At 70.9% G+C, this 226,416-nt stretch carries 213 protein-coding genes, 1 tRNA gene, 3 rRNA genes, 3 pseudogenes and 1 riboswitch (1 of these 221 running past the window's edge); of the genes and pseudogenes, 173 read left to right on the top strand and 47 right to left on the bottom strand.

Going from position 1 to position 226,416, the window contains the following annotated elements; translation table 11 throughout:
- The 5 genes from ACFQWG_RS08970 to ACFQWG_RS08950 all read left to right on the top strand — a co-directional run.
- Positions 1-707 carry the 3' portion of an aggregation-promoting factor C-terminal-like domain-containing protein gene (locus ACFQWG_RS08970; RefSeq protein ID WP_380974562.1) on the top strand. It extends 640 nt beyond the left edge of the window, so 707 of the gene's 1,347 nt are visible here — the last part of the coding sequence; the start codon falls outside the window, past its left edge; the stop codon is at positions 705-707.
- Between the two features lie 148 nt (positions 708-855).
- Positions 856-1,890: a 16S rRNA (adenine(1518)-N(6)/adenine(1519)-N(6))-dimethyltransferase RsmA gene (gene rsmA / locus ACFQWG_RS08965; protein WP_380974560.1), complete on the top strand. Its 1,035-nt coding sequence runs from the start codon at positions 856-858 to the stop codon at positions 1,888-1,890.
- Complete coding sequence (locus tag ACFQWG_RS08960; protein ID WP_380974559.1) at positions 1,883-2,935, top strand: 4-(cytidine 5'-diphospho)-2-C-methyl-D-erythritol kinase; 1,053 nt, start codon at positions 1,883-1,885, stop codon at positions 2,933-2,935. The genes rsmA and ACFQWG_RS08960 overlap by 8 nt, the downstream gene beginning before the upstream one ends.
- Positions 2,935-4,857, top strand: a complete 1,923-nt coding sequence (locus tag ACFQWG_RS08955) for an ABC-F family ATP-binding cassette domain-containing protein (protein WP_380974557.1) — start codon at positions 2,935-2,937, stop codon at positions 4,855-4,857. Before ACFQWG_RS08960 ends, ACFQWG_RS08955 begins: the two co-directional genes overlap by 1 nt.
- A gap of 216 nt (positions 4,858-5,073) precedes the next feature.
- On the top strand, positions 5,074-6,564 hold the full coding sequence (locus ACFQWG_RS08950; protein ID WP_380974556.1) for a hypothetical protein: 1,491 nt from the start codon (positions 5,074-5,076) through the stop codon (positions 6,562-6,564).
- A gap of 82 nt (positions 6,565-6,646) precedes the next feature.
- Here the strand turns inward: ACFQWG_RS08950 and ACFQWG_RS08945 are convergent, their stop codons facing one another.
- The 3 genes from ACFQWG_RS08945 to nrdD all read right to left on the bottom strand — a co-directional run bounded on the left by ACFQWG_RS08945 (position 6,647) and on the right by nrdD (position 10,168).
- Positions 6,647-6,901, bottom strand: a complete 255-nt coding sequence (locus tag ACFQWG_RS08945; protein ID WP_380974554.1) for a helix-turn-helix transcriptional regulator — start codon at positions 6,899-6,901, stop codon at positions 6,647-6,649.
- 124 nt (positions 6,902-7,025) lie between these two features.
- Positions 7,026-7,715 carry an anaerobic ribonucleoside-triphosphate reductase activating protein gene (gene nrdG, locus ACFQWG_RS08940; protein ID WP_380974552.1) on the bottom strand — a complete coding sequence of 230 codons (690 nt, stop codon included), beginning with the start codon at positions 7,713-7,715 and terminating at the stop codon, positions 7,026-7,028.
- Entirely contained in the window at positions 7,691-10,168 is a 2,478-nt protein-coding gene (gene nrdD, locus ACFQWG_RS08935) for an anaerobic ribonucleoside-triphosphate reductase (RefSeq protein WP_380974550.1), read from the bottom strand. The genes nrdG and nrdD overlap by 25 nt, the downstream gene beginning before the upstream one ends.
- Positions 10,169-10,592: 424 nt before the next feature.
- Here nrdD and ACFQWG_RS08930 point away from each other — a divergent pair, with 424 nt between their 5' ends.
- Entirely contained in the window at positions 10,593-10,883 is a 291-nt protein-coding gene (locus ACFQWG_RS08930) for a DUF1540 domain-containing protein (protein ID WP_291498340.1), read from the top strand.
- Between the two features lie 102 nt (positions 10,884-10,985).
- Here the strand turns inward: ACFQWG_RS08930 and ACFQWG_RS08925 are convergent, their stop codons facing one another.
- The 4 genes from ACFQWG_RS08925 to ACFQWG_RS08910 form a co-directional block, all read right to left on the bottom strand.
- Positions 10,986-11,429 (bottom strand): hypothetical protein, encoded by a 444-nt coding sequence (locus ACFQWG_RS08925; RefSeq protein WP_380974548.1) that lies wholly within the window; start codon positions 11,427-11,429, stop codon positions 10,986-10,988.
- The gene (locus tag ACFQWG_RS08920) at positions 11,384-12,733 is read right to left on the bottom strand and encodes a hypothetical protein (RefSeq protein WP_380974546.1); all 1,350 of its coding nucleotides are present in this window, start codon (positions 12,731-12,733) and stop codon (positions 11,384-11,386) included. Before ACFQWG_RS08920 ends, ACFQWG_RS08925 begins: the two co-directional genes overlap by 46 nt.
- Entirely contained in the window at positions 12,718-13,503 is a 786-nt protein-coding gene (locus ACFQWG_RS08915) for an ABC transporter ATP-binding protein (RefSeq protein WP_380974544.1), read from the bottom strand. Before ACFQWG_RS08915 ends, ACFQWG_RS08920 begins: the two co-directional genes overlap by 16 nt.
- Positions 13,504-13,574: 71 nt before the next feature.
- On the bottom strand, positions 13,575-14,114 hold the full coding sequence (locus tag ACFQWG_RS08910; protein WP_380974542.1) for a MarR family winged helix-turn-helix transcriptional regulator: 540 nt from the start codon (positions 14,112-14,114) through the stop codon (positions 13,575-13,577).
- A gap of 234 nt (positions 14,115-14,348) precedes the next feature.
- Between ACFQWG_RS08910 and ACFQWG_RS08905 the strand changes: the two genes are divergently transcribed.
- A complete protein-coding gene (locus tag ACFQWG_RS08905; RefSeq protein WP_380974540.1) occupies positions 14,349-15,644 on the top strand; it encodes an ABC transporter substrate-binding protein in 1,296 nt (431 codons plus the stop codon).
- Positions 15,645-15,765: 121 nt separating this feature from the next.
- Here the strand turns inward: ACFQWG_RS08905 and ACFQWG_RS08900 are convergent, their stop codons facing one another.
- The 5 genes from ACFQWG_RS08900 to ACFQWG_RS08880 all read right to left on the bottom strand — a co-directional run bounded on the left by ACFQWG_RS08900 (position 15,766) and on the right by ACFQWG_RS08880 (position 20,775).
- Positions 15,766-16,509, bottom strand: a complete 744-nt coding sequence (locus ACFQWG_RS08900; RefSeq protein ID WP_380974538.1) for an ABC transporter ATP-binding protein — start codon at positions 16,507-16,509, stop codon at positions 15,766-15,768.
- Positions 16,496-17,473 carry an ABC transporter ATP-binding protein gene (locus tag ACFQWG_RS08895; RefSeq protein ID WP_380974535.1) on the bottom strand — a complete coding sequence of 326 codons (978 nt, stop codon included), beginning with the start codon at positions 17,471-17,473 and terminating at the stop codon, positions 16,496-16,498. The genes ACFQWG_RS08900 and ACFQWG_RS08895 overlap by 14 nt, the downstream gene beginning before the upstream one ends.
- Entirely contained in the window at positions 17,466-18,446 is a 981-nt protein-coding gene (locus tag ACFQWG_RS08890) for a branched-chain amino acid ABC transporter permease (protein ID WP_380974533.1), read from the bottom strand. The genes ACFQWG_RS08895 and ACFQWG_RS08890 overlap by 8 nt, the downstream gene beginning before the upstream one ends.
- A 65-nt stretch (positions 18,447-18,511) precedes the next feature.
- Entirely contained in the window at positions 18,512-19,942 is a 1,431-nt protein-coding gene (locus ACFQWG_RS08885) for an ABC transporter permease subunit (RefSeq protein ID WP_380974531.1), read from the bottom strand.
- A gap of 179 nt (positions 19,943-20,121) precedes the next feature.
- Complete coding sequence (locus ACFQWG_RS08880) at positions 20,122-20,775, bottom strand: TetR/AcrR family transcriptional regulator (protein ID WP_380974529.1); 654 nt, start codon at positions 20,773-20,775, stop codon at positions 20,122-20,124.
- 87 nt (positions 20,776-20,862) lie between these two features.
- Here ACFQWG_RS08880 and ACFQWG_RS08875 point away from each other — a divergent pair.
- From ACFQWG_RS08875 to deoC, 16 genes are all read left to right on the top strand, one after another.
- A tRNA-Gln gene (locus ACFQWG_RS08875) sits at positions 20,863-20,933 on the top strand.
- 48 nt (positions 20,934-20,981) lie between these two features.
- The gene (locus tag ACFQWG_RS08870; protein WP_380974527.1) at positions 20,982-22,043 is read left to right on the top strand and encodes a bifunctional UDP-N-acetylglucosamine diphosphorylase/glucosamine-1-phosphate N-acetyltransferase GlmU; all 1,062 of its coding nucleotides are present in this window, start codon (positions 20,982-20,984) and stop codon (positions 22,041-22,043) included.
- Between the two features lie 53 nt (positions 22,044-22,096).
- Positions 22,097-23,077 (top strand): ribose-phosphate diphosphokinase, encoded by a 981-nt coding sequence (locus tag ACFQWG_RS08865; protein WP_291498361.1) that lies wholly within the window; start codon positions 22,097-22,099, stop codon positions 23,075-23,077.
- Positions 23,078-23,254: 177 nt separating this feature from the next.
- Entirely contained in the window at positions 23,255-23,869 is a 615-nt protein-coding gene (locus ACFQWG_RS08860; protein ID WP_380974525.1) for a 50S ribosomal protein L25/general stress protein Ctc, read from the top strand.
- A gap of 168 nt (positions 23,870-24,037) precedes the next feature.
- Positions 24,038-24,595, top strand: coding sequence for a transcription repressor NadR (locus ACFQWG_RS08855; protein ID WP_380974523.1), 558 nt, complete (start codon positions 24,038-24,040; stop codon positions 24,593-24,595).
- A gap of 63 nt (positions 24,596-24,658) precedes the next feature.
- A complete protein-coding gene (locus ACFQWG_RS08850; RefSeq protein WP_380974521.1) occupies positions 24,659-25,999 on the top strand; it encodes an MFS transporter in 1,341 nt (446 codons plus the stop codon).
- 140 nt (positions 26,000-26,139) lie between these two features.
- Positions 26,140-27,588: a glycosyltransferase 87 family protein gene (locus ACFQWG_RS08845; RefSeq protein WP_380974519.1), complete on the top strand. Its 1,449-nt coding sequence runs from the start codon at positions 26,140-26,142 to the stop codon at positions 27,586-27,588.
- Positions 27,585-28,718, top strand: coding sequence for a mannose-1-phosphate guanylyltransferase (locus ACFQWG_RS08840; protein ID WP_380974517.1), 1,134 nt, complete (start codon positions 27,585-27,587; stop codon positions 28,716-28,718). Before ACFQWG_RS08845 ends, ACFQWG_RS08840 begins: the two co-directional genes overlap by 4 nt.
- A 138-nt stretch (positions 28,719-28,856) precedes the next feature.
- Positions 28,857-29,963, top strand: a complete 1,107-nt coding sequence (locus tag ACFQWG_RS08835; RefSeq protein ID WP_380974515.1) for a BMP family lipoprotein — start codon at positions 28,857-28,859, stop codon at positions 29,961-29,963.
- Positions 29,964-30,193: 230 nt separating this feature from the next.
- Positions 30,194-31,750, top strand: coding sequence for an ABC transporter ATP-binding protein (locus ACFQWG_RS08830; protein WP_380974513.1), 1,557 nt, complete (start codon positions 30,194-30,196; stop codon positions 31,748-31,750).
- A complete protein-coding gene (locus ACFQWG_RS08825; RefSeq protein WP_380974511.1) occupies positions 31,747-33,033 on the top strand; it encodes an ABC transporter permease in 1,287 nt (428 codons plus the stop codon). The genes ACFQWG_RS08830 and ACFQWG_RS08825 overlap by 4 nt, the downstream gene beginning before the upstream one ends.
- Complete coding sequence (locus ACFQWG_RS08820) at positions 33,030-34,316, top strand: ABC transporter permease (RefSeq protein WP_380974509.1); 1,287 nt, start codon at positions 33,030-33,032, stop codon at positions 34,314-34,316. The genes ACFQWG_RS08825 and ACFQWG_RS08820 overlap by 4 nt, the downstream gene beginning before the upstream one ends.
- Before the next feature lie 95 nt (positions 34,317-34,411).
- The gene (locus tag ACFQWG_RS08815) at positions 34,412-34,828 is read left to right on the top strand and encodes a cytidine deaminase (protein WP_380974506.1); all 417 of its coding nucleotides are present in this window, start codon (positions 34,412-34,414) and stop codon (positions 34,826-34,828) included.
- 1 nt (position 34,829) lies between these two features.
- Positions 34,830-36,128 (top strand): thymidine phosphorylase, encoded by a 1,299-nt coding sequence (locus ACFQWG_RS08810; RefSeq protein ID WP_380974503.1) that lies wholly within the window; start codon positions 34,830-34,832, stop codon positions 36,126-36,128.
- The gene (locus ACFQWG_RS08805; RefSeq protein ID WP_380974500.1) at positions 36,125-36,772 is read left to right on the top strand and encodes a hypothetical protein; all 648 of its coding nucleotides are present in this window, start codon (positions 36,125-36,127) and stop codon (positions 36,770-36,772) included. Before ACFQWG_RS08810 ends, ACFQWG_RS08805 begins: the two co-directional genes overlap by 4 nt.
- Positions 36,773-36,829: 57 nt before the next feature.
- A complete protein-coding gene (gene deoC, locus ACFQWG_RS08800) occupies positions 36,830-37,483 on the top strand; it encodes a deoxyribose-phosphate aldolase (RefSeq protein ID WP_380974497.1) in 654 nt (217 codons plus the stop codon).
- Positions 37,484-37,540: 57 nt separating this feature from the next.
- Here the strand turns inward: deoC and ACFQWG_RS08795 are convergent, their stop codons facing one another.
- Positions 37,541-39,016, bottom strand: a complete 1,476-nt coding sequence (locus ACFQWG_RS08795; protein ID WP_380974494.1) for a cation:dicarboxylate symporter family transporter — start codon at positions 39,014-39,016, stop codon at positions 37,541-37,543.
- A 311-nt stretch (positions 39,017-39,327) separates the two neighbouring features.
- Complete coding sequence (locus tag ACFQWG_RS08790; protein ID WP_380974492.1) at positions 39,328-41,043, bottom strand: phospho-sugar mutase; 1,716 nt, start codon at positions 41,041-41,043, stop codon at positions 39,328-39,330.
- Positions 41,044-41,395: 352 nt separating this feature from the next.
- On the opposite strand from ACFQWG_RS08790, the gene ACFQWG_RS08785 reads away from it, so the two are divergent.
- Complete coding sequence (locus tag ACFQWG_RS08785) at positions 41,396-41,923, top strand: Dps family protein (protein ID WP_380974489.1); 528 nt, start codon at positions 41,396-41,398, stop codon at positions 41,921-41,923.
- A gap of 158 nt (positions 41,924-42,081) precedes the next feature.
- On the opposite strand, the gene ACFQWG_RS08780 is transcribed toward ACFQWG_RS08785, so the two are convergent.
- A complete protein-coding gene (locus ACFQWG_RS08780; RefSeq protein ID WP_380974486.1) occupies positions 42,082-42,903 on the bottom strand; it encodes a purine-nucleoside phosphorylase in 822 nt (273 codons plus the stop codon).
- A gap of 113 nt (positions 42,904-43,016) precedes the next feature.
- Here ACFQWG_RS08780 and dapE point away from each other — a divergent pair, with 113 nt between their 5' ends.
- The 3 genes from dapE (at position 43,017) to ACFQWG_RS08765 (ending at position 45,334) form a co-directional block, all read left to right on the top strand.
- Positions 43,017-44,162 (top strand): succinyl-diaminopimelate desuccinylase, encoded by a 1,146-nt coding sequence (dapE, locus tag ACFQWG_RS08775; RefSeq protein ID WP_380974483.1) that lies wholly within the window; start codon positions 43,017-43,019, stop codon positions 44,160-44,162.
- Positions 44,163-44,290: 128 nt separating this feature from the next.
- Positions 44,291-44,998, top strand: coding sequence for an LOG family protein (locus ACFQWG_RS08770; RefSeq protein WP_380976299.1), 708 nt, complete (start codon positions 44,291-44,293; stop codon positions 44,996-44,998).
- Positions 44,999-45,169: 171 nt separating this feature from the next.
- A complete protein-coding gene (locus ACFQWG_RS08765; RefSeq protein WP_291496741.1) occupies positions 45,170-45,334 on the top strand; it encodes a DUF3117 domain-containing protein in 165 nt (54 codons plus the stop codon).
- A 91-nt stretch (positions 45,335-45,425) separates the two neighbouring features.
- Here the strand turns inward: ACFQWG_RS08765 and ACFQWG_RS08760 are convergent, their stop codons facing one another.
- The 4 genes from ACFQWG_RS08760 to ACFQWG_RS08745 all read right to left on the bottom strand — a co-directional run bounded on the left by ACFQWG_RS08760 (position 45,426) and on the right by ACFQWG_RS08745 (position 49,298).
- Positions 45,426-46,058 carry an O-methyltransferase gene (locus ACFQWG_RS08760; protein WP_291496742.1) on the bottom strand — a complete coding sequence of 211 codons (633 nt, stop codon included), beginning with the start codon at positions 46,056-46,058 and terminating at the stop codon, positions 45,426-45,428.
- 118 nt (positions 46,059-46,176) lie between these two features.
- A complete protein-coding gene (locus ACFQWG_RS08755) occupies positions 46,177-47,313 on the bottom strand; it encodes an Mrp/NBP35 family ATP-binding protein (protein WP_380974480.1) in 1,137 nt (378 codons plus the stop codon).
- Positions 47,314-47,461: 148 nt separating this feature from the next.
- A complete protein-coding gene (locus ACFQWG_RS08750; protein WP_380974478.1) occupies positions 47,462-48,001 on the bottom strand; it encodes a DUF1003 domain-containing protein in 540 nt (179 codons plus the stop codon).
- Entirely contained in the window at positions 47,994-49,298 is a 1,305-nt protein-coding gene (locus ACFQWG_RS08745) for a magnesium transporter MgtE N-terminal domain-containing protein (RefSeq protein ID WP_380974475.1), read from the bottom strand. Before ACFQWG_RS08745 ends, ACFQWG_RS08750 begins: the two co-directional genes overlap by 8 nt.
- A 100-nt stretch (positions 49,299-49,398) precedes the next feature.
- Between ACFQWG_RS08745 and ACFQWG_RS08740 the strand changes: the two genes are divergently transcribed.
- On the top strand, positions 49,399-50,091 hold the full coding sequence (locus ACFQWG_RS08740; protein ID WP_380974472.1) for a general stress protein: 693 nt from the start codon (positions 49,399-49,401) through the stop codon (positions 50,089-50,091).
- A 26-nt stretch (positions 50,092-50,117) separates the two neighbouring features.
- Here the strand turns inward: ACFQWG_RS08740 and ACFQWG_RS08735 are convergent, their stop codons facing one another.
- On the bottom strand, positions 50,118-51,602 hold the full coding sequence (locus tag ACFQWG_RS08735) for an aminopeptidase P family protein (protein ID WP_380976297.1): 1,485 nt from the start codon (positions 51,600-51,602) through the stop codon (positions 50,118-50,120).
- A gap of 230 nt (positions 51,603-51,832) precedes the next feature.
- Between ACFQWG_RS08735 and ACFQWG_RS08730 the strand changes: the two genes are divergently transcribed.
- Both ACFQWG_RS08730 and ACFQWG_RS08725 read left to right on the top strand, forming a co-directional pair.
- Positions 51,833-52,684 (top strand): PHP domain-containing protein, encoded by an 852-nt coding sequence (locus ACFQWG_RS08730; RefSeq protein WP_380974469.1) that lies wholly within the window; start codon positions 51,833-51,835, stop codon positions 52,682-52,684.
- A complete protein-coding gene (locus ACFQWG_RS08725; protein ID WP_380974467.1) occupies positions 52,681-53,328 on the top strand; it encodes a MarC family protein in 648 nt (215 codons plus the stop codon). The genes ACFQWG_RS08730 and ACFQWG_RS08725 overlap by 4 nt, the downstream gene beginning before the upstream one ends.
- Positions 53,329-53,428: 100 nt before the next feature.
- Here ACFQWG_RS08725 and ACFQWG_RS08720 read toward each other — a convergent pair whose 3' ends face one another.
- On the bottom strand, positions 53,429-53,989 hold the full coding sequence (locus ACFQWG_RS08720; RefSeq protein WP_380974464.1) for a GNAT family N-acetyltransferase: 561 nt from the start codon (positions 53,987-53,989) through the stop codon (positions 53,429-53,431).
- A 126-nt stretch (positions 53,990-54,115) separates the two neighbouring features.
- Here ACFQWG_RS08720 and ACFQWG_RS08715 point away from each other — a divergent pair, with 126 nt between their 5' ends.
- Genes ACFQWG_RS08715 through ACFQWG_RS08705 form a run of 3 tightly spaced genes read left to right on the top strand, consistent with a single transcriptional unit; the run spans position 54,116 to position 56,015 of the window.
- Positions 54,116-54,496, top strand: coding sequence for a GntR family transcriptional regulator (locus ACFQWG_RS08715; protein ID WP_380974461.1), 381 nt, complete (start codon positions 54,116-54,118; stop codon positions 54,494-54,496).
- Positions 54,493-55,197: an ABC transporter ATP-binding protein gene (locus ACFQWG_RS08710; RefSeq protein WP_380974458.1), complete on the top strand. Its 705-nt coding sequence runs from the start codon at positions 54,493-54,495 to the stop codon at positions 55,195-55,197. Before ACFQWG_RS08715 ends, ACFQWG_RS08710 begins: the two co-directional genes overlap by 4 nt.
- A complete protein-coding gene (locus ACFQWG_RS08705; protein WP_380974455.1) occupies positions 55,191-56,015 on the top strand; it encodes a hypothetical protein in 825 nt (274 codons plus the stop codon). Before ACFQWG_RS08710 ends, ACFQWG_RS08705 begins: the two co-directional genes overlap by 7 nt.
- 112 nt (positions 56,016-56,127) lie before the next feature.
- Here the strand turns inward: ACFQWG_RS08705 and ACFQWG_RS08700 are convergent, their stop codons facing one another.
- The gene (locus ACFQWG_RS08700) at positions 56,128-57,975 is read right to left on the bottom strand and encodes a DEAD/DEAH box helicase (protein WP_380974452.1); all 1,848 of its coding nucleotides are present in this window, start codon (positions 57,973-57,975) and stop codon (positions 56,128-56,130) included.
- 189 nt (positions 57,976-58,164) lie between these two features.
- Between ACFQWG_RS08700 and ACFQWG_RS08695 the strand changes: the two genes are divergently transcribed.
- Positions 58,165-58,797, top strand: coding sequence for a ferritin-like fold-containing protein (locus tag ACFQWG_RS08695; protein WP_380974449.1), 633 nt, complete (start codon positions 58,165-58,167; stop codon positions 58,795-58,797).
- A gap of 63 nt (positions 58,798-58,860) precedes the next feature.
- On the opposite strand, the gene ACFQWG_RS08690 is transcribed toward ACFQWG_RS08695, so the two are convergent.
- Positions 58,861-59,085, bottom strand: coding sequence for a DUF3107 domain-containing protein (locus tag ACFQWG_RS08690; RefSeq protein WP_380974446.1), 225 nt, complete (start codon positions 59,083-59,085; stop codon positions 58,861-58,863).
- A gap of 106 nt (positions 59,086-59,191) precedes the next feature.
- On the opposite strand from ACFQWG_RS08690, the gene ACFQWG_RS08685 reads away from it, so the two are divergent.
- Positions 59,192-62,419, top strand: coding sequence for a PD-(D/E)XK nuclease family protein (locus ACFQWG_RS08685; protein WP_380974443.1), 3,228 nt, complete (start codon positions 59,192-59,194; stop codon positions 62,417-62,419).
- Positions 62,416-65,787 (top strand): ATP-dependent helicase, encoded by a 3,372-nt coding sequence (locus ACFQWG_RS08680; protein WP_380974440.1) that lies wholly within the window; start codon positions 62,416-62,418, stop codon positions 65,785-65,787. Before ACFQWG_RS08685 ends, ACFQWG_RS08680 begins: the two co-directional genes overlap by 4 nt.
- A 32-nt stretch (positions 65,788-65,819) precedes the next feature.
- Here the strand turns inward: ACFQWG_RS08680 and ACFQWG_RS08675 are convergent, their stop codons facing one another.
- The gene (locus ACFQWG_RS08675) at positions 65,820-66,995 is read right to left on the bottom strand and encodes a phosphotransferase (protein WP_380974437.1); all 1,176 of its coding nucleotides are present in this window, start codon (positions 66,993-66,995) and stop codon (positions 65,820-65,822) included.
- A gap of 240 nt (positions 66,996-67,235) precedes the next feature.
- Here ACFQWG_RS08675 and ACFQWG_RS08670 point away from each other — a divergent pair, with 240 nt between their 5' ends.
- The 7 genes from ACFQWG_RS08670 to ACFQWG_RS08640 all read left to right on the top strand — a co-directional run bounded on the left by ACFQWG_RS08670 (position 67,236) and on the right by ACFQWG_RS08640 (position 71,834).
- Positions 67,236-68,450 carry a CpaF family protein gene (locus ACFQWG_RS08670; RefSeq protein ID WP_380974434.1) on the top strand — a complete coding sequence of 405 codons (1,215 nt, stop codon included), beginning with the start codon at positions 67,236-67,238 and terminating at the stop codon, positions 68,448-68,450.
- Positions 68,447-69,307, top strand: a complete 861-nt coding sequence (locus tag ACFQWG_RS08665; RefSeq protein WP_380974431.1) for a type II secretion system F family protein — start codon at positions 68,447-68,449, stop codon at positions 69,305-69,307. Before ACFQWG_RS08670 ends, ACFQWG_RS08665 begins: the two co-directional genes overlap by 4 nt.
- Positions 69,304-70,194, top strand: a complete 891-nt coding sequence (locus tag ACFQWG_RS08660) for a type II secretion system F family protein (protein ID WP_380974428.1) — start codon at positions 69,304-69,306, stop codon at positions 70,192-70,194. The genes ACFQWG_RS08665 and ACFQWG_RS08660 overlap by 4 nt, the downstream gene beginning before the upstream one ends.
- A 67-nt stretch (positions 70,195-70,261) precedes the next feature.
- A complete protein-coding gene (locus ACFQWG_RS08655) occupies positions 70,262-70,492 on the top strand; it encodes a hypothetical protein (protein WP_380974425.1) in 231 nt (76 codons plus the stop codon).
- A gap of 2 nt (positions 70,493-70,494) precedes the next feature.
- A complete protein-coding gene (locus ACFQWG_RS08650; RefSeq protein ID WP_380974422.1) occupies positions 70,495-70,944 on the top strand; it encodes a TadE/TadG family type IV pilus assembly protein in 450 nt (149 codons plus the stop codon).
- Positions 70,934-71,386 (top strand): hypothetical protein, encoded by a 453-nt coding sequence (locus tag ACFQWG_RS08645; protein WP_380974419.1) that lies wholly within the window; start codon positions 70,934-70,936, stop codon positions 71,384-71,386. Before ACFQWG_RS08650 ends, ACFQWG_RS08645 begins: the two co-directional genes overlap by 11 nt.
- Positions 71,379-71,834, top strand: a complete 456-nt coding sequence (locus ACFQWG_RS08640) for a hypothetical protein (RefSeq protein WP_380974416.1) — start codon at positions 71,379-71,381, stop codon at positions 71,832-71,834. The genes ACFQWG_RS08645 and ACFQWG_RS08640 overlap by 8 nt, the downstream gene beginning before the upstream one ends.
- Positions 71,835-71,866: 32 nt before the next feature.
- On the opposite strand, the gene ACFQWG_RS08635 is transcribed toward ACFQWG_RS08640, so the two are convergent.
- Entirely contained in the window at positions 71,867-72,439 is a 573-nt protein-coding gene (locus ACFQWG_RS08635) for a TetR/AcrR family transcriptional regulator (RefSeq protein WP_380974413.1), read from the bottom strand.
- A 1-nt stretch (position 72,440) separates the two neighbouring features.
- Complete coding sequence (locus tag ACFQWG_RS08630) at positions 72,441-73,022, bottom strand: sugar O-acetyltransferase (RefSeq protein WP_380974410.1); 582 nt, start codon at positions 73,020-73,022, stop codon at positions 72,441-72,443.
- Positions 73,023-73,061: 39 nt separating this feature from the next.
- Between ACFQWG_RS08630 and ACFQWG_RS08625 the strand changes: the two genes are divergently transcribed.
- The 3 genes from ACFQWG_RS08625 to ACFQWG_RS08615 are packed head-to-tail and all read left to right on the top strand — an operon-like array spanning position 73,062 to position 75,422.
- A complete protein-coding gene (locus ACFQWG_RS08625; RefSeq protein ID WP_380974407.1) occupies positions 73,062-74,297 on the top strand; it encodes an MFS transporter in 1,236 nt (411 codons plus the stop codon).
- The gene (locus ACFQWG_RS08620) at positions 74,294-74,872 is read left to right on the top strand and encodes a DUF1349 domain-containing protein (protein ID WP_380974404.1); all 579 of its coding nucleotides are present in this window, start codon (positions 74,294-74,296) and stop codon (positions 74,870-74,872) included. Before ACFQWG_RS08625 ends, ACFQWG_RS08620 begins: the two co-directional genes overlap by 4 nt.
- Positions 74,873-74,891: 19 nt before the next feature.
- Positions 74,892-75,422, top strand: coding sequence for an NAD(P)H-dependent oxidoreductase (locus ACFQWG_RS08615; protein WP_380974402.1), 531 nt, complete (start codon positions 74,892-74,894; stop codon positions 75,420-75,422).
- A gap of 49 nt (positions 75,423-75,471) precedes the next feature.
- Here ACFQWG_RS08615 and ACFQWG_RS08610 read toward each other — a convergent pair whose 3' ends face one another.
- Together ACFQWG_RS08610 and ACFQWG_RS08605 are read right to left on the bottom strand one after the other, a co-directional pair.
- Positions 75,472-75,942 (bottom strand): OsmC family protein, encoded by a 471-nt coding sequence (locus ACFQWG_RS08610; protein WP_380974399.1) that lies wholly within the window; start codon positions 75,940-75,942, stop codon positions 75,472-75,474.
- 121 nt (positions 75,943-76,063) lie between these two features.
- On the bottom strand, positions 76,064-76,567 hold the full coding sequence (locus ACFQWG_RS08605; RefSeq protein ID WP_380974396.1) for a DUF2505 domain-containing protein: 504 nt from the start codon (positions 76,565-76,567) through the stop codon (positions 76,064-76,066).
- A gap of 78 nt (positions 76,568-76,645) precedes the next feature.
- On the opposite strand from ACFQWG_RS08605, the gene ACFQWG_RS08600 reads away from it, so the two are divergent.
- Positions 76,646-78,100 carry a sensor histidine kinase gene (locus tag ACFQWG_RS08600; protein WP_380974393.1) on the top strand — a complete coding sequence of 485 codons (1,455 nt, stop codon included), beginning with the start codon at positions 76,646-76,648 and terminating at the stop codon, positions 78,098-78,100.
- A gap of 99 nt (positions 78,101-78,199) precedes the next feature.
- Here ACFQWG_RS08600 and ACFQWG_RS08595 read toward each other — a convergent pair whose 3' ends face one another.
- On the bottom strand, positions 78,200-78,448 hold the full coding sequence (locus tag ACFQWG_RS08595; protein WP_291496800.1) for a WhiB family transcriptional regulator: 249 nt from the start codon (positions 78,446-78,448) through the stop codon (positions 78,200-78,202).
- Positions 78,449-78,621: 173 nt separating this feature from the next.
- The gene (locus tag ACFQWG_RS08590) at positions 78,622-81,894 is read right to left on the bottom strand and encodes an FHA domain-containing protein (RefSeq protein ID WP_380974389.1); all 3,273 of its coding nucleotides are present in this window, start codon (positions 81,892-81,894) and stop codon (positions 78,622-78,624) included.
- A 249-nt stretch (positions 81,895-82,143) separates the two neighbouring features.
- Between ACFQWG_RS08590 and ligA the strand changes: the two genes are divergently transcribed.
- The 11 genes from ligA (at position 82,144) to ACFQWG_RS08535 (ending at position 97,368) form a co-directional block, all read left to right on the top strand.
- On the top strand, positions 82,144-84,525 hold the full coding sequence (gene ligA, locus ACFQWG_RS08585) for an NAD-dependent DNA ligase LigA (RefSeq protein WP_380974386.1): 2,382 nt from the start codon (positions 82,144-82,146) through the stop codon (positions 84,523-84,525).
- Between the two features lie 102 nt (positions 84,526-84,627).
- The gene (locus ACFQWG_RS08580; RefSeq protein WP_380974383.1) at positions 84,628-85,896 is read left to right on the top strand and encodes a phospholipase D-like domain-containing protein; all 1,269 of its coding nucleotides are present in this window, start codon (positions 84,628-84,630) and stop codon (positions 85,894-85,896) included.
- 56 nt (positions 85,897-85,952) lie between these two features.
- On the top strand, positions 85,953-86,249 hold the full coding sequence (gatC, locus tag ACFQWG_RS08575) for an Asp-tRNA(Asn)/Glu-tRNA(Gln) amidotransferase subunit GatC (protein ID WP_380974381.1): 297 nt from the start codon (positions 85,953-85,955) through the stop codon (positions 86,247-86,249).
- The gene (gene gatA / locus ACFQWG_RS08570; protein ID WP_380974378.1) at positions 86,249-87,757 is read left to right on the top strand and encodes an Asp-tRNA(Asn)/Glu-tRNA(Gln) amidotransferase subunit GatA; all 1,509 of its coding nucleotides are present in this window, start codon (positions 86,249-86,251) and stop codon (positions 87,755-87,757) included. The genes gatC and gatA overlap by 1 nt, the downstream gene beginning before the upstream one ends.
- The gene (gene gatB / locus ACFQWG_RS08565) at positions 87,757-89,253 is read left to right on the top strand and encodes an Asp-tRNA(Asn)/Glu-tRNA(Gln) amidotransferase subunit GatB (RefSeq protein ID WP_380976295.1); all 1,497 of its coding nucleotides are present in this window, start codon (positions 87,757-87,759) and stop codon (positions 89,251-89,253) included. The genes gatA and gatB overlap by 1 nt, the downstream gene beginning before the upstream one ends.
- A gap of 254 nt (positions 89,254-89,507) precedes the next feature.
- Positions 89,508-90,839 (top strand): ABC transporter substrate-binding protein, encoded by a 1,332-nt coding sequence (locus ACFQWG_RS08560; RefSeq protein WP_380974376.1) that lies wholly within the window; start codon positions 89,508-89,510, stop codon positions 90,837-90,839.
- A 70-nt stretch (positions 90,840-90,909) separates the two neighbouring features.
- Complete coding sequence (locus ACFQWG_RS08555) at positions 90,910-91,938, top strand: carbohydrate ABC transporter permease (RefSeq protein ID WP_380974372.1); 1,029 nt, start codon at positions 90,910-90,912, stop codon at positions 91,936-91,938.
- Positions 91,939-91,955: 17 nt separating this feature from the next.
- On the top strand, positions 91,956-92,804 hold the full coding sequence (locus tag ACFQWG_RS08550; RefSeq protein ID WP_380976293.1) for a carbohydrate ABC transporter permease: 849 nt from the start codon (positions 91,956-91,958) through the stop codon (positions 92,802-92,804).
- Positions 92,805-93,150: 346 nt separating this feature from the next.
- A complete protein-coding gene (locus ACFQWG_RS08545; protein WP_380974369.1) occupies positions 93,151-94,713 on the top strand; it encodes an ATP-binding cassette domain-containing protein in 1,563 nt (520 codons plus the stop codon).
- 26 nt (positions 94,714-94,739) lie between these two features.
- Positions 94,740-96,086 carry an ABC transporter permease subunit gene (locus ACFQWG_RS08540; RefSeq protein WP_380974366.1) on the top strand — a complete coding sequence of 449 codons (1,347 nt, stop codon included), beginning with the start codon at positions 94,740-94,742 and terminating at the stop codon, positions 96,084-96,086.
- A gap of 139 nt (positions 96,087-96,225) precedes the next feature.
- The gene (locus tag ACFQWG_RS08535; protein WP_380974363.1) at positions 96,226-97,368 is read left to right on the top strand and encodes a substrate-binding domain-containing protein; all 1,143 of its coding nucleotides are present in this window, start codon (positions 96,226-96,228) and stop codon (positions 97,366-97,368) included.
- 145 nt (positions 97,369-97,513) lie between these two features.
- Here ACFQWG_RS08535 and ACFQWG_RS08530 read toward each other — a convergent pair whose 3' ends face one another.
- Positions 97,514-98,266, bottom strand: a complete 753-nt coding sequence (locus tag ACFQWG_RS08530; RefSeq protein ID WP_380974360.1) for an ATP-binding cassette domain-containing protein — start codon at positions 98,264-98,266, stop codon at positions 97,514-97,516.
- Positions 98,266-99,486, bottom strand: coding sequence for an ROK family transcriptional regulator (locus tag ACFQWG_RS08525; RefSeq protein WP_380974357.1), 1,221 nt, complete (start codon positions 99,484-99,486; stop codon positions 98,266-98,268). The genes ACFQWG_RS08530 and ACFQWG_RS08525 overlap by 1 nt, the downstream gene beginning before the upstream one ends.
- 273 nt (positions 99,487-99,759) lie before the next feature.
- Here ACFQWG_RS08525 and ACFQWG_RS08520 point away from each other — a divergent pair, with 273 nt between their 5' ends.
- Positions 99,760-101,001, top strand: coding sequence for a sugar ABC transporter permease (locus ACFQWG_RS08520; RefSeq protein ID WP_380974355.1), 1,242 nt, complete (start codon positions 99,760-99,762; stop codon positions 100,999-101,001).
- Positions 101,002-101,072: 71 nt separating this feature from the next.
- Here ACFQWG_RS08520 and ACFQWG_RS08515 read toward each other — a convergent pair whose 3' ends face one another.
- The gene (locus tag ACFQWG_RS08515; RefSeq protein WP_380974352.1) at positions 101,073-101,867 is read right to left on the bottom strand and encodes a DeoR/GlpR family DNA-binding transcription regulator; all 795 of its coding nucleotides are present in this window, start codon (positions 101,865-101,867) and stop codon (positions 101,073-101,075) included.
- A gap of 211 nt (positions 101,868-102,078) precedes the next feature.
- Between ACFQWG_RS08515 and ACFQWG_RS08510 the strand changes: the two genes are divergently transcribed.
- The 12 genes from ACFQWG_RS08510 (at position 102,079) to ACFQWG_RS08455 (ending at position 117,149) form a co-directional block, all read left to right on the top strand.
- Positions 102,079-103,035 carry a carbohydrate kinase family protein gene (locus ACFQWG_RS08510; RefSeq protein WP_380974348.1) on the top strand — a complete coding sequence of 319 codons (957 nt, stop codon included), beginning with the start codon at positions 102,079-102,081 and terminating at the stop codon, positions 103,033-103,035.
- The gene (locus ACFQWG_RS08505) at positions 103,032-103,913 is read left to right on the top strand and encodes a hypothetical protein (RefSeq protein WP_380974345.1); all 882 of its coding nucleotides are present in this window, start codon (positions 103,032-103,034) and stop codon (positions 103,911-103,913) included. Before ACFQWG_RS08510 ends, ACFQWG_RS08505 begins: the two co-directional genes overlap by 4 nt.
- Positions 103,914-104,017: 104 nt before the next feature.
- A complete protein-coding gene (locus ACFQWG_RS08500) occupies positions 104,018-104,980 on the top strand; it encodes a zinc-dependent alcohol dehydrogenase (RefSeq protein WP_380974342.1) in 963 nt (320 codons plus the stop codon).
- A 31-nt stretch (positions 104,981-105,011) separates the two neighbouring features.
- Complete coding sequence (locus ACFQWG_RS08495; RefSeq protein WP_380974339.1) at positions 105,012-106,460, top strand: MFS transporter; 1,449 nt, start codon at positions 105,012-105,014, stop codon at positions 106,458-106,460.
- A 7-nt stretch (positions 106,461-106,467) separates the two neighbouring features.
- Positions 106,468-107,349, top strand: coding sequence for an NAD(P)-dependent oxidoreductase (locus ACFQWG_RS08490; protein WP_380974336.1), 882 nt, complete (start codon positions 106,468-106,470; stop codon positions 107,347-107,349).
- A gap of 24 nt (positions 107,350-107,373) precedes the next feature.
- Positions 107,374-108,801 carry an MFS transporter gene (locus tag ACFQWG_RS08485; RefSeq protein ID WP_380974333.1) on the top strand — a complete coding sequence of 476 codons (1,428 nt, stop codon included), beginning with the start codon at positions 107,374-107,376 and terminating at the stop codon, positions 108,799-108,801.
- Between the two features lie 4 nt (positions 108,802-108,805).
- Positions 108,806-109,657: an aldose epimerase family protein gene (locus ACFQWG_RS08480; protein WP_380974330.1), complete on the top strand. Its 852-nt coding sequence runs from the start codon at positions 108,806-108,808 to the stop codon at positions 109,655-109,657.
- 147 nt (positions 109,658-109,804) lie between these two features.
- The gene (locus ACFQWG_RS08475; RefSeq protein WP_380974327.1) at positions 109,805-111,232 is read left to right on the top strand and encodes an NAD-dependent malic enzyme; all 1,428 of its coding nucleotides are present in this window, start codon (positions 109,805-109,807) and stop codon (positions 111,230-111,232) included.
- Positions 111,233-111,629: 397 nt separating this feature from the next.
- Positions 111,630-113,182: ribosomal RNA gene (locus ACFQWG_RS08470) — 16S ribosomal RNA — on the top strand.
- Between the two features lie 224 nt (positions 113,183-113,406).
- Positions 113,407-116,518: ribosomal RNA gene (locus ACFQWG_RS08465) — 23S ribosomal RNA — on the top strand.
- Positions 116,519-116,650: 132 nt separating this feature from the next.
- A 5S ribosomal RNA gene (gene rrf, locus ACFQWG_RS08460) occupies positions 116,651-116,768 on the top strand.
- The 16S, 23S and 5S rRNA genes sit together here, the layout of an rRNA operon.
- 174 nt (positions 116,769-116,942) lie before the next feature.
- A complete protein-coding gene (locus tag ACFQWG_RS08455; protein ID WP_291496457.1) occupies positions 116,943-117,149 on the top strand; it encodes an Rv0909 family putative TA system antitoxin in 207 nt (68 codons plus the stop codon).
- A gap of 109 nt (positions 117,150-117,258) precedes the next feature.
- Here the strand turns inward: ACFQWG_RS08455 and ACFQWG_RS08450 are convergent, their stop codons facing one another.
- Positions 117,259-118,986 carry a dolichyl-phosphate-mannose--protein mannosyltransferase gene (locus tag ACFQWG_RS08450; RefSeq protein ID WP_380974323.1) on the bottom strand — a complete coding sequence of 576 codons (1,728 nt, stop codon included), beginning with the start codon at positions 118,984-118,986 and terminating at the stop codon, positions 117,259-117,261.
- Between the two features lie 27 nt (positions 118,987-119,013).
- On the opposite strand from ACFQWG_RS08450, the gene rsmI reads away from it, so the two are divergent.
- Positions 119,014-119,913 (top strand): 16S rRNA (cytidine(1402)-2'-O)-methyltransferase, encoded by a 900-nt coding sequence (gene rsmI / locus ACFQWG_RS08445; RefSeq protein ID WP_380974320.1) that lies wholly within the window; start codon positions 119,014-119,016, stop codon positions 119,911-119,913.
- A gap of 50 nt (positions 119,914-119,963) precedes the next feature.
- On the opposite strand, the gene ACFQWG_RS08440 is transcribed toward rsmI, so the two are convergent.
- The gene (locus ACFQWG_RS08440; protein ID WP_380974317.1) at positions 119,964-120,551 is read right to left on the bottom strand and encodes an isochorismatase family protein; all 588 of its coding nucleotides are present in this window, start codon (positions 120,549-120,551) and stop codon (positions 119,964-119,966) included.
- A gap of 132 nt (positions 120,552-120,683) precedes the next feature.
- On the opposite strand from ACFQWG_RS08440, the gene metG reads away from it, so the two are divergent.
- From metG to ACFQWG_RS08420, 4 genes and pseudogenes are all read left to right on the top strand, one after another.
- Positions 120,684-122,492 (top strand): methionine--tRNA ligase, encoded by a 1,809-nt coding sequence (gene metG / locus ACFQWG_RS08435; protein ID WP_380974314.1) that lies wholly within the window; start codon positions 120,684-120,686, stop codon positions 122,490-122,492.
- 108 nt (positions 122,493-122,600) lie between these two features.
- Positions 122,601-122,894 (top strand): YbaK/EbsC family protein, encoded by a 294-nt coding sequence (locus ACFQWG_RS08430; protein WP_380974311.1) that lies wholly within the window; start codon positions 122,601-122,603, stop codon positions 122,892-122,894.
- Between the two features lie 60 nt (positions 122,895-122,954).
- Positions 122,955-123,957 (top strand): annotated as a pseudogene (locus ACFQWG_RS08425) (IS481 family transposase).
- A 237-nt stretch (positions 123,958-124,194) separates the two neighbouring features.
- A pseudogene (locus ACFQWG_RS08420) lies at positions 124,195-124,802 on the top strand (recombinase family protein); the annotation flags it as partial.
- A gap of 275 nt (positions 124,803-125,077) precedes the next feature.
- On the opposite strand, the gene ACFQWG_RS08415 reads toward ACFQWG_RS08420, so the two are convergent.
- Positions 125,078-125,632 carry a hypothetical protein gene (locus tag ACFQWG_RS08415; protein ID WP_380976368.1) on the bottom strand — a complete coding sequence of 185 codons (555 nt, stop codon included), beginning with the start codon at positions 125,630-125,632 and terminating at the stop codon, positions 125,078-125,080.
- A 12-nt stretch (positions 125,633-125,644) separates the two neighbouring features.
- Positions 125,645-127,366, bottom strand: coding sequence for a PspC domain-containing protein (locus ACFQWG_RS08410; RefSeq protein ID WP_380974308.1), 1,722 nt, complete (start codon positions 127,364-127,366; stop codon positions 125,645-125,647).
- A 115-nt stretch (positions 127,367-127,481) separates the two neighbouring features.
- Between ACFQWG_RS08410 and ACFQWG_RS08405 the strand changes: the two genes are divergently transcribed.
- From ACFQWG_RS08405 to ACFQWG_RS08345, 13 genes are all read left to right on the top strand, one after another.
- Positions 127,482-128,894 carry an ATP-binding protein gene (locus ACFQWG_RS08405; RefSeq protein ID WP_380974305.1) on the top strand — a complete coding sequence of 471 codons (1,413 nt, stop codon included), beginning with the start codon at positions 127,482-127,484 and terminating at the stop codon, positions 128,892-128,894.
- Between the two features lie 5 nt (positions 128,895-128,899).
- A complete protein-coding gene (locus tag ACFQWG_RS08400) occupies positions 128,900-129,550 on the top strand; it encodes a LuxR C-terminal-related transcriptional regulator (protein ID WP_291496482.1) in 651 nt (216 codons plus the stop codon).
- Between the two features lie 94 nt (positions 129,551-129,644).
- Positions 129,645-130,151, top strand: coding sequence for a TlpA family protein disulfide reductase (locus tag ACFQWG_RS08395; RefSeq protein ID WP_380974302.1), 507 nt, complete (start codon positions 129,645-129,647; stop codon positions 130,149-130,151).
- 6 nt (positions 130,152-130,157) lie between these two features.
- Positions 130,158-130,688 carry a DUF4395 domain-containing protein gene (locus tag ACFQWG_RS08390; RefSeq protein ID WP_380974299.1) on the top strand — a complete coding sequence of 177 codons (531 nt, stop codon included), beginning with the start codon at positions 130,158-130,160 and terminating at the stop codon, positions 130,686-130,688.
- A 113-nt stretch (positions 130,689-130,801) separates the two neighbouring features.
- Positions 130,802-133,621, top strand: a complete 2,820-nt coding sequence (locus ACFQWG_RS08385) for a UvrD-helicase domain-containing protein (RefSeq protein ID WP_380974297.1) — start codon at positions 130,802-130,804, stop codon at positions 133,619-133,621.
- A 157-nt stretch (positions 133,622-133,778) separates the two neighbouring features.
- A complete protein-coding gene (gene sucC / locus ACFQWG_RS08380; RefSeq protein WP_380974294.1) occupies positions 133,779-135,002 on the top strand; it encodes an ADP-forming succinate--CoA ligase subunit beta in 1,224 nt (407 codons plus the stop codon).
- Positions 135,003-135,034: 32 nt separating this feature from the next.
- A complete protein-coding gene (gene sucD / locus ACFQWG_RS08375) occupies positions 135,035-135,973 on the top strand; it encodes a succinate--CoA ligase subunit alpha (RefSeq protein WP_380974292.1) in 939 nt (312 codons plus the stop codon).
- Between the two features lie 86 nt (positions 135,974-136,059).
- Positions 136,060-137,637: a cell division protein PerM gene (locus tag ACFQWG_RS08370; RefSeq protein WP_380974289.1), complete on the top strand. Its 1,578-nt coding sequence runs from the start codon at positions 136,060-136,062 to the stop codon at positions 137,635-137,637.
- Positions 137,634-138,308, top strand: coding sequence for a phosphoribosylglycinamide formyltransferase (gene purN / locus ACFQWG_RS08365; protein ID WP_380974286.1), 675 nt, complete (start codon positions 137,634-137,636; stop codon positions 138,306-138,308). The genes ACFQWG_RS08370 and purN overlap by 4 nt, the downstream gene beginning before the upstream one ends.
- Positions 138,307-138,392: riboswitch (ZMP/ZTP riboswitch) on the top strand. It overlaps the preceding gene by 2 nt.
- A gap of 31 nt (positions 138,393-138,423) precedes the next feature.
- Entirely contained in the window at positions 138,424-140,160 is a 1,737-nt protein-coding gene (gene purH / locus ACFQWG_RS08360) for a bifunctional phosphoribosylaminoimidazolecarboxamide formyltransferase/IMP cyclohydrolase (RefSeq protein ID WP_380976291.1), read from the top strand.
- Positions 140,161-140,225: 65 nt separating this feature from the next.
- Positions 140,226-141,149, top strand: a complete 924-nt coding sequence (locus tag ACFQWG_RS08355; RefSeq protein WP_380974283.1) for a serine hydrolase domain-containing protein — start codon at positions 140,226-140,228, stop codon at positions 141,147-141,149.
- A 247-nt stretch (positions 141,150-141,396) separates the two neighbouring features.
- Positions 141,397-143,379 carry an ABC transporter transmembrane domain-containing protein gene (locus ACFQWG_RS08350; RefSeq protein WP_380974280.1) on the top strand — a complete coding sequence of 661 codons (1,983 nt, stop codon included), beginning with the start codon at positions 141,397-141,399 and terminating at the stop codon, positions 143,377-143,379.
- The gene (locus ACFQWG_RS08345) at positions 143,376-145,109 is read left to right on the top strand and encodes an ABC transporter ATP-binding protein (protein WP_380974277.1); all 1,734 of its coding nucleotides are present in this window, start codon (positions 143,376-143,378) and stop codon (positions 145,107-145,109) included. The genes ACFQWG_RS08350 and ACFQWG_RS08345 overlap by 4 nt, the downstream gene beginning before the upstream one ends.
- 35 nt (positions 145,110-145,144) lie before the next feature.
- Here the strand turns inward: ACFQWG_RS08345 and fliW are convergent, their stop codons facing one another.
- The 4 genes from fliW to flgN are packed head-to-tail and all read right to left on the bottom strand — an operon-like array spanning position 145,145 to position 148,426.
- Entirely contained in the window at positions 145,145-145,588 is a 444-nt protein-coding gene (fliW, locus tag ACFQWG_RS08340) for a flagellar assembly protein FliW (RefSeq protein ID WP_380974275.1), read from the bottom strand.
- Positions 145,585-146,484 (bottom strand): flagellar hook-associated protein FlgL, encoded by a 900-nt coding sequence (flgL, locus tag ACFQWG_RS08335; protein ID WP_380974272.1) that lies wholly within the window; start codon positions 146,482-146,484, stop codon positions 145,585-145,587. Before flgL ends, fliW begins: the two co-directional genes overlap by 4 nt.
- Before the next feature lie 14 nt (positions 146,485-146,498).
- Complete coding sequence (gene flgK / locus ACFQWG_RS08330) at positions 146,499-147,935, bottom strand: flagellar hook-associated protein FlgK (RefSeq protein WP_380974269.1); 1,437 nt, start codon at positions 147,933-147,935, stop codon at positions 146,499-146,501.
- 8 nt (positions 147,936-147,943) lie between these two features.
- Positions 147,944-148,426, bottom strand: a complete 483-nt coding sequence (gene flgN, locus ACFQWG_RS08325; RefSeq protein ID WP_291496511.1) for a flagellar export chaperone FlgN — start codon at positions 148,424-148,426, stop codon at positions 147,944-147,946.
- A gap of 587 nt (positions 148,427-149,013) precedes the next feature.
- On the opposite strand from flgN, the gene ACFQWG_RS08320 reads away from it, so the two are divergent.
- The 41 genes from ACFQWG_RS08320 to ACFQWG_RS08120 all read left to right on the top strand — a co-directional run bounded on the left by ACFQWG_RS08320 (position 149,014) and on the right by ACFQWG_RS08120 (position 189,112).
- Positions 149,014-149,850, top strand: a complete 837-nt coding sequence (locus ACFQWG_RS08320; RefSeq protein ID WP_380974266.1) for a sigma-70 family RNA polymerase sigma factor — start codon at positions 149,014-149,016, stop codon at positions 149,848-149,850.
- A gap of 151 nt (positions 149,851-150,001) precedes the next feature.
- Entirely contained in the window at positions 150,002-151,102 is a 1,101-nt protein-coding gene (locus tag ACFQWG_RS08315) for a flagellin N-terminal helical domain-containing protein (RefSeq protein ID WP_380974263.1), read from the top strand.
- A gap of 110 nt (positions 151,103-151,212) precedes the next feature.
- Positions 151,213-152,565, top strand: coding sequence for a flagellar filament capping protein FliD (fliD, locus tag ACFQWG_RS08310; protein WP_380974261.1), 1,353 nt, complete (start codon positions 151,213-151,215; stop codon positions 152,563-152,565).
- 12 nt (positions 152,566-152,577) lie between these two features.
- Complete coding sequence (gene fliS / locus ACFQWG_RS08305; protein ID WP_380974258.1) at positions 152,578-153,015, top strand: flagellar export chaperone FliS; 438 nt, start codon at positions 152,578-152,580, stop codon at positions 153,013-153,015.
- Positions 153,016-153,020: 5 nt separating this feature from the next.
- Entirely contained in the window at positions 153,021-153,335 is a 315-nt protein-coding gene (locus ACFQWG_RS08300) for a hypothetical protein (protein WP_380974255.1), read from the top strand.
- Positions 153,336-153,486: 151 nt separating this feature from the next.
- Entirely contained in the window at positions 153,487-153,798 is a 312-nt protein-coding gene (locus ACFQWG_RS08295; protein ID WP_380974253.1) for a flagellar basal body rod protein FlgB, read from the top strand.
- A 2-nt stretch (positions 153,799-153,800) separates the two neighbouring features.
- Positions 153,801-154,199: a flagellar basal body rod protein FlgC gene (locus ACFQWG_RS08290; RefSeq protein WP_380974250.1), complete on the top strand. Its 399-nt coding sequence runs from the start codon at positions 153,801-153,803 to the stop codon at positions 154,197-154,199.
- Positions 154,199-154,558, top strand: coding sequence for a flagellar hook-basal body complex protein FliE (locus tag ACFQWG_RS08285; RefSeq protein ID WP_380974247.1), 360 nt, complete (start codon positions 154,199-154,201; stop codon positions 154,556-154,558). The genes ACFQWG_RS08290 and ACFQWG_RS08285 overlap by 1 nt, the downstream gene beginning before the upstream one ends.
- A gap of 1 nt (position 154,559) precedes the next feature.
- Complete coding sequence (gene fliF / locus ACFQWG_RS08280) at positions 154,560-156,134, top strand: flagellar basal-body MS-ring/collar protein FliF (RefSeq protein ID WP_380974244.1); 1,575 nt, start codon at positions 154,560-154,562, stop codon at positions 156,132-156,134.
- Positions 156,131-157,141 carry a flagellar motor switch protein FliG gene (fliG, locus tag ACFQWG_RS08275; protein ID WP_380974241.1) on the top strand — a complete coding sequence of 337 codons (1,011 nt, stop codon included), beginning with the start codon at positions 156,131-156,133 and terminating at the stop codon, positions 157,139-157,141. Before fliF ends, fliG begins: the two co-directional genes overlap by 4 nt.
- Positions 157,131-157,751, top strand: coding sequence for a FliH/SctL family protein (locus tag ACFQWG_RS08270; protein ID WP_380974239.1), 621 nt, complete (start codon positions 157,131-157,133; stop codon positions 157,749-157,751). The genes fliG and ACFQWG_RS08270 overlap by 11 nt, the downstream gene beginning before the upstream one ends.
- Positions 157,748-159,073 (top strand): FliI/YscN family ATPase, encoded by a 1,326-nt coding sequence (locus ACFQWG_RS08265; protein ID WP_380974236.1) that lies wholly within the window; start codon positions 157,748-157,750, stop codon positions 159,071-159,073. Before ACFQWG_RS08270 ends, ACFQWG_RS08265 begins: the two co-directional genes overlap by 4 nt.
- On the top strand, positions 159,070-159,504 hold the full coding sequence (locus ACFQWG_RS08260; RefSeq protein WP_380974233.1) for a flagellar FliJ family protein: 435 nt from the start codon (positions 159,070-159,072) through the stop codon (positions 159,502-159,504). Before ACFQWG_RS08265 ends, ACFQWG_RS08260 begins: the two co-directional genes overlap by 4 nt.
- A complete protein-coding gene (locus ACFQWG_RS08255; protein WP_380974230.1) occupies positions 159,501-160,211 on the top strand; it encodes a C40 family peptidase in 711 nt (236 codons plus the stop codon). The genes ACFQWG_RS08260 and ACFQWG_RS08255 overlap by 4 nt, the downstream gene beginning before the upstream one ends.
- Positions 160,208-161,593: a flagellar hook-length control protein FliK gene (locus tag ACFQWG_RS08250; protein WP_380974227.1), complete on the top strand. Its 1,386-nt coding sequence runs from the start codon at positions 160,208-160,210 to the stop codon at positions 161,591-161,593. The genes ACFQWG_RS08255 and ACFQWG_RS08250 overlap by 4 nt, the downstream gene beginning before the upstream one ends.
- A gap of 19 nt (positions 161,594-161,612) precedes the next feature.
- A complete protein-coding gene (locus tag ACFQWG_RS08245; RefSeq protein WP_380974224.1) occupies positions 161,613-162,080 on the top strand; it encodes a flagellar hook capping FlgD N-terminal domain-containing protein in 468 nt (155 codons plus the stop codon).
- A gap of 68 nt (positions 162,081-162,148) precedes the next feature.
- Complete coding sequence (locus ACFQWG_RS08240; RefSeq protein ID WP_380974221.1) at positions 162,149-163,327, top strand: flagellar hook protein FlgE; 1,179 nt, start codon at positions 162,149-162,151, stop codon at positions 163,325-163,327.
- Between the two features lie 164 nt (positions 163,328-163,491).
- Positions 163,492-163,773: a flagellar FlbD family protein gene (locus ACFQWG_RS08235; protein ID WP_380974218.1), complete on the top strand. Its 282-nt coding sequence runs from the start codon at positions 163,492-163,494 to the stop codon at positions 163,771-163,773.
- A gap of 2 nt (positions 163,774-163,775) precedes the next feature.
- Positions 163,776-164,555, top strand: coding sequence for a motility protein A (locus ACFQWG_RS08230; protein ID WP_380974215.1), 780 nt, complete (start codon positions 163,776-163,778; stop codon positions 164,553-164,555).
- Positions 164,552-165,433, top strand: a complete 882-nt coding sequence (locus tag ACFQWG_RS08225; protein ID WP_380974212.1) for a flagellar motor protein MotB — start codon at positions 164,552-164,554, stop codon at positions 165,431-165,433. Before ACFQWG_RS08230 ends, ACFQWG_RS08225 begins: the two co-directional genes overlap by 4 nt.
- Positions 165,434-165,436: 3 nt before the next feature.
- Positions 165,437-165,946 carry a flagellar basal body-associated FliL family protein gene (locus tag ACFQWG_RS08220; RefSeq protein ID WP_380974209.1) on the top strand — a complete coding sequence of 170 codons (510 nt, stop codon included), beginning with the start codon at positions 165,437-165,439 and terminating at the stop codon, positions 165,944-165,946.
- A 32-nt stretch (positions 165,947-165,978) separates the two neighbouring features.
- Positions 165,979-166,971, top strand: coding sequence for a flagellar motor switch protein FliM (locus ACFQWG_RS08215; protein ID WP_380974206.1), 993 nt, complete (start codon positions 165,979-165,981; stop codon positions 166,969-166,971).
- 286 nt (positions 166,972-167,257) lie between these two features.
- Positions 167,258-167,641: a flagellar motor switch protein FliN gene (fliN, locus tag ACFQWG_RS08210; RefSeq protein WP_380974204.1), complete on the top strand. Its 384-nt coding sequence runs from the start codon at positions 167,258-167,260 to the stop codon at positions 167,639-167,641.
- Positions 167,638-168,111, top strand: coding sequence for a flagellar biosynthetic protein FliO (gene fliO / locus ACFQWG_RS08205; RefSeq protein ID WP_380974201.1), 474 nt, complete (start codon positions 167,638-167,640; stop codon positions 168,109-168,111). Before fliN ends, fliO begins: the two co-directional genes overlap by 4 nt.
- The gene (fliP, locus tag ACFQWG_RS08200; protein ID WP_380974198.1) at positions 168,108-168,941 is read left to right on the top strand and encodes a flagellar type III secretion system pore protein FliP; all 834 of its coding nucleotides are present in this window, start codon (positions 168,108-168,110) and stop codon (positions 168,939-168,941) included. The genes fliO and fliP overlap by 4 nt, the downstream gene beginning before the upstream one ends.
- A complete protein-coding gene (locus tag ACFQWG_RS08195) occupies positions 168,941-169,213 on the top strand; it encodes a flagellar biosynthetic protein FliQ (protein WP_380974195.1) in 273 nt (90 codons plus the stop codon). The genes fliP and ACFQWG_RS08195 overlap by 1 nt, the downstream gene beginning before the upstream one ends.
- A gap of 2 nt (positions 169,214-169,215) precedes the next feature.
- On the top strand, positions 169,216-169,956 hold the full coding sequence (locus ACFQWG_RS08190; RefSeq protein WP_380974192.1) for a flagellar biosynthetic protein FliR: 741 nt from the start codon (positions 169,216-169,218) through the stop codon (positions 169,954-169,956).
- Entirely contained in the window at positions 169,953-171,059 is a 1,107-nt protein-coding gene (locus ACFQWG_RS08185; RefSeq protein ID WP_380974189.1) for an EscU/YscU/HrcU family type III secretion system export apparatus switch protein, read from the top strand. Before ACFQWG_RS08190 ends, ACFQWG_RS08185 begins: the two co-directional genes overlap by 4 nt.
- On the top strand, positions 171,056-173,140 hold the full coding sequence (gene flhA / locus ACFQWG_RS08180; RefSeq protein WP_380974186.1) for a flagellar biosynthesis protein FlhA: 2,085 nt from the start codon (positions 171,056-171,058) through the stop codon (positions 173,138-173,140). The genes ACFQWG_RS08185 and flhA overlap by 4 nt, the downstream gene beginning before the upstream one ends.
- 9 nt (positions 173,141-173,149) lie before the next feature.
- Complete coding sequence (locus ACFQWG_RS08175; RefSeq protein ID WP_291496571.1) at positions 173,150-173,389, top strand: carbon storage regulator; 240 nt, start codon at positions 173,150-173,152, stop codon at positions 173,387-173,389.
- Positions 173,390-173,534: 145 nt separating this feature from the next.
- Positions 173,535-175,721, top strand: a complete 2,187-nt coding sequence (locus tag ACFQWG_RS08170; protein WP_380974183.1) for a chemotaxis protein CheW — start codon at positions 173,535-173,537, stop codon at positions 175,719-175,721.
- Between the two features lies 1 nt (position 175,722).
- The gene (locus tag ACFQWG_RS08165) at positions 175,723-176,142 is read left to right on the top strand and encodes a chemotaxis protein CheW (protein WP_380974180.1); all 420 of its coding nucleotides are present in this window, start codon (positions 175,723-175,725) and stop codon (positions 176,140-176,142) included.
- A gap of 35 nt (positions 176,143-176,177) precedes the next feature.
- Positions 176,178-177,857: a methyl-accepting chemotaxis protein gene (locus tag ACFQWG_RS08160; protein ID WP_380974177.1), complete on the top strand. Its 1,680-nt coding sequence runs from the start codon at positions 176,178-176,180 to the stop codon at positions 177,855-177,857.
- Between the two features lies 1 nt (position 177,858).
- A complete protein-coding gene (gene cheB / locus ACFQWG_RS08155) occupies positions 177,859-178,950 on the top strand; it encodes a chemotaxis-specific protein-glutamate methyltransferase CheB (protein ID WP_380974174.1) in 1,092 nt (363 codons plus the stop codon).
- Positions 178,947-179,765: a CheR family methyltransferase gene (locus ACFQWG_RS08150; RefSeq protein WP_380974171.1), complete on the top strand. Its 819-nt coding sequence runs from the start codon at positions 178,947-178,949 to the stop codon at positions 179,763-179,765. Before cheB ends, ACFQWG_RS08150 begins: the two co-directional genes overlap by 4 nt.
- Entirely contained in the window at positions 179,762-180,154 is a 393-nt protein-coding gene (locus ACFQWG_RS08145; protein WP_380974168.1) for a response regulator, read from the top strand. Before ACFQWG_RS08150 ends, ACFQWG_RS08145 begins: the two co-directional genes overlap by 4 nt.
- Complete coding sequence (locus tag ACFQWG_RS08140) at positions 180,151-180,651, top strand: chemotaxis protein CheX (protein WP_380974165.1); 501 nt, start codon at positions 180,151-180,153, stop codon at positions 180,649-180,651. Before ACFQWG_RS08145 ends, ACFQWG_RS08140 begins: the two co-directional genes overlap by 4 nt.
- Positions 180,648-181,007, top strand: coding sequence for a response regulator (locus ACFQWG_RS08135; protein WP_380974162.1), 360 nt, complete (start codon positions 180,648-180,650; stop codon positions 181,005-181,007). Before ACFQWG_RS08140 ends, ACFQWG_RS08135 begins: the two co-directional genes overlap by 4 nt.
- The gene (locus ACFQWG_RS08130; protein WP_380974159.1) at positions 181,004-181,501 is read left to right on the top strand and encodes a hypothetical protein; all 498 of its coding nucleotides are present in this window, start codon (positions 181,004-181,006) and stop codon (positions 181,499-181,501) included. The genes ACFQWG_RS08135 and ACFQWG_RS08130 overlap by 4 nt, the downstream gene beginning before the upstream one ends.
- Positions 181,502-181,715: 214 nt before the next feature.
- The gene (rpoB, locus tag ACFQWG_RS08125) at positions 181,716-185,198 is read left to right on the top strand and encodes a DNA-directed RNA polymerase subunit beta (RefSeq protein ID WP_380974156.1); all 3,483 of its coding nucleotides are present in this window, start codon (positions 181,716-181,718) and stop codon (positions 185,196-185,198) included.
- Between the two features lie 14 nt (positions 185,199-185,212).
- Positions 185,213-189,112, top strand: a complete 3,900-nt coding sequence (locus tag ACFQWG_RS08120; protein ID WP_380974153.1) for a DNA-directed RNA polymerase subunit beta' — start codon at positions 185,213-185,215, stop codon at positions 189,110-189,112.
- A 112-nt stretch (positions 189,113-189,224) separates the two neighbouring features.
- Here ACFQWG_RS08120 and nhaA read toward each other — a convergent pair whose 3' ends face one another.
- The 3 genes from nhaA to ACFQWG_RS08105 form a co-directional block, all read right to left on the bottom strand.
- Entirely contained in the window at positions 189,225-190,514 is a 1,290-nt protein-coding gene (gene nhaA, locus ACFQWG_RS08115; RefSeq protein ID WP_380974150.1) for a Na+/H+ antiporter NhaA, read from the bottom strand.
- A gap of 218 nt (positions 190,515-190,732) precedes the next feature.
- The gene (locus ACFQWG_RS08110) at positions 190,733-191,215 is read right to left on the bottom strand and encodes an endonuclease domain-containing protein (protein ID WP_380974147.1); all 483 of its coding nucleotides are present in this window, start codon (positions 191,213-191,215) and stop codon (positions 190,733-190,735) included.
- A 13-nt stretch (positions 191,216-191,228) separates the two neighbouring features.
- The gene (locus tag ACFQWG_RS08105) at positions 191,229-191,672 is read right to left on the bottom strand and encodes a hypothetical protein (RefSeq protein WP_380974144.1); all 444 of its coding nucleotides are present in this window, start codon (positions 191,670-191,672) and stop codon (positions 191,229-191,231) included.
- A 594-nt stretch (positions 191,673-192,266) separates the two neighbouring features.
- On the opposite strand from ACFQWG_RS08105, the gene rpsL reads away from it, so the two are divergent.
- From rpsL to ACFQWG_RS08080, 5 genes and pseudogenes are all read left to right on the top strand, one after another.
- The gene (rpsL, locus tag ACFQWG_RS08100; protein ID WP_291496343.1) at positions 192,267-192,641 is read left to right on the top strand and encodes a 30S ribosomal protein S12; all 375 of its coding nucleotides are present in this window, start codon (positions 192,267-192,269) and stop codon (positions 192,639-192,641) included.
- Positions 192,641-193,111 carry a 30S ribosomal protein S7 gene (rpsG, locus tag ACFQWG_RS08095; RefSeq protein WP_380974141.1) on the top strand — a complete coding sequence of 157 codons (471 nt, stop codon included), beginning with the start codon at positions 192,641-192,643 and terminating at the stop codon, positions 193,109-193,111. Before rpsL ends, rpsG begins: the two co-directional genes overlap by 1 nt.
- Before the next feature lie 109 nt (positions 193,112-193,220).
- A complete protein-coding gene (gene fusA / locus ACFQWG_RS08090; protein ID WP_380974138.1) occupies positions 193,221-195,347 on the top strand; it encodes an elongation factor G in 2,127 nt (708 codons plus the stop codon).
- A gap of 158 nt (positions 195,348-195,505) precedes the next feature.
- Complete coding sequence (tuf, locus tag ACFQWG_RS08085; RefSeq protein WP_291496349.1) at positions 195,506-196,696, top strand: elongation factor Tu; 1,191 nt, start codon at positions 195,506-195,508, stop codon at positions 196,694-196,696.
- A gap of 327 nt (positions 196,697-197,023) precedes the next feature.
- Positions 197,024-198,607: pseudogene (locus ACFQWG_RS08080) on the top strand (vWA domain-containing protein); the annotation flags it as partial.
- 44 nt (positions 198,608-198,651) lie between these two features.
- Here the strand turns inward: ACFQWG_RS08080 and ACFQWG_RS08075 are convergent.
- Genes ACFQWG_RS08075 through ACFQWG_RS08065 form a run of 3 tightly spaced genes read right to left on the bottom strand, consistent with a single transcriptional unit; the run spans position 198,652 to position 199,530 of the window.
- Positions 198,652-199,134 (bottom strand): hypothetical protein, encoded by a 483-nt coding sequence (locus ACFQWG_RS08075; RefSeq protein ID WP_380974134.1) that lies wholly within the window; start codon positions 199,132-199,134, stop codon positions 198,652-198,654.
- 39 nt (positions 199,135-199,173) lie between these two features.
- A complete protein-coding gene (locus tag ACFQWG_RS08070; protein WP_380974131.1) occupies positions 199,174-199,386 on the bottom strand; it encodes a hypothetical protein in 213 nt (70 codons plus the stop codon).
- A gap of 15 nt (positions 199,387-199,401) precedes the next feature.
- On the bottom strand, positions 199,402-199,530 hold the full coding sequence (locus ACFQWG_RS08065) for a hypothetical protein (protein ID WP_380974128.1): 129 nt from the start codon (positions 199,528-199,530) through the stop codon (positions 199,402-199,404).
- A gap of 233 nt (positions 199,531-199,763) precedes the next feature.
- Between ACFQWG_RS08065 and ACFQWG_RS08060 the strand changes: the two genes are divergently transcribed.
- The 38 genes from ACFQWG_RS08060 to rplM all read left to right on the top strand — a co-directional run bounded on the left by ACFQWG_RS08060 (position 199,764) and on the right by rplM (position 226,405).
- Entirely contained in the window at positions 199,764-200,390 is a 627-nt protein-coding gene (locus ACFQWG_RS08060; protein WP_380974125.1) for an LPXTG cell wall anchor domain-containing protein, read from the top strand.
- A gap of 150 nt (positions 200,391-200,540) precedes the next feature.
- Positions 200,541-201,941, top strand: a complete 1,401-nt coding sequence (locus ACFQWG_RS08055; protein WP_380974122.1) for a SpaH/EbpB family LPXTG-anchored major pilin — start codon at positions 200,541-200,543, stop codon at positions 201,939-201,941.
- A 480-nt stretch (positions 201,942-202,421) separates the two neighbouring features.
- Positions 202,422-204,656, top strand: coding sequence for an MSCRAMM family protein (locus tag ACFQWG_RS08050; RefSeq protein WP_380974119.1), 2,235 nt, complete (start codon positions 202,422-202,424; stop codon positions 204,654-204,656).
- A 127-nt stretch (positions 204,657-204,783) separates the two neighbouring features.
- Complete coding sequence (locus ACFQWG_RS08045; RefSeq protein ID WP_380974116.1) at positions 204,784-206,220, top strand: SpaH/EbpB family LPXTG-anchored major pilin; 1,437 nt, start codon at positions 204,784-204,786, stop codon at positions 206,218-206,220.
- A gap of 138 nt (positions 206,221-206,358) precedes the next feature.
- Positions 206,359-207,342: a class C sortase gene (locus ACFQWG_RS08040; RefSeq protein ID WP_380974113.1), complete on the top strand. Its 984-nt coding sequence runs from the start codon at positions 206,359-206,361 to the stop codon at positions 207,340-207,342.
- 417 nt (positions 207,343-207,759) lie between these two features.
- Positions 207,760-208,068, top strand: coding sequence for a 30S ribosomal protein S10 (gene rpsJ, locus ACFQWG_RS08035; protein WP_291496450.1), 309 nt, complete (start codon positions 207,760-207,762; stop codon positions 208,066-208,068).
- An 11-nt stretch (positions 208,069-208,079) separates the two neighbouring features.
- Positions 208,080-208,748 (top strand): 50S ribosomal protein L3, encoded by a 669-nt coding sequence (gene rplC, locus ACFQWG_RS08030; RefSeq protein WP_380974110.1) that lies wholly within the window; start codon positions 208,080-208,082, stop codon positions 208,746-208,748.
- Between the two features lie 2 nt (positions 208,749-208,750).
- Positions 208,751-209,395: a 50S ribosomal protein L4 gene (rplD, locus tag ACFQWG_RS08025; protein WP_380974106.1), complete on the top strand. Its 645-nt coding sequence runs from the start codon at positions 208,751-208,753 to the stop codon at positions 209,393-209,395.
- Complete coding sequence (gene rplW, locus ACFQWG_RS08020; RefSeq protein ID WP_291496364.1) at positions 209,392-209,706, top strand: 50S ribosomal protein L23; 315 nt, start codon at positions 209,392-209,394, stop codon at positions 209,704-209,706. Before rplD ends, rplW begins: the two co-directional genes overlap by 4 nt.
- A 17-nt stretch (positions 209,707-209,723) precedes the next feature.
- Positions 209,724-210,560, top strand: coding sequence for a 50S ribosomal protein L2 (gene rplB / locus ACFQWG_RS08015; RefSeq protein ID WP_291496366.1), 837 nt, complete (start codon positions 209,724-209,726; stop codon positions 210,558-210,560).
- 15 nt (positions 210,561-210,575) lie between these two features.
- Positions 210,576-210,857 (top strand): 30S ribosomal protein S19, encoded by a 282-nt coding sequence (rpsS, locus tag ACFQWG_RS08010; RefSeq protein ID WP_291496367.1) that lies wholly within the window; start codon positions 210,576-210,578, stop codon positions 210,855-210,857.
- A gap of 32 nt (positions 210,858-210,889) precedes the next feature.
- Positions 210,890-211,261 (top strand): 50S ribosomal protein L22, encoded by a 372-nt coding sequence (gene rplV, locus ACFQWG_RS08005; protein ID WP_291496369.1) that lies wholly within the window; start codon positions 210,890-210,892, stop codon positions 211,259-211,261.
- Positions 211,261-212,082 carry a 30S ribosomal protein S3 gene (gene rpsC, locus ACFQWG_RS08000; RefSeq protein ID WP_380974100.1) on the top strand — a complete coding sequence of 274 codons (822 nt, stop codon included), beginning with the start codon at positions 211,261-211,263 and terminating at the stop codon, positions 212,080-212,082. Before rplV ends, rpsC begins: the two co-directional genes overlap by 1 nt.
- Positions 212,083-212,087: 5 nt before the next feature.
- Positions 212,088-212,507, top strand: coding sequence for a 50S ribosomal protein L16 (gene rplP, locus ACFQWG_RS07995; RefSeq protein WP_291496373.1), 420 nt, complete (start codon positions 212,088-212,090; stop codon positions 212,505-212,507).
- Positions 212,507-212,743: a 50S ribosomal protein L29 gene (rpmC, locus tag ACFQWG_RS07990; RefSeq protein ID WP_291496375.1), complete on the top strand. Its 237-nt coding sequence runs from the start codon at positions 212,507-212,509 to the stop codon at positions 212,741-212,743. The genes rplP and rpmC overlap by 1 nt, the downstream gene beginning before the upstream one ends.
- 5 nt (positions 212,744-212,748) lie before the next feature.
- Positions 212,749-213,021 carry a 30S ribosomal protein S17 gene (gene rpsQ / locus ACFQWG_RS07985; protein ID WP_291496377.1) on the top strand — a complete coding sequence of 91 codons (273 nt, stop codon included), beginning with the start codon at positions 212,749-212,751 and terminating at the stop codon, positions 213,019-213,021.
- A 97-nt stretch (positions 213,022-213,118) separates the two neighbouring features.
- Complete coding sequence (gene rplN / locus ACFQWG_RS07980; protein ID WP_291496380.1) at positions 213,119-213,487, top strand: 50S ribosomal protein L14; 369 nt, start codon at positions 213,119-213,121, stop codon at positions 213,485-213,487.
- Positions 213,487-213,921, top strand: coding sequence for a 50S ribosomal protein L24 (gene rplX / locus ACFQWG_RS07975; protein ID WP_380974095.1), 435 nt, complete (start codon positions 213,487-213,489; stop codon positions 213,919-213,921). The genes rplN and rplX overlap by 1 nt, the downstream gene beginning before the upstream one ends.
- A gap of 1 nt (position 213,922) precedes the next feature.
- On the top strand, positions 213,923-214,468 hold the full coding sequence (rplE, locus tag ACFQWG_RS07970; RefSeq protein WP_291496384.1) for a 50S ribosomal protein L5: 546 nt from the start codon (positions 213,923-213,925) through the stop codon (positions 214,466-214,468).
- Positions 214,469-214,471: 3 nt separating this feature from the next.
- Positions 214,472-214,657 (top strand): type Z 30S ribosomal protein S14, encoded by a 186-nt coding sequence (locus ACFQWG_RS07965; RefSeq protein WP_380974091.1) that lies wholly within the window; start codon positions 214,472-214,474, stop codon positions 214,655-214,657.
- Positions 214,658-214,719: 62 nt separating this feature from the next.
- Positions 214,720-215,118 (top strand): 30S ribosomal protein S8, encoded by a 399-nt coding sequence (gene rpsH / locus ACFQWG_RS07960; RefSeq protein WP_291496388.1) that lies wholly within the window; start codon positions 214,720-214,722, stop codon positions 215,116-215,118.
- Positions 215,119-215,132: 14 nt separating this feature from the next.
- On the top strand, positions 215,133-215,669 hold the full coding sequence (gene rplF / locus ACFQWG_RS07955) for a 50S ribosomal protein L6 (RefSeq protein ID WP_380974087.1): 537 nt from the start codon (positions 215,133-215,135) through the stop codon (positions 215,667-215,669).
- The gene (rplR, locus tag ACFQWG_RS07950; protein ID WP_380974084.1) at positions 215,669-216,040 is read left to right on the top strand and encodes a 50S ribosomal protein L18; all 372 of its coding nucleotides are present in this window, start codon (positions 215,669-215,671) and stop codon (positions 216,038-216,040) included. The genes rplF and rplR overlap by 1 nt, the downstream gene beginning before the upstream one ends.
- A gap of 28 nt (positions 216,041-216,068) precedes the next feature.
- The gene (rpsE, locus tag ACFQWG_RS07945; protein ID WP_380974081.1) at positions 216,069-216,773 is read left to right on the top strand and encodes a 30S ribosomal protein S5; all 705 of its coding nucleotides are present in this window, start codon (positions 216,069-216,071) and stop codon (positions 216,771-216,773) included.
- Entirely contained in the window at positions 216,773-216,955 is a 183-nt protein-coding gene (rpmD, locus tag ACFQWG_RS07940; RefSeq protein WP_380974078.1) for a 50S ribosomal protein L30, read from the top strand. Before rpsE ends, rpmD begins: the two co-directional genes overlap by 1 nt.
- Positions 216,956-216,957: 2 nt before the next feature.
- The gene (gene rplO, locus ACFQWG_RS07935) at positions 216,958-217,446 is read left to right on the top strand and encodes a 50S ribosomal protein L15 (protein ID WP_380974075.1); all 489 of its coding nucleotides are present in this window, start codon (positions 216,958-216,960) and stop codon (positions 217,444-217,446) included.
- Positions 217,447-217,637: 191 nt separating this feature from the next.
- Positions 217,638-218,930: a preprotein translocase subunit SecY gene (gene secY, locus ACFQWG_RS07930; RefSeq protein ID WP_380974072.1), complete on the top strand. Its 1,293-nt coding sequence runs from the start codon at positions 217,638-217,640 to the stop codon at positions 218,928-218,930.
- Entirely contained in the window at positions 218,927-219,529 is a 603-nt protein-coding gene (locus tag ACFQWG_RS07925; RefSeq protein WP_380974069.1) for an adenylate kinase, read from the top strand. The genes secY and ACFQWG_RS07925 overlap by 4 nt, the downstream gene beginning before the upstream one ends.
- A gap of 8 nt (positions 219,530-219,537) precedes the next feature.
- Positions 219,538-220,404, top strand: a complete 867-nt coding sequence (gene map, locus ACFQWG_RS07920; protein ID WP_380974066.1) for a type I methionyl aminopeptidase — start codon at positions 219,538-219,540, stop codon at positions 220,402-220,404.
- A gap of 212 nt (positions 220,405-220,616) precedes the next feature.
- On the top strand, positions 220,617-220,838 hold the full coding sequence (infA, locus tag ACFQWG_RS07915) for a translation initiation factor IF-1 (protein WP_291496407.1): 222 nt from the start codon (positions 220,617-220,619) through the stop codon (positions 220,836-220,838).
- A 41-nt stretch (positions 220,839-220,879) separates the two neighbouring features.
- Positions 220,880-220,993 (top strand): 50S ribosomal protein L36, encoded by a 114-nt coding sequence (gene rpmJ, locus ACFQWG_RS07910; RefSeq protein WP_291496409.1) that lies wholly within the window; start codon positions 220,880-220,882, stop codon positions 220,991-220,993.
- A 157-nt stretch (positions 220,994-221,150) separates the two neighbouring features.
- Entirely contained in the window at positions 221,151-221,528 is a 378-nt protein-coding gene (rpsM, locus tag ACFQWG_RS07905) for a 30S ribosomal protein S13 (protein ID WP_291496410.1), read from the top strand.
- Positions 221,529-221,588: 60 nt separating this feature from the next.
- Positions 221,589-221,996, top strand: a complete 408-nt coding sequence (rpsK, locus tag ACFQWG_RS07900) for a 30S ribosomal protein S11 (RefSeq protein ID WP_291496411.1) — start codon at positions 221,589-221,591, stop codon at positions 221,994-221,996.
- A 177-nt stretch (positions 221,997-222,173) separates the two neighbouring features.
- Positions 222,174-223,175, top strand: a complete 1,002-nt coding sequence (locus tag ACFQWG_RS07895) for a DNA-directed RNA polymerase subunit alpha (protein WP_291496412.1) — start codon at positions 222,174-222,176, stop codon at positions 223,173-223,175.
- Between the two features lie 83 nt (positions 223,176-223,258).
- Positions 223,259-223,855 (top strand): 50S ribosomal protein L17, encoded by a 597-nt coding sequence (gene rplQ / locus ACFQWG_RS07890; RefSeq protein ID WP_380974059.1) that lies wholly within the window; start codon positions 223,259-223,261, stop codon positions 223,853-223,855.
- A 155-nt stretch (positions 223,856-224,010) separates the two neighbouring features.
- Positions 224,011-224,760 carry an ROK family protein gene (locus tag ACFQWG_RS07885; RefSeq protein ID WP_380974056.1) on the top strand — a complete coding sequence of 250 codons (750 nt, stop codon included), beginning with the start codon at positions 224,011-224,013 and terminating at the stop codon, positions 224,758-224,760.
- Positions 224,748-225,698, top strand: coding sequence for a tRNA pseudouridine(38-40) synthase TruA (gene truA / locus ACFQWG_RS07880; RefSeq protein WP_380974053.1), 951 nt, complete (start codon positions 224,748-224,750; stop codon positions 225,696-225,698). Before ACFQWG_RS07885 ends, truA begins: the two co-directional genes overlap by 13 nt.
- Positions 225,699-225,961: 263 nt before the next feature.
- Positions 225,962-226,405 carry a 50S ribosomal protein L13 gene (gene rplM, locus ACFQWG_RS07875; protein WP_380974049.1) on the top strand — a complete coding sequence of 148 codons (444 nt, stop codon included), beginning with the start codon at positions 225,962-225,964 and terminating at the stop codon, positions 226,403-226,405.
- Positions 226,406-226,416 lie beyond the last annotated feature (11 nt).

Below are 226,416 nucleotides of genomic sequence, written 5' to 3'. Positions count from 1 at the left end.
AGGTCCCCTACGGATCCCGCGAGGAGCAGGACGGCGGCCTCTTCCAGGGGGAGAGGGTCGTCGCGACCCCGGGGCGGACCGGCACCGAGACCACCGTCCAGTGGACCGAGTCCCGGGGCGGGGAGGTCGTCCACCGGAGCCTCCTCAGCCGGTCCGTCACAGCCGAACCCGTCGACGAGGTCGTCCGCGTGGGCGCGCAGGAGGCCACCCCCCAGGCGCTGGTCGCCGCGGGGCTGGACCCGAAGGCGACCCTCGAGGAGGCCAGGGAGGCCGACGGCACGGTCTCCGTGCGGTACCGAGCGAAACTCGGCACCCTGTCCACGGCGGCCGAGATCGCCGCGGTGACGGGCGCGCAGACGGCGGCGTCCGCCGCCGAGGGATCGACCGCGGCGGCTCCCACCGCGTCAGCCGCCGAGGCGCAGGCCATCGCCCAGGGCATGGTCGCGGCGCGCGGATGGGACGACTCCGAGTTCCAGTGCCTCGTCACGCTGTGGAGCCACGAGTCCGGGTGGAGCGTGACCGCTTCGAACCCCTCCGGCGCCTACGGGATCCCGCAGGCCCTGCCCGGATCCAAGATGGCATCGGCAGGCGCGGACTGGCAGACGAGCGCCGCGACGCAGATCACCTGGGGCCTCGGCTACATCTCGGGGCGCTACGTCACGCCGTGCAGCGCGCTCGCCCATTGGCAGTCGACCGGCTGGTACTGAGGCCGGCCCCGCCCTCGCGGGTCGCCCGTCGAGCCGTGGGCTTTGTGCCGAAGTGAGGCCCTCGACCGATTCGGTTCGGTGGGAACTCCACGGTTGGACGGGCGAAGGCCGGTGGGAGTCCGGGCGAACGGGGCACTAGGATTCCCCCGTGACCCGATCGCCCCGACCTCCTGCACCCCGTGACCGGGGCCACCGGACAGGCGCCGCACCGGCGCCCGCCACGGTCCGGGGCACGGAGCCCACCGGGTCTGGACTGCTGGGCCCCGTCGAGGTCCGCGCGATCGCGGAGGCCCTGGGGATCCGGCCCACGAAGACCTTGGGGCAGAACTTCGTCCACGACCCCGGCACCGTGCGCCGCATCGTCCGCGCCGGCGGCGTGCTGCCCGGAGACGAGGTGCTGGAGATCGGCCCCGGGCTCGGCTCCCTGACGCTCGCCCTGCTGGAGGCCGGCGCCCGCGTCCGCGCCGTCGAGATCGACGAGGCGCTGGCCCGCGCCCTGCCCCGCACCGTCGACGGCCGCATGCCCGCGGCCTCCGGCCGGCTACGCGTCATCCACGCCGACGCGCTGCGCCTGGAGGGCGCCCGCGACCTCGGCGGGGAGTGGCCCGACCCGACCCGCCTCGTCGCCAACCTCCCGTACAACGTCGCAGTGCCCGTGCTCCTGTCGCTCCTCGAGCGTCTCCCCTCGCTGACCGATGTGCTGGTCATGGTGCAGGCCGAGGTGGCGGACCGCTTGGTGGCGGGTCCGGGCTCGCGCACCTACGGCGTGCCCTCCGCCAAGGCCGCCTGGTACGGCGAGGCCGAGCGCGCGGGGACGATCGGGCGCACCGTGTTCTGGCCGTCCCCCAACGTCGATTCCGCCCTGGTCCGGCTGCGCCGCCATGCCGAGCCCCTGGGCGATGACGCCCTCAGGCGGGCCGTCTTCGAGGTCGTCGACATCGCCTTCGGCCAGCGCCGCAAGACGCTGAGGGCCGCCCTGCGCCACTGGGCCGGGTCCTCGCATCAGGCCGAGGCGCTCCTGCGGGCGGCCGGCGTCGATCCCTCGGCGCGCGGGGAGACCCTGGGCATCGACCGTTTCACGGCGCTCGCCCGGCAGGTGCTCGCGGCGAGAGCCCGTGGCGAGATGCCGAGTCCCGGGAGCGCCGCCGGAGCCCCATCGAGGGAGGAGGGCGCCGATGCGTGAGGTCACCGCCTCCGCGCCGGGCAAGATCAACCTGCTCCTGCGCGTCGGCCGGCCGGGCGCGGACGGCTACCATCCCCTGGTCACGGTCTTCGAGAGCGTGGACCTGCGCGAGACCGTCACCGTGCGCACCGTCAGGAGCCCCGGGATCCAGGTGCGCACCCGCGCCCGCAGTGCGGACGGATCCGTCGACGAGGCCGCCTCGCGCCAGCTGGACGCGCTGCCCCCCGAACGCCACCTCGCCGCCCGGGCGGCGCGCGCGCTGCAAAGGCTCGCGTCGGCCGGCCCCTGGGCGAGCACCGCGGCAGGCGTCCGCCTGGACGTCGACAAGCGCGTGCCGGTGGCGGGCGGCATGGCAGGCGGGTCCGCCGATGCGGCGGCCACGCTCCTCGCCTGCAACGAGCTGTGGGGCCTCGGACTGGATCTCGGACAGCTAGAGCGGATCGGGCGCACCTTGGGGGCCGACGTGCCGGCCTGCCTGGTGGGCGGCATCGCCCTGGGGACCGGGCGCGGCGACCGGATGCGGCTCCTCAGGCCCGGACGCCCGGGGTCCGGCGATCCGGTATCCGGTCGCCCCTGTGCGACGTCGCGGGGCGCGGAGGGCGACCATGTCTGGGCCCTCGCACTGTCGGACATGGGTCTCGCCACCCCTGCGGTCTTCGACGAGCTGGACGCCGCCGGGGGGCCGGGCGGCGGCTGGGCCGCACTGGCAGAGCCCGATGAGCGGCTGACGGGGAGGCTGACGGGTCCCGCGAGCGCCCTCGCGGGCGCCCTCGCCAACGACCTCACGGAACCGGCGCTGCGTCTGCGCCCCGATCTGGGGGAGACGCTGGACGCGGCGCGGCGCGCGGGAGCCGTCGACGCGGTGCTCAGCGGGTCCGGGCCCACCGTGGCGGCGCTCGCCCGGGACGAGGAGCACGGGCGCGGGCTCGCCCGGGCCTGGCTGGACCTCCTGGGGCCGAGGGAGGCGGACGTGATCGTGGTCGGCGGACCCGCCGAGGGCGCGCGGATCGAGGCGGAGTCGAGCTCCGCGGGAGGACGGGACTGATGGCGCACCTGCTGGGGACCCAGTCCGCGGGGGCGATGGCCGGATCCAGGAGGCTGCTGGCCGATGTCACCGTCGGGCTGGAGGATGGGTCTCGCGTGGGCATTCTGGGGCCCAACGGGGCGGGGAAGTCGACCCTGCTGCGCCTGGTGGCGGGGGAGCAGGAGCCGGACGAGGGCTCGGTGGTGCGCCGCGACGGCGTCCGCGTCGTCGTCCTGGACCAGGTGGACCGTCTGGACCCGGACTCCACGGTGGTCGACGCCGTGCACCCGGGGCTGGAGGTCCACGAGTGGGCCTCCGATCCCGCCGTCCGCGACGTCCACGCGGGGCTGCTGGCCGACATCCCCCTCGACGCGCGCATCGGGACTCTCTCCGGCGGTCAGAGGCGGCGTGTGGCGCTGGCCCGCGTGCTGTCGACCCCGGCGGAGATCGTCGCCCTGGACGAGCCCACCAACCATCTCGACGTCGAGGGCGTCGCGTGGCTGGCCCAGCACCTGCGGGCGCGCTTCGCGGGAGTCTCGGGAGCTGACTCGACGGGGGCGGGCGGGTCGGGGGCGCTGCTGGCCGTCACCCATGACCGGTGGTTCCTCGACGCCGTGTGCGAGCACATCTGGGAGGTCGTCCCCGGCGTCGACCCCGGCGGCGACCGCCCCCAGACCCCGGGGCGCGTCGAGATCTATGACGGGTCCTACGCCGCGTACACGCTGGCACGGGCCGAGCGCATGCGGCAGGCGGATGTGGCCGCGCGCAAGCGCGCGAACCTTCTGACGAAGGAGCTCGCGTGGCTGCGGCGCGGCGCGCCGGCGCGGACCGCGAAGCCGAAGTTCCACATCGCCGCCGCTGAGGCCCTCATCGCCGACGTGCCGCCGCCACGCGACGCGGTGGAGCTGGTGCGTATGGCGACGGCCCGCCTGGGCAAGGACGTGCTGGACCTGGAGGACGTCTCAGTGGTGTTCCCCGCCCGGCCCGGCGCGGGAGGCGCTGCGGGTGCGGGCCTGCGCGTCCTCGACCACGTGACCTGGCGTCTGGCCCCGGGCGAGCGCGCCGGCGTGGTCGGCGTGAACGGGGTGGGCAAGACGACGCTGCTCAACCTGCTGCGCGGCGAACTGGAGCCGACGTCCGGGCGGGTCAGGCGCGGGAAGACCGTGAAGGTGGCGACCCTGTCCCAGGACACCCACGAACTCGACGACCTGGGCGACATGCGGGTCGTCGAGGCGGTGGCGGACGTCGCCCAGACCATGGTGATCGACGGCCGGGAGGTGAGCGCGTCCCAGCTCACCGAGCGGATGGGTTTCACCCGCCAGCGCGCCTGGACGCGCATCTCGGAGATCTCCGGCGGTGAGAGGCGGCGCCTCCAGCTCATGCGGCTCCTGATGTCCGAGCCGAACGTGCTGCTCCTCGATGAGCCGACGAACGACCTGGACATCGACACGCTCGCGGCGATGGAGGACCTTCTCGACTCCTTCCCCGGCACGCTCGTCGTCGTCAGCCACGACCGGTACCTGCTCGAACGCGTCACGGACCACCAGGTGGCGCTGCTCGGAGACGGCACGGTGCGGGCGCTGCCGGGCGGTGTCGAGCAGTACCTGAGGTTGCGCGAGGCGGGCGCGGGCGCGGCGCCCTCATCGTCAGGGAGGGACGAGGACGGCCAGGCGGCCCGGGACGGGTCGGCGGCCACCTCGAGTGCCGCCGGGCGGCGCGCGGCCAAGAAGGAGGCCGATCGGGTGCAGCGGAGGCTTGAGAAGCTGCGGACCCGCGCCTCGGCGGTCGAGGAGGAGCTGGCGCGGGTCTCCCAGGCGCTCGACGGCGCCCCGGAGCAGGTGCAGCGCCTCACCGAGCTGTCGGAGGAACTGCGGGCCCTTGAGGAGCAGGTCGACCAGGCCGAGACCGAATGGCTGGAGGCTGCCGAGCGCGCCGAGCTGTGATCGCCTTTCCGGACGCGTACGTGACGCCCGCCCTCGGCGTGCATCCGGGCGCATGCGCGCCCGCCCCGAGGTTCGGTGAGCGATCAGCGCCGTATCGGGCCGACTGAGGCGTTCAACCTCGGGCTGGGCGCATCTTCATTGGATGAAGCCTGTCTCATGATATTTTGAGCATCGACCGGACGTCATCTGCTCTCTTCCAGCGCGAGGCTGACGGACATGGACAACGCAGAAGGTGGAGGCCGTGGCGATCACGTCCGTGCTTTCGTGTCGGTCGCGCTATGGGGATCGTGCGTCTTCGTCTACTTCGTGGGCTCCGCCGTCGACTGGTTCTCCGACCCGTGGCGCGATGGCTTTCCGGATCCGGTGTGGGGCGATTTCCCGGAGAGACAGACGTGGCCGATCGTGACGGCGATCTTCATCGGCGGAGCGCTGATGTTGGCTGTATCCCGTATGAGGAGCATCCGCCATGTGAGCATGGCGGACGCCCTCAGGCGCCGCCTGATGCTGGTCGCCCGAGTTCTCACGCTGCTCATGTGCGGCGTCGGCGCGATCCGGGTGGCGTATGTGCTCTGGCATTCCCTTCGAGAACGCTGGGCGATTTACCCGGGATGGGCGGGAATGGCGACGCTGTGCCTCGCCGCTGCCCTCGCCGCTGCCCTTCTCCCCTCCGCGCCGGTGCCTCCCCCACGAGAGGGACGTAACCGTGCTTCCGTCCGTCATCCCGTCGTCCTCGTTGGCGCTCTGGCTGTGTCGGTGATGGCGCTGCCGGTGATGATCGTGATGGGTCCCAATGCCGCTCAGACCACGTGGCACGTCGCATCGGAGGACGCGGTGACGGCAGTGGCCTCGTCGGCCACCGACTCGCCCATCAAGATGGCCACTGTGCGCGGGGAGTCCGAGAAGGGAACATCGTGGGAGATGTCCTGGAAGGGGGCGGATCGGCCCTCCCTCATCAGGTCCCGAACCGGTGGGACGACGGCCGTCCTGCTCGTGCAGTCGGCGCCGACGCGCTCCCGGCTCGCCCTCCTGGACTCCCAACAGGGTGCGGTGATCGCTTCGCTCGACCAGAGCGAATTCGACAGACTCGGGATCGACGCTTCACCGGACAGCGAGGCTTCTCCGGAGCTCGAGACCTACGGGAATGTGCTCGTCGCGGCCGGCCAGGCGACGGAATGGCTCGACTTGGCGACGGGCGCCCGGCTCGACGGTCCCCCCGAGAATGCCCAGGAGGCGGCCACGGCGCGCAGCCAGACGCCCGATGGCGTGCATGGACGCAACCTTTCGACCGGAGAGACCTGGTTCGTCGGGGACGACGGCCTGTGCGAACGCCGCGTCGCCCATGACGACCGTGGACAGTGGATCGCCACCGACGAGGTTCTCGTCGTGGTCCAGGATTGCCATGCTCAGCCATCGGAAGACAAGGACCCGACGTGGGCGCGGCCCGCCGGCCCTGCGCCGAAGACGGACCCGGACTCCCTGACTCTGCTCGGAATCGATGTGCGGCATGCGACGCTGCTGTGGCAGTCGGACGTGCCCGGGTGGGCGCAGTGGTCCCGGCAGTACGACGGCAGCGTCCCGTCCTGGGCATCGGGCCGGGTTCCGCTGGCCTTCTCGTTCGACGACGCGGATCGGACGGCGACTCTTCAGTTCGACGGGCGCTCGCGAGCACTCGACATCGGGAGCGGGCGGCAGGAGCCGGGAGGGTGATTCCGACGCCTATCGTGTCTCCCCGTCTCAGGCCTTGTTGTCTCAGCGCGACCGTCCGGACATATAGATGTCCAGGACCTCCTCAGTGGACGCCAAGATTCATCAGCTCCTCGAGGTCGGCCAATGAGCTGTCACTGCTGATGTCGAGACGCAATCCGAGGGTGCTGACGGCCCTGAGGAGCGTAGTGAGGCGGGGATTGCCGTTGGGTGATTCCAAGGCGATGACGGAACCGCGGGAAACGCCCATACGTTGGGCGAGGTCGTGTTGAGTCAGCCCCTGGGCCCGACGCTCCCCCGCAATGATGGCCCCCACGTCGGTCGTGGTCGTGGCAAGCATGCGAACTCCTGTGAGGTCTGGTTTACCGGACTTCCCCACCGAAGTACAGAATACTTTACTTCTATCGGGGTGTCCAGTATTCTGCACATCGGTTGTGGGGCGAAACCGACGCTCATGCAGCCGCTCAGGCGGCCCCTTCGCCGGCGAGGCGTTCCTTGGTGTAGATCTCGGGGATGCGGCGGGTGAGGTCGTCAAGGCGCGGCCACGGGACGGGGCGCCCCGCTTGGCGGCTGGCTGTCACGTCGAGGACGCGCTGGTTGGAGGATCCGCGGAACTGGAGGCGTGAGTCGGCGAGATCCTTGATGTAGCGTCCGTCGACGAGGACGTCGACCAGGGACAGCAGCCGCGCCTTGTCGGGGGTCTCTCCGGGGCGTGCGAGTTCTTCCCACGTGTACCCGGTCCAGCACCAGATGTCGCGGGCCGCTCCGAACTCGGCACGCACGCGCCGCGCCAGCGGGATCAGCATGGGCGTGTTGAGCATCGGCTCCCCGCCCAGGAGAGTGAGTCCTTGGACGGCCGGATGGGCGAGGTCGGAAAGGATCCGGTCTTCGAGTTCGCGGGTGTAGGGCTGGCCTGCCAGGAACGTCCAGATCGAGGAGTTCCAGCAGCCGTCGCACCGGAAGGGGCATCCGCTGACGTAGAGGGAGCAGCGGATGCCCTCCCCGTCGGTCATGACGAAGGGCTTGTAGTCGGCGATCATGCCCTGGGACAGGCGCCGACCGTCCCACCCGCCTGCCCCGGGGTTGGCGGAGCCGGCGTAGGGAATACCCGGGCCAAGATCCGAGCTCATCATGACGGCTGGCCCGTCGTCCACTCGCGGGTCGTGCCGTCGGGCAGGGTGACGTGCCCGGTCAGGCCGGACACATGCTTCGCGCGGTGGGTGATCTCCTCGTGGCGGCCGTGGACCATGGGACGCTGGACCGGGTTGCCCAGGTATCCGCAGGTCCGCTTCGTCACGTCGCACCTGTCAGGGTCGCTGTTGGCGCACTCGGGGCAGCGGAACCCCTCGTCGGTGGGCTCGAAGTCGCCCTCGAACCCGCAGACGTAGCAGTGGTCGATCGGCGTGTTCGTGCCCAGGTAGCCGATCCCGATCCGGTAGGCGTAGTCCCACACCGCCTCCAGTGCTTTCCTGTTCTGCTGCAGGGAGGGGAACTCGCAGTAGTGGATGAAGCCGCCCGCGGCGTACCGGGGGAAGTCGACCTCGTAGTCGAGCTTCTCCATCGGGGTGGGCTTGAGCCACACCGGGTAGTGGAAGGAGTTCGTGTAGAAGTCATGGTCGGTGATGCCGTCGACGACGCCGAAGGCCTCGGTGTCCATGCGGTTGAAGCGGTCGGTGAGGGACTCCGCGGGCGTGGAGTACACCGAGTAGTGGTAGCCCTCGGCCGCCTCCCACTCCCGGCACAGGTCGCGCATGCGGGCCACGATCGACAGGGCGAACTCGCGCCCCTCCGGATCCCAGTCGTGATCGCGGATCCAGTCCTTGCCGTAGAAGGCGGCGACCGTCTCGGCCAGGCCGATGTAGCCGAGGCTGATCGTCGCACGCTTCCGGTTGAAGAGCTGGTCGACGTCGTCGTGGGGCCCGAGCCGCCCGAAGGCGCCGAACTGGTAGAGGCTGGGGGCGGCCACCGGCTCGGTCTGCTTGCAGCGGTCGATGCGGAACCGCAGCGCCTTGTGCGCCAGGGCCGCACGCTCCTCGAAGATCTCCCAGAAGCGGTCCTTGCCCGCGTGGGACTCGAGCGCGATTCGGGGCAGGTCGATGGTGACGACACCGAGGTTCATGCGCCCCTCCTCCACGTCCTCCCCGGTCTCGGGGTCCGTCCAGGCGTGGAGGAAGGACCGGCAGCCCATGGGGGCCTTGAAGGAGCCGGTGATCTTCTCGATGTTCTCGTAGAACAGGACGTCGGGGTACATGCGCTTCGTGGAGCACTCCAGCGCCAACTGCTTGAGGTCATAGCTTGGGTCCCCGGGGTCCGCGTTGACGCCGTGGCGGATGGCGTAGGTGAGCTTCGGGAAGATGGCCGTGCGCTGCTCGCGGCCCAGCCCGCGGATCCGGATCAGGAAGATGGCGCGCGTGATCTCGCGGGCGAACCAGGAGGTGCCCAAGCCGAAGCCGACCGTGACGAAGGGGGTCTGGCCGCTGCTGACCCTGTTGGAGTTGATCTGGTACTCCAGGGTCTGCATGGCGTCGTAGATGGACTTGCGGGTGAGCATCTTGGCGTAGACCTCGCGCAGCTGGACCAGGCGCGGGGCGTCCCGGGTGAAGGGCTCGTCGTCGGGCAACGGAGCGCGGTCCTCGATGTGCAGCCACCCCGGCTCGCGCGACTTGAGCGCGGCGACGATCCTCTCGGCGGCTGGGACGCCGGTGGCCTCGGGGATGACGATGAGCGCCATGTCGAGATGCTTGGCGTAGTCGAGACGGGCGTAGGGCTCGAGGAGTTCGTCGGCCCGGTTGACGGTCTGCCCGCCGTACTGGCTGCTCGCGACATCTTTGATGATCTGCGTGATCTGCGTGGCGGCAGTCCCAATCGAGCGGGGAGACTCCATCTTCGCGTTGCCCAGTTCGAACCCGTTGGCGAGCATATCCGCGAAGTCGGGCAGAGAGCAGTTCGTCATCGACGTGAACGGCGAGTAGTCCAGATCATGGAAGTGGATCTGCCCCTTGAGGTGCGCGTTCGCGACGTCGGGCGGCAGCTGGGACAGGGCGGTCGCCTTGGACACGGAGCCCGCCAACAAGTCCCTCTGAGTGGCGAACACGCGGCTGTCCTTGTTCGCATTCTCGTTGACCAGGGACTCATCTCGAGACGTCAGACGCAAGACGGCCTCGCGGACATCGCCGGCCTTCGTCCGCTCGATATCGCGGTGGAGCCGGTAGGACGTGTACGACTGGGCGACGTCGTACTCGTGGGCGTCAACCAGGGAGCGCTCGACGAGGGTCTGGATCTCGTCGATGCGCACGGGACCGCTCCGCCCCTGCGCGAGCCCAGCCACGATCTGGTCGACAATGCCCTCGATGACCTGCCTGCGCTTGGGGGTGACCCTCTGCTTGATACCGTGATAGGCAGCGGTGATGGCAGCGACGATCCTCTCGCGGTCGAAGGCCACCAGTCGGCCGTCCCGTTTCACCACGGTGAGAGACGGCGGTACCGTGTCGAGGGTCGGGCGTGTCGCGGCAGGATCGGTCATCCCGGCCCCGGAGAGGGCATCGAGCTCCTCGCCGAGGGTCCCGCGGCGATCCCGCACCCCTGCACTGACGAACCCGATGGCCATGGCTGCTCCCCTCGTCGTGCGGCACCCACTAGATCCAGTGCTCTCGTTGGCTGATGGACACAATATATCGTGGTCCGAGTCTGATCCGGGGGTGCCGGAGCCTCTTCGGCGCGGGTCTGCCGACGGCGTCAACGGGTGATCGGCGCCGTCGGGCCGATCGGCGGGGCCGAGGTGATCCGGAAGTGGACGCGCCCCGGCGTGTCGCCTCATTCGCGGACATCGCCGTTGCCGAATGCCCGCAGATCAGCGACACCCGCGTTGTGGATATGCCGCCGGTCACATCCGAGACCGAGAAGGTTCTGACCTGCGTAGACATGGGTCCAGTGGACGACGTTTCGACCAGTGGGGGAAGGTGGCCGCATCCGAGCCGACGGGTCCTCGGCGCGCGGGCCGGGCCCGCGACGGAATGGGAAGGACGACGCACATGTCAGTCGCAACGGAAATGCCTCGCATCCTCGACTGCTCGGTCGAGGTCTGCTCTTACAACAAGGACAATGCCTGCAGCGCAGCGGCGATCACGATGGGCTCGGGCCCCGCCGCCTCCTGCACGACCTTCATCCCCCTGGGGGTGCGGGGCGGTCTGGACCGGGTGACGGCCTTCGTCGGCGCCTGCTCGAAGGCGGACTGCGTCTTCAACGACAACCTCGAGTGCTCTGCCGAGGCCGTCCGCGTGGGCGCCGACTCCGCCCAGTGCCTGACCTACCAGGCCCGGTGACCCGCCGCCGGAGGCCTTCCGGCCGCGGACGTGAGGCCCGCCCCGGCGATCCCGACGAGGGGCGCCGAGGCGGATCCCACGATGCCGGGCGGGCGTCGCCCCTCAGTGGCCCGGCCAAGAGCGGATCGCGGTGAGGTCCTCGACGCATCGCGCGTCCCACAGGCGCCCGGCGGACACGACCCCCGCCCACAGCACGACGACGGCCCACACGGCCGCGCCGGGCACGGCCATGGCGGCCGGCACGGATCCCGACCACTGCGCGAAGCCGAGCAGCACGAGGGCGGGCGCGGCGGCGATCGCCCCGCCGATCCAGACCAGGAACTGGATGAGGAACGTCACCGTCATCTGGCCCGTCCCCTTCGTCGACATCGGCGATGTCCCAGGCGGCTGCACCGGGTACACCCAGCCCGCCCCGACGAACAGGGAGATCGCGCACGCCGCCGCCAGCAGAACCACCATCGCGGCGCTCAGCAGCAGGGTCCCGCGCCCCGGTAGGCCGATCAACACCCCCGCCAGCGCCGCCGAGCCGATGGTGACCGCCAGCATGAGGGGTAGGGAGCCGGCGAGCCGCCCGAGCCTCTCCTGGCTCCCCCGCATCCCGGAGGCGATGGGCAGCCATGCGGCCGTCGAGTCGTACTGCATGAGCGCCCCGACGACCCCCCGAGCACGACGGGCTCGAAGAACAGCAGGAACAGGCCCGAGGCCCCCGGGCTGGATCCGTCCGCCTGCCCCGCGCGGGACATGACGACCGCGAGAACGGGGAAGAGCAGGCCGGAAGCCAGCGACGTGGACAGGCGCGGGTCCTTCAGCCAGTAGACCGACGTGCGCTGTGCCAGGGAGGCGCTCGGCGCGGACAGGCCCAGCCTCTGCCAGCGCTCGACGCCGGGGAGCCAGCGTTCGCCGCGCCCCCCGCCGCCCCCGGCGCGCAGGCGGGAATCGACGAGGGCGTCCCTGCCGCCCCGCGGGCGTCCGGCCCCATCCAGGTCGGGGTCGATGAGAGCGCGGCCGGCGGCGACGGCCTCGTCGATCCGGGGCGGCAGACGGCGCGCGACGCCGCTCATCGCGGAGGGCAGGACCCGCAGCCATACGGCCAGGCCGATCCCGCACGCCGCGAGCGCGATGAGCGCCTGGGCCGCGACTTGGCCCCACTGCCGCTCATGCGCGGAGAGGGCCATGCCCCAGGGCGCGCCCATCGGCGTCCACGCGACCATCCGTCCGACGCGGGTCACGGCCGACGACGACAGCTCGGATCCCAGCGCTCGCATCCACAGTCCCATGGGCGTGACGACGCCCATGAACAGGGCGAAGGCGACGATGCTGAGGAGGTCGCGCCGCGACGACGTCGACGTCAGGCGCACGCCGAGCCAAGTGGTCCCCACGCGCGCCCAGGTGAAGGCGGCGAGCAGTCCGAGGGGCGCGCCGGTCAGGGCGGCCAGCGCCGCCCCCGCGTCCCCCGCCGCTGCCCATGCCGCGACGGGGATGAGGGCGCCCAACGTCGAGAGCGCGCCGCCGACGCCGACTCCGGTCGCCAGCACCAGGGCGAGAGCCAGGCGCGCGGTCGGCGCGACATGGGGCGCGAACCTGCGCGGATCCAGCGTGTTGTCGATGCTGGCGAACAGGACGGGAACGACCACCCACCCGACGACCAGGAGCGCGCCGGCCACCACCATCAGGGCTCCGGTCGTGCCGGCGCTGCCCGTCACCACCCCGGCGATCGCGCCCGCCGCCATCCCGGCGACGACGCCCAGGCCCCACAGCAGGCCCAGCACGATCCCGACGGTGGTGGAGACCTGCCGGGTCATGGTGTTCCACAGGACGCGAAGCTTGAGCCGGATCAGTTGCCCAGCCATGACAGCCCCTCGTCCTGGTGGCGCCCGCCGACGAGCTGGGTGAAGCGGTCCTCGAGGTCCTGACCGGCGGCGACCTGTTCCGTGGTGCCGGCCACGAGCACCCGTCCGTGGTTGATGACGGCGACGTGGGTGCACAGCTTCTGGACGGTGGCCATGACGTGGCTGGAGAGGATGACGGTGCCGCCCCGGCGCGCGAAGTCCTGGAGGATCTGGCGGATGTTCGCCGAGGAGACAGGGTCGACGGACTCGAAGGGCTCGTCCAGCACGACGACGCGGGGCCCGTGGATCAGGGCGGAGGCGAGCGCGACCTTCTTCACCATGCCGGCGGAGTAATCGGCGATGAGGGTGTGGGCGGCGTCCTGGAGGTCCAAGGCCCCGATCAGCTCGGTCGTGCGCTCGCGGGCCGTGTCGCGGTCGAGTCCGTGGAGCATGGCGACGTGGGTGAGGAAGTCCGGGCCGGACAGCTTGTCGAGCAGGCGCATCCCGTCGGGCATGACCCCCAGGAGCTGGCGGGCGCGGGCGCGGGCGGTGCGGGAGGAGGTCCACACGTCGACGCCGTGGACCAGCGTGGTGCCGCGGTCCGGGCGCAGCAGGCCGGTGGCCATGGTGAGCATGGTCGTCTTGCCGGCGCCGTTGGGGCCGACGATGCCGTAGAACGAACCGGTGGGGATGTCGAGGCTGAGGTCCGCGACGGCCACGAGGTTGCCGTAGACCTTGAGCAGGCCGCGCATGGACAGGGCGGCGTCCTCGTCGGACGGGGGGAGGGCCATCGGCGTCTTCCTGGTCGGGGGCGTGGGCGGTTCGAGTGCCTACCCTCCAGATATATCACGTCGGCGCCGAGTCACCCGCGGGGTGGACCCGCCGTCCTCGGCCGCTCGAAGGGGAGCAGCAGGGCGCGCAGCAGGCCGGCCAGGCGGTGGGACTCCTCGGGCGTGAGCGGGGACAGCAGGCGGGTCTCGCATTCCAGCAGCGCGATGAGGGCTGTGTCGACGCGCGTCCTCCCAGCGGCGGTGAGCGTGACCAAGACGGTGCGGCGATCCTCCGGCGAGGGGGAGCGGACCACGAGCCCCTCCCGCTCCAGGCGGTCGATGCGGTTCGTCGTGGTGCCGGAGGACACCATCAGCTCGTTCATCAGCGCGCCGGGAGTCAGCGCATAGGGCTCTCCCGCCCGTCGCAGGGAGGAGAGCACGTCGAATTGCCAGGGCTCGAGGTGCTGGTCGGCGAAGGCCGCACGGCGCTCCAGGTCCAGGCGCCTGGCCAGGCGGGTGACGCGGGAGAGGACGCTCATCGGCGCGGTGTCCAGGTCGGGGCGCTCGAGATGCCAGGCCGCCACGATGCGGTCGACCTCGTCCCCATGCTCGTCCTCGACCGAGATCCCCATGCAGTGAAGATACTCGATGTCGAGACAAACTGCTGTCGCGGGTGATCACGGGCGCCTGCCGCGGGCGGCGCGTCTCATCCGCAATGTGGACGATAGTCAATGAATCTTGTTGGATCGGAACAGACTACATATTGTGTGAGTCAAGAGCCAGTCAAACATCGGGCTGGTCGACACGGCCTCCGAGGCTCCCTGTCTCCGCACGGCTCCCCGTCACAACCATCCACAGGAGTCCCCATGAACACTCAACGACATGTCGGTCCCCCCGCGGCGCGCTCCCTCCTGCGAACCGCCTCCCTCGGCGCGGTCGCGGCTCTCGCGCTGGCGGCCTGCGCCAGCGGGGGGTCGTCCTCGTCGGACGACGCCGCCTCGGGCGACGGGGCCGCCGGCGACTCCGGCGGGCTCGATCTGTCGATCGGCACGATCCTGCCCCAGACCGGGTCTCTCGCGACCCTGGGACCGCCCGAGATCGCCGGCGTGGACCTGGCCGTGAAGGAGATCAACGACGCCGCCAAGGGCCTGACCATCGAGGTGACGCACACCGACTCCGGGGACACGACGACGAACATCGCCACGCAGTCGGCCACCTCCCTGCTCTCCCAGGGGGTCTCGACGATCATCGGCGCGGCGTCCTCGGGAGTGTCGATGACGATCATCGACCAGATCACGCAGGCCGGGGTCGTGGAGATCTCCCCGGCCAACACGTCCCCGGACTTCACCGACTACGACGACGACGGGTTCTACTGGCGCACCGCCCCCTCCGACGTCCTCCAGGGACAGATCCTGGGGAACAAGATCATCGAGGACGGCAAGACCAACGTGGCCATCCTCTACATGAACGATCCCTATGGGATCGGGCTGTCGGAGAACATCGCCAAGACCCTGGAGGCCGCGGGCGTCGCCGTCGCGGCGAACATCACCTACGATCCGGCGGCGTCGAACTTCACCTCCGAGGTCGGCCAGATCCTGGGCGCCGGGCCGGACGCGGTGGTCGTCGTCGGGTTCGAGGAGTCGAAGGTCATCTTCTCCAACCTGGCCACGGAGGGGTACGACTTCGCGAACGTCTACGGCACGGACGGCAACTACGGGCTCATGCAGCCGGGCGACGAGCCCGACATCGCGGGCGCCCAGTTCTCCAGCCCGGGGGTGAAGGCGTCGGACGACCTCCAGTCACGCCTCCAGGATCTGGTGAAGTCCCAGGGCGGGGAGGAACTGCAGGTCTTCACCTACGGGCCGGAGTCCTACGACGCGGTGATCCTCAGCGCCCTGGCGGCCCTGCAGGGCGGGGCCGCGGACGGGACGACGATCCGCGACAATCTGGAGTCCGTCTCCAAGGACGGCACGAAGTGCGCGACGTTCGCCGAGTGCGCGGACCTCATCGCCGCGGGCACCGACGTCGACTACGACGGCCAGTCCGGTCCCGTCACCTTCGACGCGGCCGGAGACGTCACGGAGGCCACGGTGTCGATCTACAAGTACACCTCGGGCAACGAGTCCGAGTGGGTGGACGGGGTCGAGGGGTCGCTGAGCTGAGCGATCGGCGGCCCCGCCCACCAGCGGGGCCGAGCCCGGGAGGGGGCGAGCGGCACGGACGCCCCCTCCCGGGCCGCATCGTCGGCTCCGCGACGCGCGCGGCGGTGGCGGCGGACTGCGCTCAGCCGGCCCTGTGGTCCTCGGCGAGGGTGCCCAGGTACAGGCGGATGACCGCGGGATCGGCGAGCAGGTCCCGGCCGGGCCCGACGTGGGCGTCGCGCCCCATGTCCAGGACGTAGGCGCGGTCGCAGATCTGCAGGCACCGCCTGGCGTTCTGCTCGACCATCATCACCGAGACCCCCGCCGCGTTGATGCGCGCGACGTTGAGGAAGGTCTCGTCCTGCCGCACGGGCGAGAGCCCCGCGGAGGGCTCGTCGAGCAGCAGCACATGCGGGTCCATCATGAGGGCGCGGGACATGGCGACCATCTGGCGCTCCCCGCCGGACAGGGAACCGGCACGCTGTCCCAGGCGCCTGCCCAGCTCCGGGAACAGGGACACCACGAACTCCAGCCGCTCGTCGAGCAGGGCGGGTCTCTGGTAACAGCCCATCTCCAGGTTCTCTGCGATGGTGAGCGACTCGAAGACGTTCTCCGTCTGCGGGACGAACCCCACTCCCTTCGCCACCAACCTGTTGGCGCGCAGCCCCGTGATGTCCTCGCCGTTGAGGGAGACGGCTCCCGACCGGACGGGCACCAGGCCGAAGATGGCCTTGAGGAGCGTCGACTTCCCCGCCCCGTTCGGGCCGATGATGCCCACCAGCTCGCCCCGGTCGACGTACGTGTTCGTCCCGTTGAGGATGTCGACCTCGGGAATGTAGCCGGCGACCAGGTCGGTCGTCTTCAGGACGTGGCTATTCGGCGTCATCGGGGCCTCCGGCGGGGTGGGTGGCGGCGTACTCGGAGCGGATCTGCTCGACGACCTCGTGAAGGTCGCGGTCCATGTTGGCGCCCAGGTAGGCGTCGATGACGATGGGATCGGCCATGACCTCGGCGGGGACGCCCTCAGCGACGACCTTCCCCTGGGCCATGACGACCACCCAGTCGGCGGTGGCCTGGACCATGTGCATGTCGTGCTCGACGAAGACGACGGTCATCCCCTGTTCCTTGAGGCGCACGATGTGCCCCAGGAGCGACTGGGTGAGGGCCGGGTTGACTCCGGCCATCGGCTCGTCCAGCATGACCAGCTGCGGGTCGGACATCAGGGCGCGCGCCATCTCCAGCAGCTTGCGCTGCCCGCCCGACATGGACAGGGCCAGGTCGTTCCGCTTCTCATAGAGAGTGAACTGCGTGAGCAGCTCAAGGGCGCGCTCCTCGATCCTCTGCTCCTGGGCGCGCCACAGCGGCGGGACGAGGGAGGCCCAGAAGCGCTCCCCGAGCTGCCCGCGGGCCCCGAGCTTCATCGAGTCGAGGACGCTCAGGCCGCCGAAGGCCTTGGTGAGCTGGAAGGTCCGCACCTGCCCCCGGCGCGCCACCTTCCACGCCGGCACGCCCGAGATCCGCGCGCCGTCGAACTCCCAGTAGCCGCGGTCGGCCTTGTCGAAGCCGGTCAGCAGGTTGAAGAACGTCGTCTTGCCGGCTCCGTTGGGGCCGATGAGCGCCGTGATCGCATGGCGCGGGATCTCGATGTGCTCGACGTCGACGGCGACGAGGCCGCCGAAGGACTTGCGCACCGCGTCCGCCGTGATGATCGGATCGACCTTCGCGCAGCCGGGTCTGGCGGGCCCGTCCTTCCACAGTGGGCCGGGCAGGGCGTGGGCGCCGGCGGCGCCCCCGCCGGCGGCCGCCGGCTCGGGGGCGGCCGGGGGCTCCGGGATGTACGGCTCAGGCATTGAACAGGACCTCCGACTTCCGTCCGAAGATGCCCTGGGGGCGGAAGACCACCAGGAGCATGAGGGCCAGGCCGACCAGTATGTAGCGGATCTGGCCGGACTGCAGAGAGGTGAAGGGGAGGACGCCGGTGGAGACCCCCAGGGCGACGAAGCCGTCGGTGAGGGCGAGCAGCATCCAGAAGATCATCGAGCCGACGACGGGGCCGATGACGGTCGCCGCGCCTCCGAGCAGCAGGATCGCCCATAGGAAGAACGTCGTCTGGGTGCCGTAGTTGTCGGGCTGCAGGGAGGTCGGCATGATCGCGAAGATCGCGCCGATCCCGGCCAGGACCCCGCCGATGACGAGGACCTGCATCTTGTAGGCGAAGACGTTCTTGCCCAGCGACCGCACGGCGTCCTCGTTCTCGCGGATGCCGGTGACGACGCGCCCCCACGGTGAGCGCATGAGCTGCCAGATGAACAGCGCCGCGAGGACGACGACGCCCCACGCGACCAGCCGGATCCACAGGGCGTCTGCGTTGTAGCGGATGGTGCCCATGGTCCACGAGAGATCCTCGGGCAGGGGGTTCATCGCGAAGAAGCCGGTGCCCGAACGGTTGATCCCCGTCGATCCGCCGGTCCACCGCTCCAGCTCCGGGGACCGCGCGATCAGGCGGACGATCTCCGCGGTCCCGATGGTCACGATGGACAGGTAGTCGGCCCGAAGGCGCAGCGTCGGGATCCCCAGCAGCAGCGCGAGCACGCAGGCCCCGAGGACCGCGGCCGCGACGCATGCCCAGAAGGGCAGGCCGAAGGCCACGGCGGCGACGGCGAAGGCGTAGCCCCCCACGGCCATGAACCCGGCCTGGCCGAAGTTGAGGAGCCCGGTGTAGCCGAAATGGACGGCCAGGCCCAGGGTCGCCAGCGCATAGGCGGCGGTCTGGGGCGTGAACAGCTCGCCGACGGCGACCAGGAGGAAATTCCAGTGTCCCATTGTCGTGTGGCCTTTCCGGGTTCGGCGGGTGTCGGAGGAGGGGAAAGGGGCCGCGGGTGCGCCCCTCAGCCGACCCTCTGGGCTCGGCCCAGGATCCCCTGGGGTCTGACCAGCAGGATGATGATCATGACGATGAGCGCCGCCACGTTCTTCATCGAGGTGGGCAGGACGAAGGTGGACAGCTCGATAAACCAGCTGAGCAGGAGCGATCCCACCAGCGCCCCGTAGGCGGAGCCCAGCCCGCCGAGGGTGACGGCCGCGAAGATCAGCAGGAGGATCTGCGCGCCCGCCTGGAAGCTGAGTGTCTGGTAGAAGCTGACGAGGACGCCCGACACGGCTGCCAGAGCCGCGCCGCCCACCCACACGATCCGGATGACGCGCTCGACGTGGATGCCGGTCGTGGCGGCCAGCAGCTTGTTGTCGGCGACCGCCCGGACGGACTTGCCCAGTCGCGTGCGCTCGAGGATCCAGACGACCAGCGCCAGCAGCGCCATCGAGACGAGGGATCCCCACAGGTCCCAGTAGCTCACCGACACCCCCAGGGGCCGGGCCGCTGCGGCGAAGGACTGGGGCATGACCAGCCTGTTGGGGCCGAAGAAGAACGCGTAGAGGTAGCGGAGGAAGAGGGCGAGGCCGATGGAGACGATCATGATCTGGATGAGGCCGACGCGCCTACGGCGCAACGGGTGCCACAGGACCGCGTTCTGCACCCACCCGAACGCGCCGCCGAGGATCAGCGCAAGCGCCAGTGCCGCCCACCCGTTCACGCCGGCCGACGTCATCGCGATGTAGGCGACGAACCCGCCGAAGGTGACGAGCTCCCCGTGGGCGAAGTTGTTGAGGCCTGTCGTGCCGTAGATCAGGGACACGCCGATCGAGGCGAGGGCGAGGATCAGGCCGAAGACGGTGCCGCGCACCAGCTTGGTGGCCAGCTGGTGCCCGAAGGAGCCGGTGGTGCCGGCCTCGTCCGTCTCGCTGCCGCTGTCCGTGCCGGCCGTGGAGGGGCCCGCGTCCGGGGACGAGGCCGTCTCCGTCGCCGTGCCGCCCGGTGAGGCCGAGGCGGGGCCGGAGGACTCCGAGCCGGAGGGGGAGGCGCCGGCGGCCTCGGCGCCCAGCTTGAGGGCCGCATAGGAGGTCCCCGAGGAGACCTTGGAGTAGGTCATCGGTTCGGCGGGCGGTTCGATCCCCTCCGGGAGGGTGGCCGGATCGACGGTGATCTCGAAGGATCCGGCCCCGGCGACCTCGACCTCGGCCTGCCCCCGGGCGTCCGTCGTGCCCCGGGACTCGCCCGACGCGCCGGTGACGAGGACGGTCGCCCCCTCCACCGGGGCGTCGTCGTCGGTGACCGTCACCCTGATGATCTCCCCATCGTCCGCATGGGCCGGGACCTGGCCGGCCAGGAGCAGCAGGCACACGGCGAGGAGGAGGGCGGCCAGTGCGTGCCGCGCTGTCATGGCGCGTCGACCGGTCGTGGGCAGGGTCTCGGTCGCTGTCATGTCGGCCTCCCGGACGGGGTGACGGGGTCCTCCGTTCCATACGTCAGCTGATTCTTATGCATTCAAGAAGAACTGGTCATATAGACGTCAAGAAAACGTCAAGTTCAAGCGAGAGACTAGTCGCCCGGGTCACATCGGAGGTCCCTGACCGGATCGTGGACAGGGCGGAGGCGGGAGGATCAGCTCCGGGCGTTCCCATCGGCGCCCTTGCCGCCCTCGCGCGTGCGCAGCGTGGGGTCGGGCCGCAGGTTGCGCAGCCCGTTCCACGCGAGGTTGACGCAGTGGGCGGCCACGACCTCCTTGGGGAGTCGGCGCTCGTCGAGCCACCACTGCCCGACCTGGGCGATCAGCCCGACCATCATCTGGGCGTACAGCGGCGCCCAGGCCGGGTCCATGCGCGTGTGCTCGAACTGGCGGGCGAGCAGGTGCTCGACCTGGACCGCAACGTCCCCGATCACGGAGGAGAAGGACCCCGACGTGCGGTCGTCGGGAGCGTCGCGCACCAGCACGCGGAAGCCGTCGGTGTTCGTCTCGATGTAGTCGAGAAGCGTCAGCGTCGCCCTCTCGAGGATCTCGCGCGGATGCTCCGAGGAGGTCAGCGACCGGGTGAGCGAGCCCACCAGGTTCTGGACCTCGCGGTCCACGACCACGGCGTAGAGGCCCTCCTTGCCGCCGAAATGCTCGTAGACGACGGGTTTGGAGACGCTCGCCTTCGAGGCGATCTCCTCCACGCTGGTGGAATCGAATCCCTTGGAGGCGAACAGCGACCGCCCGACGGCGACCAGCTGCTCGCGGCGGGCGACCCCGCTCATGCGCGTGCGCTTCTCGGCCATGGTCACACCGTATCCTCCGGGGCGCGCGCCGGGCCAGGAGGGGCGCACGCCGCGCCCGCGCCATATGGCAGAATCGGCAGCGTCCTTTCCGCCTTGGTGTAATGGCAGCACAGGGGTTTTTGGTGCCCTTGGTCCAGGTTCGAGTCCTGGGGGCGGAGCCGCGCGGGCGCCCGCCCGGGTCCCGCGTCCGTCGATGGGGGGACCCCGTGAACCTGACTGACGCGCCCTCGGGCCCGGCCGCCGTCATCATCCTGGCGGCCGGACAGGGCACCCGGATGAGGTCGGAGGTGCCGAAGGTCCTCCACCGGCTGGGCGGTCTGGCCATGATCGGGCACGCGCTGCGCGCTGCCCACGCGCTGCACCCCGGCCGGATCGTCGCCGTCGTGCGCCATCAGCGGGACCTGGTGGCCGCCGAGGTCCTGCGGCTGTGCCCCGAGGCCCTCATCGCCGACCAGGACGAGGTTCCCGGAACCGGGCGCGCCGTCCAATGCGGGCTCCGGGCGCTCAGCGGGGCGGGGGCCGAGCCGGCCTCCCGGGGTGGAACGGTCCTGGTCACCTCCGGCGACGTCCCCCTGCTGGGGGCGGACACGCTCAGGCGGCTCGTCGAGCTCCATGACCGGGGGCGCCACGCCGTGTCGCTGGTCACGACGATCGCCCCGGACCCGGCGGGGTACGGGCGGATCGTGCGCGACGCCGCGACGGGATCGCCTGCGGCGATCGTCGAGCAGCGCGACGCCACCCCCGCACAGCGCGCGATCACGGAGGTCAACGCCGGGATCTACGCCTTCGACGCGGCGTTCCTCGGGCGCGCGCTCACGGAGGTCGGCCGGTCGAACGACCAGGGGGAGGTCTATCTCACCGATGTCGTGGCGGCGGCCGTCGAGGCAGGCCGGTCGGTGGGCGCCCTGGCGCTGGACGACCCGTGGGAGGCCGCCGGGTGCAACGACCGCCTCCAGCTGGCCCAGCTTGCCGCCGAGCTCAACCGCCGGACCTGCGCGGCGCACATGCGCGCCGGGGTGACCATCGTCGACCCGGCGTCCACGTGGATCGACGTGGACGTGAGGATCGGCCGGGACACGACGGTCCATCCGGGGACGTGCCTGCGGGGCGCCACGCGAGTCGGTCCCCGGTGTGAGATCGGCCCCATGACGACCCTGACGGACGTGGAAGTGGGGGAGGGCAGCACGCTGCCCGCCACCTGGGGTGCCGGCACGCGCGTCCCGGCGGATACCATGGGTGAGCCGTTCGGCGTCATCGGCAGGAATTGACCGGAACCTGCCGACTCCCCGGGGCGCTGCGGCAGAGGGAAGGACGCACCGCTATGAGCGGTTTGGTGACCAATGGTGAGAAGCGGCTTGTCCTGGTGTCGGGTCGCGCGCACCTCGAACTGGCCCGTCAGGTGGGCGAGGAACTGGGCTGCGGCGTCTCCCCGACGACGAACTACGACTTCGCCAACGGCGAGATCTACGTCCGGTTCAACGAGTCCGTGCGCGGGGCAGACGTCTTCGTCCTCCAGTCGCACACGACGCCGCTCAACAAGTGGCTGATGGAGCAGCTCATCATGGTCGACGCCGCCAAGCGGGCCTCGGCCAAACGGATCACCGTCGTCTCCCCCTTCTACCCCTACGCCCGCCAGGACAAGAAGCACCAGGGGCGTGAGCCGATCTCCGCGCGCCTGGTCGCCGACCTCTACAAGACGGCCGGAGCGGACCGCGTGATGAGCGTCGACCTGCACGCCTCCCAGGAACAGGGTTTCTTCGACGGCCCGGTCGACCATCTCTTCGCCATGCCGGTCCTGGTCGACTACGTCCGCACGCGCGTGGATCCGGGGAAGGTGACGATGGTCAGCCCCGACGCCGGGCGCATCCGCGTCGCCGAGAAGTGGGCCGCGAAGCTGGGCGGCGCCCCGCTGGCCTTCATCCACAAGACGCGCGACATCACCCGGCCGAACGTGGCGGTGGCCAACCGCGTCGTCGGCGACGTCAGGGGACGCCAGTGCATCCTCGTCGACGACCTCATCGACACCGCCGGGACCATCTCGGAGGCCATCAAGGTCGTGCGCGAGGCGGGGGCGGAGTCCGTCATCGTCGCGGCCACCCACGGCGTGCTGTCCGACCCGGCCTCGCGCAGGCTCTCCGAGTCCGGCGCGTCGGAGGTCGTCGTCACCGACACGCTGCCGATCACCCCGGAGAAGCGGTTCCCCGGCCTGACGATCCTGCCGATCGCCCCGCTGCTGGCGCGCGCGATCAAGGAGGTCTTCGAGGACGGATCGGTCACATCGCTCTTCGACGGGGTGGCCTGAGGCGCGCCCGGAGGCGTAGCATTCGGAGGCTGCTCCGGCGAGGGCGGCGCGTGAGATCCGGTCGGGTTCCAGGCGCCGCCGTGATCGACAGGGCCCTCAGGTGGTGTCAGAGGTCCGTCGCGCCGGCGCGAGCGGACATCGCACAGATCGACACCCCGAGGGAAGAGGCAGCACCCCATGAGCGAGAACATCCTGGTCGCCCAGACCCGTACCGAGTTCGGCAAGGGGGCGGCCCGCCGCGCCCGCCGCGCCGGCCTGGTCCCCGCCGTCCTGTACGGCCACGGCTCCGACCCGATCCACCTGGACGTGCCCGCGCACGACCTGTTCCTCATCGTGCGCAGCACGAAGAACGCCTTGGTCGAGCTCACGGTCGACGGCGCGCAGCAGCTGGCCCTGGTCAAGGACGTGCAGGTCCATGCCGTGTCCCGCGCCCTGCTCCACGTCGACTTCCTGGCCGTCAAGGCCGGCGAGAAGGTCGAGGTCACCGTGCCGCTGGTCATCGTGGGCGAGCCCGCCCCCGGGTCCACGCACAACGTCGAGGAGTACACGGTCCCGGTGGTGGCGCCTGCGACCGCGATCCCCGAGGAGATCACGGTCGACGTCACCGGGCTGGAGATCGGCACCGTCATCCGCGTCCAGGACCTGGTCGTCCCGGAGGGCGTGTCCGTGCAGCTCGATGCCGACCAGGACCTGGTCTCCATCGTCGAGATCGTCGAGAACGTCGTCGACGAGCCCGCCGCCGAGACGGCTGCGCCCGAGGCCCCCGAGGCGGAGGCTCCGGAGGCCGAGTGAGCCGGACCCCGGCGCTGCGGCTTCGGCCGCCCGGAACCGGGTGACGAGGGCGGCGCCCCCGGAGGGTCTTCTCCTTCCGGGGGCGCCGTTTCCCACGGGCCCCGGCGCCCTGGCGCCCGGCGTGGGAGGCTGGGGGCGTGGCGGGGAGATCCGATGGGAGGAGCGGCCATGGCGGCGATGGGCGGCGAGGCGCGGCGCCGGGCGATCCTGCGCTGGCTGGGCGAGTCCGGCTCGCCGGTTCCCGGCGGCGAGCTCGCGGAGCGCTCCGGGGTCAGCCGGCAGGCGGTGGCCCGCGACGTGGCGGTGCTGCGGGCCGCGGGGCATGGCATCGTGGCGACGAGCCGCGGATACGTCCTCGGCGCCGCCGGGGGGCGAGGGCGCACCCGCGTGTTCAAGGTCCGCCACACCAGGGAACGCCTCGCGGAGGAGCTGAGGACCGTCGTCGACCTGGGCGCCACGGTCGAGGACGTCATCGTCAACCATCGTGTCTACGGCGTGGTTCGGGGGCGCCTCGGCATCGCCAGCAGGCGGGACGTCGATCGATTCATGCGGAGTATCGAGTCGGGGAGGTCCGCGCCGCTGATGGAGGTCACCTCCGGGTACCACTTCCACACGGTGAGCGCTCCCGATGAGGAGACCCTCGACGCGGTGGGCCACGCTCTGGACGAGGCCGGGTTCACGGCGCCGATCCTCCCCTATGAGAGGGACGCGCTCGCGGGGGAGTGAGCCTGGCCGCGCTCCCCAAACTGTCATGACATGTGTCATGACAGTAGAGCTATGCTGGCGGGCGTGACGAATCCCGCGCCGATCACGGCCGCCCCCGCCCTCACCCGCAACGACAGGCTCGACCGCCTGCCCTTCAACCGCCAGCACGGCAGGCTCCTGGTGGCCTCCGGCGTCGGCTGGGCGCTCGACGCCATGGACGTCGGCCTGATCTCCTACGTCATGGCCGTCCTCGCCCGCCAATGGTCGATGAGCGCCACCCAGGTCTCCCTCCTCGGATCCATCGGATTCGTCGGGATGGCGGTCGGCGCCTCCCTCGGCGGGATCCTCGCCGACAGGATCGGGCGCCGCTCCGTCTTCGTCCTCACCCTGGTCCTCTACGGCATCGCCAGCGGAGCCATGGCGTTCACCACCTCCCTGGGGATGCTGCTGGTCCTGCGGCTGTTCGTCGGCCTCGGCCTGGGGGCGGAGCTGCCCGTCGCCTCGACCCTCGTCAGCGAGTTCGCGCCGAGACGCCTGCGCGGCCGAATCGTCGTGCTGCTCGAGTCCTTCTGGGCCCTCGGCTGGATCCTCGCCGCGGTCCTCGGCTATCTCGTCGTCTCGCCCACTGACAACGGCTGGCGGTGGGCGATGCTCGCCGGCGCGGTCCCCGCCCTGTACGCGGTCGTCGCACGGTTCCACCTCCCCGAGTCGGTGCGCTTCCTGGAGGCGAAGGGCCGCGACGCGGACGCCGAGCGGTCGGTGCGCGTGTTCGAGAGCGCCAGCGGCGTGGCGCCAATGCCCTCCGCCCCCGCCGCCGCGCTGCCGAGGGTGAGGGCCCGGGAGCTGTTCGGCCACGGCCATGCCCGGCGCACCGTCGCCCTGTGGCTGACCTGGTTCTTCGTGAACTTCTCATACTACGGAGCCTTCACGTGGCTGCCGTCGCTGCTGGCGGCCCGGTTCTCCCTGGTGAAGTCCTTCGAGTACACGCTCATCATCTCCCTGGCCCAGATCCCCGGCTACTTCCTCGCCGCCTGGCTGGTGGAGCGGCTCGGCCGCCGGATCACGCTCAGCTCCTTCCTCGTCGTCTCGGCAGTCACCGCCGTCGGCTTCGGCCAGGCCGGGAGCGTGGGCGGGGTCCTCGCCTGGGGGCTTCTCATGTCGGCGGCGAACCTCGGCGCATGGGGCGTGCTGTATGCGGTGACCCCCGAGATCTACCCGACGCGGCTGCGCGGCACGGGGGCGGGCGCCGCAGCGGGATTCGGCCGGATCGCCTCCATCGTCGCGCCGCTGGCCGTGCCCCCGCTGCTCGCCCTGGGAAGAGGCGGTCAGGGCCTCGTGTTCGCGGTGTTCGGCGCGGCCTTCGCCCTGGCCGCGGCCGGGGCCCTCGCCCTGCCGGAGCTGCGCGGGCGCGCCCTCGAGGACTGACCGTCATCCGCCGGAGGACGCCCATCCCGAGGCTCGGCGGCGAAGAACGACGGAGTCCACGCCGAAGGCCCCGCGAACCTCGGGATGGGCGCTCCCGAGCAGGCGGCCTCCCGGAAACCGGGGTCATCTAGCATGGACGGGTGCCTGATCCAGCCGAATCCGTGAGCCCCGCGACGCGGCGCAGCACGTCCGCGGAGTCCCCGCCGGAGCCGGGGGGCCCGGCGCGAGGGGTCCTGCTCACCGTCCTCGGATGGGGGATGCTCGCGGGAGCGGCGCTGCTGCTCTCCTCCGCCCTGACGCCGCGCGGCACGATCGAGAACGACGTCGGCTACTACCACGCATGGGTCGAGCTGGCCGACCGGTACGGGTTCTCGCAGATCCTGCCCGAGTATCCGACCCCCGTCATGCTGCTGCTGTGGCTGCCGACGCTGGTCGCCCCCACGCAGGACGCCTACCGGATCCTGTTCGTCGCGGCGTCCCTGGCCGGGCTCGCCGCGGGCGCCGCCATGATGACCAGGCTCCCGGGAGCCCGCGCGCGCCAGACCGCCCCCGTGGTGTTCCTCGCCTGCACCGGCGCGCTCGGGCCGATCACCCTCTACCGCTTCGACCTCCTGCCGGGCGTGCTGCTCGCCGCCGCCTGCGTCGCCCTGGCGCGCGAGGAGGCCGCCTCGGGCTCCCGGCGCCGCGGACGCGACCGGCGCCCATGGTGGTCCGTGCTCGTCGCCCTCGGCACCGGCATCAAGGCGTGGCCGATCATCGTGTGGCCGCTGGTGCTGGGGGAGCGCTCCCGCAGGCGCCGTGAGGCGGCTGGTTTCATCGCCACCGGCGCCGTCCTCGTCGCCGTGTCCGTGGCGGCCGCCGGGTGGGGCCGCCTGTTCAGCCCGCTCACCTGGCAGTCCGGGCGCGGACTGCAGGTCGAGTCCGTCCTCGCCACCTGGGTGCTCCTGGCCCGCCTCGTCTCGCCCTCGTCGTGGACGGCCGCCCTGTCCGACGCGAACTCCTGGGACTTCTCCGGCCCCGGCGTCTCCGCGACCCTCGCCCTGGGGACAGCGGCGCAGGTGGTTCTCCTGGTGTGGATCGCCGCGGTCTGCTGGCGCCTGTGGCGCACGCGCGCGGCCGAGGCGCTGGCCGTCGCCGTGTCCGCCACCTCCGTCGTCGCGGTGCTGGTGGCCACCGACAAGGTCTTCTCCCCGCAGTACATGATGTGGCTGGCCCCGGTGGCGGCCGTGGCCTGCGGAATCGGGCGCGCCCGCGTGCCCCGGTGGTGGGCGCCCGTGCTGGTGGTCATCTGCGCCCTCACGCAATTGTCCTACCCGACGACCTATGGGTGGCTGTACCCGGGCGACCGGGGCGCGCTGTTCCTGGTGGGCACCCTCCTCATGGTGGCGCGCAACGCCATGGTCGCGGTCTTTGCCGTGTCCGCGTGCCGCACCGCGTGGCGCCTGACGGCCCGCGTCGGAAGCGCCCCCGCGGGTCCGGTCCCCACCGTCTCCGTCCCCCTCGCCGAGGGAGGCGCCGCCCTCGATGCCCCGGCGCGACGGAACCCGCCGATGACTCCGATCCCGTCCCGTCGAAAGGCTGACGAATGACCCCCGACCTGCACGTCATCATCCCCGCCGGAGGGGCAGGCACCCGGCTGTGGCCGCTGTCGCGGCGCGCGCGCCCGAAGTTCCTGCTCGACCTCACCGGAAGCGGCCGCACCCTGCTGCAGGCGACCATCGACCGGCTCTCCCCGCGTGCGGCCTCGATGACGATCGTGACGGGGGCGGCCCACCGCGACGCCGTGGCCGCGCAGCTCCCGGAGTTCGCCGGGGCACGCTCCGACCGCGAGCTCGTCATCGAGCCCTCGGGACGCGACTCGATGCCCGCGATCGGGCTGGCCACGGCGATCGTGCGCGAACGGCACGGGGCGGACGCGCTGGTCGGCTCCTTCGCCGCGGACCACGTCATCGCCCGCCCCGATCTGTTCCTCGAGGCCGTCGACGCGGCGTGCGCAGCAGCCCGCCGGGGCTACGTGACGACCATCGGGATCACGCCGACAGAGGCCTCGACGGCCTACGGGTACATCCACGCCGGCGAGGCGCTCGAGGCGGAGGGGACGCCGCCCGTCCCGGCAGGAGAGTCGGGAACCCGGGGGGAGCCTCGGGCGCGTGCCGTCTCCGAGTTCGTCGAGAAGCCGGACGCCGCGACCGCCCGGCGCTATGTCGCCGACGGGTATCTGTGGAACGCCGGGATGTTCGTCATGCGCGCGGGCGTCCTGATGGGTCACCTCGAGCGGCTTCACCCCGCCCTCGCCGCGGGGCTGACGCGGATCGCACGGTCGTGGGACACCCCGAGCCGGGACCGGGAGCTGGCGAGGACCTGGCCGACGCTCACGGCCATCGCCATCGACCACGCCATCGCCGAGCCGGTGGCGGCCCATGGCGGCGTCGCGGTCGCGCCGGCCGACCTGGACCTGGGGTGGACGGACCTGGGCGATTTCGATGCGCTGGCCGAGCTGGCCGGCCCGGGCGCCGAGGGGGCGGCGGTGCGCGTCGGCGCGCCGGGGACCGCTGTGTTCGACGGCGGCTCCGGGCAGACGGTCGCGCTCGTGGGCGTGGAGGACCTGGTCGTCGTCACCACCCCCGACGCCGTCCTGGTGACGCGCCGATCGGCGGCACAGGACGTGAAGAAGGTGGTCGACCGGCTCGTGCAGGCGGGCTCCGCCGGCCTCGTGTGAGCCGCTCCGAGCCGACGCGATGCGTCGCCCTCGCGGATAACGATTGGATCAACTCCGGGAAACGGCTGAAACGGCTGGCATAGGATGGCCGGGCGCGCCGGGATCCGGCGCAGTCTTTCATGTCCCAGGAGGAACACTGTGAAGAACTCCCTGAAGGTGGGCGCTGTCGCCGCGGCAGCCGCCCTTGCGCTCGCGGGTTGTGGATCGGCTCCCTCGGAGTCGGGTGAGGCATCCGCGTCCGGTGAGACCCAGTCCGGCGGCGCGGCCGGCGGGTCCATCAAGGCCTGCATGGTCTCGGACTCCGGTGGTTTCGAGGACAAGTCGTTCAACCAGTCCGGCAAGGAGGGCATGGAGAAGGCGAAGTCGGAGCTCGGCATCGAGGTCGATTACGCCGAGTCCACCTCCGACGCGGATTTCCAGCCCAATATCGCGAACATGGTCCAGGGCGGCTGCGACGTCATCATCGGCGTCGGCTACCTCATGGCGGACGCGCTGAACCAGGCGGCCACGGAGAACCCCGACATCGACTTCGCCCTGGTGGACTCCACGTTCACCGACCCGGGCGAGAACACCAAGGCCCTCGTCTTCAACACGGCCGAGGCCGCCTACCTGGCGGGCTACGCCTCCGCGGGCCTGACCAGCACCGGCAAGGTCGGCACCTACCTCGGCAGCCAGATCCCGTCGACCGCCGTCTTCGCCGACGGCTTCGCCGACGGCTTCGCCGACGGCATCGCGAAGTACAACGAGGACAACGGCACGTCCGTCGAGCTGCTCGGCTGGGACAAGGAGAAGCAGTCGGGCATGGCCACCGGCGACTTCGAGGACACCTCCAAGGGCAAGCAGTTCACCGAGCAGCTCATCCAGCAGGGCGCGGACATCATCATGCCCGTCGCCGGGCCGGTGGGCGCCGGAACGCTGGCCGCCGCCAAGGATGCGGGCAACGTCAACGTCGTGTGGGTCGACGCCGACGGATACCTCACCCAGCCCGACTACGGCTCGATCATCATCACCTCCGTGGTGAAGGAGATCGGCCAGGCCGTCTACGACACCGTGAAGACGGTCCAGGACGGGCAGTGGAGCTCCGAGGACTACGTCGGCACCCTCGCCAACGGCGGCGTGGGGATCGCCCCGTTCCACGACTGGGACTCGAAGGTGCCCGCCGACCTGAAGTCGCAGCTGGAGGACCTGCAGAGCCAGATCTCGGACGGCACGATCACCGTGGAGTCGGAGAACTCCCCGAAGTGATGCGCTGACCGGCGGATCCGGATGCCGTCCGGGCGGGGGCACGGGGTGGAAACCTCGTGCCCCCGCCCTTTGCCGTCCCCCGGGCCGGCGCCGCGCGGGGCGGCGGCGGGTCCCACCGGCGCGAACAGGTAGGTTGGGTGCCGGGCGGCCGGGGAGCCTCGGACAATCGACTAGACTAATTCTCCCCCGGTACGCCGATGTCCCGGAGAACCGCATGAGAGGGAACCGATGTGAAACTCGAGTTGGAGGGGATCACCAAGGTCTTCGGACCGCTGGTGGCCAACGACCACATCGACCTGGTCGTCGAACCGGGCGAGATCCACGCGCTGCTCGGGGAGAACGGAGCCGGCAAGTCGACGTTGATGAACGTCCTGTACGGCCTGTACCAGCCCGACGGGGGCCGGATCCTCATCGACGGGAAGCCGCAGTCCTTCCGCGGGCCGGGTGACGCCGTGGCGGCAGGGATCGGCATGGTGCACCAGCACTTCATGCTCGTGCCCGTCTTCACCGTCGCCGAGTCCGTCGCCCTGGGCTACGAGCCCGCGGGCGTCGCCGGGATCCTCGACAAGAAGGCGGCCCGCGCGAAGGTCTCCGAGCTCTCCGAGCGTTTCGGCTTCGACATCGACCCGGACGCCGTCATCGAGGACCTCCCCGTGGGCGCCCAGCAGCGCGTGGAGATCATCAAGGCGCTGTCCCGCGATGCGAAGGTCCTCATCCTCGACGAGCCCACCGCCGTGCTGACCCCGCAGGAGACCGATGAGCTCATCGCGATCATGCGCGAGCTCGCGGCCTCCGGGACGTCCATCGTCTTCATCACCCACAAGCTGCGCGAGGTCCGCGCCGTGGCGGACCGGATCACGGTCATCCGGCGCGGAGCGGTCGTCGGCCAGGCCGATCCCGCCTCGTCGGAGACGGAGCTGGCCTCGATGATGGTCGGACGGGCCGTCGACCTGGGCGTCGAGAAGACCCCGGCGATGCCGGGGGAGCCGGTCCTGTCCTACCGGGATGTCTCGGTGCTCACGGAGTCTGGGCAGGTGGCCCTGGACCATGTCGACCTCGACGTCCACGCCGGGGAGATCGTGTGCGTGGCCGGCGTCCAGGGCAACGGGCAGACCGAGCTGTGCGAGGCGACGCTGGGCACGATCCCGATCAACACCGGGCAGATCGTCCTGGAGGGCGGCGACATCGCGTCGATGTCCATCCGACGGAGGCTGGAGGAGGGGCTGGGCTACATCCCCGAGGACCGCTCCGAGGACGGGATGATCAGCTCGTTCACGATCTCGGAGAACATGATCCTGGATCAGTACTACAGCCGGCCCTTCGCCTCCGGCGTCACGATGCTGTCCTCCAAGGTCGAGGAGCATGCGGAGCGGCTGCGCGAGGAGTTCGACGTGCGGGTGACCTCGGTCAAGGACCCGATCTCGACGCTGTCGGGCGGCAACCAGCAGAAGGCGATCCTCGCCCGGGAGCTCTCCCGCCCGCTGAAGGTGCTGGTGGCCTCGCAGCCCACTCGCGGCCTGGACGTCGGCTCCATCGAGTTCGTCCACTCCCGCATCGTCGCCGAACGGGACAAGGGCACGGCTGTCCTGGTCGTGTCCACGGAGCTCGACGAGGTGACGGCGCTGGCCGATCGCATCGCCGTCATGTACCGGGGGAGGATCGTCGGCATCGTCGCGGCCGACACCCCCCGCGATGTGCTGGGCCTGATGATGGCCGGAGTCCCCCTGGACGAGGCCCGAGAACAGGCAGCGGCGCATCCCACCACCATCGAGGAGGTCGCACAGTGAGCACGCAGTCCCAGCGGGCCACCGGCCCAGCCGCATCGGGTGAGAGCGGCGGAGGCCGGGACCGGATCGATCCTCTCGGCGGGGACGGGCCGAACTGGCTGACGCGGATCCTCCGCCGCTACTTCAACCCCTCGGCGGGGACGATCGCCGGGGCGATCGTCGCGGCCATGGTGCTCGGAGCCGTCATCGTGGCGCTCTTCGACGAGGACGTTATCGCGGCTGCCGGCTATTTCTTCGCCAGGCCCGGCGACTTCTTCAGCGCCTTCGGGTCGGCATTCGGCAGCTTCTTCACGGCCTTCATCCGGGGCTCGATCTTCGACTGGACGCAGGACTCGACGACCCAGGCGATCCGCCCGATCATGGAGACGCTCACCCGGTCCGTCCCGCTCATCATCGCGGGGCTGGCCATCGCCGTGTCCTTCACCTCGGGCCTGTTCAACATCGGCGTCCAGGGCCAGCTGATCATCGGCGCGACGGTCGCCGGATTCATCGGGTTCCACTTCCAGATGCCGGTCGTCGTGCACGTCCTGGTCGCCGTCCTCGGAGCGATCCTCGGCGGAGCGCTGTGGGGGCTCATCCCAGGCCTGCTGAAATCGCGGCTCAACGCGAATGAGGTGATCGTGACGATCATGCTCAACTCCGTCGCGCTGTTCCTCCTCCAATACCTGCTGACGACGCGGACGTTCATGGGCGAGGGCGGCTACCCGGGCAAGTCCCAGAAGATCGCGGCGACCGCCGGCCTGCCGAAGCTCTTCGGGTCCGACTTCCGGCTCCACTGGGGGCTCGTCATCGCGATCCTCGCCGCCGTGGCCGTGTGGTGGCTGCTCAAGCGATCGACCTTCGGCTTCGAGATCAGGGCGGCGGGGGCGAACCCGCGCGCCGCCCGCACGGCCGGCGTCAACGTGCCCCGCACGCTCATGCTCACCCTGGTCATCTCCGGGGCGTTGGCGGGCCTCGCGGGCACAGCCCCGGTGCTCGGCACGGAGAAGGTCATCACGAACGGCGTCGCCGGATCCCTGGGCTTCGACGCGATCACCGTGGCCCTGCTGGGGAAGAACAGCCCGCTGGGCGTGGTCCTGGCGGGACTGCTCTTCGGCGCGCTCAACGCGGGCGGCGCCCTCATGCAGTCCTCGGCGGGCATCCCCGTGGACATCGTCCAGATCACGCAGGCCATCATCGTCCTGCTCATCGCCGCGTCCGAGTCCATCCGGTACCGGCGCGAGAGGAGGGCTGTCGCCGCGAGGAGCGCCTCAGCCACCGTCACGGAAGGAGCCGCGGCATGAGCACCCAGACCGCCGTCCCCGGCGTCGCGCCCCAGGCCGGCGCGACCCAGGACATCGTGGCGCCCGTCCAGTGGCGCGACCCGATCGTCTCGGCCATCATGGCCGTCCTCACGCTGGTCCTCGCGATCTCCTCCCACGGCCTCTCCCGCGTCACCTTCACGGGCGCGACCTCGTGGTTCACGATGGGGGAGATCTCCGTGCCCGCCCAGCCCGCGGGCCTCGTCCTCACGGCGGCGGCGGCCGCCGCCACCGCCGTCGTCTGGGCGCGGGCCGTGCGCCGACAGCACGTCCCCGGATGGCTGCTGGGCGTCACCGGCGTGGCCTTCGTCGCCGCCTTCCTCCTGTGGACCGTGGCCGACAAGACCTCCGCGGTCCTGCCGGTCGTCTCCCTGCTGGCCGGCGGCCTGATGTTCGCGACGCCCCTCGTGTTCGGCGCCCTGTCCGGCGTCGTGTGCGAGCGGTCGGGGGTCATCAACATCGCCATCGAGGGCCAGCTGCTCTTCGGCGCCTTCCTGGGCGCCGTCGTCGCCTCCGTGGCGGGCAGCGCCTGGTGGGGTCTCATCGGAGCGCCGATCGCGGGCATGGCGCTGGCCGCTCTGCTCGCGCTGTTCACCATCAAGTACAGGGCTGACCACATCATCATCGGCGTCGTGCTCAACATGCTCGCGCTGGGGGTGACGTCCTTCCTATATTCGACGGTGCTGAAGAGCAACCCCGGGCTCAACCAGACCCTGAGCCTGAACAAGATCGGCATCCCGGTCCTCAAGGACATCCCGGTCATCGGGCCGGTCCTCTTCAACCAGACGATCCTCGTGTACCTCATGTACGCCGCGGTCGCCGTGCTCCAGTTCATGGTCTTCAACTCGCGGTGGGGCCTGCGCATGCGGGCCAGCGGCGAGCATCCTCGGGCCGCGGACACCGTCGGCATCGCCGTCAACCGGATCCGCTGGCACAACGTGCTCCTGGGCGGGGCGCTGGCCGGGCTGGGCGGCGCCTTCTTCACCATCAACCAGGGCCTGGCCTTCTCGAAGGACATGGCCGCGGGCAACGGCTTCATCGCGCTGGCCGCCATGATCCTGGGCCGGTGGAACCCGACGGGCGCCCTGGCCGCGTCGCTGCTGTTCGGTTTCGCCACGAACCTCGGCGCCGTCATGCAGGCCGTCGGCGCGGACGTCCCCTCCCAGTTCCTCCTGATGATCCCCTACCTGGTGACGATCCTGGCGGTCGCCGGGTTCGTCGGCGCCGTGAGGGCGCCAGCCATGGAGGGCAAGCCCTATCCGTGACAGGCGGCCACGAGGGCGGCCCCGCCGCAGGCCCCAGGGCCCGCGGCGGGGCGTCCTCGTCACTGCGCGACGAGATGCGACCAGAAAGGACGACGATGGGACCATCGATCACCGAGGACACCTGGCGGCTCCTGCACGAGTCCGCGATGGCCGCCATGCGGCGCGCCTACACGCCCTACTCCCACTTCCCGGTGGGCGCGGCGGCGCTGGCGGACGACGGGCGCGTGGTCTCCGGATGCAATGTCGAGAACGCCGGCTACGGCGTCACCCTGTGCGCGGAATGCGGGCTGGTCTCCGAGCTGGTCAACACCGGGGGCGGGCGCCTCGTGGCCTTCGCCTGCGTGAACGCCCGGGGGGAGGCGGCGTCCCCGTGCGGGCGCTGCCGCCAGATCCTCTTCGAGCACGGGGGCCCGGACCTGCTGCTGGCCATGCCCAGCGGCATCATGACGATGAGCCAGGCGCTGCCCGACGCGTTCGGGCCGGCGTCCCTGGACCGGATCAAGGAGCACTGAGATGAGCACGGAACCCTTCGACGCCGTCGACGTCATCGCGGCGAAGCGCGATGGCAGCCGTCTGACGGAGCCGCAGATCGACTGGGTCATCGACGCCTACACGCGCGGCGTCGTGGCCGACGAGCAGATGTCGGCGCTGGCCATGGCCGTTTTCCTCAACGGAATGGACCGCCGGGAGATCGCCCGGTGGACGCGGGCGATGATCGCCTCCGGGGAGCGCATGGACTTCTCCTCACTGCCGCGGCCCACCGCCGACAAGCACTCGACGGGCGGCGTGGGCGACAAGATCACCCTGCCCCTGGCGCCGCTGGTCGCCGTGTTCGACGTGGCCGTCCCACAGCTGTCCGGGCGCGGGCTGGGCCACACGGGCGGCACCCTGGACAAGATGGAGTCGATCCGGGGGTGGCGGGCCTCCCTGTCCACCGAGGAGATGATGACCCAGCTGGGGACCGGCCCTGGCGCGGTCATCTGCGCGGCGGGAGCAGGACTGGCCCCCGCCGACAAGAAGCTCTACGCCCTGCGTGACACCACGGGGACAGTCGAGTCCATCCCCCTCATCGCCTCCTCGATCATGTCGAAGAAGATCGCCGAGGGCACCCGCTCGCTGGTCCTGGACGTCAAGGTCGGCTCCGGCGCGTTCATGAAGACGAGGGAGCGAGCCGAGGAGCTGGCCCGCACCATGGTCGACCTGGGGACCGACGCGGGCGTCGACGCCGTGGCCCTGCTCACGGACATGTCCGCCCCGCTGGGGCGCACCGTGGGCAATGCCCTGGAGGTCCGCGAGGCCGTGGAGGTCCTGGCCGGCGGCGGCCCCGCCGACGTCGTCGAGCTGACCCTGGCTCTCGCCCGCGAGATGCTGCGCCAGGCCGGCCGCCCGGACGCGGATCCGGAGGCGGCTCTGGCCGACGGGCGGGCGATGGACGTCTGGCGCCGGATGGTGCGCGCCCAGGGCGGCGATCCCGACGCGCCGCTGCCCCGGTCCGCCCACCAGGACACGGTCGCCGCGGAGACCTCGGGCTACGTCACCGCGATGGACGCCCTCGGCATCGGCGTGGCCTCCTGGCGCCTGGGGGCCGGGCGCGCCCGCAAGGAGGACCCGGTGCAGGCCGAGGCCGGCATCGAGCTGCTCGCCGTGCCCGGGGACCGCGTGAGCGCCGGGCAACCGCTGCTGCGCCTCCACACGCAGACCCCCGAGCGTTTCGGGCGCGCGCGCGAGGCCCTCGCCGGCGCGATCTCGATCGGCCCGGAGGCCCCCGACCTGCCTGGCTCCGTCGTGCTGGGGCGGGTGGATCCCCGGTGACGCCTCCGGCGCCGGCGCGTTCGCTGCCCCGGCAGGTGGACGGCACCACGTGCGGGATCGCGGCCCTGGCCGCGGTCGCGGCGCGCGCCGGCCGCCACCCGCAGTATCTGGATCCCGAGACGCCGGACTGGCAGATCGCCGCCTTCCAGGAGCGCCTGCACCGGCTGGCGTCCCGAGTCCCGCCGCCCTGGCCCCTCTCGCGGGGGACGTCCCCGTGGGCGCTGGCCGCGCTGGCTGGGAGCGCCACCGGACACCGCCACCGGATCCGGCTGTGGACCGCCGCCGTGCGCGAGCAGATGGACCGGGTCCTCGAGCAGGGGCTCGACGCCTTCCTCTTCGTCGGCGGCGGATCGCGAGGTGCCGCCTCGGCCGCCGCTCAGAGCCCGGAACTGGGCCGCCTGCGCCTCCTGTCCGAGGACGCCGCCGCCTACCTGGACAGCCAGGGCCTCGACGTCGTGACCCGCCATGTCGTGGCGGTGCTCGGCCCGGAGTCGGCCGCCGCCGGCCGGTATGCCGTCTTCGAGCCATCGAGCGGACGGGTGTTCCGCATCGGCAGGGACGCCCTCGTCGATCCGGATCCTCCCCGCCTCCCCGCGCTGGGGAACTGGCGCCGGCCCCTCCTGGCCGTCCTGCCGGGGGCCTGAGGCCCAGCTCCCGCCGCCACACTCCCTGTCACGCAACCCGCTACCGAAGGAGACACCATGACCACCCGAGAAGACATCGCCCGCGTGATCGACCACACCCTGCTCAAGCCGGAGGCCACGGACGCCGACGTGCGCGCCCTCATCGAGGAAGCCCGGACGCTGGGCACGTACTCCGTGTGCGTGTCCCCCTCCATGCTGCCCGTCGAGGTCCCCGAGGGCCTCAAGGTGGCCTGCGTGTGCGGCTTCCCCTCCGGGGCGCACAAGTCCGCGATCAAGGCCGCCGAGGCCGCCCGGGCGGTCGAGGACGGGGCCGACGAGGTCGACATGGTCATCAACCTCGCGCTCGCGAAACAGGGCGACTGGGCGGGAGTGGAGGAGGACATCCGCGAGGTGCGGGAGGCCTGCCCCCGACAGGTGCTCAAGGTCATCATCGAGTCCGCGGCCCTGACGGACGGGCAGATCGTGGCGGCCTGCCGCGCCTCTGAGGCGGCCGGCGCCGACTTCGTCAAGACCTCGACCGGCTTCCACCCGGCGGGCGGCGCGTCGGCCCACGCCGTCGCGCTCATGCGCGCCACGGTCGGGGACCGCCTCGGCGTCAAGGCGTCAGGCGGGATCCGCGACGCCGCCGCCGCCCAGGAGATGATCGACGCGGGCGCCTCGCGCCTGGGGCTGTCGTCCTCGGCGAAGGTGCTCGCCGGGTTCGCCGGCTGACCGCCTCGTCCTTCCCGCGCCGGATCGCGGCCCGGCTTCGGAACCGGGAGGGGACGCTCAGTGCGCGGGGTACCGCGTGAGGTCCACCTGCGGGGTGGGCAGGAGACGGTCCTGGGCGGGGTTCTCGACGTCGGGGAGGCGCAGGTCGACCTCGTCGTCGACGTCGGACTGGACGAAGGGCAGCTCGCCGGAGAGCACCGCCCGGACGCGGGCGAAGTCCACGGTGCGCGTCCACTTCCCGACGACCAGGGTGGCGATCGAGTTGCCCGCGAAGTTCGTCAGCGCGCGGGCCTCGGACATGAAGCGGTCGATGCCGACGATCAGGCCGACGCCGTCGAGCAGCTCGGGCCGGTAAGTCTGCAGGCCCGCGGCGAGCGTCGCGATGCCGGCTCCCGACACGCCGGCCGCGCCCTTGGAGGCGATGATCATGAAGGCCAGCAGCCCTGCCTGCTCGCCGAAGGACATCGGCACGTGCATGGCGTCGGAGATGAAGATCGAGGCCATGGTCAGGTAGATCGCCGTGCCGTCGAGGTTGAAGGAGTACCCCGTGGGCACCACGATGCCCACCGTCGACTGGCTGACGCCGAGATGCTCCATCTTCCGCATGAGGTTGGGCAGGGCCGACTCGGACGAGGACGTCGCCAGGATGAGGAGGAACTCCCGTCCCAGATACCTGAACAGCCGGAACACATTGAGGCCCGTGACGGCCTTGAGCACCAGGCCGAGGACGCCGAACACGAAGATCAGGCAGGTGGCGTAGAAGGCGACCATCAGGAGGGCGAGCTGGCCGACCGCCGACCAGCCGGTCTTCCCCACGACGCCCGCCATCGCGCCGAACGCGCCGATGGGCGCCAGCCAGAGGATCCAGGACAGGATCTTGAAGACGAGCTTCTGCAGGTAGCCGATCGCCCGGAGGATCGGCTCCCCCTGCTTGCCCAGTGCCTGGACGGCGAAGCCGACCAGCAGCGCCAGCGCCAGGGTTTGCAGGACGGAGGAGCCCACCAGCGGGGAGAACAGCGTGGTGGGGATCAACGACTGGATGAAGCCGACGACGCCGCCCTCGCCGGCCTCCGCGGTGTCGGTGGGGGTGTAGGTCGTGTCGACCACGAGGGCGTCGCCGGCGTGGACGAAGTTGCCGACGACCAGGCCGATGAACAGGGCGAAGGTCGACATCGTGACGAAGTAGAGGAGGGCCAGCCCGCCGGCGCGGCCGACCGTGGCCGCGGCGCGCACGGAGCCGATGCCCAGGACGATCGTGCAGAAGATGACGGGGACGATGATCATCTTGATGAGGTTGACGAACATCGTGCCCAGGACGGACAGCCCGGCGACGGACTCGCCGCCGAGGCCGCCGACCAGGACGCCTCCGACGACGGCCGCGATGACAGCGATGTAGAGCCAGTGGGAGCGGTCCTTGCGGGGTTTCGCGCGCGAGGCGACCTTGAGGTCTCGGACGGGGTCCTCGGGCTCGGACTGCTGGGGGTGCGGTTGTTCGGGTTGCGGGGATTTCGGCTCGACTTCTGGGATGTTCACAGTGCTCCTCCGGACGTGCAGCGGCACACGGGGTGTCCTGCGAGGTGGTGCGGGATGCCCCACGACCCGGCGGCGACTGTCTGGCGCCGATGTGAGGCTGGTCGCATGATAAGGCCGCGAGGTCCCAGGGAAGCGCCGAATCCAGGATCTTGGTCCCAGACAAGCACGATAAGTGCTCAATCTCACACTACGGGCTCCAGCCTCCGCGCCATGACACAGCACTGCGGCGGCGCCCACCCCGAGGCTCAGTGGCCGAGTTGGCCCCCAGAGTCCTCTGGGAGGCGCTGAACCTCGCGCTGGGCGGCCTTGCCTCAGATCCCCAGGGCGCCCCTCATGTCCGTCTTGACGGCCTCCAGGCGCCGGGCCGCGGTCCGGCGCGCAGCGGCGACGTCCCCGTCCGCGACCGGCACGATGACCTCGCAGTAGCACTTGAGCTTCGGCTCGGTGCCCGAGGGCCGGGCGACCACGCGGTCGTCGGCCTCCGTGACGAAGACCAGCCCGTCGGTGGGCGGGAGCTCGTCGGTGCCCGCCGACAGGTCGACGGTGGAGGCCACGGGCGAGCCCGCCAGGGAGGAGACGCCGTGCTCGCGCAGGTTCGCCATCCCGGAGGCGATGAGGCCGGTGTCCTCCACGCGGATCGTCAGTGGGGAGGTCAGGTGGAGGCCGTAGCGCAGTGCGAGGCCGTCCAGCGCGTCCTGCAGCGTGCGTCCGCCGTCCCCCTTCAGCTCCCAGGCGAGCGTCGCGATCTTCAGGCAGGCCGAGATGCCGTCCTTGTCGCGCACGTACCCGGGGTCGACGCAGTAGCCGAGCGCCTCCTCATAGCCGAACACGAGCCCCGGCGCGCGGGAGATCCACTTGAAGCCGGTGAGCGTCGTGCGATGCCCGACGTGATGGTCGGCGGCGATGCGCCCGAGCAGGCGGGAGGACACGACCGAGTTGGCGAGGACGGCTCCGGTCGCCGTCACGCCGGAGCCTTCGCCTTCGCCCTCGTGCTCGCGCGCCGCCTGGAGGCCGAGCACCTGGCCGACCTCGTCGCCCGAGAGCTGGCGCCAGCCCTGGGGCCGGGTCGGGTCCGGGATGGCAGCGGAGCAGCGGTCGGCGTCCGGGTCGTTGGCCAGGACGAGGTCCGCGCCGACCCTGCGGGCGAGCGCCATCGACAGGTCCAGCGCCCCCGGCTCCTCGGGGTTGGGGAACCGCACGGTCGGGAAGTCCGGGTCGGGCTCCTGCTGCTCGGCGACGACGTGGACGTCGGAGAACCCCGCGCGGTGCAGGGCCTCAAGCGCCGGCGCCCCGCCCACGCCGTGCATCGAGGTGAGCACGATGCGCAGGTCCTTGGGGCCCGCGGGCACCAGGGAGACGGCGCGCGCGAGGTAGGCCTCAATGATGTCGTCTCCCAGGATCTCCCACCCGCTCTCTGCGCGCGGCACCGACGCGACGGAGGGGATCGCCTGGATCGCCCGGAAGATCTCCGCGTCGAAAGGCGGCACGATCTGGGAGCCCTGGCCGGAGTCCGTGACGACGCGGCCGCCCAGGTAGACCTTGTACCCGTTGTCCTCGGGGGGATTGTGGGAGGCGGTCACCATGACCGCGGCGTCGCAGCCCAGATGGCGCAGCGCGAAGGCCGTGACCGGGGTCGGCAGGGGACGGGGTAGGAGCAGGGCGCGCCCGCCGGCCGCCGTGGCCACGGCCGCCGTGTCCAACGCGAACGCATGCGAGCCCCGCCGGGCGTCGTAGCCGATGACCACGGTGAAGCCCTCGCCGACATGCGCGGCGAGGACGGCCATCAGCCCGGCCGCAGCCTTGATGACGACTGCGCGGTTCATCCTGTTCGGCCCGCCTCCCAGGTGCCCGCGGAGCCCTGCGGTGCCGAAGGCGAGCATGCCCGAGAACCGTTCGGCCAGGTCCTCCCCGGCGGCGGTGTCGCCGGACTCGGCGGCGTCGAGCAGGGTTCGGAGCTCGTCGGCCGTCGCGTGGTCGGGATCGTCCTCGATCCAGGCCCGAACGGCTGAGGCGTCGTACAGCGGCATGGTTCCTCCCTCGGTTGGGCGCGGCCTCGCGGGCGCGTCCCGTCATCGGTCTCCCGGTCCAGATCCGGCCATCCAGCCTACCGCCCCGCTTCCGGGCGCGGGCCGACGAGGGAGGGGCCGGCCCCGCCGTGAACCGCGTTCACGCGCCACGACAGATCGGTTGCGCGCGACCCACAGAATGGACTAGAGGTGGCGGACAATCGTCATACCGGAGGGCTGGAATCCTCGAATCCTCCGCTGCTGGAACGTCTTGCGGCTGGTACCCTTGAGATGGACGCCGGGGGTCTCCTGGTCTGGACGAGAGTTCCCGAGGATACCCCGACGCGACGACCACGAGATAAGGGAGATTGCCATGAGCACCACGTTGGATGTGCCGCGCCAGTCCGGAGTCACCGAGACCACCTTCGAGAACGCGGAGAGCGGCTTCAAGGCCTCTACGGCGCTGGGCGAGAATCTGCAGAAGGTCCTGGTGGATTTCATCGCTCTCGAGCTGGTGGGCAAGCAGGCGCACTGGAACATCGTGGGCCCGAACTTCCGCGACCTGCACCACAACCTGGACGACGTCGTCGACATCGCCCGCGAGGGCTCCGACGAGTTCGCCGAGCGCATGCGCGCCCTCCACGCCACGCCCGACGGCCGCCCGGCGGTCGTGGCGTCCACGAACACACTGGCCGAGTTCCCCAACGGGGAGATCCTCACCCATGAGGCGATCGATCGCGTCGTCTCCGCCGTCGGGTCCGTCACGGCCACGATGCGCGCCGTCCATGACGCGGTGGACGCCGAGGACCCGACCACGGCGGACATCCTGCACACCTACATCCAGCGGCTCGAACAGCAGGTCTGGTTCCTCTCCGCGGAGACGCGCACGCCCTCCAAGTGAGGTCCCCGACGCAGGCGGCACCGGCGCGCTGAGCCCGGCACCGCACGATCAGAACCCCCGGTTCCCCTCCCTCGGAGGCGGCCGGGGGTTCGCCGCACGCGGGGCCGCACGCGGCCCCGGAGCCTCCGGGAGACGGATCTTTCGCCCTGGCTGCCGGCTCAACGCGCTATCTGCGCGACGACGTCCGCGAGCAGCCGCGCGATGCGGGGCGCCGCCTCCTCGCCTGCGGCGATGACCTCGGCGTGGGAGAGCGGCTCGGCGGAGATGCCCGCCGCCAGGTTCGTCATCAGCGAGAGGCCCAGCACCTCCATGCCGGACTCGCGGGCGGCGATCGCCTCGAGGGCGGTCGACATGCCGACGAGGTCAGCGCCGAGGACGCCTGCCATGCGGACCTCGGCGGGGGTCTCGTACTGGGGGCCGCGGAACTGGGCGTAGACGCCTTCGGGCAGGGAGGGGTCGACCTCGAGGGCGAGGGCGCGAAGACGCCGGGAGTACAGGTCCGTGAGGTCGACGAAGGTCGCGCCCTCCAGGGGGGAGGCGCCGGTGAGGTTGATGTGGTCGCGGATGAGGACCACCTGCCCGGGCGCCCAGGCGGGGTTCAGACCCCCGCACCCGTTGGTCAGCACGACCCGCCGGGCTCCCGACGCCGCCGCGGTGCGCATTCCGTGGGCGACGGCGTGCACCCCCCGGCCCTCGTAGAAGTGGGTGCGCGAGCCCAGGACCAGCGCCGTCCGGTCCGTCCCGGCGACGCGGACCGAGCGCATCACGGGCACATGGCCGGCGACCGCCGGGGCGAAGAAGCCGGGGACCTCGGCGGCGGGGACCTCGCCGACCGTCTCCCCGATGAGGTCGGCCGCCGCCGCCCAGCCCGATCCGAGGACCAGCGCGAGGTCGTGGTGGTCGATGCCGGAGCGTTGCGCGATGACGTCGGCGGCGCGCCGCGCCAGCCCGAGCGGGGACTCCTCGTCTGCTGATGACATGCCCCCACGGTAGCGGACCGCTCCGCGAGCCTTCCCCACCCCCGGGGAGCCGGGGGCGGGGAACGCACCCGGTCGCGTATCCTCGCCCTCGGGGGTGTTCAGTGGACCAGACGATGAGGGGCGGCGCTGCGGGGGACCGGCTCGACGTCTCCGACGTGGTGCGGCTGGCCTCCCAGCTGGTCGACATCCCGTCGGTGTCGGGGGAGGAGACCCGCATCGCCGACGCCGTGGAGCGCGCCCTGCGCGCCTGCCCGCATCTGTCCGTCGACCGCGACGGGGACGCGGTGGTGGCTCGCACCCATCTCGGGCGGGCCCGCCGTGTCGTCCTGGCCGGTCACCTCGACACGGTTCCCATCAGCGCCAACGTGCCGGGGCGCATGGAGCGGCGCGAGCAGGGCGGGGCCGCGGCCGAGGTCCTGTGGGGGCGCGGCAGCGTCGACATGCTCGGTGGTGTGGCCGTCCTGCTGCACGCCGCCGCGGCGCTCTCACGGCCCCGCCACGACGCGACCTGGGTCTTCTACGACCACGAGGAGGTCGCGGCCTCCCTCAACGGCCTCGGGCGCCTGGCCGGCCGGCACCCGGAGTGGCTGGCCGGCGACCTCGCGATCCTCGGGGAGCCCACCGCCGCCCGGATCGAGGGCGGGTGCAACGGGACCCTCCGCGTCATCGCCGCCTTCGCCGGCGTGGCCGCGCACTCGGCCCGGTCGTGGCGCGGTGACAACGCGATCCACCGCATGGGCCCGGTGATCGAGCGCATCGCCGCCTTCGGCAACCCCGTGGTGGAGGTCGACGGCCTGGGGTTCCGGGAGTCCCTGTCCGTCGTGAGGATCGGCGGCGGCCGCGCCGCCAACGTCATCCCCGATGAGGCGACGATGACCGTCAACTACCGTTTCGCGCCGTCGACCACGGGCGAGCAGGCGCTGGACCTCGTCCGTTCGGTCTTCGAGGGCTCGGGGGCGGTGCTCGAGGTCGACGACCTGGCCGAGGGCGCCCGGCCCGGCCTGGACTCGCCCCTGGCCCAGGAGTTCGTCCGCGCCGCGGGCCGGGGGGCGCCGATCGGACCCAAGTACGGGTGGACGGACGTCGCCCGTTTCGCGTCCTTGGGGGTTCCCGCGTTGAACTACGGCCCCGGGGACCCGATGCTGGCGCACACCGTTGACGAGCACGTGCCCGTCGACCAGATTCGCCAGTGCGCCCGGACGGTGATGTACTGGCTGGAGCGGCCGGCGCATGCCGGGCCGGGCAAGGAGATGTCATGAGCGGCGCACCGGCGACGACCTCGTCCGCGGGGGACGAGCCCCGAGGGAACGTGGCGGGAGGACGAGCCGGGACCAGCGAAAACGGGACCGGCGCCCACGGCAGCGGCAACGGCTCCCGCCGGACCTACATGCGCGGGCCCGTCCTGCTGCGCGGCCCCAAGATCCCGGCGCGGACCTCCGACGGCAGCCTCCTCATGGAGCAGGAGTCGGTGGACTGGCTCCACGAGGACCCCTGGAGGGTGCTGCGCATCCAGGCTGAGTTCATCGAGGGTTTCGGCGCGCTGGCGGAGGTCGGCCCCGCCATCTCGGTGTTCGGGTCCGCGCGCGTGCCCCGCGAGTCGCCGGAATGGGAGGCCGCCGTCCACATCGGCGGCGAGATCGCGCGCGCCGGATGCGCCGTCATCACAGGAGGCGGGCCCGGCATCATGGAGGCCGCGAACAAAGGCGCGTGGGATGCCGGAGGCACATCCGTGGGCCTCGGCATCGAGCTGCCCCGCGAGCAGGGCATGAACCCGTGGGTGAACATCGGCATCAACTTCCGGTACTTCTTCGCCCGCAAGATGATGTTCGTCAAGTACTCGCGAGGGTTCATCGTGGCGCCCGGCGGGTTCGGCACCATGGACGAGCTGTTCGAGGCGCTCACCCTGGTCCAGACCAACAAGATCGCCGGATTCCCGATCATTCTGCTGGGCAGGGAGTACTGGGGCGGGCTGCTCGACTGGCTGCGCGGGACGATGACGTCGAAGGCGATGATCTCCCCGGGAGACACCTCGCTGATGTCCGTGGTCGACGACCCGGACGAGGCGGTCGCGCTGGCGCTGGGCGAGGCGCGCTGAGGAGCCGGGGCGTCGGCACGACCCCCGCCGGGCGGAGGGGCGGGCCGCCGTCTGTGGCCTTGCTCACGCGCGCCCGGATGCCGAATCGCCTCAACAGGTAGAATGGAGCGTGTCCACCGCCGCGTGCGTCCGCGCGCGGGCGGCACACCAGAGGCACTGAGGAGCGCGCACATGGCAGCCATGAAGCCCAGGACCGGCGACGGACCGCTCGAGGCCACGAAGGAGGGACGCGGAATCGTCATGCGCATCCCGAGTGAGGGAGGCGGGCGCCTGGTCATCGAACTCACCGCCGACGAGGCGACCGCCCTGGCGGAGGCGCTGACCGCAGCCGTCTGAGTTCGCCGACGAACAGATGGACCCCGGCCCGGTCCCCGCGCAGCGCGGGGAGGGCCGGGGTCCATCCGCATCCGCCCGCGCGGACGGCGGATCAGCGCCGGACGGCCACCGCCAGGCCGTCTCCGACCGGCAGCAGGCAGGGCAGGAACTCCTCGGCCTGCCCCAGGACGCGGACGATCTCGCGCATGACGACGGTGTCCTCATCGCGTTGGGCGGGGTCGGACACCCGGTCGTGCCACAGCGCATGCGCGACCGCGACGACGCCGCCCGATCGCAGGACGCGCACGGCGTGGTCGAGGTACTCCGGCGTCTCGGAGATGTCGGCGTCGACGACCACCAGGTCATAGCCGTGCGCCGCCATACGGGGCAGCACGTCCAGCGCCCTCCCGGCGATGAGCCGGGTGCGCTGGCCGGACACCCCGGCCGCCTGGAACGCGCGGCGGGCGTGCTTCTGGAACTCGACCTCATGGTCGATGGTGGTGAGGACGCCGTCGGGGGACATGCCGTCGAGCAGCCACAGGCCGGAGACCCCGGCGCCCGTCCCGATCTCGAGCACGGCCCGGGCGCCCGCGACGGCCGCAACCATGCGCAGCGCCGACCCGACTCCGGTGCTCACCGGGTCGGCGCCCAGGTCCAGGGCGACCTCGCGGGCATGGGCGACGACGTCGCGCTCGGGGATGTAGCCCTCCGCATACACCCAGCTCCGGGCCTTGTCCGCTGCCATGATGCGCCCCTTCCGATCCGAATCCGCCTGGCCCCAGGCTACTGGGCGCGGGGCGTTCCCCGTGCCCGCTCGACATGCCGTCCGGCGCCGTGGCCTGCGGCGCCGGGTCCCTCGGCTCTCAGCGTCCCTGGAGCGGCTGGACGCCCAGCGGCCGGCCGGCGAGCCCCCGGGCGCGCTGGCCGAGGGCGCGGGCGACCTCCCTGAGGGCGGCGGCGGCAGCGCCCTCCTCCTCTGCGGCCGCGGTGACGGGCCGCCCGCGGTCGGACCCCTCGCGCAGGGAGATGTCCAGGGGGACCTGTGCGAGCAGCGGCACCTCGTAGCCGAGCTGGGCCGTCAGGCGCGCGGTGACCGCCTGCCCGCCGCCCGCCCCGAAGACCTCCAGGTGCGAGCCGTCGGACTGGACCAGGAACGACATGTTCTCCACGACGCCGATGACGCGCTGGTGGGTCTGGGCGGCGATGGAGCCGGCCCTCTCGGCGACCTCGGCGGCGGCGACCTGCGGGGTCGTGACCACCAGGATCTCCGAGCCGGGCAGCAGCTGCGCGATCGAGATCGCGACGTCCCCCGTGCCGGGGGGCATGTCGATGAGCAGCACGTCCAGGTCGCCCCAGAACACGTCGCCGAGGAACTGCTGGAGCGCGCGGTGCAGCATCGGCCCTCGCCACACGACGGCCTGGCCGTCGGGGACGAACATGCCGATGGAGATCACCTTGATGCCGCCCACGCCCACCGGCGGGATGATCATGCCGTCGATGACCTGCGGATCGTGGACGATGCCGAGCATGCGCGGGATGGAGAACCCGTAGATGTCCGCATCCAGCACGCCGACCTTGAGGCCGTCGCCCACCAGGGCGGCGGCGAGGTTCGCCGTCATGGAGGACTTGCCCACACCGCCCTTGCCGGAGGTCACGGCGATGACGCGTGTGAGGGATCCGGGGCGGTTGAAGGGGATCTCCCGCTCGGGCCGCCCGCCGTTCAGCTTCTCGCGCAGCGCCTTCTTCTGCTCGTCGTTCATCACGCCCATCGACACGCGCACGGCGTCCACGCCCTCCACGGCGCCGACGGCCTTCTTGACGTCCTCCGTGATGGTCCCCGACAAGGGGCACCCCGCCACCGTCAGCAGCACGTTGACGTCCACCGTCGCGCCGTCGATCGAGACGGCGTCGACCATGTCGAGGTCGGTGATCGGACGGCGGATCTCGGGGTCGATGACGCCGGCGAGGGCATCCCTGACGGCAGCTTCGGTGACAGACATGCCCCCATGGTACGTGGGCGTCAACAGCGCGGCCGAGTGACCTTTGCCGCCGGCGAGCCCGCACGCACATACGTGCGGGCCGGGCCGCACGGGCGGGGATTCCGGGCGGGCGGATGCCCGGTGGCGGGACGCCTCCGCGGGCCGCGCCTCACGGCTCGGCGGAACCCTCCCGATCGGACCGGGGCTCCTCGTCGGCGCCCTCATGCGCGGGCGCGCCAGACTCCGCGCGCAGCTCGTCGAGGACGTCGCGCAGCTCGGAGCGGACGAAGTCGCGCGTGGCGACGTCCTGGAGGGCCAGACGCAGGCCCGCGATCTCGCGGGTGAGGTACTCGGTGTCGGTGAGGTTGCGCTCCGCGCGCTGGCGGTCCTGCTCGGCCTGGACCCGGTCGCGGTCCTCCTGGCGGTTCTGGGCCAGCAGGATGAGGGGCGAGGCGTACGAGGCCTGGAGCGACAGCATGAGGGTGAGCGCCGTGAAGCCCAGGTCCGCGGAGTCGAAGCGCAGGCGCTCGGGTGCCAGCGTGTTCCACGTGATCCACAGGATGACGAAGACCGAGAGGTAGATGATGAACTGCGGGGTCCCGGAGAACCGGGCGATGCGCTCGACCCCGCGGCCCATCGAGTCGGATCCCAGGTCGATGCGGGGTCCGCGCAGGCGGCGCTCGCGGGGGGTGTCCAGGCTGTCAGCCATCGATGCTCCTCGCCATCAGTCGGTCGGTCACGTCGTCGTCGTAGTCGCGCCAGTCGTCCGGCAGCAGCTCGTCGAGCACGTCGTCGACGGAGACGGCCCCCAGGAGGTGCCCGTCCTCATCCGTGACGGGCAGGACCGTGAGGTTGTAGGTGGCCAGCAGGCGCGTGACGGTGGCGACGTGTGCGCCGGGGGAGACAGGCTCGACGTCCGCGTCCAGGATCGTGCCCAGCAGCGTCTGCGGGGGCTCGCGCAGGGCGCGCTGGATGTGGACGGAGCCCAGGTACTTGCCCGTCGGCGTCTCCATCGGCGGGCGCGTCACGCAGACCATGGTCGCCAGGGAGGCCGGCAGGTCCTCGCGTCGCACGGCGGCCAGCATCTGCGCGACCGTGGCATCCGGCCCGAGGATGACGGGTTCCGTCGTCATCAGGGAGCCGGCGGTCGACTCCTCGTAGATGAGGAGTCGGCGCACGTCCTCGGCCTCGTCGGGCTCCATGAGCGCGAGGAGCGACTGGGCCGTCGTGTCGGGCAGCTCGGAGACCAGGTCCGCGGCGTCGTCGGGCTGCATGACGTCGAGGACGTCGGCGGCCCTTCCGGCGTCCAGGCGCGAGACGATCGAGACCCGGTCGTCGTCGCCGAGCTCCTCCAGGACGTCCGCCAGACGCTCGTCGGGCAGCTCCAGGGCGACCGCGAGCTGTCGGTCGACCGGCAGCGAGTGCAGGAAGTCCGCCAGGTCGGCGGCCTTCATGTCCTCGGTGTGCTGGACCAGCGCGGTCGCGGCCTGCGTGGAGTCGGTCTTCAGCAGGCCGGTGACCTCGCCGATGCCCACCGTCATGGTCTCCCCGCCCCGGCGGAAGCCCAGGGAGGTCTGCCGGACGCGCTGGACGTGGAGTTTCGCGACGATCCAGTCACGAGGGCGGCGCTGCTCGATGCCGACGTCGAGGATGCGGACCTCGCCCGACTCGTCGTTCATCGTGACGATGCGGTCGAAGAGCTGGGAGATGATGAGGGTCTCGATGGGGCGCTGGGTGAAACGGCGCATGTTGAGCAGGCCGGTGGTGATGAGCGCGCCCGGCTTGATGGCCGTCACCCGTGTCATCGGCAGGAACACGCGCCTGCGCGGCCCGACCTCGACGACGAACCCGATGACGTTGGCGGGCCCCGCCAGGGGGATCGTCGCCACGACGTCGTGGACCTTGCCGACCTTCTCCCCCAGGGGGTCGAAGACACCGGTGTCAGCGAGCCTGGCCACGAAGACCCGTCGGCCGGTGGTCCCCACATTCGTCGGTGCAGTGTTCACAGGGACAGCCTAGGCTGGAAGCCAGTGAAGAGGCGGTTTCAGACCGCCGGTGCCGGGGACCGTCCCGGCGATGCCAGGACTCAGGGAGAGGGGGCGCTCAGTGGCGGCGAACACGAACTCGCGTCTGCGGGTCCCGACCATGCCCGAGGGGACCGAAGTGGGTTCCTACCGCACCTACCAGGAGGCGTCCGACGCCGTCGACTACCTGTCCGACAACGGCTTCGACGTGACCACGATCACGATCGTGGGGACCGATCTCCACATGGTCGAGCGCGTGACCGGGCGCTTGACGATGGGCAAGGTCGCGGCCTCCGGCGCAGGCTCAGGCGCCCTGTGGGGCGCGTTCATGGGCCTCATGCTCTCCTTCGCGGCCTCCTCGCCGGGTGGCGCCGGCCTGTGGCTGCTCATCGGCACCGCGGGGGGCGTCCTCTTCGGCGCGCTGATGTCGATGCTCTTCTACGCGTCGACCGGCGGGAACCGGGACTTCACCTCCCAGTCGCAGGTCGTCGCCTCCCGATACGCGGTGCTCGCGGCCGCGCAGATCGACGAGGCGTTCCAGCTGCTCCAGAAGACCCCGGGCAATCAGATGCGCCCGGTGCCCCGGCGCACGCGCGTCGCTCGGCCGGGACCCACGGAGTTCGGCTCCCGCCCCGATGAGCAGCCCCGCTTCGGGGTCCGCCTGCCCGCGGGCCCGGAGCCGGGCGAGGGGCGCGCATCCGGCGCCCCCGACGAGGGCGGCGCCTCGGGGCCGGGAGCGGCGGGCGGTCCCGCGGGGCCGGCCGGCCAGGACTGACCGGCCGGGCGGACAAGCGCACGCGCTCAGCGCGACTGGACGTCCGCGATCCACGCCTCGACATCTGCGACCGTGCGCGGGATGCCCTCCGAGATGCGCGTGACGGTGCCGTCGGGGTTGACCTGGACGTCGTCCTCAATGCGCACGCCGATGCCGCGCAGCTCCTCGGGGACGGACAGGTCGTCGGCGCGGAAGTACAGGCCCGGCTCGATGGTGAAGGTCATCCCCGGCTCCAGGAGGGCGTCCTGGTACATCTCGCGGCGGGCCTGGGCGCAGTCGTGGACATCCAGGCCCAGGTGGTGCGAGGTGCCGTGCGGCATCCAGCGTCGGTGCTGCTGGCCCTCGACGGACAGCGACTCCGCGGCGCTGACGGGGAGGACCCCCCACTGCTCCAGCCTGTCCGCGATGACGGCCATCGCGGCGTCGTGGACATCGCGGAAGCGGACGCCGGGCTCGTTGGCCCGGGCCAGCGCGGCCTCGGCCGCATCCAGCACCGCCTGATACACGCGGGCCTGGGCCGGGGAGTAGCGGCCGCTGACGGGCAGCGTGCGGGTGATGTCGGCGGTGTAGAGGGAGTCGACCTCGACGCCGGCGTCCACCAGGACGAGGTCGCCGGGGCGGACCTCGCCGTCGTTATCCATCCAGTGCAGCGTGTTCGCGTGGTTTCCGGCGGCGGCGATGGTGTCGTAGCCCAGGCCGTTGCCCTCCTCGCGGGCGACGGCCCCGAATGCGCCCTCGATGACGCGTTCGCCGCGGTGGTGGCCGATGGCGCGGGGCAGGGACCGGATGATGTCCTCGAAACCGGCCTTCGTCACCTCGACGGCGTGGCGGAGCTCGGACAGCTCGAAGTCGTCCTTGCGCAGGCGGATCTCGGAGAGCCGCTCCTCGAGCTTCTCGTCGGACCCGCGGGCGTCCCCGCCGAAGGGGAGGCCGGCCTGCTGGCGGACCTCGTTGACCATGGCCTCGACCTTCGCGTCCACCCCGGGGACGATGCGCAGCCGGACCTGCCCGGCGTCCTTGGCCAGCGCGTCGCGGAGCGTGTCGATGTGGGCGCAGCGCAGCCCGGTCTGGGCCTGGACCTCGGCCAGGGAGGGGCGGGCCCCCACCCAGAACTCGCCGTAGGTCGAGTCCGCGTAGAACTCCTCGGAGGCGCGCGAGGCGCGCGGCCTGAAGTAGAGGACGGCCTCGTGGGTGCCGTCGGAGCGCGGCTCGAGCACCAGGACGGCGTCGGGCTCTTTCTCCCCGCCGAGCCCGGAGAGGTGAGCGAAGGCCGAGTGGGCGCGGAAGCGGTAGTCGTTGTCGTTGTTGCGGGCCTTCAGCGTGCCCGCCGGGACGACCAGGCGTTCGCCGGGGAAGGGCTCGCCGGCGGCGCGCGCGCGGGCCGGCAGGCGGTCGGCGACCGCAGAGCGCTCGGGCGCCGCATCGGGGCGCGGCGCCCAGTGGGAGCCCATGAACTCCCGGAAGGCCTGGGAGCCGGGCCTCCGCGAACGGTTCTCGCCTCGGTTCGCCATGGACTGAGGGACCGAGGCCTCCGGGCCTGTTCCGGTCGATGCGGTCGGCGGGGTGGGCGCGGCGGTGGTGTTCTCATCGGCATTCATGCCCCCATGATCCCACTGGACGGTCCTGGCGCGCCGCCCGCGCCCGGCGTCCCCGGGTCCCCGATCGCAGAGTTCTCACCGGGCCGGCTTCGCGGGGGAGGCGGGATTGCAGGGGGCTTGCGGGCTCCGACTACCCTTGGAGGGTGATCCGCATCGACCCCCACACCCACTCGGCATGCTCGGACGGCACCGACACCCCGGCCGAGCTCATGACCGCGGCCGCCCGCGCCGGTCTGGACGTCGTGGGCCTGACGGACCACGACACGCTCGTCGGCTGGGACGAGGCCGCCGGAGAGGTCGGGCGCACCGGTGTCGCTCTGATGCGGGGGGTGGAGATCTCGTGCTCGGCGGCCGGGATCACCGTGCACCTGCTGGCCTATATGCCCGACCCCGCGGACGACGCCCTGCTCGCCGTGTTCGAGCGCACCCGGGCGAGCCGGCTCGTCCGCGCCCGCCGGATCGTGGAGAACCTGTCCGCGGATTATCCGATCTCCTGGGAGCTGGTCCAGCGTTTCGCCCCGCAGGACGGCGGGCCGGTGGGCCGGCCCCACATCGCCGACGCCCTGGTGGCCGCCGGGACCTTCCCCGACCGCTCGGCGGCGTTCGCCGAGGCCCTGCATCCCTCTGGCCCCTATTTCGTCCACCACTGGGCCCCGGATCCCGTCGAGGCGGTCACGCTGGTGCGCCGGGCGGGAGGCGTGCCGGTCCTCGCCCACCCGCGCGCCCGTGACCGCCAGAACCGCGTCGTCCCCGAGGAGACGATCGCCGCTATGGCGGAGGCCGGGCTCTTCGGCCTGGAACGCGACCATCGCGACCAGTCGCCGGTCGAACGCGAGGAGGTGGACCGCATCGCGCGGCGCCTGGGCCTGCAGGAGACCGGGTCCTCGGACTATCACGGCACCGGTAAGCCGAACCGACTGGGGGAGAACCTCACCTTGGAGTACGTCTACCGCGCGATCGAGGATGAGGCCGGCTTGGAGGTCATCCGGCCATGAGCTTCTCCGGCCTGGTCGACATGGCCCTGCTCGCCACGACCTTCACCACCCTGTTCGTCATCATGGACCCGGCGGGGACGATCCCGGTGTTCCTGGCGCTGACCGGCACCTATTCGAAGGAGGACCAGCGGCGGGCGGCGGTCCAGGCGACCATCACCTCCTTCGGGGTCATCGTGCTGTTCGCGGTGCTGGGCAAGTACATCCTGCAGTTCCTCCAGATCTCGATGGAGTCCCTCCAGCTGTCCGGCGGCGTGCTTCTGTTCCTCGTCGCCATGGAGCTGCTGATGGGCCACGACTCCGCCGAGCCGGACACCGGGGACCGCAACGTCAACGTCGCCCTGGTCCCGCTGGGCACGCCTCTGCTGGCCGGCCCCGGGGCGATCGTGGCGGTCATGGTCTCCGTCAACCAGGGCGGGAACACGGTGCCCGGCTGGGGCGCCGTCGTGGTCGCGGTGGTGCTCATGCACGTCGTGATGTGGGCGACGATGCGGTTCTCCGTCGAGCTCTCACGTTTTTTGGGCAAGGGCGGAGTGATGATCCTCACCAAGATCTCCGGCCTGCTGCTGGCGGCGATCGCCACCCAGATGATCATGGACGCCGTGTTCGCCTTCATCCGGTCCTCGCGTCTGGCGGGCATGATCTGAGACCGCCACGCGGGACCTGGGCCCGCCGTCCCCTCCGGCGGGGACGCCCTCGTCGGGGACGCGGGGACCAGCAGCGGAGCGGCGCCGGGAACGCCGGACCTCAGTATCCCAGGTCGTCGAAACGCACGGGCGTCATCGCCCCCGACTCCCAGTCGCGGCGCAGGATCGCATAGACGACGCCCGCCCTCGGCGTGCCGTTGGGCAGCGGCCAGAACTCGCGGAGATGGGCCTCCTTGACGAACCCGCACCGCACGAAGGTCTGGCGCATGGCGATGTTGTCCTCGCGGGTGCTGCCCTGCAGGCGCCGGGCCTCGGGCATGGCGGTGAAGACGAGGCGGACGATCTCCCGCAGCGCCGCGGCGCCCAGCCCGCGCCCGCGCGCCCTCCCGTCCAAGCGCATGTCGAACGAGGGCGACGCCGCCCCCCAGTCGGAGACCGTCGCGATCCCGATCTGGCGGTCGGCGTCGCGCCGGGCGGAGTCGACGAGCCAGAAGGCGCGTGTGCCGGGGGCGTCGAAGCCTCCGGAGTCGATGAGCGCGCGGATCTGCTCCTCGGAGAGGGCGGGCTCGGCGTCGAAGGGGAAGCGGTTGCGCGCGAAGAACGCGAAGAGCCGGTCGCGGTCCCCGCCGCGCGCGTCCAGGGGGGTCAGCGAGATCGCCATACGGCCAGCGTAGCGAGGGCCCGGTCCGGCCGGCGCCGAAAAGGGGGCCGGGCGGCCCGCGTCCGCCGGATCCGATCCCGGCCGATTGTGTTAGTGTATTAATGTAGTAATACAGAGGAGGCGGCGATGAACCGGGGTTCCGCACGCGGCGACACGCGGCCCATCTGGATCCAGCTGAGCGACGAGTACCGCCGCCGGATCGCGGCCGGGGAGTGGCGGGCGGGAGCCCGAATCCCCAGCGTCCGGGAGCTGGCGCTCGAGTCCGGAGTCAACCCGAACACGGTCCAGCGGGCGCTCGCGGAGCTGGACGCCCGGGGGCTCACCGCCGCCGAGCGGACGACCGGGCGCTTCGTCACGGTCGACGCGGCGGCCGTGGACGCCGTGCGCGCCGATCTTGCGGGCGCCACCACCGACGAGCACATCCGCACACTGCGCGGCCTGGGCATCGGCATCGACGATGCGCTGCGCCTGCTCACCGAGCGCTGGCCGCTCACGAAAGGGGAATGATGGACACCGGGATCGAGGTCACGGGGCTGACCAAGGACTACGGGCGCTTCCGGGCGCTCGACCATGTGGACCTCGCGCTGCCGGCGGGCCACGTGGCGGGGCTCATGGGGGAGAACGGGTCGGGCAAGACGACCCTGCTGAAGATCCTGGCCGGCGTGCTGTCCGGATGGGACGGCGACGTGAGGATCTGCGGGCGCCGCCCGGGACCGGAGTCGAAAGCGATGGTCTCGTATCTGCCGGACGCCTCATTCCTTCCCGACGGGGCGCGGAGCCTGGACGCGATCGCACTGTACGCCCGGTTCTTCGGGGACTTCGACGCCCGCCGCGCCCGGGAGATGATCGACTTCTTCGAGCTGCCGGAGGGCCGCACCCTCAAGGAGCTGTCGAAGGGGATGCGCGAGAAGCTCCAGATCGCCCTCGCCATGTCGCGCCGGGCCCGCGTCTACCTGCTCGACGAGCCGATCTCCGGGGTGGACCCCGCGGCCCGGGACATCATCCTGCGCGCGGTCCTGGAGAACTTCGACCCCGACGCGCTGATGGTCCTGTCCACCCATCTCATCGCCGACGTCGAACCGCTCATCGACACCGTCGTGTTCCTGCGGCACGGGAAGGTGCTGCTCCACGGGGACGCGGACGACCTGCGCGCCCAGACCGGGCTCACGATCGACGCCCTGTTCAGGAAGGAGTACGCGTCATGCTGAAGACGCTTCTCGGAGAGCAGTTCCGCTCGACCTCCCATGTGCTGGCCGCCGTGGCCGGCGTGGTCCTGCTGGTCGCCGCCGTGTCCCTCGTCCCCGCCATGGCGGGGACGGGAGGGCTCGGGAGCCTCGGGCTCGTCCTGGCCTCCGTCCTGGTGGCCTGCCTCACGCCGATCGTGGGCGTCCTGCTGGCCTGGGACTACTGGCAGACCATGTACGGGCGCCGCGGGTACTTCACGATGACGCTGCCCGTGCGCGGACGCGAGCTCTTCGCGGCCAAGGTCCTCCACGCGCTGATCGCCACGGCCGTGGCGGCGGTGGTCACGCTGGGCGGTGTGGCGGCGTGCCTCCTCGCTCGGGGGCGGATGGCGCGGATGCCCCTGGGCGATGCCTGGAGCGCGGTGACCGGAGCCGTCGGCGACGCGCCCGCCGGAGTCCTGGCAGGGTTCGGAGCGATCCTCGCGATCCAGCTGGTCGTCGCCGTCATCCAGGTGGCCGCGGTGCTCTCCATCAGCGCGGAGAGCCGCTTCCAGGGGATCGGATGGGGAGCGCCCCTCGTCGGGCTCGTGCTGCTGTACCTGGTGGACCAGGTGGTGAGCCTCATCGGGATGCTGTGGATCCCCCTCGGGATCCGGCTCTCGGGGCCGCAGGCCGGGGACCTGGTCGCGCGCGGCATGTGGCCCGACGTCGTCGAGGCGCTGAGGACGGGAGCGGACCCCACGGTGATCGGCCTCGGCTCGGTGGCCACCGGGGCCGCGCTCACGGTGGCGCTGGCCTGGTGGGCGGTGCGCTCGATCGAGCGCCGCACCTCCCTGCGCTGATCGCGCCGTCCGTCGACGCGCTCTCGTGCGCCCAAGTCATGGCGCGGGCCGCGTCCCTTCGCGAATCCGGTCTCGGACGCCGGCCGGCCATGACCTGGGCGCCTCGGGTCTGTCAGCCCTCGGAGGCGGGGGCGGAGCCGCCGGACCCGCCGGCGCTCCGCCGGCGACGGCGCCTCCTCCTCGGCGCCGCCGAGTCGTCGGCGGGCGTCCGTGGCTCGGGCGTGTGATCGCCGCGGCCCCGGCCTCGCGAGCCGCGATCGGAGCGGCCCTGCTGCCCGGCGGCGTTCTCCTGCTCCGTCCGGGAGGCGCGGGTGCGCTCCGAGGGCGCGCGCCCTCGGCCGCCCGGGATCCCTCGGCCGCCCCGTCCCCGGCCCCCGGCCGAGCGGTGGACCCGCCCACCGAGATCGCGATCGCCGTGGTGCCCGCCCGTCTCGCCCAGATCCTCGATGACCTCCGCGTCCAGCCCGGCCAGCGTGCGCCTGGCCAGCGGCAGCCGGTCGGTGACGTCGGCGGGGATGTCCAGATCGGTGTAGAGGTGCGGGGAGGTGTGGTAGGTCTCCAACGGCTCGGGCACGCCCAGGCCCAGCGCTCTCGAGATCAGGCTCCAGCGCGGCACGTCGTCCCAGTCGACGAAGGTGACGGCGGTGCCCGAATGGCCGGCCCGTCCGGTGCGACCGATGCGGTGGATATAGATCTTCTCGTCCTCGGGGCACTGGTAGTTGATGACATGGGTGACGTCGTCGACGTCGATGCCGCGCGCGGCCACATCGGTGGCCACCAGCACGTCGATCTTGCCGTTGCGGAAGGCGCGCATCGCCTGCTCGCGGGCGCCTTGGCCGAGGTCGCCATGCAGTGCCCCCACCGCGAAGCCGCGTTCGGACAGGTCATCGCCCAGCCGCGCCGCCGTGCGCTTCGTCCGGCAGAAGATGATCGTGCGCCCGCGGCCCCGGGCCTGGAGGATGCGGGCGACGACCTCGACCTTGTTCATCGCGTGGACCCGGTAGATCACCTGCTTGACGGTGTTGACCGTCGCATGGGTGTCGCTGGGGTCCTGGGCGCGGATGTGGGTCGGATGCGTCATGAAGCGGCGGGCCAGCGCGACGACGGGCCCGGGCATGGTCGCGGAGAACAGCATCGTGTGGCGCGTCGCCGGCACCCGGGACAGCAGCGTCTCGACGTCGGGCAGGAACCCCAGGTCCAGCATCTCGTCGGCCTCGTCCAGCACGACGGTCTGGACCCCGTTGAGGTGTAGGTAGCCGCGGCGCAGCAGGTCGATGAGCCGTCCCGGGGTGCCCACCACCACGTCGACGCCGCGCTCCAGGGCCTCGATCTGGGGTTCGAAGGCGACGCCCCCGTAGATGTCGACGATGCGGGTCGACAGCTTCGCGGCCGCCGCGCGCAGGTCCGTGGCCACCTGCTTCGTGAGCTCGCGGGTGGGCAGGACCACGAGCGCCTGCGGGGAGCCCGGGTTGAGCAGGTCGGCATAGCCGTCCTCGTCGGGGGCGATGACGTCCTCGAGCAGCGGAATGCCGAAACCGAGGGTCTTGCCGGTTCCCGTCTTGGCCTGGCCGATGATGTCGTGGCGGGTCAGCGCCACCGGCAGCGTGAGAGCCTGGATGGGGAAGGGATGGGTGATGCCCCGAGCGGCCAGCGCGTCGACGATGGGGTCCGAGACGCCGAAGTCCGCGAAGGACTTCTGGTCGAGGTCCCGCGTGGACCCGTCCTCGTCCGTGATGTCGGGAGTCGCCTCGGGCTCGGGGGACAGGCCCGGGATATCGCCCAGGCGCACGACTCCGGCGGAGTACTCGATGCGCGCGGGAACGGCGGGGGCGGTCCCCTCCGAGCCGGGGGCCTGAGGCGCCTCGACGTCCGTCGCGGCGGCGCTCGCAGTGTTCTCTGTGGTCACGATCAGCCTTGTCTCCGGGCGCGGCCCGGGTCGGTGTGGCAGCCGATCGCGCATGTTCTGGGGCGCCCTCCGAGGGCGCGTGTCACGGTTCGGTGATGCGACCGGTCAGCCGTGGTCGCCTCCATCCTACGGCGCGTCGGCCCCACCGGCCGGGAGGAGCCGCTCACGTCCGGGCGGACCCGGCCCCCGCGACCGGCCGTCGGCGACCTGCCTCTCCCGGAGGCACTGATCTACGCTGGGGGCATGGACCGCACCCACGAAGCTGTAGATGTCGAGACGTCGGAGATCGTCGGGCTGATCGCCTACTCGGCGCTGGCGGCGATGACGCGGCTGGCCAAGGACGGCGATCAGGCGCCCAGCATCGGGACGCATATCGAGCATGCGCGCATGTCGGCGCGCGCCTTCGAGATCTTCGGGCAGCTCGAGGTCTGGGCGGAGCACCGCGGGCTGGATCTGCCGACGGCGGCCGGCGGGTATTCGGGGCTCTTCGACGACCTCGACGCGCGCACCCGGCCCACGACGTGGTGGGAGCGCTCGGTGAAGACCTATGTCACCGTCGGCGCGTTCTCCGACATGCTTCTGCAGGTCTCCGAGCTCCACGACCTCTTCGACGACGATTCGGGGCCCTGGGACCTGGGCCAGGGCGAGTGGGTGCGCGCGAACCTGGCGCCGCGCACCGAGAAGGACCCCCAGCTGGCCGCCCGCCTGTCCCTGTGGGCGCGCCGCGTCGCGGGCGAGGCGCTGGGCCTCGTGCGCTCCACGCTGTTCACGCATCCGGAACTGGCGACGAACGACCCCGACACCGTTGACGCGATCGTCGCGTGGGTGACGAAGCGCCACAGGGAGCGCATGGCCGGCATCGGGCTCAAGGCCTGACCGGCCGCCGGGCCCCGGGGGCCGGCCGGGCATGGGGCGAGGACGGCGCCGGCTCGAGGGCCCTCAGCTCAGGGCGAACCCCACGCGGCGCGGCTCGTCGGGGGCGATGAGCACGTAGCCCAGCGCATCGGCGGGGACGAGGGCGCGCTGCCCCTTCGCGTCGGTGAGAGTGAGGACGGAGTGGGAGGATTGCGCGGACTCGACCTGGGCGAACAGCTCTTCCTCGGTGAGATCCAATTCGAACTGGAGCTCGCGGGCCGTGCCGCGGATGCCGATGGAGACGTTCATGGGAGTACTCCTTGACGAGGGGGAACACGCTTCGACGGCTCCCATGCTACGGGTCGGGCGGGCGGTCGGCTCCGCAGATGCCCGTGGCAGGTGCGAGCATTCAACCATGAGCGAAATCGGGATCGTCGTGGAGGCGCCGCGCCGGGACGGGGACGTGCTGCCTCCCCTCGACGCCCTCCAGCGCGAGATCGTCGCTCAGGCCGCCGGAGGTTCGCTGGTCGTGCGCGGCGCCCCGGGATCGGGGCGCTCCACCTGCGCGCTGGCGGTCTTCGGCGAGGTCGCGGCGCGGACGGGCTCGGCCGTGATCTGGGCGCCCGACCGGCTGCGGACCGAGGCGCTGGAGGAGCGCGCGCAGCGGCTCGCTCCCCAGGCCGTCCGGCCCGTCCGCACGCCTGCGGCCTTCGCCTACCTGGTCGTCTCGACGTGGAGGATCCGCCGGGGGGACCCGCTGGGGCCGCTCGAACTGGTGACGGGCGCGCAGGAGGACCGGATCCTCCAGGACCTGCTCGCGGGCGGCGGTATCGAGTGGCCGCCCTCCCTGCCCGAGCGGATGCGCGCGATGCCGGCCTTCCGGATGGAGCTGCGCAACCTCTTCGCCCGGGCCGGTGAGGCCGGCGTCGACGGCACCCGGCTGGAGGCGCTGGGCGCGAGCCTCGGGCGAGCAGAGTGGGAGTCCGCGGGCCGGCTGCTCGCCCGGTACGAGGACGGGCCCGGCTTCGCGCTGGAGTCGCGCGGGCGCATGCAGGCGGACACCTCGCGCATCCAACGGGTGGCCGCTCGGGTGCTGGAACGATGGGACCGGGATGCCCCCGCCCGCAGAGTCGTCGCCCCCGCCCCCGTGCCCGAGGTCGTCGTGGTCGACGACCTCCAGGACTGCACGGCCTCCACCGTCGAGCTGCTGTCCGTGATGGCGGGCCTGGGGACGCGGGTCGTGGCCTTCGCGGATCCCGATGTGGCGGTGGCCTCCTACCGCGGCGGCGAGCCTCATCTCGACCTGAGGCTCTCACGGGCGATCGGGGCGCCGATGCGCGAGCTCGGCGACGTCCACCGCGGGACGCCCGCCCTGAGGGAGCTCGCCCGCGACGTCACACAGCGGGTGACGACCACGGGTCCCGCGGGCCGCCGGAGGGCCGCGGCGGCGGGCGATGCGGGCGCGGGCGGCGGGCCGCCGGAGGGCGCGGAGCGCATCCGCCTCCATCTGGCCGCCAGCGAGGCGCAGCTCGGTGCCCTCACCGCGCGCCTCCTGCGCGGGCACCACCTCCATGACGGCGTCGCCTGGGAGGACCAGGCCGTCATCGTGCGTTCCTCCGGGGATGTCGACTCCGTGCGGCGCCAGCTGCGCCGCGGCGGCGTGCCGCTGGCCGGGGCCCGGCGGGCGTTCGCCTTCTCCCACGAGCCGGCCACGCGAGCGCTGCTGGTCCTCGTCGCCGGCGGAGCGCCCGGCCAGGCCGCGGAGGCGCCCTCGGAGCCGGAGGCGGAGGAGCGGCTCGCCGCCCTGCTCGTCGATTCGCCCTACGTCGCGGCCGACCCGCTGGACGTCCACCGCGCGCTGCGCGCTCTCAACGCCCGGGTCGTGGAGGCGGCCGACGGCGACGAGGAGGACACGGACCTCACCGCCCGGGAGGTCACGCTGGCGGACCTGCTGGGCCGGCCTCAGCTGGCCGACGGCGTCGCGGATCCGGAGCTCAAGGGGCGGCTGAAGCGCGCGTCGCGGATGTGGGCGGCGCGCTCGGGGATCGCGCTGCGGCGTCCCCGGGGCGCGCTGTGGGCGTTGTGGCAGGCGGCGGATGTCGCCGAGCAGTGGCGCGCCGGGGCTCTTGAGGGCGGCGCGGACGCCCCGTGGTTCGACGACCAGCTGGATGCCGTCATCGCCCTGTTCCGCGTCGCCGACGTGTGGGAGCAGCGCACGCCGGCCGGTGTCGCCCGGGACTTCGCCGAAGAGCTCCTGGCCGACGACGTCCCCGTCGACACCCTGGCCCGCACCGGCCAGAGGCCCGCCGGGGTGGAAGTGGCGACACCCGCCCAGGCGATGGGGCGCGAATGGGACGTCGTGTGCGTCCTCGGCCTCCAGGACGGCAGGTGGCCCAATCCCCGGCTGCGCGACCGGGTCCTGCGCGCCGACCTGCTGGCCGACATCGCCTCGGGCCGTCTGGATCCGCTGGACCCGGGCGGACGCGGCGCGGCGGAGGACCCGCGCTCCGCCCGCCGGGCCGTCCTCGACGATGAGATGCGGCTGTTCGCGGCCGCGGTCACCCGGTCCCGCCGGTTCCTCCACCTGGGGGCCGTCCGCGCGGAGAACGAGGCCCCCTCCTCCTTCATCGGGATCGCGCTGCCCCACGCCGCGCGGGGGGGCGCCCGGAGCGCGGGGCGGGAGGACGCGGAGGCGTCGCCCGAGGAGGACCTGCCTCTGGAGGAGGTCCCGCCTGCGCTGGACCTGGCGGGGGAGGCGGCGGCGTTGCGCCATCTCGCCTCCCAACCGGAGGACGAGCCTGGGCGAGACATCGCCACCACTCTCCTGGCCGTGCTGGCGCGCGAGGGCGTCGTGCAGGCGGATCCCTCACGATGGACCGGGGTGGGCGGCGTGACGACGGACGCCCTCACGGAGGCTCCGGGGCCGATCGCGCTGTCCCCGTCGAAGGTGCAGACAGCGCGCGAGTGCACGCTCCGCTGGCTCCTCGCCTCGGCGGGGGGCGACGCGCCCGCGGGGGGAGCCCAGATGCTGGGAACCCTGGTCCACGCCATCGCCCAGCGCCACCCGCACGGGTCTGAGGAGGAGATGCTCGCCGATCTGCATGGCCACTGGGACGATCTGGGCTTCGACGGCACCACGTGGGTCGGGCGAGAACAGCGGCTCCACGCCGAGGATGTCGTCCGCGCGCTTGCGTCCTACGTCCAGGGCGTGCCGGGCGGTGTCCAGACCGAGGTCCGGGTCCACGTCCCCCTGGGGGACGTCGTGCTGACGGGGTCCATCGACCGGATCGAGGAGGTCGACGGCGGCGTGCGCATCGTCGACCTCAAGACGGGTCGGGCCATCAGCGCCGACGAGGCGCAGGAGCATCCGCAGCTGGCCGCCTACCAGGTGGCGCTCGTCGAGCAGGGCCTGGACGTCGTCGGGGCGCGACTGGAGTTCTTGGGCAGCGGGAGACCTGTGGCCCGCATCCAGCCGGGGTTGCGGGGGGAGGACCTGGAGCGGTGGCGCACCGAGTTGGAGAGGTTCGGGACGACGCTCAGGGGGCCTGTGTTCCAGGCGACCCCCTCGGCGCCGGTGTGCCGGACATGCCCGTTCCGCCGCAGCTGCCCGGCGCAGGACGAGGGACGGAGGACCGTGGAATGAGCGGGCCGGATCGTCAGGGCTCGCCGCGCGCGGCGATCGGCGCGCGCGGGATCGCGGAGCTCATCGGCGGGAGGACGCCGACCGATGAGCAGGTCGCCGTCATCGAGGCGCCCGCCGAGCCGCTCCTGGTCGTCGCCGGGGCCGGGTCGGGCAAGACCGAGACGATGTCGATGCGCGTCCTGTGGCTGGTCGCGGACCAGGGGATCGCCCCCGAGTCCATCCTGGGTCTGACCTTCACGCGCAAGGCCGCCGCCGAACTCGGGGCCCGCCTGCGCGACCGGCTGGGACGGCTGGCGGCCGCCGTCCCGGGCCTGGAGGAGGCCGGGGACCCCGTCTCCCTCACCTACAACTCCTTCGCTGAACGGCTCGTCGCCGAGCACGGGCTGCGCATCGGGATCGATCCGGATGTCCGGATGCTCGGGCAGGCCGGAGCCGTCCAGATGATGGGGGACATCGTCGCCCAGTGGCACGGCGACCTGGAGGCGTTCGCCGGGAAGTCGCCGGCCACGGTCGTCACCCGGGCGCTGGCGATGGCCGGACACCTGGCCGAGCACGACCTCGCCCTGGAGGAGGCCCGCCGCGAGCTCGGGCGCTTCGAGGAGGAGCTCCTCTCCTACGCGGACGCGAAGAAAGGGCCCGGAGGCACGCTGAGGGCGATGGTCGCGGCGAACCGGGAGCGTTCCGCGCTGCTGGACCTCGTGGCCGCCTTCGACGCCCGGAAACGCGAGGCGGGGATGATGGACTTCGGGGACCAGCTCATGCTGGCGACCCGCATCGTGCGCGAGGCCCCAGACGTCGTCGACCAGATCCGGGCCGACCACGCCGCCGTCCTGCTCGACGAGTTCCAGGACACCTCCGTCATCCAGATGGAACTGCTGTCCCGCCTCTTCCGCGACCACCCGGTCACCGCCGTCGGCGATCCCAACCAGGCGATCTACGGATGGCGCGGCGCGTCTGCGGCCTCGTTGGAGGGCTTTCTCGGCCGGTTCCAGTCGACGCCGGCCCGAGAGGACCAGACGCTCACCCTGTCGACGTCGTGGCGCAACGACATCCGTGTCCTCGAGGTCTCGAACAGGGTGGCCGCCCCCCTGCGCGAGCACGCCCGAAACGCGGCGTCCCCGGTGCTGGCGCCCCGAGCCGGCGCCGGGGCCGGACGGGTGGACGTGGCCTACACATCGGACCGCGACGCGCAGGCCCAGAAGGCCGCCGACTTCATCCAAGAGGTCCGGACGCCTCGGGGCTCCCGGATGCCGACGGCGGCCGTGCTGTGTCGGCGCCGCGCCGACTTCCAGATCGTCGACGAGGCGCTGCGCGCCAGGGACATCCCCACCCAGGTGATCGGCCTGGGAGGCCTGCTCGACCAGCCGGCGGTCGCGGACGCCCGCGCAGCCCTGGAGATCGCCGTCGATGTCACGAACTCGCCCTGGCTCGTGCGTCTGCTCGCCAACCTGGATCTGGGGGCGGCGGACCTCCGGCTGATGGGGCGGTGGGCCCGGCACCTGGCGCGGCGCACCTCCGGCGCCGAGCACCCCGAGACCCTGCTGCTGGACGCGGTGGACGCCCCGCCGGAGGCGGGGTGGCGGCCTTCCCCCCAGGGGCCGGCGTTCACCGAGGCTGCGGCCGCGCGGGTGCGCGTGCTGGGCCAGCGGCTGCGCGCCGTACGCCGGGGATCCGGTCGGGGCGTCGTCGAGCAGGTGGAGCGCGCGATCTCGATCCTCGGACTGGCCGAGGACGCCACCGCCGACCCCCTGCACAACACCGGCCGGGAGGCGTTGGACGGGTTCATCGACGTCGCCGCCGATTTCGAGGCCCAGGTCCCCGGCGCGACGATGCGCGGGTTCCTCACATGGCTCGCCGTCGCCGAGGACGAGGAGAACGGGCTGGCGGGCCCGGCGGCGCAGCCCGACCCCGCCGCCGTGCAGATCCTCACGGTCCACGGCGCCAAGGGCCTGGAGTGGGACGCGGTCGTCGTGTTCAACCTCAGCGACGGCATCTTCCCCAGTCACCGGTCGACGCCTGAGAGCTGGACGGAGGACCCGGTCGCCTCCAGCGCCTGGCTGACGGCGGGCGACCAGCTGCCCTACCCGCTGCGCGGAGACGCCGACTCCCTGCCGCCCTTCGTCCCCGAGCTGGGGGACGCGCGGACCGCCCAGGCGGCCTTCAACAAGTGGGTGGACGGCGCACACAAGGCCGACCTGGGACGCCACATGGAACGGGAGGAGCGGCGCCTCGCCTACGTGGCGCTCACACGTGCGCGGGAGAGCCTGCTGATGATCGGCTGCTGGAAGGACGCCTCCGCGAGACCCCGCCCGCCCTCGCGCTACCTCATGGAACCGCTGACCGCCGGACTGACGGATGCCGACCCCTCGACAGCGGTCCCCCCCTGTCCGGACAAGGAGGCCCTCGCCGCCCTCGGCGCCGCCGGCCCCGCGCAGGCCTTCCCCCGTCGCCCGGGGCGCTCGCGGGAACTCGCCACCGGCGCCGCGCGGCGGGTGCTCGCGCGCGCCGCCTCCCTGGATCGGGCCCGCGCCTCCACCCAGCAGATCCTCTCCGCCCTGGAGGGGCACCCGGCGGCGCGCGACGTCCGGGCCCTGCTCGACGAGCGCCGCCTGCGCGAGGAACGGCGTTCCATAGTGGTGGTGCCTGCCCGCCTGCCTGCCACCAGCGTCTCCGGGATCGTCGAGGACCGAGCCGCCTTCGCCCGGGACCTGCGCCGACCCGTTCCCGCCGAGCCTTCGGAGTCCTCGGCGCTGGGCACCCTTTTCCACGCGTGGGCCGAGCGCCAGCTCAGGCTCACCAGCGGCGAGCTGTGGGACGAGCCGCTGGCCGGGGAGGAGGCGCTGTCGGCCCGGGACCGCGACCGTCTGGACGCGATGCGCGTGAACTTCTGGTCGCTGCCACTCCTGGAGCAGCAGCCGGTCGCCGTCGAGGAGCCGTTCAGCGTGGAGATCGCCGGCATGTCCGTCCAGGGCCGGATCGACGCCGTGTTCCGGGACCGGGACGGCACCGACACCGTCGTCGACTGGAAGTCGGGCCGCGTCCCCTCCGAGCTCACCACGCCGAGGGAGCTGCGCTACTTCCTCACGCAGCTGCAGCTCTACCGCACGGCGTGGGCGCGCCGCACGGGGGTCGGGGAGGACCGCGTCCGCGCCCGGGTCGCCTTCCTGGCGGGTCCGCGGATCCTCGACCTCGGCGACGTCGCGGGGATGCTGCGCGAGGCGCTGGCCCGTGAGAGCCGGTCCGGGGCCTCGCAGGCTGGGACTGCGGGGCCCGGTCCTGCCCGCTCCGCGTCGGTGCCGCCGGCCTCCCCGGGGGCGGAGCCTGCTCCGATCGAGGAGCAGGTCGCCCGGGCGTTGCGCGGCCGGTGACGGGAGCGCTCCCGCCGGGCGCCCGGACTTCGTCAGAGGGCGGGCGCTGACGGCTCCCCTGGATGTGGATGGTCCGGGCGTGGCCCGTCCAGGTCGAGGCGCTCGGTCGGCAGATCCGCGTCGCCGAGCGCGCCGGTGGACGCGTCCCCGTCATCCGCGCCGTCGGATGCGGCGCCGCCCTCGTCACCGGTCCCCTCACCGGATGGGGCGGCGCCCCGCGGTGCGCCGGGTGACGGCGGGCTTGCCGGGGCGGGCGTCTCCGCGAGAGAGGCCGGCGGACGGGCCAGCGGGTCATCGCCCAGGTCGTCGGCCAGGTCGGAGAGCATTCGGGTCGCCTCCTCGACGATGGAACGGTCCTCGGCGTGGACCCCGTGGACGAGCCAACGGACCAGGGCGAGTTCGGAGAGGAGCTGCGCGCGGGTGAGGAGGTGAAGGTCCGTGGCATGGCGGGCCAGGGAGTAGGCCTCGCGGAAGCGGTCGAGAAAGGCGTCCGACGCCTGGGCAAGGACCCAGGCCACGTCGACGGCCGGGTCTCCCACGCGCGCGGAGGAGAAGCCCGTGAGGCCCAGCACCGCGCCGTTGTCGACGACGACGGAGGTGGTCTGCAGGTCGCCGTGGATCGGCGCGGTCTGGAAGCGCCACAGTGCCACGTCCTCCAGCGCAGCCGACCAGCGGTTCCACAGGTTCGCGGGGATGACGGCGGCGGAGGCGGCCTCGTCGAGGAGCGCCAGGTTCCGGTCTCGGCACTCGGCCGCCGTGTATGCGGGCGTGTCGACGCCGGTGTAGACGCCGGGGGCCAGGTTGTGCAGCGAGGCGAGCGCGCGAGCCAGCGAGGCGGGGAGCACGAGCGAGTCCTCGAAGTCCTCCTCAGCCATGAAGCGCCCGCCCAGGTCCGGGTGGACCATGACACGGCCGCCCCCCGCAATGTGGGCGATGCCCGAGGGCCGGGGCACGTCGAAGGGGATCTGGTCCGCGTCGCGGGCGCGGGCGAGCCGCGCGAGCACCGCCGTCTGCGCCTCCAGGTTGAGTCCGCCCGTGGTGTCGTGCGGGCACACGACCAGGTAGCGGTTGCCCTGCACGTCGATGATGCCGGTGACGGAGGTCAGCTCGTCGGTGAACTGCGGCGGGCGCAGGCCCGCGACCCGCAGCCCCGGCACGGCCACGGTGGCCAGCGCCGCCAATTCGAGGGGAGTCTTCGCCGGAATCACCTGTCTACGCTACATGCCGCGCGTCCCAATCGTGCGGTCACAACGCCGCCGAGGACGTCCCTGCCGATGGGAGGGCCGCCCCTGGGAGCGGATGCGCCGCCCGGGCGGGCGGGGGACCGGGAGTTGTCCACAGATCGCCTGGAACCCCTTCCGCGCGCCCTCAAGAGCTGTTAGGTTCATCGGAACCCACCGGTGGGAAGTCGTGGAGGAACCGTTGAGGCGGGGCGCGGAGGTGACGTCATGGTCGACGGGCTCGAGGTCCGGGCCGCGCGCGTGCGCGAGGAGCTGTCGGCGCGCGGCACGAACCCGCACGCAGATTTCGAGACCGTGCGCGCGGCCGCGGAGGACGTCGTCGACGAGGCCGGAGGCCTCCTGTCTCCGCAGGACCGCGAGGAGCAGGTGCGCCTGCTGGTCTCCGAGGTCGCAGGGCTCGGTCCGCTCCAACCGCTTCTCGACGACCCGTCTGTGGAAGAGGTTTGGGTCAACTCTCCGACCCGGGTGTTCGCGAGCCGCGACGGCGTCCCGGAGCTCACCACCGTCATCCTGACGGATCCGCAGGTGCGCGACCTCGTGGAGCGGATGCTCCTCCACTCCGGGCGCCGTCTGGACCTGTCCTCCCCCTTCGTCGACGCCACGCTGCGAGGAGGGGAGCGTCTCCACGTCGTCATCCCGCCCGTCGCCGGACGGCACTGGTCGATCAACGTCCGCAAACACATCCAGCGGGCCCGCGCCCTCGCCGACCTCGTCGATGCGGGGATGGTCCCCGGAGACGTGGCGGTGTTCCTCGCCGGCGCGGTGGTCGCCGGCCTGTCGATCGTCGTCTCCGGGGCCACCCAAGCGGGGAAGACCACCCTCCTGCGGGCGCTCTCCGGCGAGATCCCCCGCACCCGCCGGGTCATCACCTGCGAGGAGGTCTTCGAACTCGACCTGCGCAACCGCGACAGTGTGGCCCTGCAGACCCGTCCGGGCAACCTCGAGGGGCGCGGCGAGGTCACCCTACGCGACCTGGTCCGCGAGTCCCTGCGCATGCGGCCCGAGTGCCTGATCGTCGGCGAGGTCCGTGGCGCGGAGGCCCTGGACCTGCTGCTCGCCCTCAACGCCGGAGTGCCGGGCCTGGCAACGGTCCACGCGAACTCGGCGCGGGAGGCTCTGGGCAAGCTCAGCCTCCTCCCGCTGCTGGCCGGGGAGAACGTGACCTCCCAGTTCGTCGTCCCCACGCTCGCGTCCTCGGTGGACCTCGTGTGCCACGTCGACCGCGACGCACGAGGGCGGCGCCGGCTGACGGAGGTCATCGCGGTGCCCGGCCGGGTCGAGGGCGGCCGCATCGAGGCCTCCCAGCTCTGGGGTCCAGACGGGGAACGGACGGCACGGGGCACGGGCGGGTTGGAGGACGACGGCCGGTTCGCGGCCGCGGGCCTCGACGTCGCGGCGCTGCTGGCCGGCGGTCGCCCATGAGCGCGGTGCTGGCCGGTCTCGGACTGGGCACGGGCCTCGTGCTCGTGCTGGCGGTGTGGGCGGGCCTGCCGCCGGTGTCCGTGGGCCGTCCCCGGTGGTGGCTGCGGTGGGCGGACCAGATCGTGAGGGCCGGTGTCTCCGGGCTCACCCCGTGGCGCCTGAGCGCTCTCAGCGCGGCGATGACCGCGATCCTGTTCATCGCCGTGCTTGCGTGGAGCGGCGTGTGGACGGTCGCCGCCGCGATCGCGCTCATGGCGATGCCGGTTCCCGCCATGGCCGTCGCGGGGCGCGCTCGGGCCCGCGGCGCGGAACTGCGGGAGTCCTGGCCGGAGGTCGTGGACTTCCTCGTCTCCGGCGTGCGCGCCGGCGCGGGCCTGCCAGAGCTCCTGTGCGAGCTCGCCACCGTCGGCCCCGAGCCGTTGCGTCCCCAGTTCGCCGCCTTCGCCTCCGAGTACGGGGCCGATGGGCGCTTCAGCCCGGCGCTGACCCGGCTCAAGGAGCGTTTCGCCGATCCTGTGGCAGACCGCATCGTGGAGGCCCTGCGCCTGGCCCGCGACGTCGGCGGGAGCGACCTGTCGGTCCTCCTGCGCGATCTCGGTGTGCTCCTGCGTGAGGACGCGCGTGTGCGTGGGGAGCTGGAGGCGCGCCAGTCCTGGACCGTCAACGCGGCCAGACTCGGGGTGGCCGCTCCGTGGCTGGTCCTCCTCATGATCGCCTCCCAGGCGCAGGCGGGCGCCGCCTACTCGACTCCGGAGGGCGCGGTCGTGCTGGGCGTGGGGGCCGCCGTCTCGATCATCGCCTACCTCGCCATGAAGCGCCTGGGCGCCCTGCCCACGGATCGGAGATCGCTGCGATGACGGAGCTGGTGTGGGCGGCGGTGGCGGGGGCGTGTCTGGGCGCCGGGACGCTGTGCGTGTCAGCCAGCTGGCGTGCGGCGCATCCGAGCCTCGCGATGCGCGTGCGCCAGGGCGCGCCCGGAGCACCGGCCCGGACGGTCGGCGGCCCCCTCGGGTGGGCGCGGGCCTGGATGCTGCGGGCCGTCGAGGCCATCGGGTCCACGACGCCCTCCGTCGAGTACCGTCTCCGGTTGCTCGGACGCCCCGCGGAGGTCGGCGCATTCCGGCTCCAGCAGTTCGTCGCGGCGCTGCTCGCCATGGTCGTCGCCGGTTCGGCCTGCGCCGCGGGACTCGCCCACCGCGGTGGCGGGGCGGCCCTTGTGGTCCCGGTCGTCGGCTTGTCCGCGCTGATGGGAGCGGCGGCGTGGGACCAGGTCCTGTCGCTGAGGGCCGGGTCCCGGCAACGCGCCCTGGACGCGCAGGTGCCCGACGCCTCGGAGCTGATGGCCCTCGCCGTGGGGGCGGGCGAGTCGGTGCCGGGCGCACTCGAACGGATCGCGCGTATCTCGTCGACGGATCTGGCGGGCGAGCTGGCCCTGACGGGTGCGGAGATCCGGATGGGCGTCCCGACGTCGCGGGCGCTCGCGGACCTGTCCGCGCGCAACGACTCGCCGTCGCTGGACCGCCTGTGTCAGACGCTCATCACCTCCATCGAACGGGGCTCCCCCCTCGCCCAGGTGCTCCAGGACCAGGCCCGCGACATCCGCGAGGCCACGCGCCAGCGCCTCATGGAGGAGGGCGGGCGCCGCGAGATCGCGATGCTCCTGCCCGTGGTCTTCCTCATCCTTCCCGTCACCGTCCTCTTCGCCCTCTACCCCGGGCTCATCGCGCTCGAGGTCGGCCCCTGAGGAAGCCGATCCCCGCGATCCCCCGACCGCGCCCCGTCAGCCATCAGGTCCCTGTGAGGAGACGCCCATGGAACATCTCATCCGCCGAGCCCGCCGACGCCCAGCGCCTGGCCACGCTCCCGTGCCTCCGGATCGGCGGCAGGCCGTCGGCGTCGGCGACCCCGAGCGGGGCGACGTCCCCGGCTGGGTCTTGATCACCCTGATGACGGCGGCGCTGGTCGCCGCGATCTGGGCGATCGCCAACGTGCAGCTCACGGCGCTCCTGGAACGCGCACTGGAGAAGGTCTCGGGGATCTAGCCATGGAAGGCGCCGAAGCGCAGGACGCTCCGCTGACCGGGGGTCCCCCAAGGGGCGTCGCGAGGAGGGGCGAGCGCGGTTCCGAGGTGGTCTCCCATGTCCTCATCCAGGGGCTCGTGGTCCTCCTGGTGCTCATGGTCATGCAGCTGGCCTTCGCCCTCCACACCCGCAACCTGGCGATCTCGGCCGCCGGAGAGGGAGCGCGCCGTGCCGCACTGGCGGGAGGGGACACCGCCGAGGCCGCCGCCCGCACCGGGATCCTGCTCGACCGGTACCTGGGGGAGGGGCGCCCCCGGGAGATCTCGGTGAGCACGGAAGCCCGGGCGGGCGGCGGGCGCGGCACCGTGGTCGTCACCGTGCGCACGGCCCTGCCCCTGCTCGCCGGATGGGGGCCCTCGGGCTGGCTGACGGTCCGGGGGCGTTCCGTCGCGGAGGTGCCCGGTGGGCCATGACCGTCGGGCGCACCCGCGTGGCGGGGCCCACCCGGATCGGGAGGGAGGGGAGGCCGTCATCGAGTTCATCGTGCTCACCGTGGCCGTGGTGGTGCCCGTGATCTACCTCGTGCTCGCCCTGTCGTCGGCCCAGGCGGGGGTGTTCGCCGCAGAGGCCGGGGCCCGTGAGGCCGCGCGCGTGCTCGCCGCCGACCCAGCCAGCACGGACATCGCCCGCGAGCAGGTGGAACTGGTCTTCGCGGACTTCGGCCTGCCGCCCCCGACGGAGGTGGAGATGGAATGCGTGCCCTCTGGGTGCTCGGGCCCGCGGGCCCGCATCCGCGTGCGGGTCTCGACGACTGTCCCCCTGCCCCTCGTCCCGGCCTGGGTGGGCGATGGGGGGCTCCTCCCCGTCGCCGCGACATCGGAGACCCTCATCGGGGGACTGAGGCTCGATGGCTGACGGGGGGACGGCGGAGGACGCCGAGGACGGGCGGATCGCGCTGCTCGTCGTCGGGCTCATCGCCGTGGTGCTTGCGCTCGTGCTGGCTGGCACCGCGATCACCGTCGTCCACGTCCAGGACCGCCGTCTCTTGGCGTGCGCGGACCGCGTCGCGGCCGCGGCCTCGAACGTCGTCGACGCCGGCGCCTACTACGGCGGGGAGGGACGGGGCCAGGGGCTTGTCCCCTCCCCCTCCGGCGCGCGCGCCGCCGCAGGCGCCGCCCTGTCCGAGCTCGCCGGGTCGACCTGCTCGGTGGGTCGCGGCGTGGTGCTCGAGGAGGTCACGGCGCGCGGCGGGGAGGTCCTGGTGACGGTGAGCGCCGTCGCCGACCTGCCGCTCGTCCCGCCCGCGCTCGGGCCGGTGCCCGCCCCCGCGCTGGTCGCGACCTCGTCCGCGCGCACGTCCTGAGGCGGGCGGTTGCGACCTGTCAGGTGCCCGGGTCAGTCCTCGGGTCCCCGAGTGATGCGGTCGATGGCGATGACGACGTCCGCCGGGTCGGGCGTGGAGACGTCGAGGGCGCGGTGGATGGTCAGCCCCTCGATGAGGGCGTCGAGCAGACGAGCGGTGGTCGGATCGAAGTGCTGCTGCAGCGCGTGCCGGCTGCGCGCCATCCAGGTCGCGGTGAGGGTGCGGTAGGCGGGCTCGCGCGCGGCCAGGGTGTAGAGCTCATGGGTGAGCACGAGGTCCCGTTCGGTGCTGAAGACGTCCTCGGTGATGAGGGCCGCGACCGCCGCTCTGGCCTCGTCTCCGGTGGTCGCCGAGGACATGCGCCTCTCGAAGCGCTCGGCGATCGTTCCGGCGAACCGGGTGAACGCCTCGCGCAGCAGCTCGTCCATGCCCGTGAAGTGGTACGTCATCGAGCCGAGCGGGACGCCGGCCGCGGCTGCGACGCGGCGGTGCGAGGTGCCGGCCAGGCCCCGTTCGGCGATGACATCGAGACAGGCGTCGATGATGCGGTCCCTGCGCTTCGGATCGTGGCGCGGATTCTCCCGGGCGGAGGTCGTCTCGGGCATCTCAGATCCTCCTGAGGGCTCGCGCGGGGTTGCCCACGGCCACCACGCCCGCGGGGATATCGCGGGTGACGACGGATCCGGCGCCGATCACAGAATCGCTGCCGATCGTGACGCCGGGGCAGACGATCACCCCGCCGCCGAGCCACACGTTGTCGCCGAGGGCGATCGGGCGGGCGGCCTCCAGCTTGTCGCGGCGCGTCTGCGGGTCGATCGGGTGCGTCGGGGTGAGCAGCTGCACATTCGGCCCGATCTGGCAGTCCTCGCCGATGACGATCGGGGCGACATCCAGCGCGGTGAGGTTGAAGTTGACGAACGTCCTCGCCCCGATCGTGATGTGCTCGCCGTAGTCGACGCGCAGCGGCGGCTTGACGAACGCATCTTTCCCGAGGTGCCCCACCAGCTGCGCCAGCCAGGACACGGCCGTGCCGTCGTCGCGCACGAAAGCCCTCTCGAACTCGGCGGCCAGGCGCACGGCGCGCGCGGCCCGGGCCGCGTTGTCGGGATCGTCGGCGATGTAGAGGTCGCCCGCGAGCATGCGCTCCCGGTTCGTGCGGGGATCGCCCGCGAAGTGATCGGTCGTCATGCGTACGATCGTACCCGAGCGGCATGTACGATCGTACGCATGACATCTCGCACGTCGGTCCGGCCCTCCGAGGAGGACCGCAGGGCGCGTGCCGCCGTCGCGGCCCTGTTCTTCACCAACGGCGTCGTCTTCGCCAACCTCGTGCCGCGCTATCCCGAGATCAAGACCGCCCTCGATCTGGACAACGCCTCTTACGGCCTCGCGGTGGCGGCGTTCCCGATCGGCGCGATCGTCGCGGGACTCGCCTCCGCGACGCTGATCCGCCGGTTCGGATCGGGCGCGGTCGCTGCCGCGGGCATGATCCTGACCAGTCTCGGCGTGCTGATGGCGGGGATGGCGCCCTCTGTGGGGCTCTTCGCCGCCGGGCTGTTCCTCGGCGGAGCGATGGACGCGATCACCGACGTCGCCCAGAACGCCCACGGGCTGAGGGTGCAGCGCCGGTACGGGCGGTCGATCATCAACGGGTTCCACGCCACGTGGTCGATCGGAGCGGTCGTGGGCGGATCGATGGCAGCCGCCGCAATCGCGGCGCACCTGCCGTTGGGGATCCACCTGGGCATCTCCGCCGCGATCTTCGCAGTGGTCTCTCTGATCGCGCTGAGATTCTGTCTGCCCGGCGCCGACGACGCGGCCGACGAGGACGCGGTCGCCGACCGGGACGAGACCGAGGCCTCGCTGCGTGCCGGGGTCTCTCCGCAGGTCGTCACGACCGTCGTCGCCCTCGTGCTCATCGCCATCGCCGGCACCCTCGTGGAGGACTCCGGCAACTCGTGGGCCTCCCTGTACCTCTCCGGTTCGCTGGGCGCCCCGGCAGCGGCCGCCGCGTCTGGCTACATCGCCCTCGTCGGCGCGCAGTTCGTCGGCCGGCTGATCGGAGACCGGCTCGTGGACCGCTTCGGGCAGCGTGCGGTCGTCCGCGCCGGCGGTCTCATCGTCGCGGTCGGCATGGGCCTAGCGCTGGCCGTCCCGTCGGTCCTGGGAACGATCCTGGGATTCGCCGCCGCCGGGTTCGGCGTCGCCTCCTTCGTGCCCGCGGCCATGCACGAGGCCGACCGGTTGCCCGGACTCAGACGCGGCACGGGGCTGACCATGGTCTCCTGGCTCATGCGCCTCGGCTTCCTCTTCTCTCCGCCGGTGGTCGGCTTCATCGCCGATCACGCCGGACTGCGCACCGGGTTGCTCGTCGTCCCCGCCGCCGGGGCTCTCGTCGTCCTCCTCGCGGGCGTCCTCCGGGGCCGCCGCGATCCGATCGACCGGATGGCGGACCACACATGACGGACATCGACTGGGGCCGGGGGCGCTGGACCCATCCCCCGGCAGACCACCGGCTGACCGACGAGGGCTTGTCGGCCACCGCCGCCGAGGGGTCGGACGCCTGGCGCCTGACCTCCTACGGATTCATCCACGACTCGGAGCACGCGCTGCTGACGCCGTTCGCGCCGGAAGGAGCGATGGAGGTCACCTTCGTCGCGGACTTCTCGGACCAGTTCGACCAGGCCGGCCTGTTCCTGCGTGCGACCGGCGAACGTTGGGTGAAGGCCGGCGTCGAGTTCTCCGACGGGGCTCTCCAACTCGGCGCCGTGGTCACGAACGGTCATTCGGACTGGTCCGTGTCGCCGGTCGCCGGCTGGAACGGGCGGCCCATCACGATCCGCGCGAGCTGGGCGGGCGATGCCCTCACCCTGAGGGCGTGCCCCGAGGGGGAACCGTTGCGCCTGGTGCGGGTCCTTCCGATGCCGCGGACCCTCGCCCTCTCAGTGGGTCCCTACCTGTGCGCCCCGACCCGCGCCGGCCTGAAGGTCGACTTCACCGCGTGGCGCTTCACCGCAGCCGACGACGCGCTGCACTGAACGAGAGGGAGAACCATCCATGTCGAAGGATCTCGTCCTGGTCTTCCACCCCGATCTGGCGGCCTCCGTCGTCAACAGGCGATGGGTCCAGGAGCTGGGGCGGCACCCCGAGCGTCACACCGTCCACGATGTCCACGCCGCCTATCCCGACGGGCGGATCGACGTCGAACGCGAACAGAAGCTGGTGGAGGACCACGAGCGGCTGATCCTGCAGTTCCCGATCTACTGGTTCAGCTGCCCGCCTCTGGTCAAGACCTGGCTTGATGAGGTCCTGACCAGCGGCTGGGCGTATGGCCCGGGGGGAGATGCGCTCGCCCGGCGCCCGGTGGCGCTGGGCGTCACCGCCGGCATCCGGGAGTCCGACTACCGCCGTGACGGCCGCTACGGGCACACGCTGGCGGAAGCCCTCACGCCCTTCGAGATGACCTTCCAGTACACCGGCGCGGACTTCCGGTCCTTCTACGCGTTCTACGGTGCGGAACACGGGCCGTCGACCGAGGCCGTCGCCCGGAGCGCCCGGGGGTACCTCGAGTTCCTGGAGCGCCTCTAACCCTCGGCCGCGGGCGTCCGGCGCGGGGCCCGCGAAGGCCGTCGCCCTCTCAGCGGTCGACGGGCTCCGAGGTGAAGGTGCGCGTGTAGGTGACGCCCCGGGTGATGGTGTGCCCGACCGTGCAGCTGCGGTCGATCGCGGCCTCGGCGCGGCGCAGGAGCGCGTCGTGTTCCTCCGCGCTCAGGCCGGTGAGGTCCTGGACGAGCTCCACCTGGAAGGAGTCGTAGCGGTCGGCGTCCTCGTCGTAAACGCCCGAGACGCCGATGAGCTGCTGGAAGTCTTCACCCAGGGCGCGCTGCAGACGGGCGTCGGAGGACATCGCGTTGCATCCGGCCAGCGCGATCTTGAGCAGATCCCCCGGTGAGAAGCGCCCCGGCCCGTCGCCGATGAGCACCTCGGCGCCCCGCGCGTTGCGCGCGACGTACCGGCGGGTCCCCTGGCGCTCGAGGTACAGGGGAGCGGTTGGCCCGCCCTCGGCTGTCGGGGCGGGATCAGGAGTGGTGCGGGTGGTGTCGTCCATGGGGACATTGTCCCTCAGGCCGGCCGCCGGTCGCCCGCTGAGTCCGTGGAGCGCCCCTCCCCGCGTCGCTCGCCTGCGGAGTGCGGCGCTGTCCTCCGCACGAGGGAGGAACGCGGGGAGGTCAGGCGGCCGGATGCGCGTCGAGCCATTCGCGTGCCGCCTCGGGCTCGGTCTCCAACGCGCCCCGGATGGCGCCCGCCGCCTTCTGCTCGATGGCGCCGCCGACCAGCGGCACCGAGACACGGATGTCGAGTTCCACGGTCGCCTCCGTCGACTCCCCCCGGTCGGCGAGCGTGAGCCGCGCCGAGGCCGACACAGGCGCCCCGCTCACTGTGACATCGACGGTCCCGCGGCGCTCGCCACCGGCCTCGGGCGCGAGGACCAGGGCGATCCGAGCGGACAGCCCGGAACGGACGAAGCGGCGGGCCGCAGAGGGGAGGAGCGAGGGGTCGCCGGCCGCGGCCGCGACGACGGTCGTGGTCCCGTCCTCTGCCACGTTCGCCTCGACGCTCGGGTCGAGGATGCCCCGACGGTCCAGACGGCGGAGCAGGTGGTCGGGATCGGCGTACATCTGCGAGATCCGGCTCAGCGGCGCGGGGTAGACGAACGACTGGGTGATGTGCATGGGGACGGTCCTCCTCATCGGCTGCGGCGACGGGGATGCGGCCTGATCGCGCCCGGTCCCCGGCACTACAGTGGTGCCATGCGAAGCCTGATGCAACTCGCCGAGGAGGCGTCCTCGACCCCGCTGTCCGATGCGGACATCGACTGGCTTCACCTGCTGCTGGCGGACTGGCAGGTCCTCGCCGACCTCGCGGCGGCCGACCTGGTGCTGTGGCTGCCCACGGACGACAACCGGTTCATCGCCGTGGCTCACTGCCGTCCCGCCACCTCCTCGACGGTGCACCTCGACGACATCATCGGGCTGTACCTGCCGGCGGCCCGGGAGGGGGAGCTGCGGCGCGCGATGTCCACCGGCCAGGTGGTGCGCCCGGCGGTCGCCCGGTGGGCTGGCACCTACTCGATGATGGAGACCTGCGTCCCGGTCTTCCACGACGGGCGCGTCATCGCGGTCATGACGCGCGAGTCGAACCTGTCGTCCCCGCGCCCCTCGATCGGGTTCGAGGGATGGACCGTTGCCGCCGCCGACATCCTGTGCCAGATGATGACGCGGGGGGAGTACCCCTACGACTCGACGCCCACGGTGACGACCCACGGCGTGCCCCGAGTGCTCGACGGTGTCATCCTCCTCGACGAGGAGGGGCGGGTCAAACAGGCCACGCCCAACGCGGTGTCCTGCCTGCGGCGCCTGGGGATCCGTCATTCGATGGTCGGGCGGGTCCTCGCCGAGGACATCACGGCCGTCGTCTCCGACGAGACCATGGTGGAGGAGACGCTCGCCGTCGTCGTCATGGGACGGGCCTCCTGGCGCGTGGAGATTGCGGCCCACGCCTCGACGATCACGATGCGCGCGCTGCCACTGATCCAGGGGCGGATGCGTCTGGGCGCGATCATCCTCACCCGGGACGTCTCCGAGGTGCGTCGCCGCGAGCAGGAGCTCATGACGAAGGACGCGACCATCCGCGAGATCCACCACCGAGTGAAGAACAACCTCCAGACGGTCTCCGCCCTGCTGCGCCTCCAGGCCCGCCGCTCGGACTCCGAGGAGGTCCGGAGCGCGCTCAAAGAGGCCGAACGCCGCGTCCAGGCGATCGCGACAGTCCACGAGGCGCTCTCGCAGAATGTGGACGAGGAGGTCGACTTCGACGAGGTCGCCCGCTCCGTCCTGAGGATGTCGGGGGCGGTGGCCACGACGGATCACTCGGTGGATGTCCACACGACCGGCAAGTTCGGAGTCCTCGCGGCCGACCAGGCCCAGGCGCTGGCCACGGTCCTCAACGAGCTGGTGGCGAATGCCGTCGAGCACGGCCTGGCGGACCGCGACGGGCTGGTCGACATCGAGGCGCGGCGCTCGGCCCACCTCCTGGAGGTGCAGGTCCGTGACAACGGCGTTGGATTCGAGGACGGGACGCCGATGACCGGCCTGGGGACGCAGATCGTGCGCCAGATGGTGACCGGCGAGCTTCACGGCTCCATCGAGTGGCTCCACGGGGAGGCCGGAGGAACGGTCGTCGTGGTGCGTATGCCGGTGGAGTGAGGCCTGGAGCCGCGCGAGGCCTTCACGGCCGGCGCGGCACAGGGGCCATGTTCAGCCGACCGGCCGAGCGGCCAGGCGCCGACCGTGCGGGTCGGCCGCTCAGGAGGCGCGGCGGGCGCGGGCGGCGCGGCGCTTGAACGAACGACGCTCCTCCTCGCTCATGCCGCCCCAGACCCCGGAGTCCTGATTGTTCTCGATCGCCCACTGCAGGCACACCGTCTGGACGGAGCAGGTGCGGCACACGGCCTTTGCCTCGGCGGCCTGGGCGATTGCGGGGCCCGTGTTCCCGATGGGGAAGAAGAGCTCCGGATCCACACTCAGACAGGCCGCCTCACTCCGCCAATCCATACCCTGACTCCATTTCGATGCCGTCGACCTGTGGGGTCGACGTTCACGGGACGCCTCACAAGAACAGGCACAAGTGTTGCCCATCGTCACGGGCCGGGCAAGAGCGGCGACGCATAACGGCACGCCCATGAGATGTGCAAAGAATCACAATGGAGGGATTCGTTGAGCGTATGTCACACCCGGCGGTCCGGCGGCGCGCCTCCGGGCGGGCCCTCCGCGAGACCGGCGGGAGGGCTCCTGAGCGCCATCCGCGCGAGATGGCCCCGGTCCAGGATGACGCCGGTGCCCTCCTCCCAGCACTCCGCCGCGAGCACGGGATCCGCGGTGCGCGCGAGCTCGTGGAGGACGCGCAGCACGTCTGCACCGGGATCGGCGGCCAGCACCGTGCGATCGGGCGACTGCCGGATCTGCATCCACTCGTGGGATCCGAGGGCCCGGATGTCAGGAGGCGGAAGACCGGCCTCGCGGTGGGCGCGGACGATCGACGCCCGGGCGCGGTCGGGCCGGTCGCCGACGACGAGCCAGGAACGGCCGGCGCGGGCATGGAGGGCCCGAAGTTCCGGCCCGACCAGCGCGACGCTCCCCCTGTCGCCGCCCGAAGGCGGTCCGGACAGGGACGCGACGCTCCACGGCCGATGAGCGCGATCCGCCTCGGGCGATTCGGATCCCGGGCCGCGGCCCGGCCGGAGCTCCCGGGGGATCTGGCACACCAAGGGCTCCCCTCCCGTTCCGCCGAGGGCCCCGGGAACGCTCCCGGGCGCGCGGACCAAGAGGAACCGGCCCGGCACGCGACAGCGGGGCGCCGTGGATGGCAGGCCGGCGTGCAGGGCGTCCGCGTCGTCGACGACATGCGCAAGCCGCCAGGCGAACGCAGAGGCCCCCTGGCCGGTGGCACCCCACTGGCCGGGTGTCGCCGCGACGACGACCACGCCCGAGCGGTCGGCCTCCCCCAGGAGCCGCGTCCACAGGGCCCGCCCCCGTCCCGGGCCCAGAGCCAGGTCAAGGCCCGCTGCCATCGCCTCCACGTCGTCGACCACCACCACGGCGGGTGCATGCCGGGTGACTCCGGCGAGCAGCTGGGCGCAGGCGCCCGCGTCCTCCACGTCGAGCCAGCTGGCCCAGCGGCCCGGAGGTCGGGGCGCGCGGGAGCAGACGTGGAGGGGAGCTCCGCGTCCATCCCCGATCCGGCTGCCGAGGGCGAGCGCCGTGCGGGCGAGGTGGACCGCCGCATGCTGGGGTCCCTCCACCCGCAGGGAGCCGCCCGACCAGAGGAGGGGCGGGTGGCCTCCCCGGTCGATCCCGTCGACCAGGCCCAGGGCCACGCCTCCGGGCGGGCCCGGCCACCCCTCCGCGACCTCCTCGACCCGCGTCCAGTCCAGGTCCTCCGGCAGAGCCGGAGCCCACAGGCTGCGCCGCCGTTCTCCCGCCGACGCCCACCCCGCAGCCACGCGCCGGACGGCTGAGCCCGCGTCCTCGGCCCAGGCGACCTGGAAGGGGCCTCCTTCGCGCAGCAGGGCGCGTCCGGGAACACGGGGCAGGCGCGCGGCGTCGGGCGTCCCCAGGATGTCCAGGGAGTCGGCCTCGTCCACGCATCTGAGCGCCAGGCGGACCTCGATGTTCGCCCTCATCGCCGGCGTGATGGCCCCAGAGGGCCTCTGGGTGGCGACGATCAGGTGGATTCCCAGCGAACGCCCCTGGGAGGCCAGACGCACCAGGGAGTCGAGCGTGCGAGGGTGGGACTCGGACAGGACGCGGAACTCGTCGACGGCGACGACGACGCGGGGCGGTGCGGGCGGGGCCTCCCCCCGCTCGTGGGCGCGCTGCCAGCGCGTGAGATCGGCGAGGCCGTGTCCGGCGAGCTCCCGCTCCCGTCTGACGAGCAGGGCGCGCAGACCTCTGACCGCCCGATCGGTCGCCTGCGGGTCCAGGTCGGTGAGCACGGCCTCCGTATGGGGCAACCCGGCCAGCGGCGCGAAGGCGGCGCCGCCCTTGTAGTCGACGAGCACCAGACGCAGATCCTCGGGCGGGGACTGCTCGCACATCGCCAACAGCCACGTCGCCAGGGCCTCTGACTTTCCCGATCCGGTGGTGCCCGCCACCAGCGCATGCGGCCCGTCCTCGACGAGGTCCACGGTGACGGGGCCCCGGGCGTCCCGTCCGAGGACGACGCGGAGCGAACCGGGCCGGGAGGCCGCGCGCCGGTCGGCGGCCCGGACACGTTCGCCGAAGGGCACGCTCGTCGGCGGATCGCCCGGTTCCCGCCCGGCGTCCGGGCGACGCGGCGGCGCCGTCTGTTCCCACCACAGGGAGGAGTCCGGGGCGAGGTCCGCGGCGATCACGCGTTCGCACCAGGCCGGCAGCTCGGCGTAGGTGGACGCCACTCCGATGTGGAGCACATCCACCGCGCCGGGTCCGCGTTCGCACACCGGGCATTCCGGCCGGTCCACCAGGTGCACCTCCGTGCGCCCGTCTCCCAGGACCCGGGGCGGGGACGGCCCCTCGTGGACGGTGGCCCCGCCCGTACGCGCCGCCACCTGGGCGCACCACCACCGGGCCGCTGCGCGCGCATGAGGTCCGACCGCCCCCAGCGTCCGCACGGCGTCCCCTCCCCGCGCGTCTGCCCCGAGTCCCACCGTCACGGCGCCGCCGGGCCCCGCGCGCGCGGGCCACACCAGGGCCGAGGAAGGCTCCGCCGGGCGATCCCCCGACCGGGCGGGAGGCGCCGAGGCAGGCAGCGCGGCGATGACCAGCGCGAGGCCGGCGGCGTCGTGCCGCGCCCACCGTCGACGCCGCCGTTCCCGCAAGAGGACGAGGACGCCCCCCGCGACGAGGGCCGCGGCGGCGATCCCCGCGGCGGTGGCCCCCGGGGAGACGGCCCCGGAGGCCGCGAGCCGCCATCCGAGGAGGCTGAGGGCCATCAGCAGCGGCGGCGCGGCCACCCGGGCGGCGCGCCCGCGGGGAGGCGGCGGGGTCGGCCAGGACAAATCCCCGGGGCGGTCGCGCACTTCGAAGCGGTCGCGGCCGATGACCAGCTGGTCCCCGGTTCGCAGCGTCCTCCCCCCGTCGCCCGGGCGACGGGCGGGGGAGATCCGCCTGGCCGTCCACCGGGGATGCCCGCGGCGCCGGACGCGTGTCCCGTTGGAGGACCCGAGGTCGGCGACGCGGGCCACCGGCTCGCGGGCGCCGCGACGCCGCCCGGCGGCGGGCCGCACCAGGGCATGGCGCCGTGAGACGCGCGGATCGCGCAGCGTCGGGTCCCCCTCGCGGCCCAGCAGGACCTCGCCCGTCAGGGCGGCGACGGCGCCGATGTCGGGGCCCTCGACGCATGCCAAGTGGTGCGGGGCTCGGAGAGCCTCCTCTGGCGCTCCCGGCCCCTCCCTCTCCGACGTCTGAGGCGCCGCCGGACCCGGTGGCCCGCCACGGCAGGTGGACGTGGCGTCGTCCATCGGCGCCCTCCTCTCGTCTCCGTTCGAACGGGCACCGCCCGTATCGGCCCGGTCGGCTCGCGGGGGCCGCTCCGGGGGTCCCGCCCCGATCCTCGAGGGCGGCTCCGGCGCGCGCACCGTGCCCGGGCTGCGTCTGTGGAAAGGCGTCCGGTTCCCTCGCGTCCTGTGGACGGCTGGGGCTGAGATGGGGCCGGCCCGTTGCGGGGCCGCCCCGGCGGTCCTGCCCGTGCCGGATGCAAGAATGGCCCCATGAGCGAGGCGACGTCACGGCAACCGCGGAACGCCCTGGAGGGGGACCCCCACCAGGCGCACATCCGGTGGTCGCAGCTCGCGGACCAGATCGAGGAGGCCCGGCGCGCCTACTACGAGCGCGACGACCCGACCCTGTCCGACGCGGAGTACGACCGGTTGTTCTCGGAGTTGGAGTCTCTCGAACGGGAGCATCCGGAGCTGGCGGGCCCTTCCTCGCCGACGGCGACGGTGGGCGGCGCCCCAAAGGGGTCGTTCGCCCCCGTCGCGCATCAGCGCCCGATGCTGAGCCTCGACGACGTCTTCTCCCTGGAGGAGCTCCACGCCTGGGTCCGGCGCGTCCAGGAGGACACGGGACGGGAACGGGTGCCCATGACGGCGGAGGTCAAGGTCGACGGGCTGGCCATCAGCCTGCTCTACGTCGACGGGCGCCTGGAACGGGCTGCCACCCGCGGAGACGGCCGCGTCGGCGAGGACGTCACGGCGAACGCCCGGACGATCTCGGCCATCCCGGAGCGCCTGACGGGCCGGGGGCACCCCCGCCGCATCGAGGTCCGTGGCGAGGTCTTCTTCCCCACCGCCCGCTTCCAGGAGTTCAACGCCGCCAGGGTCGCGTCCGGAGAACGCGCCTTCGTCAACGCCCGCAATGCGGCCGCCGGTTCGCTGCGCCAGAAGGACCCCTCGATCACGGCCTCGCGCCCCCTGTCGATGGTCGCCCACGGGGTCGGCCTGGTGGAGGCCGGGGACGGGCCGGCGCCCTTCGCCGAGCCCGCGACCCAACACCAGTGGTACCGGCTGCTGGGTGAGTGGGGACTGCCGGTGTCGCCCTACACGACGCTGGTGGAGACCTCGTCGGAGATGGACCGGCGCATCGAGGAGCTCGGCGATCGGCGGTCGGCCCTCGTCCACGAGATCGACGGCGTCGTCTTCAAGGTCGACGATCTGGCCCTCCAGGCCTCGCTGGGCGCGACCTCTCGGGCGCCGCGCTGGGCGGCGGCCTTCAAGTTCCCGCCCCAGGAGGTCAACACGCGGCTGCTCGACATCCGCGTCCAGGTCGGTCGCACGGGCCGCGTCACCCCCTATGGGGTCATGGAGAAGGTCCTCGTCTCAGGCTCCCACGTCCAGCGCGCCACGCTGCACAACGCGCAGGAAGTCGCGCGCAAGGGGGTGCGCATCGGGGACCTCGTCGTGCTGCGCAAGGCCGGCGACGTCATCCCGGAGATCGTCGCCCCCGTCGAGTCCGCCCGCGACGGCTCCGAGCGCCCCTTCGCCATGCCGGCCACCTGCCCGTCGTGCGGCGCGGAGCTGGCGCCGGAGAAGGACGGGGACGTCGACCTGCGCTGCCCGAACACCGCCCACTGCCCCGCTCAGCTCACCGAACGGGTGTCGCACATCGGGTCCCGCGGGGCCCTCGACATCGAGGGGCTGGGGGACGAGGCCGCTCTCGCGCTCACCCAGCCGGAGGCGGACCGCGACGCGGTCGCCGCCGCCTTGGTCGAGGGCCACGGGGTCACCCTGGAGGACGGCACGCGACTGCGCCTGGAAGGCGCGGAGGAGCTGCCCCACGCCCAGCAGCTCGCGGCCGCGGAGGCCCTGCTGCCCGCCCCCCAGCCGCCCGTCCTCACCTCGGAGGGCGCGCTCTTCGACCTCCGGTCCGAGGACCTCCGCGACGTCATGGTGTGGCGCCCCGTCACCGTCGACGGCGAGACGACGGACGACTGGGCGCAGGTCCGGTACTTCTGGACCAAGGCCTGGCGCCGGAGCACCCGGCGCTCCGGGCCCGCCTGGATCCACGTCGACCCGGAGCCCGCGAAGAACCTCCTCCTCATGCTCGAGGAACGCGAGCGCGCGAAGTCGCAACCGCTGTGGCGGGTGCTGGTGGCCCTGTCCATCCGGCACGTGGGTCCGACGGCCGCCCGCGCCCTCGCGGCGCACCTGCCCTCCATGGAGGCGATCCGGGCGGCGGACGCGGACTCCCTCGCCCAGGTCGACGGCGTCGGGGGCGTGATCGCGCAGTCCGTGCACGAGTGGTTCCGGGTCGACTGGCATCGCGAGATCGTCGCCCAGTGGGCCGCCGCAGGGGTGCGGATGGAGGACGAGGCCGCTGAGGAGGTCTCCGACGTGCTCACCGGCCTCACCATCGTCGTCTCGGGCGCCATGCCCGGTTACGACCGCGAGGGCGCGAAGGCGGCGATCGTCGCGCGGGGCGGCAAGGCGGCGGGCTCCGTCTCGAAGCGGACGACGCTGGTCGTCGCCGGCCCGGGCGCCGGGTCGAAGGCGGCGAAAGCCGAGGCGCTGGGCGTCCCCGTCATCGATGAGACCCGTTTCCAGGACCTCCTGGACGGCGGCCTGCCCGCCCTCGGCATCGAGGCTCCCTCCTGAGCCTCGCCGGCGCCCCCGGTCCCGCCTGGCCAGCGGCGTCCCTGCCGGCGGCGCCGCGCTCGTCGATCCCATCCGGGGGCGCGCCACCCGTAGGCTGGGACCATGTCGAGACGATCCTCCTGGCGTGTCACCCATGTGCGGGCCAGCCGCATCCTGCGTGCGACGGCGATCGGCCTGGGCGTGGCCCAGATCGGGGCCGTCGCCGCTGTCTACGCCGTGGACCGCCTGCGCGTCGCCCGCATCCCCGGCGGCACCCACGGCTTCCCCGCCCTGCCCCCCGCTGACACGCCGATCGACGGCAACGTGGTGCGCTCTTACACCGAGGGCCACAGCCTCTACGCCGACATGCTCGAGGCGATCGCCGGGGCCCGCGAGTACATCTACTTCGAGACCTACATCTGGCGCTCGGACCGGGTGGGGCAGCGCTTCAAAGACGCGCTGTACGCGGCGGCCGGCCGAGGCGTGCGCGTCTACGCGATCTACGACGGCTTCGGCGTGCTCAACCAGGATCCCCGGTTCAAGTGGTTCCCCCACCATCCGAACATGCATGTCGTGCGCTTCCCGGAGATCCGGTCGGGGCTGTTCACGGCGAACCTGCGCAAGACGGGGAGGGACCACCGCAAGATCCTCGTCGTCGACGGGGAGGTCGGTTTCGTGGGCGGGTACAACATCGGGGATCGTTTCGCCGACGAGTGGCGCGACACGCATGTGCGGGTGAACGGCCCCGCCGTGTGGGAGCTGGAGAACGGATTCGCCGATTTCTGGAACCACTTCCGGCACCGTCGGCAGCCCGCCCTGCCCGACCAGGGGGCGAGGAAATGGACGGCGGAGGTGACGGCCGCCTTCAACCTCCCCTCCCGTCTGCTGTTCCCCGTGCGGGGCTTGTACCTGGACGCGATGGACCGGGCGACCAGCCGCGTCCTCATCACCTCCGCGTACTTCATCCCCGACCGCGAGATCCTCGACGGGCTGCTGGCCGCCGCCCGCCGCGGGGTGCGCGTGCGCGTCCTCATCCCGGAGTTCTCCAACCACATCCTGGCGGACTGGGTCGCGCGGCCCTACTACGGCTCCTTGCTGCGCGAGGGCATCGAGATCTGGCTCTACCAGCACGCGATGGTCCACTCGAAGACGATGACCGTGGACGGGGTGTGGTCGACGGTGGGCACCGCGAACATCGACCGCCTCTCCCTGCAGGGCAACTTCGAGGTGAACATGCAGTTCTTCTCCGAGGATTTCGCCGCCCGCATGGAGCAGATCTTCGACAACGACCTCACGACCTCACGACGGCTCACCCTGGAGGAATGGGAGCGCCGCGGTGCGCTCACCCGGGTCACCGAGCAGCTGCTGCGCCCCTTCCAGATGATCGTGTGAGACGGGCGGGGAAGACGCCCCCGGAGGGCCCTTCCGGCGCGGGTAGACTGCGGAGCATGTCACGGATCAGCACTGACGAGGTCGCCCGCGTCGCGGGTCTGGCCCGCATCGCCCTGGCGCCGGAGGAGATCCAGCGGATCGCCGGCGAGCTGGACCTCATCGCCGCCTCGGTGGCGAAGGTGTCCGAGGTCGCCACCCCGGACGTCCCCGCCACCTCCCATCCGATTCCCCTGACCAACGTCTGGCGCGAGGACGTCGTCGGCGACACCTTGGACCGCGACGAGGTCCTCTCCCAGGCGCCGGCGGAGGCCTCGGGCATGTTCCTCGTGCCCCAGATCCTGGAGGAGGACTGATGAACGAGCTGCTGCTCAGATCGGCACTCGAACTGGCGGACCTGCTGGCAGCCGGGCGGATCACCTCGGTCGAGCTGACCACCGCCTGCCTGGACCGCATCGACGCGCTCAACGGGCGGGTCAACGCCTTCCTGTACGTCGACCGCGAGGGCGCCCTTGCCGTCGCCGCCGACGTCGATGCGCGCCGCGCCGCTGGGGAGGAGCTGCACCGGCTCGCCGGAGTGCCCATCGCCCTCAAGGACAACATGGTGACCCGGGGCATCCCGACGACCTGCGCCTCGAAGATCCTGGGGGGCTGGCGCCCTCCCTATGATGCGACGGTCGTCGAGACGCTGAAGGCGGCCCGGCTGCCGATTGTCGGCAAGACGAACATGGACGAGTTCGCGATGGGGTCCTCGACTGAGCACTCCGCCTTCGGCCCGACGGGCAACCCGTGGGACCTCACGCGCATCCCGGGCGGCTCCGGCGGCGGCTCGGCGGCCGCCGTCTCCGCGTTCATGGTGCCGCTGGCCCTGGGCTCCGACACCGGCGGCTCGATCCGCCAGCCGGGCGCCGTCACGGGCACCGTCGGCGTCAAGCCGACCTACGGCGCGGTCTCGCGCTACGGGCTGGTCGCGATGGCCTCCTCGCTGGACCAGATCGGCCCGGTGGCCCGCACGGTGGCGGACGCCGCGGCACTCCAGGAGCTCATCGGCGGCTGGGATCTGCGCGACTCGACGTCGCTGCGCGAACCGGTGCCGGCGCTGCTTGACGCCACCCGGGCCGTCCACGGGGCCGGGACCGTGGAGGGCCTGCGCGTGGGGGTCGTCAGGGAGCTCTCCGGCGAGGGTTACCAGCCCGAGGTCCTCGCGGCCTTCCGCGCCACCGTCGAGCGGCTGCGCGGCGCGGGAGCAGAGATCGTCGAGGTCTCCTGCCCGAGCTTCGACTACGCGCTCGCGGCCTACTACCTCATCATGCCGGCCGAGGCGTCCTCGAACCTGGCCCGCTTCGACGGCATGCGCTACGGGATCCGGGTGGAGCCCTCCGAGGGGACGGTCACCGCCGAGCGCGTCATGGCCGCCACCCGCGAGGCCGGTTTCGGGGACGAGGTCAAACGGCGCATCATCCTGGGCACCCACGTCCTGTCCGCCGGCTACTACGACGCCTACTACGGTTCGGCGCAGAAGGTCCGCACGCTCATCCAGCGGGACTTCGACCGGGTGTTCGCCGACGTGGACGTCCTGGTCAGTCCGACGGCCCCGACCACGGCATTCAAGTTCGGGGACAAGATCTCCGACCCGATGGCGATGTACCTCAACGACATCGCCACCATCCCCGCGAACCTGGCCGGCGTCCCGGCGATGTCGGTGCCCAACGCGGTGGCGGACGACGGGCTGCCCGTCGGCTTCCAGGTGATCGCGCCGGCGCGCCGGGACGAGAAGATGTACGAGGTCGCCCAGCTGGTCGCGGACCTCAGCGACGACGTCGCGGCTGCCTCGCCCGCGGCCCGGTGGGAGGAGAGCAAGTGATGGACGATCTGATGGAGTACTGCGAGGCGACCTCTCATTTCGACCCGGTGCTGGGCATCGAGGTCCATGTCGAGCTGGGGACGGCGACGAAGATGTTCGACGCCGCGCCCAACGCCTTCGGTGGGGACCCCAACACCTACGTCACGCCCGTGTCGCTGGGGCTGCCCGGATGCCTGCCGGTGGTCAACCACAAGGCGGTCGAGTACGCGATCAGGATCGGCTTGGCGCTCAATTGCGAGATCGCGCCCTACTGCCGTTTCGCGCGCAAGAACTACTTCTACCCGGATCTCACCAAGGCGTTCCAGACCAGCCAGTACGACGAGCCCATCGCCCATGACGGATGGATCGACGTGGAGCTGGAGGACGGCTCGCTGTTCCGCGTGGAGATCGAGCGCGCCCACATGGAGGAGGACGCCGGCAAGAACACCCACATCGGCGGCGCCGAGGGCCGGATCCAGGGCGCCGACCACTCGCTGGTGGACTACAACCGGGCGGGGGTGCCCCTCGTCGAGATCGTCACGCGCCCCATCGTGGGCGCAGGCGCCCGGACGCCGGAGGTCGCCCGCGCCTACGTGCAGACCCTGCGCGACACATTCAGGGCGCTGGGCGTGTCCGAGGCGCGCATGGAGCGCGGCAATGTGCGCGCCGACATCAACGTCTCGCTGCGTCCCACTCCCGAGGACCCGCTGGGCGTGCGTTCGGAGACGAAGAACGTGAACTCCTTCCGCGGCATCGAGCGCACGGTGCGTTTCGAGATCCAGCGGCAGGCGGCGATCCTCTCCCGTGGCGGCGCCGTCGTCCAGGAGACCCGGCACTTCCACGAGGAGGACGGGTCGACGTCCTCGGGCCGGGAGAAGTCCGACGCGGAGGACTACCGCTATTTCCCCGAACCCGACCTGGTTCCCGTCGCCCCGCCGCGCGAATGGGTGGAGGAGCTGCGTCGTGGGCTGCCGGAGCTCCCGGTGGCCAAGCGGCGTCGCCTGAGGGCCGAGTGGGGCTTCTCCGACGCCGAGATGCGCGACGCCGTCAACGCGGGGGCCGTGGACCTCATCGATGCCACGGTCGCCGCCGGCGCCTCGCCCGCCAGTGCCCGCAAGTGGTGGATGGGGGAGCTCGCGCGCCAGGCCAAGGACACGGACGCTGCCCTGGAGGATCTGGCGGTCACACCGGCTCAGGTCGCGCAACTGCAGGGCCTGGTCGACTCGGGCCGTCTCACCGACAAGCTGGCGCGCCAGGTCCTCGACGGCGTGCTCGCCGGCGAGGGCGACCCGGAGCAGGTCGTGGCGTCCCGTGGACTGGAGGTCGTCTCCGACGACGGGGCGCTGCGCTCCGCCGTCCAGGATGCCATCGACGCGAACCCAGCGATCGTCGCGAAGATCCGCGGCGGCAAGGTGCAGGCGGCCGGCGCCCTGGTCGGAGCCGTCATGAAGGCGACTCGCGGCCAGGCCGACGCTGCCCGCGTCCGCGAACTCATCGCGGAGATGGTGGCCGGCTGAGGACGCGGCCCCTCCCCTCTGGCGGCGCCCCGTCCCAAAGCCGGGGCGCCGCCTCATGCGCGCGCCGGGGCGGATCGGCCGCCGCGATGTCACGATTTGGTGTCTGACGGGCAACGATCGGCGAATGGCCCGGTGGCGGTCCGAGAGCGCTCTTATGCTGGACGCGGGCACACGGTCGTGCCCGCCACCGTCCGTGACGCCGGGCGGTGAAGCGCAGGGGGCTATGGGGCCCCCGCCACCGAGGGAGGTATGTGATGCGCAGAGGAATCGCGGTGATCGGCACGGCGGCGCTCGCCATGACGCTGGTCGCCTGCTCGGGGGGAGGCGGCGGCGAGAGCGCCAGCGGCGGCGCGGAGTCGGACGGAGGGACCTCGACGGGCGCGGCCGCCTGGGAGGGCGACGACAGCGAGGTCCAGGTCATGACCTGGTGGGAGTCCGGGTCGGAGAAGGAGGGCCTCCAAGCGCTGCAGAAGGTCTTCGAGGAGAAGTTCCCGGACACGGAGTTCGTCAACGCGGCCATCGCCGGCGGCGGCGGCTCGCAGGCCAAGCAGAAGCTGGCGGCCGACCTGGCCGCCGGCAACCCGCCCGACACCTTCCAGGCGCACGCCGGCGCCGAGATGACGGACTACATCGAGGCGGGGCAGGTGGAGGACCTCACGGGGCTCTATGACGAGCTGGGCCTCGACAAGGCCTTCCCGCAGGACCTGCTCGACCGCCTGACGATGGACGGGAAGATCTACTCCGTCCCCTCGAACATCCACCGGGCGAATGTCGTGTGGGCGAACCCGACGGTCCTCAAGGACTCCGGTGTCGATCCCGACGCGGTGCCGGCCGACATCGACGCGTGGATCGCGGACATGGAGAAGATCAAGGCGGCCGGGTACACCCCGATCACCGTGGGATCCGCGTGGACCCAGACGGAGCTCTTGGAGACCATCCTCATCGCCGACCTCGGCGCGGACGGCTACAACGGGCTCTTCGACGGGACCACGGACTGGGCCTCGGCGGATGTGACGGCGGCCCTGGAGCACTTCGCGACGATCATGTCCTACACGGACTCCTCGCTGTACGCGGAGGACTGGGAGCCCGCCATGCAGCCCGTCGTGGACGGCAAGGCGGCCTACAACGTCATGGGCGACTGGGTGTACCTGGGTCTGACGTCGCAGGGCAAGACGCTGGGGACGGACATCATCGAGTTCCCGGTCCCGGGCAACGACGGCGTCTACGACTTCCTCGCGGACTCCTTCACGCTCCCGGTCGGGGCGGCCCACCCGGGCGGCGCCCGCGACTGGCTCGAGACGATCTCCTCGAAGGAGGGGCAGATCGCCTTCAACTCGGTCAAGGGCTCCATCCCTGCCCGGTCGGATCTGTCCGAGGACGAGCTCGCCGGCTTCTCCGACTACCAGCGCGAGGCGATGGACTCCTTCGCCAATGACACGATCGTCTCCTCGATCGCGCACGGCGCCGCCGTGTCGGTCACGGTGTCCAGCGCGATCAACGACGCGGTGATGAAGTTCGCCCAGGGCGGCACCGATGTGGCCGGCCTGCAGGAGGAGCTGGTCGCCGCCGCCGCGGGCATCGGCTGAGCACCGTCGTTCCCGTCCATCGATGCGGGGGCGGCGCCCTTGGGGGACGCCGCCCCCGCCGAGGAGCATCATGTCCACCGAATCCTCAAGCCATCTTCCACCGTCCCCGGTCCCATCCGGACCCTCCGCCCGGCATGCAGGGACGCCCTCGTCGCCCGCGCCGCGCCGTACCCCGCCCCCGCGGCGCCGGAGATCGCTGCGCGACCGCGCGGGACGATACGGCCCCCCGCTGCTCCTCATCTCGCCCTCGCTGCTCCTCATCGGGGTGTTCGTCTACGGGCTCATCGTCTCCAACGCCCACACCTCCATGACGGACCAGCACACCGTGGCGCAGGCAACGGGAGCGAAACGCTGGGTCTTCGTCGGACTCGACAACTATGCGGACCTGCTCACGAGCCGCGACTTCCAGCACTCGCTGATCAACCTGCTGCTGTACACGCTCGCGTTCCTCGCGGGCACGCTGGTCGTCGGGTTCCTCTGGGCCTGGCTGCTGGACAAGCCGATCAAGGGGGAGGGCTTCTTCCGCTCGACCTTCCTGTTCCCGATGGCCGTGTCCTTCGTGGCCTCCGGCGTCGTGTGGCGCTGGCTCCTCAACTCCGCCCAAGACGAGAGGGCGAGCGGACTCAACCGGCTGTTCCAGATGATCGGCCTGGGCTTCCTCCAGAACTCGTGGACGCAGAACATCACATTCGGCGTCCTCGCCATCGCGCTGCCCGCGATCTGGCAGCTGTCGGGATACGTCATGTCCCTGTTCCTCGCGGGGTTCCGCGGCGTGCCGGAGGACCTGCGAGAGGCGGCCCGCGTGGACGGCGCCTCCGAATGGCAGATCTACCGCCGGGTGATCTTCCCGAGCCTCACGCCGGTCGCCCTGTCTGCGGTCGTCATCATCGGGCACATGTCCCTGAAGTCGTTCGACCTCATCATGAACATCACGGATCAGCGGACCTACTCGACCAAGGTCCCTGCGATCGACATGTACAACTACGTGACCAGCGGCGACTATGCGAACGCGGCCGCGGTGGGCATGATCCTGCTCATCGTCATCGCGATCCTCGTCGTGCCCTACCTGGTCCACGACTCCCGGGAGCGTGCGAAGTGAGCGCCGCGCAGCCTCCGATCCCGCCCGGGCGCAAGGTCCGCACGGAGTCGACGGCCGGGCGCTCGGTGCGCTACGCCCTGCTCATCCTCTCCCTGGCGATCGTCCTCATCCCCGTCTACGTCCTCGTCGTCACCTCGTTCAAGGGCGTGGGCGACGCGGACCCCTCGCGCACCTGGGCGCTGCCCCAGACCTGGTCGGCGGCCAATTGGGCGAAGGCCTGGACCGCGCTGTGGCCGGCGATCCTGCGCACGTTCGCGCTGGTCGTCCCCTCCTCGCTGATCTCCGCGATGCTGGGCTCGGCCAACGGCTACGTCCTGTCCCGGTGGCGCTTCCCGGGCTCGAACGCGGTGTTCACGCTGATCCTGTTCGGTATGTTCCTGCCCTATCAGGCCGTCATGATCCCGTTGCTCAAGATCATCCTGGCGATGGACCTGCCGCAGGGGATCCCCACCCTGATCTTCCTCCACGTCGTCTACGGGATCCCGATCACCACGCTGATCTTCCGCAACTATTACGAGTCCGTTCCGATGGAGCTCATCGAGGCCTCGAAGGTCGACGGCGCGGGGATGCTGCGCACCTATTGGTCGGTGGTGCTGCCGATCTCGGTCCCGTCCTTCGTGGTGGTCCTGATCTGGCAGTTCACCTCGGCCTGGAACGACTTCCTGTTCGCCCTGTTCTTCGGCGGCGGCGCGACGAGGGGCCCGGTCACCCTGGCGCTGAACAATCTGGCGAACGGCTCGATCCTCACCGAGTACGGCGCCTCCATGGCCGGCGCGCTCATCGCGTCCTTCCCGACCCTGGTCGTCTACATCCTGCTGGGCAAGTACTTCGTGCGCGGCATGATGGCAGGCTCCGTCAAGGGGTAGAGGAGCCCCTCTGCGCCTCCGGCGAGGGCGCCGCCGGCGGTCCGCCCGGCTCCTTGGCGAGCGGTCCCATCCGGGGAGTCCGCGTGTCCGCGCCGATACGGCCGAGGGGCGAGGCGTCGGGCGAAACCGCAGGTCGCCGCCGCAGGCCCGTCTCCATGGGTGACCGGATCCCGTCGAGGAGGAAGGGCCTGGCTTCATTGACTTCATGACATGAAGCCAATGTTGCAGTTCGGTTACGGAACCTGAATTCTGACGCTATGCTGGCTGCGGATCGTGCAGACTCGGTCCAGCGACGGGCGCAATGGAGCCCACCGACACACGCGGACACTGGTTCATCGGAGAATTCATGGCAGCACACAGAAGCGAGCGCCTCATCCTCGAGATGCGGCACATCACGAAGGTCTTCCCGGGCGTCATCGCCCTCGACGACGTCAACATGAACGTCCACGCCGAGGAGATCCACGCCATCTGCGGGGAGAACGGGGCAGGCAAGTCCACCCTGATGAAGGTCCTCTCCGGCGTCCACCCCCACGGGTCCTACGAGGGGCAGATCCTCTTCGAGGGGAAGGAGGTGCAATTCGGGAGCATCCGGGACTCGGAGCAAGCGGGCATCGTCATCATCCACCAGGAACTGGCGCTGATCCCCCTCCTGTCGATCGCCGAGAACATGTTCATGGGCAACGAGTTCAAGACGAGGCTGGGCGCCATCGACTGGCACGAGACGCGCAAGCAGGCCAGGAAGTACATGGCCGAGGTCGGCCTGGACGAGGACCCGGACACCCTGATCAAGGATATCGGCGTCGGCAAGCAGCAGTTGGTCGAGATCGCGAAGGCGCTGGCCAAGGACGTCAAGCTCCTCATCCTCGACGAGCCCACCTCCGCGCTCAACGAGGAGGAGTCCGAGCATCTCCTGGAGATCATGCGCAAGCAGCGCGAACGCGGCGTCACCATGATCATGATCTCCCACAAGCTCGAGGAGATCGCGGAGATCGCCGACGCCGTCACCGTCATCCGCGACGGGCGGACCGTGGGGGAGTTGGACGCAGCCGACGGCCCCCTGGACCAGGACGAGATGATCCGCCTGATGGTGGGGCGCCCCCTGGACCGCAGGTACCCGGAGCACACCTCCAGCATCGGGGATGTGAAGTTCGAGGTCCGCGACTGGTGGGTGCGCCACCCGATCAACACGGACCGCTGGGTGTGCAAGGGATCGAACCTGCAGGTGCGCGCCGGGCAGATCGTCGGCCTCGCCGGCCTCATGGGGGCGGGCCGCACGGAGCTGTGCCGCTCCCTGTTCGGGCGCTCCTACGGAATCTACGAGTCCGGGGACATGCTCATCGACGGGCGCAAGGTCGTCGCGGCCTCCGTCCCCCAGGCGATCGACTCGGGCCTGGCGTACCTGTCGGAGGACCGCAAGCTGCTCGGCCTCAATCTCCTGGACAACATCTACCAGTCGGTTATCTCGGCGAAGCCCTCCAAGATCGTCCGCCATGGGGCGATGGATCTCCACCAGGCCAGGAAGGAGTCCGAGCGCTACCGCCAGGACCTGCGCATCAAGGCGCCGTCGGTGGCGACGGGCGTCGGCACCCTCTCGGGCGGCAACCAGCAGAAGGTCGTCCTGGCGAAGTGGATGTTCACGGACCCGGAGGTCATGATCCTCGACGAGCCCACCCGAGGGATCGACGTGGGCGCCAAGTACGAGATCTACACCTTCATCCAGGCCCTGGCCGACGCCGGCAAGGCCGTCATCGTCATCTCCTCGGAGCTCCCCGAGCTCCTGGGCATCACCGATCGCATCTACACGATCTTCGAGGGCGAGGTCACCGGTTCGATGCCGACGGCCCAGGCCGATCAGGAGTCGCTGATGCGCCTGATGACCTCCTCCCCGACCAGGGCGCGCATCGCCTGACCATCAACGAAGGAAAAAGCACTTCAATGAAAAAGAACATCAAAGCGATCTTCGGTGGTGACTTCCGCCAGTTCGCCATGATCTTCGCCCTGATCATCATCGCCCTCTTCTTCCAGTGGCAGACCGGCGGCAAGGTCTTCCAGTCCCAGAACCTCATGAACCTCGTCATGACCAACGCCTACGTCCTGGTCCTGGCCATGGGCATGGTGCTCGTCATCATCGCCGGGTCCATCGATCTGTCGGTCGGCTCGGTCGCCGCCGTCGTCGGGATCGTCGTGGCGATCATGACGACCAACCACGGGCTCAATCCATGGCTCGGCATCCTGCTCGGCATCGCCGTCGGACTGCTCATCGGCGCCTGGCAGGGGTTCTGGGTCGGGATCTGGGGCATCCCCGCCTTCGTCGTCACCCTGGCCGGCATGATGCTCTTCCGCGGGATGAACCAGGCGATCGGCAACTCGATGTCCGTGCCCGTCCCGCAGCTCTACACGACGCTGGGAGCGGGCTACCTGCCCGACTTCGGCCCGTTCAACTTCAACATGTGGACGATGATCCTGGCCACCGTCGCCGTCCTCGCCCTGGTCTGGAACGAGTTCAAGTCCCGCCGCCAGCAGGCCGAGGTCGAGGCCGACCTGCCCCCCGTCTGGGTGCCCATCACGCGCCTGGTCGTCCTGGGGGCCGTCATCTTCGGCATCATGTGGATCTTCGCGACCGGCCGGCCGGGCACGTCCTTCCCGATCCCGGGCCTCATCGCGGTCGTCCTCGCCCTCGTGTACTCGTTCATCTCGAACCGCACGGTCATCGGCCGTTCCGTCTACGCGGTCGGCGGCAACCGGGCGGCCGCCGAGCTGACGGGCGTCCAGGTGAAGAGGACGAACTTCTTCATCATGATCAACATGGCGTTCCTCTCCGCGATCGCTGGCATCCTCTTCATCGGGCGCGCGACCTCGTCGGGCCCCGCGGACGGCAACCTGTGGGAGATGGACGCGATCTCGTCGGTGTTCATCGGCGGAGCGGCGGTGGCCGGAGGCGTCGGCACGATCATGGGCACCATGGTCGGCGCTCTCGTCATCGCCTTCCTCAACAACGGCCTGCAGCTCATGGGCGTCGGCGCGGACTGGACGCAGATGATCAAGGGCCTGGTCCTGCTCATCGCCGTAGCCGTCGACGTCTACTCCAAGCGGCAGGGCCGGCGCTCGGTTATCGGCATGTTCCAGAACGCCCGACGCAACCAGCGCGAGATCCGCGAGACCGAGAAGGCCGTCGCCGAGGGCAAGGTCGACGACGCCGTCGCGGCCGCCGACCGGGCGTCCGCTCCCGGCACCGAGACGGTGTTCACACAGACTCCCGGTGGGACTCCGAAGCAGGAGTGACATCGGGCGGGGGAGGCGGCGACGTCTCCCCCCACTGGGGGCACAGCGCTGTCCCACCATCCCACACACGCGGTCGAGCCGGAACGGACAGCGTTCGTCGAGCTCCGGCAGCCGCTCGATCACTCGAAGAAGGAAGCACATGAGAACTCTCACCAAGGTGGCCTCCGTGACGGCCGCGGCGGCGATGGCACTGGCACTCGGCGCCTGCAGCGGCGGCGGACGGTCGGACACGTCGTCGGGGTCGACGGAGGGCGAGTCGGGCGGAGCCTCGACCGGGTCCGGCGACGTCTCCATCGGCGTCGCGCTGCCCCAGAAGACCTCGCAGAACTGGGTCGAGGCCGAGCAGATGTTCAACGACGACTGCGACGCCGCGGGGGTCACCTGCCAGGTCCAGTTCGCGAACTCCGGCGTCAACGAGCAGCAGAGCCAGATCTCCGCCATGGTCGAGAACGGCGTCGACGTCCTCATCATCGGCGCCATCGACGGCTCCCAGCTGGGCACCCAGGTCAAGGCCGCGCGCGATGCCGGCATCAAGGTCATCGCCTACGACCGCCTGCTGACGAACACGACGGACATCGACTACTACATCGCCTACGACAACTTCGGCGTCGGCCAGCTTCAGGGCCAGTCGCTGCTGGAGGGACTCGAGGCCAAGGCGGGCAACTCCCCCTGGGACATCGAGCTGTTCGCGGGCTCGCCGGACGACTCGAACTCGACGAAGTTCTTCAACGGGGCCATGGACACGCTCCAGCCGAAGATCGACGACGGCACGCTCGTCGTGAAGTCGGGGCAGACCGAGTTCAGCCAGGCCGCCACCCAGGGCTGGCTGCCGGCCAACGCCCAGAACCGCATGTCCTCGCTCCTCACCGCCAATTACACCGGCGATGAGGTGCCGGACGGCGTCCTGTCCCCGAACGACACGCTGGCCCGCGCCATCATCACGGCCGTCGACCAGGCCGGCAAGCCGATCCCGGTCGTCACGGGCCAGGACTCCGAGGACGAGTCCGTGACCTGGGTCGTCCAGGGCAAGCAGTACTCGACGATCTACAAGGACACCCGTCCGCTCGTCCAGGGCGCCATCGACCTGGCCATCGCCGTCGCGGGCGGCGAGACGGATCCGAGCGTCGACAACGCGACGGTCGACAAGGAGCAGTACGAGTCGCAGGAGGGCAACCCCGTGACCTCCTACCTGCTCACCCCGCAGATCGTGACGGCAGACAACGCCGCCGAGGTCTACGCGAGCGACTCGCACCGCATGGAGCTGGTCGACGCCGCCAAGTGAGCGGCAGACGCTGAGGCGGCCGGCCGTCCCGGGGAGGTCTCTCCGGGATGTCCGGCCGCCTCGTCGTCACTGATGGGGGCGCCGGCGGCTCGCCACGCCCATTCGGGCCTTTGACGGGCGTCTGCATCCTCGTTCGGGGGCCGTGCTACCGGCGGATCCGGGTGGCTCCCGTCATGGCGGCGATGACGTCCTCGTAGGACGCCTCGCGCGCGTCGAAGGAGCCGTTGCTGCGGCCGTGGCGCAGGACCTCGATGCGGTCGGCGATGGCGCGGACGTCGGTGAGGTTGTGCGAGATGAAGATGACGCCCAGGCCCAGGTCGCGCAGGCTCAGGATGTGGGTGAGGACCTCGGCCGTCTGGGTGACCGACAGGGAGGCGGTCGGTTCGTCCAGGATGACCAGGCGCGGGTCGGCGACCAGGGTGCGCGCGATGGCCACGCACTGGCGCTGGCCGGCGGAGAGCTGGAACAGGGGCGTGCGCACGTCCGGGATGCGGCTGTTGAGGCGGTCGAGGAACTCGCGGGCCTGCTGCTCCATGGCCTCCTCGTCCAGCAGGCGCCCCGATCGGATCTCGCGGCCCAGGAAGATGTTGGATGTGACGTCCAGGTTCTCACACAGGGCGAGCTCCTGGAACACGGTCGCGATCCCCAGCTGGTGGGCGACACCGGTGGAGGGGATGTCGACGGCCCGCCCGTCGAGCCGGATGACACCGGAGGTCGGGGAGTAGACGCCGGCGATCATGCGAGCCACGGTCGACTTCCCGGCGGCGTTGTCGCCGACGAGGGCGACGACCTCGTGCCGGTTGACGACGAGGTCGAGGTCGACGACGGCCTCGATGGCGCCGAAGCGCTTGGTCACCGACTCCAGCGCGAGCAGGGGAGTCTCGTCAGGATCGCGCATCACTTCTCCTCCTGGGTCGGGGACGGCGAGGACGCCCGGTCCGAAGACGGCTGACCCGCGTAGGGCTGGCCGAAACGGTCCATGGCCAGCGCGAGCGCTCCCATGGACTCGGCCCGGTCGCCGAGGATGGACGGCAGGACGTCGATGTCGGCGGAGGCCAGCATCGGCCGACCGCGCACCGCGTCGCGGATGGGTGCGAGGAGCACGTCGCCGACCTGGGCAAGCTCGCCACCGACGACGATACGCTGCGGATCCGTCCAGGTGGACAGATCGGCGAGGGCGGTGCCGATCGCCGATCCCGCGTCGGCGATGACCTGGCGGCACCCGGGATCGCCCTCGATCGCCAACGAGATGACGTCGTGGAGCGTGAGCGGGCCCCGCGAGATGCGCAGGGAGTCGACCAGCGCGTCCGCGCCGACGACGGTGTTGAGGCAACCGCGGCCCCCGCACTGGCAGATGGCGCCCTGCGGATCCACCTGGACATGGCCGATCTCGCCGGCCGTGCCGCGCTGGCCGCGGTGGATGCGGCCGTCGATGAGGATCCCGGCGCCCGTCTGGTAGGAGGCGCGCACGTAGACGCCCTCGTGGCACCCGCGCAGGGCGCCATAGCGGGCCTCGGCCAGGGCCCCCATGTTCGCGTCGTTGTCCACCACGACGCGGTGCCCGAGTCTGCGCGAGAGCACGTCGCGGACGTCGACGTCATCCCAGTCCCGCATGATCCCGCGTACCGAGACGCGCTGCGTATCGGGGTCGATGGGAGCGGGCAGGGCGACGCCGATGCCGACGATCTCGGGCAGCTCAGCGCCCAGCCCCTCGACGAGCTCCATGATGAGCAGCGAGGTCCGGTCCAGCGTCGTGTCCACACGGTGGTCGACGGGCAGGGGGAACACCTGGCCGGCGGTGACGTCCTGAGTGGCATCCGAGACGTCGATGCGCAGGGTCCGCCGGCCGATGTAGACCCCGACGGCCAGTCCCGTGCGCCTGGCGAGCGTCACCATCTGCGCACGGCGTCCCGATCGGACGGTGTTCTGGGTCTGGACGACTCCCTGGGCGGTCAGCTGTTTGACGATGTTGGAGATCGTGGCTGGTGACAGGCCCGTCGCGGCGGCCAGCTCGACCTGGGTGATGTGGCCATAGCGTTTGACGGTGTCGACGACCCGGGCGCTGTTGGCCTCGCGGAGCGACGCCTGCGACCCGGTGGGCCCGACACTTCCATCCACGGCCCCAAAGTAGCAGTTTCCGCCCCGTGGAAGGCTCGGATCCGGTCGGTGGCGCGGCCCCGGGGCTTCCTTCCCGGCGAGCACCCGCTCCCTCCGCACACGCGCCGCGGGCCTCTCCTGCGCCGGAAGGGCCGCGCCCCCGGGGGAGGTGCGCGGATCGCGGCACTCGCTCATCTAGGATGTGGTCTGGGCCATGAGGGATCGTCCCCTCCCCGGCCAGGCTCCGAGCGGGGTGCCGGGGGCGGACGGACACCAAGGGAGGTCGCCAGGCGCATGAGGTTCCTTCGGCAGCTGTTCGGGTCGACCCTGCACCAGTACGTGATGGCCGTCGTGCTGGCCGTCCTCGTCGTCGTCCTCAACGTCGCCTCCGGCGGGAGGATGCTCACGCCGTCGAACCTGCAGAACCTCGTGACCTCGAACGCCTATGTCCTGGTCCTGGCCATCGGCATGGTCCTGGTCGTCGTCATCGGCCAGATCGACCTGTCGGTGGGCTCCGTCGCGGCGGTCGTCTCGATGTCCGTGGCGCTGCTGATGAACAGGGCGGGCCTGCCGTGGTGGGCCGGTCTGCTGGCCGGCGTCGCCATGGGGGCCGCGATCGGGGCCTTCCAGGGGTTCTTCCTGGCCCGAGCGGGCATCCCCGGATTCATCACCACGCTGGCCGGCATGATGATCTTCCGGGGCATCGCGCAGTGGGAGTCGGGTGCCCTGTCGGTGCCGGTGCCCGAGCAATTCGTCTATCTCGGAGCCGGGTACCTCCCCGAGTGGGGCCCCACCTGGACGGGGATGAACAACTCGACGCTCGTGCTCGGGATCGTGGTCGCCGCGCTGCTCGGCGTCAGGCAGCAGACGTCCTACCGTCGCCACGTCTCCAGACTGGGCGGCGAGGTCCAGAACTGGATCCCGAACACGCGAACCGCTTTGGTGGTCCTGGTGGTCGGATGGCTGACCTGGCTGTTCGGGAGCGGGCGGCCCACCACATCCTTCCCAGTCCCTGGTCTGATCGTGCTGGTCCTCGTCCTCGTCTACCACCTCGTCACCCAGCGCACCGCGTTCGGGCGCCACATCTACGCGGTGGGCGGCAACTCCGTCGCCGCGTCGTTGTCCGGGGTGGACATCCGGCGCGTCCAGTTCGCCGTCATGGTGAACATGGGCGTGCTGTCGGCGCTCGCGGGGATGATGTTCGCGGGCCGTTCCACCGCAGCGGGCCCGCAGGACGGGAGCCTGTGGGAGCTCGATGCCATCGCCGCCGTCTTCGTGGGCGGAGCCGCGGTGGGCGGAGGCGTCGGCACCGTCCTCGGCGGCGTGCTGGGCGGCCTGGTCATGGCGGTCCTCAACAACGGGCTGCTGCTACTGGGCGTGGGATCCGATCTCTCGCGCACCATCAAGGGAATCGTGCTGCTGATCGCCGTGTGCATCGACCTGTACCTGCGGCGCAAGGACCGCCCCTCGATCGCCGGTCGGCTGTTCGCAGGCGTCCAGCTCAATCGCACGCCCTCGCCCGCGCCCCTGTCCTGAGCCTGCCCGGAGAGGCGCCGGAGCGGACACCGGACATTCGGGCGGCTTCTCCCGCCCGAGGACGCCGCGTCTCAGGGCTGTGGGGCGGCGATGAGGCACTCGACGGCGTTGCGGTGGAGTGTCTCCAAGAGTTCGGCGCCGGGATCGTCATCGGTGACGATGACGTCAATGCGATCCCATCCGCACAGGCGTACCGGTGCCGACGCGGCGAGCTTGGAGCTGTCCACGACCAGTACTACCCGATCTGAGATGTCCATGAGGGCCTCCTTGAGCCCGCGCTCGACGTCGACAGAGGCGTAGACGCCGCGGGCGTCCACCGCTGCGGCTCCAAGGAAAAAGGTGGCTGCCCTCAGGCCGGCCGCTTCCGTTGTTCCTGCGGATCCGACGAGGGCGCGGCTCGGGCGGTAGACCTCTCCCCCCAGCACGATCGCTTTGACCAGCGGGCGTTGCTCGGCGAAACCGATCACAGGGATGGAGTGCGTGATGATCGTTCCAACGAAGCTCTCGGGCAGGGAAACAGCCACCTGAAGGGCTGTCGTGCCCGCATCAATGACCAGGGTGTCATGCGGATCGATGTCGCGTGCGGCAGCCGCTCCGATCCGTGCCTTCTGCTCAGCCGACCGAGTGGTGCGTTGTGTGTATTCGAACGTCGAACTGATAGCGCTGTCCGGTCCCCGTAACGCTCCATGCAGTCGGACGACCTCCCCTGTATGGGCCAGTGCGTCAGCATCGCGTCGAATCGTCATGTCCGAGACTCCCAGATCGAGCGCAAGCTCGGAGATGGTCACGGCCCCATATGTCCGAACTCGCTCAACGATGCGTGAACGGCGCCGCTCGACAGATGCCGTGCGGGTGTCGGCTGTCATCTTGGATTGACCTCTCGCTTGCCAGGGATGGATGTTTCCTTCAAGAACATAGCCTACCGAGATCCTCGACGGTGTCGGAGTCTCCGTCAGGATGTTCAATTATGAACATAACAAACATTGTAATGTTGTACTTCGGACATATCGGGTCTACAGTGTGAGCACTGGCGGCGCACGGAAGGGCTGCGCGCACGGGACCGATGGAGGTACGAAAGTGGATGCGAATGCTCGCATCGTCTGTGTCGGAGTGGTAACCGTCGACACCCTCGCACTGTTGGACCGGTATCCGGGACCGGATGAACGCGTCGAGGCGCACCAGGTGGAGATCGCCGGAGGCGGACCGGCGGCGAACGCCGCGGTCGTCCTGGCCCGACAGGGCCATGAGGTCGCCTTCGTCGGACGCGTGGGCGATGATGAGGCCGGTCGGCAGGCGATCCGGTTGCTCAATGACGAGGGCGTCGACACCACGGGAGTCGTCGTGCGCCGGGGACATCCGACCCAGGCCTCGTGCATCCTCATCGACCAGGGTGCCCGGACACGCGCGATCTGCACCCTCGCTGTGGACCCTTGGGCCGCCCTTGAGCCTGAGCAAGCGGTGACCGTGGACGGCGCCGACTGGATCCACACCGACCACCTGGGCTTCCTGCCCGTCGCCCGGCGCCTTGCGGAACGACGGTCCCGACCGATCGTGTCGATCGACGCGGGCAACGACGTGCGCGGCCTCGACCTCTCCCTCGTCGACCTCTACGTTCCGACGGCCGAGTCTCTGAGGTCGAGGTACCGAACCGGTGACCTGGAAGAGGCGGCTCGCTGTGCGCTGGATGACGGCGCCGGGGCGGTGGTGGCCACCGATGGCAGAAGGGGGTCGCACGCGTGGTGGACCCCTCGCTCCAGGGTCGGCGTCGGATCGCCGGAGGGTCACGTCTCACGGCCGTCGGTCGACCTCTCGAAGATCGTCTCGACTCTCGGAGCGGGGGACGTCTTCCACGGGGCGATCGTTGCGGCCCTACTGCGGCACTGCTCGTGGGAGGAGGCGCTTGACGACGCCAACGCCACGGCCGCCTTGTCGTGCCGCGCTCTGGATGGCCGGTCGGCAGTGCCCGGCCTGAGCGAACTACATCGCATGATGGCCCGTTCCAGCAGCGCCGACACAGATGGAGAACCTCGATGATCACAGATCGTTTCGTCCTCGCCGACATCGCGCGGCCGAGCGGAGGGCTGGCAATGCTCGCAATCGATCAGCGCGAGGCGTTGCGCAACATGTTCACTGCAGCGGGTGCCCCCGCGCCAGTCCCTGATTCGGCGCTCACCGCCTTCAAGCTCGCTGCTGCGCGCGTCCTCTCCCCGTTCGCCTCGGGAGTCCTGGTCGACAAGCAGTTCAGCTATGACGCCATCGTGCACGACGGATGCGTGGTCGAGAACTCCGCACTCATTGTCGCGGCGGATGCCTTCCATCCGGGCAACGGAATCCCGGTCGACGAGGTGACGATCGATACCGAGATCACCCCTGAGCGAGCGCGTGATGACGGAGCCCGGGCGATGAAACTACTGGTGCTGTGGCGCTCCGACGAGGACCCGGCGGCGCGGCGAAGTGTGGTCGACCGCTTCGTCCGCGAATGCCACGCGCAGGGCCTCCTCGCCATCATCGAGCCCGTCGTCAGGCCTCCTCGCCACGGCGCCTCCATCGACAGAGAACATGCGATCCTCATGGCCGCTGGGGAACTCGGAGATACGGATGCCGATCTCTACAAAGGTGAGATGCCGTACGGAGGCGATGCGGACGACGACACGTTGCTCGACGCTTGCCGATCACTCGACTCGAAGCTGTCGATGCCGTGGGTGATCCTCTCCTCGGGCGTCAAGGCCGACCTGTTTCCAAACTCTGTTCGCATGGCTATCCGAGCCGGCGCTTCAGGTTTCCTGGCGGGCCGAGCCGTATGGGCCTCTGTGATCGGTGCGCGCAACCCAGTCCAGATGCTCGCGGATATCAGTGCTCCTCGGCTGCGCCGGCTTGGGGAAATCGTCGACGAGGAGATCGCCGGCAGGTGAGACGCGGACGCGGAGGACTTCTGGTCCCGTGAACGTGGAGGAAAGGAGTCAAGGAAGACATGCCACACACAGCACAGAGAATCGTGTTCGACGGTGTCAACTCGGTGAGCGTCCAGGAGTCGCCTGAGGGTGATTGCGCGCTTGACCGGGGGGATGTGCGGATCGCACCCCAATATCTCGGGATCTGTGGGTCGGATCTCCACGTTCTGGCTGGTGGGCATCCATTCGCCCAGCCGCCGACCGTACCGGGACACGAGGTGTGCGCGATCGTCACCGAGGTCGGGCCCGGGGCGGAGGGCATCGCCGTTGGAGACCACGCTGTCATCGATCCGATCATGGCCTGCGGGCATTGCCGGGCGTGTCGTTCGGGGCGCCCGAACCTCTGCGAGCCGCCGAACGTGGCGGGCTTCCGCGCCCCGGGCTTTGCGCGGACGTCGCATGTGGTTCCTGCCCGCAATGTACATATCGCTCCCAAGGACGTGGCCTGGACGGATCTCGCCTTCACCGAACCGGCGACGTGCGCGCGTCACAGCGCCGGCCGGATGCCGGAAGACTGCCGTGACGACATCCTCGTGATCGGTGCGGGGACGATCGGGCTGTCTATTGTGCGGGCGCTGCGCATCATGGGCGCCGGGAAGCTAACGGTCATCGAACCGGACCCCGCCAAACGCGCATTTGCCGGGCGACTAGGCGCCGATAGGTGTGTCGCCCCCGGCGAACTCCGGAGTGAGACCTTTTCAGGCGTCTTCGACGTCGTAGCGGCCCAGACGACGCTGAACGAGGCATGCACCCGCGTGATCGCGGGAGGGACCGTGGTCGTCATGGGCGTGCCCAATGGTCCGCGCGAGATTCCCCTGCCTTCCATGCAGCGTTTCGAACGCACTCTGACAAGCTCCGGGATGTACCAGCCTGGCGATTTCGACGACGCCATCGAGTGGATCCGCTCCGGAGCGTTTCGACCCGGAGACCTCGTGACGGATGTCTTCGACCTGGACGACGCCGCGCGCGCCTATGAACGGGCGAAGGAACCTGACTCGATCAAGGTCCTGATCCACATCGCCGACTGAGACCATCTGTCCCATCACCGAGAGGAACACCATGTCCGTCACCACAGCCGAGCCCGCCAACCCGGGCGGCCTTCCTGTCATCAGAAAACCACAGGACGTCATCGATCTCGTCAATGAGCACCCCTCCCTGCGCGGGGGCGCCGTCGCGATCTTCGTGGCGCTCGGGGGTGTCCTCCTGGACGCCTACCAGGCGACGATGATCGGCTTCGGCAACAAGTACATCGCCGCCCAGTTCGGCATCTCCTCAGGACTGGCCGCCACTGTCAACGCATCTGTCCTCGTCGCCGCCCTGATCGGGGGGCTCGCGTCCCAGAAGATCATCAACCGCCTAGGCCAGAAGCGCGCCTTCGTCCTGGCGATGGCCGTGTGCTCGTTCGCCGCAGTGGCTGTCGCGTTCGCGCCAAGCATCTGGTGGGTCCTGGTCTTCAGAGTCCTGATGGGGCTCGGACTTGGCGTCGACTTCCCCCTGGCGACCAACGCCGTCGCTGAACTCGCCGGGGCCGGCTCCAAGAACTCAGGCAGGTCCGTCAACCTGTGGCAGATGGGGTGGTACATGGCCACCACCGTGGTCTACCTGATTCTCATCGCCCTGAACTCCGCCGGGATCGTCGAGGAGCGTCTGTGGAGGTACGGGATCCTCATCGGAGGAATCTTCGGCGTCGTCGTGCTGGTCAGCCGCTACTTCCTCATTGGAGAATCAGCGATCTGGGCAGGACGTCAAGGACACTACGACGAGGCCGTGCGGGTGCTCTGGGACCGCTACGGCGTGCAGGCTGTTGTCGCGCCGGAGGCGGAGTCGGACGTGCCGGCCGCGGAACGCACGACGAAAGGCGCCTACAGGATCCTCTTCAACAGGACCTACCTGCGCCGCACGGTCCTCGGCTGTGTCGTCGCCACGATGCAGGCCTGGCAGTACAACGCGGTCGGCGTCTACCTCCCACTCACCCTCGCGGGAATTCTCACAGGCGGCCTGAGCGCCTCACTGTCGGGATCGGCCGTAGTGAACCTCCTCGCCGGCGTCACCGGTGGTGCGATCGGTTCGGTCATCGTCCATCGATTCGGGTCGCGGCGGCAGACGATGACGGGATTCGGCCTCGTCGCGGTCTGCCTGCTCCTGCTCGGGCTGCTCGGCACGAGCAACCCGTGGTTGGCGCTCGTCCTGCTGGGTCTCATCATCTTCTTCCACTCGGCGGGCCCCGGCGGACTGGGGATGACCATCGCGACGCTCTCGTACCCGCCGAGCATCCGTCCCGCCGGGATCGGCTTCGCCCGCGCCATCATGAGGACTGGAGCCATCGCCGGCCTGATCCTGTGGCCCATGCTGTGGGGAGCGCTGGGCACAGATGCCTTCTACTGGTTGGCGATCGTCCCCCTGGTCGGATTCTTCACCGGTCTGCTCATCCACTGGGAACCCATGGGCTACAACGTCGACGAGGAAGACGCTGCCGTCCTGCAAGAGATCAACCTCGAGGGGAAGTGACATCCCGATGACACACGATCTGGCCATCGGATTCATCGGACTCGGAGCCATGGGCGGAGCGATTGCGCGGCGTCTTCTCACACAGGGCTTCTCAGTCACCTGTTTCGACCTCGACACCAAGGCGGTTCAGGCACTCGCGTCGCACGGCGCGGCGGCGGTCGACAGTGCCTCTGAGGCGGTTGCCGGCCACGACGTCGTGATCACCTCGCTGCCCACGCCCGAGATCGTCGAACAATTCTGGGATGAGCACGCCGAGGAACTCGACGAAGGGGCCATCGCGGTGGACGCCTCCACCGTCGACCCTGCGACCTCACGCAGGGAGGCAATGACCGTGGAGAGTCATCCAGGGCGGCGTTTCGTTGCCTGCACGGTGGGCAAGACCCCGGCGCATGCCGAGCGAGGGGAGATCCCCGCATTCGTCGGCGGCGATCCCCATGCCGTGTCGGAGCTGCGGCCGGTCCTCGAGGCGATCGCGAACGAGGTCTTCCCCATGGGCTCGGTGGAGGCCGCGACGATGTTCAAGCTCATCTCGAACCTCGTCGGAATGACGGATCTCGTCGCGCTGGCCGAGGGATACTCCCTCGCCGCACGCGTGGGCATCGATGCCGACACCTTCGAACGCGCGCTTCGCACGACGGGGGCGTGGTCCTCCCAGGCCGAGATGCGGCTGGCATGGATGGCACAGGACGATCTCGATGCCCGGTTCTCCGTGGATCTGGCGGCGAAGGACCTGCGGCTCGGCGTCGACGCCGCGGCCCGGAACCGCGTTCCGGTGCACGTCTGCTCCGCTGCCCTCCAGGTCTTTGCCCAGGCCCAGGCCATGGGTCACGGGAGGCTCGACGCGGCAGCGGTGATCCGCGCCGTGGAACCTGTGAACCGTCGACGGTGACGACTCGCTCCCACCAGGCTCCGTGTGCCCGATGCCCTCGAACCGCGTCGGGCACACGGAGCCGCCGGAGGAGCATTCAGGAGCAACAGAATGAAGACAGACACTCACTCATCGGTCGGCGAGGACCCACCGGTGCACATGGGCAGAGTCGTGACGGCCAGCATCTCCGGGGCGCTCCTGGAGTGGTACGACTTCTTCGTCTATGGAACCGCCTCGGCCCTCTTCTTCGGGAGGGTCTTCTTTCCCACCAGCGATGCTGCCACAGGTATCATCGCTTCCTTCGCGACCTACGGTGCCGGGTTCTTCGCGCGGCCTCTGGGCGGGATCATCTTCGGGCACTTCGGTGATCAACGTGGCCGGAAGTCGGCGCTCATCTGGACGTTGAGCATTGTGGGAGCCTCCACGTTCCTCATCGGCCTCCTGCCGACGTATGACCAGGTGGGGGTGTGGGCTCCGATCCTGCTGGTGGCTCTCCGCCTTGTCCAGGGATTCGGTCTCGGCGGCGAGTACGGCGGCGCTGCCCTGTTGACCATCGAGTCCGCCCCGGGGCCGCGTCGGGGCTTCTTCGGTTCCCTTCCCCAGACTGCCGCCTCCATCGGCATCCTGTTGGCCACGGGGATCGTCTCTCTGTGCGACAGCGCCTTCACCGACGAACAGATGCACTCATGGGGATGGCGCATCCCGTTCCTCGTCTCGATGCTGATGCTCGCAGTGGGAATGTTCGTCCGCACTCACACGGGGGAGACGCCCGAATTCCTACGCCAGAGGAATCCAGCCACTTGCTCGTCGTCTCGCTCGGGCGAGAGAATCCCCCTGTTCCGTGCCTTCAGGAACCATCCGAGAAACATGGTCCTTGCCTTCTGCGCGCGGATTGCCGAGACGGTCTCGTCGAATATCATCAACGCCTTCGGCATCTCCTACGTCACCACCCAGCTGGCGTTGGATCGGCAGATCCCCCTCAACGGCATGCTCGTCGCGTCGGCGATCGGGATTCTTGCGTGTCCGGTCATCGGATGGTTCTCAGACCGGGTCGGACTGCGGAGGATCTATCTCCTCGGGGCAGTTTCCGTCGTGCTGGTCTCCTTCCCGTTCTTCCTCCTCCTCGGCACGGCGAGCGTTCCAGCAATCTGGGTGGCGCTCATCGTGTCCTACAACCTCGGACCCACGATGATGTTCGCCGTCCAGCCGACGCTCTTCACGAGCATGTTTGGCACTGACGTCCGGTACACGGGACTGTCCTTCGCCTACCAGTTCTCTGCAATCCTCGGAGGTCTGACACCGTTGATCTGCACGGCCCTGCTCCAGGCGTTCGACGGCGAGCCGTGGGGAGTGGCCGCATACATGGCTGTCGCGGGGCTCGTCTCTCTCGTCGCGACTGTTCTCATCCGAGGAAGCAGTCGGACGGCGTCGACCGCGGAGCCGGCCTGCCGCGACGTGAAAGGAAAGGACTGACAGCATGAACGAGCACTTTCGCGCGATCCAGCGTGACAGCGCATCCCCGTGGCCGGGACCACGAGGAGAGAAGGTCACATATGCGAGCGACAGCCTCGAAGTGACGGTGTATCCCGACGACGGATGCCGGATCACGTCGATCCGGGTCCATGGACGGGAGATTCTCCGCCAGTGGAGTCCCGAACGCCGCGGGTTCCAATACGGAGTGTTCCCGATGGTCCCATGGGTGGGGAGAATGGGAGGCGGGCTTCTGTACTGGCGCGGACGGGTCCACCAGCTACCGGTCAACCGTCCGCCCCACGCCCTTCACGGGTGTGCGTGCTTCGGTCCGTGGACCCGGTCCGGGGTCGACGAGTTCTCCCTGGAACTCGGGCGGTGGTGGCCGTGGGACGCGCGGGCGGTCCAGCGGATCGGCGTCAACGACAGCTCCCTCACCCTTTCGCTCGAGATCATCAGCAACTCCGGTGAGTTCCCGGCTCAGGCGGGGTGGCATCCGTGGTTCCTCAGGCGACTCGAGGGCGACTCGCGCGATGTCCTCCTCGGGACGCACCCTCAGTGGCAGGAGGAACTCGGTGGCAACGAGCTGCCGACCGGCCGAAGAATTTCTCCTCAGACCGGTCCGTGGGACAACTGTTTCGGGTACGCCCACCAGATGGACGCGGAGCTGCGGTGGGAATCGGTGTCGGCCCGCATCGGCTCCGATCGCCGGTGGTCCACGCTCTTCACCGTCCCCGAGGACGCCGTGTGCGTGGAGCCGTTGTCCGGACCGCCGAACGGTATCAACACGGCACCAGAATCGGTGGCGCCCGACCGACCGTTGACGATCACCACCACGTGGCGTCTGGCCGAACGATGATAAAGGGGTGCAGACCAGCGGGATTCGGTGGGGCGATCCCAACAGCCGGGAGAAGTGGGACCTTGGTCGTGGGCGTCGTAGAATTGTCGGGCCGGGCGACCGGCCGTGTCCGAGGACAGACCCGCCACGAGACTTCAAGGACGAGATATGCGCACTTCCCCCTCCTACACCGCCTCCTACCGCCTTGAGGTCGACGAATCGGTGAGTTCGATCGCCTCCATCATCGATGCGGTGGCCGCGACCGGGGCCGAGGTGAAGGGGATGGACGTGGCCGACTCGGACCGCGGCCGGATCACGATCGACCTGACATGCGACATGCGGGACTCGGCGCACCGCCGCAACCTCAAGGCGCGCCTCGACCAGCTGCCGGGCGTGACCACAAGGTCGGTGGCCGATCAGACGTTCCTCGACCACATCGGCGGCAAGATCGAGGTCGCCCCGAAGGTGCCGCTGCGCAACCGGGACGACCTCTCGCGCGCCTACACGCCAGGGGTGGCGCGGGTGTGCACCGCGATCCACGACTCGCCCCAGAAGGCGCACCTGCTGACCATGAAGGCCAACACGATCGCCGTGGTCTCCGACGGGACGGCGGTGCTGGGGCTGGGGGACATCGGGCCGGCCGCGGCGCTGCCGGTCATGGAGGGCAAGGCCGTCCTGTTCAAGAAGTTCGGGGGCGTCGACGCCTGGCCGGTGGTCTTGGACACGAAGGACACCGAGGAGATCATCCGGATCGTCAAGGCCATCGCTCCGGCGTACGGCGGGATCAACCTGGAGGACATCTCGGCTCCCCGCTGCTTCGAGATCGAGGAGCGGCTCCGCGAGGAGCTCGACATCCCAGTCTTCCACGATGACCAGCACGGAACGGCGATCGTGGTGCTCGCCGCCCTGCTCAACGCGCTCAAACTGGTGGGCAAGTCCATTGAGGACGTCCGTATCGTGGTGTCGGGCGTGGGGGCGGCAGGCTCCGCCATCATCAGACTGCTGATGGCCCAGGGCGCCCGCGACATCGTCGGCTACGGCCGGTCGGGGGCGCTGTCCGGCGACGACACCGAGGGCATGCACCCCTCGCGGCGCTGGCTCGCCGAGCACACGAACCCGCGTCACGTCCACGGGACTCTCAAGGAGGGGCTCGAGGGCGCCGACGTCTTCATCGGGGTCTCCCATGGGGACATCCTCACGGGCGACGACGTGGCGGTGATGGGCCCGGACGCGATCGTCTTCGCTCTGGCGAACCCGACGCCGGAGGTCGATCCCCTCGAGGCCGCGAAGCACGCGCGGATCGTGGCGACCGGCCGCTCCGACTATGCGAACCAGATCAACAACGTCCTGGCCTTCCCCGGGCTCTTCCGCGGGCTGCTCGACGCCAAGGTCAAGGAGATCACCACTGAGGTCCTGCGCGTCGCGGCTGTCGCGATCGCCTCGGTGATCTCGGATGACGAGCTGGGCCCGAACTACATCATCCCGGGTGTCTTCGACGAGCGTGTGCCCCGAGCGGTGTCGCGCGCGGTGCGCCAGGCGGTCCATGACCTGCCCACGATCGACATCCCCGTCCAGGAGGACGTCGCACCCCGCTGACGCGCATCGCCCCGGGCGGATCCGCCCTCGCCTCCCTGTCCTGTGGCGAGGGCGGCGTCGCTTCCCGCGCGAGGGCGACAGCGGAAGCGGAAGCAGCGCGTGATCAGCGCATGTGGTCACCCTCACGCGACAGCGATTTGACCGGGGGTGGCGGTCCGAATAGAGTATTCCTCGTTGCGCCGAACGGCACGGCCCCTCCGGGAGCCGGGAAACATGGCGCGTCCACCTCTGAGCTACCCCGTGAGGGGTGCGTCCTGTGTGGGTGTTGTTTGTGAACTCGATAGCGTGTTTGTTTTTGATGCCTGTTTTTTGTTTTTTGGTTGGGGTTGTCTTTGGCTGGCTTGCTGCTGTTGTTGTGGTGGTGGGTTGGTTGGGGGTTTCTCTGGATGTTTGGTTTTGTTCGGAGAGTTTGATCCTGGCTCAGGACGAACGCTGGCGGCGTGCTTAACACATGCAAGTCGTACGGGCTGCTTGGGGGTTTTTCTTCTGGGTGGTGAGTGGCGAACGGGTGAGTAACACGTGAGTAACCTGCCCTCTTCTTTGGGATAACGGCTGGAAATGGCTGCTAATACCGGGTGTGGCCTCGTGCCTGCATGGGTGTGGGGTGATAGGGCCATCGTTTGGTGGTTTGGTGGGGGATGGGCTCGCGGCTTATCAGCTTGTTGGTGGGGTGATGGCTTACCAAGGCTTTGACGGGTAGCCGGCCTGAGAGGGTGACCGGTCACATTGGGACTGAGATACGGCCCAGACTCCTACGGGAGGCAGCAGTGGGGAATTTTGCACAATGGGCGAAAGCCTGATGCAGCGACGCCGCGTGAGGGATGGAGGCCTTCGGGTTGTGAACCTCTTTCGCTCATGGTCAAGCCGCGGGTTTGCTCGTGGTGAGGGTAGTGGGTAAAGAAGCTCCGGCTAACTACGTGCCAGCAGCCGCGGTAATACGTAGGGAGCGAGCGTTGTCCGGAATTATTGGGCGTAAAGGGCTTGTAGGCGGTTTGTCGCGTCTGCCGTGAAATTCCTTGGCTTAACTGGGGGAGTGCGGTGGGTACGGGCAGGCTTGAGTGCGGTAGGGGAGACTGGAATTCCTGGTGTAGCGGTGGAATGCGCAGATATCAGGAGGAACACCGGTGGCGAAGGCGGGTCTCTGGGCCGTTACTGACGCTGAGGAGCGAAAGCGTGGGGAGCGAACAGGATTAGATACCCTGGTAGTCCATGCTGTAAACGTTGGGCACTAGGTGTGGGGGCCGCCCTTGGTTTCCGCGCCGTAGCTAACGCTTTAAGTGCCCCGCCTGGGGAGTACGGCCGCAAGGCTAAAACTCAAAGGAATTGACGGGGGCCCGCACAAGCGGCGGAGCATGCGGATTAATTCGATGCAACGCGAAGAACCTTACCAAGGCTTGACATGCACCCTGGGTGGCCTGAGAGGGTCGCGCATTTGGTTGGGGGTGTGCAGGTGGTGCATGGTTGTCGTCAGCTCGTGTCGTGAGATGTTGGGTTAAGTCCCGCAACGAGCGCAACCCTTGCCCTATGTTGCCAGCACGTTGTGGTGGGGACTCGTGGGGGACTGCCGGGGTGAACTCGGAGGAAGGTGGGGATGACGTCAAATCATCATGCCCCTTATGTCTTGGGCTTCACGCATGCTACAATGGCTGGTACAGAGGGTTGCGATGCCGTGAGGCGGGGCGAATCCCTTAAAGCTGGTCTCAGTTCGGATTGGGGTCTGCAACTCGACCCCATGAAGGTGGAGTCGCTAGTAATCGCAGATCAGCAACGCTGCGGTGAATACGTTCTCGGGCCTTGTACACACCGCCCGTCACGTCATGAAAGTTGGTAACGCCCGAAGCCCATGGCCCAACCACTGTGTGGGGGGAGTGGTCGAAGGCGGGATTGGCGATTGGGACGAAGTCGTAACAAGGTAGCCGTACCGGAAGGTGCGGCTGGATCACCTCCTTTCTAGGGAGTGCTGCCACGGTTTGTTTGGGGTTCCGGGTGGTCCGGGGTCTTGGTTGTGGTGGGGCTGGGTGTCGGGGGCTTGCACGCTGTCGGGTTCACTTCCAACGCCTGTTGGGGGTGGTGGCCTGCTTGTGGTCCTGCGTGGTGTGGGGTTGTGGGTGTGGTGGGTTGTTTGTGTACTGCATAGTGGTTGTGAGCATCTTATTTGCTGTGATTGTGTGTTTTGTTGAGTTTTGTTGGGCATTCGGTGGATGCCTTGGCATTGGGAGCTGATGAAGGACGTGGCGGCCTGCGATAGGCCTCGGGGAGTTGGCGAGCGAGCGTTGATCCGGGGGTGTCCGAATGGGGGAACCTGGCTGGGGTTGTGCCTGGTCACCATCACTTGAATTGATAGGGTGGTGGGGGGAACGCGGGGAAGTGAAACATCTTAGTACCCGTAGGAGAAGATATTCCGTGTGTAGTGGCGAGCGATAGCGGATGATGGCTAAACCTTGTGCGTGGATAAGTCGGCGGGCGTTGCGTGTGGGGGGTTGTGGGGCTCATTTGTCTGTCCTCTGCCGGGGGTGGGCATGCTTGCGCGTGTGGAGTTGAATCGTCTGGGATGGCGGGCCGTAGACCGTGAGAGCCGGGTAGGTGGACGTGCGTGTGGGTGTGTGGGGTGGGTGCCCGAGTAGTGCGGGGCTCGTGGAATCTCGTGTGAATCTGCCAGGACCACCTGGTAAGCCTGAATACTACCCAGTGACCGATAGTGCATAGTACCGTGAGGGAATGGTGAAAAGTACCCCGGGAGGGGAGTGAAATAGTGCCTGAAACCGGGTGCCTGTAAGCCGTCGGAGCCTTGTGGGGTGACGGCGTGCCTTTTGAAGAATGAGCCTGCGAGTCAGTGGCATGTGGCGTGCTTAACCCGTGTGGGGGAGGCGTAGCGAAAGCGAGTCTGAAGAGGGCGTGTGTCGCGTGTCCTGGACCCGAAGCGGGGTGATCTACCCATGGCCAGGTTGAAGCGGTGGTAAGACGCCGTGGAGGACCGGACCCACCGGGGTTGAAAACTCGGGGGATGAGCTGTGGGTAGGGGTGAAAGGCCAATCAAACTCCGTGATAGCTGGTTCTCCCCGAAATGCATTTAGGTGCAGCGTTGCGTGGTGCCTGGTGGAGGTAGAGCGACTGGATGGTTGATGGGCCCGTTGGGTTACTGGCGCCAGCCAAACTCCGAATGCCGTCAGGTTAGCGTGGCAGTGAGACTGCGGGGGATAAGCTTCGTGGTCGAGAGGGAAACAGCCCAGATCATCGGCTAAGGCCCCTAAGCGTGTGCTGAGTGGGAAAGGATGTGGGGTCGCGTTGACAACCAGGAGGTTGGCTTAGAAGCAGCCATCCTTGAAAGAGTGCGTAATAGCTCACTGGTCAAGTGGCCGTGCGCCGACAATGTAGCGGGGCTGAAGTGCACCGCCGAAGCCGTGATGCCTTGATGTGCTGTCCTTTTTGGGTGGTGTGTTGGGGTGGGTAGGGGAGCGTCCTGCTTGCGGTGAAGCCTGGGGGTGACCCGGGGTGGAGCGGGTGGGAGTGAGAATGCAGGCATGAGTAGCGAGATCTGGGGTGGGAATCCCCAGCGCCGATAGACCAAGGGTTCCAGGGGCAGGTTGATCCGCCCTGGGTTAGTCGGGTCCTAAGGCGAGGCCGACAGGCGTAGTCGATGGATGACCAGTTGATATTCTGGTACCGCCTACCAACCGGCAAGGGCTGCTGCTTTGGGGTAGCTGGGCTGTCCTGGTGCTCTTGTCTCCTTCGGGGGGTGGGGGTGTTGGGGTCGCTGGGTGTGTCCTGGGTGGTGGTGAGCGTGTTGACAGGGGTGACGCAGGGAGGTGGCTGCCGCGCACCGGTGGTTGTGTGCGTCTAAGGTTGTGGCCCGTCCGCCAGGTAAATCCGGTGGGTGTTGTGGGTGAGGACTGATGGGGCTGCCCGTTTGGGTGGCTGGTGGTGTGCCTGTACTGTCGAGAAAAGCCTCGACGCGAGGGTGGTGGGCGCCCGTACCCTAAACCGACTCAGGTGGTCTGGTAGAGGATACCGAGGCGTTCGAGTGAATCATGGTTAAGGAACTCGGCAAAATTCCCCCGTAACTTCGGGATAAGGGGGACCTCTTGCGGTGGCGCGCCCGTGCGGTGTGGCTGCGGTGGGGGGTCGCAGAGAATAGGGAGAAGCGACTGTTTACTAAAAACACAGGTGCGTGCGAAGTCGTAAGACGATGTATACGCACTGACGCCTGCCCGGTGCTGGAAGGTTAAGAGGAGGGCTCATCCCCACGTGTGGGGTGCAGGCTTGAATTGAAGCCCCAGTAAACGGCGGTGGTAACTATAACCATCCTAAGGTAGCGAAATTCCTTGTCGGGTAAGTTCCGACCTGCACGAATGGCGTAACGACTTCTCCGCTGTCTCGACCGTGAGCTCGGTGAAATTGCAGTACGAGTAAAGATGCTCGTTTCGCGCAGCAGGACGGAAAGACCCCGGGACCTTTACTGCAGCTTGGTATTGGTGTTCGCTTGTGCTTGTGTAGGATAGGTGGGAGACTGTGAGGCCGCGGCGCTAGTCGTGGTGGAGTCGTCGTTGAAATACCATTCTGGTTCAAGCGGTCATCTAACCTCGGCCCGTGATCCGGGTTGGGGACAGTGCCTGGTGGGTAGTTTAACTGGGGCGGTTGCCTCCTAAAGAGTAACGGAGGCGCTCAATGGTTCCCTCAGCCTGGTTGGTCATCAGGTGGCGAGTGCAAGTGCACAAGGGGGCTTGACTGTGAGACCGACGGGTCGAGCAGGTGCGAAAGCAGGAACTAGTGATCCGGCCATGGCATGTGGGTGCGTGGTCGCTCAACGGATAAAAGGTACCCCGGGGATAACAGGCTGATCTTGCCCAAGAGTCCATATCGACGGCATGGTTTGGCACCTCGATGTCGGCTCGTCGCATCCTGGGGCTGGAGTCGGTCCCAAGGGTTGGGCTGTTCGCCCATTAAAGCGGTACGCGAGCTGGGTTTAGAACGTCGTGAGACAGTTCGGTCCCTATCCGCTGCGCGCGTAGGAAACTTGTGGAGGGCCGTCCCTAGTACGAGAGGACCGGGATGGACGAACCTCTGGTGTGCCAGTTGTACCGCCAGGTGCATGGCTGGGTGGCTATGTTCGGGAGGGATAACCGCTGAAGGCATCTAAGCGGGAAGCCTGCTCCGAGATGAGGTTTCCGGGCCCCTCCTTGTGGGGGGTGTGAGGCCCCCGGTGGATGACCGGGTTGATAGGCCAGGAGTGGAAGCCCTGTAAGGGGTTGTGAGCTGACTGGTACTAATGGGCTGATACTCAACATTCACGCCCGCCCCCTTTCGTGGGGGTGGCGGCGGTTTTGGTGCTCACAATCACTGTGCGGTTCACGACCAACCCGCCCACGCTCGCCCGACCTTCCTCTTGGAGGGTTGGGGGTGTGGGGGTCGAGATAGTCGTGCGGGGGTCATGGCGCGGGGGAGACGCCCGGTCTCCTTTCCGAACCCGGAAGCTAAGCCCCGCAGCGCCGATGGTACTGCACCCGGTGGGGTGTGGGAGAGTAGGACGCCCCCGCGCATCACTGGCCTGCCCCCCCTTGGGGGCCGGCAACAGTTTTGGGGGGCCCCGCCAACTGGCAGGACCCCCCAAAACCACACCAAAAACAGAAACTGACCAGATCGCGCGATGTGGCGGGCGTCTCATGTTCTGGGGTACAGTGTGGTCACTGTTCCCGAGGGTGAGGAGACGCGAATGGATCTTGACGACGTGAAGAAGACCGCGGAGGGGCTCACCGACAAGGCGAGGGACTTCGTGCAGTCGACCGTAAAGGACGAAGCCGCAACCGACAGGGCCCTCGATGCCGTCGCGAACGCCGCGAAGAAAGTCACCGGCGGATCCTTCGACGAGAAGATCGAGACGGCCCGGGCTGAGGCCGACAAACGGATCGGCTCCGAATAACCCGGTCTGAGCGCTGACCGCAGCGTATCCATACTGAGAGATGTGGGCGGGAACCCCAAGGGTTCCCGCCCACATCCGTTGTGCCGCCGGTCGGGCGGTATGACGCGGGTCAGATCCAGCTCTGCAACCACATGCGGCTGAGCCACTCGTCGTAGGGGATGCGCGGCCCGGTCCACACGGGGTAGAAGTAGGCCGAAGAGGCGAGCACGGCGATCACCGCCACGAGGGCGGCGACGCCGAGGGTCCGCCTCAGGGTGATGCTCGGACCCAGCCACCGGTGGTCGCCCTCGTCGAAATCGGAGCCGTCGGCCCGGGAGATCCGGTCCGGGGAGGCTCCCAGGCGCGCCTGGTCGAGGCAGACTCCCAGGGCCCACGCGAGCGAGAGCGCGACGAAGGGCGCGACCGCGACTGTGTAGAAGGTGAAGATCGTCCGGTGGGAGTAGGCGAACCAGGGGACGTACATCGAGAGGTAGCCGCACAGGACCAGCCCGCAGCGCCAGTCGCGGAAGCGGAGGGCACCCCAGACCGTGAGAAGCAGCGCGGGCACGGCGAGCCACCACATCAGCGGGTTCCCGAGCGCGACGACGTTCTGGACGCACTCGGCGGTCCCGCCGCACGCGCCGTCGACGCGCTCGTACCAGAAGGACGTCGGGCGCAGCTGGAGCAGCCACCCCCAGGGCTGCGATTGGTAGTTGTGGGGGGTGTGCAGCCCGTTGTGGAATCGCCACATCTCCAGGTGATAGCTCCACAGGTCCGACGCCACCGCGAGCGGTCCCGACGCGGAGCCTCCCGAGGCTCCGCTGCGGCCGTGCGCCCAGGCGTCCGGATGGACCATCCAGCCCCACCAGGAGGCGATGTAGACGACGACGGCCGTGGGGACCATTGCGAGGAAGGCGACCGGCACGTCGAGCAGCATCGCGGCGCGGAAGGGGCGAGGATGCCCCAGGCGGCGGCGCGTGGTCCACTCGCGCAACGCGACGAAGAGCCCGAGGACCGCCAGGGCGTAGATCCCCGACCACTTCACGGAGCAGGCCAGGCCCAGCAGGACGCCGGCTGCCAGGAGCCACCAGCGCGGCCCGGAATGGGGTCCCAGGCCCGTGCGCCCGCCGGGAGGCGTGCTCGGCTGCCAGCGCGCCATCTTGCCCACGAGGGCGGGATGGGCCTGCTGCTGGTCCTTGACGACGGCCAAGACCCCGGCCTCGACGAAGGTCGCGAGGAAGACGTCGAGCAGCCCGGTGCGCGACATCACGAGGTGCATCCCGTCGGTGGCCAGGAACATGCCGGCCATCAGCGTGATCGCCGGCGAACGGAACAGATTCCACGCGATCCGGCACAGCAGCAGAACGCCGATGATTCCGGCCAGCGCCGCGCTGATCCGCCACCCCACCGGGTCGTCCCAGCCGAACACGCGCATCCCGAGGCCGATCAGCCACTTCCCGGTCTGCGGGTGGACGATGTAGGCCCCCTTCGAGGACAGTCCCGAGAAGTCGCCCGACGCGAACCTCGCATCCCAGTCGTCGGCCCACGTCCCCTCGTAGCCCAGATGCCACAGCGAGTACGCGTCCTTGACGTAGTAGGTCTCGTCGAACACCAGGGCGCCGACGCGGTCGAGCCCCACCAGCCGCAGGACGGAGGCCAACAGCGTCGCGAGCGCAGTGGCGGCCCACCCGGCCCCGGCGGACATCGGCAGGCGCGCCCACCGGGGAAGGACGACGACCCGGGACGAGGGCGCGTCCGCCGTCCCGGCGGACGCGAGTGAGGCGCGACCAGGGTCCCACGGCGCTCGGTCGGCGGTGTCGGACTCCTCGGGGACCGGGCGATCGGGTCGATCTGTCACGTGCCGAGTCTAGATGAGCCCGGCCGGATGACCGCGGGCGCCGGCAATGGGAGGATGGAGGGCGTGATCCCCGATGTCCAGCCCGTCCAGCGTCCCGGCACAGTGCTCCTCGCGGCGACCCCGATCGGCGACGTCGAGGACGCCTCGCCCCGGTTCGTGCGCGCCTTGTCGGAAGCGGAGGTGGTGGCCGCCGAGGACACGCGGCGTGTGCTGGCGCTGGCCTCTCGCCTGGGCGTACGCGTCAACGGCCGTCTCATCAGCCTCCACGACCACAATGAGGCCGAGCGGGCGGACGCGGTCATCGACCTGGCGGCCGATGGGGCCCGGGTCCTCATGGTCTCCGACGCGGGCATGCCGACGGTGTCGGATCCCGGGTTCCGGTTGGTGCGGCGCGCGGTCGAACGCGGCGTGCCCGTCTCCGCCCTGCCGGGGCCCTCGGCGCCCGTGACCGCCCTCGCGGTCTCGGGACTGCCCTCGGACCGCTTCACCTTCGAGGGCTTCCTGCCCCGGAGGGACGGGGAGGCCAGACGGCTCCTGGACTCGATGGCGAAGGATCCGCGCACCCTGATCTTCTTCGAGTCGCCGCGCCGGCTCAACGAGACGCTGGTGCGCATGGCGGAGGCCTTCGGGGGCACACGCCGCGCCGTCGTGTGCCGGGAGCTCACGAAGGTCCACGAGGAGGTGCTGCGCGGGGACCTCAACGCGTTGATCGCGCAGACCTCGGGCGAGGTGCTCGGCGAGATCACGATCGTCGTCGCGGGCGCGCGGGAGGACCAGAACGCCGAGGACCATGTCGTGGCCGTCCTGGCGCTGGCCTCGGAGGGGATACGGCTCAAGGAGGCGGCCGCCCAGGTCTCCGAGGCCACGGGACTGCGCAAGAACGACCTGTACAAGGCGGCGCTGCGCCGCCGTGATTCCGAGCGCTAGCCCCCGGTCCCCCGGTCCCGGGGACTGGCCGCGTGCCGGCGGGCACGGCCTCAGCGTTCGGCGGCACTCGCCTCGGACGACGACACCAGCCCGACGCCCGCGGCCCTCATGCGCTGACGTGCGGCGGCTCCCTGCTCGGCGCTCACCGGGGCGGTGAGGTCGGTGAGCACGCGGGTCGTGAAACCGGCGGCTCGGGCGTCCAGCGCCGTCTGGGCGACGCAATGAGACTCGGCCAGCCCGACCACATCGACATCGGTGACGCCTGCCTCGCGCAGGGACTGCTCCAGCGTGGCGCCGGACTCGGTCGCGCCCTCGAAGCCGGAGTAGGCGGCCTGGTACTGCCCCTTTCGGATAGCCACGTCGGCGTGGACGCCGGCCAGGGCCGGGTGCAGTTCCGCCTCGTCCGTCCCGGCCACGCCGTGGGGAGGCCACGAGTCGACGAAATCGGGGGTGGCGGAGAAGTGATCGCCCGGATCGATGTGCCAGTCCTGGGTGGTGGCGACCAGATCGTAGGCTCCGCGGCGGGCCTCCACGAAGCCGGCGACCCGTTCGGCCACCGCGTTGCCGCCCGGGACGGGGAGGGCGCCGCCCTCGCAGAATGTGGGCTGGACGTCGACGATGATGAGCGCGCGGGACATGGGGCCTCCTCGAGGTCCGAGGCTTCGATGGGCGGACAGGGCCATTATCCGTCCCCGGCGGGTGGGCCGCCTAGAGGAAGGGAGGGAGTACGGGCGTCGCCCCGGCCTGCGGGCGGCGTCTACCCTAGGACCATGAGTCGCATCCTCTCCGCCGTCGCATGGCCCTACGCCAACGGCCCCCGCCACATCGGTCACGTCGCCGGGTTCGGTGTCCCCTCGGACGTCTTCTCCCGGTACATGCGGATGACCGGCAACGAGGTCCTCATGGTGTCCGGCACCGATGAGCACGGCACGCCGATCCTCGTCGCCGCCGACGCCGAGGGGGTGACTCCTCGCGAGCTGGCCGACCGCAACAACCGCCTCATCGTTGAGGACCTCCAGGCGCTGGGGCTGTCCTACGACCTGTTCACCCGCACGACCACCGGGAACCATGAGCACGTCGTCCAAGCGATGTTCGAGGTCGTGCGCGACAACGGATACATGATCGTCCAGACGACCCGCGGTGCGATCTCGCCCTCGACGGGGAGGACCCTGCCCGACCGGTACATCGAGGGCACCTGTCCGATCTGCGGGTACGAGGGGGCGCGGGGCGACCAGTGCGACAACTGCGGCAACCAGCTCGACCCGACGGACCTCATCAGCCCCCGCTCGCGGATCAACGGCGAGGTCCCCGAGTTCGTCGAGACGGAACACTACTTCCTCGACCTGCCCGCTCTCGCGGAGGCGCTGTCCGCCTGGCTGGACGACCGGGAGCGCTCGGGGACATGGCGCCCGAACGTCATCAAGTTCTCGCAGAACTTCCTGGAGGACATCCGCCCCCGCGCGATGACGCGCGACATCGACTGGGGCATCCCGGTCCCCGGGTGGGAGGACCAGCCGCACAAGCGCCTCTACGTGTGGTTCGACGCCGTGGTCGGCTATCTCTCCGCGTCGATCGAGTGGGCCCGCCGCTCGGGGGACCCTGAGGCGTGGCGCCGCTGGTGGAACGACACGGAGGCCCTGTCCTACTACTTCATGGGCAAGGACAACATCGTCTTCCATTCCCAGATCTGGCCGGCGGAGCTGCTCGGCTACAACGGCGAGGGCTCTCGAGGCGGGGCCCCGGGCTCCTTCGGGCATCTCAACCTGCCCACCGAGGTCGTCTCGAGCGAATTCCTCACGATGGAGGGGAAGAAGTTCGCCTCCTCCCGGGGGATCGTCATCTACGTGCGCGACATGCTCAGCCGTTACCAGGCCGACGCCCTGCGGTACTTCATCTCGGCGGCGGGCCCGGAGACCTCCGACGCGGACTTCACCTGGGCGGAGTTCCTGCGGCGCACGAACTCGGAGCTGGTGGCCGGCTGGGGGAACCTGGTCAACCGCACGGCCTCGATGATCCACAAGCGTTTCGGCTCCATCCCGCAGCCGGGCGCGCTGGAGGACATCGACCGCGCCCTGCTGACCGCCGTGGAGGAGGGCTTCGACGAGGTCGGTGCGCTGATCCGCGCCCACCACCAGAAGGCGGCACTGGGCGCGGCGATGCGGCTGGTCGGCGAGGCGAACAAGTACGTCACCGAGACCGAACCCTTCAAACTCAAGGCTCCCGAACAGCGTGAGCGCCTGGCCACGATCCTGTGGGCCCTCGCGCAGGTGGTCACGGACCTCAACACGATGCTCTCCCCGTTCCTTCCTCACTCGGCCAACGAGGTCGACCGGGTGATGGGCGGGACCGGCGAGGTCGCGCCGATGCCGCGCATCGAGGAGGTCGAGGACCTCGACGTACACGAGGACGACGGCTCCCCGCGCCGCTACCCGATCATCACGGGCGACTATGAGGGGTTCCCGGCGTGGGAGCGCCACCCGGTCCTCGTGGGTCGTGAGGTGAGCCAGCCCCACCCGGTGTTCGCGAAGCTTGACGAGGGCATCGTCGAGGAGGAGCTGGCCCGGGCCGGAGAGCGCTGAGCGGGTCGGCGCGGCCGACACGGCGCACCAGCATCTGCCCGTGGTGCGGGTCGCCGACCATGCCAACAGCGGCCTGCGCCTCGACTACTCGGCCTCGCGTTTGTCGCGGTGGACGTCTTGGCTCTCGTAGCCGTCCTCGCGACCGAAAAACTGAACGATGGAAAGCTCGCAAAGGCGCTTGGGGTTTCGCGATCCCGGCTCGCGCCTGCTCCGGCCCAACGTCTCACGCAACTCGGCATGCGGACTGGCGGAGTGTGCCCGTTCACGCGTGATCCAGCGGTGCGTATCTGCGATCGACAGGTGCGTGACATCCCTTCCCGGGATCTACCGCGGTCGCGGCGATCCCTGCGCCACCATCGAGCTAACTGTACTTCCTCGGCAGGTTGTGAACGGGTGGGGTAGGCGAGGACCTCCGGGCAGGATGTGGGTTACCACACTCGCATCCTGACCGCGGAGGTCCTCATGTCTCACGCTAATGCCCCTTTGACGCCGGAGGGGCGTCGTCGTCTTGCTGTTCTCGTCGTGGACGGGGGGGTGGTCACTGCGGCGCGCCGCGGAGCGCTTCCAGTGCTCGCCTGCGACCGCGAAGCGATGGGTCGACCGATACCGGGCAGGGCAGCCGCTCACCGACCGCAGCTCGAAGCCGAAGACCTCGCCGAACCAGCTGCCGCGTAAGACGCAGCGGCGGATCATCGGATTGCGCTTCACCCGCCGGTGGGGTCCGCACCGGATCGCGTATCACCTGGGGTTGCACCGCTCCACGGTCGGGCGGGTACTGGCCCGCTACGGGATGCCGAAGCTGGTCAACATCGACCAGGCCACCGGGCTACCAGTCCGCAAGCCGAAGCCAAAACGCTACGAGGTCGACGCCCCGGGCCAACTGGTGCACGTGGACATCAAGAAGCAAGGCCGCATCCCCGATGGCGGAGGCTGGCGCGCCCACGGCCGCGGCTCCGCCCAGGACCGTGCCTCGGGTTCTGTCCGTGACAGAGCCGCGCGGGCGGGAGCGGCCAGCTCGCGTGGCTACCGGTACCTCCACCACGCTGTCGACGACCACTCCAGGGTGGCGTACTCGGAGATCCTGGACGACGAGCGCAAAGAGACCGCGGCCGGGTTCTGGACCCGCGCGAACGCGTTCTTCACAGGCCTTGGCGTCACGGTCACCGCGGTGATGACCGACAACGGCGCCTGCTACCGATCCCAGGCCTTCGCTGACGCTCTCGGAGAGAACGTGAAACACAAGTGGACTAGGCCCTACCGCCCGCAGACCAACGGCAAAGTCGAGCGTTTCAACCGGACCCTCGCCGCCGAGTGGGCCTACGCGAAGCCCTACACGAGCGAGGCCGAGCGAGCCGCAGCCTACGAGACCTGGCTGCATTACTACAATCATCACAGACCCCACACCGGGATCGGCGGCCAAACCCCCTCAGCCCGCGTTCACAACGTCACGAGGAAGTACAGCTAACGGTCGCCGAACCGCGCCGAGCCTGCCCCACGGCGCTCGTCGCAGACGTCGGCAAACAACCAACCCGCTCACGATCGTTTCTGGGGGTGCGGTCGCGGGTGTAGGTGTTCCCGCGCTGTCGCGCGGGAGGCGGCCGTCCGTCACTCGTCACCGAAACCAAATTGTCCCGAAACGCGCGCTAAACGGGTTTCGGGAGAACGGGTAAGAGTGAGAGAACCCGAGAGAAGGAGGTCGCTCATGTCTCGCAGCATCACCATCACCCGCGCCGCGATTGTCGAGGCGGAGGAGCGGGTCGCGTTCGCTGACGCGGCTCTGGCTGTGGCCGGCCACCAGGTCACGGACCCCGCCGTGCGCGACCTCATGGGTCGTGTCGCTCGCGACGAGATGACGGGAGGCCAGGCGGTGGCGGGCCTGCGCTGGGCGAGGAGATCGAACGGCGGATCGCCCAGCGTCCCGACCGTCCCGAGGGCGGGAGGAAGCCGCCGAGCCGGGAGCGGGGGCGGTCGAGGTGAGCGTGATCGGGTATGCGCGGGTGTCGACGGCGGATCAAATGCACAGGCGCAGGCCGATGCGTTGCGCGAGGCGGGGTGTGAGCGGATCTTCATCGACCATGCGTCGGGGGCACGGCCCCAACTCGACCCCGCGCTGGACTACTTGCGATCGGGTGACATCCTGGTCGTGTGGAAGCTGGACCGACTCGGCCGGTTCCCGCCCCACCTCATCGAGGTCGTCCAGGGGCTTGGGGACCGCGGTGTTGAGTTGCGTTCTTTGACCGAGGCGATCGAACCACGACGCCCACCGGGCGGCTGTTGTTCCACGTCGCGGGGGCGTTCGCGCAATTCGAGCGCGACCTGGTCCGGGAGCGCACGCAGGCCGGTCTCGCGGCCGCCCGCGCACGCGGCGATGGCCGCCGGTGTGATCGGCTCTGCCGGCGTCGCCGGGCGCCGCGTCGGCCGTGGCCAGCTCCGCCTCATCTTGGCTCGGCAGATCATCGATCAGATCGACGAGGGCGGCTCCGCTGCCTGCCGGTCCCATGCGACAGGAGGAAGCCGCCCTCTGAACATGCCCCCGACCGAGATCGGGGACGATTGGGGGAGTGCCGGTTGAGGTCGGTCGGGTCCTACGTGTGCCTCCGGCCCGTGGCGACCGCCGCGATGATGAGCCCCACGCCCAGCAGAGCCACCAGGGCGATGAGGACCAAGCCGAAGTCGATCCTGGGCAGGAAGGCCAGCAGCACCAGGTACAGGCCGAGGAGGATCAGTACTCCCGCCCAGATCAGCTGGCCGACGCGAACGCGTGAGGCCGGTGGCTCCGGCTGCGCGGATCGGGGGTCGGGGGCCGCCGAGGCAGCGGTCCATACAGGCGGCGGCGCGGCGGGCTCCGCCTGAGGAGGTGCGGGAGGCTCCTCCGCTCCAAGCGCATCCCTCCCGGGATCGGCGGGCATCTCAAGGGTGCCCGACTCCGCCTGCGGGGCGGCGGGCGCTGTTTCCGATGCGGGCAGCGTCTCGGTCACGGGCTCGGTCTGCTCCGGGGCCAGTTCGGTGGTCGGATCCTCCGGGGCCAGTTCGGTGGTCGGATCCTCCGAGGCCAGTTCGGTGGTCGGATCCTCCGAGGCCAGTTCGGTGGTCGGATCCTCCGGGGCGCTCGGCGTGTTCGGTGTGTTCGACGGGGTCATGGTGACCTCCTCTCAGCTGTTGTCGGTCTGGTCGGCGGCGGTGGAGCCCGTCGGCGAGGGCTGGGGCGTCTCCCGACCCGCGCTGTCGCCGCCGGACTGCGCGCCCGACTGGGCGCCCTCTTCCGACGTCGATGGGCTCGCGGACGGGTCCGGGGGAGCGGCCTCGTCGATCGTCATCCATCCGGAACCGGAATCGACGACGACGGTGATCGTGTGGTCGGGGCTCCACCACGGGGTGCGGAACCCGAGCGAGTCGACGACCTGGGAGACCTCGGGGACCCACGGGATCCAGTCGCCCACCCGGCCCGGACCCGTGTAGTAGTTCGGCATGATGTTCTGCAGGGATCCGTTGACCTGGAAGGTGACGGACTGCCCCTGCGCGACCATGACGTCGAGATCCTGGAACGGCCCGGTGACCGTGATCGTCTTGTCGGCGTCGGCGGGGGCTCCGGTGAGGTCCAGGGTGATGGAGTCGGTGTCCGAGATCGTGTCGGCCGTCCAGTCGAAGGCGGCCTCCTGGACGGAGTTGCCGAGGACGTCCTGACCGACCGAGGCGGATCCGGCGTTCTCCTCCCAGTCGACATTCGCCCGGTTCGCGCTGTAGCCAGCGGCCAGGGGCACACCGATGAGCGCTCCGACGACCGACAGCGCGACCAGCCAGCCGGCTCCACGGTCGCGGATCGCGGCGATCGCCAGCGCGCCGCCGACCAGGATGAGGCACAGGGCGCCGCCGACCAGCAGCGGAACCTCGGAGAAGCTCCCGGGGTCGGTGTCCCGTTCGACGCGGTACAGGTACAGGACCGCGGCGATGACCAGGACGACCAGGCCCGTCACCACGAGGTTGACGCGGGAGGAGACCGGGTGCCGTCTGGGCGGGACCGGCACCATCAGGGGTGTCGCCGCCGGGGAGGGCGCCGGGATGCGCGACCAGACGTCGGAGACGGGAGGCTGGTCGCGCCCAGGGGCCGCGCCGGTGAAGGACGAGGCCCCGGGCACAGGGCCGCCCTGGGTGCGCCAGTCCGCCGGGGGAGGGGCCGCCGCCGCGCTCGGGGATGAGGGCGAGGACGGTGGCAGTGCGTCCCCTTCGGGCCCGGTCCGCAGACTCGGCGAGTCCTGGCCGGGAGCGGCGTCCGCGGGGAACGCGGGAAACGGCGCCTCCGGTGCCGCCGCGTGCGGCCCGGCCTGGCCGGCGGGCTCCGGCGCCGTGGGGAAGACGGGAGGCGCCTGCCGGCCCGGGCGGTTCTGGCCCGTCCGGGACCCCGCCACCGCGACGATGGCGGCGGCCAGTCCGAGGACCACCAGTCCGATCACCATGTAGGCCGGTCCGCCGCCCGTCACCCACGGGAAGATATTGCCGAATCCCAGCAGGATCATGATCGCGGCGCCGAGCTGGGCGATGTCGAAGTGCCCGAGGGTCAGCGTCTCCAGGTGGATGCGGCCGTCGCGCTGCTCGGGCAGGAGTGCCCACGCCACGCCGTAGGCGATCCACACGGGGCCCAGGAAGATCGCGAGGACGGCCACCACGCCGCGGACCAACCCGAGGTCCCAGCCGGTGCGCGCGGCGATGCCGGAACAGACGCCGCCCAGCATGCGGTTGTCGGCGCGGTACCATCCCGAGCGCCGAAGGGAGTCGAAGAACCCGGAACCGGCGGGGGACGGGGCCTGCTGCCACCCGCCGCCCGAGGGCGGGGTCTGACCGGGCTCGGAGGCGCCGGAGGGCTTGCTCGTGCTCATGGCTCCACTGTGGCAAACGGCGGTGGCGTCGTGCCATGAGGGGATGCCCTGATTCGCCCCTGATTGGGGGCGGCCAGGAGTGGGGCCGAGTGCCGCGGGATGTGAAGATGGGACCGTGACATCCTCCGTCCCCCCACCCGGCATGCGCGCATGGCCGCCCTCGCCCCCCGAGGGCGGGACCCCCGCGCGCCGGCGCCGGGACCGGGAATGGGAGTGGGTCCCGCCTGCGCCCGCCCCGCCCCGCCCGTCCCTGGTCAGGGCCACCTCGCACTCGGCGGACATGCCGACGCCGTGGCTGGCGGGCGTCTGCTCGGGGCTGTCGGTGCACCTGGGATGGTCGGTGCGCCTGGTGCGCGTGGGGATGGTGCTGCTGACGGTCTTCTTCGGAGCCGGGGCCGTGCTCTACGTGTGGCTGCTCGCCACGGTCCCTGTCGAGGGAAGGGGCGACGGGTCGACCGCGACGCGGCGCCTCGCCCGCCGGATCGCCCGGACCGGGACGGACCGGGCATGGAGGACCTCACGCAACCAACTGCTCATCATCGGCGTCGTCCTGGTGGCGGTCGCGGGCGTGATGGTTCTGCTCACAGCCAACGACGTCGTGCGCACCCGCGATCTCGCCGCCGGACTGCTGGTGCTGTCGGGCCTGGCCCTCATCTGGAGCCAGATCCCCCGGCTGAGCCGGCAGCGCACCCCCACGGTCATCGCGATCACGCTCGGCGGAGCACTCGCGCTCGTGCTGGGCTTCGTGCTGTGGACATCGCGCGACGACCAGCCCCGGGCGCTGCTGCGAGGCGCGCTCATCGGCATCGTCGCGGTCGCGTGCCTCGCCGCCGCTCTTCTCCCCCTGTGGATGCGGATGATGACGGAACTCACCGTGGCGCAGAAGGACCAGGTGCGCGAGAGCGAGCGCGCCGACATCGCGGCCCGGCTCCACGACTCGGTCCTTCAGACCCTCACACTCATCCGGGCGTCCGCCGAGGACCCGACGCGGGTGCGGGCGCTGGCGCTCACCCAGGAGCGCGAGCTGCGCTCCTGGCTCTACACCGGGCACGAGGAGGCGGCGGAGTCCCTGGCCGAGGCCGTGCGCGAGACCATCGGGCAGGTCGAGTCGACCTACGGCGTGGCCGTGGACGTCGTCACGGTCGGCGACACGGTTCCCGGTCCCGCTGAGCTTGCGCTCGCGGCGGCGACCGGCGAGGCCGCGACGAACGCCGTGCGGCACGCGGAACCCCCGGTGTCCGTCTACGTCGAGGTCGACACGGGAGTCGTGGACGCCTTCATCAAGGACGCGGGCACAGGGTTCGATCCCGACGCGATCCCGGAGGACCGCCACGGGGTCCGCCACTCGATCATCGGGCGGGTGGAGCGCGTCGGGGGCACCGCGCGCATCCGGTGCCGCCCGACCGGGACTGAGATCCACCTCCAGGTTCCGCGCACCGACCTCCCCGACGCGGAGGGGGCGCCGACGGGCCCGGCAGGGCATGATGGGGACGATGCGGGTCGCGGCGTCCGCGGAGGGGAGCACTGAGAGACATGGGAATCCGACTCGTCGTCATCGACGACCACCCCCTGGTGCGCGCCGGCGTTCGCGCCGAGCTGGAACAGTCGGGAGCCGCCCTCGAGATCGTCGGCGAGGCGGCCGACGTCGAGGGGGCGGTCGCCGCCTGCCACGAGCTGCGGCCAGACGTCGCCCTGCTCGACGTCCACCTCCCCGGCGGCCGGGGCGGCGGAGGCGCCGAGGTCGCGGCCTCGTGCGCCGACGTCGAGGGGCTGCGTTTCCTTGCCCTGTCCGTGTCTGACGCGCCCGAGGACGTCGTCGCCGTCATCCGCGCGGGCGCCCGGGGATACGTGACGAAGTCGATCTCGATGCCGGACCTGGTGGAGGCCATCCAGCGGGTCGCCAGCGGCGACGCTGCCTTCAGCCCGCGTCTGGCGGGATTCGTCCTGGACGCCTTCGGCACGCACGAGGTCGCCTCCGCGGACGACGAGCTGGACCTGCTCAGCGCCCGCGAGCAGGAGGTCATGCGGCTCATCGCCCGGGGATACACGTACAAGGAGGTCGCCTCCGAGCTGTTCATCTCCATCAAGACGGTGGAGACGCATGTGTCCGCCGTGCTGCGCAAGCTCCAGCTGTCCAACCGCAACGAGCTCACGCGGTGGGCGGTCCGGCGCCATATCGTGTGAGGGCCCGGGGCGCGAGCCCCCGGCGTCGCGTCACACAGTCTTGACGGTCAGTCGCCGGTGGAGGCGCGCCGCCCCCGGACGTAGCGTCGTCCCCATGGGCGCGTGGATCGGAGTCGTGGTGCTCGGGGCCGCGATCGTCATCTCGATGGTCGTCGGACTGCTGTCGCGGCATCGCGCCGGCCGGGTCCGGGTGCGCCCCCGCGTGGACCCGGGTGGATCGCCCGCGGGGACACGCGCCGCGACCGCGGCCCTCCTCGGCCCCGATCCCGCGCCGCTCACCCTGCTCCAGTTCTCGACCCGGTACTGCGCCTCGTGCCGGGGCACCGCCCAGGCCCTGACGGGGCTGGCCGCCGCGTACCCCGGCGGAACCGTGGCCCACGTCGAGGTCGATGTCACCGATCGCCCGGACATCGTGCGCGCCCATCGGCTCACCCGCAGTCCCACGACGCTGGTCGTCGACCCCGCAGGCGCCGAAAGGGCCCGGGTCCAGGGGCCGGTGCGCGCAGCCGACCTGAGGGCTGTCGTGGACGGGCTCGCCGCCCGGACCGGGTCCTGGGGAGGCGAAGCCGCCCACGAGAACCCCCTGTCCCGGAAGGAATGACGAACCATGCCTGAACCGATCCCCGGATCCGCGCCCGAGCCGGAAGGGCCCGGCACGCGCCCCGCCCCTCCGCCCGCGACCCGCGAGGGCGTCGACCCGCGCGGCACTCGTTTCTCCGCGGGCGCGACGGCCCTGCTGCTGGGCGTCGACATCGTCCTGGGCTCCGCCGGCGGAGGCGGGTCCACCGCAGCCGTCTGGCTGCTGGCCCTCATCACCGCCGTGTTCGCGTGGGGCGCGTTCGCCGGCGTCCGGCGACACCCCTACGGGTGGCTGTTCCGCGCCCTCGTGCGGCCCCGCCTCGGGGCGCCCGCCGAGCTCGAGGCCCCCGAGCCACCGACCTTCGCCCAGCTGGTGGGCCTCGTCATCTCCGCGATCGGCTTGGTCCTTGGCCTCATCGGCCTCCAGTGGGGCCTGGTCGCGGCGGCGGCCCTCGCATTCATCGCCTCCTTCCTCAACGCGGCGTTCGGGTACTGCCTGGGATGCGAGCTCTATCTGCTCCTCCAGAGGGCCCGCCGGGGCGGGACGGTCGCCGTCTGAGTCCCGGGACGGCGCCGGCCGGATCCCGAGCCCGTCCGCGAGGGCGGCGCCGCCGGTCTGGCCGGCGAGACCTCGGCCGAGGCGGCGGCGCTCTGGCCTACAGTGGTGGGGCCATGGATCTGCACACCGCCTCCTCTCCCGTCTCCCCCCGTCCGGCCGACGCCTCCGCCGCCCTGCCGGACCTGGGCGCCCTCGAGCCGCTTCCCCCGATCGCGGGCCCCGTCGGGGACCCGCGCGACCTGCCGGTGTGGGACGAGGACTCCTACGTCCCGGCGGACCGTCCGCCGGATGACGGGGGGGACGGGTTCGGCGACCCGTGGGACGGCGCCGACCTCAACCGGGCGGCGGCGCCGCCCTCGTCGATGGCGGAGACCACGGGGGCGGGAGCGCGGCGCGATCCCGAGGAACTGCTGAGCGGGCTCAACCCCGAGCAGCGCGCGGCCGTCACGCACGACGGCGGGCCCCTGCTCATCATCGCGGGCGCCGGATCCGGCAAGACGCGCGCCCTCACCCACCGCATCGCCCACCTGCTGGCCACGGGCCGCGCGCGTCCCGGCGAGATCCTGGCCATCACCTTCACCAACAAGGCCGCCGCGGAGATGCGCGAGCGCGTCGCGGACCTCGTCGGCCCCGACGCCAGGCGCATCTGGGTGTCGACCTTCCACTCCGCATGCGTGCGGATCCTCCGGGCGGAGCACCGTGCGGCGGGCCTGACCTCGACGTTCACGATCTACGACGCGCAGGACTCCCAGCGCCTCATCCAGATGGTGCTGAAGTCCCAGGACGTCGACGTCAAGCGCTTCACGCCGAAGATGGTGAGCTCGCGGATCTCGGACCAGAAGAACGAGCTGGTGACGCCCGAGGAGTTCGCGGAGGCGGCGCGCAACGACCCGGTGTCGCGGGTGGTCGCCGCCGCCTATCCCGAGTACCAGCGGCGTCTGCGGCAGGCGAACGCGCTGGACTTCGACGACCTCATCATGCGCACCGTCGGGCTGCTGACGGGCAACCCGGGGATCGCCGAGCACTACCACCGCCGGTTCCGCCACATCCTGGTCGATGAGTACCAGGACACGAACCACGCGCAGTACGTGCTGGTGCGATCCCTCGTGGGATCGGGCGCGGACCGGGTGGCGCCCGCTGAACTCACCGTCGTCGGCGACTCCGACCAGTCGATCTACGCGTTCCGCGGCGCCACCATCCGCAACATCGAGGAGTTCGAGCGCGACTTCCCAGGCGCGACCACGATCCTCCTCGAGCAGAACTACCGTTCGACCCAGAACATCCTCTCCGCCGCGAACGCCGTCATCGCCCGCAACGAGGGCCGCCGCCCGAAAAACCTGTGGACCTCCGCCGGGGACGGGCCGCTCATCACCGTCGACGCCGCCGACTCCGACCATGACGAGGCGCGTTTCGTCGTCCGCGAGATCGACCGTCTCACCTCGGAGGGCGCCGACTGGGGGGACATCGCGGTCTTCTACCGCACCAACGCCCAGTCCCGGGCGCTCGAGGAGATGCTGGTCCGCTCCGGCGTTCCCTACCGCGTCGTCGGCGGCACGCGATTCTACGAGCGTCGGGAGATCAAGGACGCCCTGGCGTACCTGCAGGCCGTCGCCAACGCCGATGACACCGTCGCTTTGCGCCGGGTCCTCAACACGCCGCGCCGCGGCCTCGGCGCCAAGGCGGAGGAGGCCCTGGTCGCCCATGCGGACCGCCATGGCGTCTCCTTCGGGGGGGCGCTGCGCCATGTGTGGATCGCGGAGGGGCGCCCCGCGGGCGAGGGAGCAGGGATCGAGGCCCCCTCGGGCCCTGTGGCACCGGCACCCGGCGAGCCCGGGGAGCCGGGACAGGGGGCCGCGACGGGTGCGGCCGTAGTGGAGCCGAGCCCGGTGGCGGAGCCGGAGGAAGGACCGGAGGCGGCCGCGCCCGAGGTGGCGGGCCTCGCTCCCCGGGCCGCCGCCGCGGTGTCCGGGTTCTGGGGACTGCTGGAGGTCCTGCGCGGTCTCGACGCGGCGGGGGAGTCCCCGGCGCGTCTCCTCGAGGAGGTCCTCGACCACACGGGCTATCTCGAGGAGCTGCGGCGCTCCGAGGACCCTCAGGACGCCTCCCGAGTCGAGAACCTCGCGGAGCTCCACTCCGTCGCCGCCGACTTCCACGCGCAGGCGCCCGAGGGGCGGCTGGTGGACTTCCTCGAGCGCGTGTCGCTCGTGGCCGACTCCGATCAGGTGCCGGGGGACCGGGAGCGCCACGGCCAGGTCACCCTGATGACCGTCCACACGGCGAAGGGGCTGGAGTTCCCAATCGTCTTCGTCACCGGGATGGAGGACGGCACGTTCCCCCATCAGCGCTCGCTGGGCGACCCGCAGGAGCTGGCCGAGGAACGCCGGCTGGCCTACGTCGCCATCACGCGCGCCCGCGAGAGGCTGTACCTCACGCGCGCCGCCGTGCGCGGCGGGTGGGGGACGCCCCAGGAGATGCCCCCGTCGCGGTTCCTTGACGACATCCCGCCGGAGCTCCTCGACATCCGCCGGTCGGTGACCGCCCAGGACCGCGCGCGCGGACGCGGCGGGTGGGGCGCCGGCCACCGAAGCGCGGGCGGCGGCCCGGATGGCGACGGGGGCGACACGGGACCGGTCATCGGCGCGGGGCGTCCGGGCAACGGCACCCCGATGAGCGGCTCGCGGCTCGGGCGCACGGTGCGCATGGGCGCGCCGCGGCACGCGCCGGCGCCGCCGCCAGGGGCGCGGGACGCCCGCGACGGCGCAGATCAGGAGACGCTCCAACTCGCGGTCGGGGACCGGGTCGCGCACGCCACCCTGGGGGAGGGCGTCGTCGTCGCGACCGAGGGGGCGGGGCCGCGCCTGGTGGCGAAGGTCCGTTTCGCCTCCTCCGAGAAGCGCCTCCTGGTCCGGATGGCGCCGCTGACCCGGCTCTGACGTCCGGGGGACCGCCCCGCGGAGACGGGACGGGAAGGGGAGGACCCCCGGAGATAGGACTGACGGCCCATACGCGGGGTACGCTGTCTCACAGATGTCTCGATGTCGAGCAATCCGGCTGGACTCGGGAGACGGATCAGACGCTGGAAGGACGGGCATGGACCTGTACGAATACCAAGCCAAGCAGCTGTTCGCCGCGCACGAGGTCCCCGTCCAGCGGGGCGAGCTGGCGACCACGCCCCAGGAGGCCCGGCACGCCGCCGAGGCGCTCGGCGCCGACCTGGTCGTCGTCAAGGCGCAGGTGAAGGCCGGGGGACGCGGCAAGGCCGGGGGCGTCAAGCTGGCGCACGGACCGGAGGAGGCCGAGGCCCGCGCGAGGGACATCCTGGGCATGGACATCAAGGGGCACACGGTCCGCTCGGTCCTGGTCACGCTGGGCGCCGACATCGCGGAGGAGTACTACTTCTCGATCCTGCTCGACCGCTCGAACCGGCGCCATCTGGCGATGTGCTCCCGCGAGGGCGGCATGGAGATCGAGACTCTGGCCAGGCAACGGCCCGAGGCACTCGCCCGCATCCCCCTGGACCCGGTCACCGGCATCGACGACGGCGTCGCCCGCGCGATCCTGGGCGCCGCCGGATTCGACGACCCGACCGCGCGGCGCGCGGCCCCTGTGCTGACGAGGCTCTGGGAGGTCTACCGAGATGAGGACGCCACCCTGGTCGAGGTCAATCCCCTCGTCCAGACCGCCGACGGCGGCATCGTGGCGCTGGATGGCAAGGTGACCCTCGACGACAACGCGGCGTTCCGCCACCCGGACCACGCGGCCTTCGCCGACACCCGGGCGGAGGACCCGCGCGAGGCGATGGCGAAGGAGGCCGGCCTCAACTACGTGCGCCTGGACGGGCAGGTCGGCATCATCGGCAACGGCGCGGGCCTGGTGATGTCCACCCTCGACGTCGTCGCGCTGGCGGGGGAGGAGTTCGGCGTGCGCCCAGCGAACTTCCTCGACATCGGCGGCGGGGCGTCCGCGGCGGTCATGGCCAAGGGCCTCGAGGTCATCCTCGGGGATCCTCAGGTGCGGGCCGTCCTGGTCAACGTCTTCGGCGGCATCACCGCCGGGGACGAGGTCGCCCGCGGCATCGTGGGGGCGCTGGACCTGCTGGGCGACCAGGCGACCAAGCCGCTGGTCGTGCGCCTGGACGGCAACAAGGTGGAGGAGGGGCGCGCGATCCTCGCTCAAGCGGCCCACCCCCTCATCCACATGTCCGACACGATGGACGGCGCCGCCCGCCTGGCCGCCCGGCTCGCCGCCGGCGCCGTCGACGAGGGCGGGGCCACCCCCGACCCGGACCCGGCCGCCACCCCGGCCCGTCCCTGAGACCCCGGACCCAGACAGGAGAAGAACCAGAGATGTCCATCTTCCTCGACGCGGACTCCCGCGTCATCGTGCAGGGCATGACCGGGTCCGAGGGGCGCAAGCACACGGCCCGCATGCTGGGCGCCGGCACCGCCGTCGTCGGCGGGGTCAACCCGCGCAAGGCCGGGACCTCCGTGACCTTCGACGTGCACGGCTACGGGCCGGGCGCCGACGGCGTCGCCGACGGGCCGGTCGAGGTCCCCGTCTTCGGGACCGTCGCCGAGGCCCGCAGGTCGACCGGCGCCGACGTCTCCGTGGTCTTCGTGCCCCCGGCCTTCGCCAGGGACGCGGTGCTCGAGGCCATCGACGCCGGAGTGGGGACGGTCGTCGTCATCACCGAGGGGATCCCGGTGGCCGACTCCGTGCGATTCGTCACCCGCGCCCTGGAGCGCGGCACCCGCCTGATCGGCCCGAACTGCCCGGGCATCATCACCCCTGGCCAGTCCAACGTCGGCATCACCCCCGCCGACATCACCGGGCCGGGATGCCTCGGGCTGGTCTCGAAATCCGGCACGCTCACCTACCAGATGATGTACGAGCTGCGCGACCTGGGCTTCTCCACCGCGCTTGGCATCGGGGGCGACCCGGTGGTGGGGACCACGCACATCGACGCGCTGGCCGCCTTCGAGGAGGATCCCGACACCGAGCTCGTCGTCATGATCGGCGAGATCGGCGGGGACGCGGAGGAACGAGCGGCCGCGTGGATCCAGGAGAACATGTCGACCCCCGTCGTCGCCTACGTCGCCGGATTCACCGCGCCGGAGGGCAAGACGATGGGCCACGCCGGCGCCATCGTCTCCGGGTCGTCGGGCACGGCCGCCGCGAAGGCCGAGGCCCTGGAGGCCGCGGGCGTCCGCGTGGGGCGCACGCCCTCCCAGACCGCGCGCCTGGCCCGGGAGATCCTCCAGGAGGCCCGGTCCGGGCGCAGCTGAGGCCACGGGCCCCGGCGCGCGGAAGTCGGCGGTCCCCGGCGCTGCGGCGGGCCCGGCGCATCCGCGTGCGCGACGATGGAGGCGACATGACCGACTCACATCCGCGCTCCCGCAGACGGCGCCCCGCGGCGCCGACCCCCGTCTCGTCCGCCGCCCCCTCCCCATCCCCGGCGTCCCCGCGTCCGCGCACCGGTCCCGCGGCGGGGGCTCGGCCGGGCGGACCCCGCCCGACCATCCGCATCTCCCTGCCCGACGGATGGGCCCGTTCGGGGCTCGCGGGCATTGAGGCCGCACTCATCAGCTGGGGGCTGATGATGCTGCTCACCCTGGTCGGCTACCTCGGCGTCTCAGACAACGCCTGGCTGGGCCAGGCGACATGGTCCCAGGCGATGGGCGTCGGCGGGGACGTGTGGGCCGCGGTGCTGGGCTGCCCGGTCGAGGTCGGGGGCGTCGCCTACCGCGCGGTCCCGACGCTGATGACGCTGCTGAGCGTGATCATGCTGCGGGTCCTCCTGCTCCCGGGCCGGCGGTTCCCGGCCGCCGCCCAGTGGACGGCCGTGCCGACCTTCGCGATCACCTCCCTGGGGCTGGTCGCGTCCACCGCCGACCACGCCGCCTGGCTCCGGGCGGTCCCCGGCGCCGTGGCCGTCGCGGGCACGGCCTGCCTGTGGGCGGTCGCCTCGCAGACGCAGTGGCGCCCGTCGTGGGCGGTCCGCGCCCCCTGGGCCCACGAGGGACTGCTCCAGGCGCGCGGCGCGGTCATCGCGGCCGCCGCGGCGGGGCTCGCGGGTCTGGCCGCCTCCCTGTGGGCCTCGCGCGAGGCGGTCGCCGGCATCCAGGATCTGCTGCTGGCGTCGGGCGTCGACACGGCCGTCCTCGTCCTCGCGCAGCTCCTCTTCACGCCCACCGCGATGGCATGGGCCCTGTCCTGGCTGGCGGGCCCCGGGTTCCACGTGGGAACGGACGCCCTGCACGCGCCGGGCACCGCTCCCGTCCTGCCGATCCCCGCGATCCCCCTCCTCGGGGCCGTACCCTCGACGGCCCCGGGCAACCAGGTGGCGCTGATCCTGGTCCTCCTAGGCGCGGCCGTGGGCGCCTGGGTGCGGTGGAGGCACCGTGCCGAGGATCTCGGGGCGCAAGCGCTCGCAGGCCTGACGTGCCTGGTCGTGTCCGGCGCAGTGGTGGCCGGATGGTTCTGGCTCTCCGTCCTGCATCTCGGGGCCGAGCGCATGGCGCTCCTGGGGCCCCGCGTGCTCGCAGGGGCCGCGATGGCGACCCTCGAGGTCGTCGTCACCGCCCAGATCGTCGCCCTGGCCGCCCATCCCGCGTCCGTCACCCTCGCCCGGCGCGGCCTGAAGGCGCTGAGGGCCCGCGTCGGTGCGGCCTCGGGGAGGCTGGGAGCCCGCGTGCGCGCCGGAGCGGGGGCGTCCCGTCCCGTCCTCGCGTCCGCGGAGTCCGCGCCGATGGACGAGGACGGACCCGCCCGCACGGCCCGTCCTACACTCGGGGAGGCCACGCCCCGCGGCGGCCACCCGGCTCCCGCGGACGCGGCCCCCTCCGACGGGGAGCCCACCGAGAGGTTGGACGTCTCCGGCCGGCGCGCAGGGGACGCCCCCGGCACCGGGGACGGCACCGATGACGACCACTCGCAGGAGATCCCATGACCGACGACGTCCGTCAGTCCCCCTTGGCGCCGGCCCGCCTGGTCGTGCTGGTGTCCGGAGAGGGCTCGAACATGAGGGCGCTGGCCGGGGCCGCGGCCGATCCCGGTTTCGGCGCCCAGATCGTCGCGGTGGGTGCGGACCGTCCGTGCGCCGGGATCGACTGGGCCGCCGGACGGGGGACCCCCGTCTTCGTCCACCCGCTGGCGCCGGCCGCGGGCGCCCCGTCCGATCGAAAGGCCGTCCGCGCGCAGTGGGACCGCGAGCTCGCCGAACGCGTCGCGGCCTTCGACCCCGACCTCGTGGTCTGCGCGGGGTTCCTCAAGTTGCTGGGGCCCGCCTTCCTCGGGCGCTTCGGAGGGCGCATCCTCAACACGCACAACTCGCTGCTGCCGGCCTTCCCCGGCACGCACGCGCCGGCGGACGCGCTGGCCGCAGGCGTCCGGATCACCGGGGCGACGGTGTTCCTGGTCGACTCCGGCACCGACACGGGCGCGATCACCGCGCAGGTCGCGGTGCCGGTGGCCGACGAGGACACGGTGGGCTCCCTGCTGGAGCGCATCAAGGCGGCGGAGCGGGCCCAGCTGGTCGACATCGTGGGACGCATGGCGCGCGGCGGCTGGACGCTGCGCGGGCGGCGGGTGGTCGTGGGGGACCGAGGGCGGGTATCCTGAGGGCGGCCGCGACTGGCGAGGGTGGGACACCACCGGGGAGCGGCCGGGTTCTCCCGTGAGGCGTCGCCCGCCTGGGCGCCGGGGCTCAGCAGCCGTCGACACCTCTGGAGGAATGATGACCGTTCGCCTTGACAACCTCGAGACCCTGGACGTCCGCCCGATCAGGCGGGCCCTGATCTCGGTCTCCGACAAGACCCGCCTCGTGGAGCTCGCCCGAGCGCTGACGGACGCCGGCGTCCGGATCGTGTCCACCGGCTCCACGGCCCAGGCGATCGCCGGGCGGGGGATCCCCGTCACCCCCGTCGAGGAGGTCACCGGGTTCCCCGAGGTCCTCGAGGGGCGGGTCAAGACCCTGCATCCGGCGATCCACGCGGGGCTGCTCGCCGATCAGCGCAAGGCCGACCACCGTGAGCAGCTCGGGCAGCTGGGCATCGAGGCGTTCGACCTGGTCGTGTGCAATCTCTACCCCTTCGCGGACACGGTGGCGTCGGGCGCCGGGTTCGACGCGTGCGTCGAGCAGATCGACATCGGCGGCCCGTCCATGGTGCGCGCGGCGGCGAAGAACCACCCCTCGGTCGCGGTGGTGACCTCGCCCGGCCGGTACGACGAGGTCGTCCAGGCCGTCCGCGGCGGCGGATTCACGCTGGCGCAGCGGCGGGACCTGGCGGCCGAGGCCTTCGCCCACACGGCCGCCTACGACCTCGCGATCGCCACCTGGTTCGCCGGGCGGACGGAACCCGGAGGGGAGAGGGACGGCGCGTTCCCGCGGTTCGCCGGCGCCGCCTTCGAGCGGGTGGCCGCCCTGCGCTATGGCGAGAACCCCCATCAGTCGGCCGCCGTGTACCGGGAGGCCGGCTCCGCGGCGGGCCCGGCGCCGTCCCCGTCCGCCTCTCCGCAGGCCCCCGCGGCGCCCGCTCCGGGGATCGCGAACGCCCGTCAGCTGCACGGCAAGGCGATGAGCTACAACAACTACACCGACGGAGACGCCGCCCTGCGCGCCGCGTTCGACCACGACGAGCCGTGCGTGGCGATCATCAAGCACGCCAACCCCTGCGGCATCGCGATCGCCGCGACCGTGGAAGAGGCCCATCGCAAGGCCCACGCCTGCGACCCGGTCTCCGCCTACGGCGGGGTGATCGCCGTGAACCGCCCCGTGACGCCCGCCCTGGCCCGGCAGATCGTCCCGATCTTCACCGAGGTCGTCCTCGCCCCCGCCTACGAGGACGGGGCGCTTGAGGTGCTCTCCGCCAAGAAGAACCTCCGGGTGCTGGAGGTGACGCCGCCCCAGCGCGCCGGGACGGACTTCCGCCAGATCTCGGGCGGGCTGCTGGTCCAGGACCGCGACGCGCTGGATGCGGCGGGCGATGACCCGGCGGCGTGGGAGCTCGTCTCCGGCGGCGCGGCGGACGCGGCGACCCTGGCCGACCTCGCCTTCGCCTGGCGGACGGTGCGTGCCGTGCGCTCCAATGCGATCCTGCTGGTCAAGGACGGCGCGTCGGTGGGCGTGGGGATGGGGCAGGTCAACCGCGTGGACTCCTGCCGTCTGGCAGTCGAGCGCGCGAACACCCTGGGCGCGCGCGAGAGCGGGGACGCGGCGGCGCCGGTGGACTCGGCGGGCGGGGCGCGCGCCGAGGACGTCCTCGCGCAGGCGCCGGAGCAGCGTGCCCGGGGGGCCGTAGCCGCCTCGGACGCGTACTTCCCCTTCGCCGACGGGCTCCAGGTGCTCATCGACGCCGGCGTGAAGGCGGTCGTCCAGCCCGGAGGCTCGATCCGGGACGAGGAGTCGATCGCCGCCGCGCGCGGGGCGGGCACCACGATGTACCTGACCCGCACGCGCCACTTCGCCCACTGAGGCGCGATGCCGGGCGGGGGCGGCCCCGCATCCTCGGCCGGGCGGACGGAGCTTAGGCTGGAGGCGTGATCGACTTCTCGCCCTTCCGCCTCTCCGTCGCCGAGCAGCACCTGGGCGTGTCCGGCGTCCACGTCCTCCACCGCGACGCCTCCAGCGGACGGCGGATCGGGGAGGAGCACCGGTTCCGCTCCGACGACCGGGTGTGCCTCTACTCGGCGTCGAAGACCTTCACGGCGGCGGGCGTCGGCATCGCGATGGGCGAGGGCCTGCTCACCGCGGAGGACCGCCTGCTCGACGCCTTCCCCGAGTACCGGGACCATGCGGGCGAGGGCGTCGGGGCGATCACCGTGCGCCACCTGCTGACCATGACCTCGGGCAGCCCCGACACCTGGTTCGGGCCCGGACAGCTCGAAGCCGAGGACCGTCTGGGCGCCTTCCTCGCCACCCCGCTCGCACATGAGCCCGGCGCGTTCTTCGAGTACTCGAACGCCTGCACGTACGCGCTGGGCCGGCTCGTCGAGCGCCGGAGCGGCCAGGACCTGCGCGACTACCTGGTGCCGCGGCTCTTCGACAGGCTCGGCATCGCCAACCCGCAGTGGCACCGCTGCCCGAGGGGCCACTCGCTGGCGGCCTCCGGCCTGTTCCTCACCACCTCGGAGCTCGCGAGGCTGGGCGAGACGCTGTTGGACGGCGGCTCCTTCCGTGGGACGCGCGTCATCCCGAGGGGCTTCGTCGACGCGATGCACGCCGACTGGGTGGACACCAGGCTCGGTCGGCCCGATCGCGAGGTCGATCCCGAGGGCGAGGGATACGGCCTGCAGGTCTGGCGCTGCACGGTGCCCGGCGCGTGGCGCGCGGACGGCAAGTACGGGCAGTTCTCGGTGGTCCTGCCCGAGCAGGACGCCTGCGTCACCCTGACGTCCCACTTCGAGGGCGCCATCGACGACATCCTGCGCGCCGTGTGGCGCGACATCCTGCCGCAGCTGTGAGAGGCGATTTGTTGTCCGGGGACCCGACGGGGTACTGTGCCTATCAGCATGTGATGCGCGCGCGAGCTGCGCAGATGAGGGAAGAAGGGGGTGCCGGCATGTCCCAGATCCGCAACGACGTCGTGACAGGATCCGCTGTCGCGCACCCTGTTGGGTGAGCGCCTCCCCGTCCTCGGGTCGAGGCCCGTCTCCATCCTGACCCACTGGTCTTCCCACCTGCTCGCCTCCTTTCGCTCTGCGAGGTCCCATGAACTTCCCGTCGCGCAGGCACCCGTCTGCTGACATCCCCGATCCCGAGGTCCGTTCCTTCCTGCGCCGCCGCGCGGAGGAGGTCGGCGTCGACCTTCCCCCGATGGGCCGCACCCCCCGAACCTGGTGGGGCCCCTGGCGCGCCGTGCCCGGGCCCGCCCCGGAGCTCCCCTCGAGGATGCCCGCATTCGTCGGGACCCTCGTCCGGCGCTCGTGGGCCGTGATGCTGGCGGCCATCGCCGTGCGCCTGGCCGACTACATCGGCTCGGTGCTGATCTCCTGGGCCATGGGCAATCTGCTGGACGCCGGGCTGGAGCGCGGGCTGGGACCGCACCTGGTCGGCCCCTCCTTGATGTTCCTCGCCGTGGTCGCGCTGATGGCGGTGGGCGACGGGCTGGGACAGACCACGGACACGACCCTGTGGCTGAGCGCCCAGATGGGGGCCATCCGCTCCATCAGCCACCGGCTGTCGCGCAATGGGCGGGCGGTCCGCCGCGACATGCCCTCAGGGGACATCGTCACCGCGCTGCTGACCGACGCCGACCACCTGGGAGCCGCATTCGGGTGGTGCCCGGACGTCGTGGCCGCCGTGGTCTCCACGGCGCTGGTGTGCGTCCTCATGCTCACCACGTCGACCCCGCTGGGGCTGCTGGTCATCATCGGGCTGCCGGTCGTCGTCATCGCGCTGACGTTCCTGGTCGGCCCGCTCCAGCGCCGGCAAGCGGTCGCGCGCGAGGAGCAGGGGCGCCTGACGACGATCTCGACGGACGCGGTCTCGGGCCTGCGCGTGCTGCGCGGCATCGGGGGCGAGGACGTCTTCACGGCGACCTATCGCGAGCAGTCCGCGCGGGTGCGCGACGCCGGGATCACCGTCGCCTCGACCTCGGCGCTGCTCACGATGCTGCGCCAGTCGGTGCCGATGCTCTTCACGGTGGTCGTCATCGGCTACGGGGCGGTGCTGACCTTCGACGGGACGATCACGGCCGGGCAGATGGTCTCGTTCTTCGGGTACACGACATTCCTCCGGAACCCCATCAACGTCGCCACGAACGTCATCCAGGAGTTCACCCGCGCGTGGGTGGGGGTGCGCAAGATGACCCGCATCCTCCAGGTGCCCCCGCTGGTCGACGACTCGCGCGCGCACACCGCAGCGGGCCTCGATCCCGCCGACCTGGGCGATGCCGACCTCACGGACGCGCGAACCGGGGTCACCGTGCACCCCGGCCGGATGACGGCGCTGGTGAGCGCCGACCCGGATGCCTCGGCGGGCGTCGCGACCCGGTTGGGTCGCGTCGACGACGCCGAGGAGGTCCTCGCCGCGGGACGCGACCTGCGCACCGTCCCCCTGGAGCAGGTGCGCCGCGGGGTGTTCCTGTCCGGGGCCGAGTCGCAGCTCTACTCGGGGACGCTGCGCGAGGAGGTCCAGGGCGCGCTCGCCCGCGCCCGGCCCGCCCGCGGCGTCACCGAGCTGGTCCAGCGCGAGGTCATCGAAGCCGCGACCCGAGCGGAGGGCGTGCTCTTCCACCCGGAGCCCGACGAGGCCGACGCCCGGCTGCTGGCGGCGCTGGAGGTCGCCGACGCGCACGACGTCCTGGACTCCCTGCCCGGCGGCCTCGACGGCGTCGTCGCAGAGAAGGGCCGCAACCTCTCGGGCGGACAACGTCAGCGCGTCGCCCTGGCGCGGGCGGTGGCGGCGGACGCGCCGGTGCTCATCGCGGTCGAGCCGACCTCGGCGGTCGACTCCCACACCGAGGCGCGCATCGCCCGCAAGCTGGCCGAGGCGCGCCGGGGGCGCACGACGGTGGTCGTCACCGCGTCCCCACTGGTCCTCGAGCACTGCGAGGAGGTGGTCCTCCTGGACGCGGACGGCCGCGAGCTCGCACGCGGGACGCATGAGGACCTGAGCCTGGCGGCAGCCAGGGGCGACGAGGCCGCGCGGGCCTACCGGGCGGTCGTGGGACGGGAGGCGGGAGAGGCATGAAACTCCCCATCGCAGACGGACGCACCATCAGACGCAGGCTCGGCGGCCTGGTCCTGGCCTACCGGGGGCAGCTGGCCGGCGTGCTGGTCCTCCAGCTGGGCGCCGCCTTCGCCGGCATCGCTCTGCCCTGGGTCATGGGCCGGGTCGTCGACCAGATCCAGGCGGGCACCACGCTGGAATGGGTCCGCCGGGTGATGATCGGCACGGTCGTGCTGGTCGCGGTCGGCGCCGCGCTCTCGTTCCTGGCCGAGTACCAGGCGCGCGTGCTGGGCGAGCGCGTCTTCGCGAAGCTGCGGGAGGACCTCGTGGAGACCGTCACCCATCTGCCCCTGTCGACGGTCGAGGGCGCGGGAACCGGCGATCTGCTCGGGCGCACGACCCACGATGTCGAGCGCGTCCAGTTCATGGTGCGCCAGGGGATCTCCTCGATCATGGTGCTGGCGACCACCATCGTCGTCACCGTGGTGGCCGCGGTGGCGACCTCGCCGCTGCTGGCGGTGGTGCTCGTCGTCGAGGTCCCGGTGGTGGGGGCGCTCATGCGGTGGTACCTGCCGCGCACCGTGCCCTCCTACCGGGCGGGGGCCGCGGCCTGGGCCGATCTGTCGGGCGTGGCGAACGAGACCATCGACCAGGCCGAGACCGTGGACGCGGCGCGCCTGGCGGATCTGCGAGCCGCCCGACTCGACCGGTCGATCCGCGAGATCTGGCGGCTGGAGCGCTACGGCGCCTGGATGCGCGTCGTCCTCGTCGGCTGCCTGGGACTGGCCGTGCTGATCCCCGTCCTCCTCATGGCGCTGGTCGGCGCCTGGGCCATCGGGGCCGGATGGACGACGCTGGGCGTGGTCACCACGATGACCCTGTACGCCTACCAGCTGCGGGGCCCGGTCTGGGAGGTCACCTTCTGGGTCGACCAGATCCAGTCCTCCGAGGCCTCCCTGGCCCGCATCTTCGGGGTCGACCTGGTCGACCCGGACCGCGAGCCGACAGACGCCCGACCGTCGGGGCGTGAGATGCGCGTGCGTGGGGTCCGCTACGCCTACCGGGCGGGGGAGGACGTCCTGCACGGGGTGGACCTGGACCTGCGTCCGGGGGAGACCCTGGCGATCGTCGGCCCCTCGGGCGCCGGGAAGTCGACCTTCGGGCGGATGCTCGCCGGCATCCACCCGCCCACCGCGGGCTCCGTCGAGGTCGGGGGCGTGGAGCTCACCGACCTGGACGAGGACGTCCTGCAGCGCCAGGTCGTCCTGGTCACCCAGGAGCACCACGTCTTCGTCGGCACGGTCGCCTCGAACATGCGCCTGGCGAGGGCGGGGGCCGATACCGGGGAGATGTGGGACGCGCTCGCGGCCGTCGAGGCCGACCAATGGGTCCGCGCGCTGCCGGACGGGCTGGACACGCGGGTCGGGGCGGGGGGCATCCCGCTCAGCCCGGCGCAGGCCCAGCAGCTCGCGCTCGCCCGGATCGTCCTGATGGACCCGCACACGCTGGTCCTCGACGAGGCGACGTCCCTCATGGATCCCACGGCCGCCCGCTCGCTGGAACGCTCTCTGGGGCTCGCGCTGCGGGGGCGCACCGTCATCGCCATCGCGCACCGGCTCTACACCGCCCACGACGCGGACCGCGTCGCCGTCATGATGGACGGGAGGATCGTCGAGCTCGGCGCCCATGACGAGCTGGTCGCCGCCGGAGGCGAGTACGCCTCCCTGTGGAAGTCCTGGCAGCGGGGGTGACGGGTGCCCGGGGCGCGGCCTGCCCCGGGCACCCGTCAGGAGGCCCCGCCCTCGTCGATGAGGGGGAGGCGCAGGGGCCAGGGACTGCCCTCCAGGAGGACCTGCAGGGCGGCGCCCGTCGCGGGGTCGACCACGATGGGGGCGAAGAGGTTGGCGGTCAGCGGGCCGTCCTCGTCGGCGGGGTGGAGCACCACGAGGACCCTGAGGGAGGAGGCGTCGCCGCCCCCGAGCAGCTCGCAGGCGAAGGCCGGCAGGTCGGGCTCGTACCCCAGGCGCAGCGCGGGCGCGTCGGCCACGAAGAGGCGAGGGCCGTCCCCGTCGTCCGTGACGGCGCGCAGCGCATGGAGCCCGGGGACGCCCGGGATGGGCGTCAGCCGGAAACGGGTGTGCCCGCCGAGCCCGGGGAGCGGCTCGACGAAGCGGAGATCGGCGCCGTCGCGATCCTCCGCGCCACGGGGCTCGTCGGGGGCGCCGCTCACGAGAGGAAGTCCAGGAGGCTCGGCTGGAGGACCTGGGCGGTGGCGGACAGCGCGGCCTGGTAGGCGACCTGTTGCATGGAGACCTGGATGACGGTCTCGGCCAGGTCGGCGTCCTCGACGGAGGACAGCTCCTGCTTGAGCGTCACCGTGAGGGACTCCTGGGCGGACTGGGCGGCCTTGGCCTGGTTGTAGCGGGTGCCCACCGACGCCGACTCGCTGAGGACCGCGGAGTGGAAGCCGTCGATCGTGTTGAGGGCGGCGGACACGTCGAGGGCGTCGCCGCTGCGCAGGGCAGTCGCGAAGGAGTCGATGACGGCGAACAGGGAGGTCGCGCCGTTCCCGAAGACGCCTCCTCCGTCGGAGTCCACTTGGACCGTGGTGTCGTCGCCGAGGCGGCGCTCGACGGCGGAGCCCGCCGCGCCGTTCCAGGTGTACGTGCCGTCGCCATTGTCGGTGAAGGCGGACTCGGCGGCGCTCGTGCCGGCGAAGATGTTGCGGCCCATGTAGGTCGTGTTCGCCATCCCCAGGAGCGTTCCGGAGGAGGCCTCCAGCTGGGAGGCGATGGAGATCCTCTGGGTCTCCGAGAGCGCGCCGTTGCCGGCCTGGACGATGAGGTCGCGCACGGAGATGATCTGCGAGGACGTCGACAGCAGCGTCGAGTCGAGGGTCGACAGCCAGCCGATGGCGTCGTTGGTGTTGCGGGTGTACTGGGTGTTCGCCCGCTGTTCGGAGCGCAGGCGGAGGGCGTCCACGGTGCCGGCGGGGTCGTCTGAGGGCACGGTGATGGTCTTCCCGGAGGACTGGCGTTCCAACAGCGCCGCGAGCGTGGCGTCCTTGGCCTGGAGGTGGCGCAGCGCCGTGAACTGCATCGACGAACGGGTCACACGTGAGATCATGAGCGGCTGCTTCCTTACAGAGCCATGCGGTTGATGAGGGTGTCGAGCAGGTCGTCGACGACCGTGGTGAGTCGCGCCGCCGCCTGGAAGGCGCGCTGGTAGGCGATGAGGTTCGTCGTCTCCTCGGACTCGTCGACGGAGGTCCCGGCCAGCAGCTGCTCCTGGGCGGAGGCGCGCGAGGTCTCCGAGGTGTTGGCCAGGGACTGCGCGCGGGCGGACTGGACGCCGATGGTCGCGACCGCTGCCGACCACAGATCCGTGGACGTCGTGATCTGGGAGATCGCGTCGGCGACGCTGCCGTCCTTGCTGCCGGAACCGCCGCCGTCGTCGGCTGCCGCCGCGATGCCATCGGTGGAGGCGACCGCCAGGGCGAGTCGCTTGACGGCCGGCGCGTCCGGCTCCGCGCCGTCGAGGGTGAAGAAGGCGCCGCCCTGGGCGCCGGAGGTCGTGTACGCGGAGGAGTGCAGGGCGTTGATGCTGCCCGCCGCTGTGGAGGCCAGGTCCTCGGCAAGGGCGTTGTAGGTCTGGGCCAGGGAGGCCAGCGGCCCGTCGGCGGAGACGACCTCGAGGATGCCGCCGAGGGCTCCTCCCGGGACCTCGACGGCCCGGGCGGGATCCGCCGACCACACGAGCCGCACGGGGTCGGCGGCCGCCGAGGGATCGGACAGGCCGGAGATGTCGGAGAAGTCCGTGGTGCCGCGGACCTCGACCTCGGAGGAGGCGGAGCCGCGCACGAGGGCGTTGCCGCCGATCATCACGTCGACGGTGCCGTCGGCGCGGTCCTTGGCCTCGGCCCCCACCAGGCCGGACAGCTGGGTCAGCAGGGTCGCGCGGGCGTCGATGAGCTCGTTGGCGGACCCTCCCGAGACGGTGATGGCGGTGATCTGGCGATTGAGGTCCGCGACCTGGGCGGCCGCCGTGTTGACGGCGGTGGCGGTCGTGTCGGCCTTCGCCCGCGCCGTCTCCCACTGCGCCTCGACGGTGCCGTAGGCCTCGGCGAGGGAGCTGGTCAATGTGCCCGCCTGCTCGAGGAGCACCGAGCGCACGGGGGTGCTGTCCGGACTGTTGGACAGGTCCTGCCAGGCGTCGAAGAAGGCCCCCAGGGTCTTGGACAGCCCGTCTGCGGGCTCGTTCAAGCCCTTTTCTAGCACGGACCACGCGGAGCCGACCTCGGACAGGGCGCTGGCGGAGGAGGTGGTCTGGCGTAGGCGCATCTCCAGGAAGGTGTCGCCGAGGCGCTCGATCGAGGTGGCGACCACGCCGCCCGAGGCGATCGAGGCCCCGTGCGCCAGCGTCGCGGGCGAGGAGCTGGGGATGGCGGACATCGACACCCGCTGGCGCGTGTAGCCGTCGGTGTTGACGTTGGCCAGGTTCTGGCCGGTGATGGCGATGGCCTGGCGCTGGGCGTTCAACGCGGTCAACGCCGTGTTGAGGGTGGAGAACGAACTCATGGCATCCCCTAGATGGACGTGTCGACGATCTGCGCGGCGGACGGCGGTGTCTGGGAGGCTCCGTGCTCGTCATAGGTCCCCAGGGACTCCTGCAGCGACATCAGGGTCTCCTGCGCCGCGTGGTGGGCGGCCGCGAGGACCTCCTGGTTGTCGTGGGCGGCGTCGCGGACCGCGGCGGCGAGGGCGACGAGCGCCTCGCGGTGCTCACGCAGGAGGTCCTGCCAGGGGCTGTCGGCCCGATCGGCGATCTGGGCCAGAGTGGCCTCCGGCGCCAGCCCGAGGTCCCGGATGACGTCGTCCACGGCCGTGGCGCGCCCGAGCTCGGCCGTGCGCATCCGGGCGAGGGAGTCCTCGACGTCGCGTGTGGCCATCGGGAGGCGGTCGGCGAGCCCGGCGTCCAGCACCAGCCGCTCCACCTGGAGACGATAGAGCAGCTGGTCGAGCAGGTCGCGCTCGTGCCAGAGGAAGGTGGACAAGGTCTGAAGGGTCATGCGCGAAACTCTCTCGGAGCCTGTGTGGCACCGTCCGGTCGGCTGGGGTGGGTCTCATCCCTCCCTATCGGCCGGGCCGGCGGTTTGTGGAGGAGATGCTGCCGATCAGCGTACGGTGACCGCCGCCACGTCGCCACTCTGTCAGACCTCGATGCGGCGTCCGCCTGGATTCGTCGAACGGAGGTTGACAAAGTGGACGTATCGATTCCAAGGCGGCTGGTCGGCGCATTGGCGTGGCATATCGGTGAACCGGCGGATATCGGTAGGCGAGACGAATTCGAAAACATATTCGAATGGACTCGGAATAGCGTGGAAAACGGGTGGACACGGTTGTCCAGATCCGCGTCCATCGCAGGTGGGAGGCTGGGTTGGGAGGGTTTCGCCGGTTTCGCGAATAATGGGGTCGGATGTAATGTCATGTCTTGGCTGAGGCTGCGAGGATTCGGTCCCACCCCATGCCGGCAACGGCGGGGGAGAAAAATCCTCGGTTCGCTTCTGCGGTTCATCACGCGGGATGTCGAGTCTTTGGAGAACGTGGTGCGCGAGCGGGTCCCACACATGGGCCACGGAGTCGGGGAGGCCCGTCCATGACGTGTCCGGAATCACTGGATCCGCAGGCCCGCGATCGGCTGGTGGTCGAGAACCTGGCGGTGGTCGGCTACCAGGTGAGCCAGATGATCGCCCGCGTCCCCTCCCACGTCCGGCGTGAGGATCTGGCGTCGGCGGGGTCGGTGGCGCTGGTCCAGGCCGCCCGCGCGTTCGATCCGACGCTCGGCGTGCCCTTCGCGCGCTACGCGGCCATCCGGATCCGCGGCGCGATCGTCGACGAGCTGCGCTCGATGGACTGGATGTCGCGAGGGGGGCGGCAGAAGGCGCGCCGCATCGACGAGCTGAGCGACCAGCTGGCCGCCCAGCTGGGGCGCACGCCCGATGACGAGGAGATCGCCCAGGCCACCGGGATGGACGTCGCCAGCGTCCGCGACATCAAGGCCGCCGCCCAGACGCGCCTCGTCAGCCTGGACGCGGACCCGCTGACGGCCGAATGGGTGGAGGACGAGGGCATCCTTCCGGAGGACGACGTGCTGCTGCGCGAGCGTCTGCGCGTGCTGCGCATCGCGGTGGACGAGCTGCCCGATCGCCTGCGCACCGTCGTCGTCGAGCTCTTCGCCCACGACACGACGCCCTCCGACCTCGCTCGCAAGCTGGGCGTCAGCCAGTCGCGGGTCTCCCAGCTGCGCTCGCAGGCGCTGGAGATCCTCCGGGGGGCCATGGACGCCGTCCTCGAGTCGGACGCGCCGATCGCCTCCGCCGAGGAGCGCCCCGGCATCGCCGAGAGGCGCCGGATCGCCTATCTCTCCGCGGTGGCGGATCGGGCCGCCCTGGCGGTGGGGCGCCAGACGGGCCGGTCCCCGGAAACGGCCTGACCGGGCTCCCGCGGCTCGGCCGGGGGACGAGGGCGTCCCCGCGGGCCGGACGGAGGATCTCGCAGTTGCCTCAACTCGGGAGCGCGCGTGCCGATCTGCAGAGTGGCTGCCCACGGATGGGCGGCGCATGTCCCTTCAGGAGGAAGCACTCATGGCTCTCACCATCAATCAGAACATCACGGCGCTCAACGCCTACCGCAACCTGTCGACGACCCAGAACAAGCTGAGCACCTCGCTCGAGCGCCTGTCCTCGGGCGTGCGGATCAACCGCGCGGCCGACGACGCGGCGGGCCTGGCCATCTCGGAGGGCCTGCGCTCCCAGGTGGGCGGCCTCAAGGTGGCCGCGCGCAACGCACAGGATGGCATCTCCGTCGTCCAGACCGCTGAGGGCGCGCTCACCGAGGTCCACTCCATCCTCCAGCGTCTGCGCGACCTGGCGGTCCAGGGCGGCAACGACTCGAACAGCGCCGACGCCCGCTCCAATATCCAGACCGAGGCGAACAGCCTGATCTCCGAGCTCGGCCGGATCGCGGAGTCGACGAACTTCAACGGCACCAAGCTCTTGGACGGCACCGCGGGAGGCGCCGGCGACGGCAAGCTGGTCTTCCAGGTCGGCGCCGCCGGCGAGGAGTCCTCGACGATCACGGTGGACCTGTCCAGCGCGAACGTCTCCGATGTCGCGGCGGCGCTCACACCGACCGCCTACTCGACCGGAACGGTGGGGACGGCAACATCCACGTCCTTCACGGTGAACGGCGAGGAGGTCACCTTCACCGCAGGCGCCTCCGCGGAGGACATCAACACGGCCATCCAGGGCGTCTTCGGCGCGACAACGGACATCACGGCCGCGGTCGACGGGGATGGGAACATCACCCTGGCGAGCACCGCGACCGCGCTGGACAGCGTCTCCGACTCGGCGGGCGCGTCCGTCGCGGTGACGGCGACCGGCGGCTTCTCGGTGACCGACAACACGGCGGCCCAGGCGACGATCAAGGCCCTCGACGCGCAGATCGGCAAGATCTCGACGGCCCGCGCGAACCTGGGCGCCTACCAGAACCGCTTCGACCACACGATCAACTCCGTGAACGTCACCATGGAGAACCTCTCCGCCTCCGAGTCCCGCATCCGCGACACGGACATGGCCTCCGAGATGGTGAGCTTCACCAACGCCCAGATCCTCTCCCAGGCGGGCACCGCGATGCTCGCCCAGGCGAACTCGATCCCGCAGACGGTGCTGCAGCTGCTCCAGTGACGCCCGGCGTCTGACCCGGACCGGCGGGCCCCACCCGCTCCGCTCCAGCAGGTGGGGCCCGGCCGGCTCGCGGCGGGCCATCAACGCGACGGAACCCAGAAGGGACAACCATGGCCATCGGCATCGACGGGCTCATCAGCGGCCTCGACACGACCAGTCTCATCAACCAGCTGGTCGAGGCCGAGTCCGGGGAGAGGACGCAGCTGGCGACCCGATCCTCCTCCGTCTCGAAGCTGGTCACCTCCCTGCAGTCGCTCAACACGAAACTCGCCTCGCTGGCGGATGCCGCCACCGCGAGCGCCAAGGCCAGCTCCTGGCAGGCCTACACCGCGAAGTCGTCCTCGTCCGCGGTCACCGTGACCGCGCGAGCCGGCGCGACGTCCTCGTCCCTGTCCCTCACCACGGCCGCGCTCGCACGCGGCCAGGTCAGCCTGGTGGACACCGCGGCGCTCGCCGGACAGACCTCGCTGACCTTCTCCGCCGCCGACGGCACCGTCACGACGGTGGATATCGACGGCGACACCCCCGCGAGCGCCGCCGAGGCGATCAACGCCGCCGGCACCGGCATCTCGGCCGCCCTGGTACGGGTCGGCGGCAGCGGCGACGACGCAGAGTTCGTCCTCCAGCTCACCGGGGCGACCGGCGCGGCAGGCGCTTTCAGCGCGCGCGCCGGGGACACGGAGATCGCCTCCGCCTCCTCCGCGATCACGACGGCCCGGGACGCCGAGGTGGTCCTGTGGGCCGGCACCGGCGCCGAGCGGCGCGTGACCAGCGCGACGAACACCTTCGCGGACCTGCTCGCCGGCACCGACATCACGGTCTCCGCCGTCAGCGCGGACCCCGTGACGATCACAGTCGGCACCGACACCGATGCCCAGTCGGCGCTGGTCACCGACCTGGTCGCGAAGGTGACCGACGTGCTCTCTGCGGTCAGCGCGGGCACGGCCACGACCACCTCCACCGACGACGACGGGAACACAGTGGTCTCCGGCGGCGTCTACGCCGGGGACTCCGCGGTCCGTGCCCTCTCCCAGGACCTCATCGAGGCCTTCACCCGCCCCGTCGACGGCCGCTCGCCGGCCACCGCGCTGGGGATCTCCGTTGACCGCGATGGCGCGATCACGATCGACGAGTCCGTCCTGGCGGCCTCGCTGGCCGCCGACCCCGAGGGGACGCAGGCCTTCGCGACGGCCCTGTCCGCGCGCGTCGCCCAGGTGGGGACCACCTACTCCGACCCCATCTCCGGGCTCATCACCGCGAAGATCTCCGGCCAGCAGACCCTGTCGGCCGACCTCGAGGCGCGGATCTCAGAATGGGACACCCGCATCGCGGACCGCAAGGCCTCGCTCCTGACGAAGTTCAACGCGATGGAGACCACGCTGGCGACGCTGAAGACGACCTCCAGCTGGCTCGACACGCAACTGGCCGGCCTCATGACGAACTACTCCGGCTCGAAGTCCTGAGGGGGAGAACCGATGAACATGGCGCGGTCCCTGGCGCGGATGCGCGAGGAGTCGCTGGCCACCGCCACCCCCGAACGCATGGTCGTGCTGCTCTACGACCGTCTGGTCGTCGACATCGAGCGCGCCCAGGCCGCCCTGGGGCGGGAGGCGCGCGAGGAGGCGGGCGAGGCGCTGACCCACGCCCAGCGCATCGTCGACGAACTGCGCTTCAGCCTGGATGTGTCCGCCTGGGACGGGGCGGCGGGGCTCGCCTCGCTCTATGACTATCTGGCGGTGACGCTCGTTCGCGCGAACGTCTCGGGGAACCCCGACCTGGTGCGCGCCTGCCGGGAGGTGGCCCAGCCCCTGCGCGACACCTGGCACGAAGCGGCCCTGGAGGCCGCCGCCCCGCGCCCGGGCGGGGAGCAGCCCCCCTCCGCCGCGCGCGCGGGCGACCTCGGGGTGGCGTAACCGTCATGGAAGCGCACCGCGCGCGCGTCGCCCGCTGGGCGGGGGTCCTCGACGACCTGGAGCGCCAGACGGAGCGGCTGGAGACGCAGCTCGACGGCGCAGACGGGGACCTGCCGGTCCTCACCTGGTCCGAGCCCGCAGAGGCGGGGTCGATGCCCCCGGAGCTCGCGGCGCGGGCCCGCGCCCTCCAGGAGCGCCAGCGAGCCCTCATCGACCGGTTGGAGCAGGCCCAGGCGTCCAACGCCCACCACCTCCAGGCCGTCCGGGAGCTGGACGAGAGAGGCCCGGCGGGTCCGGTCTACATCGACACCACCGGGTGAGGGAGAATCCCGCCGGGGAGAACTCTCACAAGATCGCTGCGGCGGCCGATTGCATACGACGAGCACGGATTGCTCGGGTTGAGGGCCATGGATCGGCCGGTGTCGAGAAGAGAGGGCTCCCTCGGTGTTCGATTCTGCGGCCTTTCAGGCCGTGACAACGGCCCTTGACGGCCTCTCGGCCCGTCAGCGCGTCATCGCCGATAACATCGCCAACATCGCGGTCCCCGGGTTCACCGCGAGCCGGGTGAAGTTCGAGGACGCCCTGGCGTCCAGCTACGCGCGGGGATCGGGGGAGGCGCCCATCACGGTGGCCCGGTCGCTGGAGCCGGCGCGCACCGACGGCAACAACGTCAACCTCGACGAGGAGACGCTGCTCAACATCGACACGAACCTCCGCTACCAGCTGGCCACGCAGGCCATGGGGCACACCTTCACCAGCATCCGCACGGCGATGGGGCGGTGACCATGACGATCTTCGGCGCGATCGGCATCGCGGAGACCGGCATGACGGTCACCCGCAAATGGATGGACGCGATCAGCGACAACATCGCCAACGTCAACAACGCGACCTCCACGGACGAGGCGGCGTTCCAGGAGCGTTTCGTCGTCGCGCGCCCCCTGAGCTCCGGCCAGGGCGGCGTCGAGGTCCAGGGCATCGAGCTCGGCTCCGCCGAGGGCCGGCTGGTCTACGAGCCGGACCATCCCCTGGCCGATGAGGACGGATACGTGCGCTACCCCTCGGTGGACATGGCCTCCCAGATGACGCAGCTCATCGCCGCCCAGCGCTCCTACCAGGCGAACGCCGCGGTCGTGGACCGGGCGACGGAGTCCTACAGGGCGGCCCTCCAGATCGGGCAGGCCTGATGGCGCTCGAGACGGTGGCGGCCGTCGCAGGCGTGAGCGGACCCGGAACGGCGGCCGTGGGCGCCCTCGACGCCGTCAGCCAGGCTTCCCGGGCCTCGGCCGCCTCCAGCACCCGGTCGGCGGGAAGCTCGCCCGTGCAGGGGGACTTCGCCGCGATCCTCGGCCAGGTGGCGGACGGCCTGGCCGCCCAGCAGAGCACCGCCGACGATCTGGCCGTCCAGGCGGTCACCGGCCAGCTCGACGACGCCCACGATTACACGATCGCCGCCACGCAGGCGCAGGTGGCGCTCGAGCTGACGGCGACGCTGCGCGACAAGGCCGTGGAGTCGTTCAACGAGATCATGAGGATGCAGGCCTGAGATGCCGACGGCAGTCCGATCCCTGGTCCAGCGGCTCAAGGGCTTCTGGGACGCGTTCACCGTGCCCCAGCGGACCTTCGCGCTCATCGCCCTCGTCGCTCTGGCTGCAGGCATCGTCGCGCTGGCCGGCTGGCTGACCAAGCCCACGATGAGCGCCGTCTACACCGACCTGTCGGACACGGACGCCGCGGCGGTGGTCGCCCAGCTCGACTCGGACGGCATCGAGTACCAGCTCGCCGCCGGCGGGACGACGGTGCTGGTCCCCTCCGACCAGGTGGACAACGTGCGCCTCGAACTGGCCGCCAACGGCATCCCCAGCGACTCCGACGGCTACGCCCTGCTCGACCAGATGGGCGTGGGGGCCTCGGAGTTCCAGCAGGAGGTCACCTACCAGCGAGCCGTCGAGGGGGAGCTGGCGTCCACGATCTCCTCCATCGACGGCGTCTCCTCGGCCACCGTCCACCTGGCCGTCCCCGAGGAGTCCGTGTACACCGAGGAGAAGGCCGACACGACGGCCTCGGTGTTCCTCGAGCTCAAGCCCGGCGCCACCTTCAGCGGGGAATCGGTGCGGGCGGTGACGAACCTCGTCTCCTCCTCCGTGCCGGACCTCGACCCCTCCGACGTCAGCGTCGTGGACGACCAAGGCCGCGACCTCACCCTGACCGCCTCGGACGCGACGGGGGCCGCCTCGGACCGCGACACCGCGATCGCCTCCAAGGTGCAGGCCATGCTCGACCAGGTCCTCGGCTCGGGCCGGTCCACCGTGACGGTGTCCACCGACGTCAACACGGACTCCACGGAGCGCACGAGCGAGACCTACAGCGCGGCGGACGATGTGCCGCCTCTGTCGTCTTCGAAGAGCACCGAGTCCTACACGGGGACCGGGGGCAACGCGGGCGGCGTCCTGGGCACGGACAACATCGCGGTCCCCGACAGCCAGAGCGGGGCGGGCAACTACTCCTCCGAGGAGGAGACGGTCAACAACTCGGTGAACAAGGTGACCGAGCAGACCACCGTGTCCCCCGGCGGCGTGAGGCGCCAGTCCGTGTCCGTCGTCGTGGACCGGGCGGCCGCCGCGGGCCTGTCGGACGCGACCCTCAACGAGATGGTGGCCGCCGCCGCCGGCATCGACGAGGACCGCGGGGACACCCTGTCCGTGGTGAAGGCCGACTTCGACGCCTCGGCCGCGCAGCAGGCCGACGACGCCCTCGTCCAGCAGCAGGCCGCGGAGGAGGCGGCGCGCCGCGACCGTGTCCTCATCGCGGAGATCGCCGGGGCGATCGCCGTCCTCGTCCTCCTGGGGGTGGCGCTCGCGCTGCGCGTGCGCCGCCGGCGGCGCCGCCGCGAGGAACTGGACGAGCAGGAGTACCCCCTGGAGGAGGATCTGGCCCCGGGGCCCGCTCTCCCGCCCGAGGAGGCGGACGGGGACGAGTCGGATCTGGTGCGCACGAGCGTGCTCACGCCCCAGCAGCGGGACCCGGAGGAGCAGATGCGCACGGACATCGCCGAGCTGGCCGAGAAGGACCCGGCCGCGGTGGCGTCCACGCTCGGCGAGTGGCTGGCGGTCCACAAATGAGCGGCGGGCTGACGAACGTCCAGAAAGCCGCCGTGCTGCTGCTGCAGCTCGGGCACGAGCGCGCCGCCCGGGTCCTCGCGGAGATGCCGGAGTCCCAGGTGGAGGAGGTCACGGCCGAGATCGTGCGGATGGAGGGCGTGCGGCCGGAGCTCAGCGCGGAGGTCATGCGCGAGTTCCACGACCGCGCCTTCGGGGGTTCGGCCCCCGTCGGGGTGGGAGGGCTGGAGGTGGCCCGGCGGCTCCTGGAGGAGTCCCTGGGCGCGGACAAGGCCGAGGAGTTCATGGACCGCCTCTCTGTCCTCCTGGCGGGCCAGCCCTTCGACTTCCTGCAGAAGGCCGACGGCGCGCAGGTGCAGTCCCTGATCTCCGGGGAGCACCCGCAGACCGTGGCCCTCGTCCTCGCGCACCTGCGGGCGGACCGGGCGTCGGCGATCATGAAGAACCTGGCGCCCGGCCTGCGCGCGGATGTCGCGCTGCGCATCGCCACGATGGACCAGTCCTCCCCGGAGGTCGTCTCGCTCGTGGCCGAGAACCTCCAGCGCCGGGCGACGATGATGCTGACCAGCGGCGAGTACGCCTCGGTCGGCGGGATCCAGCCCCTGGTCGAGATCCTCAACAGGTCCGACCCGGGCACGGAGAAGCAGGTCCTCGAGGAACTGGAGGAGCGCGACACGGAGCTGGCGGAGGTCGTGCGCAGCCAGCTGTTCACCTTCGACGACATCCTCCTGCTGGAGGACCTGGCGGTGCAGCTCGTCATGCGCTCCGTGGACAACCGCGTCCTGGCGACGGCGCTCAAGGGATCCTCCCCCGAGGTGCGCCGCAAGATCGAGTCGAACCTGTCCGAACGCCGCCGCGAGGACCTCCACGAGGAGGAGCAGGCCGAAGGACCGGTGCGCATGTCGCAGGTGCAGGAGGCCCGCGGCACGATCGTCACGGTGATCCGCACCCTGGAGGAGAGCGGGCAGATCGTCATCCACCGGGAGGGGGAGGACGAGTATGTCGAGTGAGCGCGCCTGGGCGCCGGCGCTGGCCGGCGCCGCCGGCCAGCAGAGCGACGCCTCCGCGCGCGGATACGCGGCGGGGTACGCCGCGGGATGGTCGGCGGCCTCGCGGGCCGCGGCCGAGCAGGCGGCCCGCCAGCGCGCGGAGGAGGCCCGCCTGGCCGCCGAGGCGCGCGCCCAGGCCGCCGGGAGGCTCGAGATGGCCCTGGGCGTCCTGGACGCGGCGGCCCAGGCCGCCCGCGCCCGGGTGGCCCCGGTGCTGGAGGAGGCCGCCGAGGAGATCGTCGCCGCCAGCGCCGAGCTGGCGGAGGCGGCGCTGGGCGAGGAGCTCCGCGACGGCGCGCGGGCCGCACGGACCGCGCTGCGCCGGGCGCTGGCCCGCGACCCCTCGCGAGAGCTCGTGCGCATCCACCTGTGCCCCTCGGACCTGGATCTGCTGCGCGGAGCGGCCTCGGACGCGGAGGCGGACCTCGTGCTCCCCGTCGGCGTCGACCTGGTCCCCGACCCCGACCTGTCGCCGGGAGACGCGGTGGGCGAGTTCGAGCACGGCGTGCTGGACGCGCGGCTCGGGCAGGCGATGGTGCGGGCCCGGGAGGCGCTGGGGGTGCCCCGATGAGTGTCCTGACGGGCACGGAGCGGCTGCGCGGCGCCTGCGCCTGCGCGGCCCCGGTGAGGTTCGGCCGTGTGAGGGCGATGAAGGGGCTGACGCTGGAGGCCGTCGGCCTGGACGTCGCCATCGGCGACCTCGTCCGGGTGGAGGACGGCGGGGGGTCCGTGCCCGCCGAGGTCGTGGCGCTGGACGGGCGCCGCGCGCGCTGCATGCCGCTGGCCTCCATGGAGGGCCTGCGCGCCGGAGCGCAGGTGCGGTCCACGGGCGGGCCGATGATGATCGACGTCGGCCCGGGCCTGCTGGGACGGGTCGTGGGCGCCGACGGCGTCCCCATCGACGGCCTGGGCCCCCTGGGGAGCACGCAGCGCGTCCCCGTGACGATGGGGGCGCCGGCCGCGCTGGACCGTCAGCGCATCACGCAGCCACTGGACACGGGCGTGCGCGTCCTTGACACGCTGACCACCATCGGTCGCGGCCAGCGCATCGGCCTGTTCGCCGGGTCGGGAGTGGGCAAGTCCTCGCTGCTGTCGATGGTGTGCCGCGGGTGCGACGCCGAGCTGTCCGTCATCGCCCTCGTCGGCGAGCGGGGACGCGAGGTCCGCGACTTCCTCGAGGACGATCTGGGGTCCGAGGGCCTGGCCCGCAGCGTCGTGGTGGTGGCCACCTCCGACGAGCCGCCCCTGCTGCGCCTGCGCGCCGCGGAGACGGCCACGCGGATCGCGGAGTTCTTCCGCGACGGGGGCGCGGACGTCGTCCTCATGATGGATTCGCTGACCCGTGTGGCCATGGCCCAGCGCGAGATCGGCCTGTCCGTGGGCGAGCCGCCCGCGACGCGCGGATACCCGCCCTCGACCTTCGGGCTGATGGCCCAGCTGCTGGAGCGCGCCGGGACGGCCGAGCGCGGATCGGTGACCGGCGTCTACACGGTCCTCGTGGAGGGCGACGACCACAACGAGCCGATCGCCGACTCGGCGCGCTCCGTGCTGGACGGGCATGTCGTGCTCGACCGGGACCTGGCGATCCGCGGCCACTATCCGAGCGTCGACGCGGTCGCCTCGGTGTCGCGCGTGGCCTCTCGGGTGACGACGCCGCGCCAGCGCGCGCTGGCGACGGCCCTGCGCTCGGTCCTGGCGGCCCGGCGCCAGGCGCAGGACCTCTTGGATGTCGGGGCCTACGTCCCCGGGTCGAACGCCCTGGTGGACGCGTCCGTCGCCCACGGCGAGCAGATCGACGCCTTCCTGCGCCAGCCGATCGGCGAGGTGTCGCGGGCGCCCTCGTCGTGGGAGGCGCTGTCGCGGCTCGTGGAGGACCTGGGGGTGCTGCCATGACCACGTTCAGGCTGGGCGGGCTGCTGCGGGTCCGCAAGTTCGAGGAGGACCGAGCGGCCGTGGAGCTGGCGGCCCGCACGATCGAGCGGCAGGAGGCGGAGGAGCGCGTCGCCGCCGCTCAGCGGGCCCTGTCCGACCAAGATCTGGACGGGAGCGCTGGAGCGCAGGAGTGGCGCCTCGCCACCCTGTGCCGGGTCGCGGCGACCAGCTCCCTGGGCGACGCCCGGACGGCCCGCGCGCAGCGCGAGAAGGAGCACGCCGAGGCCAAAGGGCAGTGGAGCGAGGCGCGGATGCGCGCGACGAGCCTGGGCAAGCTGGCCGAGGAGCACATGCGCCGCGAGCGGCACGAGGAGGCCCGTCGCGAGCAGGCGAGCCTGGACGAGATCGCCATCCGCTCCGCCACGCTGCGTGAGGAAGGAGAGCCCGCATGACGGGAATCAGCGCCGTGATGGCGCGCACCGCCGAGATCCAGGCCACCCTCGACTCCCTGGGCGCCACGACGGCCGTGTCCTCGGCCCGCTCCGCGTCGTCGAGCCAGGCCGCCGGGAGCGCCTCCTTCGAGGACGCGCTCGACCCCCAGCTGGCGGCGGCGCTGGGCCTGTCGGGCGCCGACGCCGCGGGAGCCACCGGCGAGGACCTGGTGTCCGCCGCCGAGGCGTACCTCGGCGTGCCCTACGTGTGGGGCGGCACCGCGACGGACGGCCTGGACTGCTCGGGCCTGGTCCAGCGGGCCCTGGCGGACCTCGGCGTGAGCGCGCCGCGGGTGGCTGCCGACCAGGCGGCGATGGGCACGGCGGTCGCCTCCCTCGACGAGGCCCGGCCCGGGGACCTTCTGGTCTTCGACGGGGGCTCGCACATCGGCATCTACATCGGCGGCGGGCAGATGATCCACGCGCCCTCCCCGGGCAGCTCGGTGCGCATCCAGGACGTCTACGAGATGCCCACCGCGATCCGTCGCGTGCTCCCGTCCGAGCAGGAGACGGCGGCCGCCCAGGCGTCCACGTCCTCGGCCATGGCGGGACTGCTGGAGCGCGTCCTCTCGGCGCAGTCCTCCCAGTCCACGGCGAGCGCCCTGGGATCCTCGCTGACGGGGACGCGCGCCGGGGACTTCGCCCTGCTGGCGCTGGGGGCGGCATGACGAGCGCGATGACGGCGCTGGCGAGCGCACCGGCCGCCGGGCGGGGGCAGGGACCGGCGGCCGCCTCCCGCGCCTCCCGGGACGAGGGCGGCCCCGCCTTCGGGGACGCGCTGCAGCAGATGATCGACCAGACGGCGACGGCGCGACCCGCCGGCACCGGGACGCGCGACGTCACCCCGGCGTCGGCGGACGAGGCCGCCGGGGAGGCCCCGACGGGGCCATCGGAGGCGGACGCCGCTCCCGCGGCGGACGTGGCGGCGCGGGCCGGCGCGCTCGCCATCGCGGGCTGGAACCCCGGGGCATTCGGCTCGGCGGCGGACGCGCCTCCCGCCGGCGCGACAGCCGCCGCTCCGGCGGCCCTCGCCGCGGCCGCCACGTCGGGCGCCTCCGTCGCGCCGGGCGGGGGAGCCTCCGCCCCTCCTCAGCAGGGAACGCCCTCGCCCTCCGCGGCCCCGGGCCCAGGGTCGGGGGTGGAGGCGGGCGGCTCCGCGCCGCAGGCCGCCGCCGGATCGCCGGTCGCCCCGGTCGGCGGCTCCGGTCTCCCGGCCGTCTCCGGGCCTGCCCCCGACGCAGTGGCCGGGACCGCCGGCGCCGACGCTGTCCCGCCCGCCGTCGGCCCGGCCCCGGGAGCGGGCGCGGCGGACGGGGCGCCGGAGACCGCCCCGGCCGCAGCGGATCCGAAGGGATCCCCGGCCCCGCCCGCCGAGGCGCCCGCCGCCCACCAAGCCGATGCCCGAACGGACCCGGCCTCCTCCGCCTCCCCGGCGGCGGGCGCGTCGGATCCGCAGGCGCGGACGGATGGGCGCGCCCCCTCCGGCTCACCGGCGGCCCCCCAAGCGCAGACCCCGGCCGACGCCCCCACCGCGGTCCCGCCCGTCCCCTCCGCGTCGGCGCCGCCCGCGGCGTCCTCCGCCTCCGCGCCCCGGCCGCCTGCCGCTCCCGAGCCGGCCCGCACGCCCCCCGCGCTCCCGCAACAGGTCGCCACCGCCGTGTCCCACCTGAGGGACGCCGGCGAGGGCGTCCACGTGCTCACCCTGCGGGTCCATCCCGAGGACCTCGGCCCGATCCGCATCACGGCCCACCTGGGGGCGGACGGCTCCCGGATCGAGCTGGCGGGCCTCACGCCCGCCTCGCGGGAGGCGCTGCGTGCGAGCCTGGGGGACCTGCGCCGCGAGCTCGCCGACACCGGCATCCAGGCCCGGCTGGACCTGGGCGCCGACACCGCCGACGCGTCCGGCGCCGGCAGCGGGCAGACCCCCGAACCCGGCCCGGAGCCGGCGGAGCGCGGGCGCGGGGACCCTCCCGCCCGCCGGCGGCAGGCCCTCCACCCCCCAGCCGCGCCTCCCCGCACGGGGTCCGGCGCCCTCGACCTCATCGCCTGACCCTCCCGAAAGGAGCACCATGACCACCACCGTCACCGGCCTACCGGCCGACTACTCGGCCGCCCAGGCCGCTTCCGCGGCGTCGACCTCCGCCTCCGGGTTGGACAAGGACGACTTCCTCCAACTGCTCGTGACCTCGCTGCAGTACCAGGACCCGACCGAGCCCATGACGACGAGCGAGCTGATGCAGCAGTCCACCCAGCTGTCCTCCATGGAGCAGCTCCAGGAGCTGACCACCCTCGCGGGGCAGTCCTTCTCGCTGCAGGTCCAGGGCGTCGCGCTGGACCTGGTCGGCACCACCGTCGAGTACCTCGCCCAGAACGGGTCCAGGGCCACCGGGGTCGTCTCCTCGGTGGACTTCTCCGGCACGGCGCCGATGCTCGTCATCGACGGCACGAAGGTGGGGCTGGGCGACGTCGCGACCGTCACCCCCGCCTCGTCGTCCCCGACGACGCCCACCCCCACGCCCGCCGAGGGAACCGACTGACCCTCTCGCCCCACGCACACCATCCCCGCGGGCCGGACGCCCGCCACCGCCACCACGAAGGAACCCACATGCTGCGCTCACTGACCACCGCGGTCTCCGGACTGCGCGCCCACCAGACCATGCTGGACGTCACCGGCAACAACATCGCCAATGTCAACACCATCGGATTCAAGGCCTCACGCGCCATCTTCGAGTCCACGCTCTCCGAGATGCTCCAGGACCCCTCGGCCGGGGGGAACGGCAACGGGGGCACGAACCCGTCACAGGTCGGCCTGGGCACCCGCGTCGCCGCCGTCAGCACCGATCTGTCCCAGGGGGCGACGCAGGTCACCTCCCGGGACCTGGACATGATGATCGACGGCGACGGCTACTTCATCGTGCGGTCGGGCGGCGAGCAGCTCTACACGCGCAACGGCGCCTTCGGCCTGGACGGCAACGGCAACCTGGTCACCTCGACCGGGGCCATCGTCCAGGGGTGGACCGCCGTCAACGGGCGGGTCGACACGAACGGGGCGATCGGCGGGCTGTCGCTCCCCCTGTCGGCGACACGGCCCGCCAGCCAGACCACCAGCGCCGTCGTCAGCGGCAACGTCCCCTCCGATGGGACCGAGACGCTCGTGCGGACCATCGACGTCTACGACGCGGTGGGCAAGGCCTCGACCCTCACCCTCACCTTCACTCCCACTCTCGACGCCTCCGGGGCCAACACCGGCTGGACGGTGAGCGCCAACGGCCTGCCCGCCGAGGACCTCGCCTTCGACGCGGACACGGGGGCGCTCACCGGCCCGCAGACCCTGACCGCGGGCGCCATCACAGTGGACCTGAGCCAGCTCACCGGCTTCGCGAAGCTGTCCACAGCGGAGATCTCCAGCCAGAACGGCATGGCCGCGGGCCGGCTGACGTCGTTCTCGCTCCACTCCGACGGCAGCCTGGTGGGCGTCTTCTCGAATGGGGAGGAGCAGGCGGTCGGCCAGCTGGCCCTGGCCTCCTTCGGCAACGCCGGCGGCCTGGAGGACGCGGGATCCTCGATGATGAGGGCCTCCGCGAACTCCGGCGCCGCCCAGATCGGCGTGGCGGACACCGGCAGCCGCGGCTCCCTGACGGGCCGCGCGCTGGAGGGGTCGAACGTCGACCTCTCCCAGGAGTTCACGAACATGATCATCGCCCAGCGGGGATTCCAGGCGAACTCCCGCGTCGTCACCACCTCCGACCAGGTCCTGGAGGAACTGGTCAACCTCGTGAGGTGAGCGCGCGCGACCCCGGGGCGCTCCCGGCCCCGGGGGCCGCGGCGTTCCGGGGCCGGGCCCCCGGCGGGCGGTCCGCCCCCGGACTTCCTCAAGCGAGAGCCTCTCCGGCCGATGTGAACGGTGCAGGGTCCACGGATGGACCCCGAGACAGGAATGGACTCACCGTGATCATCGTCACCAGGCTGTCTGGACAGAAGATGGCCGTCAACTCCGAGCTCATCGAGCGCATCGAGTGCACGCCCGACACCATCCTCGTGATGGTCGACGGGAGTCGGCACATCGTGTCGGAGACGATCGAGGAGACGGTCGACCTCATCTGCGATTTCCGGGCGCGCGTGATCTCGCGCGCCCTGGACCTCCCCGCACCCGAACCCTGCCCCCGAGGCCGTGGACAGGACGCCCTCCGATTGGTGTCCGTGTCGGACTCGAGCCTTGGAGACGCCTGACGATGAAGATGGATCCTTCCGGCATTCTCGGTACCGTCCTCGCGCTCGGCGCCGTCATGGCGCTGATGCTCGTGGAGGGCACGGGGGTCTCCGCGATCTTCCTGCCCGGCCCGATGATCATCGTGTTCGCCGGGACCATCGGAGCGGGCATCGCGGGATCCACCTTCAACGACGTCAAGCTGGCCGTCTCCAACGTGCCCCGCGCCCTCATGGGCCGGGTCCCCTCCCCGGAGCCCATCATCGCGGTCCTCGTCTCCCTGGCCGAGAGGGCCCGCAAGGAAGGGCTCCTGGCGCTCGAGGACGCAATGCGGGAGATCGAGGACCCGTTCCTCCGCCGCGGCCTGGGGGCGGCGATCGACGGGACGGATGCGGAGGACCTGCGGGAGCTGCTCGACAACGAGATCGCCTCCGCGCGCGAGACGGGCCGCTGCGCCGCCGGCTTCTTCCAGGCGTTGGGCGGGTACGCCCCGACCATCGGGATCATCGGGACGGTCGTGTCCCTGGTCCATGTCCTGGAGAACCTCACCGACGTGGCCTCCCTGGGGCCGATGATCGCCAGCGCCTTCGTCGCCACCCTGTGGGGCGTCCTCAGCGCGAACATGATCTGGCTGCCGCTGGCCAGCCGGATGCGCCGGCTCTCCTCGATCGCGTGCGACCAGATGGAGCTGACGATGGAGGGGGTCCTCGCCCTGCAGGCCGGGGCCAACCCCCGCATGGTCGGCGAGAGACTGCACTCCATGCTCCCGGGCGGCGGCGCCCGCGCCGAGGAGCAGGCGGCATGAGGAGCGGGTCCGCGAGACGACGGGCGAAGGGCGCCGAGGAGGAGCCGGACGTCACCGAACGTTGGACCGTCAGCTACATGGACATGGTCACCGTCATGATGTGCCTGTTCATCGTCCTGTTCGCCATCAGCCAGGTCGACCAGGACCGCCTGCAGACGCTGGCCGACTCCCTGGGCGCGGCCCTGGGCTCGGAGGCCTCCAAGGTCACGGTGGTGACCGGCGGGGACGGGGTCCTCACCGACCAGGCGCCCTCCGAGGGCGAGGGCCTGGACAGCTCCCCGGGCATCACGGGCGTCGAGGACGCCGACAAGGCGCAGGAGAACGCGCAGAAGAAGACGGAGGAGGAGACGCGCGCGGAGGCCCAGGACGAGGTCGACGAGATGGGCCGGCTCCGCTCGGCCCTCCAGAGCGACCTGGCCGCCTCCGGCCTGGCCGACGCCGTGTCCTTCACGATGACCGAGCACGGGCTGGTCATCGGGCTGGTCACCCAGGACGTCTTCTTCGAGGCGCGCAGCGCCGAACTGTCCGAGACGACGCAGCAGGTCGTCGACGTGGTGGCCAGGCGGCTGGCCGGGCTCGACAACGACCTCGTCATCGAGGGGTACGCGAACACATACCAGGACACCCAGCCCTATCCCACGAACTGGGAGCTCTCCGCGGACCGCTCCGTCAAGGTGCTGCGCCGGATGGTCGAGGCCGACGGCGTCGACCCGGCGCGGATCAGCGCCGCGGCCTTCGGCGACGCCCACCCCGTGGCGGACCCGAAGGCGGATCCGGTGGCCGCCAACAGGCGGGTGGACATCGTCGTGGAGACGAAGGCGAGCGCCGCCGTGCGCGAGGAGATCGCGAAGATCCTGGCGTCGGCGGGAGAGGAGTGACGAATGCCTGATCGCAGAATCGTCGGGTCCGCGGGAGCGCGGATCCCGCGCGCGTCCGTCCAGGCGCAGCCCCCGCCCCCCCAGGAGACGCGGGGCGGCGGACGCGGCGTGAGGATCGTGCCCGTCCTGGCGGGGGTGCTGGTCGTCGTCGCGCTGGCGCTGGCCGCAGCCGTCTTCCTCCTGGCGCGCGGGGACCAGGCCGCCCAGTCCGGGGATCCGGGCGCCCCCGCCGAGGGCGCGGTGGTCGCCGTCGAACCGGTCAGCGTCAACCTGGCCGACGGCCACTACCTCCGCGTCGGGTTCTCGATGCAGATGACGGCCGAGGCGGGCGACGGCGTCGACACCGCGCGCGCCCAGGACACCGTGATCGCCCTCTACTCGGGGCGCAAGGCGGAGGACCTGGCGGACGGGGACCAGCGCGAGCAGCTCCGAGGGGAGCTCGTCCGGCAGCTGTCCGAGGCCTACGGCGGCGACGTCATGGAGGTGTACTTCACGGACTTCGTCACGCAGTGAGGGGAGGTGAGCGGGCCGCCTGACGGCGGGTCATGGCTCGCCGGCGGACGCCGGCGAGCGTTTCCGCGCGGAATCCTCAACGCCGCGCCCGCCCGGCCGATAGGGAGAGGGTGACGCTCCCTTCGACGCAGCACGCGCAGGGTCGGCGGCCGCCGGTTCCCTATGACTTCCGGCAGCCGATGACGCTGCCACGCGAGTACTCCCGCGTCCTGGAGATGGCGTTCGAGACCTTCTCCAGGCACTGGGCGACGCAGATGGTGGCGAGCCTGCGCACCACCGTCCAGGTCCGCTTCGAGACGCTGGAGATGCGGTCCTACGACGAGTACATCTCCTCGCTCCCGCAGGTGACCACGCTGCTCGTCTGCGGCATCGAGGGCGGTCGGCGCACCGCGCTGGTCGAGTTCCCCCTGGGCTCCGCCCTGGAATGGATCGACCGGATGCTCGGCGGGCGCGGGACGCCCGGCGCGGTGGACGACCGCGAGCTCACCGACATCGAGGGCGAGCTCGTCGGGCTGCTGATGGGCCGGGCGCTCAAGGATCTCGGCTACTCCTTCTCGACCCTCCTCGCCCTGGACGCGACGATCAAGTCCATCCAGTACGCGCCGCAGATGGTGCAGGCGGCAGCCGCATCGGCACCCGTGCTGGTCGCCCGCTTCACCATCGACGTCGACGGGCGCGAGTGCGCGGCCTCCGTCATGCTGCCCGCCGAGGGCGTCACCGCGGCGCTGCGCGAGAACCAGGCCGCCGAGGAGCCCGAGGAGGACGAGGAGCTCAGGAGCCAGCGCGAGGCCCTGGACCGGACCGCGCAGGAGATCCCGGTGGAGGTCTCCGTCCGCTTCCGGCCCAAGCGCGTCCACGCCCGCGAGCTCACCGCCCTGCGGGCGGGCGACCTCATCGCGCTCCAGCAGGCCGCGTCGGAGCCGCTGGAGGTCGTGGTCGGCGACAAGCTGCTCGCCCACGCGGCGCCCGGTTCGGAGGGGCCGCGCCTGGCCGCACTCATCGTCACCGTCAAGGAGAACTCATGACGACCACGACCGATTCCGCCGCCTCCCAGCTGGCGGTCCTCCTGCCCTCCCGGACGCCGCTGACGGCCCGGCCCGCGGGGCTCGCGGACCGCCCCGTCGAGGGAGCGCGCGCCTGGCGGGCCAGCTACGTCGGGGCGGAGGGGCTCGACATCGTCCTGGCCGTCGCGCCGGACGTGCTCGAGGCCCTCTCGGGCCTGGACCGGGCGACCGTGGCCGACGCGCTCGCCTCCGTCATCGAGGGCGCGGTCCGCGACTCCGGGCCCGGGTCCTCGGGCCCGTCGAGGAGATGCCCATCGAGCAGATCACCCCGGGGGACTCCGACGCCTACGTCCTGGAGGCCGAGTGCGCCCCCCACGCCTGGTTCTGGGCGCGCCGGCACCACGGGCCCACCCAGGCGCCGTCCGCGCCCCTGCCGGCCGGATCGATGAAGGTCCTCTACGACGTCGAGCTCTCCCTCACCGTGGAGATCGGGCGGACCCGCCTGCTCATGCGCGACGTCATGAACCTCGTGCCCGGCGCCGTCCTGGAACTGGACCGCAGCGCCGGCAGCCCCGCCGACATCCTGGTCAACGGCCGCATCATCGCGCGCGGCGAGGTGGTCGTCGTCGACGAGGACTACGCGGTGCGCGTCACGGAGATCCTCTCGCCGGAGGGGGAGGACGCCCCGTGAGAGACGATCTCCTGCTGGGACTGCGAGTGATCGTGTCCCTGCTGGTCGTCGTCGCACTGATCTGGCTGGCCGCCCGCAGGCTCCAGTCCTCGCGCCGCGGCGAGGCGCCCGACATGCGGGTCGTGGCCCGGCTGCCCCTGACCCGCCGGTCCTCCCTCGCCCTGGTCGAGGTCGAGGGCCGTCGCCTGCTCCTCGGCGTCGGCGACGCCGGCGTCTCGCTGGTGTCCGAGCTCGGGGCGGACGCCGACTGGGACCGCGCCCTCGCGAGCGCCTCGCAGCCGCCGATGGCGCCCTCGTCGCCGGAGGAGCCGCCCCGCCCGCCCGCAGCGCCGGCTCCGGGGGCGTCCCGTCTGCCGGCACCGGTCCACGAGAGCGCGCTGAGCGGCTCCGTGCTCTCGTCCACGACCTGGAAGCAGGCGTGGACCGCATTGTCGTCCGCCTCGGCCCCCTCCGGGAGACACCGGGCATGAGCGCGCGCCGGAGCCGACGGGACGATCCGGCGGAGGCCGCCGCGAGGACCCGCCGGCACCTGCGCCGGCTCGCGCTCCTGGCCATCGTCCTCGGCGGGCTGTGCCTCGTGTCCGTGCGCGCGGCCCTGGCCGTCCCCGCGGACCCCACTCCGCCCGCGGATCCGACGCCGCCGACCGTGAGCGTCGACATCAACGGCGTCGCGGGCTCGCCGTCCACGACCCTGGTCGTCCTGGCCGCCACCACGGTGCTGGCGGTCGCGCCCTCGCTGATCCTCATGATGACGAGCTTCACGAAGATCTTCGTCGTGCTCTCCCTGACCCGCAACGCGCTGGGACTGCAGGGGGTCCCCCCGAACCAGGTGATGGCGGGACTGGCGCTGTTCCTCTCCCTGTTCATCATGGCGCCGGTGCTCTCCGACATCAACGACGCGGCGATCCAGCCCTACCTCTCGGGGGCGGTGCCTTTCTCCGACGCGCTGACGGCGGCCGTGGGGCCCCTCCACGACTTCATGACCGCCCACACGCGCCAGGAGGACATCGCCCTGCTCACCCGCGCCGCCGGGATCGCCAACCCCGCGACGCCGGCCGACGTCGGCATGCAGACGCTGGTGCCCGCCTTCATGCTCTCCGAGCTGCGCGCCGCCTTCATCATCGGTTTCGTCATCTACGTGCCGTTCCTCGTCATCGACCTCGTGGTCGCCTCGGTCCTCATGTCGATGGGCATGATGATGCTGCCGCCCGTCATGATCTCCCTGCCCTTCAAGATCCTCCTGTTCGTCCTGGTGGACGGCTGGTCCCTCATCATCACGAACCTGGTGGCGAGCTACTGATGACGACCTCGGACGTGATGGACATCGCCGCGCAGGCGCTCACGCTCGCCTCGAAGCTGGCCCTCCCGATCCTGGTGACGGCGCTCGCGGTCGGCCTCCTGATCTCGCTGCTGCAGTCCCTCACGCAGGTCCAGGACGTCACCCTGACCTTCGTCCCCAAGCTCATCGCCGTCGGCGTCGTGATCGTCCTGGCCGGCGACTGGATGCTGACACAGCTCGTGTCCTCCACCCAGCTGCTGTTCAGCCGGATCCCGGACCTGCTGGGAGGGTGAGGATGGACGTTGTCGCCGCCCTCACGCCCTTCGCGCTCGTCTGCGCGAGGACCACGGCGTTCGTGTTCACCGCGCCGCCCTTCGCCCACGGGGGCATCCCCATGACCGTCAAGACGATGCTGGCGGTGCTCCTCGCCGTGTGCCTGGCCCCAGGGCAGACGGCGCCCGACGGCGCGTTCGAGCTGGTGACCGGCGTGGTCACGGAGGTCGGCATCGGAGCGGGCATGGGGCTGCTGGCCTCGACGGTGCTCTCCGCGGTGCAGAGCGCGGGGCACATCATCGACCTGGAGGGCGGGTTCCAGCTGGGCGAGGCCTTCGACCCGCTGACCTCCGCCTCGAGCGGCCCCTACGCGCGTTTCTACCAGATGCTCGCCACCGTCCTGCTCTTCGCCTCCAACGGCTACCAGATGCTGCTCCTCGGTTTCGCGCGCAGCTTCGCGGCGGTGCCCCCCGGCGCGGCGCTGGAGGTGCGGGGGCTGAGCGACGCCCTCTCGCGGGAGGTCCCGCAGCTCCTCCTCGCCGCCATCCAGATCGCCGGCCCGCTGGTCGCCGTGCTCTTCCTCGCGGATCTCGGGCTCGGTCTGCTCACCCGGGTGGCGCCCTCCCTCAACGCCTTCGCGATGGGCTTCCCCCTCAAGATCCTGCTCACCCTCGTCCTGGGCGTCGTCGCGCTGGTCGCTCTGCCCTCCGTCGTCTCCGCCCTCGCCTCCCGCGCCGTCGACCTCATCCTGGGGCAGCCATGAGCGAGGGCGGGCAGGAGCGCACCGAGGACGCGACCCCGGAGCACATGAAGAAGGTCCACTCCGAGGGCAGGCTCGGCAAGTCCCAGGACCTCCAGACATGGGCCGGCGTCGGCGCCGCCGCCGCGATGCTGCCGGGCGTCCTCACGCACCTGCACAACGCCGTCCTCACCATCGTCGGCTCGATCGGGCCGCTCATCCGAGACCCCGATCCGCGGGAGGCGGTGAGGGCGCTCGCCCGGGCCATGGGGGAGGTCCCGGGGATCCTGCTGCCCGCCCTGCTGGTCGTCGCCGTGACGGCCGTCGTGGTCTCCGCGGCCCAGGGCGGCGTGCACGCCGCCGCGAAACGGGTGCGGCCGCAGCTCAAGCGCGTCAGCCCGCTGTCGGGGTTCCGGCGCGTCTTCGGCCTGTCCGCCCTGTGGAAGGGCGTGACCGACCTGCTCAAGACCGTCGTCATCGGAATGGTCCTGTACGCCGCGGCGTCCTCGATGATCCCCCTGATCCGGAGCTCGGGACTGCTCACCCTGCGCCAGCTGCTCGCCGTCGCCCAGGACCACGTCACCACGCTCATGTGGTCCGCCGTCATCGCGGGCATCGTGGTGGCGGCGGCGGACGTGGTCGTCGTCATGCGCCGCAACAAGAAGCAGTCGCGCATGACGAAACGCGAGGTCAAGGACGAGTACCGCAACTCCGAGGGCGACCCCGCCGTCAAACAGGAGATCCGCTCCCGGCAACGGGCGCTCAGCCGGAACCGCATGATCGCCGAGGTCGCGAACGCCGATGTCGTGGTCGTCAACCCCACGCACCTGGCCGTCGCCCTGCGCTACCGGCGGGGGGAGGGACCGCCCCGGGTGGTCGCCCGGGGGAAGGGGGCCATCGCCGAGCGCATCAAGGCGCAAGCCGCGGAGCACCATGTGCCCGTCGTCGAGGACATCCCCCTGGCGCGCGCCCTCGTCGCCTCCTGCGCGGTGGGATCCGTGATCCCGCCCGACCTCTACACCGACGTGGCCCGCGTCCTCGCCTTCGTCATGGCCCTGCGCCGGAGGGGCGCCTCGGCGGGCACCCACCGCATGCCGACATCCACCACCCAGGAGGAACACCGGTGACACGCAATGTACGGATCCAGCAGGTCGCCACGCCCATCGGCGTGGTCGCGATCGTGTTCCTACTGGTGGTGCCGATCCCCGCTGCGCTCCTGGACGTCCTGCTCGCGCTGAACATCTCGCTGACGATCCTCGTGCTGCTCACGACCATGGCGATCCGCAAGCCCCTGGACTTCTCGGTGTTCCCCTCCCTGGTCCTGGTCTTCACCCTGTTCCGCCTGGGGCTCAACGTCGCCTCGACCCGGCTGGTCCTGCGCGACGCCTACGCGGGGGAGGTGATCTCCGCGTTCGGCCATTTCGTCGTGGGCGGGTCGATCGTCATCGGGCTCGTCATCTTCCTCATCCTGGTCGTCATCCAGTTCGTCGTGGTCACCAACGGAGCGGGACGCTCCGCAGAGGTGGGGGCCCGCTTCACGCTGGACGCCATGCCGGGCAAGCAGATGGCCATCGACGCGGACCTGAACTCGGGGCTCATCGACGAGAGGGAGGCGCGCCGGCGCCGCGCCGAGGTCGCCGCGGAGGCCGACTTCTACGGGGCGATGGACGGCGGATCGAAGTTCGTCAAGGGCGACGCGATCGCCGGCATCGTCATCACGCTGATCAACCTCATCGGCGGGTTCGTCATCGGCATGGTCCAGAAGGGCATGAGCGCCTCCGACGCCCTGGAGACCTATTCGATGCTGACGATCGGGGACGGGCTGGTCACCCAGATCCCCGCGCTGCTGATGTCCGTGTCCACCGGGCTGGTGGTGACGCGCGCCTCGGCGGACGAGGACATGGGCACGGCCGCGGCGCGCCAGATCACCCAGTCGCGCACCGCGATGACGATCGCCGGCGCGGCGGCCCTGGTGATCGCCATCATCCCGGGGATCCCCAGGTTGCCCTTCATCGTCGTCGGGGCGCTCCTGCTCGGCGGCGCCCAGATCGCCGGGCGCCGGGACCGGCAGGAGGCCGCGGAGGGCCGGGAGCCCGCCCCTGCGGCGGCGCCCTCGCCCGAGCAGGCCGCGCAGGCGCTGGTGGAGGAGATGGGCGTGCGGCCCCTGGAGGTGCTGCTGGCGCCCGACCTGGTGCCGCTCGTGCGCGGCGACGCGGACAACGACCTCCTGGGACGCATCCGCCTGCTGCGGAGGAAGGTCGCTCTGGACCTCGGGCTCGTCATGCCGCCGGTGCGCACCCGGGATTCGGTTGACCTCCCGCCCTCGACCTACGTCATCCACCTGCACGGGGTGGAGGCCGCCCGCGGCGAGGCGCCTCCCGGCCGCGTGCTGGCGCTGGGGGAGGGGCTGGGCCACATGCCGGGGACCCCGGTGGTCGAGCCGGTCTTCGGCCTGCCCGGACGTTGGATCCCCCAGGAGCTCGGACACGTGGCGGAGGCCTCCGGGGCGACCGTGGTGGACCGCGTCTCCCTGGTGGTCACCCACCTGTCGTCGGTCGTGACCGACCACGCCGCCTCCCTACTCTCCCGGGAGGACGTGCGCGTGCGCAACGAGCGGCTCAAGGAGGACGACCCCTCGCTCGTCGAGGAGCTCGTGCCCGCCGTCCTCGGCCTCGGCGACATCCAGCGGGTGCTCCAGGCCCTGCTCGAGGAGCAGGTCCCGGTGCGCGACCTCGGGCGGATCTACGAGGCCCTGTCGATGCGCGCGAAGACCGGCACCGCCACGGAGGATCTTGCGGAGGCGGCCAGGCTGGCCCTGGGCGACGTCATCGTCTCGCGTTGCACGGACGGCGGCGTCCTGCGCGTCCTCACCTTGGACCCGCCCAGCGAGCAGCTGATGGTCGAGGGCCTGCGCACGCGGGAGGGCGGATCGCAGATCTCGCTGCCCCCGGACCAGATCGAGGCCCTCATGGCGTCCCTGCGGAGCAGCGTCGCCTCGGTGGAGGAGCAGGGCCATCAGGCGGCCCTCGTGTGCTCGCCCACGATCCGCCCGGCACTGCGGCGCCTCACGGTGCTGGCGGCCCCCCATCTCCCGGTGCTGTCCTACGCGGAGGTCGCGACCACGCGCGTGCCGATCGACACGGCGGGAGTGGTGGGGATCCACGCGCAGCAGGTGTCGGGGGGCGCGCCGGCGCCCGAGCGCGAATAGGATCGCGGAGTGCTGGTACTGAGTCGCCGCGAGGGCGAGAAGGTCATGATCGGCGACGACGTGGTCGTCACCGTGGTCGCGGTGCGCGGTGACACGGTGCGGCTGGGGATCGAGGCTCCCCGCGACGTTCCCGTCAACCGTCCCGAGGCCCGCGAGGCCGTGGCCCGGGCCAACGGCGCCTCGGTCCGCTTCGACGACGCCGCAGTGGAGTCGCTGCGGCGCCTCCACCCGGGCTCTCCGCGCCGCTGAGGCCTCTCCGGCGGTGGCGCTGCTCCTCTCCGGCATGTGATCCCGCAGGTGGGCGGGCGCTCACGCGGCGACAACCGGGGAATCCTCACAATCGCGGTCCCCCCGCCGATTCTCCGGCTGGGCACAGGAGGTGCCAGCAGGAGCCATGGAGGGTGGACCGGTGGACGACACCGACGACATGGGCGACATCGTCGCCGACTTCCTGGTCGAGAGTTACGAGAACCTCGATCAGCTGGATCAGGATCTGGTCGCGCTCGAGACGGACCCGTCCTCGCGCGACCTGCTGTCGGGGATCTTCCGCACGGTCCACACCATCAAGGGCACGGCCGGCTTCCTGGGCCTCGGCCACCTCGAGCACCTCGCCCACACCGGCGAGAGCCTGCTGGCCGAGCTGCGCGACGGCGAACGCGCGATGGACCGCGTGACGGCCGACGCCCTGCTGCTCCTGGTCGACCGGCTGCGCGGGATGCTCGCCTCGATCGAGCGCGGACGCGGGGACGGCATCGACGCCGCCGACGCGCTCGCGGCCATCGAGGCGATCCGCTCGAGCGGCGCGATCCCGCCACCCGAGAAGAGGCCGGCGCCCGGGGACACCGCCCCGCCCCCTGTCGCCGGCCATCGCGCGGGAGCGGCGGACGAGGCGGGCGAGGACTCCACGCACAGCATCGCGGAGAGCTCCGTGCGGGTCGACGTCGGGCTGCTCGACTCCCTGATGCGCGAGGTCGGCGAGCTCGTCCTCGTGCGCAACCAGATCGACCGGCTCTCCCGGGACGACGCGGACCCGGAGGTCCAGCGCGCGGTCCAGCGGCTGAACCTCATCGCCGGGGAGTTGCAGGAGGGCGTCATGCGCACGCGCATGCAGCCCATCGAGCACGTGTGGTCGGCGATGCCTCGGTTGATCCGGGACCTGTCCCGGACGCTGGACCGCGAGGTCGGACTCGTCATGGAGGGCGGGGACACCGAGCTCGACCGGGGGCTGCTGGAGGCCGTCAAGGACCCCCTGACCCACCTGGTCCGCAATGCGGTCGACCATGGCATCGAGCCTCCCGGAGACCGGGCGGCGGCGGGGAAGCCGAGGAAGGGGACGGTCACGCTGCGGGCCTTCCACGCCGGTGGGCAGGTGGTCGTCGAGATCTCCGACGACGGACGGGGCATCGATCCCGACGCCGTCGGGCGGGCCGCCGTCGCGCGCGGACTGCGCACCGAGGGACAGGTGCGGTCCATGGGCACGTCCGAGCTCTTCGGCCTGCTCTTCGAGCCCGGGTTCTCCACGGCCGAGAAGGTCACCAACATCTCGGGGCGCGGCGTCGGCATGGACGTCGTGCGCTCCAAGGTCGAGGGGATCGGCGGGTCGGTCGACGTCGAGTCCGTCATCGGGGCGGGCACGACGTGGCGGATGCGGATCCCGCTGACGCTGGCCATCATGCCGGCCCTGACCGTGGAGTGCGGTGGCGAGGTCTTCGCCATCGCCCAGGTGAACCTTCTCGAACTGGTCGCCATCCGCTCGGGCGAGGAGGGCCCCCGCATCGAGTGGGTCGGGGACGCCCCCGTCTTCCGCCTGCGCGGGTCCCTGCTGCCTCTGGTCCCCCTGGCGGACGTCCTGGGCCTCGACCCGGGCGAGGGCGATCTGGTCATCGCCGTCATGCAGGTCGATGACGAGCGTTTCGGGCTCATGGTCGACCGGGTGCTGAACACGGAGGAGATCGTCGTCAAGGCCCTGTCCTCTCGGGTCAAGCAGCTCGGGCTGTTCTCCGGCGCGACCGTGCTGGGGGACGGGACCGTGGCGCTGATCCTCGACCTCCAGGCGGTCGCCCGCCAGGCGCTGGGAACGGACACGGGCGATCTCGTGCGCACACGGTCCCCGCAGACGGCTCCGCCGGAGGCCGCGGAGACGCGGCTCGAGCGCCTCCTGGTCGTCGGGGCCGCCGGCGGGCGCCGGGTCGGAGTGCCGTTGGAGGTCGTGACCCGCCTGGAGCGCCTGCCCGCCGACAGCGTGGAGAGGGTCGGCAGCCGCGAGGTCCTCCAATACCGCGGGGCGCTGGTCCCGCTGGTCCGCCTCGACGACGTCCTGGGGACGGGGTCGGCCGGGGACGCCGACGACCTGCCCGTGGTCGTCGTGGCCACCGGCCGCGGAGGGAGCCTCGCCCTCGCCGTCGACCAGATCCTCGACGTCGTCGACCACGATCCCTCCGAGCGATCCGAGGTGCGCGACACCGCCCTGGTGGCATCGACCGTCATCGACGGCCAGGTCACCGAGCTCCTCGACCTCCCCGCGCTGATCCGCTCGGCGGAGCCGGTCCAGGCGTTCGACCTCGAGAGGATGGGAGCCTGAGATGACCGCCACCTTCGTCACCTTCGAGGTCGGGGACCACACCTGGGGCCTCGAGGTCCACGCGGTCAGGGAGGTCCTCCCGGTCCACGCCACGACCCGGGTCCCGCGGGCCGACGAGACGATCGCCGGGCTCGTCAACCTCCGCGGGCAGGTCGTGCTCTCCCTGGACCTGCGCACCCGGCTCGGCATCCCGGGGGAGCGGACCCCGGCCGAGCAGATGATGATCGTCGTCGACCGCGCCGCGGAGCCCATCTCCCTGGTCGTCGACCGTATCGGGGAGGTCGTCGAGGTCGGGGACGCCGACTTCGACGACCCGCCGAGAACCCTGGGAGCCGAGCTCCGGCCCTTCGTGCTCGGGGCGTACAAGCTGACGGACAGGCTGCTGCTGGCGCTTGACGTCGACGCCGTGACCTCCCGCTGAAACACACTCTCGCAATCCACGAATCGAGTCCCGACATGACCGCTGTCACCGCCGCATCCACCACCTCCGCGCCCCCGGCACCGGGGCCCGACCCCTCTGGCCCGCCCGATCCCGGCGCATCCGCGGACGGGGACCGCCAGCGCCGGTTCCGCACCGAGGACATCGCCGTGAGCACGAAGATGATCCTGACGATCGTCGTCTCGATCGTCGTCGTCGCCATCGTGTGCGCCCTGTCCATCGTGCGCATCAGCTCGCTCAGCGGTTCCATCGCGAACCTTGAGGACCGGGCGATCACCCCGCAGACCTACCTGCTCAACACCCAGCGTTGGTTCCAGGCCAGCCGCTCGCGGGTCCTGGAGTACGGCATGGTCGGGGAGTCGGAGCGCGAGGACGTCACCCAAGAGCGCAAGGACTACGACGCGAAGACCCAGGAGAACATCGACGCCTTCGCGCCCTACGCCCTCGACGCGGACGCCTACGAGGCGCTCAAGGACGGATTCTCCGACTACCAGCGGGCCGCGGACGCCATCGAGACCGCGGCGGACCGCGGCTCGGACGCCTACCACGCCGCCTACGTCTCCCAGGTGCGCGACCTCGTCACCCAGATCGGGGACAACGTGCAGACCCTCGAGGACAAGGTCATCCAGCAGGCCGGCGCGGACACCGCCAGCGCCCGCGCCGAGTCCGCCACCTCGCGGTGGATGATGGTCGGCATCGCGCTGGCGGGCACCGTCCTCGTCCTCATCATCGTCGGCACGACGATGCGCCAGATCTCGGGGCACCTCCGGATGCTGCGGGCCGCCGTCGACCGCATCGGAGGCGGCGACCTGCGCACGCCGGTCGACCTCAGGACGCGCGACGAGCTCGGCCAGGTCGCCGCGTCCCTCGAGATCGCCCGGGGCCACCTGCGGAACATGACCGCGCAACTGGCCGAGCTGATCCACAACGTCTCCTCCTCGGCGGAGGAGCTGGCCGCCGCGAACCACCAGGCGGTGGCCGGGTCGCAGGCCGTCACCGCCGACGCGGGCGCCGTCGCCTCGGCGACCGAGCAGATCACCTCGACGATCCAGTCGGTGGCCGCCGGCGCGGAGGAGATGAGCGCCTCGATCCGGGAGATCGCGAAGAGCGCCAGCGACGCGGCCCAGGTCGCCACCTCTGCCGCAGAGAAGGCCGAGCAGACGAACACGCAGGTGGCGCGCCTCGGGGAGTCCTCCCAAGAGATCGGAGACGTCGTCAAGGTCATCACCTCGATCGCGGAGCAGACGAACCTCCTGGCGCTCAACGCGACGATCGAGGCGGCCCGCGCCGGCGAGGCGGGCAAGGGGTTCGCGGTGGTGGCCGGCGAGGTCAAGGACCTCGCCCAGGAGACCGCCAAGGCCACGAAGGACATCGCGGGCCGCGTGACGGCCATCCAGAACGACACGGTCACCGCCGTGGACGCCATCGGCGAGATCTCGCACACCGTCCAGGAGATCAACGACCTCCAGATGACGATCGCCTCCGCCGTCGAGGAGCAGACCGCCACGACGAACGAGATGTCCCGCAGCGTGACCGAGGTGGCCTCGGGCTCCGGCGAGATCGCGACGAGCGTCGAGAAGGTGGCGACGAACGCCGCGGAGGCCACGGAGGCTCTCGGGCAGTCGGCAGACGCCCTGGCGGAGCTCGCCCGCATGGCCGGCGAGTCCAACCAGACGATCTCCCGGTTCAAGTTCTGACGTGGGGGAGACCAGGACTTCGGGCCGCGGGGCGGACGCCTCCGCCCCGCGGCCGATCCGGGCGCTCGTCGTCGACGACTCGGTCGTCGTGCGGCGCCTGCTCGTCCGCACGCTGAACGACGACCCCCTCATCGAGGTCGCGGGGACCGCCGCCAACGGACGGATCGCGATCGAGCGGGCCCGCAGCCTGCACCCCGACGTCGTCACGATGGACGTCGAGATGCCCGTGATGGACGGGATCGAGGCCGTGCGCGCGTTGCGCGCCGAGGGCCTGCGCATGCCGATCATCATGTTCTCCACGCTCACCGAGCGCGGCGCGACGGCGACGTTGGACGCCCTCGCCGCAGGCGCCAGCGACTACGTGGCGAAGCCCACCGGGACGGGCAGCCTGGAGGAGTCGCTGCGGCGGGTGTCCTCCCAGCTGCTTCCCCGCATCCACGGGCTGGTCCGCAGGCGAGGCCCGCGCCAGGCGCGTCCGGCGACGCGCCTGGCCCCGCCGCCCGCCGTCGCCGTGCCCCGCCTCATCGTCATCGGGTCCTCGACGGGCGGGCCCAACGCCTTGTCGACCGTCGTCGCGGCGCTCGAGCGCCCGCTCCCCGTGCCGGTCCTCGTGGTCCAGCACATGCCGCCGGTCTTCACCCGGCAGTTCGCCGAGCGCCTCGACGGGCTCGGACCAGCGAGGGTCGTCGAGGCGGGCGCGGGCGAGGCCCTGCGGGCCGGGACGATCCACATCGCTCCGGGCGGGCGCCATATGGCGGTCGTGAGCCGCGGCGGTGCCCTGGAGGCGGGCCTGAGTGACGACCCGCCCGTGAACTACGTGCGCCCCTCCGTCGACGTGCTCTTCGACTCGGCGGTGGCCGCCGTCGGCGGCGCGGTGCTGGGCGTCGTCCTCACCGGCATGGGGTCCGACGGGCTGGAGGGGTGCCGCCGCATCGTGAAGGCCGGCGGATCCGTCCTCGTCCAGGACGAGGAGACGTCCGTCGTGTGGGGGATGCCGGGCGCGGTGGCCCGCGCCGGGCTGGCCCGGGCCGTGCTCCCCCTGGGCGCCGTCGCCGCCGCCGTCGGGCGCCGGGCATCGGGGGCCGGCGAATGAGCGTGTCCCCGCAGTCCTTCGCCTTCGTCAGCGACCTCGTGCGGACCCGGAGCGCGATCCAGCTGCCCCCCGGCAAGGAGTACCTGGTGGAGAACCGCCTGCTGCCGGTGGCGCGGTCCGCGGGGTTCACCGGGCCGGCCGCCATCGATGAGTTCGTGCGCCACGCGCCGGGGGACCCGGCGGCCCTGGAGCGGATCGTCGAGGCCCTCACCACCAACGAGACATCGTGGTTCCGCGACCGCGTCCCCTTCGACACGCTGCGAGAGACGGTGCTGCCGGCCGTGACGTCGGGCGGGCCGGGACCGGGGATCCGGATCTGGTCGGCCGCCTGCTCGACCGGGCAGGAGCCGTACAGCGTCGCGATGACCCTGGCCGAGACCGGGATCCGGGACTTCTCGATCCTCGCCACCGACCTGTCGGGCGAAGTGCTCGACCGGGCTCGCGCGGGCGTGTACTCCCAGCTGGAGGTCAACCGGGGCCTGCCCGCCGCCCTGCTGGTGCGCTACTTCTCGCGGGAGGGGTCCCGGTGGAGGATCGACATCCCCATGCGGTCGAGCGTCACCTTCATGCGGCACAACCTCCTTGATCAGCCCCCGCAGTGGGGGCCGTTCGACGTCGTGTTCCTGCGCAACGTCCTCATCTACTTCGACTCGCCCACGAAGACGGCGATCCTGCGCAAGATCGCACGGGTCGTGCGCCCGGGCGGCTTCCTGTTCCTCGGCTCGGCGGAGGCCCCGTGGGGCGCGGAGCCGCTGTGGCATCGGGTCGGGACCGCCGCCGGCCCGGTCTACCAGCTCTCAGGAGATCGATCATGAAGGCACTCGTCATCGACGACTCGCGTGTCATGCGCCGCATCGTCGGCGGCCAACTGCGTGGGCTCGGGTTCTCCGTGGTGGAGGCGGGGAACGGCCAGGAGGCCATGGAGGTCCTGGCTGAGCAGGACGAGGGCGGGGCCGTGGACCTGGCCTGCGTCGACTGGAACATGCCGGTCATGGACGGGCTGTCCTTCGTGACGGCTGTCCGCGCCCGCAAGGAGTGGCGCGGCGTCACCCTGATGATGGTGACGACCGAGTCGGAGCGCGACCAGATCGTGCGGGCGCTCGCCGCGGGCGCGCACGAGTACCTCATCAAACCGTTCACGCCCGACGCGCTGCGCGACAAGCTCGCGCTGCTCGGGCTCTTGCCGGACGAGGAGCCGCTGTGAGCAGAGGGGCCGCCATGGACACGGGATCGCCCAGCGAGGAGCAGCAGGTGCTGGGTATCGCCCAGGACCTGTTCGCCGCCATGGTGGACGGGGGGACGGACGGCCTGGGGTCCTGGGCCGGGCCCATGCCGGGTCTGGAGGACCCGTTGCACGCCTGGGTGGATGCCATCGGGGAGGCGGGCACGCGGACGCTGGTCTCGGCCGGGGAGGGGACCTGCCGGGAACTCGCGCGGCGGCTGCTGGGGCTGGGCGACGCCGACCCGCTGGAGCAGGAGGACCTCCTCGACGCGATGCGGGAGGTGGCGAACATCATCGGGGGCAACGTGAAGTCCCTCATGCCGGGGGCGGGCAGGCTCACGCCTCCGGGCGCGGACACGGCGCCCCCTCCCGGGCGCGGGTCCCGGCGGCTGGAGGTCCGGCTCCGGTGGCGCGGCGCCCCGATCCTCGTGAGCCTGTGGAGTCTGACCGATGACGAGACGGAGGAGCGGAACCGATGAGAGTGCTCGTGGCGGATGACAGCCGGGTGATGCGCAGGATCGTGGCGAGGACGCTGCGCCAAGCGGGCTACGACTGGGAGGTCCTGGAGGCGGAGGACGGGGTCCAGGCGCGCGACCTGGCGATGGCGGAGCAGCCCGACCTGGTGCTCTCCGACTGGAACATGCCCAATCTGAGCGGCATCGAGATGCTGCGCAGCCTGCGCCGGGCGGGCTGCGACGTGCCGGTGGCCCTCGTGACCTCCGAGGGCTCGCCCCAGATGCGGGAGCTCGCGCGGCACGAGGGCGCGCTGTTCCTCATCGCGAAGCCCTTCACCGCTGAGCAGTTCCGCGCCGAGATCGAGCAGGTGCTCGAGTGATCGGGCCCGAGACGCGCCTGCCGGAGGCGAAGGCCGTGCGCGACCTGCTCATCGGGACCGCCGGGCGCGACGTCAGCCTGACTGTGGACGGCGAGGGTCTGGACCCCGACGCTCCCGGCGGAGCCGTCGTCGCCGAGTACGTGACCGATCTGGGCCACAGCGTCGCCCTCATCGCCCTGGACCTCCCGCTGGCCGCCCATCTGGGGGCGGCCCTGGGCCTGGTGCCGCCCGCCGTCTCCCAGGAGGCGGTGCGCGACGGCTACCTGTCCGACGATCTGCTGGACAACGCCTACGAGGTGCTCAACATCGCGGGCTCCCTGTTCAACGTCGGCGACGCGCCCCACGTGCGCCTCATCGAGGGCCTCTACGACACGTCCAGCGCCCCGCTGCCCGCGGAGATCGACCGCTGGCTGCGCGGGTACGTCCCCCGGCTGGACGCGGCGTGCGAGGTGCGGGGCTACGGGGCGGGGCGCCTCTCGGTCCTCCTGCGCTGAGTCCTCCCCGGCGGCGACGCCCTCGTGAATCCGCCCACAAAGCGGGACCCGCCTTGCCGGGGGGAGCGGGCGAGCATATCATGTGTATTTGCGCCTGATTGTGCCCGAGGTGACCTGTACCCACACGCCGAAACCCGCGCTGAGCGTGACGGACAGTGTCAGATAGGGGCCGCAGGCTGCCCAGCGCATCACGAATCGCAGGGAAGGACCCCCTTTGGCTGTCAGTAGCCCCACTGCACACCAGCCCAGGACCCGTATCTCTTTCGCCAAGCTCAAGGAACCGCTCGAGGCCCCGAACCTGCTCGGCCTGCAGACCGAGAGCTTCGACTGGCTGCTCGGCGACGACGCGTGGAAGGCTCGCGTCGAGGCGGCGAAGGCGTCGGGACGTTACGAGGTCCCCGACGTCTCGGGTCTGGAGGAGATCTTCGAGGAGATCTCCCCCATCGAGGACGTCGCCCAGACGATGTCGCTGTCGTTCCGCGATCATCGCCTGGAGAAGCCGAAGTACTCCGTGGAGGAGTGCAAGGCGAAGGACTACACCTACTCGGCCCCGATGTACGTCACCGCCGAGTTCATGAACTACAACACCGGCGAGATCAAGTCCCAGACGGTCTTCATGGGGGACTTCCCGCTGATGACGAAGCGCGGGACGTTCATCATCAACGGCACGGAGCGCGTCGTGGTCTCCCAGCTCGTGCGCTCGCCCGGCGTGTACTTCGAACGCACCAGCGACCGGACCTCCGATAAGGACGTCTTCGGCGCGAAGGTGATCCCCAGCCGCGGCGCGTGGCTGGAGCTCGAGATCGACAAGCGCGACGCCGTCGGCGTGCGCATCGACCGCAAGCGCAAGCAGCCCGTCACCCACTTCCTCAAGGCCATCGGCATGACCGAGGGCGAGATCCGCGAGACCTTCAAGGACTACCCGGTCCTGCTGGAGACGCTGGAGAAGGACACGGTTCACACCCAGGAGGAGGCCCTCCTGGACATCTACCGCAAGATCCGCCCCGGCGAGCCGGCGGTGGTCGACGCCGCTCAGGCGCTGCTCAACAATTTCTACTTCGATCCCAAGCGCTATGACCTGGCCAAGGTCGGACGCTACAAGATCAACAAGAAGCTCGCGCTGGAGGCCGACCCCAAGGAGTCGACCCTCACGCTGGAGGACATCGTCGCGACGCTGAAGTACCTCCTCGCCCTCCACCAGGGGGAGAAGGCGTTCGCGGGGATGAGGGCCGGCCAGCCGGTGGAGGTGCGCGTCGAGACCGACGACATCGACCACTTCGGCAACCGCCGCATCCGCGCGGTGGGGGAGCTCATCCAGGCCCAGGTCCGCACGGGCTTGGCGCGCATGGAGCGCACGGTGCGCGAGCGCATGACGACGCAGGAGGCGGACTCGATCACGCCGCAGACGCTGATCAACATCCGCCCCGTCGTCGCCGCGATCAAGGAGTTCTTCGGGACCTCCCAGCTGTCGCAGTTCATGGACCAGAACAACCCGTTGTCGTCCCTGGGGCACAAGCGCCGCCTGTCCGCGCTGGGCCCCGGCGGCCTGTCCCGCGATCGCGCGAGCCTCGAGGTCCGCGACGTGCACCCGTCGCACTACGGGCGCATGTGCCCCATCGAGACCCCTGAGGGCCCGAACATCGGCCTGATCGGCAACATGGCGACCTTCGCGCGGATCAACCCCTTCGGGTTCATCGAGACCCCGTACCGGGTCGTGCGCGACGGCCAGGTCACCGACGAGGTCGAGTACCTCACGGCCGACGACGAGTACGGGCACTTCATCGCCCAGGCCTCCAGCCCCCTGAACCCCGACGGCACCTTCGCCGAGGAGCAGGTCCTGTGCCGGGTCGCCGGCGACGACCCGACCCTCGTCCACCGCGACGAGGTCGACTACATGGACGTCTCCGCCCGGCAGATGGTGTCGGTGGCGACGGCCTTCATCCCCTTCCTCGAGCACGACGACGCGAACCGCGCCCTCATGGGGGCGAACATGCAGCGTCAGGCCGTGCCGCTGCTGCGCACGGAAGCCCCGCTGGTGGGCACCGGCATGGAGCGGCGCGCAGCCGCGGACTCCGGGGAGATGGTGATCGCCGAGCACGCGGGCGTCGTCACAGAGGCCTCGGCCGACCTCATCGTCGTCACGACGGACGAGGGCGGGCGCGACGTCTACCGCCTGGAGAAGTTCGAGCGCTCGAACCCGGGGAACTGCACGAACCAGCGCACCATCGTCGACGAGGGCGACCGCGTCGAGGTCGGCACGGTCCTCGCGGACGGCCCCGCCACGGATCACGGCGAGGTGGCGCTCGGCAAGAACCTGCTGGTCGCCTACATGTCGTGGGAGGGCCTCAACTACGAGGACGCGGTCATCCTGTCGCGCCGCGTGGTCGAGGAGGACCTCCTCACCTCGATCCACATCGAGGAGTACGAGGTCGACGCCCGCGAGACGAAGCTCGGCGAGGAGGAGATCACCCGGGACATCCCCAACGTCTCCGAGGAGTCGCTGGCGGATCTCGACGAGCGCGGCATCATCCGCATCGGCGCCGAGGTCGTGGCGGGCGACGTGCTGGTGGGCAAGGTCACCCCGAAGGGGGAGACGGAGCTGACCAGCGAGGAGCGCCTCCTGCGCGCGATCTTCGGCGAGAAGGCCCGCGAGGTGCGCGACACCTCGCTGCGCGTGCCCCACGGCGAGGAAGGCATCGTCATCGGGGTGCGGGAGTTCAACGACGAGGAGGACGATCTCAACCCGGGCGTGCGCCAGACGGTGCGCGTCTACGTCGCCCAGCGCCGCAAGATCACGGTCGGCGACAAGACCTCGGGACGCCACGGCAACAAGGGCGTCGTCTCGAAGATCCTGCCCGCGGAGGACATGCCGTTCCTGGAGGACGGGACCCCCGTGGACATCATCCTCAACCCGCTGGGCGTGCCCGGCCGCATGAACGTCGGCCAGGTGCTCGAGTATCACCTGGGGTGGCTGGCCCACCAGGGCTGGGACGCGTCTGCGGCCGTCGAGGCCGGCGAGGAGTGGACGAAGCACCTGCCCGAGGACGGCGTGGTCGTGGCCCCGGGCTCCCTGGTCGCCACGCCCGTGTTCGACGGCCTGGAGCCGGAGGAGCTCAAGGGCCTGCTGCACTCGGTGAACCCGAACCGCGACGGCGACCGCCTGATCGACGAGGAGGGCAAGGCCCGGCTCTTCGACGGACGGTCCGGTGAGCCCTTCCCGTATCCGATCGCGGTGGGCTACACGTACACGCTGAAGCTCCACCACCTGGTGGATGACAAGATCCACGCCCGCTCCACGGGTCCCTACTCGATGATCACGCAGCAGCCGCTGGGCGGGAAGGCCCAGTTCGGCGGCCAGCGCTTCGGCGAGATGGAGGTCTGGGCGATGGAGGCCTACGGGGCCGCCTTCGCCCTCCAGGAGCTGCTGACCATCAAGTCGGACGACACGTCGGGCCGCGTCAAGGTCTATGAGGCGATCGTCAAGGGCGAGGACATCCCCGAGCCCGGCATCCCTGAGTCCTTCCGCGTGCTCATCCAGGAGATGCGGTCGCTGTGCCTGAACGTCGAGGCCCTCGACGCGGCTGGCAACGCCATCGACCTGCGCGATGAGGACGACGAGGACTACAACGTGCGCGAGGACCTGGGCATCACCCTGGACGCCCGTCCGAACGCCGCTGCCACGATCGACGCGATCTGAGGAGATACGAGAAATTGCTCGACGCCAAGACGTTCGACAGCCTGCGAATCACCCTTGCCACCAGCGACGACATCGCCGGCTGGTCCCACGGTGAGGTGAAGAAGCCCGAGACGATCAACTACCGCACCCTCAAGCCCGAGCGCGACGGCCTGTTCGGAGAGCAGATCTTCGGACCGACCCGCGACTGGGAGTGCGCGTGCGGGAAGTACAAGCGGATCCGCTACAAGGGCATCGTCTGCGAGAAGTGCGGGGTGGAGGTCACCCGCTCCAAGGTGCGCCGTGAGCGCATGGGCCACATCGACCTGGCCGCTCCGGTCACCCACATCTGGTACTTCAAGGGCGTGCCCTCCCGCCTCGGGTACGTCCTCAACCTCGCCCCGAAGGACCTGGAGAAGGTCATCTACTTCGCGGCCTACATGATCACCGAGATCGACGAGAAGGGACGCGACGAGGACCTGCCGGAGCTGCGCGCCGAGCTGGAGGTCCAGAAGAAGCAGCTGGAGTCCCAGCGCGACACGGCCATCAACGACCGCGCCGAGCGCCTGGAGAAGGACCTCGCCCAGATGGAGGGCGAGGGCGCCAAGGCGGCCGAGCGCGAGAAGGCCCGCAAGTCCGGCGAGCGCGAGATGGGCCAGATCCGTCGCCGCTTCGACCAGGACCTCGACCAGCTGGAGAAGGTGTGGGAGCGCTTCGTGGGCCTCAAGGTCGGTGACCTCGAGGGCGACGAGCGCCTGTACCGCCAGATGGTGCTGCGCTACGGCACCTACTTCAAGGGCGACATGGGCGCGGCCGCGATCCAGAAGCGGCTGCAGACCTTCGATCTGGAGGGGGAGGTCTCCGCCCTGCGCGAGACCATCGCGAACGAGTCCGGTCCGCGCAAGTCCCGCGCCATCAAGCGCCTGAAGGTCCTCAACGCGTTCGTGTCCACGGGGAACAAGCCGGAGTCCATGGTGCTCACCAACATCCCGGTGATCCCCCCGGATCTGCGCCCGATGGTGCAGCTCGACGGCGGGCGCTTCGCGACCTCGGACCTCAACGACCTCTACCGCCGCGTCATCAACCGCAATACGCGCCTCAAGCGCCTGCTGGAGCTGGGCGCCCCGGAGATCATCGTCAACAACGAGAAGCGCATGCTCCAGGAGTCCGTCGACGCGCTCTTCGACAACGGGCGGCGCGGCCGTCCGGTGGCGGGGCCGGGCAACCGCCCGCTGAAGTCGATCTCCGACATGCTCAAGGGCAAGCAGGGGCGTTTCCGCCAGAACCTCCTGGGCAAGCGCGTGGACTACTCGGGCCGTTCGGTCATCGTGGTCGGCCCCCAGCTCAAGCTCCACCAGTGCGGCCTTCCCAAGCAGATGGCGCTCGAGCTGTTCAAGCCCTTCGTCATGAAGCGCCTGGTGGAGAAGAACTACGCGCAGAACGTCAAGGCCGCCAAGCGCAAGGTCGAGCGCCAGCGCCCGGAGGTCTGGGACGTCCTCGACGACGTCATCCGCGAGCACCCGGTGCTGCTCAACCGCGCCCCGACGCTGCACCGCCTGGGCATCCAGGCCTTCGAGCCGCAGCTCATCGAGGGCAAGGCCATCCAGCTGCACCCTCTGGCCTGCGGGGCGTTCAACGCCGACTTCGACGGCGACCAGATGGCGGTCCACCTGCCGTTGGGCGCCGAGGCGCAGGCCGAGGCCCGCATCCTCATGCTGTCGACGAACAACATCCTCAAGCCCTCCGACGGCCGCCCCGTGGCGATGCCGTCCCAGGACATGATCATCGGGCTGTTCCACCTCTCCTCCGACCCGAACCCGGAGGCGCCGGTCGCGCGCGACGAGGAGGGCGACGAGGTCGTCCCGACCTACTCCTCCGAGGCGGAGGCGCGGATGGCCTTCGACAACGGGGACCTGGATCTCAACGCCCGCGCGGTCATCCGGTTCACGGACATCGTCCCGCCGGCCGGCTGGACGGCGCCCGAGGGCTGGACGGAGGGCGACCCGATCCTGCTCGAGACATCCCTGGGCCGCGCGATCTTCAACGAGACCCTGCCCGTCGACTACCCCTACGTCAATGAGGTGGTGGACAAGGGCAAGCTGGCGGACATCGTCAACACGCTCACCCAGCGCTACCCGAACGTGCTGGTCGCGGAGTGCCTGGACGCCCTGAAGTCCTACGGCTTCTACTGGTCGACGTGGTCGGGCATCACGATCGCGTTCTCCGACATCCAGGCGTCCCCCCGCAAGGAGGAGATCCTCGCGGGCTACGAGGCCAAGGCCGCCGAGATCCAAGACCAGTTCGAGATGGGCCTCATCACGGAGGACACCCGGTACGAGGAGCTGGTCAACCTCTGGCTGGAGTGCACCGACAAGGTCGCCCAGGATATGCGCAGCAACTTCACCGCCCGCAACACCGTGTACCGGATGGTGAACTCGGGGGCGCGAGGCAACTGGAGCCAGGTGCAGCAGATCGCCGGCATGCGCGGCCTGGTCTCCGACCCGAAGCAGAAGCTCATCGAGCGCCCGATCAAGGCGAACTACCGCGAGGGCCTGACCGTCCTCGAGTACTTCATCGCCACCCACGGCGCCCGCAAGGGACTGGCGGACACGGCGCTGCGCACGGCCGAGGCCGGTTACCTCACCCGGCGTCTGGTCGACGTCTCCCAGGACGTCATCGTCCGCGAGGAGGACTGCGGCACCCGGCAGGGCGTGCGCGTGCCGGTGGCGCGCCAGGACGGCGAGGGCCGGTGGGTTCCGGCCGCCGACCTCGAGACCTCGGTGTACGCCCGCACGCTCGCCCGCGACGCGATCGGGGCGGACGGCTCCGTCGTCAAGGCGGCGGGTTCCGACCTGGGGGACGAGGAGGTGGCCGAGCTGGTGGCCGCCGGCGTCCCGGAGGTCTCCGTGCGCTCGGTGCTGACCTGCGAGTCCCAGGTCGGCGTGTGCGCGAAGTGCTACGGGCGGTCCCTGGCCACCGGCAAGACGGTGGACATCGGCGAGGCCGTGGGCATCATCGCGGCCCAGTCGATCGGCGAGCCCGGCACGCAGCTGACGCTGCGGACGTTCCACACGGGCGGGGCGGCGTCGGCCTCGGACATCACCCAGGGCCTGCCCCGCGTCCAGGAGCTCTTCGAGGCCAGGTCCCCGAAGGCCGAGGCCAAGATGACGGAGGCGGCCGGCCGCGTCCACATCGATGACGACGACCCGTCGACGCGGCGGGTGGTCATCACCCGCGACGACGGCAAGGAGGACCTCGTCATCGAGGTGTCGCGCCGGCCGAAGCTCCTCGTCAAGGAGGGCGAGCACATCGATGCGGGGACGCCGCTGACGGAGGGCCAGCTGGATCCCAAGGAGGTGCTGCGCATCATGGGCCGCAACGTCGCTCAGAAGCAGCTCGTCGACGAGGTCCAGAAGGTCTACGCGGACCAGGGCGTGGGCATTCACGCCAAGCACATCGAGGTCATCGTGCGCCAGATGCTGCGCAAGATCACCATCCTGGAGCCGGGCGACACGGACTTCATGCCCGGCGAGCTGGTGGACCGCATGGCCTACCTGGGGCAGAACCGCCGGGTCGCGGCCGAGGGCGGTCAGCCCGCGTCGGGGCGCCAGATGCTCATGGGCATCACGAAGGCGTCGCTGGCCACCGACTCGTGGCTGTCTGCGGCGTCCTTCCAGGAGACCACGAAGGTGCTGACCGATGCCGCGATGAACGGCAAGTCGGACTCGCTGGTCGGTCTGAAGGAGAACGTCATCCTGGGCAAGCTGATCCCCGCCGGCACGGGGCTCGCGCGGTACAACCACGTGAACGTCGAGCCGACGCCGGAGGCCTTGGCCAACTCGAATTACTCCGAGCTGGACTTCCAGGACGGCGATGTGTCCCCGGAGTTCCTCCACTCGTTGGAGAGCATCGACTTCGGGATGCCGTTCCAGGAGTGATCCCGCGGGGCGCCCGCCTGTGAGCGGGACCAGGGGCCCGGACCGCCGGCGGTGCGCCGTCGCGGTCCGGGCCCTTTCCCGTCCCGCGTGCCGTCCTCCGGCCGGCGGAGCGTCAGCGGATGATGCGCCGGTCGCGGTCGGGGGCGCCATCCTCGTTCATGTCGGAGCCACGGACCCGCCGGGCGTCATGTCGCAGGAGGGCCGCGCCGAGGACGGCGGAGGCCGTCGATCCCACCAGGACGGCGGCGCGGGCCTCGTCCACCAGCGAGGGGTCCTCGAAGGACAGGCCGGCGATGAGCATCGACACGGTGAACCCGATCCCGCACAGCAGCCCCACGGGCAGGAGGTCCCTCACCCCGATCGAGTCCGGCAGCCGCAGGCGCGTCCACGCGGTGACCGCCTTCGTCGTGAGCAGGACCCCCAGGGGCTTGCCGAGGACGAGGGCTGCCGACACCGCCCAAACCAACGGCTGGGCGAGCAGCCCGGACCGGCCGGGCCCGCCCACCGGATCGAGGGGGACGCCGGCGGCGAAGACAGCGAAGACGGGCAGCGCGATCCCGTTGGACAGGGGGCGCAGCGCCAGGTCGATGCGCGTCGCGCGCGAGGGCCCCGCCGCGGCGCCGGACCCGGTCCCCGCCGTCCCGGAGCCGGCGGGCACGACGAGCCCCAGCGCGACCCCCGCGATCGTGGGATGGACGCCGGAGGCGTGCATGAGGGCCCAGGCGGCCACGGCGGCGGGGGCCATCAGCCACCATCGCATCCGCCTCCGCCGCGCGAGGACGGCGAACACGGCGACCATCGCGAGCGAGCCGATCAGGGCCAGGGGCGACATGCCGCCCTCGGCGGGGTAGAAGACGGCGATGAGGAGGATGCCGATGAGGTCGTCCACGACCGCGAGCGTGAGGAGGAAGCTGCGCAGCGCGCCGGGCAGCCCCCGGCCGAAGAGGGCCAGCACGGACACCGCGAAGGCGATGTCGGTCGCGGTGAGGATCGCCCACCCGTGGGCGTGGGCCCCGCTGGCGGCGAGCGCGTCGACCGCCAGATAGACGAGGGCGGGCGCCGCCACGCCTCCCATCGCGGCGAGGACAGGGACGGCCGCCTGGCGAGGGCGGCGCAGGCTCCCGACGCGGAACTCCTGGATGAGCTCCAGGCCGACGGTGAAGAAGAAGACCGTCAGCAGCCCGTCCTGAGCCCACTGGCCGACGGCGAGGTCCAGGTGGAGGGGAAGCGGGCCGATCGCCGCGGGGCCGACCCTCGCCGAGGACACGGCCTCGAACGCCTCCCGGGTCGGGGCGTTGGCCAGGACCAGGCCGGCGACGGCGCCGAGAAGGATGAGAAGGCCGCCCGTGGTCTCCCGGCCGAGAAGCGCTCGGGGACCGCGGGAGGGGAGGAAGGGCGTCATGGAAGCTCCTGGGGCTGGACATCACGGATCGCGACGCCCCGCGCGGACGGGGCGGCCGACCAGGCTTCCCGGCGCACCGCGGACCAGCTTACCCCGGGCGGCGCGGTCCACAGGTCTGGGGCCGTCCGACGAGCGGCGGGTAGCCCGTCGGCCGTCGAGCGCTCCTCTTACTGCGGACTGACTGCGGACCGACAGGATGTCCACGGCGCTCTCGCCTGTCAGGCCACCGCCGCGAAGGACATCGCGGGGTCGATGTCGAGATCCCGGCCGTGGCGGCGGAGCGCCCCGCGGATGGGCCGGACGACGCCCACGGGGCTGTCCAGATCCGGCCAGGCGAACCGCACGACGATCCATCCCAGCTGTTCCAGCTCATGCTGGCGCACCCTCTGCTCGAACAGGGCCTTCTCCACGGATTCGGAGTGCTCGACGTACTTGTGTGCCCCGTCGAACTCGATGTCCAGCAGCAGGCCCGGGATCCCGATGTCGAGGTAGTACCTGCCGGACGGATGGACGACGAGGTACTGGGTCCTCATCCCCCTCACCCCGGCGGAGCGGAGGATGTGCAGCAGCCGTTCCTCCGCGACGGAGTCGCATGCCGCGTCCGCGCGTCGGACCACCCATCGGGTCCGGCGGAGGTTTCGGGTGCCGGTCGGGAGCGCGTCGAGCCGGGACAGGCGGCGCAACCCCTCGCAGGTCGTCACGAACCCCTCCTCGTCAGGGGACCAGACGACGACGGAGACCACGGAACCGGTCACGTCTAGCGCGCGGACGCCGTCGACCCCGGACCTCGACGGCCCTCAACTGCCGGATCCGCGACCCGCGGCAGCCGGACGGCGGCGCGACCAGGTGGACGTCCTGGTAGGGACGTGCGCGCGGCAGCCCGTTGAGCAGAGCCGAGGAGCCGGCGGCCACCGTCGAGCGCGGCCATGCGCGGGCGGACCCGACGATGCGCGCCACCATGACGACCTCGGCGCGCTGCCAGGACTCCGGGAAGGCCATGAGGTAGTCGGCGTCGACGTGGCACCCCCGTCTGATGCGGACGAGTTCCCCGGCCTCGACGCGACCGGCCAGGCTGGTGCGTGCGCGCGGGGCGTCGCCGAGGAGGAGATGGTCGAGGACCTCGGAATGGTCGGGGGTCCTCCGAGGGGAGGCGGGCATGGTCGGTCCTGTGGATCGGGTCCGGCGCGGCCGCCGGGGTGGTTCTCCAGCGTGTCGAGGACCGTGTCCGTCGGCAGGGCGGCGCCGCCGCTGTTGTGGACGGCCTGCGCGACGGGATGCCCGCTGTGGACGGCTGGCGCGGCATGGCGACGATTGGGGGAAGGGAGCGGTCGGCGTTCTTCGTGCTGCCGAGCGCTCCTCTTTCGGCGGGCCGCCCCCGCCGAGTGCTCCCGGTCGGTGCGCCCGATGTCACGCAGGCGCGCGTTGACGCCGAAAACGGCCGGTCGCTAGACTGTATGGCGGTACCCGGGCGACCGGGTCCACCATCCCGTTCCCCGATCCCGTCGCGGCCCCGTGCCCGGCGCGGCCTCGGGGGGCACGCGGGCTCCCGATCCGTCGGAGCTCCGGGCGTCATCCTCCTGAACCCAGGTCCTCGGCCGTCGGCCGGTGGGACGGTTTCCAGTCATGGCGCGCCGGCCCTGTGGCGGACCGTGCGCGTCCGCACGGGGCGGAGGACCCCATTCATCCGGCTGACTGCAACAGGGGACGTCCGCGTCCCGAACCGACTGGCAACAGAGACAGACTGGAGAACCAGTGCCTACCATTCAGCAGCTCGTCCGCAAGGGACGCAGCTCGAAGCGCGCGAAGGTCAAGACCCCCGCGCTCAAGGGCTCGCCCCAGCGCCGCGGCGTGTGCACGCGCGTGTACACGACCACCCCGAAGAAGCCGAACTCGGCGCTCCGCAAGGTCGCGCGCGTGCGCCTGTCCTCGGGCATCGAGGTCACGGCGTACATCCCCGGCGAGGGCCACAACCTGCAGGAGCACTCGATCGTGCTCGTCCGCGGCGGCCGCGTGAAGGACCTTCCCGGCGTGCGCTACCGCATCGTCCGCGGCTCCCTGGACACCCAGGGCGTGCGCAACCGCCAGCAGGCCCGTTCCCGCTACGGCGCGAAGAAGGAGAAGAAGTAATGCCTCGTAAGGGCCCCGCTCCCAAGCGCCCGCTGGTCGACGATCCGGTCTACGGCTCGAAGGTCGTCACGCAGCTGGTCAACCGCGTCCTGCTGGACGGCAAGAAGACGGTCGCCGAGCGCATCGTCTACGGCGCCCTCGAGGGCGTCCGCGAGAAGACCGAGCAGGACCCGGTCGTCGTGCTCAAGCGCGCGCTGGACAACATCCGCCCCGCCCTGGAGGTCAAGTCCCGCCGCGTCGGCGGTGCGACCTACCAGGTCCCCATCGAGGTCAAGCCCGCCCGCGCCACCACGCTCGCGCTGCGCTGGCTGGTCGACTTCTCGCGCCAGCGCCGTGAGAAGACGATGACCGAGCGTCTCGCCAACGAGATCATGGACGCCTCCAACGGCCTGGGCGCCGCCGTCAAGCGGCGCGAGGACATGCACAAGATGGCCGAGTCGAACCGCGCGTTCGCCCACTACCGCTGGTGATTCCCCTCTTTCCGGGGACGAGGGCGACCGCAGGCTGACAGGCCGGGACGCCCTCGTCCCTGGAGGGGCGGGGCACCCATCCACGCAACTTCACACGAAGGATTACTCAGTGGCACAGCACGAGGTGCTCACGGACCTCCGGAGGGTCCGCAACATCGGCATCATGGCGCATATCGATGCCGGCAAGACGACCGTGACGGAGCGCATCCTCTACTACACGGGCATCAACTACAAGATCGGCGAGACCCACGACGGCGCCTCGACGACCGACTGGATGGAGCAGGAGAAGGAGCGCGGCATCACCATCACGTCCGCGGCCGTGACCTGCTTCTGGAAGAACAACCAGATCAACATCATCGACACGCCCGGCCACGTGGACTTCACGGTGGAGGTCGAGCGCTCCCTGCGGGTGCTTGACGGCGCCGTGGCCGTCTTCGACGGCAAGGAGGGCGTGGAGCCCCAGTCCGAGACGGTGTGGCGCCAGGCCGACAAGTACGACGTCCCGCGCATCTGCTTCATCAACAAGATGGACAAGATGGGTGCCGACTTCTACTACTCGGTCCAGACGATCAAGGACCGCCTCCACGCGACGCCGATCGTCATGCAGCTGCCGATCGGAGCCGAGAACGACTTCGAGGGCACCATCGACCTGCTGACGATGAAGGCCTTGCACTGGCCGGCGAAGGACGCGGGCGGGCAGCCGACGCTCGGCGCCGTCGTCGAGGAGGGGGAGATCCCCGCCGACCTGGTCGAGAGGGCCGAGGAGTACCGCGAGGCGCTCATGGAGGCCGCGGCCGAGGGCAGCGACGAGCTGACCGAGGCGTACCTGACGAATGGCGAGCTCACGGTCGACCAGATCAAGCAGGGCGTGCGCGCGCTGACGATCGCCAGCAAGGCGTTCCCGGTCTACTGCGGGACGGCCCTGAAGAACATGGGCGTTCAGCCCGTGCTTGACGGCGTCATCGACTTCCTCCCCTCCCCCCTGGACATGCCCGACACGACGGGCTTCCGCCCCGGGCACGAGGACGAGGGCGAGACCGAGTCGCGCAAGGCGGACGAGCACGAGCCCTTCGCGGCGCTGGCGTTCAAGATCGCGGCGCACCCCTTCTACGGGAAGCTCACCTTCATCCGGGTGTACTCCGGCAAGGTGGACGCCGGCTCCCAGGTCCTGAACTCGACCAAGGGCAAGAAGGAGCGCATCGGGAAGGTCTTCCAGATGCACTCCAACAAGGAGAACCCCGTCGACCTGGCCCACGCGGGCCACATCTACGCGGTCATCGGCCTGAAGGACACGACGACGGGCGACACCCTGTCCGACATGGCCCATCCGATCATCCTGGAGTCCATGACCTTCCCGAAGCCGGTCATCCACGTGGCCGTCGAGCCGAAGTCGAAGGCGGACCAGGAGAAGATGGGCCTGGCCATCCAGAAGCTGGCGGAGGAGGACCCGACCTTCACCGTCGAGCTGGACCAGGAGTCCGGTCAGACGATCATCGGCGGCATGGGCGAGCTCCACCTCGACATCATCGTCGACCGCATGCGGCGCGAGTTCAAGGTCGAGGCGAACGTCGGCAAGCCGATGGTCGCCTACCGCGAGACCATCCGCAAGGCGGTCGAGAAGTTCGAGTACACCCACAAGAAGCAGACCGGTGGCTCCGGCCAGTTCGCCCGCGTCATCATCGCGCTCGAGCCGCTCCCCACGGACTCCGAGGAGGACTACGAGTTCGTGGACAAGGTGACGGGCGGGCGCGTGCCGCGCGAGTACATCCCCAGCGTGGACGCGGGCATCCGGGATGCCATGCAGTCGGGCGTGCTCGCCGGCTACCCGGTGGTCGACGTGCGCGCGACCCTGCTCGACGGCGCCTACCACGAGGTCGACTCCTCGGAGATGGCGTTCAAGATCGCCGGCTCCATGGCCTTCAAGGAGGCCGCGAAGAAGGCCAAGCCGGTGCTGCTGGAACCGATCATGGACGTCGAGGTGCGCACGCCCGAGGAGTACATGGGCGACGTCATCGGCGACCTCAACTCACGTCGCGGATCCATCTCGTCGATGGACGAGCAGCACGGGGTGCGCGTCGTGCGCGCGAACGTCCCTCTGTCGGAGATGTTCGGCTACGTCGGCGACCTGCGGTCGAAGACCCAGGGCCGCGCGGTGTACACGATGCAGTTCGACTCCTACGCCGAGGTTCCCCGGAACGTCGCGGAGGAGATCATCGGGAAGTCTCGGGGCGAGTGAGTCCCACGAGGCGGGAGGGCGCCGGTCCGGGCACCGGTGGACCGGCGGAATCCCGCCCCACATCAACAGAAAACCAGTAGGGATCTCACGCCCTGTGGATGCTAGAGTGACACGCAGCCCACGGCTGAGAACATCTACCCGAGTCCAGGAGGACACAAGTGGCGAAGGCCAAGTTCGAGCGCACCAAGCCGCACGTCAACGTCGGCACGATCGGTCACGTTGACCATGGCAAGACCACGCTCACCGCAGCGATCACCAAGGTGCTGCACGACAAGTACCCGGATCTGAACGAGTACACCCCGTTCGACCAGGTCGACAACGCCCCCGAGGAGCGCGACCGCGGGATCACGATCAACGTCTCCCACGTGGAGTACCAGACCGAGAAGCGCCACTACGCCCACGTGGACGCCCCGGGCCACGCCGACTACGTCAAGAACATGATCACCGGCGCCGCCCAGATGGACGGGGCGATCCTGGTGGTGGCGGCCACCGACGGCCCCATGGCCCAGACCCGCGAGCACGTCCTGCTCGCCCGTCAGGTCGGCGTGCCGACGATCCTGGTCGCCCTCAACAAGGCGGATATGGTCGACGACGAGGAGATGCTGGAGCTCGTCGAGGAGGAGACGCGCGATCTGCTCAACTCGCAGGGCTTCGACGGCGACAACGCCCCGATCATCCGCGTGTCCGCGCTGAAGGCCCTCGAGGGCGATCCGGAGTGGGTCAAGCAGATCGAGGTCCTCATGGACGCGGTCGACGACTACATCCCCACGCCCGTGCGCGACATGGAGAAGCCCTTCCTCATGCCGATCGAGGACGTCTTCACGATCACGGGCCGCGGCACCGTCGTGACGGGCCGTGTGGAGCGCGGCAAGCTTCCGATCAACTCCGAGGTCGAGATCCTGGGCATCCGCCCGACGCAGAAGACCACGGTCACCGGCATCGAGATGTTCCACAAGTCGATGGACGAGGCCTGGGCCGGCGAGAACTGCGGCCTGCTGCTGCGCGGCACCAAGCGCGACGAGGTCGAGCGCGGCCAGGTCGTGGCCAAGCCTGGCTCGATCACCCCGCACACGGAGTTCAAGGGGCAGGTCTACATCCTGAAGAAGGACGAGGGCGGCCGTCACAAGCCGTTCTTCACGAACTACCGTCCGCAGTTCTACTTCCGCACGACGGATGTCACGGGCGTCATCACGCTGCCCGAGGGCACGGACATGGTCATGCCCGGCGACACCACCGAGATCGATGTGGAGCTCATCCACCCGATCGCCATGGAGCCGGGCCTCGGCTTCGCCATCCGCGAGGGTGGGCACACGGTCGGTTCAGGCCGTGTGACCGAGATCGAGAAGTGAGTCCGCGCCGATCCCGCTGGGATCGGCCGGCTGGCTGACGGGGACCGCCCCGCCGCACCATCTGGTGCGGCGGGGCGGTTTCTTTTTGCCCGGGCGTGCGCGCCGGGACGCGGATCGGGGGAGCCGCGTTCCGGCGAGGTCGGCTTCTCGGCCCGGTGAGTCAAGAACTCGGCATTATACGTTGTGCCAACCGACATCTAGTGGGAATAACGTCCCTATCCTCAGATGTCAAGTTGACACAGATTCCTTCATGATGGTCTGGATGTTGGCTTCATTCGGCCAAAAACAATTGATAGCTCGGATCAATTCGGACGACATGGTTGACGAATGGAGACTTCTGTATGGATAATCACATCAACGCCACATGCCCATCGCCACACAGCGGCGCACAGGCCACGCGCCTGGGAGCCCGGAACGCGCGACGAGCCGTGGTCCCGCCTATCCCAGGAGCAGACCGTGACGTCACCATCCACCAGCGAGCGCCCCCAGCACCTGCGGGCGCGCCGCACCATGTCGCGAGCGCGAACCGTGTCTGGAGCCGGTCTCTCCGCGCTCCTGGTCTTCGGCTCCCTCACCGGCGTCGCCCTCGCTGCGGGCGACGAGGACCTCACGGGGAGCACGGCGGCGGCGACCCAGGCCTCTGAGCCGCCGGATGAGGCGGGGCAGTCCGGAGACCAGACGGCGTCCCCCGAGCCTGCGGCGCCCGAGGAGGAGGCTGCCGTCGATCCCGGACAGGGAGAGGGCGACGCCGGCTCCGATGAGGCCGCCGCTCCAGGCGACCCCGCCGGAACCGAGGCGGGGGAGGAACCGGATGAGAAGCCGCTGCCCGATGAATCCTCGGAGGCAGCCGAGGCGGTCGGGGACGAACCGGGGGCGATCTCGCCGATGAGCGTTCCGGCGCCCGGCTCGCTCGGACCCGGCGAGGCCGCCGTCAGCGTGAAGGTGGGCGGACTGCGCACGGGGTCGACAGCCATCTCGCCGTTGGCGGGAGCGACGCTGGGGCTGTTCGCCTCGTTGTCCGCGACATCGCCGGTTGGCGAGGCCTGGGCGACATGCATGTCCGACGCGGACGGCGACTGCACCTTCATCATCCCGGAGACCGGCGGGTCGTTCGTGAATCCCCAGGCGAACCGCGACCGCGAGCTTTACGTCAAGGCCGTGTCGGCGCCCTCCGGGTACACGCAGTACCTGGCGGCCAGGCTCGGCGTGGGAGGGACCGTGGCGCCCGCGACCTACGGGTTCCGGGTGGGAAGCGGCACGCAGCTGAGGTCGGGCAACGTCTACACCTCGAGCGGACAGGGAGCCGACTTCATGCTCGGCACCGGCCAGACCGGCACCGCGTCGGGCGGCATCTTCCAGTTCGTGAGGGACAACCCGGTCGTCCAACAGTGCGGTCTCGACGTCGCCTTGGTGCTGGACCTCTCGGGGTCGATCGGAGGATACGAGGACGATCTGGCGGGCGCGGCCAACACCCTCGTCAGCGCCCTGACCGGAACCGACTCGAGCGTGTCCCTGTACACCTTCGCCACGAACTCGCCGGCGAGCAGCGTCCCGAACCACCCCGCCAAGCAGAGCGTGTCGACGGCGGCCGGGGCCCAGACGGTGAAGTCGTGGTACAGCGACGCGGACGGCGACGCGACCTTCACGGCCAACGGCGGGACCAACTGGGACCGCGGGATGTGGTCGGTGGTCTCCAGCGGCAACGCCTACGACGTCGCGATCGTCATCACGGACGGCAATCCGACCTACTACGCCTCGCCGGTCGAGGGATATGGGAACTACACCCGGTTCCGCGAACTCGAGAACGGGATCTTCTCGGCCAACGCCATCAAGGACGACGGCGCGCGAGTCGTCGCCCTGGGGGTGGGCAGCGGAGTCGACTCGACCGCCTCGGGGCTGAACCTGGCCTCGATCTCCGGCCCCACCGCGGGCAGCGACTACTTCCAGACCACGGACTACGACCAGGCGGCCACCGTCCTGCGCGAGATGATCTCACAGAGCTGCGCGGGCACTGTCACCGTGGTCAAGCAGGTGGTGCCCGAGGGCACGACCGGAGAGGACGTGACGGGGGCGACGCCCGCAGGCGGGTGGACTTTCGGGGCGACCTCCTCCAATCCGGACGTCACACTCGCCGCCTCGGGGACGACCAGCACCGGAACGGGCGCCGTCAACTTCCCGCTCGCGTTCGCCACGGGGACGGAGTCCACGGACCTCGCCTTCGTCGAGCAGCCGACCGCCGAGCAGCAGGACAGGTACTCGCTGGTGACCCAGGGCGGCCGCAACGCGGTGTGCGTCGACCTCCAGGGCGGCCAGAGCGTCGACGTGACCAACCAGGGAGAACTCGGATTCTCGATCGCGGGCGTCGACGGCGGCTCGAACATCTCGTGCACGGTGTACAACCGGGAGGTCGAGCAGAGCGCCTCGGTGGTGGTGGACAAGCAGTGGGTTGTCAACGGGACGGACTACGCCAACGGCGATCAGCCCGACGGCCTCTCGGCCGGCCTCGTGCTCGAAGGCCCCGGGACGGCCTCGCCCTCGGCGCAGTCGTGGGGCTCCGAGCGGACGGGATACGCGGTGGGCGAGACGCCCTCGATCGATGAGACGACGACGATCGACCCGGTCATGGTCGGGTGCACGCTGGACTCCCAGCGCGTGAGCGAGGCCAACGGGCAGGCGGTCGACGTCGACATCTCGGGAGACCAGTCCTACCGGCCGAGTCTGGCCGTGGGCGAGAACACGTTCACGATCACGAACACTGTGACCTGCGAGACGACGTTGACGTTGCTCAAGCAGGTGGTCGGCGGCGAGGCCGAGCCCAGTGACTGGACCTTCACCGCCTACACCGTGCCGGACGACCCGGGCACCGGATCTCCGGTCGCCCCCTTCGACGGGGCGACGCTGACCCAGCAGGTCAACGGGAGCTTCGGTGTGACCAGCGCGATCGACCCCGGCACCTACCAGTTCGCCGAGGCGGACGGTCCGGCCTGGTACTACCAGCAGTTCAGGGGCGACCCGGACACCCAGCAGGAGACGAACCCCCTGTCGACCGGGTCGTGGGACTGCACCCATGTGGACGACAGCCTCACCCGTGTCGACGAGTGGAACGACGGTCTCAACGGGGGCGGACGTCGCCCTGGGAACGCACGTCTCGTGCATCGCCTACAACCTGACCGGCGAGGTGACGCTCCTCAAGCATGTCGAGAACGACCATGGGGGAACGCTCTCGGCGGACGAGTGGAGCCTCACGGCCACGCCCGACCCCGGGGTGGAGGGGCTCGGCGCGACGTCGGTCGCCGGGGACGAGAAGGTGACGGAGGCGAACACGTTCACGGTGCGCCCCCTGCACGGCTACTCGATCTCGGAGGCCCCGGCCGGGGGAGGAGACCCGGCCTACTTCCAGGTCAAGGTCCAGCGGTATCTGGGGGAGGTCGCACCGGACGGGTCGGTCGACCACGACGACGACAGCCTGTGGGAGGACGTGGATCCCGCCTCGGTCGAGGTCCCCAACGAGGACAACGCCCACGACGTCTACCGGTTCGTGAACGCGGACGTGCCGCTGGTCAGCCTGCCCCTGACCGGCGGGACGGCCTCCGACCTGTTCACCCTCATCGGCGGCTCCATCCTGGCCGTCGCGGTCGCCCTCGGCGGCTGGTCCCGCATCCGGCGAGCCGTCGCCATGCGAAGGAGCCTCTAGCCGGCCCGCCGGCCTGTCCCGGTCCCCTTGGGCCGCATGCGCGCCGGTGCCTCAGACGCGACCACATCCATCCATCGACCCGACGATCCCATCAGCATTGCTCTCTGTCCGCCGCCCGATGGCGGCGCGCACCGAAAGGAAACCCCTCCCATGACAACGACGAGACACACGCTCGCGCGGCGCCTCATCGGCGCTGCGGGCGCCCTCACCCTCGCACTGATCGGAGTGTCCGCCGGATCGGCCGCCCGGGCGGCCGACGGGAACATCGACGACCAGGAGCCCCGCACCCTCACCATCCACAAGTACGCGGGTCTGCAGGGAGACCAGGGCGACGGCACCGAGCAGACCATCGACACCTCGACGCACGAGCCGTTGGAAGGCGTGGAGTTCACCGTCACCCCTGTCACCGGGCTCGGCGCGGACGCCATCGACCTCGCCACCTACGCGGGGTGGGACCTCATCGACGGCGTCACCGTCGAGGACGTCCTCGACACCACCAAGGGGTACACGTTCGGCACGCCGACCACGGTCACCACCGACGAGTTCGGCGAGGCCGAGCTCACGACCCTCCCGATCGGGCTCTACCTCGTCCAGGAGACCGGACACGGCGCCAATCCCATCGTGTCCGAGGCGGCCCCCTTCCTCGTCACCCTCCCCTTGCCCCAGGGCGAGGGCTCCTGGCTCTACGACGTCCACGTCTACCCGAAGAACCAGCTGCTCGACGAACCGACGAAGACGGTCGCCGATCCTGCCGCCCCGGTACTCGGCTCCTCCGTCACGTGGACCATCTCGGCGACGGTTCCGGCGATCAACGAGGAGGACGCGCTCTCGAAGTTCGTCGTCACGGACACCCTGGACCCGAGGCTGACCTACACCTCTCTGAGCGTCACGGGGTTCGAGGAGGGAACCGACTACGCGATCGCCGTGAGCGGCCAGACGGTGACCGTCACCTTCACGGAGACGGGGCTCGGCAAGCTGGAGGCCGGTCAGACCGTGTCTGTGTCCCTGGTGACCACGGTGACCTCCCAGGGGGACGGGACGATCGAGAACACGGCGCTCGTCAATGTCAACGACCAGGAGTCCGAGACCGATGAGCCTTCCTCGAACTGGGGAGTCCTCGACATCCTCAAGCACGCGCAGGGGGATGAGTCCGCGACCCTGGCGGGCGCCGTGTTCGCGGTCTATGCCGCGGACCCGGCGAGCACTCCGGCCCCCACGCCCGTGGCGACCTTGACGACAGGCGCCGACGGCACGGCCTCGATCGTCCTCTTCGTCGGCAACGACGATGACGTCGAGCAGCAGTACTGGCTGGTGGAGACCGATGCCCCGGCCGGATACATCCTCGATGAGACGCCGATCCCGGTGACCGTCACGGCGGGCGAGTCGGCGGAGGCCGCCTACAAGATCCCGAATCCGCAGCAGGATCATCCGAATCTGCCGTTGACCGGCGCGAACGGTGAGCTGCTGATGACGATCGGCGGGGCGGCCCTGCTGCTGCTCGGCGGCGGCGCCTACCTGGTGACGCGCCGTCGGTCCAGCGACCGCGCCTGACACACGTCCCGGCCGGGTGATGCAGGCGGCTCACCCGGCCGGGTCCTGCCGAGGAGCCTGAGCTCCGAGGCCGAGTGGCGGGGAGGCGCAGGCCTCCCCGCCACTCCCGTTTCTTGCGCGTCGCGTCTCTTCGCAGGTCAGTACGTGTTGCAGAGGGCGCAATCGATTCGTGACGGATCGCACGGTCGCTCATTGCGCCAGAGTGGTCGACATGGCGGAGAATGAAGCGGAGAGTCAATTGTGTCAACTCTTGTCGCGCGTTCGACGAAGGCGCCGGAGACCTTAACTTCTCATACAAATAGCCGATGATCGGCTGACATGGTTGACAAAGTGAGTGTGGCTCGGAAATACTCTTCACCGTTGAAGAAAGCGCCTGCCATCCGCCGAGGCAGTGTCCCAGCACGACTGTGGACAACAGATATTTAGTATCTTTTTCAGTCCTCGGATGGCCGGTGCGGTCGTACCCGAGGAGTGGAATCCGTGTCCTTGCGCGTCCAGAAGCCATCCGCCCAGCACACGCTGAGGCGCACGTCCCGATCGAGGGCCGCCGCCATCTCCGGCGCCCTGCTCGCCGCCGTCCTGTCCGTCGGGTCCTTCACGGGTCTGGCGCTGGCCGAGGACGGCGACGACACCACCGGCCCCCAGTCGGCCGAGTCGACGCAGTCCGGCCAGCAGGCCGCGCCTTCGCCCTCTGCGTCCGAGTCGGCCGGCACGGGGTCGGCCGCTACCGCGCTCCGCGCGGCTCAAGGCACGGCCCTGAGCTGCGCGGCGGGCGACTTCTACACGATCACCCAGAACGGCGAGGTCTCCAAGGTGACCTCCTCTGGCAACACGCCGGACGCGAATGCCGCATCCGCCGACATCGACTTCGGGACTGGCACATTCAACGGCCTGGCGATCGGCGCAGACGGGCAGACTGCCTATGCCTTCGACCGCGCCTATGGCGACAGGGGTCGACAGATCGCCATCTACGAGTGGACGGCAGACAGCGGCACCTCCGCAAGGGTCTGGAACGGGACCCTGCCCAGCGGGAGCGGAGTGGCGAACGCTTCTCTGATCGCCGGTGGCGTCAGCCCGACCGATCCGGACGGCTCCTACTACTTCGGCGGTTTCATCACGGTCTACACGGGCACCGAACAGCAGGCTCGCTTCCAGGTCCTGAAGTTCGACGGAACGGATGTCACCCTCGTCGGCAGCGTCCTCGTCTACCAAGCGCGGGAGATCGCAGGAGGCAACGGCGACCTTGCCTTCGACGCGAACGGCAATCTTTACATCCTGTGGAACGACGGCAACGGCACGTCCCGCATCGTGCCCGTGAGCGCCGCGCAGCTGGCCAATCCCGACGGCGATGAGATCCACGCCGGCGACACCGCCACCCTGAACAGTCAGAGCGGCGTCCAGTACAACGGCATCGCGTTCAACAGCACAGGAGCGGCCTTCGTCCAGTACTCTGGCGACCAGACGCGCGTCGGAGCGATCAACCCCGACACCGGCGAGTACGTGTCGAGCCCGCAGACGATTGCGCTGAGCGGCCTGTCCGGTGTCGGCGTCGACCTGGCTTCTTGCCAGATCCCCCCGACCTTCCAGAAGCTGCAGAAGAACGTCACTGACCGGGTAGCCGACACCGACCAGTTCCGATTGACGATCACCCGAGAGGGTCAGGACGACCCGAGCGCGACCGGCCAGACCGCTGGCACGGACACGGGGCTCCAGACCGACCCGACAGAGGTCGCGGGGCCGGTCATCGCCGAGGTCGGCGCGTCCTACCTTCTCGAGGAGACGGGGGCGGGCGAGCCTGCGGCCGATCTCGCGACCTACACCTCCTCCCTGGCCTGCGTCGACACGGCTCATCTGAACACTTCAGTCCCAGTGACTCCCGTTGAGGGGAGCACCACGAAGTACCGCGTCACAATGACCGACGGTGCGGCCCTGGAGTGCACGTTCACGAACACTCCGCGGAGGGGTTCGCTCACCCTGACCAAGGTCGTCGACAACCGCTACGGCGGCGCCGCCGGCGCCAACGACTTCGACCTCACGGCGACGCCCTCGGGCGGTGACGCGCTGGGCTTCACCTCCGGTGAGACGAAGGACGTCGACCCCGGTTCCTACACGATCGGAGAGACCCTCCGGCCGGGCTACCAGCAGGAGAGCCTCGTGTGCACGGCGGACGGCGAGAACCTCGCGGTCACGGACTCGGCAGTCGCCGTCGCCGACGGCCAGGACGTCGAGTGCACCCTGACGAACACGGATACGCCCGGCTCGGTCGCGTGGACGAAGGTCGACGAGGGCGGGAACGCGCTCGCCGACTCGGAGTGGACGCTGACGGGGCCCGACGGCCAGTCGACGTCACCAGTCACGGTGACGGACTGCGTGGCCGACCAGGCCGGGCAATGCGCGGGTCCCGACACGGATCCGTCGGCCGGCGCCTTCTCGGTCGAGGACCTCGCCTGGGGCGACTACACGCTGACGGAGTCCAAGGCTCCCGCTGGCTACGTTCGCAGCGACACCGAGCACGCGTTCACCATTGAGCCCGGTTCGGACGGGTCGACGCTCGTCGTCGACCTCGGCGCCCTCGCGAATGAGCAGGCGACCCCGCCGACGCTCCCCCTCACCGGCGGGATGAGCACGGACGCCTTCCTCCTCGGAGGCGGCGGGCTCCTGGCGGCCGCCGGCGCCGGATGGCTCATCCACCGCAGGCGGTCGCTGCGGGCCTGAGCCCCGCGGCCCGGAGCGGAGAAGGCGCCCGCGCGCCGATCCCCGCCCGTCACCCGCTCCCCCTCCCCAATTCCCACATGTTCTGGCACCGCCTGCCGGCGGTGCGCACTGAAAGGAAAACAATCCCATGACAACATCGGGCACCAGCTCCTGGCGGCGGCGGATCGTCGCTGCGGCGAGCACCCTGGCCCTCGGGCTCGCCGGCGTCGCGGGCGGCTCCCTGGCCGCGAACGCCGCCGATGCGACGCCGGGCGCGGGCAACATCGACCCCTCGACGCAGGCCTCCCTGACGATCCACAAGTACGACGGGAACACCGGCGAGGCGGGCGACGGCACGCAGCTGTCGGACACCTCGGGGCTGGGCAACGCGCTCCAGGGCGTGGAGTTCACGATCACCCCCGTCACCGCCAAGGGCGGGCAGGCCATCGACCTCGACACCTACGCGGGCTGGGACCTCATCGACGGCGTGACGGCGGCGGACGTCCAGAGCGGCAGCTACACCCTCGACACCGCGGGCGCCACGACGGTCACCACCGGCGCGGACGGCTCGGTGTCGCAGAACCTGCCCCACGGCCTCTACCTGGTGACGGAGACCGGCTACGGCGACAACACGATCACGACGCCGGTCGACCCCTTCCTGGTCACCCTGCCCCTGCCCCAGACCAACGGCGGATGGCTCTACGACGTCCACGTCTACCCGAAGAACGCGGTCGACACGAACGTCCCCACCAAGGACGTCTCCGACCCGACCGACGGCGTGACGATCGGCTCCACGGTCCCGTGGACGATCTCCGCACCGGTGCAGCCCGACAAGCCGGGCGCCATCACCTCCTTCGTCATCACGGACCAGCTGGACTCCCGGCTGTCCTTCACGTCCCTGACGGTCGCCGGCTTCACCGCGGACTCCGACTACACGGTCACCGAGGCCGACGGCCTCGTGACGCTCACCTTCACCGCTGACGGGCTGGCCAAGCTCAAGGCCGGCGACGTCGTCACCGCCACGCTGCTGACCACGGTCGAGTCCCTCGGCGACGGCGTCATCCCCAACCAGGCGACCGTCTTCACGAACGACAACGGCGGCAAGACGACCTCGAAGCCGGGCGAGCCCGGAACGAACCCGACGACGAACTGGGGGCCGCTCGAGGTCCTCAAGTTCGCGCAGAACGACGAGTCCAAGACGCTGGCGGGTGCCGAGTTCACCGTCTACTCCGACGAGGCGGCCACCCAGGCGGTCGGCACCTTCACCACCGGCGCCGACGGCACGGGCTCGATCGTGCTGTGGGTGGGCAACGACTCCGACACGAGCGAGACCTACTACCTCAAGGAGACGAAGGCCCCGGCCGGCTACGTCCTGGACAGCCAGGTCCGCGAGGTCGAGGTCAAGGCCGGAGGCGTGGCCACTGTCACCGTGCAGAAGATCGCCAACACGCAGCAGGATCATCCGAATCTGCCGTTGACCGGCGCGAACGGTGAGCTGCTGATGACGATCGGCGGGGCGGCCCTGCTGCTGCTCGGCGGCGGCGCCTACCTGGTGACGCGCCGTCGGTCCAGCGACCGCGCCTGATCGCCTGACGGCGGGCGGGACGCGGAAGGCGGTCCGCGTCGCGCCCGCCGCTCGAGCCGGGCTGCGGGTTCATGAGAAGGTGTGGCGGGGAGGCGCAGGCCTCCCCGCCACGCCCCTGTTGTGAGGAGGAGACCACCGATGCCATCCAGGATCGCATCCCAGCACGCGCGGGCGTCCTCGCAGACGGATGGAGGGGCCGGGGAGAAGGGGGGCGGGCGCCGGGGCTGGAGGCTGTCCTGGACCTCGCTGATCCCGGCGCTCCTCGCGTTGGCGGGCATGCTCGTCCTCGTCTACCCGACGGCGGCGGCGTGGTTCTCCCAGTACGACCAGTCCCGCCTCATCGAGACCCGCGCCAGCGAGGTCGCCGACGGCGATGTCTCCCCCTCCATCGCCCAGCAGCTCGCCGAGGCGCACGAGTACAACGACCTCCTCAGCGCCGGGGCGCTCCTGCAGGCCAATGCGAACGTCCCCACGGGCGCGGGCACCTCCGAGGGCGGCCAGCTCGACTACGACTCCCTGCTCGCCGATCCCACGGGCGTGATGGCGCGCCTGAGGATCCCGGCGATCGACGTCGACCTGCCGATCTACCACGGCACCTCGGACGCGACCCTGCTCAAGGGCGTCGGCCACCTCGAGGGCACCTCCCTGCCGGTGGGCGGAGAGGGCACGCACTCGGTCCTCACCGGGCACCGGGGGCTCGCCTCGGCCACCCTCTTCACGAACCTCGACAAGGTGAAGGAGGGCGACACCTTCACCATCGAGGTCCTCGACCAGGTCCTCACCTACCAGGTGATCCGCACGCAGGTGGTGGACCCCTCCGATACCGCGTCGCTGCGGGCGACGGCGGGGGAGGACCTGGTCACCCTCGTGACCTGCACGCCGTTGGGCATCAACTCCCAGCGCATCCTGGTGACGGGGGAGCGGATCACACCGACCCCGCAGGAGGACCTGGACGCCGCGGGTTCGGTGCCCGACATCCCGGGCTTCCCGTGGTGGGCCGCGGCCCTGGCGGCGGGCGTCGTCCTCGTAGGGGTGTTCGTGTGGCGCGCCGGATACCCGCGCACGCCGAGGCGCGCCGGGCGGGCTGCGGCCCGACCCGGGGGCGCGGACGCGCCGGAGTGACGAGGGCGGCGCCGTCGGCGAGCCGCGCGGCGCCTCCGGACACGCCTGCCGGCGACGGGCGCAAGACCCGACCCTGATTTCTCGACACGCCCGAACGGGGGGTAGGGTGGATGCCCGACGCCGCGCGGAGGACGGGTGTGGCCCCCACGCCACGCCCTGTCGGCGGATTCACAGGCAGGACAGGGCCCCCGGGCTTGTGCCGGACGCTGTGGATCTGCCAAGATTGCACGGTTGCCCCGTGCGAGCGGGGCGTTCCAGAGGCTCTCTGGGCCGGGCTCAATGCCCTGGTTCTTTGGACAAGACAACGGTCCGTCCTCCCGGACAGGGGGAGGAACCGCGGGCAGGTGCGCCGCCTGACAGCGACACGCCCGAATGCGGGGACCGGTGACGAAGCTGTACGAGAAGAGGTATGACGGCATGGCGGGACAGAAGATCCGCATCCGGCTCAAGTCCTATGACCACGAGGTCATCGACAGCTCCGCGCGCAAGATCGTGGAAACCGTGCAGCGCGCGGGTGCCACGGTCGTGGGCCCGGTGCCGCTGCCGACCGAGAAGAACGTGTACGTCGTCATTCGGTCGCCCCACAAGTACAAGGACAGCCGCGAGCATTTCGAGGTGCGCACGCACAAGCGGCTCATCGACATCATCGACCCGACGCCCAAGGCGGTCGACTCGCTCATGCGGCTCGATCTCCCCGCCGACGTCAACATCGAGATCAAGCTCTGAGGACACATCTCATGACTACTGACACCACGCAGCAGGCCGCGGCGCCCGTCAAGGCGCTGCTCGGCCGCAAGCTGGGTATGACCCAGGTATGGGACGCCGAGGGGCGCCTTGTGCCCCTCACGGTCGTGCAGGTGGACACCAACGTCGTCACGCAGGTGCGCGACCTCGAGACCGACGGGTACTCCGCCGTCCAGCTCGGATTCGGCGAGATCGACACCCGCAAGGTGACCAAGCCCCTGGCCGGCCACTTCGAGAAGGCGGGCGTGACGCCCCGGCGCCACCTCGCCGAGGTCCGCACCTCCGGCGCCGACGCCTACGCCACCGGCCAGGAGCTGGGCGCCGCCCTGTTCGAGGCCGGCCAGTCGGTCGACGTCTCCGGCAACACCAAGGGCAAGGGCTTCGCCGGCGTCATGAAGCGCTACGGCTTCCACGGCGACTCTGCCACCCACGGCGCCCACCGCAACCACCGCAAGCCCGGCTCCATCGGCGCGTGCGCGACCCCCGGTCGCATCTTCAAGGGCACGCGCATGGCCGGCCGCATGGGCAACGCCCGCCGTACCATCCAGAACCTGACGATCCAGGCCGTCGACACCGAGAAGGGCCTCCTGCTCATCTCGGGCGCCATCCCCGGCCCGAAGAACGGCGTCGTCCTGGTTCGCTCGTCCGTGAAGGGTGCGTGATCATGTCCGACGCTCTGACCGTTGACGTCCTGGACGTCGAGGGATCGAAGGTGGGCTCCGCCGACCTGCCCGCGGAGGTCTTCGACGCCCCCGTGAACATCCCGCTCATCCATCAGGTCGTCGTCGCCCAGCTGGCGGCGGCGCGCCAGGGGACCCACGCGACGAAGACCCGCGGCCAGGTCTCCGGCGGCGGCAAGAAGCCGTTCCGCCAGAAGGGCACCGGCAACGCCCGCCAGGGTTCCATCCGCGCCCCGCAGTTCACCGGCGGCGGCACGGTCCACGGGCCGCAGCCGCGCGACTACGCGCAGCGGACCCCCAAGAAGATGAAGATCGGCGCGCTGCGGGGCGCCCTGTCCGACCGCGCCCGCGCCGGACGCATCCACGTCGTCACCGCCCTCATCGAGGACGCGAAGCCGTCGACCAAGAAGGCGCTCGCCGCGCTGCGCACCCTCACGGAGGGACGCACCGCCCTGGTCGTCCTCGAGCGCGACGACGAGGTGACGGCGCTGAGTCTGCGCAACGCGCCCGAGACCCACCTGCTGTGGGCCGACCAGCTCAACACCTACGACGTGCTGGACAACGAGGACGTCGTGTTCACGCAGGCCTCGCTGGCGACCTTCCTGGGCACCAAGGAGGAGACGAAGTGAGCGCCATCGAGGCGAGCAAGAACCACCGCGACATCGTCCTCAAGCCGGTCGTCACCGAGAAGTCCTCGGTGCTGATGGACCACGGCAAGTACACCTTCGAGGTGGACCCCCGTGCGACCAAGACCGAGATCAAGATCGCCATCGAGCAGATCTTCGGGGTCAAGGTCGGCGCCGTCGCCACGCAGAACCGCAAGGGCAAGGCCTACCGCACCCGTGACGGGATCGGGCGGCGCAAGGACGTCAAGCGAGCGATCGTCACCCTGCGCGAAGGCACCATCGACATCTTCGGCGAGCAGGCCTCGGCGCGCTGAGAGAGGCGAGGAACATCATGGGAATCCGCAAGTACAAGCCCACGACTCCCGGGCGCCGCGGGGCCAGCGTGTCCGACTTCGTCGAGATCACGCGCTCCACGCCCGAGAAGTCGCTGGTCCGCCCGCTCCACAAGACCGGCGGGCGCAACTCCAACGGCCGTGTGACCGCGCGTCACCGCGGAGGCGGGCATAAGCGCGCCTATCGCGTCATCGACTTCCGTCGCCACGACAAGGACGGCGTGCCCGCGAAGGTCGCCGAGATCGAGTACGACCCGAACCGCACGTCCTACATCGCGCTGCTGCACTACGCCGACGGCGAGAAGCGCTACATCCTGGCGCCCGCCCGCCTCAAGCAGGGCGACCGGGTGGAGTCGGGCCCCGAGGCCGACATCAAGCCCGGCAACTGCCTGCCGCTGCGCAACATCCCGCTGGGCACCATGGTGCACGCCGTGGAGCTCCAGCCCGGGGGCGGCGCGAAGATCGCCCGCTCGGCTGGCACGTCGGTCCAGCTGGTCGCCAAGGAAGGGCGTTACGCGCAGCTGCGCATGCCCTCCGGCGAGATCCGCAACGTCGAGATCACCTGCCGCGCGACGGTGGGCGAGGTCGGCAACGCCGAGCAGTCGAACATCAACTGGGGCAAGGCCGGCCGCATGCGGTGGAAGGGCAAGCGCCCGCACGTCCGCGGCGTCGTCATGAACCCCGTGGACCACCCGCACGGCGGTGGCGAGGGACGCACCTCCGGTGGCCGTCACCCCGTCAGCCCGTGGGGCAAGCCCGAGGGCCGTACCCGTCGTCCGAACAAGCCCAGCGACAAGCTCATCGTGCGTCGTCGCCGGACCGGCAAGAAGCGCTGATAGGGAGCTGGAGACATGCCGCGCAGTTTGAAGAAGGGCCCGTTCGTCGACGACCACCTGCTCAAGAAGGTCGACGCCGCGAACGAGTCGGGCTCGAAGGCCGTCATCAAGACCTGGTCGCGCCGTTCGGTCATCACCCCTGATTTCCTGGGGCTGACCTTCGCGGTCCACGACGGGCGCAAGCACGTCCCGGTCTTCGTCACCGAGTCGATGGTGGGCCACAAGCTCGGGGAGTTCGCGCCCACGCGGACCTTCCGCAGCCACGACAAGGACGATCGCAAGGGACGTCGGCGCTGAGCCGGCCCTCACGGAAGAAGAGGCAGGATTTCATGGAAGCCAAGGCGCAGGCGCGTTACGTTCGCGTCACGCCCCAGAAGGCGCGCCGTGTCGTGAACGAGGTTCGCAACAAGGGCGCCCTCGAGGCCGCCGACATTCTGCGGTTCGCCCCGCAGGCCGTCGCAACCGATGTCCGCAAGGTGCTGCTCAGCGCCATGGCGAACTCCAAGGTCAAGGCCGAGCTCGCCGGCGAGACCTTCAACGAGGCCGACCTCCGCGTGCTGGAGGCCTACGTCGATGAGGGGCCGACGATGAAGCGCTTCCGTCCGCGTGCGCAGGGACGCGCCGGACGGATCCTCAAGCGCTCCAGCCACATCACGATCGTGGTGGGCACCACGGACGACACGAAGAAGGGAGACCGGTAATGGGCCAGAAGGTCAACCCGACCGGGTTCCGACTGGGGATCACCACCGACCACCGGTCCCGCTGGTTCGCGGACTCCACCACGAAGGGTCAGCGCTACGCCGACTACGTGGCCGAGGATGTCGCGATCCGCAAGATGCTCTCCGAGAGCCTCGAGCGGGCGGGCATCTCGAAGGTCGACATCGAGCGCACCCGCGACCGGGTCCGCGTCGACCTGCACACGGCCCGTCCGGGCATCGTCATCGGACGTCGCGGCGCCGAGGCCGACCGGCTCCGTCAGAGCCTGGAGAAGCTGACGGGCAAGCAGGTGCAGCTCAACATCCTCGAGGTGAAGAACCCCGACCTGGACGCCCAGCTGGTCGCCCAGGGGATCGCCGAGCAGCTCGCGGCGCGCGTCTCGTTCCGGCGGGCCATGCGCAAGGGCATGCAGTCCGCGCAGCGCGCCGGCGCCCAGGGCATCCGCGTGCAGGTCTCGGGCCGCCTCGGCGGCGCCGAGATGAGCCGTTCCGAGTTCTACCGCGAGGGTCGCGTGCCGCTGCACACCCTGCGCGCCTTCATCGACTACGGGTTCCACGAGGCGCGCACGACCTTCGGTCGTATCGGCGTCAAGGTCTGGATCTACAAGGGCGACATCACGGAACGCGAGTTCGCGCGCCAGCAGGCCGAGCAGGCCACCCGCGGCGGGCGCCGCGGCGATCGCCGGGGCCCGCGCCGCGGCGGTGAGCGCTCCGAGCGTTCCGAGCGCCGCCCGCAGCAGGACACCACGCAGCAGCAGCCGGCCGCGGAGCCTGCGGCCGCTGCCGAGACCGGAACGGAGGCCTGAGCCCGATGCTCGTTCCCCGTCGGACCAAGTACCGCAAGCAGCACCGTCCCCACCGCACCGGCATGGCCACCGGTGGGACCGAGCTGGCCTTCGGCGACTACGGCATCCAGGCCCTGGAGGCCGCCTACGTCACGAACCGCCAGATCGAGGCGGCCCGTATCGCGATGACCCGCCACGTCAAGCGCGGCGGAAAGGTCTGGATCAACATCTTCCCGGACCGGCCGCTGACCAAGAAGCCCGCCGAGACCCGCATGGGCTCGGGCAAGGGCGCGCCCGAATGGTGGGTCGCCCCCGTCAAGCCGGGGCGCATCATGTTCGAGCTGGGCGGCGTGTCGGAGCCGCTGGCTCGCGAGGCCATGCGCCGCGCCCAGCACAAGCTTCCGATGAAGACCCGTTTCGTGGTCCGAGAGGGTGGTGACATCTGATGGCCGAGAAGGGTCTGACCACCGCCGACCTGGACGCGATGGACGACGCGCAGCTGGCCAAGGAGCTGGAGAAGGCCAAGGCCGAGCTGTTCAACCTCCGCTTCTCGCAGGCCGTCGGTTCCCTGGAGGATCACGGACGCATGAAGACGGTTCGTCGCGACATCGCCCGGATCTACACCATCGCCCGTGAGCGGGAGCTCGGCTTCCGCACGGCGCCGACCACCGAGGAGGAGTGAACGCCATGTCCGAGACCCAGGCTCCGGTTCGCAACCAGCGCAAGGTCCGTCGCGGCTACGTGACCAGCGACAAGATGGACAAGACGGTCGTCGTCTCCATCGAGGACCGCGTCAAGCACGCGCTCTACGGCAAGGTCATGCGCAAGCAGAAGAAGGTCAAGGTGCACGACGAGCACAACGAGTGCCATGTCGGGGACCTGGTCCTGATCATGGAGACCCGACCGCTGTCCGCCACGAAGCGCTGGCGGGTCGTGGAGATCCTCGAAAAGGCGAAGTGACCTTCGCCCACCAGACCATCATCCGTTCGGCCAGGCTCGCGCCTCGGGGGAGACCCCGCGGCAGTGAGAACCGGCTCGACGACAGGAGTCACACAAAATGATCCAGCAGGAGTCGCGACTGAAGGTCGCCGACAACACGGGGGCCAAGGAGATCCTGACCATCCGCGTGCTCGGCGGCTCGACTCGGCGCTACGCGGGCATCGGCGACACGATCGTCGCGACCGTCAAGGACGCCATCCCCGGCGGCGCCGTCAAGAAGGGCGAGGTCGTCAAGGCTGTCGTCGTGCGCACACGCAAGGAGACGCGCCGTCCCGACGGCTCGTACATCCGTTTCGACGAGAACGCCGCCGTCATCCTGGGCTCGAACGGCGAGCCCCGCGGAACGCGCATCTTCGGGCCGGTCGGCCGGGAGCTGCGCGACAAGAAGTTCATGCGAATCGTCTCGCTCGCCCCGGAGGTGATCTGATGCCCGCCAGGATCCGCAAGGGTGACCTCGTCGAGGTGGTCCGTGGCCGCACGTCCGATGAGAAGAAGCTGGCCGAGCGCAACGCGCGGCGCACCGAGCAGGGCCTCGAGCCGCTCAAGCCGGGCGACAAGGGCAAGCAGGGACGCGTGATCAGGGTCCTGCCCGCGGAGGGGAAGGTGCTCGTCGAGGGCATCAACCTCAAGACGCGCCACGTGCGCCAGGGCCAGACGCAGGGGTCCTCCGGCGGCATCGAGACCATTGAGGCCCCGATCTCGCTGGCCAAGGTCGCCCTCGTCGACCCCGACACGAAGCAGCGCGTGCGCGTCGGCTTCCGGGAGGACACCGTCGAGCGCGACGGGCGCATGAAGACGGTCCGGGTCCGCGTCACGCGCGGCGGGGCCGCGCGCGGCATCGAGCAGGGCAAGGAGATCTGACATGGCCCCGCGTCTCAAGGAAAAGTACGTCTCCGAGGTGCGTCCCGCGCTTCTCGACGAGTTCAAGCACGGCAACGTCATGGAGGTCGGCGGTCTGGTGAAGATCGTCGTCAACATGGGCGTGGGCGAGGCGGCGCGCGACGCCAAGGCGCTCGAGGGCGCCATCCGCGACCTCTCGCTGATCACCGGGCAGAAGCCGGTCACGACGAAGGCGAAGAAGTCCATCGCGCAGTTCAAGCTGCGCGAGGGGCAGGCCATCGGCGCCCACGTCACGCTGCGCGGGGACCGGATGTGGGAGTTCCTCGACCGTCTTCTCTCCACGGCCCTGCCGCGCATCCGCGACTTCCGCGGACTGTCGGCGAAGCAGTTCGACGGGCACGGCAACTACACCTTCGGGCTCACGGAGCAGTCCGTGTTCTACGAGATCGACCAGGACTCCATCGACCGCGTGCGCGGGATGGACATCACGGTCGTGACCTCGGCCGCCACCGACGAGGAGGGGCGCTCTCTGCTGCGCCACCTCGGCTTCCCCTTCAAGGAGGACTGACACATGGCCAAGACGTCCCTCAAGATCAAGGCGGCCCGCACCCCGAAGTTCCAGGTGCGCGCCTACACCCGGTGCAACAGGTGCGGTCGCCCGCGCTCCGTGTACCGCAAGTTCGGACTGTGCCGCGTGTGCCTGCGCGAGCTCGCCCTCAAGGGAGAGCTCCCCGGCGTCACGAAGAGCAGCTGGTAACGACTACGTCGTAGGTCCCGGGCAACCGGCGGAAACCGCGACGAGGAAGGGGATTCTCCCCCATGACAATGACTGATCCGATCGCAGACATGCTGACGCGTCTGCGCAATGCGAATTCGGCGCACCACGACGCCGTGTCGATGCCCTACTCCAAGCTGAAGGCGGCCATCGCCGACATCCTGGTCAGGGAGGGCTACATCGCCACGACGTCGGTGGAGGACGCCCGGGTCGGCAAGACGCTGACGCTGACCCTCAAGTACGGCGCGCGTCGCGAGCGCGCGATCGAGGGACTCCAGCGCGTCTCGAAGCCGGGCCTGCGCGTGTACGCCAAGTCCACCAACCTGCCCCGTGTCCGCGGCGGCCTGGGCGTGGCGATCCTGTCCACGTCCTCCGGTCTGCTGACGGACCGCCAGGCGGCCGACAAGGGAGTGGGCGGGGAAGTCCTCGCCTACGTGTGGTGAGAGGAGGCTGAACAATGTCACGAATCGGTAGGAACCCCATCACCGTCCCCGCGGGCGTCGACGTGTCGCTGGACGGCCCGGTCGTCACCGTCAAGGGCCCCAAGGGCCAGCTGGCGCACACCGTCCCCGAGCCCATCACCGTGGCCGTCGAGGGCGCCCAGATCCAGGTCTCGCGTCCCGACGACGAGCGGACCTCGCGTTCCCTGCACGGGCTGACCCGCACGCTCATCGCGAACATGGTCACCGGCGTGACCGAGGGCTACAGCAAGCAGCTGGAGATCGCCGGCACCGGCTACCGCGTGGTCGCCAAGGGCAAGAACGTCGAGTTCGCCCTGGGATTCTCCCATCCGGTGCCCTTCGAGGCGCCGGACGGCATCCAGCTGACCGTCGACTCCCAGACCAAGCTCACGGTCTCGGGCATCGACAAGCAGCTGGTCGGAGAGACCGCCGCGCGGATCCGCAAGCTCAAGAAGCCGGAGCCCTACAAGGGCAAGGGCATCCACTACGTGGGCGAGACGATCCGTCGCAAGGTCGGAAAGGCTGGTAAGTGATGGCGTACAGCGTCAAGGGCACGGGCAAGGTCGTCGCGCGCAAGCGCCGCCACCAGCGCCTGCGCAAGAAGATCTCGGGCACGCCCGAGCGTCCGCGCCTGGTCGTCACCCGCTCGAACCGCCACATGGTGGCCCAGGTGGTCGACGACACGGTCGGTCACACGCTGGTCTCCGCCTCGACCATGGAGGACGCGTTCGCCTCGGTGGAGGGCACGAAGACGGATGCGGCGCGGCACGTGGGCGAGCTGATCGCCGAGCGCGCGAAGGCCGCCGGCATCACGACCGTGGTCTTCGACCGCGGGGGCAACCAGTACCACGGCCGCGTCGCGGCTGTCGCGGAGGCCGCTCGCGAGGGCGGGCTCGAGCTGTGAACGCGACTGAGGAAAGAGAGAGCAACTGATGGCTGCACCGCAGCGAGGCAGGAACGGTCAGGCCAGCTCCGAGCGCGCGAACGACGGCGAGCAGCGCCGCGATCGTCGCGGGGGGCGTCAGTCCGACCGCCGCGACAACCGTCGCAGTGACAACAACAAGGACCAGTACATCGAGCGCGTCGTCACCATCAACCGCGTCTCCAAGGTCGTCAAGGGAGGCCGCCGCTTCTCCTTCACGGCCCTGGTGGTCGTCGGCGACGGCGAGGGCACTGTGGGCGTCGGCTACGGGAAGGCCAAGGAGGTGCCCCAGGCGATCGCCAAGGGCGTCGAGGAGGCCAAGAAGAGCTTCTTCCGGGTCCCGATGGTGCGCCGCACCATCACCCACCTCGTCCAGGGGGAGGATTCCGCGGGAGTCGTCCTGCTGCGCCCGGCATCCCCGGGGACCGGCGTCATCGCCGGCGGCCCGGTCCGCGCGGTCCTGGAGGCCGCCGGCGTCCAGGACGTGCTGACGAAGTCGCTGGGATCGGACAACGCCATCAACATCGTTCATGCCACGGTTGCGGCGCTCAAGCAGCTCGAGCAGCCCGAGGCCGTCGCGGCTCGCCGGGGCCTGCCGCTGGAGCACGTCGCTCCCGAGGCCATGCTGCGGGCCCGCGCCGAGGGCGAGGCCGAGAAGCGCGCCCAGGCCGAGGGGGCCGAGGCGGGCAAGGCCGCGGCAGGGGTGAATGAGTGATGGCGAACCTGAAGATCACGCAGATCAAGTCCACGATCCGCGCACGTCAGAACATGAAAGACACCTTGCGCACCCTCGGGCTGCGCAGGATCGGCCAGAGCGTCGTCCGCGAGGATTCGGCCACCGTGCGTGGCGCGATCCAGACGGTGCGCCACCTGGTCACCGTTGAGGAGGTCGACTGACCATGGCGGACTCCACGTCGAAGAAGCCCGCAGCCGGGGAGAAGGCGCAGATCCTGCGCCTCCACCACCTGCGCCCGGCCGCCGGGGCCAAGACCACCAAGACCCGTGTGGGCCGTGGTGAGGGCGGCAAGCGCGGCAAGACCGCGGGCCGTGGCACGAAGGGAACGAAGGCGCGCTACCAGGTGCCCGCGAACTTCGAGGGCGGGCAGATGCCGATCCACATGCGCCTGCCGAAGCTGCGCGGTTTCACCAACCCGTTCCGCGTCGAGTACCAGGTGGTCAATCTCGACAAGCTGCAGGAGCTGTTCCCCGAGGGCGGCGCAGTCGCGGTCGAGGACCTGGTCGCACGCCACGCGGTGCGCAAGGGCCAGCCGGTCAAGGTCCTGGGCGCCGGCGAGGTCACGGCGAAGTTCGACCTGACGGTCGACGCCTGGTCGGCGTCGGCGCAGGAGAAGGTCACGAAGGCGGGCGGCACCCTCACGGTGCGCTGAGCCCGACGTGGGGGGTGGTCCGGACGAGGCGCCGGACCACCCCCCGTTCATTCGCGCCCGGACGGGCGCCCCCGACGGGGGCGCCCTCGGCACCCGGAGCCGTTCGCGAAGGTCCCCCGAACTCGGGTAGGCTGGCCCGGGCCATTCCATCCCTTTTCCCAAAGGGCACACATCGCCACGAGGAGGAAGCCGTGCTCAGTGCGTTCGCACAGGCATTCCGCACCCCCGACCTTCGTCGGAAACTGCTGTTCACGCTGTTCATCATGGCGGTGTACCGTCTGGGCTGCTTCATCCCCACGCCGGGAGTGGACTCGCAGGCCGTCCAGACCTGCCTGGTGCAGGAGGATCAGACGGGGCTTCTCGACCTCGTCAACCTGTTCTCCGGGGGAGCGCTGCTGCAACTGTCGCTCTTCGCGCTGGGCATCATGCCCTACATCACGGCCTCCATCATCATCCAGCTGCTGCGCGTCGTCATCCCCCGCTTCGACGACCTCCACAAGGAGGGGCAGACGGGCCAGTCGACGCTCACCCAGTACACGCGCTACCTCACGATCGGCCTGGGCCTGCTCCAGTCCACGACGATGATCTCGCTGGCCCGCTCGGGGAACATGTTCCCCGGCTGCTCCGAGGACGTCATCGCGGACGAGTCGGTGACGATGTTCCTCATCATGATCATCGTGATGACGGCGGGGACCGCGGTCATCATGTGGCTCGGAGAGCTCGTCACCGAGCGCGGCGTGGGCAACGGCATGTCGATCCTCATCTTCACCTCGATCACGGCGCGGATGCCCGCCCAGCTCCTCGAGATCGGCCAGGGCGGCAGCTGGGGCAAGGTCGGCCTCATTGTGGTCATGATCCTCCTCGTCGCCGCGGCCGTGGTCTTCGTCGAGCAGGCCCAACGGCGCATCCCCGTCCAGTACGCCAAGCGGATGGTCGGACGGCGGATGTACGGCGGGTCGACCACCTACATCCCGCTCAAGATCAACATGTCGGGCGTCATCCCGGTGATCTTCGCCTCCTCGCTGCTGGCCATCCCCGGGATGGCGGCCCAGTTCGGGCAGCCGACGGACGGCTGGGTGCAGTGGATCAGCGCGAACCTGGGGCAGCAGTCCTGGGGGTACCTCACGCTGTACGCCCTGATGATCCTCGGCTTCGCCTTCTTCTACACGTCGATCACCTTCAACCCCGACGAGGTCGCGGACAACATGAAGCGCTACGGCGGCTTCATCCCCGGCTACCGGGCCGGTCGCCCCACCGCCGAGTACCTGCGCTTCGTCATCAACCGGATCACGACCGCCGGCGCGGTCTACCTGGTCGTCATCGCGCTCATCCCCTCGCTGCTGATGATCCCGCTCAACCTGACGAACGGGCAGCTGCCCTTCGGCGGGACGACGCTCCTCATCATCGTGGGCGTCGGCCTGCAGACGGTCAAGGAGATCAACACGCAACTCCAGCAACACCACTACGAGGGATTCCTACGATGACAGTCATCGTCCTGCTCGGACCGCCCGGAGCCGGAAAGGGGACCCAGGCCGCGCGCATCTCGCAGCGCCTGGGCGTCCCCGCGATCTCCACGGGGGAGATCTTCCGCTCCAACATCGCCGAGGGCACGGATCTCGGACGGCTCGCCCAGTCCTACATGGACCGCGGGGAGTTCGTGCCGGACTCGGTGACCGACCCGATGGTCCGCGTGCGCCTTCAGGCCCCGGACACGGCCCGGGGCTTCCTGCTGGACGGCTATCCCCGCACCCTCGACCAGGCGCACACGCTGCGCGACATGCTGGCGGACCTGGGGGTCCGCCTCGACCTGGTCCTGGAGCTGGAGGTCGACGAGGACGAGGTCGTCTCCCGGCTCCTCAACCGCGCGAGGGAGCAGAACAGGGCGGACGACACCGAGCCGGTGATCCGGCGCCGCCTGGAGGTCTACCACGCCCAGACGGAGCCGATGGCGACCTACTACGCCGACCAGGACCTCCTCGAGCTCGTCTCGGGGCAGGGCACGGTCGACGAGGTGACGCACCGGATCTTCGACGTCCTCGACTCCGTGGACGGCGCGTCCCATCCGGAATCCGGCGGGAAGTGAACGGCCCAGTGCTCCATCGGGACCGCATCGAACTGAAGACCCGCGAGCAGATGCGCCATATGCGCCGTGCGGGCCTGGTGGTCGCCGACATCCATCGCGCGCTGCGCGAGGCGGTGCGCCCCGGAGTCGCCACAGACGAACTCGACCGGGTCTCGGCCCAGGTCATCGCCCGGCATGGCGCGCGCTCGAACTTCCTGGGGTATGGAGGCTACCCGGCGACGGTGTGCATCTCCGTCAACGACGTCATCGTCCACGGCATCCCGGATGAGCGGGTGCTGGAGGCCGGGGACATCGTCAGCTTCGACTGCGGGGCGTATCTGATGGCCGGGGGGCGGCAGTGGCACGGCGACGCCGCGTTCACCGTGATCTGCGGCGGGGACGGCGCGGCCCAGGGGCAGAAGGGGCTCAGGCGGCTCCAGCTCAACGCGCTCACCGAGGAATCGATGTGGGCGGCGCTCGCGGCGCTGGCCTCGGCCAGGCGCGTGTCCGCGGTCGGGGAGGCCGTCGAGCACGTCGTCGCCGAGCACGCGGAGCGCGACGGCTGGGAGGCCGGCATCATCGAGGACTACACGGGCCACGGCATCGGCACGGCCATGCACCAGGACCCGGAGGTGCTCAATTACCGCGTGCGGGGGATCTCCCCGAAGGTGCGTCCCGGGATGGTGCTCGCCGTGGAACCGATGCTCGTCACCGGTGACGTCGAGACGGTGACCCTGGCCGACGACTGGACGGTGAAGACTCTGGACGGCGGGGACGCGGCCCACTGGGAGCACACGATCGCGCTGCTCGACGACGGCGTCAGCGTTCTCACCGCCCCCGACTCCGGCAGGGCCGGGCTGGCGCCCTACGGCGTCGTCCCGGTCAGCCTCGACTGAGCGGGGAGCGGCCCCGCCTCAGGGGCGAACGGTTCGTGGCGTGAGCGACATGACAGGCTGCTCGGTTCCGCCCACCGGGGTCGATGCCGTACAGTGGACAGTCGGGCATGCGCGCCCTGACTTCGTGTACCCACACATCAGGGGATGAGTGCGCCCCTGCGTGGTCCGGCACCTCGGAACCACCGGCAGAACACAGAGGACAGACGGAGGACATGGCGAAGAAGGACGGCGTCATCGAGATCGAGGGCACGGTGGTCGAGGCCCTGCCCAATGCGATGTTCCGCGTGGAGCTGAGCAACGGGCATATCGTGCTGGGCTATATCTCAGGGAAGATGCGGCAGCACTACATCCGCATCCTCCCCGAGGACCGCGTGGTGGTGGAGCTGAGCCCCTACGACCTCTCGCGGGGCCGGATCGTCTATCGCTACAAGTAACCGCATCTGAGAGCGCCGCACCAGCGGCGGAGGGACACACCATGAAGGTCAAGCCGAGTGTCAAGCCGATCTGTGACAAGTGCAAGGTGATTCGTCGCCACGGCACCGTCATGGTGATCTGCGAGAACCCCAGGCACAAGCAGCGTCAGGGCTGAGGCCCTGACCGCAGGACTCGGGCGGGGACTCCCGCCCACCATGCACATCGCCGACCGCATGCAGCGGACCCCCGGTTCGGAGGCCGGGGCCGGGCGACTCCCACGGGAGGCCCGGAGGACGATGTGACGGCCTCCGACAACCCACTGGAGCATCAACATGGCACGCATTGCCGGCGTCGACCTGCCCCGCGAGAAGCGGCTGGAGATCGCGCTCACCTACATCTACGGAGTCGGGCGCACCCGCGCCCTGGAGACCCTCGCCGCCACCGGCGTCAGTCCCGACCTGCGGGTCAAGGACGCCTCCGAGGAGGACCTCGTCAAGCTGCGCGACTACATCGAGTCCGCCTACAAGGTGGAGGGCGATCTGCGCCGCGAGGTCCAGGCGGACATCCGCCGCAAGATCGAGATCGGTTCCTACCAGGGTCTGCGCCACCGCCGCGGCCTGCCCGTCCACGGCCAGCGCACCAAGACGAACGCGCGGACCCGAAAGGGCCCCAAGCGCACCGTCGCCGGCAAGAAGAAGGCCGGCAAGTAACCGATCTCGCCCGGGCGACGCGCCCCGGCACCCCTCGACTCGCAAGGACCAGGCACACACATGGCTGCAAAGACCACCCGTTCCACCGCCGCGCGCAAGCCGCGCCGCAAGGTGAGCAAGAACGTCACGCACGGCAACGCGTACATCAAGTCCACCTTCAACAACACGATCGTCTCCATCACGGATCCCACCGGCGCCGTCCTGGCGTGGGCCTCCTCCGGCCAGGTGGGGTTCAAGGGCTCGCGCAAGTCCACTCCGTTCGCCGCGCAGCTGGCCGCCGAGGCCGCCGCGCGACGCGCCCAGGAGCACGGCATGAAGAAGGTCGACGTCTTCGTCAAGGGCCCCGGCTCCGGGCGCGAGACCGCGATCCGCTCCCTCCAGGCCGCGGGCCTGGAGGTCGGCTCCATCCAGGACGTCACCCCCCAGGCTCACAACGGCGCCCGTCCGCCGAAGCGTCGCCGCGTCTGAGGCGCCTCCGGGGCGCCGTTCCCCCTTGGGCCCGGCACCTCGGACCCGGGGTGCCCCCGACGGGCCCGCCCGTCGGCTCCGCCCTGGTCCGGCGCACTCCACATCCCCTTCCCCGCCTCGAGGGCGGGACCCCCATCCGGCGTCATATAGCGGTCGCCGGGAAGAAAGGACCAAGACGTGCTCATTGCAGAGCGACCCATCCTGACCGAGGAAAAGGTGAGCGAGTTCCGCTCCCGTTTCACCCTTGAGCCCCTCGAGCCCGGGTTCGGGTACACGCTGGGCAACTCCCTTCGGCGCACCCTGCTCTCCTCCATTCCGGGTGCGGCGGTGACCTCGATCCACATCGAGGGCGTGCCGCACGAGTTCCACACCATCGAGGGCGTCAAGGAGGATGTCGCCGAGATCATCCTCAACATCAAGCAGATCGTGCTCTCCTCGGAGAACGACGAGCCTGTCGTGATGTACCTGCGCAAGGCGGGCGCCGGCGAGGTGGTCGCCGGGGACATCACGCCTCCCGCCGGTGTGGAGATCCACAATCCGGAGCTGCACCTGGCCACGCTCAACGACAAGGGGAAGCTCGAGATCGAGCTGACGGTCGAGCGCGGACGCGGCTACGTGTCCGCGGCCCAGAACAAGGATCCCCAGGCCGAGCTCTCCCGGATCCCGATCGACTCGATCTACTCGCCGGTCCTCAAGGTGACGTACAAGGTCGAGGCCACGCGCGTCGAGCAGCGCACCGACTTCGACCGCCTCATCATCGACGTCGAGACGAAGCCGGCGATCAGCCCGCGCGACGCCCTGGCCTCGGCGGGCAAGACCCTGGTCGAGCTGTTCGGGCTCATGCGCGAGCTCAACGAGGAGGCCGAGGGGATCGAGGTCGGCCCCTCGACGACGGACGCGTCCCTGGCCGCCGACCTGGCGCTGCCGATCGAGAACCTCAACCTGCAGTCGCGGTCCTACAACGCCCTGCGGCGTCGCGGCATCCTCACCGTGGGCGAGCTGGTCGCCCACTCGGAGGCCGATCTGCTGGACATCCGCAATTTCGGGACGAAGTCCATCGAGGAGATCAAGGAGGCCCTGGCCGCGCTGGGGATGACCCTCAAGGACTCGGCCCTGCCCAACGCTGGCGGCGAGTCGGACTCCGGTTCGGTGCAGTTCAGCGACGAGCAGCCGCTCTGACCCGCACCCGCCTGACCGGTCCGACCCGGCGGCCCGCGCCTCCCGCGGGCCGCGCACGCACACCTCATCACTAGGAGACATCAATGCCCACCCCCAAGAAGGGCCCCCGTCTGGGTGGCAGCCCCGCCCACCAGAAGCTCATCCTGGCCAACCTGGCCGTCCAGCTCATCGAGCACCGCGCGATCACGACGACCGAGGCGAAGGCCAAGACGCTGCAGCCCTATGTGGAGAAGCTCGTGACCAAGGCGAAGCGCGGCGATATCGCCGCCCGCCGTCTGGTCGCGAAGAAGATCCCGAACAAGGACGCCGTCTACGAGCTCTTCGACGTCGTCGTCCCCGCGATCGACGCCGAGCGCGAGGGCGGGTACACGCGTATCACGCGCGTCGGCCCCCGCAAGGGCGACAACGCGCCGATGGCCCGGATCGAGCTCGTCCTCGAGCGCGTCGAGAAGAAGGCCGTCGTCTCCGCGGCGGAGAAGACAGCCGCCCGGGCCGCCGCCGAAGAGGTCGCCGCCGAGGCCGATGAGTCGGCTCAGGCCGCCTCCGAGCGCGCCGAGGAGGCTCGCGAGGAGGGTGACCTCGCCACCGCCAACGAGGCCGAGGAGGTCGCCGAGGAGGCCGGTGAGGCCGAGGACGCGGCGGAGCAGGAAGCGGCGGACGAGGACCCCGACGGGAAGTGACGCCTGAGGGATCCCAGATCTGAGGCCCGCCCCCGAACGGAGGGCGGGCGGCCGGTGGGGCCGGGAGCGTTCGCGCTCCCGGCCCCACCGGCGTGAGGGCAGCTCTCCGCTCCCCGCGTGAGTCCGCCGCGGGGCCGCTCCTCTAGGCTGGGGCCATGGCTGATGAGATGACCTTGGCGATCGACTGTGGCGGCGGTGGGATCAAGGCGTCGGTCGTGGACGCGCAGGGCACGCTCATCGCGCCGGCGCGGCGCACGCCGACGCCCTACCCTCTGCCCCCGGAGCTGCTGGTGGAGACCGTCGTCGGCCTCGCCGGGTCCCTGCCGCGGGCGACGCGGGTGACGATGGGGATGCCGGGGATGATCCGGCACGGGGTCGTCGTGACGACTCCGCACTACATCACGAAGGACGGGCCGCGTTCGCGCGTGCTGCCCGAGCTGGTCGAGCGGTGGTCACGTTTCGACATGGGCCGCGCCATCCACACGGCGCTGGGGCTGCCCGCCCTGGTGCGCAACGACGCGGAGGTCGCCGGGGCCGGTGTCATCACCGGGACCGGGCTCGAGATGATCATCACGCTGGGCACGGGCCTGGGCAACGCGGTCTTCGACGGGGGGCGCCTCGCGCCCCACGTCGAGGTCTCGCAGGGATTCGTGCGGTGGGGGCTCACCTACGACGACTACATCGGGGAGCATGAGCGCCTCCGGCTGGGCGACGCCCACTGGTCGCGCCGCGTGCGGCGGGTGGTCGACGGCCTGCGCCCGATGTACATGTGGGACCGTCTCTACCTGGGCGGGGGCAACTCGAAACGCATCACGGTCCTCAATCTGCAGCGCATGGGCGAGGACATCGTCGTGGTCCCCAACGACGCGGGCCTGGTCGGCGGGGTGCGCTCGTGGGAGCTGTGAGCGCACCCGCCGCGCTGCGGGTGCGCCTGGACCTCGCCTACGACGGGACGGACTTCCACGGATGGGCGGACCAGCCCGGTCTCCGCACCGTCGAGGGGGAGCTGGCCTCCGCGCTCGCCACGGCGGCGCGCGCGCCGGTGCGGCTGACCGTGGCGGGCAGGACCGATGCCGGCGTCCACGCCCGCCATCAGGTCGCCCACGTGGACCTGCCCGCCGAGGCCTGGGAGGGTCCGGATCGCGGGGGTCCGCGACGTCCTCCCGGGGAGGCGCTGGTCCGGCGCGTCAACGGCATCCTGGCGCAGCGCCATCGGCAACGGGTCGGCGGGCGGCGGCCGGGCACGGCCTGCGACCTCGTGGTCCACCGGGCGGCGAGGGTGAGCGCGGACTTCGACGCGCGCTTCTCCGCTCTGGGGCGCCACTACTCCTACCGGCTGTGCGACGAGGTGCGCGAGCGCGACCCGCTGCGGCGCCACGACGTGCTGTGGCTGCCGGGCGGCCCGCTGGACCTCGACGCGATGAACGTCGCGGCCGAAGCCCTGCTGGGAGAGCATGACTTCCTCGCGTACTGCCGGCCCCGCGAGGGTGCCACGACGATCCGCACGCTGCGGGAGCTGCGGGTCTGGCGAGGAACAGGCTCCCCGGAGGGGGAGTCCGGAGCCCCGGTCGTCGTGCGGGTGTCGGCCGACGCGTTCTGCCACTCGATGGTCCGCTCCCTGGTCGGCGCCCTGATCGAGGTCGGGCGCGGACGCCGCTCCGCCGCCTGGCCCGGGGAGCTGCTGGAGGCGCGCTCCAGGACCCGGGCCGCGCCGATCGCGCCCGCCTGCGGCCTCACCCTGGAGGGGGTGGACTACCCGGACGAGGACCAGTGGGCCGCCCGCGCCGGGCTGGCCCGCCACCGCCGCGATCAGGAGGAGCAGTGCCGCGGGTGCGGGGGATGACGGGGGACTCCGCGCGGTGAGGCCGGACGATGCGGCGAGTCCGGTGTGAGTGATCGCCCACAGGACAGCGCCAGTCTTTGACCAGTCACACCCGCCTCGATAGACTGATTCGCGCTGCGCGCCAGCCGCGTCACCGGTGCTTCCCACTCGCCGTTCGCTGATGCTGGCGCCTCGCGAACAGATCTCATCGAGAGTGCGCGACGGTCACTTCGCAGTGGCCGGCCGTGTGTGCTCCTTGACCGAAAGAATTGAAGGCTACGCCCGTGCGCACCTATTCACCCAAGCCTGGGGACGCCGACAAGAAGTGGTATGTCATCGACGCCACCGACGTCGTCCTCGGCCGTCTGGCGGCCCAGGTCGCCGTCCTCCTCCGTGGGAAGCACAAGCCGACGTTCGCCCCGCACATGGACCAGGGCGACTACGTCATCGTGATCAACGCCGACAAGGTCGTCCTGACCGGCAAGAAGCTTGATCAGAAGATGGCCTACCGCCATTCCGGCCGCCCCGGCGGACTCAAGGCCGTCAGCTACCGTGATCTGCTTGCGACGCGCCCCGAGCGGGCCGTCGAGAAGGCGGTGCGCGGCATGCTCCCGCACAACACGATCGGACGCCAGCAGCTGACCAAGCTGCACGTCTACGCCGGCTCGGTGCACCCGCACGCCGGCCAGCAGCCGATCCCGTTCGAACTGACCCAGATCGCCCAGTGAGCTCGTCGCTC

The sequence above is a fragment of the Schaalia naturae genome, assembly GCF_042665795.1.
Classification (GTDB): Bacteria; Actinomycetota; Actinomycetes; order Actinomycetales; family Actinomycetaceae; genus Pauljensenia; species Pauljensenia naturae.
This window is presented reverse-complemented; position numbering and strand designations above follow the sequence as displayed.

Excerpts from the sequence above, each read along its gene's own strand:
- ACFQWG_RS08960 (WP_380974559.1), top strand. The coding sequence starts at position 1,883 with ATGCGTGAGGTCACCGCCTCCGCGCCGGGCAAGATCAACCTGCTCCTG.
- ACFQWG_RS08955 (WP_380974557.1), top strand. The coding sequence starts at position 2,935 with ATGGCGCACCTGCTGGGGACCCAGTCCGCGGGGGCGATGGCCGGATCC.
- ACFQWG_RS08950 (WP_380974556.1), top strand. The coding sequence starts at position 5,074 with ATGGACAACGCAGAAGGTGGAGGCCGTGGCGATCACGTCCGTGCTTTC.
- ACFQWG_RS08945 (WP_380974554.1), bottom strand. The coding sequence starts at position 6,901 with ATGCTTGCCACGACCACGACCGACGTGGGGGCCATCATTGCGGGGGAG.
- nrdD (WP_380974550.1), bottom strand. The coding sequence starts at position 10,168 with ATGGCCATCGGGTTCGTCAGTGCAGGGGTGCGGGATCGCCGCGGGACC.
- ACFQWG_RS08930 (WP_291498340.1), top strand. The coding sequence starts at position 10,593 with ATGTCAGTCGCAACGGAAATGCCTCGCATCCTCGACTGCTCGGTCGAG.
- ACFQWG_RS08925 (WP_380974548.1), bottom strand. The coding sequence starts at position 11,429 with ATGCTGGCGGTCACCATCGGCTCGGCGGCGCTGGCGGGGGTGTTGATC.
- ACFQWG_RS08920 (WP_380974546.1), bottom strand. The coding sequence starts at position 12,733 with ATGGCTGGGCAACTGATCCGGCTCAAGCTTCGCGTCCTGTGGAACACC.
- ACFQWG_RS08915 (WP_380974544.1), bottom strand. The coding sequence starts at position 13,503 with ATGGCCCTCCCCCCGTCCGACGAGGACGCCGCCCTGTCCATGCGCGGC.
- ACFQWG_RS08910 (WP_380974542.1), bottom strand. The coding sequence starts at position 14,114 with ATGGGGATCTCGGTCGAGGACGAGCATGGGGACGAGGTCGACCGCATC.
- ACFQWG_RS08905 (WP_380974540.1), top strand. The coding sequence starts at position 14,349 with ATGAACACTCAACGACATGTCGGTCCCCCCGCGGCGCGCTCCCTCCTG.
- ACFQWG_RS08900 (WP_380974538.1), bottom strand. The coding sequence starts at position 16,509 with ATGACGCCGAATAGCCACGTCCTGAAGACGACCGACCTGGTCGCCGGC.
- ACFQWG_RS08895 (WP_380974535.1), bottom strand. The coding sequence starts at position 17,473 with ATGCCTGAGCCGTACATCCCGGAGCCCCCGGCCGCCCCCGAGCCGGCG.
- ACFQWG_RS08890 (WP_380974533.1), bottom strand. The coding sequence starts at position 18,446 with ATGGGACACTGGAATTTCCTCCTGGTCGCCGTCGGCGAGCTGTTCACG.
- ACFQWG_RS08885 (WP_380974531.1), bottom strand. The coding sequence starts at position 19,942 with ATGACAGCGACCGAGACCCTGCCCACGACCGGTCGACGCGCCATGACA.
- ACFQWG_RS08880 (WP_380974529.1), bottom strand. The coding sequence starts at position 20,775 with ATGGCCGAGAAGCGCACGCGCATGAGCGGGGTCGCCCGCCGCGAGCAG.
- ACFQWG_RS08865 (WP_291498361.1), top strand. The coding sequence starts at position 22,097 with ATGAGCGGTTTGGTGACCAATGGTGAGAAGCGGCTTGTCCTGGTGTCG.
- ACFQWG_RS08860 (WP_380974525.1), top strand. The coding sequence starts at position 23,255 with ATGAGCGAGAACATCCTGGTCGCCCAGACCCGTACCGAGTTCGGCAAG.
- ACFQWG_RS08855 (WP_380974523.1), top strand. The coding sequence starts at position 24,038 with ATGGCGGCGATGGGCGGCGAGGCGCGGCGCCGGGCGATCCTGCGCTGG.
- ACFQWG_RS08840 (WP_380974517.1), top strand. The coding sequence starts at position 27,585 with ATGACCCCCGACCTGCACGTCATCATCCCCGCCGGAGGGGCAGGCACC.
- ACFQWG_RS08820 (WP_380974509.1), top strand. The coding sequence starts at position 33,030 with ATGAGCACCCAGACCGCCGTCCCCGGCGTCGCGCCCCAGGCCGGCGCG.
- ACFQWG_RS08815 (WP_380974506.1), top strand. The coding sequence starts at position 34,412 with ATGGGACCATCGATCACCGAGGACACCTGGCGGCTCCTGCACGAGTCC.
- ACFQWG_RS08810 (WP_380974503.1), top strand. The coding sequence starts at position 34,830 with ATGAGCACGGAACCCTTCGACGCCGTCGACGTCATCGCGGCGAAGCGC.
- deoC (WP_380974497.1), top strand. The coding sequence starts at position 36,830 with ATGACCACCCGAGAAGACATCGCCCGCGTGATCGACCACACCCTGCTC.
- ACFQWG_RS08790 (WP_380974492.1), bottom strand. The coding sequence starts at position 41,043 with ATGCCGCTGTACGACGCCTCAGCCGTTCGGGCCTGGATCGAGGACGAT.
- ACFQWG_RS08785 (WP_380974489.1), top strand. The coding sequence starts at position 41,396 with ATGAGCACCACGTTGGATGTGCCGCGCCAGTCCGGAGTCACCGAGACC.
- ACFQWG_RS08780 (WP_380974486.1), bottom strand. The coding sequence starts at position 42,903 with ATGTCATCAGCAGACGAGGAGTCCCCGCTCGGGCTGGCGCGGCGCGCC.
- dapE (WP_380974483.1), top strand. The coding sequence starts at position 43,017 with ATGAGGGGCGGCGCTGCGGGGGACCGGCTCGACGTCTCCGACGTGGTG.
- ACFQWG_RS08770 (WP_380976299.1), top strand. The coding sequence starts at position 44,291 with ATGCGCGGGCCCGTCCTGCTGCGCGGCCCCAAGATCCCGGCGCGGACC.
- ACFQWG_RS08765 (WP_291496741.1), top strand. The coding sequence starts at position 45,170 with ATGGCAGCCATGAAGCCCAGGACCGGCGACGGACCGCTCGAGGCCACG.
- ACFQWG_RS08760 (WP_291496742.1), bottom strand. The coding sequence starts at position 46,058 with ATGGCAGCGGACAAGGCCCGGAGCTGGGTGTATGCGGAGGGCTACATC.
- ACFQWG_RS08755 (WP_380974480.1), bottom strand. The coding sequence starts at position 47,313 with ATGTCTGTCACCGAAGCTGCCGTCAGGGATGCCCTCGCCGGCGTCATC.
- ACFQWG_RS08750 (WP_380974478.1), bottom strand. The coding sequence starts at position 48,001 with ATGGCTGACAGCCTGGACACCCCCCGCGAGCGCCGCCTGCGCGGACCC.
- ACFQWG_RS08735 (WP_380976297.1), bottom strand. The coding sequence starts at position 51,602 with ATGGCGAACCGAGGCGAGAACCGTTCGCGGAGGCCCGGCTCCCAGGCC.
- ACFQWG_RS08725 (WP_380974467.1), top strand. The coding sequence starts at position 52,681 with ATGAGCTTCTCCGGCCTGGTCGACATGGCCCTGCTCGCCACGACCTTC.
- ACFQWG_RS08720 (WP_380974464.1), bottom strand. The coding sequence starts at position 53,989 with ATGGCGATCTCGCTGACCCCCCTGGACGCGCGCGGCGGGGACCGCGAC.
- ACFQWG_RS08715 (WP_380974461.1), top strand. The coding sequence starts at position 54,116 with ATGAACCGGGGTTCCGCACGCGGCGACACGCGGCCCATCTGGATCCAG.
- ACFQWG_RS08710 (WP_380974458.1), top strand. The coding sequence starts at position 54,493 with ATGATGGACACCGGGATCGAGGTCACGGGGCTGACCAAGGACTACGGG.
- ACFQWG_RS08705 (WP_380974455.1), top strand. The coding sequence starts at position 55,191 with ATGCTGAAGACGCTTCTCGGAGAGCAGTTCCGCTCGACCTCCCATGTG.
- ACFQWG_RS08700 (WP_380974452.1), bottom strand. The coding sequence starts at position 57,975 with ATGCGCGATCGGCTGCCACACCGACCCGGGCCGCGCCCGGAGACAAGG.
- ACFQWG_RS08695 (WP_380974449.1), top strand. The coding sequence starts at position 58,165 with ATGGACCGCACCCACGAAGCTGTAGATGTCGAGACGTCGGAGATCGTC.
- ACFQWG_RS08690 (WP_380974446.1), bottom strand. The coding sequence starts at position 59,085 with ATGAACGTCTCCATCGGCATCCGCGGCACGGCCCGCGAGCTCCAGTTC.
- ACFQWG_RS08685 (WP_380974443.1), top strand. The coding sequence starts at position 59,192 with ATGAGCGAAATCGGGATCGTCGTGGAGGCGCCGCGCCGGGACGGGGAC.
- ACFQWG_RS08680 (WP_380974440.1), top strand. The coding sequence starts at position 62,416 with ATGAGCGGGCCGGATCGTCAGGGCTCGCCGCGCGCGGCGATCGGCGCG.
- ACFQWG_RS08670 (WP_380974434.1), top strand. The coding sequence starts at position 67,236 with ATGGTCGACGGGCTCGAGGTCCGGGCCGCGCGCGTGCGCGAGGAGCTG.
- ACFQWG_RS08665 (WP_380974431.1), top strand. The coding sequence starts at position 68,447 with ATGAGCGCGGTGCTGGCCGGTCTCGGACTGGGCACGGGCCTCGTGCTC.
- ACFQWG_RS08660 (WP_380974428.1), top strand. The coding sequence starts at position 69,304 with ATGACGGAGCTGGTGTGGGCGGCGGTGGCGGGGGCGTGTCTGGGCGCC.
- ACFQWG_RS08655 (WP_380974425.1), top strand. The coding sequence starts at position 70,262 with ATGGAACATCTCATCCGCCGAGCCCGCCGACGCCCAGCGCCTGGCCAC.
- ACFQWG_RS08650 (WP_380974422.1), top strand. The coding sequence starts at position 70,495 with ATGGAAGGCGCCGAAGCGCAGGACGCTCCGCTGACCGGGGGTCCCCCA.
- ACFQWG_RS08640 (WP_380974416.1), top strand. The coding sequence starts at position 71,379 with ATGGCTGACGGGGGGACGGCGGAGGACGCCGAGGACGGGCGGATCGCG.
- ACFQWG_RS08635 (WP_380974413.1), bottom strand. The coding sequence starts at position 72,439 with ATGCCCGAGACGACCTCCGCCCGGGAGAATCCGCGCCACGATCCGAAG.
- ACFQWG_RS08630 (WP_380974410.1), bottom strand. The coding sequence starts at position 73,022 with ATGACGACCGATCACTTCGCGGGCGATCCCCGCACGAACCGGGAGCGC.
- ACFQWG_RS08625 (WP_380974407.1), top strand. The coding sequence starts at position 73,062 with ATGACATCTCGCACGTCGGTCCGGCCCTCCGAGGAGGACCGCAGGGCG.
- ACFQWG_RS08620 (WP_380974404.1), top strand. The coding sequence starts at position 74,294 with ATGACGGACATCGACTGGGGCCGGGGGCGCTGGACCCATCCCCCGGCA.
- ACFQWG_RS08615 (WP_380974402.1), top strand. The coding sequence starts at position 74,892 with ATGTCGAAGGATCTCGTCCTGGTCTTCCACCCCGATCTGGCGGCCTCC.
- ACFQWG_RS08610 (WP_380974399.1), bottom strand. The coding sequence starts at position 75,942 with ATGGACGACACCACCCGCACCACTCCTGATCCCGCCCCGACAGCCGAG.
- ACFQWG_RS08605 (WP_380974396.1), bottom strand. The coding sequence starts at position 76,567 with ATGCACATCACCCAGTCGTTCGTCTACCCCGCGCCGCTGAGCCGGATC.
- ACFQWG_RS08600 (WP_380974393.1), top strand. The coding sequence starts at position 76,646 with ATGCGAAGCCTGATGCAACTCGCCGAGGAGGCGTCCTCGACCCCGCTG.
- ACFQWG_RS08595 (WP_291496800.1), bottom strand. The coding sequence starts at position 78,448 with ATGGATTGGCGGAGTGAGGCGGCCTGTCTGAGTGTGGATCCGGAGCTC.
- ACFQWG_RS08590 (WP_380974389.1), bottom strand. The coding sequence starts at position 81,894 with ATGGACGACGCCACGTCCACCTGCCGTGGCGGGCCACCGGGTCCGGCG.
- ligA (WP_380974386.1), top strand. The coding sequence starts at position 82,144 with ATGAGCGAGGCGACGTCACGGCAACCGCGGAACGCCCTGGAGGGGGAC.
- ACFQWG_RS08580 (WP_380974383.1), top strand. The coding sequence starts at position 84,628 with ATGTCGAGACGATCCTCCTGGCGTGTCACCCATGTGCGGGCCAGCCGC.
- gatC (WP_380974381.1), top strand. The coding sequence starts at position 85,953 with ATGTCACGGATCAGCACTGACGAGGTCGCCCGCGTCGCGGGTCTGGCC.
- gatA (WP_380974378.1), top strand. The coding sequence starts at position 86,249 with ATGAACGAGCTGCTGCTCAGATCGGCACTCGAACTGGCGGACCTGCTG.
- gatB (WP_380976295.1), top strand. The coding sequence starts at position 87,757 with ATGGACGATCTGATGGAGTACTGCGAGGCGACCTCTCATTTCGACCCG.
- ACFQWG_RS08560 (WP_380974376.1), top strand. The coding sequence starts at position 89,508 with ATGCGCAGAGGAATCGCGGTGATCGGCACGGCGGCGCTCGCCATGACG.
- ACFQWG_RS08555 (WP_380974372.1), top strand. The coding sequence starts at position 90,910 with ATGTCCACCGAATCCTCAAGCCATCTTCCACCGTCCCCGGTCCCATCC.
- ACFQWG_RS08545 (WP_380974369.1), top strand. The coding sequence starts at position 93,151 with ATGGCAGCACACAGAAGCGAGCGCCTCATCCTCGAGATGCGGCACATC.
- ACFQWG_RS08540 (WP_380974366.1), top strand. The coding sequence starts at position 94,740 with ATGAAAAAGAACATCAAAGCGATCTTCGGTGGTGACTTCCGCCAGTTC.
- ACFQWG_RS08535 (WP_380974363.1), top strand. The coding sequence starts at position 96,226 with ATGAGAACTCTCACCAAGGTGGCCTCCGTGACGGCCGCGGCGGCGATG.
- ACFQWG_RS08530 (WP_380974360.1), bottom strand. The coding sequence starts at position 98,266 with ATGCGCGATCCTGACGAGACTCCCCTGCTCGCGCTGGAGTCGGTGACC.
- ACFQWG_RS08520 (WP_380974355.1), top strand. The coding sequence starts at position 99,760 with ATGAGGTTCCTTCGGCAGCTGTTCGGGTCGACCCTGCACCAGTACGTG.
- ACFQWG_RS08515 (WP_380974352.1), bottom strand. The coding sequence starts at position 101,867 with ATGACAGCCGACACCCGCACGGCATCTGTCGAGCGGCGCCGTTCACGC.
- ACFQWG_RS08505 (WP_380974345.1), top strand. The coding sequence starts at position 103,032 with ATGATCACAGATCGTTTCGTCCTCGCCGACATCGCGCGGCCGAGCGGA.
- ACFQWG_RS08495 (WP_380974339.1), top strand. The coding sequence starts at position 105,012 with ATGTCCGTCACCACAGCCGAGCCCGCCAACCCGGGCGGCCTTCCTGTC.
- ACFQWG_RS08490 (WP_380974336.1), top strand. The coding sequence starts at position 106,468 with ATGACACACGATCTGGCCATCGGATTCATCGGACTCGGAGCCATGGGC.
- ACFQWG_RS08480 (WP_380974330.1), top strand. The coding sequence starts at position 108,806 with ATGAACGAGCACTTTCGCGCGATCCAGCGTGACAGCGCATCCCCGTGG.
- ACFQWG_RS08475 (WP_380974327.1), top strand. The coding sequence starts at position 109,805 with ATGCGCACTTCCCCCTCCTACACCGCCTCCTACCGCCTTGAGGTCGAC.
- ACFQWG_RS08455 (WP_291496457.1), top strand. The coding sequence starts at position 116,943 with ATGGATCTTGACGACGTGAAGAAGACCGCGGAGGGGCTCACCGACAAG.
- rsmI (WP_380974320.1), top strand. The coding sequence starts at position 119,014 with ATGACCGCGGGCGCCGGCAATGGGAGGATGGAGGGCGTGATCCCCGAT.
- ACFQWG_RS08440 (WP_380974317.1), bottom strand. The coding sequence starts at position 120,551 with ATGTCCCGCGCGCTCATCATCGTCGACGTCCAGCCCACATTCTGCGAG.
- metG (WP_380974314.1), top strand. The coding sequence starts at position 120,684 with ATGAGTCGCATCCTCTCCGCCGTCGCATGGCCCTACGCCAACGGCCCC.
- ACFQWG_RS08415 (WP_380976368.1), bottom strand. The coding sequence starts at position 125,632 with ATGACCCCGTCGAACACACCGAACACGCCGAGCGCCCCGGAGGATCCG.
- ACFQWG_RS08410 (WP_380974308.1), bottom strand. The coding sequence starts at position 127,366 with ATGAGCACGAGCAAGCCCTCCGGCGCCTCCGAGCCCGGTCAGACCCCG.
- ACFQWG_RS08400 (WP_291496482.1), top strand. The coding sequence starts at position 128,900 with ATGGGAATCCGACTCGTCGTCATCGACGACCACCCCCTGGTGCGCGCC.
- ACFQWG_RS08395 (WP_380974302.1), top strand. The coding sequence starts at position 129,645 with ATGGGCGCGTGGATCGGAGTCGTGGTGCTCGGGGCCGCGATCGTCATC.
- ACFQWG_RS08390 (WP_380974299.1), top strand. The coding sequence starts at position 130,158 with ATGCCTGAACCGATCCCCGGATCCGCGCCCGAGCCGGAAGGGCCCGGC.
- ACFQWG_RS08385 (WP_380974297.1), top strand. The coding sequence starts at position 130,802 with ATGGATCTGCACACCGCCTCCTCTCCCGTCTCCCCCCGTCCGGCCGAC.
- sucC (WP_380974294.1), top strand. The coding sequence starts at position 133,779 with ATGGACCTGTACGAATACCAAGCCAAGCAGCTGTTCGCCGCGCACGAG.
- sucD (WP_380974292.1), top strand. The coding sequence starts at position 135,035 with ATGTCCATCTTCCTCGACGCGGACTCCCGCGTCATCGTGCAGGGCATG.
- ACFQWG_RS08370 (WP_380974289.1), top strand. The coding sequence starts at position 136,060 with ATGACCGACTCACATCCGCGCTCCCGCAGACGGCGCCCCGCGGCGCCG.
- purN (WP_380974286.1), top strand. The coding sequence starts at position 137,634 with ATGACCGACGACGTCCGTCAGTCCCCCTTGGCGCCGGCCCGCCTGGTC.
- purH (WP_380976291.1), top strand. The coding sequence starts at position 138,424 with ATGACCGTTCGCCTTGACAACCTCGAGACCCTGGACGTCCGCCCGATC.
- ACFQWG_RS08350 (WP_380974280.1), top strand. The coding sequence starts at position 141,397 with ATGAACTTCCCGTCGCGCAGGCACCCGTCTGCTGACATCCCCGATCCC.
- ACFQWG_RS08345 (WP_380974277.1), top strand. The coding sequence starts at position 143,376 with ATGAAACTCCCCATCGCAGACGGACGCACCATCAGACGCAGGCTCGGC.
- flgL (WP_380974272.1), bottom strand. The coding sequence starts at position 146,484 with ATGATCTCACGTGTGACCCGTTCGTCGATGCAGTTCACGGCGCTGCGC.
- flgK (WP_380974269.1), bottom strand. The coding sequence starts at position 147,935 with ATGAGTTCGTTCTCCACCCTCAACACGGCGTTGACCGCGTTGAACGCC.
- flgN (WP_291496511.1), bottom strand. The coding sequence starts at position 148,426 with ATGACCCTTCAGACCTTGTCCACCTTCCTCTGGCACGAGCGCGACCTG.
- ACFQWG_RS08320 (WP_380974266.1), top strand. The coding sequence starts at position 149,014 with ATGACGTGTCCGGAATCACTGGATCCGCAGGCCCGCGATCGGCTGGTG.
- ACFQWG_RS08315 (WP_380974263.1), top strand. The coding sequence starts at position 150,002 with ATGGCTCTCACCATCAATCAGAACATCACGGCGCTCAACGCCTACCGC.
- fliD (WP_380974261.1), top strand. The coding sequence starts at position 151,213 with ATGGCCATCGGCATCGACGGGCTCATCAGCGGCCTCGACACGACCAGT.
- fliS (WP_380974258.1), top strand. The coding sequence starts at position 152,578 with ATGAACATGGCGCGGTCCCTGGCGCGGATGCGCGAGGAGTCGCTGGCC.
- ACFQWG_RS08300 (WP_380974255.1), top strand. The coding sequence starts at position 153,021 with ATGGAAGCGCACCGCGCGCGCGTCGCCCGCTGGGCGGGGGTCCTCGAC.
- ACFQWG_RS08290 (WP_380974250.1), top strand. The coding sequence starts at position 153,801 with ATGACGATCTTCGGCGCGATCGGCATCGCGGAGACCGGCATGACGGTC.
- ACFQWG_RS08285 (WP_380974247.1), top strand. The coding sequence starts at position 154,199 with ATGGCGCTCGAGACGGTGGCGGCCGTCGCAGGCGTGAGCGGACCCGGA.
- fliF (WP_380974244.1), top strand. The coding sequence starts at position 154,560 with ATGCCGACGGCAGTCCGATCCCTGGTCCAGCGGCTCAAGGGCTTCTGG.
- fliG (WP_380974241.1), top strand. The coding sequence starts at position 156,131 with ATGAGCGGCGGGCTGACGAACGTCCAGAAAGCCGCCGTGCTGCTGCTG.
- ACFQWG_RS08270 (WP_380974239.1), top strand. The coding sequence starts at position 157,131 with ATGTCGAGTGAGCGCGCCTGGGCGCCGGCGCTGGCCGGCGCCGCCGGC.
- ACFQWG_RS08265 (WP_380974236.1), top strand. The coding sequence starts at position 157,748 with ATGAGTGTCCTGACGGGCACGGAGCGGCTGCGCGGCGCCTGCGCCTGC.
- ACFQWG_RS08260 (WP_380974233.1), top strand. The coding sequence starts at position 159,070 with ATGACCACGTTCAGGCTGGGCGGGCTGCTGCGGGTCCGCAAGTTCGAG.
- ACFQWG_RS08255 (WP_380974230.1), top strand. The coding sequence starts at position 159,501 with ATGACGGGAATCAGCGCCGTGATGGCGCGCACCGCCGAGATCCAGGCC.
- ACFQWG_RS08250 (WP_380974227.1), top strand. The coding sequence starts at position 160,208 with ATGACGAGCGCGATGACGGCGCTGGCGAGCGCACCGGCCGCCGGGCGG.
- ACFQWG_RS08245 (WP_380974224.1), top strand. The coding sequence starts at position 161,613 with ATGACCACCACCGTCACCGGCCTACCGGCCGACTACTCGGCCGCCCAG.
- ACFQWG_RS08240 (WP_380974221.1), top strand. The coding sequence starts at position 162,149 with ATGCTGCGCTCACTGACCACCGCGGTCTCCGGACTGCGCGCCCACCAG.
- ACFQWG_RS08230 (WP_380974215.1), top strand. The coding sequence starts at position 163,776 with ATGAAGATGGATCCTTCCGGCATTCTCGGTACCGTCCTCGCGCTCGGC.
- ACFQWG_RS08225 (WP_380974212.1), top strand. The coding sequence starts at position 164,552 with ATGAGGAGCGGGTCCGCGAGACGACGGGCGAAGGGCGCCGAGGAGGAG.
- ACFQWG_RS08220 (WP_380974209.1), top strand. The coding sequence starts at position 165,437 with ATGCCTGATCGCAGAATCGTCGGGTCCGCGGGAGCGCGGATCCCGCGC.
- ACFQWG_RS08215 (WP_380974206.1), top strand. The coding sequence starts at position 165,979 with ATGGCTCGCCGGCGGACGCCGGCGAGCGTTTCCGCGCGGAATCCTCAA.
- fliN (WP_380974204.1), top strand. The coding sequence starts at position 167,258 with ATGCCCATCGAGCAGATCACCCCGGGGGACTCCGACGCCTACGTCCTG.
- fliP (WP_380974198.1), top strand. The coding sequence starts at position 168,108 with ATGAGCGCGCGCCGGAGCCGACGGGACGATCCGGCGGAGGCCGCCGCG.
- ACFQWG_RS08195 (WP_380974195.1), top strand. The coding sequence starts at position 168,941 with ATGACGACCTCGGACGTGATGGACATCGCCGCGCAGGCGCTCACGCTC.
- ACFQWG_RS08190 (WP_380974192.1), top strand. The coding sequence starts at position 169,216 with ATGGACGTTGTCGCCGCCCTCACGCCCTTCGCGCTCGTCTGCGCGAGG.
- ACFQWG_RS08185 (WP_380974189.1), top strand. The coding sequence starts at position 169,953 with ATGAGCGAGGGCGGGCAGGAGCGCACCGAGGACGCGACCCCGGAGCAC.
- ACFQWG_RS08170 (WP_380974183.1), top strand. The coding sequence starts at position 173,535 with ATGGAGGGTGGACCGGTGGACGACACCGACGACATGGGCGACATCGTC.
- ACFQWG_RS08165 (WP_380974180.1), top strand. The coding sequence starts at position 175,723 with ATGACCGCCACCTTCGTCACCTTCGAGGTCGGGGACCACACCTGGGGC.
- ACFQWG_RS08160 (WP_380974177.1), top strand. The coding sequence starts at position 176,178 with ATGACCGCTGTCACCGCCGCATCCACCACCTCCGCGCCCCCGGCACCG.
- ACFQWG_RS08150 (WP_380974171.1), top strand. The coding sequence starts at position 178,947 with ATGAGCGTGTCCCCGCAGTCCTTCGCCTTCGTCAGCGACCTCGTGCGG.
- ACFQWG_RS08145 (WP_380974168.1), top strand. The coding sequence starts at position 179,762 with ATGAAGGCACTCGTCATCGACGACTCGCGTGTCATGCGCCGCATCGTC.
- ACFQWG_RS08135 (WP_380974162.1), top strand. The coding sequence starts at position 180,648 with ATGAGAGTGCTCGTGGCGGATGACAGCCGGGTGATGCGCAGGATCGTG.
- nhaA (WP_380974150.1), bottom strand. The coding sequence starts at position 190,514 with ATGACGCCCTTCCTCCCCTCCCGCGGTCCCCGAGCGCTTCTCGGCCGG.
- ACFQWG_RS08105 (WP_380974144.1), bottom strand. The coding sequence starts at position 191,672 with ATGCCCGCCTCCCCTCGGAGGACCCCCGACCATTCCGAGGTCCTCGAC.
- rpsG (WP_380974141.1), top strand. The coding sequence starts at position 192,641 with ATGCCTCGTAAGGGCCCCGCTCCCAAGCGCCCGCTGGTCGACGATCCG.
- ACFQWG_RS08070 (WP_380974131.1), bottom strand. The coding sequence starts at position 199,386 with ATGTCGACGTCGACCGCCTGCCCGTTGGCCTCGCTCACGCGCTGGGAG.
- ACFQWG_RS08060 (WP_380974125.1), top strand. The coding sequence starts at position 199,764 with ATGTGGACGACAGCCTCACCCGTGTCGACGAGTGGAACGACGGTCTCA.
- ACFQWG_RS08055 (WP_380974122.1), top strand. The coding sequence starts at position 200,541 with ATGACAACGACGAGACACACGCTCGCGCGGCGCCTCATCGGCGCTGCG.
- ACFQWG_RS08045 (WP_380974116.1), top strand. The coding sequence starts at position 204,784 with ATGACAACATCGGGCACCAGCTCCTGGCGGCGGCGGATCGTCGCTGCG.
- ACFQWG_RS08040 (WP_380974113.1), top strand. The coding sequence starts at position 206,359 with ATGCCATCCAGGATCGCATCCCAGCACGCGCGGGCGTCCTCGCAGACG.
- rpsJ (WP_291496450.1), top strand. The coding sequence starts at position 207,760 with ATGGCGGGACAGAAGATCCGCATCCGGCTCAAGTCCTATGACCACGAG.
- rplC (WP_380974110.1), top strand. The coding sequence starts at position 208,080 with ATGACTACTGACACCACGCAGCAGGCCGCGGCGCCCGTCAAGGCGCTG.
- rplD (WP_380974106.1), top strand. The coding sequence starts at position 208,751 with ATGTCCGACGCTCTGACCGTTGACGTCCTGGACGTCGAGGGATCGAAG.
- rplB (WP_291496366.1), top strand. The coding sequence starts at position 209,724 with ATGGGAATCCGCAAGTACAAGCCCACGACTCCCGGGCGCCGCGGGGCC.
- rpsS (WP_291496367.1), top strand. The coding sequence starts at position 210,576 with ATGCCGCGCAGTTTGAAGAAGGGCCCGTTCGTCGACGACCACCTGCTC.
- rplV (WP_291496369.1), top strand. The coding sequence starts at position 210,890 with ATGGAAGCCAAGGCGCAGGCGCGTTACGTTCGCGTCACGCCCCAGAAG.
- rpsC (WP_380974100.1), top strand. The coding sequence starts at position 211,261 with ATGGGCCAGAAGGTCAACCCGACCGGGTTCCGACTGGGGATCACCACC.
- rplP (WP_291496373.1), top strand. The coding sequence starts at position 212,088 with ATGCTCGTTCCCCGTCGGACCAAGTACCGCAAGCAGCACCGTCCCCAC.
- rpmC (WP_291496375.1), top strand. The coding sequence starts at position 212,507 with ATGGCCGAGAAGGGTCTGACCACCGCCGACCTGGACGCGATGGACGAC.
- rpsQ (WP_291496377.1), top strand. The coding sequence starts at position 212,749 with ATGTCCGAGACCCAGGCTCCGGTTCGCAACCAGCGCAAGGTCCGTCGC.
- rplN (WP_291496380.1), top strand. The coding sequence starts at position 213,119 with ATGATCCAGCAGGAGTCGCGACTGAAGGTCGCCGACAACACGGGGGCC.
- rplX (WP_380974095.1), top strand. The coding sequence starts at position 213,487 with ATGCCCGCCAGGATCCGCAAGGGTGACCTCGTCGAGGTGGTCCGTGGC.
- rplE (WP_291496384.1), top strand. The coding sequence starts at position 213,923 with ATGGCCCCGCGTCTCAAGGAAAAGTACGTCTCCGAGGTGCGTCCCGCG.
- ACFQWG_RS07965 (WP_380974091.1), top strand. The coding sequence starts at position 214,472 with ATGGCCAAGACGTCCCTCAAGATCAAGGCGGCCCGCACCCCGAAGTTC.
- rpsH (WP_291496388.1), top strand. The coding sequence starts at position 214,720 with ATGACAATGACTGATCCGATCGCAGACATGCTGACGCGTCTGCGCAAT.
- rplF (WP_380974087.1), top strand. The coding sequence starts at position 215,133 with ATGTCACGAATCGGTAGGAACCCCATCACCGTCCCCGCGGGCGTCGAC.
- rplR (WP_380974084.1), top strand. The coding sequence starts at position 215,669 with ATGGCGTACAGCGTCAAGGGCACGGGCAAGGTCGTCGCGCGCAAGCGC.
- rpsE (WP_380974081.1), top strand. The coding sequence starts at position 216,069 with ATGGCTGCACCGCAGCGAGGCAGGAACGGTCAGGCCAGCTCCGAGCGC.
- rpmD (WP_380974078.1), top strand. The coding sequence starts at position 216,773 with ATGGCGAACCTGAAGATCACGCAGATCAAGTCCACGATCCGCGCACGT.
- rplO (WP_380974075.1), top strand. The coding sequence starts at position 216,958 with ATGGCGGACTCCACGTCGAAGAAGCCCGCAGCCGGGGAGAAGGCGCAG.
- ACFQWG_RS07925 (WP_380974069.1), top strand. The coding sequence starts at position 218,927 with ATGACAGTCATCGTCCTGCTCGGACCGCCCGGAGCCGGAAAGGGGACC.
- infA (WP_291496407.1), top strand. The coding sequence starts at position 220,617 with ATGGCGAAGAAGGACGGCGTCATCGAGATCGAGGGCACGGTGGTCGAG.
- rpmJ (WP_291496409.1), top strand. The coding sequence starts at position 220,880 with ATGAAGGTCAAGCCGAGTGTCAAGCCGATCTGTGACAAGTGCAAGGTG.
- rpsM (WP_291496410.1), top strand. The coding sequence starts at position 221,151 with ATGGCACGCATTGCCGGCGTCGACCTGCCCCGCGAGAAGCGGCTGGAG.
- rpsK (WP_291496411.1), top strand. The coding sequence starts at position 221,589 with ATGGCTGCAAAGACCACCCGTTCCACCGCCGCGCGCAAGCCGCGCCGC.
- rplQ (WP_380974059.1), top strand. The coding sequence starts at position 223,259 with ATGCCCACCCCCAAGAAGGGCCCCCGTCTGGGTGGCAGCCCCGCCCAC.
- ACFQWG_RS07885 (WP_380974056.1), top strand. The coding sequence starts at position 224,011 with ATGGCTGATGAGATGACCTTGGCGATCGACTGTGGCGGCGGTGGGATC.